Source organism: Enterobacter sp. ECC-175 (assembly GCF_043968675.1).
In the GTDB taxonomy this organism is placed as follows: Bacteria; Pseudomonadota; Gammaproteobacteria; order Enterobacterales; family Enterobacteriaceae; genus Enterobacter.
The window spans coordinates 3,898,219-4,128,904 of the sequence record NZ_CP143776.1; the positions used below are offsets into that span (position 1 = coordinate 3,898,219).

At 57.9% G+C, this 230,686-nt stretch carries 193 protein-coding genes, 1 tRNA gene, 3 rRNA genes, 1 other RNA gene, 6 pseudogenes and 1 other annotated feature (2 of these 205 running past the window's edge); of the genes and pseudogenes, 71 read left to right on the top strand and 133 right to left on the bottom strand.

Translation table 11 applies throughout. The features are described 5' to 3' along the window. On the top strand, nucleotides 1-282 hold the final stretch of the coding sequence (ppk1, locus tag V1599_RS18525) for a polyphosphate kinase 1 (RefSeq protein WP_112010245.1). It extends 1,779 nt beyond the left edge of the window; 282 of the gene's 2,061 nt are visible here — the last part of the coding sequence; its start codon lies off the left edge, out of view; its stop codon occupies nucleotides 280-282. Nucleotides 283-285: 3 nt separating this feature from the next. After that, complete coding sequence (gene ppx, locus V1599_RS18530) at nucleotides 286-1,827, top strand: exopolyphosphatase (RefSeq protein ID WP_112010244.1); 1,542 nt, start codon at nucleotides 286-288, stop codon at nucleotides 1,825-1,827. A gap of 4 nt (nucleotides 1,828-1,831) precedes the next feature. On the opposite strand, the gene V1599_RS18535 is transcribed toward ppx, so the two are convergent. Next, entirely contained in the window at nucleotides 1,832-4,072 is a 2,241-nt protein-coding gene (locus V1599_RS18535) for an EAL domain-containing protein (RefSeq protein WP_395300613.1), read from the bottom strand. 347 nt (nucleotides 4,073-4,419) lie between these two features. Between V1599_RS18535 and V1599_RS18540 the strand changes: the two genes are divergently transcribed. Next, complete coding sequence (locus V1599_RS18540; protein WP_297122371.1) at nucleotides 4,420-4,608, top strand: YfgG family protein; 189 nt, start codon at nucleotides 4,420-4,422, stop codon at nucleotides 4,606-4,608. Here V1599_RS18540 and V1599_RS18545 read toward each other — a convergent pair. Beyond that, nucleotides 4,605-5,247 (bottom strand): annotated as a pseudogene (locus V1599_RS18545) (LysR family transcriptional regulator); the annotation flags it as partial. The gene V1599_RS18540 and the pseudogene V1599_RS18545 sit on opposite strands and share 4 nt — an antisense overlap. Between V1599_RS18545 and V1599_RS18550 the strand changes: the two are divergent. The 3 genes and pseudogenes from V1599_RS18550 to V1599_RS18560 all read left to right on the top strand — a co-directional run. Further along, nucleotides 5,244-5,720: pseudogene (locus tag V1599_RS18550) on the top strand (MFS transporter); the annotation flags it as partial. The pseudogenes V1599_RS18545 and V1599_RS18550 overlap by 4 nt on opposite strands. 50 nt (nucleotides 5,721-5,770) lie before the next feature. Further along, nucleotides 5,771-6,238: a DUF6130 family protein gene (locus V1599_RS18555; RefSeq protein ID WP_297122373.1), complete on the top strand. Its 468-nt coding sequence runs from the start codon at nucleotides 5,771-5,773 to the stop codon at nucleotides 6,236-6,238. A gap of 11 nt (nucleotides 6,239-6,249) precedes the next feature. Further along, nucleotides 6,250-6,996 (top strand): alpha/beta fold hydrolase, encoded by a 747-nt coding sequence (locus V1599_RS18560; RefSeq protein WP_395300614.1) that lies wholly within the window; start codon nucleotides 6,250-6,252, stop codon nucleotides 6,994-6,996. A 57-nt stretch (nucleotides 6,997-7,053) separates the two neighbouring features. On the opposite strand, the gene V1599_RS18565 is transcribed toward V1599_RS18560, so the two are convergent. From V1599_RS18565 to guaB, 3 genes are all read right to left on the bottom strand, one after another. Continuing rightward, nucleotides 7,054-8,214 (bottom strand): hypothetical protein, encoded by a 1,161-nt coding sequence (locus V1599_RS18565; protein ID WP_395300615.1) that lies wholly within the window; start codon nucleotides 8,212-8,214, stop codon nucleotides 7,054-7,056. A gap of 201 nt (nucleotides 8,215-8,415) precedes the next feature. Continuing rightward, nucleotides 8,416-9,993, bottom strand: a complete 1,578-nt coding sequence (gene guaA / locus V1599_RS18570) for a glutamine-hydrolyzing GMP synthase (protein ID WP_395300616.1) — start codon at nucleotides 9,991-9,993, stop codon at nucleotides 8,416-8,418. Between the two features lie 68 nt (nucleotides 9,994-10,061). Next, nucleotides 10,062-11,528, bottom strand: a complete 1,467-nt coding sequence (gene guaB, locus V1599_RS18575) for an IMP dehydrogenase (protein ID WP_112010234.1) — start codon at nucleotides 11,526-11,528, stop codon at nucleotides 10,062-10,064. A gap of 159 nt (nucleotides 11,529-11,687) precedes the next feature. Between guaB and xseA the strand changes: the two genes are divergently transcribed. The 3 genes from xseA to V1599_RS18590 are packed head-to-tail and all read left to right on the top strand — an operon-like array spanning nucleotide 11,688 to nucleotide 14,490. Continuing rightward, complete coding sequence (gene xseA, locus V1599_RS18580) at nucleotides 11,688-13,061, top strand: exodeoxyribonuclease VII large subunit (RefSeq protein WP_395300617.1); 1,374 nt, start codon at nucleotides 11,688-11,690, stop codon at nucleotides 13,059-13,061. Nucleotides 13,062-13,119: 58 nt separating this feature from the next. Next, nucleotides 13,120-14,139 carry a M4 family metallopeptidase gene (locus tag V1599_RS18585; protein WP_395300618.1) on the top strand — a complete coding sequence of 340 codons (1,020 nt, stop codon included), beginning with the start codon at nucleotides 13,120-13,122 and terminating at the stop codon, nucleotides 14,137-14,139. Further along, a complete protein-coding gene (locus V1599_RS18590) occupies nucleotides 14,140-14,490 on the top strand; it encodes a protealysin inhibitor emfourin (protein WP_395300619.1) in 351 nt (116 codons plus the stop codon). Here the strand turns inward: V1599_RS18590 and V1599_RS18595 are convergent. From V1599_RS18595 to V1599_RS18675, 17 genes are all read right to left on the bottom strand, one after another. Then, a complete protein-coding gene (locus V1599_RS18595) occupies nucleotides 14,487-14,708 on the bottom strand; it encodes a zinc ribbon domain-containing protein (RefSeq protein WP_395300620.1) in 222 nt (73 codons plus the stop codon). The two genes, V1599_RS18590 and V1599_RS18595, sit on opposite strands and share 4 nt — an antisense overlap. 48 nt (nucleotides 14,709-14,756) lie before the next feature. Next, nucleotides 14,757-15,785, bottom strand: coding sequence for a Gfo/Idh/MocA family oxidoreductase (locus V1599_RS18600; RefSeq protein WP_395300621.1), 1,029 nt, complete (start codon nucleotides 15,783-15,785; stop codon nucleotides 14,757-14,759). Between the two features lie 61 nt (nucleotides 15,786-15,846). Next, on the bottom strand, nucleotides 15,847-17,388 hold the full coding sequence (locus V1599_RS18605) for a peptide MFS transporter (protein WP_395300622.1): 1,542 nt from the start codon (nucleotides 17,386-17,388) through the stop codon (nucleotides 15,847-15,849). A gap of 296 nt (nucleotides 17,389-17,684) precedes the next feature. Continuing rightward, a complete protein-coding gene (gene der / locus V1599_RS18610) occupies nucleotides 17,685-19,157 on the bottom strand; it encodes a ribosome biogenesis GTPase Der (RefSeq protein ID WP_112010227.1) in 1,473 nt (490 codons plus the stop codon). A gap of 112 nt (nucleotides 19,158-19,269) precedes the next feature. Continuing rightward, nucleotides 19,270-20,448, bottom strand: a complete 1,179-nt coding sequence (bamB, locus tag V1599_RS18615) for an outer membrane protein assembly factor BamB (RefSeq protein WP_297122400.1) — start codon at nucleotides 20,446-20,448, stop codon at nucleotides 19,270-19,272. A gap of 10 nt (nucleotides 20,449-20,458) precedes the next feature. After that, entirely contained in the window at nucleotides 20,459-21,079 is a 621-nt protein-coding gene (locus V1599_RS18620; RefSeq protein ID WP_395300623.1) for a YfgM family protein, read from the bottom strand. Nucleotides 21,080-21,092: 13 nt separating this feature from the next. After that, nucleotides 21,093-22,367: a histidine--tRNA ligase gene (gene hisS / locus V1599_RS18625; protein WP_297122402.1), complete on the bottom strand. Its 1,275-nt coding sequence runs from the start codon at nucleotides 22,365-22,367 to the stop codon at nucleotides 21,093-21,095. A gap of 81 nt (nucleotides 22,368-22,448) precedes the next feature. Beyond that, nucleotides 22,449-23,567: a flavodoxin-dependent (E)-4-hydroxy-3-methylbut-2-enyl-diphosphate synthase gene (ispG, locus tag V1599_RS18630; protein ID WP_020690022.1), complete on the bottom strand. Its 1,119-nt coding sequence runs from the start codon at nucleotides 23,565-23,567 to the stop codon at nucleotides 22,449-22,451. Between the two features lie 26 nt (nucleotides 23,568-23,593). Beyond that, on the bottom strand, nucleotides 23,594-24,586 hold the full coding sequence (gene rodZ / locus V1599_RS18635) for a cytoskeleton protein RodZ (RefSeq protein ID WP_112010223.1): 993 nt from the start codon (nucleotides 24,584-24,586) through the stop codon (nucleotides 23,594-23,596). Nucleotides 24,587-24,878: 292 nt separating this feature from the next. After that, nucleotides 24,879-26,045, bottom strand: coding sequence for a bifunctional tRNA (adenosine(37)-C2)-methyltransferase TrmG/ribosomal RNA large subunit methyltransferase RlmN (locus V1599_RS18640; RefSeq protein WP_112010222.1), 1,167 nt, complete (start codon nucleotides 26,043-26,045; stop codon nucleotides 24,879-24,881). A 273-nt stretch (nucleotides 26,046-26,318) separates the two neighbouring features. Further along, nucleotides 26,319-26,750 carry a nucleoside-diphosphate kinase gene (gene ndk / locus V1599_RS18645; RefSeq protein WP_112010221.1) on the bottom strand — a complete coding sequence of 144 codons (432 nt, stop codon included), beginning with the start codon at nucleotides 26,748-26,750 and terminating at the stop codon, nucleotides 26,319-26,321. A 133-nt stretch (nucleotides 26,751-26,883) separates the two neighbouring features. Further along, a complete protein-coding gene (locus V1599_RS18650; protein ID WP_112010220.1) occupies nucleotides 26,884-27,744 on the bottom strand; it encodes a 4Fe-4S dicluster domain-containing protein in 861 nt (286 codons plus the stop codon). Then, complete coding sequence (locus tag V1599_RS18655; RefSeq protein WP_112010219.1) at nucleotides 27,744-28,547, bottom strand: DmsC/YnfH family molybdoenzyme membrane anchor subunit; 804 nt, start codon at nucleotides 28,545-28,547, stop codon at nucleotides 27,744-27,746. Before V1599_RS18655 ends, V1599_RS18650 begins: the two co-directional genes overlap by 1 nt. Next, nucleotides 28,540-29,169, bottom strand: coding sequence for a DMSO/selenate family reductase complex B subunit (locus V1599_RS18660; RefSeq protein WP_112010218.1), 630 nt, complete (start codon nucleotides 29,167-29,169; stop codon nucleotides 28,540-28,542). Before V1599_RS18660 ends, V1599_RS18655 begins: the two co-directional genes overlap by 8 nt. Next, entirely contained in the window at nucleotides 29,166-31,544 is a 2,379-nt protein-coding gene (locus tag V1599_RS18665; protein WP_395300624.1) for a DMSO/selenate family reductase complex A subunit, read from the bottom strand. Before V1599_RS18665 ends, V1599_RS18660 begins: the two co-directional genes overlap by 4 nt. A 155-nt stretch (nucleotides 31,545-31,699) precedes the next feature. Beyond that, on the bottom strand, nucleotides 31,700-34,027 hold the full coding sequence (gene pbpC, locus V1599_RS18670; RefSeq protein ID WP_395300625.1) for a peptidoglycan glycosyltransferase PbpC: 2,328 nt from the start codon (nucleotides 34,025-34,027) through the stop codon (nucleotides 31,700-31,702). Between the two features lies 1 nt (nucleotide 34,028). Continuing rightward, nucleotides 34,029-38,981, bottom strand: a complete 4,953-nt coding sequence (locus V1599_RS18675) for an alpha-2-macroglobulin family protein (protein WP_395300626.1) — start codon at nucleotides 38,979-38,981, stop codon at nucleotides 34,029-34,031. A 202-nt stretch (nucleotides 38,982-39,183) separates the two neighbouring features. Between V1599_RS18675 and sseA the strand changes: the two genes are divergently transcribed. Next, a complete protein-coding gene (sseA, locus tag V1599_RS18680) occupies nucleotides 39,184-40,026 on the top strand; it encodes a 3-mercaptopyruvate sulfurtransferase (RefSeq protein ID WP_297122424.1) in 843 nt (280 codons plus the stop codon). A 34-nt stretch (nucleotides 40,027-40,060) separates the two neighbouring features. Here sseA and sseB read toward each other — a convergent pair whose 3' ends face one another. The 11 genes from sseB to trmJ all read right to left on the bottom strand — a co-directional run bounded on the left by sseB (nucleotide 40,061) and on the right by trmJ (nucleotide 48,812). Then, a complete protein-coding gene (gene sseB / locus V1599_RS18685) occupies nucleotides 40,061-40,837 on the bottom strand; it encodes an enhanced serine sensitivity protein SseB (RefSeq protein ID WP_395300627.1) in 777 nt (258 codons plus the stop codon). Nucleotides 40,838-40,950: 113 nt separating this feature from the next. Further along, nucleotides 40,951-42,237, bottom strand: coding sequence for an aminopeptidase PepB (pepB, locus tag V1599_RS18690; protein WP_395300628.1), 1,287 nt, complete (start codon nucleotides 42,235-42,237; stop codon nucleotides 40,951-40,953). 53 nt (nucleotides 42,238-42,290) lie between these two features. Beyond that, entirely contained in the window at nucleotides 42,291-42,491 is a 201-nt protein-coding gene (gene iscX, locus V1599_RS18695; protein WP_003860650.1) for a Fe-S cluster assembly protein IscX, read from the bottom strand. Between the two features lies 1 nt (nucleotide 42,492). Next, nucleotides 42,493-42,828 carry an ISC system 2Fe-2S type ferredoxin gene (fdx, locus tag V1599_RS18700; RefSeq protein ID WP_003860652.1) on the bottom strand — a complete coding sequence of 112 codons (336 nt, stop codon included), beginning with the start codon at nucleotides 42,826-42,828 and terminating at the stop codon, nucleotides 42,493-42,495. Nucleotide 42,829: 1 nt separating this feature from the next. Further along, a complete protein-coding gene (gene hscA / locus V1599_RS18705; protein ID WP_395300629.1) occupies nucleotides 42,830-44,680 on the bottom strand; it encodes a Fe-S protein assembly chaperone HscA in 1,851 nt (616 codons plus the stop codon). 15 nt (nucleotides 44,681-44,695) lie between these two features. Then, complete coding sequence (gene hscB / locus V1599_RS18710) at nucleotides 44,696-45,211, bottom strand: co-chaperone HscB (protein ID WP_395300630.1); 516 nt, start codon at nucleotides 45,209-45,211, stop codon at nucleotides 44,696-44,698. A 79-nt stretch (nucleotides 45,212-45,290) separates the two neighbouring features. Continuing rightward, the gene (iscA, locus tag V1599_RS18715; protein WP_003860659.1) at nucleotides 45,291-45,614 is read right to left on the bottom strand and encodes an iron-sulfur cluster assembly protein IscA; all 324 of its coding nucleotides are present in this window, start codon (nucleotides 45,612-45,614) and stop codon (nucleotides 45,291-45,293) included. A gap of 13 nt (nucleotides 45,615-45,627) precedes the next feature. Then, nucleotides 45,628-46,014 carry a Fe-S cluster assembly scaffold IscU gene (gene iscU / locus V1599_RS18720; RefSeq protein WP_015703172.1) on the bottom strand — a complete coding sequence of 129 codons (387 nt, stop codon included), beginning with the start codon at nucleotides 46,012-46,014 and terminating at the stop codon, nucleotides 45,628-45,630. 23 nt (nucleotides 46,015-46,037) lie between these two features. Then, nucleotides 46,038-47,252: a cysteine desulfurase gene (gene iscS / locus V1599_RS18725; protein WP_222567588.1), complete on the bottom strand. Its 1,215-nt coding sequence runs from the start codon at nucleotides 47,250-47,252 to the stop codon at nucleotides 46,038-46,040. 122 nt (nucleotides 47,253-47,374) lie between these two features. Then, a complete protein-coding gene (iscR, locus tag V1599_RS18730) occupies nucleotides 47,375-47,866 on the bottom strand; it encodes a Fe-S cluster assembly transcriptional regulator IscR (RefSeq protein WP_006176693.1) in 492 nt (163 codons plus the stop codon). Nucleotides 47,867-48,086: 220 nt separating this feature from the next. Then, on the bottom strand, nucleotides 48,087-48,812 hold the full coding sequence (gene trmJ / locus V1599_RS18735) for a tRNA (cytosine(32)/uridine(32)-2'-O)-methyltransferase TrmJ (RefSeq protein WP_008502159.1): 726 nt from the start codon (nucleotides 48,810-48,812) through the stop codon (nucleotides 48,087-48,089). Between the two features lie 131 nt (nucleotides 48,813-48,943). Between trmJ and suhB the strand changes: the two genes are divergently transcribed. Continuing rightward, nucleotides 48,944-49,747, top strand: coding sequence for an inositol-1-monophosphatase (gene suhB / locus V1599_RS18740; RefSeq protein WP_003860668.1), 804 nt, complete (start codon nucleotides 48,944-48,946; stop codon nucleotides 49,745-49,747). 39 nt (nucleotides 49,748-49,786) lie between these two features. Here suhB and V1599_RS18745 read toward each other — a convergent pair whose 3' ends face one another. Further along, nucleotides 49,787-50,767: a nickel/cobalt transporter gene (locus V1599_RS18745; RefSeq protein WP_395300631.1), complete on the bottom strand. Its 981-nt coding sequence runs from the start codon at nucleotides 50,765-50,767 to the stop codon at nucleotides 49,787-49,789. Then, nucleotides 50,758-51,396, bottom strand: coding sequence for a DUF1007 family protein (locus tag V1599_RS18750; protein ID WP_112010208.1), 639 nt, complete (start codon nucleotides 51,394-51,396; stop codon nucleotides 50,758-50,760). The genes V1599_RS18745 and V1599_RS18750 overlap by 10 nt, the downstream gene beginning before the upstream one ends. A gap of 125 nt (nucleotides 51,397-51,521) precedes the next feature. On the opposite strand from V1599_RS18750, the gene csiE reads away from it, so the two are divergent. Beyond that, nucleotides 51,522-52,799, top strand: a complete 1,278-nt coding sequence (gene csiE / locus V1599_RS18755; RefSeq protein ID WP_112010207.1) for a stationary phase inducible protein CsiE — start codon at nucleotides 51,522-51,524, stop codon at nucleotides 52,797-52,799. Here the strand turns inward: csiE and V1599_RS18760 are convergent, their stop codons facing one another. Continuing rightward, nucleotides 52,800-53,939 (bottom strand): 3-phenylpropionate MFS transporter, encoded by a 1,140-nt coding sequence (locus tag V1599_RS18760; RefSeq protein WP_297122448.1) that lies wholly within the window; start codon nucleotides 53,937-53,939, stop codon nucleotides 52,800-52,802. Nucleotides 53,940-54,169: 230 nt separating this feature from the next. On the opposite strand from V1599_RS18760, the gene V1599_RS18765 reads away from it, so the two are divergent. Beyond that, nucleotides 54,170-54,592 carry a DoxX family protein gene (locus tag V1599_RS18765; protein ID WP_395300632.1) on the top strand — a complete coding sequence of 141 codons (423 nt, stop codon included), beginning with the start codon at nucleotides 54,170-54,172 and terminating at the stop codon, nucleotides 54,590-54,592. A 53-nt stretch (nucleotides 54,593-54,645) separates the two neighbouring features. Here V1599_RS18765 and glyA read toward each other — a convergent pair whose 3' ends face one another. After that, on the bottom strand, nucleotides 54,646-55,899 hold the full coding sequence (glyA, locus tag V1599_RS18770; protein WP_112010204.1) for a serine hydroxymethyltransferase: 1,254 nt from the start codon (nucleotides 55,897-55,899) through the stop codon (nucleotides 54,646-54,648). Between the two features lie 303 nt (nucleotides 55,900-56,202). Here glyA and hmpA point away from each other — a divergent pair, with 303 nt between their 5' ends. Continuing rightward, nucleotides 56,203-57,393 (top strand): NO-inducible flavohemoprotein, encoded by a 1,191-nt coding sequence (gene hmpA / locus V1599_RS18775; RefSeq protein ID WP_395300633.1) that lies wholly within the window; start codon nucleotides 56,203-56,205, stop codon nucleotides 57,391-57,393. 83 nt (nucleotides 57,394-57,476) lie between these two features. On the opposite strand, the gene glnB is transcribed toward hmpA, so the two are convergent. The 5 genes from glnB to purL all read right to left on the bottom strand — a co-directional run bounded on the left by glnB (nucleotide 57,477) and on the right by purL (nucleotide 65,839). Continuing rightward, nucleotides 57,477-57,815: a nitrogen regulatory protein P-II gene (gene glnB / locus V1599_RS18780; protein WP_003860685.1), complete on the bottom strand. Its 339-nt coding sequence runs from the start codon at nucleotides 57,813-57,815 to the stop codon at nucleotides 57,477-57,479. A 79-nt stretch (nucleotides 57,816-57,894) separates the two neighbouring features. Next, nucleotides 57,895-59,232 carry a two-component system response regulator GlrR gene (gene glrR / locus V1599_RS18785; protein ID WP_112010202.1) on the bottom strand — a complete coding sequence of 446 codons (1,338 nt, stop codon included), beginning with the start codon at nucleotides 59,230-59,232 and terminating at the stop codon, nucleotides 57,895-57,897. Then, complete coding sequence (qseG, locus tag V1599_RS18790) at nucleotides 59,229-59,990, bottom strand: two-component system QseEF-associated lipoprotein QseG (protein WP_297122454.1); 762 nt, start codon at nucleotides 59,988-59,990, stop codon at nucleotides 59,229-59,231. The genes glrR and qseG overlap by 4 nt, the downstream gene beginning before the upstream one ends. Next, nucleotides 59,987-61,420 carry a two component system sensor histidine kinase QseE/GlrK gene (qseE, locus tag V1599_RS18795; protein WP_395301592.1) on the bottom strand — a complete coding sequence of 478 codons (1,434 nt, stop codon included), beginning with the start codon at nucleotides 61,418-61,420 and terminating at the stop codon, nucleotides 59,987-59,989. The genes qseG and qseE overlap by 4 nt, the downstream gene beginning before the upstream one ends. Nucleotides 61,421-61,951: 531 nt before the next feature. Continuing rightward, on the bottom strand, nucleotides 61,952-65,839 hold the full coding sequence (gene purL / locus V1599_RS18800; RefSeq protein ID WP_395300634.1) for a phosphoribosylformylglycinamidine synthase: 3,888 nt from the start codon (nucleotides 65,837-65,839) through the stop codon (nucleotides 61,952-61,954). A 267-nt stretch (nucleotides 65,840-66,106) separates the two neighbouring features. Between purL and mltF the strand changes: the two genes are divergently transcribed. Continuing rightward, nucleotides 66,107-67,657, top strand: coding sequence for a membrane-bound lytic murein transglycosylase MltF (gene mltF / locus V1599_RS18805; RefSeq protein WP_112010197.1), 1,551 nt, complete (start codon nucleotides 66,107-66,109; stop codon nucleotides 67,655-67,657). On the opposite strand, the gene tadA is transcribed toward mltF, so the two are convergent. From tadA to murQ, 4 genes are all read right to left on the bottom strand, one after another. Further along, nucleotides 67,545-68,018: a tRNA adenosine(34) deaminase TadA gene (tadA, locus tag V1599_RS18810; RefSeq protein ID WP_395301593.1), complete on the bottom strand. Its 474-nt coding sequence runs from the start codon at nucleotides 68,016-68,018 to the stop codon at nucleotides 67,545-67,547. The two genes, mltF and tadA, sit on opposite strands and share 113 nt — an antisense overlap. A gap of 89 nt (nucleotides 68,019-68,107) precedes the next feature. After that, nucleotides 68,108-68,743 (bottom strand): phosphatidylglycerophosphatase C, encoded by a 636-nt coding sequence (gene yfhb, locus V1599_RS18815; protein ID WP_112010195.1) that lies wholly within the window; start codon nucleotides 68,741-68,743, stop codon nucleotides 68,108-68,110. 3 nt (nucleotides 68,744-68,746) lie between these two features. Then, nucleotides 68,747-70,111 carry a PTS transporter subunit EIIC gene (locus V1599_RS18820; RefSeq protein WP_112010194.1) on the bottom strand — a complete coding sequence of 455 codons (1,365 nt, stop codon included), beginning with the start codon at nucleotides 70,109-70,111 and terminating at the stop codon, nucleotides 68,747-68,749. An 11-nt stretch (nucleotides 70,112-70,122) separates the two neighbouring features. Continuing rightward, entirely contained in the window at nucleotides 70,123-71,016 is an 894-nt protein-coding gene (gene murQ, locus V1599_RS18825) for an N-acetylmuramic acid 6-phosphate etherase (protein ID WP_112010193.1), read from the bottom strand. A 118-nt stretch (nucleotides 71,017-71,134) separates the two neighbouring features. On the opposite strand from murQ, the gene V1599_RS18830 reads away from it, so the two are divergent. Next, nucleotides 71,135-71,983, top strand: coding sequence for a MurR/RpiR family transcriptional regulator (locus tag V1599_RS18830; RefSeq protein WP_112010192.1), 849 nt, complete (start codon nucleotides 71,135-71,137; stop codon nucleotides 71,981-71,983). Nucleotides 71,984-72,039: 56 nt separating this feature from the next. Continuing rightward, nucleotides 72,040-72,300, top strand: a complete 261-nt coding sequence (locus V1599_RS18835) for a YfhL family 4Fe-4S dicluster ferredoxin (protein WP_014071370.1) — start codon at nucleotides 72,040-72,042, stop codon at nucleotides 72,298-72,300. Here V1599_RS18835 and acpS read toward each other — a convergent pair. The 11 genes from acpS to rpoE form a co-directional block, all read right to left on the bottom strand. Beyond that, the gene (acpS, locus tag V1599_RS18840; RefSeq protein WP_112010191.1) at nucleotides 72,297-72,677 is read right to left on the bottom strand and encodes a holo-ACP synthase; all 381 of its coding nucleotides are present in this window, start codon (nucleotides 72,675-72,677) and stop codon (nucleotides 72,297-72,299) included. The two genes, V1599_RS18835 and acpS, sit on opposite strands and share 4 nt — an antisense overlap. Further along, nucleotides 72,677-73,408: a pyridoxine 5'-phosphate synthase gene (gene pdxJ, locus V1599_RS18845; protein WP_395300635.1), complete on the bottom strand. Its 732-nt coding sequence runs from the start codon at nucleotides 73,406-73,408 to the stop codon at nucleotides 72,677-72,679. Before pdxJ ends, acpS begins: the two co-directional genes overlap by 1 nt. A gap of 75 nt (nucleotides 73,409-73,483) precedes the next feature. Continuing rightward, nucleotides 73,484-74,191: a DNA repair protein RecO gene (gene recO / locus V1599_RS18850; protein ID WP_395301594.1), complete on the bottom strand. Its 708-nt coding sequence runs from the start codon at nucleotides 74,189-74,191 to the stop codon at nucleotides 73,484-73,486. Nucleotides 74,192-74,322: 131 nt separating this feature from the next. Next, nucleotides 74,323-75,228, bottom strand: a complete 906-nt coding sequence (gene era / locus V1599_RS18855) for a GTPase Era (protein WP_112010189.1) — start codon at nucleotides 75,226-75,228, stop codon at nucleotides 74,323-74,325. After that, a complete protein-coding gene (rnc, locus tag V1599_RS18860; protein ID WP_112010188.1) occupies nucleotides 75,225-75,905 on the bottom strand; it encodes a ribonuclease III in 681 nt (226 codons plus the stop codon). Before rnc ends, era begins: the two co-directional genes overlap by 4 nt. A gap of 227 nt (nucleotides 75,906-76,132) precedes the next feature. Continuing rightward, on the bottom strand, nucleotides 76,133-77,107 hold the full coding sequence (lepB, locus tag V1599_RS18865; protein ID WP_395300636.1) for a signal peptidase I: 975 nt from the start codon (nucleotides 77,105-77,107) through the stop codon (nucleotides 76,133-76,135). A gap of 16 nt (nucleotides 77,108-77,123) precedes the next feature. Then, the gene (gene lepA, locus V1599_RS18870) at nucleotides 77,124-78,923 is read right to left on the bottom strand and encodes a translation elongation factor 4 (RefSeq protein WP_112010186.1); all 1,800 of its coding nucleotides are present in this window, start codon (nucleotides 78,921-78,923) and stop codon (nucleotides 77,124-77,126) included. A gap of 185 nt (nucleotides 78,924-79,108) precedes the next feature. Beyond that, nucleotides 79,109-79,585 carry a SoxR-reducing system protein RseC gene (rseC, locus tag V1599_RS18875; protein WP_112010185.1) on the bottom strand — a complete coding sequence of 159 codons (477 nt, stop codon included), beginning with the start codon at nucleotides 79,583-79,585 and terminating at the stop codon, nucleotides 79,109-79,111. Further along, nucleotides 79,582-80,535 carry a sigma-E factor regulatory protein RseB gene (rseB, locus tag V1599_RS18880; RefSeq protein WP_112010184.1) on the bottom strand — a complete coding sequence of 318 codons (954 nt, stop codon included), beginning with the start codon at nucleotides 80,533-80,535 and terminating at the stop codon, nucleotides 79,582-79,584. Before rseB ends, rseC begins: the two co-directional genes overlap by 4 nt. Next, nucleotides 80,535-81,185 carry an anti-sigma-E factor RseA gene (gene rseA, locus V1599_RS18885; RefSeq protein ID WP_112010183.1) on the bottom strand — a complete coding sequence of 217 codons (651 nt, stop codon included), beginning with the start codon at nucleotides 81,183-81,185 and terminating at the stop codon, nucleotides 80,535-80,537. The genes rseB and rseA overlap by 1 nt, the downstream gene beginning before the upstream one ends. Before the next feature lie 31 nt (nucleotides 81,186-81,216). Next, nucleotides 81,217-81,792, bottom strand: a complete 576-nt coding sequence (gene rpoE / locus V1599_RS18890; RefSeq protein WP_112010182.1) for an RNA polymerase sigma factor RpoE — start codon at nucleotides 81,790-81,792, stop codon at nucleotides 81,217-81,219. Nucleotides 81,793-82,218: 426 nt separating this feature from the next. On the opposite strand from rpoE, the gene nadB reads away from it, so the two are divergent. Beyond that, nucleotides 82,219-83,838, top strand: coding sequence for an L-aspartate oxidase (gene nadB, locus V1599_RS18895; RefSeq protein ID WP_395300637.1), 1,620 nt, complete (start codon nucleotides 82,219-82,221; stop codon nucleotides 83,836-83,838). Here nadB and V1599_RS18900 read toward each other — a convergent pair. Then, nucleotides 83,823-84,560: a tRNA1(Val) (adenine(37)-N6)-methyltransferase gene (locus tag V1599_RS18900; RefSeq protein WP_112010180.1), complete on the bottom strand. Its 738-nt coding sequence runs from the start codon at nucleotides 84,558-84,560 to the stop codon at nucleotides 83,823-83,825. The two genes, nadB and V1599_RS18900, sit on opposite strands and share 16 nt — an antisense overlap. A gap of 132 nt (nucleotides 84,561-84,692) precedes the next feature. Between V1599_RS18900 and srmB the strand changes: the two genes are divergently transcribed. Beyond that, nucleotides 84,693-86,024, top strand: a complete 1,332-nt coding sequence (gene srmB / locus V1599_RS18905; protein WP_112010179.1) for an ATP-dependent RNA helicase SrmB — start codon at nucleotides 84,693-84,695, stop codon at nucleotides 86,022-86,024. 53 nt (nucleotides 86,025-86,077) lie between these two features. Here the strand turns inward: srmB and grcA are convergent, their stop codons facing one another. Further along, on the bottom strand, nucleotides 86,078-86,461 hold the full coding sequence (gene grcA, locus V1599_RS18910) for an autonomous glycyl radical cofactor GrcA (protein WP_112010178.1): 384 nt from the start codon (nucleotides 86,459-86,461) through the stop codon (nucleotides 86,078-86,080). A gap of 316 nt (nucleotides 86,462-86,777) precedes the next feature. On the opposite strand from grcA, the gene ung reads away from it, so the two are divergent. Further along, entirely contained in the window at nucleotides 86,778-87,467 is a 690-nt protein-coding gene (gene ung, locus V1599_RS18915) for a uracil-DNA glycosylase (RefSeq protein WP_395300638.1), read from the top strand. 48 nt (nucleotides 87,468-87,515) lie between these two features. On the opposite strand, the pseudogene V1599_RS18920 reads toward ung, so the two are convergent. Further along, nucleotides 87,516-88,601, bottom strand: a pseudogene (locus V1599_RS18920) (tRNA/rRNA methyltransferase). A 204-nt stretch (nucleotides 88,602-88,805) separates the two neighbouring features. On the opposite strand from V1599_RS18920, the gene trxC reads away from it, so the two are divergent. From trxC to V1599_RS18945, 5 genes are all read left to right on the top strand, one after another. After that, a complete protein-coding gene (gene trxC, locus V1599_RS18925; protein ID WP_112010175.1) occupies nucleotides 88,806-89,225 on the top strand; it encodes a thioredoxin TrxC in 420 nt (139 codons plus the stop codon). Nucleotides 89,226-89,294: 69 nt separating this feature from the next. Further along, complete coding sequence (tapT, locus tag V1599_RS18930) at nucleotides 89,295-89,993, top strand: tRNA-uridine aminocarboxypropyltransferase (RefSeq protein WP_112010174.1); 699 nt, start codon at nucleotides 89,295-89,297, stop codon at nucleotides 89,991-89,993. 35 nt (nucleotides 89,994-90,028) lie between these two features. Beyond that, a complete protein-coding gene (gene pat / locus V1599_RS18935; protein ID WP_395300639.1) occupies nucleotides 90,029-92,692 on the top strand; it encodes a protein lysine acetyltransferase in 2,664 nt (887 codons plus the stop codon). 110 nt (nucleotides 92,693-92,802) lie between these two features. Beyond that, nucleotides 92,803-94,158, top strand: a complete 1,356-nt coding sequence (gene pssA, locus V1599_RS18940) for a CDP-diacylglycerol--serine O-phosphatidyltransferase (RefSeq protein WP_395301595.1) — start codon at nucleotides 92,803-92,805, stop codon at nucleotides 94,156-94,158. A gap of 44 nt (nucleotides 94,159-94,202) precedes the next feature. Then, nucleotides 94,203-94,526: a YfiM family lipoprotein gene (locus tag V1599_RS18945; protein WP_112010171.1), complete on the top strand. Its 324-nt coding sequence runs from the start codon at nucleotides 94,203-94,205 to the stop codon at nucleotides 94,524-94,526. On the opposite strand, the gene V1599_RS18950 is transcribed toward V1599_RS18945, so the two are convergent. From V1599_RS18950 to rluD, 8 genes are all read right to left on the bottom strand, one after another. Further along, on the bottom strand, nucleotides 94,523-95,818 hold the full coding sequence (locus V1599_RS18950; protein WP_112010170.1) for an MFS transporter: 1,296 nt from the start codon (nucleotides 95,816-95,818) through the stop codon (nucleotides 94,523-94,525). The two genes, V1599_RS18945 and V1599_RS18950, sit on opposite strands and share 4 nt — an antisense overlap. 214 nt (nucleotides 95,819-96,032) lie before the next feature. Next, a 5S ribosomal RNA gene (gene rrf / locus V1599_RS18955) occupies nucleotides 96,033-96,148 on the bottom strand. A 70-nt stretch (nucleotides 96,149-96,218) separates the two neighbouring features. Further along, a 23S ribosomal RNA gene (locus tag V1599_RS18960) occupies nucleotides 96,219-99,124 on the bottom strand. Nucleotides 99,125-99,317: 193 nt separating this feature from the next. After that, a tRNA-Glu gene (locus V1599_RS18965) sits at nucleotides 99,318-99,393 on the bottom strand. A gap of 84 nt (nucleotides 99,394-99,477) precedes the next feature. Then, nucleotides 99,478-101,017: ribosomal RNA gene (locus tag V1599_RS18970) — 16S ribosomal RNA — on the bottom strand. The 16S, 23S and 5S rRNA genes sit together here with 1 tRNA gene alongside, the layout of an rRNA operon. A 425-nt stretch (nucleotides 101,018-101,442) precedes the next feature. Beyond that, nucleotides 101,443-104,016: an ATP-dependent chaperone ClpB gene (clpB, locus tag V1599_RS18975; protein ID WP_112013028.1), complete on the bottom strand. Its 2,574-nt coding sequence runs from the start codon at nucleotides 104,014-104,016 to the stop codon at nucleotides 101,443-101,445. A gap of 129 nt (nucleotides 104,017-104,145) precedes the next feature. Beyond that, entirely contained in the window at nucleotides 104,146-104,877 is a 732-nt protein-coding gene (gene yfiH / locus V1599_RS18980; RefSeq protein WP_112013030.1) for a purine nucleoside phosphorylase YfiH, read from the bottom strand. Further along, nucleotides 104,874-105,854: a 23S rRNA pseudouridine(1911/1915/1917) synthase RluD gene (gene rluD, locus V1599_RS18985; protein ID WP_395300640.1), complete on the bottom strand. Its 981-nt coding sequence runs from the start codon at nucleotides 105,852-105,854 to the stop codon at nucleotides 104,874-104,876. The genes yfiH and rluD overlap by 4 nt, the downstream gene beginning before the upstream one ends. Nucleotides 105,855-105,985: 131 nt before the next feature. Here rluD and bamD point away from each other — a divergent pair, with 131 nt between their 5' ends. From bamD to pheA, 4 genes are all read left to right on the top strand, one after another. Beyond that, nucleotides 105,986-106,723, top strand: coding sequence for an outer membrane protein assembly factor BamD (gene bamD, locus V1599_RS18990; RefSeq protein WP_112013034.1), 738 nt, complete (start codon nucleotides 105,986-105,988; stop codon nucleotides 106,721-106,723). Between the two features lie 282 nt (nucleotides 106,724-107,005). Beyond that, complete coding sequence (raiA, locus tag V1599_RS18995) at nucleotides 107,006-107,347, top strand: ribosome-associated translation inhibitor RaiA (protein WP_112013036.1); 342 nt, start codon at nucleotides 107,006-107,008, stop codon at nucleotides 107,345-107,347. A gap of 103 nt (nucleotides 107,348-107,450) precedes the next feature. Next, nucleotides 107,451-107,576: a sequence feature (Phe leader region), on the top strand. Then, nucleotides 107,452-107,499 carry a pheA operon leader peptide PheL gene (gene pheL, locus V1599_RS19000; protein WP_395301596.1) on the top strand — a complete coding sequence of 16 codons (48 nt, stop codon included), beginning with the start codon at nucleotides 107,452-107,454 and terminating at the stop codon, nucleotides 107,497-107,499. It overlaps the preceding feature by 48 nt. 29 nt (nucleotides 107,577-107,605) lie before the next feature. Further along, nucleotides 107,606-108,766 carry a bifunctional chorismate mutase/prephenate dehydratase gene (pheA, locus tag V1599_RS19005; RefSeq protein ID WP_395300641.1) on the top strand — a complete coding sequence of 387 codons (1,161 nt, stop codon included), beginning with the start codon at nucleotides 107,606-107,608 and terminating at the stop codon, nucleotides 108,764-108,766. Here the strand turns inward: pheA and V1599_RS19010 are convergent. The 3 genes from V1599_RS19010 to aroF are packed head-to-tail and all read right to left on the bottom strand — an operon-like array spanning nucleotide 108,763 to nucleotide 111,897. After that, nucleotides 108,763-109,635: an SMP-30/gluconolactonase/LRE family protein gene (locus tag V1599_RS19010; protein ID WP_395300642.1), complete on the bottom strand. Its 873-nt coding sequence runs from the start codon at nucleotides 109,633-109,635 to the stop codon at nucleotides 108,763-108,765. The two genes, pheA and V1599_RS19010, sit on opposite strands and share 4 nt — an antisense overlap. Nucleotides 109,636-109,694: 59 nt before the next feature. Next, on the bottom strand, nucleotides 109,695-110,816 hold the full coding sequence (gene tyrA / locus V1599_RS19015; RefSeq protein ID WP_112013043.1) for a bifunctional chorismate mutase/prephenate dehydrogenase: 1,122 nt from the start codon (nucleotides 110,814-110,816) through the stop codon (nucleotides 109,695-109,697). Nucleotides 110,817-110,826: 10 nt separating this feature from the next. Continuing rightward, on the bottom strand, nucleotides 110,827-111,897 hold the full coding sequence (aroF, locus tag V1599_RS19020) for a 3-deoxy-7-phosphoheptulonate synthase AroF (protein WP_112013045.1): 1,071 nt from the start codon (nucleotides 111,895-111,897) through the stop codon (nucleotides 110,827-110,829). A 213-nt stretch (nucleotides 111,898-112,110) separates the two neighbouring features. On the opposite strand from aroF, the pseudogene V1599_RS19025 reads away from it, so the two are divergent. The 4 genes and pseudogenes from V1599_RS19025 to V1599_RS19040 all read left to right on the top strand — a co-directional run bounded on the left by V1599_RS19025 (nucleotide 112,111) and on the right by V1599_RS19040 (nucleotide 114,882). After that, nucleotides 112,111-112,485, top strand: a pseudogene (locus tag V1599_RS19025) (DUF2799 domain-containing protein). Between the two features lie 152 nt (nucleotides 112,486-112,637). Further along, on the top strand, nucleotides 112,638-113,174 hold the full coding sequence (locus V1599_RS19030; protein WP_258458756.1) for a YfiR family protein: 537 nt from the start codon (nucleotides 112,638-112,640) through the stop codon (nucleotides 113,172-113,174). Continuing rightward, nucleotides 113,167-114,381: a diguanylate cyclase DgcN gene (gene dgcN / locus V1599_RS19035; RefSeq protein WP_112013050.1), complete on the top strand. Its 1,215-nt coding sequence runs from the start codon at nucleotides 113,167-113,169 to the stop codon at nucleotides 114,379-114,381. Before V1599_RS19030 ends, dgcN begins: the two co-directional genes overlap by 8 nt. Before the next feature lie 18 nt (nucleotides 114,382-114,399). Continuing rightward, entirely contained in the window at nucleotides 114,400-114,882 is a 483-nt protein-coding gene (locus V1599_RS19040; protein ID WP_112013051.1) for an OmpA family protein, read from the top strand. Between the two features lie 2 nt (nucleotides 114,883-114,884). On the opposite strand, the gene V1599_RS19045 is transcribed toward V1599_RS19040, so the two are convergent. The 7 genes from V1599_RS19045 to ffh form a co-directional block, all read right to left on the bottom strand. Then, entirely contained in the window at nucleotides 114,885-116,252 is a 1,368-nt protein-coding gene (locus tag V1599_RS19045; RefSeq protein WP_395300643.1) for a PepSY-associated TM helix domain-containing protein, read from the bottom strand. Between the two features lie 40 nt (nucleotides 116,253-116,292). Beyond that, complete coding sequence (locus V1599_RS19050; protein WP_112013053.1) at nucleotides 116,293-116,697, bottom strand: DUF2946 domain-containing protein; 405 nt, start codon at nucleotides 116,695-116,697, stop codon at nucleotides 116,293-116,295. Nucleotides 116,698-116,830: 133 nt separating this feature from the next. Beyond that, nucleotides 116,831-117,178, bottom strand: a complete 348-nt coding sequence (gene rplS / locus V1599_RS19055; RefSeq protein WP_002914145.1) for a 50S ribosomal protein L19 — start codon at nucleotides 117,176-117,178, stop codon at nucleotides 116,831-116,833. 43 nt (nucleotides 117,179-117,221) lie between these two features. After that, complete coding sequence (gene trmD / locus V1599_RS19060) at nucleotides 117,222-117,989, bottom strand: tRNA (guanosine(37)-N1)-methyltransferase TrmD (protein WP_003863138.1); 768 nt, start codon at nucleotides 117,987-117,989, stop codon at nucleotides 117,222-117,224. A 31-nt stretch (nucleotides 117,990-118,020) separates the two neighbouring features. Next, nucleotides 118,021-118,560: a ribosome maturation factor RimM gene (gene rimM, locus V1599_RS19065; RefSeq protein ID WP_006178053.1), complete on the bottom strand. Its 540-nt coding sequence runs from the start codon at nucleotides 118,558-118,560 to the stop codon at nucleotides 118,021-118,023. A 15-nt stretch (nucleotides 118,561-118,575) separates the two neighbouring features. After that, nucleotides 118,576-118,824, bottom strand: a complete 249-nt coding sequence (gene rpsP, locus V1599_RS19070; protein ID WP_003863133.1) for a 30S ribosomal protein S16 — start codon at nucleotides 118,822-118,824, stop codon at nucleotides 118,576-118,578. Nucleotides 118,825-119,073: 249 nt separating this feature from the next. Next, nucleotides 119,074-120,435, bottom strand: coding sequence for a signal recognition particle protein (gene ffh / locus V1599_RS19075; RefSeq protein WP_395300644.1), 1,362 nt, complete (start codon nucleotides 120,433-120,435; stop codon nucleotides 119,074-119,076). Between the two features lie 166 nt (nucleotides 120,436-120,601). Between ffh and V1599_RS19080 the strand changes: the two genes are divergently transcribed. Together V1599_RS19080 and V1599_RS19085 are read left to right on the top strand one after the other, a co-directional pair. After that, nucleotides 120,602-121,393, top strand: a complete 792-nt coding sequence (locus V1599_RS19080; RefSeq protein WP_112013088.1) for an inner membrane protein YpjD — start codon at nucleotides 120,602-120,604, stop codon at nucleotides 121,391-121,393. Between the two features lie 19 nt (nucleotides 121,394-121,412). Then, nucleotides 121,413-122,699 carry an HlyC/CorC family transporter gene (locus V1599_RS19085; RefSeq protein ID WP_112013056.1) on the top strand — a complete coding sequence of 429 codons (1,287 nt, stop codon included), beginning with the start codon at nucleotides 121,413-121,415 and terminating at the stop codon, nucleotides 122,697-122,699. Nucleotides 122,700-122,746: 47 nt separating this feature from the next. Here the strand turns inward: V1599_RS19085 and grpE are convergent, their stop codons facing one another. After that, entirely contained in the window at nucleotides 122,747-123,340 is a 594-nt protein-coding gene (grpE, locus tag V1599_RS19090; RefSeq protein WP_146745797.1) for a nucleotide exchange factor GrpE, read from the bottom strand. 122 nt (nucleotides 123,341-123,462) lie between these two features. On the opposite strand from grpE, the gene nadK reads away from it, so the two are divergent. The 3 genes from nadK to bamE all read left to right on the top strand — a co-directional run bounded on the left by nadK (nucleotide 123,463) and on the right by bamE (nucleotide 126,565). Beyond that, the gene (nadK, locus tag V1599_RS19095; protein WP_042717523.1) at nucleotides 123,463-124,341 is read left to right on the top strand and encodes an NAD(+) kinase; all 879 of its coding nucleotides are present in this window, start codon (nucleotides 123,463-123,465) and stop codon (nucleotides 124,339-124,341) included. An 85-nt stretch (nucleotides 124,342-124,426) separates the two neighbouring features. Next, on the top strand, nucleotides 124,427-126,088 hold the full coding sequence (gene recN, locus V1599_RS19100) for a DNA repair protein RecN (protein WP_395300645.1): 1,662 nt from the start codon (nucleotides 124,427-124,429) through the stop codon (nucleotides 126,086-126,088). 138 nt (nucleotides 126,089-126,226) lie between these two features. Then, nucleotides 126,227-126,565, top strand: a complete 339-nt coding sequence (bamE, locus tag V1599_RS19105) for an outer membrane protein assembly factor BamE (protein WP_112013059.1) — start codon at nucleotides 126,227-126,229, stop codon at nucleotides 126,563-126,565. 96 nt (nucleotides 126,566-126,661) lie between these two features. Here the strand turns inward: bamE and V1599_RS19110 are convergent, their stop codons facing one another. Together V1599_RS19110 and V1599_RS19115 are read right to left on the bottom strand one after the other, a co-directional pair. Further along, nucleotides 126,662-126,949: an RnfH family protein gene (locus V1599_RS19110; protein WP_112013060.1), complete on the bottom strand. Its 288-nt coding sequence runs from the start codon at nucleotides 126,947-126,949 to the stop codon at nucleotides 126,662-126,664. After that, nucleotides 126,939-127,376, bottom strand: a complete 438-nt coding sequence (locus V1599_RS19115) for a type II toxin-antitoxin system RatA family toxin (protein WP_220092934.1) — start codon at nucleotides 127,374-127,376, stop codon at nucleotides 126,939-126,941. The genes V1599_RS19110 and V1599_RS19115 overlap by 11 nt, the downstream gene beginning before the upstream one ends. A gap of 156 nt (nucleotides 127,377-127,532) precedes the next feature. Here V1599_RS19115 and smpB point away from each other — a divergent pair, with 156 nt between their 5' ends. Then, on the top strand, nucleotides 127,533-128,015 hold the full coding sequence (smpB, locus tag V1599_RS19120) for an SsrA-binding protein SmpB (RefSeq protein WP_112013062.1): 483 nt from the start codon (nucleotides 127,533-127,535) through the stop codon (nucleotides 128,013-128,015). Nucleotides 128,016-128,104: 89 nt separating this feature from the next. Beyond that, nucleotides 128,105-128,468: a transfer-messenger RNA gene (gene ssrA / locus V1599_RS19125) on the top strand. Between the two features lie 279 nt (nucleotides 128,469-128,747). Here the strand turns inward: ssrA and V1599_RS19130 are convergent. Next, nucleotides 128,748-129,524: an alpha/beta fold hydrolase gene (locus tag V1599_RS19130; RefSeq protein WP_395300646.1), complete on the bottom strand. Its 777-nt coding sequence runs from the start codon at nucleotides 129,522-129,524 to the stop codon at nucleotides 128,748-128,750. Nucleotides 129,525-129,869: 345 nt separating this feature from the next. Here V1599_RS19130 and V1599_RS19135 point away from each other — a divergent pair, with 345 nt between their 5' ends. Together V1599_RS19135 and V1599_RS19140 are read left to right on the top strand one after the other, a co-directional pair. After that, on the top strand, nucleotides 129,870-130,646 hold the full coding sequence (locus tag V1599_RS19135) for an MBL fold metallo-hydrolase (RefSeq protein WP_112013064.1): 777 nt from the start codon (nucleotides 129,870-129,872) through the stop codon (nucleotides 130,644-130,646). Between the two features lie 72 nt (nucleotides 130,647-130,718). Next, complete coding sequence (locus tag V1599_RS19140) at nucleotides 130,719-131,684, top strand: GlxA family transcriptional regulator (RefSeq protein WP_395300647.1); 966 nt, start codon at nucleotides 130,719-130,721, stop codon at nucleotides 131,682-131,684. Between the two features lie 39 nt (nucleotides 131,685-131,723). Here the strand turns inward: V1599_RS19140 and V1599_RS19145 are convergent, their stop codons facing one another. The 39 genes and pseudogenes from V1599_RS19145 to tssB form a co-directional block, all read right to left on the bottom strand. Then, nucleotides 131,724-132,407: a hypothetical protein gene (locus V1599_RS19145; protein ID WP_395300648.1), complete on the bottom strand. Its 684-nt coding sequence runs from the start codon at nucleotides 132,405-132,407 to the stop codon at nucleotides 131,724-131,726. 232 nt (nucleotides 132,408-132,639) lie between these two features. Continuing rightward, complete coding sequence (locus tag V1599_RS19150) at nucleotides 132,640-132,867, bottom strand: DUF1272 domain-containing protein (protein ID WP_395300649.1); 228 nt, start codon at nucleotides 132,865-132,867, stop codon at nucleotides 132,640-132,642. A gap of 262 nt (nucleotides 132,868-133,129) precedes the next feature. Then, a complete protein-coding gene (locus V1599_RS19155) occupies nucleotides 133,130-133,618 on the bottom strand; it encodes a hypothetical protein (protein ID WP_112013068.1) in 489 nt (162 codons plus the stop codon). Between the two features lie 39 nt (nucleotides 133,619-133,657). After that, on the bottom strand, nucleotides 133,658-134,983 hold the full coding sequence (locus V1599_RS19160; protein ID WP_395300650.1) for a VasL domain-containing protein: 1,326 nt from the start codon (nucleotides 134,981-134,983) through the stop codon (nucleotides 133,658-133,660). Between the two features lie 23 nt (nucleotides 134,984-135,006). Continuing rightward, nucleotides 135,007-135,462: a type VI secretion system baseplate subunit TssE gene (gene tssE / locus V1599_RS19165; protein ID WP_112013070.1), complete on the bottom strand. Its 456-nt coding sequence runs from the start codon at nucleotides 135,460-135,462 to the stop codon at nucleotides 135,007-135,009. Further along, entirely contained in the window at nucleotides 135,462-136,007 is a 546-nt protein-coding gene (gene tssJ, locus V1599_RS19170) for a type VI secretion system lipoprotein TssJ (protein ID WP_395300651.1), read from the bottom strand. Before tssJ ends, tssE begins: the two co-directional genes overlap by 1 nt. Continuing rightward, on the bottom strand, nucleotides 135,985-137,070 hold the full coding sequence (gene tssG / locus V1599_RS19175; RefSeq protein ID WP_112013072.1) for a type VI secretion system baseplate subunit TssG: 1,086 nt from the start codon (nucleotides 137,068-137,070) through the stop codon (nucleotides 135,985-135,987). Before tssG ends, tssJ begins: the two co-directional genes overlap by 23 nt. Then, the gene (gene tssF / locus V1599_RS19180) at nucleotides 137,034-138,788 is read right to left on the bottom strand and encodes a type VI secretion system baseplate subunit TssF (RefSeq protein WP_395300652.1); all 1,755 of its coding nucleotides are present in this window, start codon (nucleotides 138,786-138,788) and stop codon (nucleotides 137,034-137,036) included. The genes tssG and tssF overlap by 37 nt, the downstream gene beginning before the upstream one ends. A 35-nt stretch (nucleotides 138,789-138,823) precedes the next feature. Further along, on the bottom strand, nucleotides 138,824-139,759 hold the full coding sequence (locus V1599_RS19185; protein WP_395300653.1) for a phosphatidate cytidylyltransferase: 936 nt from the start codon (nucleotides 139,757-139,759) through the stop codon (nucleotides 138,824-138,826). Continuing rightward, entirely contained in the window at nucleotides 139,756-140,409 is a 654-nt protein-coding gene (locus V1599_RS19190) for a 1-acyl-sn-glycerol-3-phosphate acyltransferase (RefSeq protein ID WP_112013075.1), read from the bottom strand. Before V1599_RS19190 ends, V1599_RS19185 begins: the two co-directional genes overlap by 4 nt. Further along, nucleotides 140,402-141,085 (bottom strand): CDP-alcohol phosphatidyltransferase family protein, encoded by a 684-nt coding sequence (locus V1599_RS19195; RefSeq protein ID WP_395300654.1) that lies wholly within the window; start codon nucleotides 141,083-141,085, stop codon nucleotides 140,402-140,404. Before V1599_RS19195 ends, V1599_RS19190 begins: the two co-directional genes overlap by 8 nt. Before the next feature lie 45 nt (nucleotides 141,086-141,130). Next, nucleotides 141,131-142,726, bottom strand: a complete 1,596-nt coding sequence (gene tssA / locus V1599_RS19200) for a type VI secretion system protein TssA (RefSeq protein ID WP_112013077.1) — start codon at nucleotides 142,724-142,726, stop codon at nucleotides 141,131-141,133. After that, nucleotides 142,726-146,163 (bottom strand): annotated as a pseudogene (locus V1599_RS19205) (ImcF-related family protein). The gene tssA and the pseudogene V1599_RS19205 overlap by 1 nt, the downstream one beginning before the upstream one ends. Next, the gene (locus tag V1599_RS19210; protein ID WP_112013079.1) at nucleotides 146,147-147,286 is read right to left on the bottom strand and encodes a hypothetical protein; all 1,140 of its coding nucleotides are present in this window, start codon (nucleotides 147,284-147,286) and stop codon (nucleotides 146,147-146,149) included. Before V1599_RS19210 ends, V1599_RS19205 begins: the two are co-directional and overlap by 17 nt. Beyond that, on the bottom strand, nucleotides 147,283-147,540 hold the full coding sequence (locus V1599_RS19215; RefSeq protein ID WP_112013080.1) for a PAAR domain-containing protein: 258 nt from the start codon (nucleotides 147,538-147,540) through the stop codon (nucleotides 147,283-147,285). The genes V1599_RS19210 and V1599_RS19215 overlap by 4 nt, the downstream gene beginning before the upstream one ends. 18 nt (nucleotides 147,541-147,558) lie before the next feature. After that, nucleotides 147,559-150,021, bottom strand: coding sequence for a DUF2235 domain-containing protein (locus V1599_RS19220; RefSeq protein WP_112013081.1), 2,463 nt, complete (start codon nucleotides 150,019-150,021; stop codon nucleotides 147,559-147,561). Further along, entirely contained in the window at nucleotides 150,009-150,518 is a 510-nt protein-coding gene (locus V1599_RS19225; protein WP_112013082.1) for a DUF3304 domain-containing protein, read from the bottom strand. The genes V1599_RS19220 and V1599_RS19225 overlap by 13 nt, the downstream gene beginning before the upstream one ends. 109 nt (nucleotides 150,519-150,627) lie before the next feature. Further along, complete coding sequence (locus tag V1599_RS19230; protein WP_112013083.1) at nucleotides 150,628-151,134, bottom strand: DUF3304 domain-containing protein; 507 nt, start codon at nucleotides 151,132-151,134, stop codon at nucleotides 150,628-150,630. Between the two features lie 107 nt (nucleotides 151,135-151,241). Beyond that, entirely contained in the window at nucleotides 151,242-151,748 is a 507-nt protein-coding gene (locus V1599_RS19235) for a DUF3304 domain-containing protein (RefSeq protein ID WP_112013084.1), read from the bottom strand. A gap of 108 nt (nucleotides 151,749-151,856) precedes the next feature. Beyond that, nucleotides 151,857-152,366 carry a DUF3304 domain-containing protein gene (locus V1599_RS19240; RefSeq protein WP_395300655.1) on the bottom strand — a complete coding sequence of 170 codons (510 nt, stop codon included), beginning with the start codon at nucleotides 152,364-152,366 and terminating at the stop codon, nucleotides 151,857-151,859. Nucleotides 152,367-152,473: 107 nt separating this feature from the next. Then, nucleotides 152,474-152,983, bottom strand: a complete 510-nt coding sequence (locus tag V1599_RS19245; RefSeq protein WP_395300656.1) for a DUF3304 domain-containing protein — start codon at nucleotides 152,981-152,983, stop codon at nucleotides 152,474-152,476. Nucleotides 152,984-153,091: 108 nt separating this feature from the next. Continuing rightward, nucleotides 153,092-153,598, bottom strand: a complete 507-nt coding sequence (locus V1599_RS19250) for a DUF3304 domain-containing protein (RefSeq protein ID WP_395300657.1) — start codon at nucleotides 153,596-153,598, stop codon at nucleotides 153,092-153,094. A gap of 107 nt (nucleotides 153,599-153,705) precedes the next feature. Continuing rightward, complete coding sequence (locus V1599_RS19255) at nucleotides 153,706-154,215, bottom strand: DUF3304 domain-containing protein (RefSeq protein WP_395300658.1); 510 nt, start codon at nucleotides 154,213-154,215, stop codon at nucleotides 153,706-153,708. A 48-nt stretch (nucleotides 154,216-154,263) separates the two neighbouring features. Beyond that, a complete protein-coding gene (locus tag V1599_RS19260) occupies nucleotides 154,264-155,040 on the bottom strand; it encodes a DUF4123 domain-containing protein (RefSeq protein WP_395300659.1) in 777 nt (258 codons plus the stop codon). Next, the gene (locus V1599_RS19265) at nucleotides 155,041-157,419 is read right to left on the bottom strand and encodes a type VI secretion system Vgr family protein (RefSeq protein ID WP_395300660.1); all 2,379 of its coding nucleotides are present in this window, start codon (nucleotides 157,417-157,419) and stop codon (nucleotides 155,041-155,043) included. It lies immediately after the preceding gene. A 77-nt stretch (nucleotides 157,420-157,496) separates the two neighbouring features. Next, the gene (locus V1599_RS19270) at nucleotides 157,497-159,809 is read right to left on the bottom strand and encodes a T6SS phospholipase effector Tle1-like catalytic domain-containing protein (protein WP_395300661.1); all 2,313 of its coding nucleotides are present in this window, start codon (nucleotides 159,807-159,809) and stop codon (nucleotides 157,497-157,499) included. Then, on the bottom strand, nucleotides 159,797-160,306 hold the full coding sequence (locus tag V1599_RS19275) for a DUF3304 domain-containing protein (RefSeq protein ID WP_395300662.1): 510 nt from the start codon (nucleotides 160,304-160,306) through the stop codon (nucleotides 159,797-159,799). Before V1599_RS19275 ends, V1599_RS19270 begins: the two co-directional genes overlap by 13 nt. Nucleotides 160,307-160,339: 33 nt before the next feature. Further along, a complete protein-coding gene (locus V1599_RS19280) occupies nucleotides 160,340-160,837 on the bottom strand; it encodes a DUF3304 domain-containing protein (protein WP_395300663.1) in 498 nt (165 codons plus the stop codon). A 36-nt stretch (nucleotides 160,838-160,873) separates the two neighbouring features. Beyond that, a complete protein-coding gene (locus V1599_RS19285; protein ID WP_395300664.1) occupies nucleotides 160,874-161,389 on the bottom strand; it encodes a DUF3304 domain-containing protein in 516 nt (171 codons plus the stop codon). A gap of 36 nt (nucleotides 161,390-161,425) precedes the next feature. Next, nucleotides 161,426-161,926, bottom strand: coding sequence for a DUF3304 domain-containing protein (locus V1599_RS19290; RefSeq protein WP_395300665.1), 501 nt, complete (start codon nucleotides 161,924-161,926; stop codon nucleotides 161,426-161,428). Nucleotides 161,927-162,020: 94 nt separating this feature from the next. Then, nucleotides 162,021-162,827, bottom strand: coding sequence for a DUF4123 domain-containing protein (locus tag V1599_RS19295; RefSeq protein WP_395300666.1), 807 nt, complete (start codon nucleotides 162,825-162,827; stop codon nucleotides 162,021-162,023). Beyond that, nucleotides 162,820-165,195, bottom strand: coding sequence for a type VI secretion system Vgr family protein (locus V1599_RS19300; protein WP_395300667.1), 2,376 nt, complete (start codon nucleotides 165,193-165,195; stop codon nucleotides 162,820-162,822). The genes V1599_RS19295 and V1599_RS19300 overlap by 8 nt, the downstream gene beginning before the upstream one ends. Beyond that, nucleotides 165,192-167,834, bottom strand: coding sequence for a type VI secretion system ATPase TssH (tssH, locus tag V1599_RS19305; protein ID WP_395300668.1), 2,643 nt, complete (start codon nucleotides 167,832-167,834; stop codon nucleotides 165,192-165,194). The genes V1599_RS19300 and tssH overlap by 4 nt, the downstream gene beginning before the upstream one ends. A 287-nt stretch (nucleotides 167,835-168,121) precedes the next feature. After that, nucleotides 168,122-168,613: a type VI secretion system effector Hcp gene (hcp, locus tag V1599_RS19310; RefSeq protein ID WP_046885950.1), complete on the bottom strand. Its 492-nt coding sequence runs from the start codon at nucleotides 168,611-168,613 to the stop codon at nucleotides 168,122-168,124. Between the two features lies 1 nt (nucleotide 168,614). Beyond that, nucleotides 168,615-170,324 carry an OmpA family protein gene (locus V1599_RS19315; protein WP_395300669.1) on the bottom strand — a complete coding sequence of 570 codons (1,710 nt, stop codon included), beginning with the start codon at nucleotides 170,322-170,324 and terminating at the stop codon, nucleotides 168,615-168,617. Continuing rightward, nucleotides 170,321-171,010 carry a type VI secretion system protein TssL, short form gene (tssL, locus tag V1599_RS19320; protein ID WP_395300670.1) on the bottom strand — a complete coding sequence of 230 codons (690 nt, stop codon included), beginning with the start codon at nucleotides 171,008-171,010 and terminating at the stop codon, nucleotides 170,321-170,323. The genes V1599_RS19315 and tssL overlap by 4 nt, the downstream gene beginning before the upstream one ends. Next, nucleotides 171,007-172,347 (bottom strand): type VI secretion system baseplate subunit TssK, encoded by a 1,341-nt coding sequence (gene tssK, locus V1599_RS19325; protein ID WP_395300671.1) that lies wholly within the window; start codon nucleotides 172,345-172,347, stop codon nucleotides 171,007-171,009. The genes tssL and tssK overlap by 4 nt, the downstream gene beginning before the upstream one ends. Before the next feature lie 12 nt (nucleotides 172,348-172,359). Then, nucleotides 172,360-173,895: a type VI secretion system contractile sheath large subunit gene (tssC, locus tag V1599_RS19330; protein ID WP_395300306.1), complete on the bottom strand. Its 1,536-nt coding sequence runs from the start codon at nucleotides 173,893-173,895 to the stop codon at nucleotides 172,360-172,362. Between the two features lie 41 nt (nucleotides 173,896-173,936). Continuing rightward, nucleotides 173,937-174,428: a type VI secretion system contractile sheath small subunit gene (tssB, locus tag V1599_RS19335; RefSeq protein WP_112009617.1), complete on the bottom strand. Its 492-nt coding sequence runs from the start codon at nucleotides 174,426-174,428 to the stop codon at nucleotides 173,937-173,939. A gap of 751 nt (nucleotides 174,429-175,179) precedes the next feature. On the opposite strand from tssB, the gene V1599_RS19340 reads away from it, so the two are divergent. From V1599_RS19340 to V1599_RS19370, 7 genes are all read left to right on the top strand, one after another. Further along, nucleotides 175,180-175,536: a hypothetical protein gene (locus V1599_RS19340; protein WP_112009618.1), complete on the top strand. Its 357-nt coding sequence runs from the start codon at nucleotides 175,180-175,182 to the stop codon at nucleotides 175,534-175,536. A 753-nt stretch (nucleotides 175,537-176,289) separates the two neighbouring features. Further along, nucleotides 176,290-187,164 carry a BapA/Bap/LapF family large adhesin gene (locus V1599_RS19345; protein WP_395300672.1) on the top strand — a complete coding sequence of 3,625 codons (10,875 nt, stop codon included), beginning with the start codon at nucleotides 176,290-176,292 and terminating at the stop codon, nucleotides 187,162-187,164. An 81-nt stretch (nucleotides 187,165-187,245) separates the two neighbouring features. Continuing rightward, nucleotides 187,246-188,649, top strand: coding sequence for a TolC family outer membrane protein (locus V1599_RS19350; RefSeq protein ID WP_112009620.1), 1,404 nt, complete (start codon nucleotides 187,246-187,248; stop codon nucleotides 188,647-188,649). Beyond that, nucleotides 188,646-190,847, top strand: a complete 2,202-nt coding sequence (locus V1599_RS19355; RefSeq protein ID WP_112009621.1) for a type I secretion system permease/ATPase — start codon at nucleotides 188,646-188,648, stop codon at nucleotides 190,845-190,847. Before V1599_RS19350 ends, V1599_RS19355 begins: the two co-directional genes overlap by 4 nt. 10 nt (nucleotides 190,848-190,857) lie before the next feature. Next, the gene (locus V1599_RS19360; RefSeq protein WP_112009873.1) at nucleotides 190,858-192,027 is read left to right on the top strand and encodes an HlyD family efflux transporter periplasmic adaptor subunit; all 1,170 of its coding nucleotides are present in this window, start codon (nucleotides 190,858-190,860) and stop codon (nucleotides 192,025-192,027) included. 207 nt (nucleotides 192,028-192,234) lie between these two features. Next, entirely contained in the window at nucleotides 192,235-192,543 is a 309-nt protein-coding gene (locus tag V1599_RS19365; RefSeq protein WP_112009874.1) for a type II toxin-antitoxin system RelE/ParE family toxin, read from the top strand. Between the two features lie 10 nt (nucleotides 192,544-192,553). After that, nucleotides 192,554-192,886, top strand: coding sequence for a HigA family addiction module antitoxin (locus tag V1599_RS19370; protein ID WP_112009622.1), 333 nt, complete (start codon nucleotides 192,554-192,556; stop codon nucleotides 192,884-192,886). 63 nt (nucleotides 192,887-192,949) lie between these two features. Here V1599_RS19370 and V1599_RS19375 read toward each other — a convergent pair whose 3' ends face one another. Then, entirely contained in the window at nucleotides 192,950-194,131 is a 1,182-nt protein-coding gene (locus V1599_RS19375; protein WP_395300673.1) for a PLP-dependent aminotransferase family protein, read from the bottom strand. A 369-nt stretch (nucleotides 194,132-194,500) separates the two neighbouring features. Between V1599_RS19375 and V1599_RS19380 the strand changes: the two genes are divergently transcribed. The 6 genes and pseudogenes from V1599_RS19380 (at nucleotide 194,501) to V1599_RS19405 (ending at nucleotide 206,020) form a co-directional block, all read left to right on the top strand. After that, nucleotides 194,501-196,123: a ShlB/FhaC/HecB family hemolysin secretion/activation protein gene (locus tag V1599_RS19380; protein WP_112009624.1), complete on the top strand. Its 1,623-nt coding sequence runs from the start codon at nucleotides 194,501-194,503 to the stop codon at nucleotides 196,121-196,123. Continuing rightward, nucleotides 196,123-196,671 (top strand): toxin-activating lysine-acyltransferase, encoded by a 549-nt coding sequence (locus tag V1599_RS19385; protein WP_395300674.1) that lies wholly within the window; start codon nucleotides 196,123-196,125, stop codon nucleotides 196,669-196,671. The genes V1599_RS19380 and V1599_RS19385 overlap by 1 nt, the downstream gene beginning before the upstream one ends. Then, entirely contained in the window at nucleotides 196,664-205,006 is an 8,343-nt protein-coding gene (locus tag V1599_RS19390) for a hemagglutinin repeat-containing protein (protein WP_395300675.1), read from the top strand. Before V1599_RS19385 ends, V1599_RS19390 begins: the two co-directional genes overlap by 8 nt. Next, the gene (locus V1599_RS19395) at nucleotides 205,006-205,341 is read left to right on the top strand and encodes a hypothetical protein (protein ID WP_261645174.1); all 336 of its coding nucleotides are present in this window, start codon (nucleotides 205,006-205,008) and stop codon (nucleotides 205,339-205,341) included. Before V1599_RS19390 ends, V1599_RS19395 begins: the two co-directional genes overlap by 1 nt. A 358-nt stretch (nucleotides 205,342-205,699) precedes the next feature. Continuing rightward, nucleotides 205,700-205,759 (top strand): annotated as a pseudogene (locus tag V1599_RS19400) (hypothetical protein); the annotation flags it as partial. A 36-nt stretch (nucleotides 205,760-205,795) separates the two neighbouring features. Further along, a complete protein-coding gene (locus V1599_RS19405) occupies nucleotides 205,796-206,020 on the top strand; it encodes a hypothetical protein (protein WP_395300676.1) in 225 nt (74 codons plus the stop codon). A 64-nt stretch (nucleotides 206,021-206,084) separates the two neighbouring features. Here V1599_RS19405 and V1599_RS19410 read toward each other — a convergent pair whose 3' ends face one another. Then, entirely contained in the window at nucleotides 206,085-206,966 is an 882-nt protein-coding gene (locus tag V1599_RS19410) for a LysR substrate-binding domain-containing protein (RefSeq protein ID WP_395300677.1), read from the bottom strand. 97 nt (nucleotides 206,967-207,063) lie between these two features. On the opposite strand from V1599_RS19410, the gene V1599_RS19415 reads away from it, so the two are divergent. Further along, entirely contained in the window at nucleotides 207,064-207,666 is a 603-nt protein-coding gene (locus V1599_RS19415; protein WP_297115459.1) for a short chain dehydrogenase, read from the top strand. Here V1599_RS19415 and V1599_RS19420 read toward each other — a convergent pair. From V1599_RS19420 to V1599_RS19450, 7 genes are all read right to left on the bottom strand, one after another. After that, the gene (locus tag V1599_RS19420) at nucleotides 207,660-208,394 is read right to left on the bottom strand and encodes a class I SAM-dependent methyltransferase (RefSeq protein ID WP_395300678.1); all 735 of its coding nucleotides are present in this window, start codon (nucleotides 208,392-208,394) and stop codon (nucleotides 207,660-207,662) included. The two genes, V1599_RS19415 and V1599_RS19420, sit on opposite strands and share 7 nt — an antisense overlap. 102 nt (nucleotides 208,395-208,496) lie before the next feature. Beyond that, nucleotides 208,497-209,876: an amidohydrolase family protein gene (locus tag V1599_RS19425; RefSeq protein WP_395300679.1), complete on the bottom strand. Its 1,380-nt coding sequence runs from the start codon at nucleotides 209,874-209,876 to the stop codon at nucleotides 208,497-208,499. A gap of 1 nt (nucleotide 209,877) precedes the next feature. After that, the gene (locus V1599_RS19430) at nucleotides 209,878-210,834 is read right to left on the bottom strand and encodes a carbamate kinase family protein (protein ID WP_395300680.1); all 957 of its coding nucleotides are present in this window, start codon (nucleotides 210,832-210,834) and stop codon (nucleotides 209,878-209,880) included. 117 nt (nucleotides 210,835-210,951) lie between these two features. Further along, complete coding sequence (locus V1599_RS19435) at nucleotides 210,952-212,496, bottom strand: xanthine permease (RefSeq protein ID WP_112009634.1); 1,545 nt, start codon at nucleotides 212,494-212,496, stop codon at nucleotides 210,952-210,954. Nucleotides 212,497-212,507: 11 nt separating this feature from the next. Next, on the bottom strand, nucleotides 212,508-213,923 hold the full coding sequence (locus V1599_RS19440; RefSeq protein ID WP_297115464.1) for a DUF1116 domain-containing protein: 1,416 nt from the start codon (nucleotides 213,921-213,923) through the stop codon (nucleotides 212,508-212,510). Further along, on the bottom strand, nucleotides 213,923-215,464 hold the full coding sequence (gene fdrA, locus V1599_RS19445; RefSeq protein WP_395300681.1) for an acyl-CoA synthetase FdrA: 1,542 nt from the start codon (nucleotides 215,462-215,464) through the stop codon (nucleotides 213,923-213,925). The genes V1599_RS19440 and fdrA overlap by 1 nt, the downstream gene beginning before the upstream one ends. Nucleotides 215,465-215,571: 107 nt before the next feature. Next, nucleotides 215,572-216,177, bottom strand: a complete 606-nt coding sequence (locus V1599_RS19450) for an ankyrin repeat domain-containing protein (RefSeq protein ID WP_395300682.1) — start codon at nucleotides 216,175-216,177, stop codon at nucleotides 215,572-215,574. A 322-nt stretch (nucleotides 216,178-216,499) separates the two neighbouring features. Between V1599_RS19450 and V1599_RS19455 the strand changes: the two genes are divergently transcribed. Continuing rightward, complete coding sequence (locus V1599_RS19455) at nucleotides 216,500-217,429, top strand: LysR substrate-binding domain-containing protein (protein WP_112009637.1); 930 nt, start codon at nucleotides 216,500-216,502, stop codon at nucleotides 217,427-217,429. On the opposite strand, the gene V1599_RS19460 is transcribed toward V1599_RS19455, so the two are convergent. Next, nucleotides 217,426-217,584 (bottom strand): YqaE/Pmp3 family membrane protein, encoded by a 159-nt coding sequence (locus tag V1599_RS19460; protein WP_014884952.1) that lies wholly within the window; start codon nucleotides 217,582-217,584, stop codon nucleotides 217,426-217,428. The genes V1599_RS19455 and V1599_RS19460 overlap by 4 nt on opposite strands. A 180-nt stretch (nucleotides 217,585-217,764) precedes the next feature. On the opposite strand from V1599_RS19460, the gene V1599_RS19465 reads away from it, so the two are divergent. From V1599_RS19465 to V1599_RS19475, 3 genes are all read left to right on the top strand, one after another. Continuing rightward, nucleotides 217,765-218,064 (top strand): helix-turn-helix transcriptional regulator, encoded by a 300-nt coding sequence (locus V1599_RS19465; protein WP_112009638.1) that lies wholly within the window; start codon nucleotides 217,765-217,767, stop codon nucleotides 218,062-218,064. A gap of 9 nt (nucleotides 218,065-218,073) precedes the next feature. Continuing rightward, complete coding sequence (locus tag V1599_RS19470) at nucleotides 218,074-218,595, top strand: rhodanese family protein (protein ID WP_395300683.1); 522 nt, start codon at nucleotides 218,074-218,076, stop codon at nucleotides 218,593-218,595. Between the two features lie 78 nt (nucleotides 218,596-218,673). Then, the gene (locus V1599_RS19475; protein WP_395300684.1) at nucleotides 218,674-218,853 is read left to right on the top strand and encodes a hypothetical protein; all 180 of its coding nucleotides are present in this window, start codon (nucleotides 218,674-218,676) and stop codon (nucleotides 218,851-218,853) included. Nucleotides 218,854-218,892: 39 nt separating this feature from the next. Here V1599_RS19475 and stpA read toward each other — a convergent pair whose 3' ends face one another. Then, nucleotides 218,893-219,297 carry a DNA-binding protein StpA gene (gene stpA, locus V1599_RS19480; RefSeq protein WP_112009641.1) on the bottom strand — a complete coding sequence of 135 codons (405 nt, stop codon included), beginning with the start codon at nucleotides 219,295-219,297 and terminating at the stop codon, nucleotides 218,893-218,895. A gap of 619 nt (nucleotides 219,298-219,916) precedes the next feature. On the opposite strand from stpA, the gene alaE reads away from it, so the two are divergent. After that, nucleotides 219,917-220,366, top strand: a complete 450-nt coding sequence (gene alaE, locus V1599_RS19485; RefSeq protein ID WP_395300685.1) for an L-alanine exporter AlaE — start codon at nucleotides 219,917-219,919, stop codon at nucleotides 220,364-220,366. A gap of 32 nt (nucleotides 220,367-220,398) precedes the next feature. On the opposite strand, the gene V1599_RS19490 is transcribed toward alaE, so the two are convergent. Then, a complete protein-coding gene (locus tag V1599_RS19490) occupies nucleotides 220,399-220,743 on the bottom strand; it encodes a DUF2002 family protein (protein WP_112009643.1) in 345 nt (114 codons plus the stop codon). A 160-nt stretch (nucleotides 220,744-220,903) separates the two neighbouring features. On the opposite strand from V1599_RS19490, the gene V1599_RS19495 reads away from it, so the two are divergent. The 10 genes from V1599_RS19495 to mprA all read left to right on the top strand — a co-directional run. Further along, the gene (locus V1599_RS19495) at nucleotides 220,904-221,230 is read left to right on the top strand and encodes a DUF883 domain-containing protein (protein WP_395300686.1); all 327 of its coding nucleotides are present in this window, start codon (nucleotides 220,904-220,906) and stop codon (nucleotides 221,228-221,230) included. 247 nt (nucleotides 221,231-221,477) lie between these two features. After that, nucleotides 221,478-221,717 carry a glutaredoxin-like protein NrdH gene (gene nrdH / locus V1599_RS19500; RefSeq protein WP_112009645.1) on the top strand — a complete coding sequence of 80 codons (240 nt, stop codon included), beginning with the start codon at nucleotides 221,478-221,480 and terminating at the stop codon, nucleotides 221,715-221,717. Beyond that, on the top strand, nucleotides 221,714-222,124 hold the full coding sequence (nrdI, locus tag V1599_RS19505) for a class Ib ribonucleoside-diphosphate reductase assembly flavoprotein NrdI (RefSeq protein ID WP_112009646.1): 411 nt from the start codon (nucleotides 221,714-221,716) through the stop codon (nucleotides 222,122-222,124). Before nrdH ends, nrdI begins: the two co-directional genes overlap by 4 nt. Further along, nucleotides 222,097-224,241 carry a class 1b ribonucleoside-diphosphate reductase subunit alpha gene (gene nrdE / locus V1599_RS19510; protein WP_395300687.1) on the top strand — a complete coding sequence of 715 codons (2,145 nt, stop codon included), beginning with the start codon at nucleotides 222,097-222,099 and terminating at the stop codon, nucleotides 224,239-224,241. The genes nrdI and nrdE overlap by 28 nt, the downstream gene beginning before the upstream one ends. A gap of 9 nt (nucleotides 224,242-224,250) precedes the next feature. Beyond that, on the top strand, nucleotides 224,251-225,210 hold the full coding sequence (gene nrdF, locus V1599_RS19515; RefSeq protein WP_112009648.1) for a class 1b ribonucleoside-diphosphate reductase subunit beta: 960 nt from the start codon (nucleotides 224,251-224,253) through the stop codon (nucleotides 225,208-225,210). Nucleotides 225,211-225,543: 333 nt separating this feature from the next. Beyond that, nucleotides 225,544-226,755, top strand: coding sequence for a glycine betaine/L-proline ABC transporter ATP-binding protein ProV (gene proV, locus V1599_RS19520; protein ID WP_112009649.1), 1,212 nt, complete (start codon nucleotides 225,544-225,546; stop codon nucleotides 226,753-226,755). Further along, nucleotides 226,739-227,809, top strand: coding sequence for a glycine betaine/L-proline ABC transporter permease ProW (proW, locus tag V1599_RS19525; protein ID WP_395300688.1), 1,071 nt, complete (start codon nucleotides 226,739-226,741; stop codon nucleotides 227,807-227,809). The genes proV and proW overlap by 17 nt, the downstream gene beginning before the upstream one ends. Nucleotides 227,810-227,818: 9 nt before the next feature. Next, nucleotides 227,819-228,814, top strand: coding sequence for a glycine betaine/L-proline ABC transporter substrate-binding protein ProX (proX, locus tag V1599_RS19530; RefSeq protein WP_112009651.1), 996 nt, complete (start codon nucleotides 227,819-227,821; stop codon nucleotides 228,812-228,814). A gap of 210 nt (nucleotides 228,815-229,024) precedes the next feature. Further along, nucleotides 229,025-230,209, top strand: coding sequence for an MFS transporter (locus tag V1599_RS19535; protein ID WP_112009652.1), 1,185 nt, complete (start codon nucleotides 229,025-229,027; stop codon nucleotides 230,207-230,209). Between the two features lie 313 nt (nucleotides 230,210-230,522). After that, nucleotides 230,523-230,686, top strand: partial view of a transcriptional repressor MprA gene (gene mprA / locus V1599_RS19540; RefSeq protein ID WP_112009653.1) — the start only. The gene runs 367 nt beyond the window's last position; 164 of the gene's 531 nt are visible here — the first part of the coding sequence; its start codon is at nucleotides 230,523-230,525; its stop codon lies off the right edge, out of view.

A 230,686-nucleotide genomic window follows, 5' to 3' on the forward strand; every position in this document is an offset into this window, starting at 1 on the left:
TATATCTTCGACAACGCCGGTGATAAGCAGGTGTACCTCTCATCCGCAGACTGGATGACGCGCAACATCGACTACCGAATTGAAGTCGCGGCTCCGCTTCTCGATCCGCGCCTGAAACAGCAAATTCTCGACATTATCGAGATTTTGTTTAGCGATACGGTGAAAGCACGCTATATCGACAAAGAACTCAGTAATCGCTACGTGCCGCGCGGCAATCGCCGTAAAGTGCGGTCGCAGCTGGCGATTTACGACTATATCAAATCACTCGAGCAACCCGATTAACCTATGCCGATAAATGATAACGCACCCCGCCCGCAGGAGTTTGCTGCGGTCGATCTAGGTTCTAACAGCTTCCACATGGTCATCGCCCGTGAGGTGGATGGCGCCATGCAGATCATCGGCCGCCTGAAGCAGCGCGTCCACCTGGCCGATGGCCTGGACGCGCGCGGCATGCTCAGCGAAGAGGCGATGGAGCGCGGCTTAAACTGCCTCTCGCTGTTTGCCGAGCGCCTGCAGGGGTTCTCACCGTCCAGCGTTTGCATCGTCGGCACGCACAGCCTGCGCCAGGCGCTGAACGCTGCCGAGTTTCTCAAGCGCGCGGAAAAGGTTATCCCCTACCCGATTGAGATCATCTCCGGCAACGAGGAAGCGCGCCTGATCTTTATGGGCGTTGAACATACTCAGCCTGAAAAAGGCCGCAAGCTGGTGATCGACATTGGAGGCGGATCGACGGAGCTGGTGATTGGCGAAGACTTCGAGCCGCGGCTGGTGGAAAGCCGCCGCATGGGCTGCGTCAGCTTCGCGCAAATGTACTTCCCGGGCGGCGCAATCACCCGCGAAAACTTCCAGCGCGCGCGCATGGCCGCGATCCAGAAACTGGAAAATCTGGCCTGGCAGTACCGCATTCAGGGTTGGAACGTCGCGCTGGGCGCATCGGGCTCCATTAAGGCTGCGCATGAAGTGCTGCTGGCGATGGGCGAAAAGGACGGGATCATTACCCCTGAACGCCTGGTGCTGCTTACCGAAGAAGTGCTCAAGCATAAAAGCTTCGATTCGCTGAGCCTGCCGGGGCTTTCCGAAGAGCGTAAATCCGTATTCGTACCGGGGCTGGCGATCCTCTGCGGCGTGTTTGACGCGCTGGCCATCAAGGAGCTGCGCCTCTCCGACGGCGCGCTGCGTGAGGGCGTGCTGTATGAGATGGAAGGCCGCTTCCGCCATCAGGACATTCGCAGCCGCACGGCGCAAAGCCTGGCGAACCAGTACAACATCGACCGCGAGCAGGCGAAGCGCGTGCTGGAAACCACGGTGCAAATGTACGAGCAGTGGCAGGCGCAGAACCCCAAGCTTGACCATCCGCAGCTTGCCGCCCTGCTCAAATGGGCAGCCATGCTGCATGAGGTTGGCCTGAACATCAACCACAGCGGGATGCACCGCCATTCGGCGTATATCCTGCAAAACAGCGACCTGCCGGGCTTTAATCAGGAACAGCAGACCATGATGGCCACCCTGGTGCGCTACCACCGCAAGGCCATCAAGCTCGATGACCTGCCGCGCTTCACGCTGTTCAAGAAAAAACAGTTCCTGCCGCTCATTCAGCTGCTGCGCCTCGGCGTGCTGCTTAACAACCAGCGTCAGGCCACGACCACGCCGCCGACGCTCAGGCTGAAAACGGACGACCACCACTGGACGCTGAGCTTCCCGCACGACTGGTTCAGCCAGAACGCGCTGGTTCTGCTGGATCTGGAAAAAGAGCAGCAGTACTGGGAAGCGGTGACCGGCTGGATGCTAAAAATCGAAGAAGAAAGCTCGCCGGAGGTGGCGGCTTAACGGCTCAGGCGTCCACCCGCGGCGCCTGTTCTTCGAGAAGCGACTCCAGCTCAACCGGCTCGCCGATCAGATATCCCTGCACATAGTCGATACCCAGCGCATTCACCGCGCTGCGTATCTCCTCGCTTTCAACGTGCTCTGCCACCACCAGCATTTTCTTCATTCGCGCCAGATGGCAAATAGACGCCACGATCTGGTAATCCAGGCTGTTGCTCACGATATTGCGGATAAAGCAGCCGTCAATCTTGAGAATATCGGCATCCACGCTTTTCAACCGCGCGTAGCTGGCATAGCCGGTGCCAAAATCATCAATCGCGATAAGCACGCCCATTTTTTGCAACTGTTTTAGCGTCTGCGTCACCTGCTCAGTGCCGCCAAAAGAGCCGCACTCCGTGATTTCAAAAATGATCTGCCAGGCTTCAATGCCGTACTTCGTCAAAAGCCGCGCCACCTCCTGCGGGAACTGCGACCGACAAACCGTTGACGGAGCCAGATTGATCGCGAAACGCTGCGCGGGCAGACGTTCGCGGTGCGTTGCCAGGAACTGCAGCGCGCGCGCTATCACCCACAGATCCACGCGAGACGATAGGCCAAACTCCTGGGCTACGGGCAGAAAGCGATCGGGCGAGAGAAGTTCACCCTGCTCGTCCGGCATCCGCAGCAGCACTTCATAATAACGATCGCCACGTAAACCGCTGACGGGCTGAACCTTGAGGGTGAATGCATCCTGGTCCAGCGCCCACTGCAGGCGATTCATCATCTCGATTTTGCTCTTAAGCGAGCGCTGCAGGTGCATGGCGCCGCGCTGCTGCAAGTTTTCCGGATGATGGGTAAAAAGCGACAGGTCGGCAATCACGCTCAGCTCGCCCAGCAGCAGGTGAAGGTGCTTCACCGGCGAACGTACATAGCAATAGCTCACGCCGACCTGCGGCTGAAGCGGCATGCCGTCCCAGATAAAACGAAACTGTTTAATGTGCGCGTCCAGCACCTCAATCCGCTCCTGGTGCGCTTCGGACGTCATGCGAATTGCCAGGTCGTACCCGGTCAGGTTGTAAACCCCCTCGTCCGGCCGCAGCGTTTTGTTTATCCACTCCGCCAGCTTTTGCTTGTAATGGATGCGCAGCAGGACGCCATAGTTATGCCCCAGCACTTCCAGCTCGGGAATGCGCAGCACGCACAGGGCTGACCAGGGCGATTTGCTCAGCGAACGTGTTAGCGCCCGCAGGTTAGGCATATGCAATACCGGGTCAAGCAGCGCCAGGTTACGGAAGCGAATATTTACCGCGCGCTGGCGCGTCGCCAGCATGGACATAAAAATGATCACGAACGAAAAGACCAGGTAGCTGGACGAGGTTATCGCGAGCTGAATGTCGTATCCCTGATTGACCGGAATATAGCGATAAAAATAGTGGATCGTCACCAGCAGCACCGGCGTCCAGATAAGCGACATCAGCCTATAGCCAAAGCGCATCGCGCCCCAGAGCATAACGGGCATGAGAAGCGACAGCGTGTAGTTGGTGCTGAAAATCGAGCTATTTTCATTCATCGGGAGCAGCAGCAGCGACAGCAATCCGCCCAAAATCGCGGTCCAAATCAGAAATTCCGCTACCGTGACTTTTTTGTCTATCTGCGCCCGAATCTGCGAGACAACCGCTTTAAGATAACGCGGATGGCGAATCAGGCGGATGAGTAAATAGCTCAGCGGGACCGCCGTCAATCCGCTCACCAACAGCGCCTGATAGTTGATCAGGGTATAAATGTTCATGGGGTTCAGTCCCTGCAGGCTCCGGCGGCTGTCATAGATGCCCAGATAGGCCGCGAACTGGAAAAAGAGCAAGAACATCGTTGCAGGGCAGAGCACCTGCCAGAAAATACGCTGCCCCATAAGGCGCGCGTCACCGTAAGACACCCGGCTGCGTTTTGGGGCAAAGACGCGATACCCTCCCCAGCTGAGCACCACGGGGACAACGAAGTGAAGCACGCTTGCCAGCGTTTCAAACAGGCTGACGGCCGGGTAATAACGACAGAGCAGCGAAATGACAATCCCCGGCAGCGCCGCGAAGTCAAAAATCAGCATCATCGTCAGCAGAAACGAGAGCGGAAAATAATAGAGGATGACGGTACCTTCGCCCAGGCGGGTGTAGGTATTCGCCTCGCTAAGTATTGGTAGTAGCATGACGGGCAAAACAAGAGGAAGCGCCCACCAGCAATTTTTGTTGCGTTGCAGAAAAGAGATAATAGTCATAGATGCCCGGATTAGCCTTTTCTCTCCAGAGAGTAATTAAAGACAGGCATCCATCCTGACGCGCATGCGGTGCAGAGGAATGTGCCCAACCATGCAGGAGGAAGGATTTTAGTTATTGGTGGCGGGAATCCGTTGACCTAAATCAAATTAGGCTAATCGCTTAACGCTTTATTTCGCTTTTTTTATGCTCTTTTTCATATCCATCAGAGCGGTCAATATATATAAATCACTAATAAAATAATCAAATAGTTTGGATTGACGGTTTTTTACACATTCTGGAATTGACCCTTCCCCCCTGCTGTGCCTTAATAGCCGCATCGCCCGGAAGGTATACCCAGGAAAACAGAGTGAGCCAGACCACGCCTATGCGCAAACGACATCGATTTAACACTCGGATGACACGCATCATACTGCTCATCAGCTTTCTGTTTTTCTTTGGCCGCTTCGTTTATTCCTCCATTGGTGCCTGGTATCACCATCAGGACAAAATTCAGTCTCAGCAAACCAGCCTGACCGTCGAAACCCCTGAGCGCTAGCCCGCGTCGCGGTGCAGCAGCAGCCGTACAATACCCGCAATCCCTCTGCTGAAGATTTTATCCTGTCGCATCACGACGGCTAACTGCCGCGCAAGTACCGGTGTGAGTGAACGCACGCTTAGCCCCTCGCGGTCGGAGGGATGCGCCACCGACATGCCTGGCACAATGCTGTAGCCCAGGCCTGCACGCACCATTCGCTTGATCGCTTCAATACTGCCACGCTCCATTACCGGCACGATGGAAAGCCCGCTCGGGCGTCAGACCAGCAAAATCAGCCTGCTGCGAGGCGATAAAGACAAACTCTTCCTGAATCACCGGCATGACGTTAAGCGCCCGTCCGGCCACGGGCAGCGTCACCAGCCCCATATCAAGACGGTTTTCCTCCACGGCGCGGACAATGTCGCGCGTGTTGCCGGTCGTTACGCCGACGCTCAGCAGCGGATAATCGCTGCGCAGCTGCTGCAGTAAAGGCGGCAGAAGATGAATGCACGCCGTTGCGCCCGTGCCCAGGGTAACCGTACCGCTCACCTCATGGCTGAGCGCGCTCACGGAGCGTATGGCTTCCTCCACGGTCTGCTCAATGCGTTCAGCCTGCACCAGCAAGGTGAGTCCCGCTGGCGTCGCCTTGATGCCGCGCCCGGCTGATGGAGGTGCTGGCAGGCGGGCGCTTAACGCCGATTAGGCTGACCCTTTTCACCGCCCTCGCCATGCCGGTCTGTTTTCTTATCGGCCTGAGCAGCTCCGCGTTTGCCTGGAGCGCAGCCGGGTTTGTGCTCGGCTATGGGGCGATTAACGGGTTGATGACCATCGTCAAAGCGACCCTGCCGCTGGAGCTGTTCAGCGCCGAGCGCTATGCCAGCCTCACGGGCTGGTTGTTCATCCCCGGACAGCTGATGGCGGCAATGTCGCCGTTTGCCTATGCGTGGCTCAATAAAACGCTGGGTATTGCCGAAGCCATGTGGGTTTCATGGGGTCTGACGCTGTTGATTGCGGGGTTAGCCATCGCCCTCGCGCGCGGTACCGTCAGGCAAAATGTATCGCAACGTATCCCAAACGCGATGCTGACACGTCGGTACAAAAATACGCCTGCGGCAAACAGCCCGGACACATAGAAATGGTCTTATGTGGCTGTCGCAGGATTAATCACAGAGGAGATACGCAGATGAGACGTGGATATTTACTGCTGCCTTTACTGGCGCTGGCATCGGTAGCCAGCGCTACAGCTTCATCGTTAAATGGGCTCAGCGCCGCGGATATTAACGGCCCGGCAGCCGTCGCCCCGCTGGAACACCCGCAGCCGCCCGCGAAGCTGATTGTCGACCCGCCGCTGGCGGGCCCGCTGAGCAAAGGGGCCGTCTTTATTCAGTACCGCACGGAAAACCTACGTATTGAGCCGGTGTTTGGCCCCGAGGCGTTAAAGGTATCCCCGAGAATTGGCCATATTCACGTCGTCGTTGACGATAATCCGTGGCACTGGGCCGATACCAGCGGCGAACCGGTGATTCTGGTGGGTCTGCCCGCAGGTAAGCACAAGGTGACGATTATCATGGCCGACCCGACGCACAAACCCCTCGATCACAAAACCGTTGAATTTACCGTGCCGCCCCATGCGGCGATCCATCATTTCTAAGGAGAATGAAAATGAAAGCACTGTCTGTACTGACAGCAGGCCTGCTGGCGCTTTCGGCCAGCGCCTTTGCGGAGAATAAAACCAGCGTCGTGCTGGTACACGGCGCGTTCGCCGACGGCAGCAGCTGGAATGAAGTGATTGCCCAATTACAAAAACAGCATACGGAGGTAGTTGCCGTACAGCTTCCCCTCACCTCACTAGAAGATGACGTAGCCGCCACCCGGCGCGCCATCGCCCGCACGCACGGCGACGTGGTGCTGGTGGGCCACTCCTGGGGCGGCACGGTGATTAGCGAGGCGGGCAACGCTGCGCGGGTGAAATCACTGGTGTACGTTGCCGCTTTTGCGCCGGATTCGGGCCAATCGACGGCGGATCTGGCCGGAAGCTATCCCGCAGCGCCGGGCAGCGCGGGCATTGCTAAAACCGCGGACGGATATCTGTACCTGCCGTCAAAAGCGGTCCGCGAGGATTTTGCGCCCGATGCGAATACGGATGAGCAGCGCGCGATCGCAGCGACGCAGGGGCCGATTAAAGCCGATGCGTTCGCAGAGAAAATTACCCATGCGGCCTGGCATGATAAGCCGAGCTGGTTTGTAGTCAGCAAGAACGATCGGATGATCAATCCGGAGCTTGAGCGCGCGATGGCGCAGAAGATCAATGCAAAAACGTCGGAGGTTGCGGCAAGCCATGTCTCAATGGTGAGCCAGGCGGACGCGATTGCGCGGGTGATTGAACAAGCCATAAAAAACAAAATTTAAAAATTCAAAATAAGGCACCTAATTATTTGGTGCCTTGTTTTAAGGAGAAATGCAATTTCACAAAGTATAGCTAACATCCCCCCCTAAATCAGTTCGTTCACAGCACCCATTATGTAGCGTGTTTAGCTTCGCTAAGTTTTGTTGAGGATGATTGTAAGAGTTGTGACCCACTGAAATAGCACACGAAATTAAAGAGAACTCTTTTTGCCAGTCTTGAACCGAAAGTTTTCCGGCCTCGCCTCCATGATGCGGCGCAACAAGGATCAATTTTTTACTAACATATTTACCATTGATAGCATTTAATATCTTTGTATAGTGATGATCGCCTGTTAACAAAGCTATATTTTGAGATCCCTTTATACATAACACTATCCCTGATTGATTTCTCGAACTACCCTTCACCGCTCTGTAAACGTCCATTTCATTTGTAGACGATAACATATTAAGATCAATGCTTCTCCCTCTCCTCTTATTTGTTGGCGCAATAAAAAGACACTTAACCCCATTGTTCTCCAGGTTATTTATTGCATCTGTGTAAACGTTGGTTTGAGGCCTGTTACTTGGTCCATATACTGCGTTAATTTTTTTCATTTGTGCAGAATTTAAATATTTAATAGCCTGAAAATGATCTTTATCCCAATGGCTAATAATTATATCAATTTTAGAATTGTATAATGAAAACCTTTTATCCACTAATGCTTTAATTTGATGCTGATTGAAATATGATGATGCACCAATATCATATAGTAGCGTTTCTTTCGGAGTGTATATTTCATTCCAGTTAGCCTGTCCACAATTCACTACTACCAGCTTTTTAACTTTGCGACTAAACGACAATTTAATACTATGAGTCACACTTTCATCGCTTTTAGGGGGATCCATTAGAAATTTTTTAAAATCATCTTCGTTATCGCATACAGATATAGCCCCGGAAAATACAGCACTACCTTCATCAAATTCACTATATTGCATATAACTTGCTCCCTCAAAAAAAGAGAAAGGTAATTTATACCAAGAGCCAACATGCATTCTTTTTTGCCCGAGATAAGGTGTTACTAATTTGTAAAATTTATAAGGAGAATATTCAACTTCAGCAAAGGAATGTGAAAAGAAAATCTCAGCATCGTTAATTGAAGAAAAATCTATTGTATATTCAACTATCCCTTTATCTTTCATTGGAAGATAACTTTCTATGTATATTGCTATTTTTTCGCGCATTTGAACCTCGCAATTACATTCTTAATAGCAATAATATCGGCAAAAAAATCATAAACTTTAACTACTTTAAAATTCAGTCCAATAGAATAATGATGACAGAGGTTTCAATTTTAGGGTAAATAATCCACGCTACATGAAATATATTATACTTGACGTAAAAAAACCCGCTTGTAGCGGGTTTGTCTTTATTTCTTTAAAAGATCATTCCCACTCAATGGTAGCCGGTGGCTTACCGCTGATGTCATACACCACGCGGGAAATGCCGTTTACTTCGTTGATGATGCGGTTGGACACGCGTCCCAGGAAGTCATACGGCAGGTGCGCCCAGTGGGCGGTCATGAAGTCGATGGTTTCGACCGCGCGCAGGGAGACAACCCAGTCGTACTTACGGCCATCGCCCATCACGCCGACGGAGCGAACCGGCAGGAACACGGTGAACGCCTGGCTCACCTTATTGTACAGGTCGGCCTTGTGCAGCTCTTCGATGAAGATCGCGTCCGCGCGGCGCAGCAGGTCGCAGTACTCTTTCTTCACTTCGCCGAGCACGCGCACGCCCAGACCCGGGCCCGGGAACGGATGGCGGTAGAGCATGTCGTACGGCAGACCCAGCTCCAGGCCGATCTTACGCACTTCGTCTTTGAACAGCTCGCGCAGCGGTTCAACCAGGCCCATCTTCATCTCTTTCGGCAGGCCGCCCACGTTGTGGTGAGATTTAATGACGTGTGCTTTACCGGTGGCAGAAGCCGCGGATTCGATCACGTCCGGGTAGATGGTGCCCTGTGCCAGCCATTTCACGTCTTCCAGCTTCAGCGCTTCTTCGTCGAACACTTCCACGAACACGCGGCCGATGATTTTACGTTTGGCTTCAGGATCGTTCTCGCCCGCCAGCGCGTCCAGGAAGCGCTTTTCGCCTTCCACGTGAACGATGTTCAGACCGAAGTGGTCGCCGAACATGTCCATCACCTGCTGAGCTTCATTGAGGCGCAGCAGGCCGTTGTCCACGAAGACGCAGGTCAGGTTTTTGCCGATGGCGCGGTGCAGCAGCATCGCGGTGACGGAAGAGTCCACGCCGCCGGAGAGGCCGAGGATCACTTTGTCATTGCCAACCTGCTGGCGGATGCGCTCAACGGCGTCGTCGATGATTTTTGCCGGAGTCCACAGGGCTTCACACTGGCAGATGTCGCGCACGAAGCGCTCCAGCATGCGCATGCCCTGGCGGGTGTGGGTCACTTCCGGGTGGAACTGCACGCCGTAGAAGCGTTTTTCTTCGTTCGCCATGATGGCAAACGGGCAGCTCTCGGTGCTGGCAACGGTTACGAAGTCAGACGGGATGGCGGTGACTTTGTCGCCGTGGCTCATCCACACGTCCAGCAGCGGTTTGCCGTCTGCGGTCAGGGAGTCTTCGATGCCGCGGACCAGGGCGCTGTCGGTGACAACTTCAACCTGCGCGTAGCCGAACTCGCGTTCGCTAGAGCCTTCTACGTGGCCGCCGAGCTGCATCGCCATGGTCTGCATGCCGTAGCACACGCCGAAGACCGGCACGCCCGCTTCGAACACGTACTGCGGCGCGCGCGGGCTGTTCTCTTCGGTGGTGCTTTCCGGGCCGCCGGACAGGATAATACCGCTTGGATTAAATTCGCGGATCTGAGCTTCCGTGACATCCCACGCCCACAGCTCGCAGTAAACGCCCAGCTCACGCACGCGGCGCGCCACCAGCTGAGTGTATTGAGAACCGAAATCAAGGATGAGGATGCGATGTTTATGAATGTTTTCCGTCATTGACGCTAATTCCGAGGCAAGTGAAACAGATTAAATAAATCGCCCGACGCGAGGTCGGGCGAAGAAAATCAGGAGCCCAAACGATAGTTCGGGGACTCTTTGGTGATCGTCACGTCGTGAACGTGGCTTTCCTGGATACCCGCACCGCTGATGCGCACGAACTCCGCTTTAGTACGCAGCAGGTCAATGGTACCACAGCCGGTCAGGCCCATGCAGGAGCGCAGGCCGCCCATCTGCTGGTGGATGATCTCCTTCAGGCGGCCTTTATAGGCCACGCGGCCTTCGATGCCTTCCGGCACCAGCTTGTCGGCAGCGTTATCGGTCTGGAAGTAACGGTCGGAGGAGCCTTTGGACATCGCGCCCAGGGAGCCCATGCCGCGGTAAGATTTATAAGAACGCCCCTGATAGAGTTCGATTTCGCCCGGGGATTCTTCGGTACCGGCCAGCATGGAGCCTACCATCACGGCCGCTGCGCCTGCGGCGATAGCCTTAGCGATATCACCTGAGAAGCGAATCCCGCCGTCAGCGATAACCGGAATGCCGGTGCCTTCCAGCGCTTCTACCGCGTCAGACACGGCGGTGATCTGCGGAACGCCTACGCCGGTGACGATACGGGTGGTACAGATAGAGCCAGGGCCGATACCCACCTTCACCGCGCTGCAGCCGGCTTCGGCCAGCGCGCGCGCGCCTGCGCCCGTCGCCACGTTGCCGCCGATAATTTGCAGGTCAGGATATTTTGCGCGGGTTTCACGAATGCGCTGCAGTACGCCTTCGGAGTGGCCGTGAGAGGAGTCAATCAGCAGCACGTCAACGCCCGCCGCAACCAGCGCGTCTACACGCTCTTCGTTACCTGCGCCCGCACCAACCGCCGCGCCCACGCGCAGACGTCCATGCTCGTCTTTACAGGCGTTCGGCTTACGTTCTGCTTTCTGGAAATCTTTAACGGTGATCATGCCGCGCAGGTGGAAGCTGCTGTCGACAACCAGCGCCTTCTCAACGCGTTTTTCGTGCATTTTAGCCAGCACCACGTCGCGGGTTTCGCCTTCGCGAACGGTCACCAGACGCTCTTTCGGGGTCATGTAGACGCTGACCGGCTGGTTCAGGTCGGTCACGAAACGCACGTCGCGGCCGGTGATGATGCCCACCAGCTCGTTCTCTTCGGTCACAACCGGGTAGCCGGCAAAGCCGTTACGCTCGGTCAGGGCCTTCACTTCGTGCAGGGTAGTGGTTGGCAGAACGGTCTGCGGGTCGGACACGATGCCGGATTCATGTTTTTTCACGCGGCGGACTTCTTCCGCCTGGCGCTCGATAGACATGTTTTTGTGAATAAAGCCAATGCCGCCTTCCTGTGCCAGGGCAATCGCCAGGCGCGCTTCGGTCACGGTGTCCATTGCCGCAGAGAGCATAGGAATGTTCAGGCGAATGGTTTTCGTCAACTGCGTGCTGAGATCGGCAGTATTCGGCAGAACGGTGGAGTGAGCGGGAACGAGGAGGACGTCGTCAAACGTCAGTGCTTCTTTAGCGATACGTAGCATGGGCAATATCTCTGACCTGGGTGGTTAAATATTGCCGTGGCATTATACAGAGCGTAACCGATTGCATCTACACTTTTTTGCAAAAAATGCTTGCGCTCCCCTCAGGGGAGGTTACTATCGACTGAATAACCTGCTGATTTAGAATTTGATCTCGCTCACATGTTACCCTCTCAATCCCCCTCAATTTATACCGTTAGCCGCCTTAACCAGACGGTGCGTTTGCTGCTTGAGCAGGAAATGGGGCAGGTCTGGATCAGCGGTGAGATTTCAAACTTCACGCAGCCCTCGTCCGGGCACTGGTACTTTACCTTAAAAGACGACACCGCCCAGGTACGCTGCGCCATGTTCCGCAACAGCAACCGCCGCGTGACGTTTCGCCCCCAGCACGGCCAGCAGGTTCTGGTTCGCGCCAATATCACCCTGTATGAACCGCGCGGCGATTATCAAATCATCGTCGAGAGCATGCAGCCTGCGGGCGAAGGCCTGCTGCAGCAGAAGTATGAACAGCTGAAAGCGAAGCTCTCCCAAGAGGGCTTGTTCGACCAGCAGTATAAAAAGCCCCTGCCCTCTCCTGCCCACTGCGTTGGGGTTATCACCTCAAAAACCGGTGCGGCACTGCATGATATTTTGCACGTCCTCAAGCGTCGCGATCCTTCCCTGCCCGTCATCATCTACCCGACTGCCGTCCAGGGCGACGATGCGCCGGGCCAGATCGTGCGCGCCATCGAGCTGGCTAACGCCCGCCAGGAGTGCGACGTGTTAATCGTCGGGCGCGGCGGCGGTTCGCTGGAAGACCTGTGGAGCTTCAACGACGAGCGCGTGGCGCGGGCGATCTTTGCAAGTCAGATCCCCGTGGTGAGCGCCGTCGGGCATGAAACGGACGTGACGATCGCGGACTTTGTCGCGGACCAGCGCGCGCCAACGCCGTCCGCGGCGGCTGAAGTGGTCAGCCGCAACCAGCTGGAGCTGCTGCGCCAGATGCACAACGGCCAGCAGCGTCTTGAAATGGCGATGGACTATTTCCTCGCCAACCGCACCCGCCGCTTTACCCAGCTTCATCATCGCCTTCAGCAGCAGCACCCGCAGCTGCGCCTGGCCCGCCAGCAAACCGTGCTGGAGCGCCTGCGTCAGCGGATGAACTTCGCGCTGGACAGCCAGCTTAAGCGCGCGGCCTCGCGCCAGCAGCGCGTGACGCAGCGCCTAAACCAGCAGAACCCTCAGCCGAAAATTTATCGCGCCCAGACGCGCATTCAGCAGCTCGAGTACCGCCTGGCGGAAAATATCCGCGCCCGGTTGAGCACCACCCGCGAACGCTTTGGCAATGCGGTAACCCATCTGGAGGCCGTCAGCCCCCTCTCCACCCTGGCGCGCGGCTATAGCGTGACCACGGCGACGGACGGCAACGTGCTGAAGCAAACGAAGCAGGTTAAAGCGGGTGACCTGCTCACCACGCGCCTGTCGGACGGCTGGGTGGAAAGCGAAGTAAAATCAATTAAACCGGTAAAAAAGACGCGTCAGCGTAAAACCGGATAATACTTCGCCGGTTAATTACTATACTGCTGCTATTCCCTTTTTTAATAAGGAGAGCAGCATGCCCCATCTTCACAGCGTTATCCCCCCCTATATTCTTCGCCGAATTATTGAAGCAGGCTCAGAACCGCAGCAGCGCTGCGCTCGCCAGACCTTAACCCACGTCCAGACCCTGATGGCCCATATGCCGGGCAAACCTGCCGCGCCGCACGTCAACAAAGCCGGCCAGCTGGAGCGCGACATCTACGATGCGAAGCAAACCCAGGAGCTGCCCGGCACGCAGGTGCGCTACGAAGGCCAGCCGTCCAGCGGCGACGTGGCGGTGGATGAAGCCTACGACTATCTGGGCATTACGCACGATTTTTTCTGGAAAGAATACCAGCGCGATTCACTCGACAATAAGGGGCTGATTCTGACCGGCACCGTCCACTACGGGCGCGAGTACCAGAACGCCTTCTGGAACGGCCAGCAGATGGTGTTCGGCGACGGAGACGGTGAGATTTTTAACCGCTTTACGATCGCTATCGACGTTGTCGCGCATGAACTGAGCCACGGCGTGACCGAAACCGAAGCCGGGCTTATCTACTTTGAACAGTCCGGCGCGCTGAACGAATCGCTGTCGGACGTGTTTGGCTCACTGGTCAAGCAGTACCATCTCAAGCAAACCGCCGATAAGGCCGACTGGCTGATTGGTGAAAGGCTGCTGGCCGCGGGAATTAACGGCAAAGGGCTGCGCTCGATGTCTGAGCCCGGCACCGCCTACGACGATCCGCTGCTTGGCAAAGACCCGCAGCCGGGGCATATGAAGGACTTTATTAAAACGCGCGAGGACAACGGCGGCGTGCATCTGAACTCCGGCATCCCCAACCGGGCATTTTATCTCGCCGCGACGGCGATCGGCGGCTACGCCTGGGAAAAAGCCGGTTATGCCTGGTACGACACGGTTTGCGATCGCAATCTGGCGCAGGATGCGGATTTTGATGCCTTCGCAAAACTGACGATAGCGCACGGAGAGAAACGCTCCGGTAGCGACGTTGGGGCGGCCATAAAACACGCCTGGGAACAGGTGGGAGTGCTTTAAATGCAAGTTCCAGAACTGACGGATGACGCCGTGGTTGAGCTGGCCCGGGAAGGCGGCGTCGCGTTTATCCCTAAGCTGAGCGGCCAGCGCACCATCGCGCTCTCCTCGCTTAACGAAGCCCAGCGCCAGCGCCTGGTCAGCATTCTGGAGCAGGCTTTCCCGCGCGGCCAGCCGCCCGGGCAAGCCACTTCACCCGGCAGCGGCGACCAGCGCTATTTCCGCATCCAGATCATCTGGACTGGACAACATCAGGCGCACTATGCCGACATCATCGTGCTGGTGCCCGAACAGGAAGCGCCCGAGTCGCTGGTCGAGCTGTGGCAAAAAGGCGAAGGCTGCGTCTGCGATTAGGCGTCGGGCAGCGCAAACTCTACGCGTTTCTTAGAGATCAGCCCGTGGCCGTTCTGGCAGAAATAGTCCACCGCGCCGCAGGCTTTTAGCACCTGAAGCGGCTGGTGGCACTCCGGACAGCGCGCTTCAAGCGCATAATCGTTGTTGCACCGCTCGCAGTGCGCCGCGCCGTTTTGAGGCTCAAGCGCTGCGCGGCATTCCGGGCAGGTGATGGTCATGGAAGCTCCTTTGCTTAGCTGTAATGCGCCGATCTTAACACGCTGTGCTCAGTGCGGACCACGAAGCTGTTGCTGCAGGGTGAGCAGCAGCTCGACCTCCTGAATCCTGCGCTGCGTCGCCCTGCTCACCTCATGAGGACCACGCTCGAAAAGGCTATGGTTCCCAAAAACAGCCTCGGTCAGGCAGCGCGCATAAATCGTTCCTGGAATAGACCTGCGTTGGAGTTTACCGTCCGCGCTATGCTCGAGCAGGTCCTCTGCACCACGCCGATCGTAATTAATGATGTCCCCGCTGCGCAGGTATATTCGCAGCCCCTTTTGCCCGCCGGCCGGCCCCGCATATTTATTAAGCCAGATGTTCACGGGCACGCCGCTAATCTGACCCTGAAGATGCGCCTCGCCCTCTGCGGTGACGACATCCCCTTTTGCAATCTCACGTCCCAACCTGTCCTTGGCAGCCACAGCACGCAGCGCCATGTCGTCACTGCCGCCGATGAGATGCAGCGTTTCCCGCAGCATTGCCAGCACGTGGGTGCCAACATCCAGAATGACGCCATCTGGGTGACGAAGCGTGCGCGTGTCCGGCTCGCCGGTGGCAAAGTTGAGCGCAACGGGTTCTCCCGCAGCGTTAAGCCCGCTCGGCTCCTGCAGAAATCCGTCGATTTTGACGATATCTGACGCCCCATCGATATAGGTCGCCGCCTGTGTTCGGGCCATCCAGTGGTCGAGCGCCAGCACGCGAGATGCCGCGCCCGGCGCAGCCAGCAGCAGTTTAAGCCGCTGGATCTGGGAAAGCGTGGCGACGACGGGTTTCTCCACCACGATGCGCGTAACAGCGGATTGTAGCACCTGCTCCAGGACGTCAAGATGCTGAAGGGATGCGGTGGTGATAAAGAGGATATCAAGCGGTTGAGCGAGCAGCTCGGGGAGTGAAGCGCAGCGCACGATGCCTGCAGGCTGCCGCGCGGGCTGAACGTCGAAGCCCGTACAGCGTAGCGCGTCGCCAAAAATCGTTCTCAGGGCGGGCAGGTATGCGGTTTCGACCACCGCGCCAAGCCCAATAAATCCTGTCAGCATATTCCACCTCGGAGATTGCATTGCCGGAGAATCATGCCCGCCCCGGCAATGCCGAGGTTTATCAGGCGTTAGCTACCGGCTTCGTCTGCGCATTTTCCAGCATGCGGCGAACCGGAACAATGAGGACGATCAGGACGGCCGCACAGATCAGCAGCGCGATGGAGCAGCGCGCGAAAAGATCCGGCAGCATATCCAGCTGGTCGGCCTTCACGTGGCCGCCAATCAGGCCAGCGGCCAGGTTGCCCAGCGCGCTTGCGCAGAACCATAGCCCCATCATCTGGCCGCGCATTCTTTCCGGCGCCAGCAGGGTCATGGTCGCCAGACCAATCGGGCTCAGGCACAGCTCGCCGAGCGTCAGCATCAGGATACTGCCCACCAGCCAGAACGGCGAAACGCCCGCGCCGCCGTTAGCCAGCACGTTCTGGGCAGCCATCATCATGATGCCAAAGCCCGCGGCCGCGCACAGAATGCCGATGACGAACTTGGTAATGCTGCTTGGGCGAATGTTCATGGTCGCCAGCTTCGGCCAGGCCCAGCTGAATACCGGCGCCAGCAGGATGATGAACAGCGCGTTGATCGACTGGAACCATACGGCAGGGATTTCAAAATCGCCAATCATGCGGTTAGTGTAGTCGTTGGCGAACAGGTTGAACGAGGTCGGCTTCTGCTCGAACGCGGACCAGAAGAACGCGGCGGAAATCAGCAGGATAAAGCAGACCAGCAGCCTGGCGCGCTCTTTGCGGTTCAGGCCAGCAAAAATAAACAGATAGACAAAATAGAGGGCAACGGAGCCCGCAATCACATAAACCAGCACGCTGGCAACCGCAACCGGGTTAATCACAATCACGCCCTGTGCGATCAGCGTAACGATAATGGCCACGCCCGCGGCCAGCGCCAGCAGCCAGGCACCCACGCCGCGGCGCTTCACAACCGGGCTGTTCCAGGTGGAGTCCAGGCCCACTTCGCTGTCGTAGCGCTTCATCGACGGAACGGCAAACACGCGGAAGATGATCAGCGCCACCAGCATCCCGATGCCGCCGATACCAAAGCCCCAGTGCCAGCCGTGGGTTTTAATCAGCCAGCCGGAGATCAGCGGCGCAATGAAAGACCCCATGTTGATGCCCATGTAAAACAGCGAGAAACCGCCGTCGCGACGCGCATCGCCTTTTTTGTACAGCGTGCCCACCATGACCGAGATACAGGTTTTGAACAGGCCGGAACCGAGCACGATAAACATCAGCCCGATGAAGAACAGGTTGTCGCCCATGAAGGCCGAGAGCGCAATCGACAGGTGGCCGAGCGCGATCAGAATCGAGCCGTACCAGACCGCCTTCTGCTGTCCAAGCCAGTTGTCCGCCAGCCAGCCGCCCGGCAGCGCCGCGAGGTACATCGTACCCGCGAAGATACCGACAATCGCCGAAGCGTTTTCACGCGCCAGCCCCATCCCGCCGTCATACACGGTGGCCGCCATAAACAGGATCAGCAGCGGGCGAATGCCGTAAAACGAGAAACGCTCCCACATTTCGGTAAAGAACAGCGAACCGAGGGGATACGGATGGCCGAAGAACGTTCGGCTTTCTTTTTGATTAACAGAGGATTGCATAATTCTCCCGAAGGTATGTGTCGTGCTTGTAAACACCGGCATGTACGCCGATCAGTTACGTATCTGATCGATTTTTTTACATGCGGCGAAAATTGGTTAACCATTTGATAACCGGACGCTAGTTTTGTCTAGTACCGGACCCTGGACTTTAAGACGAAAATTCGACGATTGTCTACTTTCTTAGATTTAAACATGGTTAAAAATGAATAGTGATTGACATCACACAGAGAAAATCGGCGGCGTGAGAGACAAAAAAAACCCGCGACATGCGCGGGTTTTAGGGAAGTCAGCAATGATTATTTGCTTTTCTTAATGTGCTTAATCAAACGCTTACGCTTACGCATCTGGTTTGGCGTCAGGGTATTGCGCTTGTTGGCAAACGGGTTTTCCCCTTCCTTGAACTGGATGCGGATAGGCGTACCCATCACGTCCAGCGACTTGCGGAAGTAGTTCATCAGGTAACGCTTATAGGAATCCGGCAGATCCTTAACCTGGTTACCGTGGATCACGACGATTGGCGGGTTATAACCTCCGGCGTGAGCGTATTTCAGCTTCACGCGGCGACCGCGCACCAGAGGCGGCTGGTGGTCTTCTGCGGCCATGTTCATGATGCGCGTTAACATCGCGGTGCTCTGACGACGGGTGGAGCTGTCATAGGCTTCACGGACGGATTCAAACAGGTTGCCGACGCCGCTGCCGTGCAGCGCAGAGATGAAGTGCACGCGGGCAAAGTCGATAAAGCCCAGACGGAAGTCCAGCGTCTCTTTTACCTGCTCTCTCACTTCGTTGCTCAGGCCGTCCCACTTGTTGACGACGATAACCAGTGAGCGCCCACTATTAAGGATAAAGCCGAGCAGAGAGAGATCCTGATCGGAGATACCTTCACGCGCGTCGATAACCAGCATCACTACGTTGGCATCTTCAATCGCCTGCAGGGTTTTAATAACGGAGAATTTTTCCACCACGTCGGTGATTTTCCCGCGCTTACGCACGCCCGCGGTGTCGATAAGCACGTATTCACGCTCATCGCGCTGCATTGGAATGTAGATGCTGTCACGCGTGGTGCCCGGCATGTCGTACACCACGACGCGGTCTTCGCCGAGAATACGGTTAGTAAGCGTAGACTTACCTACGTTTGGACGACCAACAATCGCCAGCTTGATCGGCAGATCCTGCGGGTTAAAGGTGTCTTCAGGCTCTTCCTCGCCCTCTTCACCGGCCTCGAACTGCGCCCAGTACTCTGCGTCTTCGTCCACTTCTTCCGGCGGGTTCACTTCGTCAACCCACGGCAGCAGTACGGTTTCAAGCAGGCTGGTCACGCCGCGGCCGTGAGACGCCGCGATAGGGTAGATGTCACCCAAGCCTAAAGACCAGAAGTCAGCCACGGCCTGATCGGCATCAATGCCGTCAGTTTTGTTCGCCACCAGGAAAGTTGGCTTTTCACGCGAGCGCAGATGTTTAGCGATCGCCGAGTCAGCTGGCATCAGGCCAGCGCGGGCATCCACCATAAACAGAACCACGTCTGCTTCTTCGATAGCCAGCAGTGATTGTTCCGCCATGCGGGTTTCAACGCCGTCTTCTGTTCCATCAATACCGCCGGTATCGATACAGATAAACTCGCGACCTTCCACCTCTGCACGACCGTACTTACGGTCACGCGTCAGCCCCGGGAAATCCGCAACCAGCGCATCACGGGTGCGTGTTAAACGGTTAAAAAGAGTGGATTTTCCAACGTTAGGGCGCCCGACAAGCGCGACCACAGGTACCATGTTTGAAGCCTCATAAAATTCAATATCACGTCGCTATCGCGGCGTTTTTCAAAAAGTCAAAACGGCCCCTGAGCGAACAGGAGCCGTTGAGTATACTACAACCGCCGTGTAATTAACGCGTGATCGCGTACAGCGTGCCGTCTTTTGCCTGAATCAGCAGTTTACCGTCGGCAACCACCGGGTCCGTCAGGAAGCCGGAGCTATCAACTTTCTGCTGGGCGGTGAAGCGTCCGTTTTGCGGATCGATCCAGTGCATATAGCCTTCGCTATCGCCTACCACCAGGCTGCCGTTGTAAAGTGCCGGTGCGGTCAGCAGACGGTGCAGCAGATCGCTTTGGGTCCACAGCGTGACGCCGCCTTCGGTGCTCAGCGCCAGCAGACGGTCATTCTGATCGACCATATAGATGCGGTTGCCGTCTACGATGAAGTCGTTCACGGAGCCCAGTTCACGCTTCCACATAATCTGGCCGCTGCGCAGGTCCAGCGCGGTCAGGTTGCCGTTGTACGCCAGCGTGTAAACCACGCCATCAACGATAACCGGGGTGGTGTCAACGTCGCTCAGACGGTCAATTTCGGTTGAACCGGTTGCCTGAGAGATGCGCTGCTGCCAAATCATCTGGCCCTGCTGCATCAGAACCGCGCTCACGCGACCGTTGTCGCCGCCGACAATGGCAGCGCCAAACGCGGTGGCAGGCGCAGATTCACCGCGCAGAGACAGCGCTGGCATATCCAGGTTAACGGTCCATTTCACCAGGCCGTCGGCCTCGTTCAGCGCCTGCAGCTGGCCATTGCTGGTATGGATCAGCACCAGGCCGTCGCTCACAACAGGACGAGAAAGGGCTTCACCGGCAACGGCGGTTTGCCAGGCGATGGAACCATCGCTGGCGTTCAGGGCATACACCTGAGCCTTTTCACTTCCCACGTAAACATGGCCGCCAGCAACGGTCAGGCCGCCTGAAAGCAGTGCAGGTTTGCGGGAGAACCAGCCGTCTTTTTCAGCCAGATTCACGGACCAGACTTCTTTACCGTCATCGGCGTTAACGGCTTTCACCGTGCCTTTGCGGTCAGCCGCATAGACGACGCTGTCAGCGTACGCTGGATGCAGGTTGGAATAGAAATCGCCGATCCCATCACCTACGGATGAGCTCCATGCGGTTGACGGAGTGAATTGGTTTTCAACCGTCGGCAGCGGGGACATTTTGACAACATCTTCTTCGCCACTGAACAGTGAACAGCCACTCAATAACGTAACGGAAAGCAGTCCTGGCAGAAGTAATTTACGCAATTGCATCGGGTCCCTCTCAGACGGACAAATTATTTATTTTCATCTGCATCATTTCGCTCAGCGCAGGGGAAGCTTTGCTTTCTACGCCAGCTTGCCACGCTTTACGCGCGCCCTCTTTATCGTCCTTGCTCAACAGTGCTTCACCGCGCAGATCGGCAACGATGGCAGCAAAGCCCTCACCTTTAACGGTGTCGAGCGTTTTCAGCGCGTCATCAGCTTTCTTCTGCTGAACCTGGATACGCGCCAGGCGCAGGTTAATTACCGCTTTCAGATTTTCATCTTTAGCAGCAGCAAGCCCCTGAGACAGCTGGGCAGCCGCTTTATCCAGCTCGTTTTTATCTACGTACTGCTGGGCAACTTCCAGCGCAGCCAGCGCACCGTAGGTATTTTTGTTGTCAGCCGCAAATTTCTCTGCAGCAACCAGCGTTTGCGGCTGGTCAGCGCGAATTGCGGCGATCGTGTTTTCGTAGTTCAGGGACGAACCGCGAGCGGAGTCAGCCTGATGATTATTCCAGTAGCGCCAGCCCACCAGCGCACCAACGCCTAAAATGACACCGACTACCAGCGCTTTGCCGTTTTCAGCAAAGAAGCGTTTGATCGCGTCGACCTGGTCGTGTTCGTTTTCGTAAATTTCCACGCAGTCCTTCTCCTTAGCCCAATAAAGTGCGCAAGTGCGCCGCAACGCCGTCCTGCGTTACCGTTGTTTGCTCACCAGAGCGCAGATCTTTTACCACCACTTCCGCGTTCGCCACCTCGGACTCACCCAGAACCAGTGCAATCGATGCGCCCCACTTATCGGCACGAGCAAACTGTTTTTTGAAGTTGCCGCCGCCATGGTTGGTCATCAGCTTCACGCCCGGCAGCGCATCGCGCACGCGTTCGGCAAGCTGCATTGCCGCAGGTTGCGTATCCGCACCTGAGGCCACCAGGTATATATCGACAACGGAATCTGCTTTAAATTCCGGATTAACTGCCTGAACCAGCAAAACAAGTCGCTCAAGGCCCATCGCGAAGCCTACAGCAGGCGCGGCACGGCCACCCAGCTGCTCGACCAGACCGTCGTAACGACCGCCGGCACACACGGTACCCTGTGAGCCGAGGCTGGTGGTGACCCACTCAAAGACGGTGCGGTTGTAGTAGTCCAAACCGCGCACCAGACGCTGGTTGACGGTATAGGCAATGCCCGCCGCTTCAAGCAGTTTACACAGGCCTGCAAAGTGTTCGCGAGACTCTTCGTCCAGGTAATCACCCAGTGCAGGGGCGTCGTTCAGCAGCGCCTGCACGTCCGGATTTTTGGAATCCAGCACGCGCAGCGGGTTGCTGTACATACGACGCTTGCAGTCTTCGTCGAGCTTGTCTTTATGCTGTTCCAGGAACGCCACCAGCGCATCGCGGTAGTTAGCGCGCGCTTCGAGAGAACCAATAGAGTTCAGCTCCAGAGAAACGTGGTCAGCGATGCCGAGCGCTCGCCACCAGCGGGCGGTCAGCATAATCAGCTCGGCGTCAATGTCCGGGCCCTGCAGGCCAAAAACTTCCACACCCAGCTGGTTGAACTGGCGGTAACGCCCTTTCTGCGGACGCTCGTGGCGGAACATTGGGCCGATATACCACAGGCGTTGCTCCTGATTGTACAGAAGACCATGTTCGATGCCGGCGCGCACACAGCCCGCCGTCCCTTCAGGACGCAGGGTCAGGCTGTCGCCGTTGCGGTCCTCGAAGGTGTACATCTCTTTTTCAACCACGTCGGTCACTTCGCCGATCGCGCGCTTGAATAACGGGGTCTGCTCTACAATCGGCAAACGGATTTCGCTGTAACCGTAGCTGCCGAGCACCTGTTTTAAAGTGCCTTCAATGCGCTGCCAAATGGCGGTTTCGCCAGGCAGATAATCGTTCATGCCGCGGATGGCTTGAATGTTTTTTGCCACGTTTATTCTCTTTCTATATACAAAAAAGAACCCAAAGAATGGGTTCAATCATACATGGGAAGCTCGCGGCTTCCCAACACGTTATTTTTCAACCTGCTGAACGCTGATGCGCTGCGCTTCATCCATCATGCTGGCTTTGGCACGAATGCGGGCTTCGAGCTGGTCGATCATGTCACTATTATCCAGACGATCTTTACGAACGCCATCTTCATAGAGACCACTTTTCTTGTTACCGCCGGTTACGCCGAGAGTGGAGACCAGCGCCTCGCCCGGACCGTTCACCACGCAGCCGATAATAGAGACGTCCATCGGCGTGATGATGTCTTCCAGACGCTGCTCCAGCGCGTTCACGGTGCCGATCACGTCAAACTCCTGACGCGAGCAGGTTGGGCAGGCAATGAAGTTGATCCCGCGGGCGCGGATCCGCAGTGATTTCAAGATATCGAAACCGACTTTGATCTCCTCCACCGGATCGGCTGCAAGAGAGACGCGCAGCGTATCGCCGATCCCTTCAGAAAGGAGCAGACCCAACCCGATCGCCGATTTAACGGAACCGCTGCGCAGGCCGCCCGCTTCGGTGATCCCGAGGTGCAGCGGCTGCTCGATCTGTTTTGCCAGCAGGCGATAGGACTCCACCGCGAGGAACACGTCAGACGCTTTTACGCTGACTTTGAACTGATCGAAGTTGAGACGATCCAGATGATCGACGTGGCGCATGGCGGACTCAAGCAGCGCCTGCGGGGTTGGCTCGCCGTACTTTTCCTGCAGATCTTTTTCCAGGGAGCCGGCGTTAACGCCGATGCGGATTGGAATATTCTTGTCACGGGCGCAATCCACCACCATGCGGATACGCTCTTCGTTACCGATGTTGCCCGGGTTGATGCGCAGGCAGTCGACGCCATATTCGGCAACCTTCAGCGCAATGCGGTAATCAAAGTGGATATCGGCAACCAGCGGAACGCTAACCTGCTGTTTGATCAGCTTGAACGCCTCGGCGGCATCCATCGTTGGCACGGAGACGCGAACAATGTCCGCGCCCACGCGTTCTAACGCTTTAATCTGATTGACCGTCGCTTCCACATCCGTCGTGCGCGTATTGGTCATCGACTGAACGGCGATAGGTGCACCATCGCCGATTGGCACATTCCCAACGTAAATCCTTTTCGATTTTCTACGTTGAATCGGAGCCTGGTTATGCATGAAAAATCTCCCGCGTTGCCCGTCTGTTACTGTGCTGCTGATTGTTCGGCATTAACGGTAAGACGTGCAACCTGGTTAGTTCTGATAAAGCGGCTCAGATCGACAGGTTTTCCTTGATACTGGATCTGTACCGCGGCCGGAGCGCCGATTTTAAGTTTATACGGTGCCTGACCGGTTAGGTTTAACGTGCCGTCTTTACGCTGCAGGCCGCTAAACAGCTTTTTACCCGTTGCGTCAGTCACTTCCAGCCAGCAGTCGGCACTGAAATTCATCACCAGCGCGTTGGGATCGGCTGCTGGCGTCGCAACGCCCGCCTGGTCGGTTGGCAGCGGTGCAGCCGCGTTATCTGCCGGTGCGGCAGTTGCCGGAGCAGCATCAACGTTAGCCTGAGAAGGCGCAACAACCGCGCTCTGATCCTGTGCTGCTGGCGCAGTATTCGCCGTTGCGGCTGGCGCATCGGTGGCCGGAGTATTAACCGCAGTCTGCGGTTCGCTTGAGGACGCCGCACCGTCGGTGTTCAGCGGCACGCTCTGCGCGCCGTCGTTACCGGACTGGTTCAGTTCGGCAGAAGACTGATCGGCCATCGTAGTGATCTCTTCCTGCTGCGCTTTGTGGTTTTGCCACCACCATGCGCCCGTCAGGCCGACCACTACAAACAGCACCAGCCAGGTAAAGCTCATCAGCCAGCCGTCACGTTTTTTGCGACGTTTACCCAGTGAGAAGCTCTGCATCGGCGCAACTTTCGCTGCACGGACCGGTGCCTGCTTCTCCATCATTGGCAGTAATTCTTCTTCGGGGATATGAACCAGTTTTGCGTAAGAGCGGATATAGCCGCGCAGGAACGTTGAAGCCAGATCGGCAGGTGCCTTATCTTCTTCAATATCGCGAACCGTGGAAACCTTCAGGCACAAGCGTTCTGCAACGGCTTGCTGGCTGAGTCCGAGTTGTTCACGGGCGTTGCGAAGACGAACGCCAGTGGAGAGTGCTTCATGTTGGTCGTGAGTGGCTTCAGTATTCATTCGCTACAACTACTGGTACGTGAAAAATAAGGGTTCAGGTGCCGGTGAGTCACAATGCCGCCCGCACCGCGAAACTTCTGGTCAGTTAACCATGAACAGACAGTATAAGACTGTCACGTCTGAGATGACAGTGCAGTCCTGCCCGTGAAGCTAAACTGTTGTTACGTCGTTACATACTGCCCGAAAGTCATATGAAACGCACCGTAATTATTAATCAATCAACATGAATATGACTGTTTATTCAGTCAGATTATGCGTTACGGCGCATAAAACGTGCCGCAACGCATCATTATCACACAGATTTCACCGCGATGGTTTCGCCCTGCATACGTTTACGCAGCGTGCGCTTGGTACGGTCGATAACGTCACCTGCCAGCTGACCACAGGCGGCATCGATATCATCACCGCGGGTTTTACGCACGATAGTGGTAAAACCATACTCCATCAGCACTTTGGAGAAACGATCGATACGGCTGTTTGAGCTACGCCCATACGGGGCGCCCGGGAACGGGTTCCACGGAATCAGGTTAATCTTGCACGGCGTATCTTTCAGCAGTTCCGCCAGCTGATGCGCATGCTCGGTACCGTCGTTGACGTGATCGAGCATCACGTATTCGATGGTCACGCGGCCCTGATTCGCATTGGATTTTTCCAGATAGCGGCGCACGGCGGCGAGGAAAGTTTCGATGTTGTACTTTTTGTTGATTGGCACAATTTCGTCACGAATTTCATCGTTCGGCGCGTGCAGGGAGATCGCCAGCGCCACGTCAATCATGTCGCCCAGCTTGTCCAGCGCAGGCACCACACCTGAGGTAGAGAGCGTTACGCGGCGCTTGGAGAGACCAAAACCGAAGTCATCGAGCATGATTTCCATCGCGGGCACTACGTTCGTCAGGTTCAGCAGCGGCTCGCCCATGCCCATCATCACCACGTTGGTAATAGGACGCGTACCGGTAATTTTTGCCGCACCGACGATTTTCGCTGCGCGCCACACCTGGCCGATGATTTCGGACACCCGCAGGTTGCGGTTAAAGCCCTGCTGCGCCGTAGAGCAGAATTTACACTCCAGCGCACAGCCAACCTGCGAAGAGACGCACAGCGTGGCGCGGTCATCTTCCGGGATATACACCGTTTCAACGCGCTGATCGCCTACGGCAATCGCCCATTTGATGGTGCCGTCGGAAGAGCGCTGCTCTTCGACCACTTCCGGCGCGCGGATTTCAGCCACTTCTTTGAGCTTGTTGCGCAGCACTTTGTTGATGTCCGTCATGTCATCAAAGTTGTCACTGCAATAGTGGTACATCCATTTCATAACCTGATCGGCACGAAACGGCTTTTCGCCCATCTCTTTAAAGAACTCGCGCATCTGCTGACGGTTCAGGTCCAACAGGTTGATTTTTCCATTTTTATTTGGAACCGCAGGAATGGCGACTTCGGAGGTATTCACTAGTTCAGACATAATATATTCCGGCCTCGTTGTTACACGTTATGGCCCGTGGAGGGTTGAAAAGAAACGCCCCGGAAAGCATCGGCTCATCCGGGGCGTTGCATTGTACAAAGTCTGACGCAGGGATGCCACGTTTGCACGCGGCATTTACGAAATTAATGCATTCCCAAGTAGTTCGCGTCACAGGAAGGCGGCAAGCTTACGAATCCCCAGGAGCACAGAAGGCTATGTGACTGGGGTGAGTAAGCGAAGCCAACGCACCTGTGGCGTGAAATACGATGAGAATTAGCGAGTGCGTGGGCACACTTCGCCTTCTGCGAAGAAGAACGCGATTTCGCGCTTAGCAGATTCAACAGAGTCGGAACCGTGGGTGCCATTCTCGGTGAAGCTGTCAGCGTAATCTGCACGCAGGGTCCCTGCCAGCGCGTTCTCCGGGTTGGTTGCACCCAGCAGATCGCGGTGACGCTGTACCGCGTTTTCACCTTCCAGCACGGAAACGACGATCGGGCCTGAGGTCATGAACTCAACCAGACCATCAAAGAATGGGCGGCCGTCGTGCTCAGCGTAGAAACCGCGAGCCTGTTCAACGGTCAGGTGCAGCATTTTGGTGCCAACGATCTTAAACCCTGCTGATTCAAAGCGAGAGAAGATGCTGCCAATAACGTTTTTTGCCACCGCGTTTGGTTTGATGATGGAAAAAGTACGTTCAATAGCCATGATAACCTCTGTCAATGTTCTGTTGTTTTGCATACCGAAGTATGGTGTGGCGCGGATTATAATGAGCTATAGCGCCGTTGCCTATGGATTCGGGTAACATTTTTTTAAAATGAGACGAAGATTAGCAACAGACTTAGCGACGCATACCGTGGTGATGGGGTTTACAGAGGTAGCAGCGCGCTTCTTCACGGCTGAACGTCCAGAACGAACGGCTGCATTCTTTACAGGTGGATGCATGTGCTTTCATCACGCGCCGCTGCGCCTCGCCTTTATAAGGTGCGAGCTTAACCGCCTGATGATGACACACGCTTTCGCATCCGCCGCATCCGGTGCAGCGCCCCGGCTCGATCGCTAACCTCCCCTCCTCAAAGCTCAGGGCGCCCTCGGTGCAGCTTCGCCAGCAGGCACCGCACAGGACGCATTTTCCAGGATCAATATCGGGATCGTATTCGCTGAAATGTATAAAGGCCTGCCTGAGCTGCCGCATACCCGGCAGGACGGCGCACGCGTTCACCTCTTCTCGAGGGACGTGCATCAGCGTTCGACGAGTCACGCTGATCTCCTTCTGCTGCACGGGCCTGAAGGTCCAGACGGGTTCACCGTACTCGCGCAGGGCAAGATTAAGCCCCGCCAGCGCCACCATCCATGCCGTAAACCGTTCGGCGTCCAGGCTGATTGAGCGAACCCCGCGCTGAACGTGCCAGAGCAGAAGCTCATTAACCGTCGGCGCTATCGGGCTAAAAGGCCCCACCAGCGCGTCGTCATGCAGATAACGTTTTTGTGGACTGATGCCCGAAATGGCGTCCGTGGGGCAGACAAAAAGACAGTCCCCGCATTCAATGCAAAGAGAAGCATCAACGGAAATTTTTCCGTCAGTCATGGAAAATGCCCGCGCGGGGCATACGTCCGCGCAGGCATGGCAGGAGGCGCTGCGAAAGCGGCGACGGACGCAGTTTTGCGTCACGTCCACCGCTTGAGCGAACAGAATCTCCATCAGCCAATACTGAAGAAGACAAAGCGCAGCAGCACTTCGCCGAACACCAGCAGCGCGGAGCCCACCAGCAGCAGGCCGCGCGTCTGCTTCAGCGCGCCAGCGGCGAAGCCCAGCATCCCAACGGCGGAGACGCACCAGCCCAGAAGGTGCACGCCGCGCAGCTGCTCAAGCGCGTGAAGCGGGTCATGAGGGAAGGTCACAACGGTGTGGTCCAGCGCCGCGATATCCGCCAGCCAGACCGGCTGCATCAGCAGGCGAATCAGCACCAGCAGGGTAACGACGATCGCCGCCACGCGCAGGGCGCTGCGCGTTTGCGCCCCGAGCGCCACCACGGCGGAGCCGAGAATGCCCACCGAGCCGATGAACAGAACCAGCGTGTTCACGTGCTGCCAGGTCATAACCGATGCATGCATGTAAATCTGCGCCATGCAGAACACGTCAACCAGGCCAACGATGCCCGCCAGCGCCAGCAGCGCTTTTCCGCCAGGTTTATTGAAGAACAGCAGGAGCACCGCAAGGCCGAGCGCCGCCAGATAAAGGCTGGCAAACACGATCTCGCGGCTGAGCCAGGAGCTGGCAACGTGGCGCAGCGCGTTAAGGGCGTTCAGCGGATAGCCCATATGCAGGGCAGACGCGAGAAGCCCGAGGCTCGCCAGCACGAACGCGCCAGCGGCCGCAATGGCAATGCTGCGACCAGAGGCCTGCGCCCCCATCACCGGCTTGCAGCCAAACCCGAGCCAGAGCGTAACGCCCACGGAACCCTGCAGGAAAAGCGTAAAGATCAGCAGCGGTAGCTCATGCATGACGTTTGCCCTCTTTCTCCGCGCCCTGATGGGCCTTAATCACCAGATTAGGTTTCGTAATGGACGAATCAGGCAGCCCTTTTACGTCGCACAGCGAACCATATTTGGCGCGCAGTTCGTCAATCGGGCCAAACTTGATGGCCTCCAGCGGACAGGTCGCCACGCAAACGGGCTGCTCGCCCTTCGCCTGCAGATCGACGCAGAAGTCGCATTTTGACATTTGACCGGTCTCCTCGTTGAGCTGCGGCGCGCCGTAAGGACAGGACCACGCGCAGTAGCCGCAGCCGACGCATTTGTCGGTGTCGACGCGCACGATGCCGTCACCCGGACGCTTGTGCATCGCGGTCGTCGGGCAGTTTTTGGTGCAAATTGGGTCCGCACAGTGGTTGCAGGAGATAGAGAGCGTGTAGGCAAAAACGTTGTTGCTCACGCCGCCCTGCCCGGTTGGGATGAAATTCCCGCCGTTGACCTCATACACGCGGCGAAAACGACGCCCCACCTCAAGGTTGTTTTTATCTTTGCATGCCACCTGGCACGCCTTGCAGCCGGAGCAGCGTGAGGAGTCGATGAAGAACCCCAGCTGTTTGTCGCTCACCGGCGGATACTCTTTAAACTGACTCATGCTTTTGCTACCTCCACCAGCATGGTTTGATGGGAATTCCCTTTCGCCAGCGCGGTAATGCGCGCCGAGCTAAGCACGTTTGCGCAGCCGCCTTTATCGACGCCGCGTTCGTCGGGCTGCCACCAGGCACCCGCCTGCATCGCCACAACGCCCGGAATAATGCGCGGCGTCACTTCCGCCGGAACTTCGCAAATACCGCGCTGGTTATGGATACGGACGGTATCTCCCTGCGCAATGCCGCGGCGCTGCGCGTCCTGCGGGTTGATCCACAGCTTTTGCTGCTGCGCTTCAATCAGCCAAGGGTTGGCGTACTGCGTTGAGTTGGCGCGGTTTTTCCCTTTCCAGGTAATCAGCTGCAGCGGGAAGGATTTCGCCAGCGCATCTTCCGGGCCTTCATGAGCGGGAACATAGTGCGACAGCGCCGGGATCTCCGGATGGTGCATGTCGTACAAACGCTTCGAAAAGATCTCAATTTTTCCAGACGGCGTTGGGAAAGGATGGTTTTCCGGATCGCGCACGTTTTCTTCAAAGGCGACGTAAGGCGCGCTCTTGAACAGGTGCTGGCGGGTCTTTTGCAGCGTCGCAAAGTCCGGCAGGTTTTCATCCGGCATCGCCAGGCGCGTCTGCTCCCAGATGTGTTCGATCCACGCTTTTTCATCGCGACCTTCGCTAAACGCCTGCTCGACGCCGAGCTTCGCGGCCACCTCGCGCAGCCAGTCGTAGTCCGAGCGGCGCTCAAACTCCGGCTCGATCAGCTTTTCGGAGAGGATCAGATAGCTTGCCGTACCCCAGGTTTCGCCGATGTTCCAGCGCTCCATAAAGCTCGTTTCCGGCAGCAGGAGATCGGCGTATTTCGCGCTTGGGGTCATAAACAGATCGCTTGCCACGATGAACTGGATTTTGGATTCATCCTCCAGCACGCGCGTGGCCTGGTGCAGGTCCGGGTTCTGGTTCGCAAGGTAGTTACCGGCAAGAGAGAAGAGAATGCGAATATTGCTGTCCAGCTTATCCGCGTTCTTCAGCCCATCTTCCGGCGTCACCTGAGAAGCATCATCCGCCGCCTGCACCCAGTTCATTACCGAGATCTTGGCCTGTACCGGGTTGTCCGGCATTTCCGGTCCGGCGGCAAATTTACGGTTACCGCAGCCGCCGTAGCCAGCCGCCCAGCCGCCCTTCACGCCCACGTTGCCCGTCAGCGTCGCCAGGATTGTTGAGCCGCGCGCAGTGCGTTCGCCGCAGTTATGACGCTGCGGGCCCCAGCCCTGGATCAGCGCCGCGGGTTTGGTGTTGGCGTAGTCGCGCGCCAGCTGGCGGATCGTCTGTGCGGGCACGTGGGTGATCTTCTCCGCCCATTCCGGCGTTTTCGCCTGGCCGTCTTTTGCGCCGGTCAGGTAGGCCATCAGCGATTCGTTCGCCGGCACGCCTTCAGGCATTGACGCCTCGTCAAAGCCGATCGCGTGGCGCGACAGGAAGTCGCGGTCGTGCAGATTCTCCGTCACGATGGTATACATCATGGCGTCCATCAGCGCGTTATCCGTGGTCGGCAGCAGCGGGATCCACTGGTCGGCAAGCGACGACACGGTATCGGAATAGCGCGGATCGACAACGATGAAGCGGGTGCCGTTTTGCTTCATTTTCTGGAAGTAGTAGTTGGAGTGGCCAAAAATGGTTTCCGTCGGGTTATGCCCCCACAGGATCACCAGCTTTGTATCCAGCAGCGTGTCCAGCGAGCTGCCGCTGGCGGCGGTACCGTAGGTATACGGCGTCGCCGCCGCGGTGTTGCCCATGCTCACCGAATGGTAGCTTTCCAGATAGCCGCCGGTCAGATTCAGCAGGCGACGGACCATTTTATCCCCGGAGAAGGTGCCGCCTGACACCGCCGTCCCCACGTGAACATAGCGCGACGCGGCGCCATATTTTTCGGTGATCGTTTTTACGTTATTGGCAATCAGCGTGGTCGCTTCATCCCACGAAATACGCTCAAATTTCCCTTCACCGCGCTTGCCCATGCGCTTCATAGGGTATTTCAGGCGGTCGGGATGGTAGACGAATTTGCGGTATGCACGGCCGCGAGCGCAGGCGCGCATAATCGGCATGTCAGGATCGAGTGCGTCATCGGGGCGCGTGGAGATGCGGGTGACAACCCCGTCGCTGACGTGCGCGCGAATATCGCATTTGCCGCCGCAGTCGAAGGTGCTGCAGGTCTGAACGACCTTTTCCGGGGAGACGCTGTCCGCGGCATCAGCGGCCTGCGCCTGAACGTTTCCTGCCGAGGTGATAAAGGGGAGCGCAACCAGCGCCGAGCTGGCCTGGATGAAATTGCGCCGGGACACCGAAGGTAATAACCCCTCTCCCTGGTCTGTTATTTTTTTCATCATTGGGTCCTTAAAATAAAAGCGCATTTTCGCGGTTTTATGGGACCCTACTTTTGATGAGTATCAAGATAATCCGTTGGGATTAGCCTAATTGTAAGTTAATGATAACTATTCAATTTTTAAGTGCATAAGGATTTAACACATTTAAACAATTCCTAACGAATCAGCGAAAAATTTACCGCCGCAACCTGCCCTGAGCCATCCATAACAACCAGCTGATAGTCGCCCGGCTTGCTTAATCCAAGCGACAAATAGCTGCTACTTTCCGAAAGCGGCTCGCCGTTTAAAAACCACCAGCGTTCCCCTTCTCCGCCGCTGGCCGTCACCGATAGCGTCATGGCCTCCTGACCCGGCAGGCGGCGGATGACCGCGCCCTCCCTGACGCCGGACAGCATCAGCGGCGCGGCATTATGATTGTCCAGCGGCGGGCAGACGGTGGACGCCGCGGGCAAGCGCGCTGCCCTTCTTTCCGACGGCGGCAGCCACGGCTCAAGCGGAAGCGGCCAGACGTCCAGTAACTTTTCTGTCGCATCCGGGCAGTCCGCAGCCACCCGCTTTCCGCTTTTATCCAGCCAGACTGGGAATCGGATCCCGCGAATGCCCTCCTGCTCCGGCAGCAGCAGCGTAGGCGGCTCGCTCCCGTCCAGCAGCCAGGTCGAGAGACGGCGTCGACAGTTTTCACTGCCTTCCGGCAGCGCCTGACCGCCCGGCCAGCAGATCGTGCCACGCCCGACGCTGGCGGGACGCGGATCGCGCGGGAGGCGCGCCTCGTCGATCGTCGAACGCGCCTGCAGCAAATTATTAACCTGATTTAACAGCGGAATAGCGCTGGCGTAGCCGAATTGCCCGGCAACGGGCGTGCCGTCGGGCCGCCCGGTCCAGATGCCAATCACGTAGCGGGCGTTGAGCCCGATGGCCCAGGCGTCGCGGTAGCCGTAGCTGGTGCCCGTTTTCCACGCCAGCGGCGCAACCTGGGGCAGCGCGCTGTCCGGCAGCGGCTGCGCCTCGTTGGCGAGAATGCGGCGAATAATCCACGCCGCGCCCGGCGACAGCAGCGGCCGCTCGACCAGCGGATCGCCGGGCTGCAGGCGCAATCGTCCCGCCCTGCCGTGGCGGGCAAACGCGCTGTACGCGGCGGCGATGTCCGCGAGCCGGGCGCCCGCGCCGCCGAGGATCAGGGATAAATTCGGCTGCGCCCCGGCGGGCAACATAAGCGGTAGCCCCGCGTTGCTCAGCATGCCCGCAAAGCGTTTCGACCCGTAGGCTTCCAGCACCTGAACGGCTGGCAGATTGAGCGATCGCACCAGCGCCTCGCTCATGCTTACCGGGCCGTGAAACCCGCTGTCGAAGTTGCCGGGACGATAATCGCCCGTTTTTCGCGGCACGTCCTGCAGCAGCGACGCCGGATGGATCAGCCCCTCGTCCAGCGCCATGCCGTAAACGAAAGGCTTAAGCACCGATCCGGGGGATCGGATCGCGTAGACCATATCGACGTGGCTAAAGCGGCTATCGTCGTTAATGTCCACCGATCCCACCCAGCCGCGCACCTTCATGTCGGTATGATCGATGACGATCATGGCCAGCGAGCTGCGGGCTGGCAGGCGGGTTTTCCAGTTCATCGCCAGCTCTTCAAGCTGCCGCTGCAGGGCGGCGTCGAGGGTGGTGATAATTTTCGTCTCGCGGCTTTTGCCGAGCATCATCCGTGAAAAGAGCGGCGCGAGCTGCGGCATCTGCCGCGGGGCGAGCCAAACCGGCTCCTCGCGGGATTCCTTGACCTGCTTTGCGGACCAGACGCCCTGGGTCACCATCCTCTCAAGCACCTTATTGCGCGCGGCTTCTGCGCGCTCCGGCCAGCGGTCCGGCCGCAGGCGGCTGGGAGCCTGCGGCAGAACCGCAAGCAGCGCCGCTTCAGAATAGCTCAGCTGCGACGGCGGTTTGCCGAGATAGGTCCAGCTTGCGGCCCCGACGCCCTGCAGCGTGCCGCCGAAGGGGGCGCGGTTGAGATAGAGCGTAAGGATATCGCGCTTGGAAAGGTGCCACTCCAGCTGCAGCGCCCGCCACAGCTGGCGGATTTTTCCGCCGAAGGTGCGCGGGTGCGGGTCCAGAAGGCGCGCCACCTGCATGGTGAGCGTGCTGCCCCCGGAGACGACTTTGCCGGAGGTCACGTCCTGCCAGGCCGCGCGCAGCACGGAGAACGGGTTGACGCCGGGATGCTCCCAAAACCAGCGGTCCTCATACTGGATCAGGGCGTCGAGATAGCGGGGAGAAACGTCTTCCAGGGTGACCGGATAGCGCCAGATGCCTTCGCCGTCGGCAAAGCGCCAGAGCGGGGTTCCGTTCTCATCCACAACGACCCTTGCGGGGTTGACCTCTTTCAGCGGCAGCGGCCACAGGCGGTCGGCCGCAAGGATCAGCCCCCATAAAACGAGAAGCGCTCCCGCCAGCCAAAGCCAGCGGGAGCGTAAGAGACGCGCAATCTGCATCTTACGGAACAACGATCAGCGGGCCGCTGGCCGCTCCGATTGCGCGCCACTGCGGCACGTACATGGATTCCACCATCGGCACAGGCACCTGATAGGTTCCCGGCGTGACGGCGCGCGCCAGATAGACCAGCGTCACCGGCTGGCCTTCGTTGACCGGCACGGCGGCCACGAAGCGATCGTCGCGGAACTCCATATGCTGAATATCCGCCTGCTGCATCTGGTTCAGCAGGTTTTGCACCTCGCTGCCGCTGTCCTGCAGGCTGGCGCTGCTGCTGGCCAGATTTTGGTTTTCCAGCTCAAGCCCCGCCGGGAGCAGATCAACCACCAGCGCGTCCGGCACGTTCTGGCTGGCGTTGATTTCAAGCCATACCAGCACCAGCTCGCCGCTCTTCAGCGAAGAGAGGGATTTGCTGCTGCCGTCCGTCGCCAGGATTTGACGTTCGATTTGCAAAACGTTCGACGCGGGCTGAGGGGCATACTCAGGGTAACCCGTACTGTCGAGCCGCACCCACAGCGGAGCGGTGCCGGTATTGGTCACCTGCAGCGCGCCAAGCTGGTCGCCATTCAGGTTTTCAACCTGCGCCTTATCGCCGCTTAATGGGGCTTCAGACGTAGACGATTTCGCCTGCCACGCGCCGCTCAGGGTTTGCAGCGAGCGCCCGGCCAGGAACAGGGCGTTACTTTCCTGCGTCGACAGCCAGCGCTGGCTGAACGCCTGCTCAGAAAGGGTATTGAGCAGCGCGTTCTGCGCATCCGGCAGCAGCTGGTACTCTTCCAGCAGGGAGAGCATCAGCGCGTTGTCGCGAAGCGCGCTGCCGTAATCCGCCATCCAGCTTTTCGCGTCGCTGCGCGGGGTTTTGAGCGCCAGATCTATCGCCTGCTGGCTGCGCGGCGCATCGCCCATCAGCTTAAGCGCCATGCCGAGCTGCATCAGCGGCAGCCCGGACGCCGCCTGCGCATGGCGATCCCAGATTTCACGCAGCGCGCCCAGCGGCGCTTTCTGCTGTCGCGCCAGCACCAGCGCGGCGTAGGCCTGCACGGCAAAGCGGCTCGCCTGCGCATCATCGCTGTAGCGAATAGACATCATACCCGGGTCCTGCAGGTAGCGCAGCAGCCGGGTATTGGCGTTATTCACCGCGTCCGTCGGCACGCTGTAGCCCTGCTCGCCCGCGCGCACCAGGAAGTCCGTTACGTAGGCCGTCAGCCAATACTCTTCCGGCCCGTTTTTATCCCACAGCGCAAAGCCGCCGTCGTCGCGCTGCATTTGCAGCAGGCGGGCGATCCCCACGTCAATCGCCCCGCGGCGCTTGTCGTCCGTATCGCCCTTAATGCCGAGCGCCGCCAGCTGCGCGGCGTTGGTATAGAGCGACGGGAACAGGCCGCTGGCGGTTTGCTCCAGGCAGCCGTACGGATAGGCCTGCAGCTCGCGAATGTAGCGCGCCAGGTTCAGCGGCGGCTTGCCGCTCAGCAGCAGCTGCCCCTGCAAGGTCGCAGGAGAGAAACCGTTGATATGCTGGGCCGGTGCGGTCCAGGATTCGCCCGGATTCAGCATCGCGCCGGTATTAACCGTCTGGGCCGGGAAGGCCGGACGCACGCCGATTTTCCAGCTCTTCTGCTGCGGCGCAAAGGTCTCGCCCGGCAGCTGAAGGCCGGTGACCTGCGCCGTCACGTCACCGTCACCGTAGCCGTCCAGCGCGCGCACAGGAATAAACATCGTCGTGCGCGCCCCCGGCGGCAGCTGAATTGGCTGCGGCTGGGCGCCTTCGAGCGACAGTTTGCCGGAGGCCGTTAGCGCCACGTTCAGCGTTTGCGGCTGATCCGTCAGGTTAGTGAGATCCAGTGTGAGCCTTGAGGTATCTCCGCTCGCCAGGAAACGCGGCGCGTTGAGCTCCGTAATAATCGGTGCGGCAACGACCACCTTGCTTTCGCTGCTGCCGAAATCGTCTTCCGTCCAGGCCTGGGCCATCAGGCGCAGCTCGCCGTTAAAATCCCCAATCGGCAGCGTAATCGTACCTTCGCCGTTGGCGTCCAGCTCTACCGGCTGCGCCTGCTGGGCAATAATCGTGACGTGATTCACCGGCGGCTTGCCGCCGCGCTTCAGCTCGTCGCCGTCGCCGCCGAAGCGCAGCGCGGCCATACGCCCCTGCCCTTCGATGACCTGGCCGTAGATGTCATAAATATCCGCGCCGTAGCGCTTCTGGCCAAAGAAGGCCTGCCACGGATCGGGGGTGACGTAATCCGTAATGTTCAGTACGCCGCTGTCCACCGCGGAGACCAGCACGTTCACCTTCTGCGGCACGGCCCCGTCCTTCACGCTGGCCTTGACCTTCACGGAGAGGGGCTGGTTAGGGCGCATTTTTTGCGGAGCATCCAGCGCGAGGTTCAGGCGGCGGTTTTCGTCACCCATCGGCAGATGCAGCAGGCCTACGGCGCGTTTCGGCGTGGCGGATTTAGACTTGTCGCCAGGGCGAACCACCAGCGTGCTGAGATAGAGATCGTGGCGCTTCCAGGCTTTATCCACGGGAATAGAAATATCAAGCCCGGCTGCCGGGACGTCGATCTCTTTCCACCACAGCGGCCCTTCGCTGGACTCGATCATCGCGTAGCCTTTCCCTGCGGCAGGCGCGGCGATATGCAGCTTGATGGTGTCGCCCGGCTGGTATGCCGGCTTGTCGAGCTTCAGGGTTACGCGGTCGGGACGCGCCGCCCCCGTGCCGTCGCTGTTGTCCTGCCAGCTGTAGCCCGCCCAGAAGCGCACGCTGCTGACCGTATCGTCAGGCGCTTTCACTTCCAGACGATAGGAGCCCCACTCCACGGGGAAGGTGACTTTGCCCGTTTCATCGGCCTTGAGGCTGAGTTCCTGCTCGCCTTCGACCAGATCTTTTTGATCGAACTGCGACTGCCAGCCATCGCTTTCGGACCAGTTCCAGAAGTAGTCGCGACGCTCGCGGATCAGGCGCACCTTCAGCCCTGAAACGGCTTTTTTCGCGCCGCTGGCGTCGGCATACACAACATCAAAGCTGGCGTTGCTATTTTCATCAACGATCGGCTGGTTGACGGTGGTATCGGTGCGGTAATCGTAAACCGCCTTGCTGGCGAACTGCGGGCGAATGCCGGGCAGCGCGGCGGCGGGCCAGATCGCCTGTTCGGCGCGGCGCGTCACCGGACGTCCGCCGGACTCCAGCAGGCTGGCCTGCAGGATAAGCTGCAGCGGCGAATGCGCGTCTTTCCACTGGCTTTCGGCAGATACCTGCCCGCGCCCCTGCTCGTTAAGCGTTAGCTGAACTTCGTCCAGGCTGCGGCTCAGGTTTTCCTCGGCGATATCGCCAAACTGGAAGCCGGGCAGCGCGGCGACGGCCTCGCGGAGCGGACGCAGGAACAGCTGGCCCTGCAGAGAATTACCGTTGGCCGGCGCGCCGTACAGGTAATATCCCACGACGTCGAAACTCACCTTATCTTCGGGCGACACCGGCGCTTTTTGCCCCGTCAGGTTCAGCGCCATGCGTTCCGGCATAAAGTCTTCTACGTGGAAGTCCCACAGCCGCTGCAGGTTATCGCCCGCGTTGGCGCGGATGTGCCACATGCCCGTCTGGGCACCGCTATCGAGCGGATAGTTGAAGCGGTAGAGGCCGTTTTCAGGCTGTACCACAACGGTGCGCGCCACCTGCCCGTCCGGGCGAAGCACGTCGAGCTTAACCGGCTGCGCGGGCAGCGGTTTGCCATCGCTGTCGCGCAGCAGGCCGTTGAGGCTCACCGTTTCGCCCGGACGATAGAGATCGCGCGGGCCAAACATAAAGAACTGTTTGCTGTAGCCAGGGCTACCGGCAATATTAAACTCCGCCAGATCGAGCGCCGGAAGCTTGAGGTCAAGCAGCGTGGTCTGTCCGTCTTTGCTGGCGAGGATCAGCGCCGCCTCTTTATCCGTTTCCAGCTTCGCATGGCCGTCCGCGTCGCTGTTCGCCTCGGCAAGCGTCTGCCCTTTATCATTCAGCAGCGTGACCTTCACGCCAGCCTGCGCCGCGCCGTTCTCCAGGCTCTGGGTAAAGATATCCAGACGGTTATGATAACGGTGAGCGGACACCCCAATATCGCTCAGGGTAAAGAGCGTGGCGGCATTGCTGTAGCTATAGTGCCCGGCCTGATTCATCACCGCGATGTAGACGCCGGACTGCTGCAGCGGCGCGATATCGCGCAGCGGCAGGAGCAGCTTTTCACGCGTGTTGCGCGCCGGGTTAAGATCGAAACGCCCGGTATAAACCAGCTCCGCCATTTTAAGCAGATTGTCCGATTCCCAGTTGGTCAGGGCGTTGCGGTATTCCCACTGGCTGACAAAGGCGGCCAGCGACTCCGGCTTCACGCGGTAGAAGTTCACGTCAACGTTGTTCACGTTGAGCGCCATTACCGGCAGCCCTTCCACGACCTTGCCCGGCAGCAGCGAACCGCGGCTGGCAAAGCCGACCGTCGGTTCAACGTCCCGGGTAGTCAGTGCTTTTTCATAATCGATACCAAACGTCGCTTTGTTCAGCGCCTGCAGATCGCGTTCAACGGTGACGACCAGATTACGGTTTGGCTCCAGATGGCGCAGGCGCAGCTCCTTCAGATTCGGCGCAAGCTCCCATGCCCCGTCGACTTTGCCGCTTTTTTTATCCACTACGTGTACCGTTTTCGCAAAATCCTGGTCGGGATTGAGCGGAATGGAGAACGTCAGCACCAGCGTTGCCGCACCGTCAAGCTGCACTTCCGAGGCGTCCAGCAGGGTCAGCGTTTTGCCCTCGCTCTGCGCGGCCAGCTTCGCCAGCGTATCCGCATTCGGCTTATCCGGCGTTTTCTGTTGCGTCGTAGAGGAAGCCGCGGGTGCCGCAGCCTGCGTTTTTTCGTCGCTATTGTCGCAGCCGACAAGCGTAAAGGTGGTGAGCAGCGCGAGCGAGAGCGCGGCTAAGCGAAACGGTTTCATCCTGTGTCCCTGGCCCAAAGAGCCTGTTGGTCATCGTCCGGATAAGTATTATCGCCATGTTTGATTAATACCAAAAGTCCAAATTACGATTTGGAGAAAGAGAGTGAAAATAAGGCGTTGCTCGCACGTTGGAGAAGGCCGGCTTGTGGGTATTCGCAAAAACGCCGACAATTCAGCTTTACGGATAAAAACGGAGGCAATCATGTCTACCTCATACTTCGTCGCGGCCGACTGGCTGGTTGAACACGGCGACGACCCGGAAGTTCAGATTATTGACGCGCGGATGGCCCCTCCCGGGCAGGAACACCGCGACGTCCCGGCGGAATATCGCGCCGGACACCTGCCTGGCGCGGTCTTTTTTGATATCGAAGCGCTCTCCGATCATACCTCCCCCCTGCCGCACATGCTGCCGCGCCCGGAAGCGTTTTCGGTGGCGATGCGCGAGCTTGGCGTTAGCCGTGATAAGCACCTGGTGGTATACGATGAGGGCAATCTCTTCTCTGCGCCGCGCGCGTGGTGGATGCTGAAAAATTTTGGCGTGGAGAAAGTGTCAATTCTGGCGGGCGGTCTGGCCGGCTGGAAGCGCGACAATCTGCCGCTACAGCAGGGCGACGTGGCGCTGCCGGAAGGCGATTTTGACGCTGAGTTTAACCCGGACGTGGTTAAACGCCTGACCGACGTGCTGGTCATCAGCCATGAAAAAACGGCGCAAATCGTCGATGCCCGCCCCGCCCCGCGCTTTAACGCCGAAGCCGACGAGCCGCGAGCGGGCCTGAAGCGCGGCCATATTCCCGGCGCGCTGAACGTGCCGTGGGGCGACCTGGTGTTTGAAGGCGAATTGAAAACCACTGACGAACTGCGGGAGATTTTCGCGCGTCAGGGCGTTGATCTTACGCGTCCTATCGTCGCCAGCTGCGGTTCCGGCGTGACGGCCTGCGTAGCGATCCTGGCGCTGGCAACGCTTGGCGTAAACGACGTGACGCTTTACGACGGGGCATGGAGCGAATGGGGCGCGCGCAGCGATCTGCCCGTCGAACCCGCCTGATAGCGCAGCGGGGTGAAGACTCACCCCGCTGTGTTTAGAGAATACGGTTAGTTTTCAGGTCGCGCAGGAAGCCGCCCCAGCGACGCTCGTAGAACGGCGTGATGTGCTCGGTAATAAAGTGGCTGATGCCCTTCTCGCCTTTCTTCACCTGGCAGATATCAATGGGCTCGTCGCCCGGCAGCGTGTCGGTCGCCACGCTTCCCGCCGCCTGAATAATCTCTTCGATATCCCCGTCGGCTTCGATGCCAATCAGCAGCACGGGCTGCTCGTCCGCGCCTTCTTTGATGGAGCACAGGAACGCCCGCTTCACCGGCTTGAGGGTTTTAAACAGCGTAATCAGCGAGTCGATCATCTGCGCGGGCGGTTCAGCCACCTCTGACAGCAGCAGCGTTTCGCCCCCTTCCAGCACTTCCTGAGTGCTAAGCGGATTACCCTCTTCGCCAATCAGATGGCTGATTTCACGCGGCGTAAACTCTTTGCCGATCGGCAGTTTGGCGTTCAGGAACAGCGTCTGGCCGAGCGTCATTTCGAACAGCGTGCGAACGGGCATCACCACGAACGCCTGTTCGTCTTCCACTGCCTTCTGCAGCGCCTCCAGCGAGGTGAAGAACGGGATCACCGACGCGCCGTCGTCTTTCTCCCAGTGCAGCAGATCCAGGGCGCTGTCTTCGACAACCTGCACCCCTTCGGCCGCCGTTCCCGGCACCCAGACGGTGGATTCCAGCAGCGTGCGGAAAAATGCCGGACGGTGGGCGGGCTCGGTCGCCGCCTGCTCCAGCAGGGTTTCTAATTCGTTTTTGGTTTCTGACATAATGATTCCAGATGGTGCATTCCTCCCCTCACCCTAACCCTCTCCCCTTTGGGGAGAGGGAATTTGAACGCCCTCTCCCCAAAGGGGAGAGGGCTGGAGTGAGGGGGCAATAATTACTCAGCCGTCAGCAGGTTCGCAATCGTGCGCACGCCGAGACCGGTCGCGCCTGCGGACCATTGCTCCACCGCCGCTTTACGGTAGGTTGCGGAGCAGTCAACGTGCAGCCAGCCCTCGTGATAGTTCTCAACGAAGTGCGACAGGAAGCCCGCCGCGGTGCTTGCCCCCGCCGAGTACGCGGCGCTTGCGGTGTTATTCAGCTCGGCAAAGTTAGACGGCAGCTGGCTGCGGTGGAACTCGGCCAGCGGCAGGCGCCAGAACGGCTCGTTCTCCTCGGCAGCGCTTGCCAGCACGCGGGCGGCCAGCCTGTCGTCAAAGCTGAACAGCGCGTGGTAGTCATTGCCCAGCGCGGTTTTCGCCGCGCCCGTCAGGGTCGCCATGTCGATGATCAGCTCCGGCTTCTGGGCAGAAGCGTCGATCAGGCCATCGGCCAGCACCAGGCGGCCTTCGGCGTCGGTGTTCATCACTTCGACATTTTTACCGTTGCGGTAGCGAATGATGTCGCCCAGCTTGAAGGCGTTGCCGCTGACCATGTTGTCCGCGCAGCACAGGTACAGCTTCACGCGCTTGTTCAGACCGCGGGTGATGGCAAACGCCAGCGCGCCGGTAATGGTTGCCGCGCCGCCCATATCGGACTTCATGGAGTCCATGAACGCGCTCTGCTTCAGGCTGTAGCCGCCGGTATCAAAGGTGATGCCTTTGCCGACCAGGCAGGCAAATACGGGCGCTTCTTTATCACCGGTTGGGTTGAAGTCTAGCGCCAGCAGCACCGGCGGACGCTCGGAGCCACGGCCTACGGTGTGGAGGCCCATGTAATTCTGCTCGCGAAGGTCTTCGCCTTTAGTGATGCGGTAGGACATTTTCTCGCCCGCCACGCCGCACAGCAGGTCAACGGCACGCTGCGCCAGCTGCTCGGGCCCGAGATCTTCCGCCGGGGCGTTGATGGTGTCACGCACCCAGTCGATAATCTTCAGGCGGCTTTCCAGCTCTTTCTGACCGGCTTCATCAAGGCTGGCCCACTCAATTTTGCGGGTGCCTTTTGGCCCTTTGTAGCCCGCCCAGAACGCCCAGCTGCGGTCGGTGTCCCAGCCTTCGCCTTCCAGAGAGACATGCTTAATGCCAAGGCCGTCAATTTTACGCGCGGCGCGCTGGATCAGGCCCAAATCGTCTTTGCCCGTCAGGTGCAGGGTAATGCCGTCGTTATTGATGCTGTAGGTGGCTTTCTCGCCCCAGCGCGCGTCGGCTGGCTGCGAAGAGAGCGTAATCTTCATCGCTTCGGTCATTTTATTTATCCTTATTAGCAAACGGGCCGCCTGAAGGCAGCCCGTTAAGTGATTTACTCTGCTTCATCTAACCAGACTAACAGAATCGCCTCCAGAATTTTTTCATTGGATGCGTTGGGATCGTCGTCAAAATCCTCCAGATCGCAAATCCACTGGTGCATATCGGTGAAGCGTACGGTTTTCGGATCGAGATCCGGGTTAGCGTCGTACAGCGCTTCGCCGATTTCACGGCTGTCTGTCCACTTCAGTCCCATATCAATGCTCGCGTGCGTGGTTGATGGTGTAGCGCGGGAACTCAACGACCAGATCTTCATCGGTGACCGCCGCCTGGCAGCTTAAGCGGCTGTCCGGTTCCAGACCCCATGCTTTATCCAGCATGTCGTCTTCGTCTTCGGTGCTCTCGGCCAGCGAGTCAAAACCTTCACGCACGATGCAGTGGCAGGTGGTGCAGGCACAGGATTTTTCGCAGGCGTGTTCCACTTCGATACCTGCGCGCAGGGCAACATCGAGAATGGTCTCACCGGTCTTCGCTTCCAGAACAGCGCCATCCGGACACAGGTCCGCATGAGGCAAAATAACAATCTTTGGCATATTAAACCTCGTCCACGGACTGGCCTTTCAGCGCGACGCGGACGGATTTGTCCATGCGGCGAGCGGCGAAGTCCTGGGTTTGTTTATCAACGTTTTTAATGGCTTCTTCTATTGCGTCAGCGTCATTGCCCATGGCGACCAGGCTTAAGTGCGCGGCAGCCTGGTCAATGACCTGACGCTCAGCGGCGCTTAGCAGCGCGGCATCGGCAGTGAGCGCGCCGGTCAAGCTCTCCAGCACGCGCGCGGCTTCAACTTTCTGTTCGGCCAGCATGCGCGCCTTCACGTCCTGTTCGGCGTAGCTCATTGAATCCTGAATCATGGAGGCGATTTCGCCATCTGTCAGGCCGTAGGACGGCTTCACCTGAATCGACGACTCGACGCCGGTCGATTTTTCCATCGCCGTGACGCTCAGCAGGCCGTCGGCGTCCACCTGGAAGGTGACGCGAATATGCGCCCCGCCTGCAGGCAGCGCCGAAATACCGCGCAGCGCGAAGCGCGCCAGGGAGCGGCAGTCCTGCACCAGCTCGCGCTCGCCCTGCATCACGTGGATGGACATTGCGGTCTGGCCGTCTTTAAAGGTGGTGAACTCCTGCGCGCGCGCCACCGGGATGGTGGTATTGCGCGGGATCACTTTCTCCACCAGGCCGCCCATGGTTTCTAAACCGAGAGACAGCGGGATGACGTCCAGCAGCAGCATTTCGCTGTCCGGCTTGTTGCCAACCAGAATATCGGCCTGGATAGCAGCACCCACGGCCACCACTTTGTCCGGGTCGATGGAGGTCAGCGGCGTGCGGCCAAAGAAGTCGCCCACGCGCTCGCGCACCAGCGGCACGCGGGTCGAGCCGCCGACCATGACCACTTCCAGCACCTCGTCGGCCTCAACGCCCGCATCTTTCAACGCGCGGCGGCAGGCCAGCAGGGTACGCTTCACCAGCGGGGAAATGAGTTCATTAAAGGTTTCACGGGTGATTTCACCCTGCCATCCCGCCACGTTAACCGTCACAGAATCGGCATCGCTGAGCGCGATTTTCGCTGCAATCGCGGCATCAAGCAGTTCACGCTGTAAGCGGTTGTCGCTGCGATCGGCAACCCCTGCCTGCTCGCGGATGTAGTCCGCCAGAAGGTGGTCGAAATCATCGCCGCCCAGCGCGGAATCGCCGCCGGTGGCCAGCACTTCAAACACGCCGCGGCTCAGGCGCAGGATAGAGATATCAAAAGTACCGCCGCCAAGATCGTAAACCGCAATCACCCCTTCCTGACCGGAGTCGAGGCCGTAGGCAATCGCCGCCGCCGTCGGCTCGTTCAGCAGGCGCAGCACGTGCAGGCCCGCCAGACGCGCGGCGTCCTTGGTGCCCTGACGCTGCGCGTCGTCAAAGTAGGCCGGAACGGTGATCACCACGCCGTCCAGATCGCCGCCGAGCGTCGCCGTCGCGCGGGCCGCCAGCGCTTTGAGGATGTCAGCGGAAACGCGAATCGGGTTCAGCAGACCTGCCGCGGTTGCGATCATCGGCAGGCCGTTTTCACTGGCCTGAAGCTGATACGGCAGATGCGGGTAGCGGTCCTGAATGTCGGCCAGCGAGCGGCCCATCATGCGCTTAACGGAGCTGATGGTGTTGGCCGGATCGCGCGCGGCGTTCGCGCGGGCGTCATAGCCTACCGCGTGCCCCTGCTGCTGGTAGTGGACGACGGAAGGCAGCAGATGGCGGCCCTGCTCGTCAGCCAGCGTTTCCGCCTGGCCGCTGCGCACGGTCGCCACGAGGGAATTGGTGGTGCCAAGATCAATACCGACCGCCAGACGACGCTGGTGCGGTGCGGCACTTAAGCCAGGCTCACTAATTTGTAATAAGGCCATAATTTGCTTCCGAAATTAAAAGTCGAGCAGCTTTTCTTCGAGTTGTTCAGCGCTGCTTCGCAGTTTATCGAGAAAACGGAGCTTGCGCACGGTGTCCGCCGCCAGATCCCAGCTCTCGTCGTTCAGTTGCGTCACCATCTGCTGATGGCGAGTATCGAACATGCCCTTCACGCGCTTGATAAAGATTTCCAGGCGCGCTTCGTCTTTGGCCTGTTCAATCTCATCCAGCTCTTCGCGCAGCTCCAGCTGTTCCATCAGAAACGCCGTGTCGCGCACGGTGTGCTGTTCGCTCGCCAGGTCGAAGCCGTGGAGCGAGAGCAGATATTCCGCGCGCGCCAGCGGATGGCGCAGCGTCTGCCAGGCCTGGTTAATGGTGGCGGAATGCGATACCGCCGCCAGCTGTTCAGCCTGCGTGCCGCTGGCGAATTTATCCGGATGATACTGACGCTGCAGATCCTGGAAACGGATCGTCAGCGCCTGGAGATCGATCGGGTATTGCGCGGGTAGTCCGAAGAGAGTGAAGTAATCCATAACAATCTCAGGGGTAGCCAGTTAGAACAAACCCCACGCGCAGCGGTAGAGCCACGGTGGGGTTTCGGATGACGCGCGGTTAAACGTGGAAGCTTTCGCCGCAACCACACTCGTCTTTGACGTTCGGGTTCGTGAATTTGAACCCTTCGTTCAGGCCTTCTTTAACGAAGTCCAGCTGAGTGCCGTTGAGGAACTGCAGGCTTTTGCCATCGACCACCACCTTCACGCCCTTGTCTTCAAACACGGTGTCGTCAGACGCCGGTTCGTCAACAAACTCCAGTACGTAAGCCATACCGGAACAGCCGGAGGTACGTACGCCCAGCCGCAGGCCAAAGCCTTTACCACGGTTCGCCAGAAAAGAGCTTACTCGCGCGGCAGCGCTGTCGCTAAGGGTAATCGACATACTCAAACCTCAATTATTTTGCTTCACGTTTGCTTTTATAGTCCGCAATGGCGGCTTTAATCGCGTCTTCTGCCAGGATAGAGCAGTGAATTTTCACCGGCGGCAGTTCGAGCTCTTCAGCAATATCGGTGTTCTTGATTGCCTGTGCTTCGTCCAGAGACTTGCCCTTCACCCACTCGGTGACCAGGGAGCTGGATGCAATAGCAGAACCGCAGCCGTAGGTTTTGAAGCGCGCGTCCTCAATGATACCTTCATTGTTGACTTTAATCTGCAGCTTCATCACGTCGCCACACGCCGGCGCGCCAACCATGCCGCTGCCTACGCTATCGTCGCTGTTGTCAAAAGAGCCAACGTTGCGCGGGTTCTCGTAATGATCGATGACTTTTTCGCTGTATGCCATGTTAAATTCTCCTTATGTACCGATTAGTGATGTGACCATTCAATGCTGTTCAGATCCACGCCCTGCTTGAACATTTCCCACAGTGGAGAAAGGTCGCGCAGGCGGCCGATGGAGTTGCGTACCAGCTTGATGGTGTAGTCAATCTCTTCTTCGGTAGTGAAACGACCTAAAGAGAAACGGATAGAGCTGTGTGCCAGCTCGTCGGTCATGCCCAGCGCGCGCAGCACGTAGGATGGCTCGAGGCTTGCAGACGTACAGGCAGAACCGGAAGAAACGGCCAGGTCTTTCAGCGCCATGATCAGCGATTCGCCTTCAACGTAGTTGAAGCTGACGTTGAGGATGTTCGGTGCGCCCTGCTCGAGATCGCCGTTCAGATACACTTCTTCCATATCCTTCACGCCGTCCCACAGACGGTTACGCAGCGTGCGCAGGCGCGCCATCTCGGCTTCCATCTCTTCTTTCGCGATGCGATACGCTTCGCCCATGCCCACGATCTGGTGAACAGGCAGGGTGCCGGAACGCATGCCGCGCTCGTGACCGCCGCCGTGCATCTGTGCTTCGATGCGGATACGTGGCTTACGACGAACGTACAGCGCGCCGATGCCTTTCGGGCCATAGATTTTGTGGCCGGAGAAGGACATCAGGTCCACTTTCAGCTGGCTCAGGTCGATAGGCAGTTTGCCCACGCTCTGGGTCGCATCCACGTGGTAGATGATACCGCGCGCACGGCACATTTCGCCGATGGTGGCGATGTCCTGCACCACGCCGATTTCGTTGTTAACGTGCATGATGGAGACCAGAATGGTGTCGTCGCGCATGGCGGCTTCGAGCTCTTTCAGGTCGATGATACCGTTGCTCTGTGGCGCCAGGTAGGTTACTTCAAACCCTTCGCGCTCCAGCTGACGGCAGGTATCCAGCACGGCTTTGTGTTCGGTTTTGCTGGTGATGATGTGCTTGCCTTTTTTCTGATAAAAGTTGGCTGCACCTTTGATCGCCAGGTTATCGGATTCGGTCGCGCCGGAGGTGAAAACAATTTCACGCGGGTCGGCGCCGACGAGGTCAGCAATCTGATTACGGGCGATATCGACCGCCTCTTCCGCATGCCAGCCAAAACGGTGTGAACGGGACGCTGGGTTACCAAAGTTTCCGTCCAGGGTCAGACACTGCATCATTTTCTCGGCAACACGCGGGTCCACCGGCGTGGTTGCGGAGTAATCGAGATAAATCGGTAATTTCATTGCTCTATAAACTCCGTACATCGCTTCAATGCAAGGAATCAGGCAACCGGCTGGATGTACGACCGAGTTCGCGGGGCATCAAGCCCCGGCCTGATTCTGAAATCTTATAATTTTTGCCCTAATTAGGCGCGTAATTTGACGTCGATTGCGTCCTGCGCGCGGGTGCTGCGCTGTGATTCATGGCTGTGCTGACGGCCAGAGACGTCCAGAACTTCCTGGTTATTCACCAGTTCACCGAGAGTGATGTTGTTCAGGAAGCCGGTCAGACGGTCGCTCAGGTCGCGCCACAGCGCGTGGGTCAGGCACTTATCGCCGCCCTGGCAGCCGCCTTTACCCTGGCAGCGGGTCGCGTCAACGGATTCATCAACCGCGCTGATCACTTCGCCAACCGCAATACTGCCCGCGTCTTTACCGAGCAGATAACCGCCGCCCGGGCCGCGTACGCTGGAAACCAGCCCATTTTTACGCAGTCTGGAGAACAGCTGTTCCAGGTAAGAGAGGGAGATCCCTTGTCGTTCAGAAATATCAGCCAACGGAACCGGGCCCGCTTCGGAGTTGAGCGCAACGTCCAGCATCGCGGTCACGGCATAACGCCCTTTAGATGTCAGTCTCATGTCTTACTTAACCTCAAACTCGCCCCTGCCCGGGGTTTTTTATTGTAAAATGGGGGTATTGCATAGCAGGGCCAAGTCTGACATTCCTGACTAAAATGGTCAACTATTTACTTGACTGTTTTAGTCAGGTATTTAACCTTCTGTGCGTTCATAGCAAAGGTGCGGCCTGATGCCCTCACCCCGGCCCTCTCCCACGGGGAGAGGGGGAAAACACACTGCACTATTCCTTATTCTTCTGCTCAATCGACGCCAGAATCCCGCGCAGGATGTTCAGCTCCTGGCTTTCAGGGCGCGCGCGGGTAAACAGACGGCGCAGCTTGTTCATCACCTGACCCGGATGGCCTTCGCGGATAAAGCCGGTGGACAGCAGCGTCTGCTCCAGGTGGCCGTAGAAGCGCTCCAGGTCGTCCACCAGCGGATAGGCCGTCTCTTCTTTAGGCTCTACCTCTTTCTCCTGCGTGGCCAGCCACGCCATACGCACTTCGTAGGCGATAACCTGCACCGCCATCGCCAGGTTCAGCGAGCTGTATTCCGGGTTCGCGGCAATCGCGACGTGATAATGGCACTTCTGCAGCTCGTCGTTGGTCAGGCCAACGCGTTCCCGGCCAAACACCAGCGCAACCGGCGCCTGCTCGGCTTCCGACACGCTTTTCAGGCCGCACTCGCGCGGGTCCAGCATTGGCCACGGCAGCGTGCGGGAGCGCGCGCTGGTGCCGACAACCAGGCTGCATCCGGCCAGGGCTTCATCCAGCGTATCGACAATTTGCGCGTTGCCGATCACGTCGCTGGCACCGGCGGCCAGCGCGATGGCCTGAGAGTCGGGTTTCACCAGCGGGTTAACCAGCCACAGGTTCGTTAAGCCCATGGTTTTCATAGCGCGGGCCACGGAGCCCATGTTGCCGGTGTGCGATGTTTCGACCAGCACGATTCGAATGTTTTGCAGCATAGTTTTAGGTATCTGGATTCTGTGTCTGAAGAATATTCCGGCATATTACCATAAACGAGAGACATAATCCGATCCCGCTGCTATACTCTGCGCCGATTTTCCCGTTCTTTAACATCCAGTGAGAGAGACCGATGCATCCGATGCTGACCATCGCCGTGCGCGCAGCGCGCAAGGCGGGTAATGTAATTGCCAAACACTACGAAACACCTGACTCCGTAGAAACCAGCCAGAAAGGCAGCAATGATTTTGTGACCAACGTCGATAAAGCCGCAGAAGCGATTATTATCGAAACGATCCGCAAATCTTACCCGCAGCACACCATCATCACCGAAGAAAGCGGTGAACATGAAGGTACCGATCAGGATGTTCAATGGGTTATCGATCCGCTGGATGGCACTACCAACTTTGTAAAACGCCTGCCACACTTCTCCGTGTCTATCGCCGTACGCATTAAAGGCCGTACTGAAGTCGCCGTGGTTTACGATCCAATGCGTAACGAACTGTTTACCGCGACTCGCGGTCAGGGCGCACAGCTGAACGGCTACCGTCTGCGCTGCAGCAACGCGCGCGATCTGGACGGCACCATTCTGGCGACCGGCTTCCCGTTCAAGGCGAAGCAGCACGCAACCACTTACATGAATATCCTCGGCAAGCTGTTCACCGAGTGCGCGGACTTCCGCCGCACCGGCTCCGCCGCGCTGGATCTGGCCTACGTGGCGACCGGTCGCGTTGACGGTTACTTCGAGCTGTCTCTCAAGCCGTGGGACTTTGCTGCGGGCGAGCTGATCGCGCGTGAAGCAGGCGCCATCGTGTGCGATTTCACCGGCGGCCATAACTACATGTCTACCGGCAACATCGTTGCGGGTAACCCACGCGTGGTGAAAGCCATGCTGGCAAACATGCGTGACGAGCTGAGCGACGCGCTGAAGCGTTAATCCCGGTATTCCCTCTCCCTGTGGGAGAGGGAATTACAGCTAAAATGGCCGCAATCCCCTTCCCACCGGCACCGCGCTTATCCACATCGTCACCGCCGCCACCAGCAGAATCACCCCGCCCGCCAGTGCGAGCGTTGTCCACCCAACCTGTCGCCACAGTACCGGCGTTTTCGTGCCGCTGAGCTTTATCGCCAGCTGACGGAACCAGTGTACCAGCACGGCCAGAGATGAAATGGTCAGCGATGTTCCCGCCGCCATCGCCAGCGCCGACAGCATGCCCCAGCCGAACACGCCAATCACCTTGCTGAACAGCAGCACCATGATCGCCCCCGAGCACGGGCGCATGCCCATGGACAGCACAATCATCGTACGGGCGCGCCAGTCGTCTCCGCTTTGAAGCTGCTCCTGCGTCGGCAGATGCTGGTGCCCGCAGCCGCAGTGGGCGTCATGCACATGATGAGGAGTGAACGCTTTGAATTTGGGCTTTTGCAGCAGCGCGCGCAGCTTTTTCACCGCCCGCCAGCAGAGGATCAGCCCGAGCACGCCGACCAGCGCATAACTCCCCTTCTCCAGCCAGAAGCTGCTCATGTGAAGCTGACGCGCGGGAAGCTGTAAAAGCGAAAGCACCACCACGACCAGCGCAATCGCCACGCCGCCCTGAAGCAAAGATGACGCCAGCGTCAGGCCGATGCTCGATCGCAGCTTAGAAGGATGGGTGGCAAGCCAGGTGGTGATAACGATTTTGCCGTGCCCCGGCCCCAGGGCGTGCAGCACGCCGTAGATAAAGCTGAACGCCAGCAGCGAGCCGCCCGCTTTCGCGGGGTTTTCCGCCACCGCCTTCAATAGTCCGCTCATCTGCAGGTTAACCTCGCGCTGCCAGACGATGCTTTTCATCATCACCTGCGGCCAGGCATGCCACAGCCACAGCAGGCCGCCCGCGGCCAGCAGCATAAACAGCGCCAGCGGCCAGAAGTGCACCCAGCGGCGCGTTTTCCGGGCTGAAGAGGCAATTACTGACATTGCAGCGTCACCTCCTGCGCAAACTGTTTACCCAACTCCATATCCTCCGGCGGCGCATCGGCTTTATCGAGAGAGAGTGCAAAGTTCAGCGTTTCGTCGCTGGGCTTCGGCGTATGGACGGCAAGTTTGCAGACCTTTTGTAACGATGCGGGAAGCTGCACGTCGCCGTCCTCGGCGTAGCTCATATCGACGTAGTAGGTCGGGTCGAAGGTGGAAAAGGTATACGTCTGCCCGGCCAGCGGCTGGGGATGCGCCAGCGGGAGCACGAACGACAGCACCGCCCGGTGGCCTTCGCGCGTCATACCGTATTCCGTTGGACGATTGAGAAATTTAACCTTTTGCCCGCTATGCCAGAACTCGGTGAAGTAGTGCTGACCAAGCACGTTGGCCATCACTTCCGCCGCCAGTTTTTTCCAGATCTCATCGCCCGGCTTCGCGTTTCCCGCATCGTAGAGCAGGTCCGCCGAGGTGATTTCATCCATCGTCCAGCGCATTTTAAGGCCGTTCAGCTGTTTGCCGTCCGAGACGATCTCCGTTTTCAGGCTAATGAAACTATGAGGATGCGCGCTGACGGCAGAGGTGAAAACCGCCAAAAATACCGCCATCGCGCTGTGTTTAACTATTTGCATCAATTCCTCACGTCAAAAATTCTGTGATGTTCGCCAGCAATCCTGAGTGAAAGGCCCGCCGGTGCGCTTTTCAGCGCGCATCCTTTAGCTATTCTTATCTAACATTCACACTGGATACCCGACAGATGATGCCGACGCTTGAAATTCCATCTGTGCTTTCCAGTTCGCAGCGCCGCTGCCAGGTGCTTTTAATGCTTTACCTGCCCGATGCTGCCGTCACTGCGCAGAGCATTATCCTTGCCAACGGGGTCGATGACGCCTTGGCACGGCAAGATATAGCCGAGACGCGCGATGAAATCCAGCGCTATCACCGGCTGGACATTGTTACACACCATGACGGAAGCTACCGGATTGAAGGCTCGGCCCTCAATCAGCGCCTGTGCCTGCTGCACTGGCTGCGCCGCGCGCTGCGGCTTTGCCCACAGTTTGTCTCGCACCAGTTTACTCCGGCGTTAAAAACCGCGCTTAAACAGCAGGGCATTGCCCGGCCGCTTTATGACGATGCCAACCTGCGGGCGCTGATCGGCTTTTGTGCCCGCAAGCTTCAGCGCCAGTTTGACTGCCGCGACGTCCAGTTTTTGCAGCTCTATCTGCAGTATTGCCTTATCCAGCATCAGCTGGGTAATACTCCGCAGTTTTCGCCCGTTCAGCGCAGCTGGACGCAGTCGAGAGGTGAATACTTTACGGCGCAGGAGATCGTGCGCCACTGGAAGCGCCGCGTCCCGCAGGGCGCCCACCGCGACGAGCAGCTATTTCTGGCGCTGCTGTTTATGATGCTGCGCACGCCCGATCCGGCGATGGATAAACACCAGCAGGACCAGCGCCTGCGTCGGGCGATTGTGCGGATGGTGGCGCGGTTCCGCACGCAGACGGGGATGAAGTTCAGCGACGAGCAAGGGCTGACCGATCAGCTGTATGTTCATCTTGCTCAGGCGCTGGATCGCTCGCTGTTTGAGATCGGTATTGATAACAGCCTGCCGGAGGAGATCCACCGCCTTTACCCGCGCCTGCTGCGCACCACCAAGGCCGCCCTGTTTGAGCTTGAAGCGGAGTTTGGGCTGCGTTTTTCCGATGAGGAGATGAGCCTGGTGGCGGTGATATTTGGCGCCTGGCTGATGCAGGAAACCGACCTGCATGAAAAGCAGGTGGTCCTGCTGACGGGTGAAGACAAAGCCTGCGAAGAGGTCATCGAGCAGCAGCTGCGCGAGCTTACCCTGCTGCCGCTCAATATTCGCTACCTGACGCTCCAGGCGTTTCAGAAAGAGGGGGCTCCGCGCGAGGCGGCGCTGGTCATTACCCCTTACGCCACCGCCCTGCCGCTATTCTCACCGCCGCTGATCCACGCCGTGGAAGCGCTTAATGCCCAGCAGCAGGAACACATCCGCGCTATGCTGGAAGCGTAACTACGCGCGCGCCACCACTTTCGGGCGCACCACCATCGCCGGCAGCGCAACCAGCGCCATTACCCAGAACACGCCGTGGCCGAGGTGTTGATACAGGAATCCGGCAAAGACCGTCATCACCGCAATGCTGCCGCCCATCGCCACCGCAGAGTAAACCGCCTGAAGCCTGATCACGTCCCCGCCCTCTCGCGCCGCTATGTAACGCATCGCCGCAAGATGACACACGGTGAATGTGCCGCAATGCAGGATCTGCGCCACGATCAGCCACGGCAGTTCGGTCGTCCAGCCCATGATCCCCCAGCGCGCCACGCCGCAAACGGCGGAAAGCAGCAGCAGATCGCGCGCGCCAAAGCGGCGGAAGAGCTTTTTACTGAGCGCAAAAACAATCACTTCCGCCACCACGCCGAGCGACCACAGATATCCGACCGCGGAAGCGGAGTAGCCTGCCCCCTGCCAGTAAATGGCGCTAAAGCCATAATAGGCCGCATGCGCCCCCTGAAGCAGGCACACGCACGCCAAAAAGCGCCAGCTTTGCGCCACCAGAGCGCGCCATGCCGGCCAGCCCGCACGCTCCTGGTGGCGGCTTTCGCCCTGCGGCATCACCGACGGACGCAGCAGCATGCCCAGCAGCATCGAGGCGATACCGACGCTCAGCAGCGCCAGAATCGCCCGGTAATCGTAAAGGCTGACCAGTTTTCCCACCAGCGCCGAGCCAATCACAAAGGCAATTGACCCCCACAGGCGCACGCGCCCGTAGTCCATCGTGATCTGTTTTTGCCAGGTGTTCGCCAGCGCGTCCGTAAGCGGCACCAGCGGTGAGAAAAAGAGGTTGAAGCCCACCATCACCACCATCAGCCAGGCAAACTGGTGGCTTACCCAGAAGCAGGCCAAAAAGACCAGCGTGAGCAGCGCGAGAATACGCAGGGATTTAATCAGCAGTGAGGGATCGCTGACGCGCGGGGCAATCAGCAGGCTGCCCAGAAAACGCGCCACCAGCCCGGCGCCGAGCAGAACGCCAATGGTTTCAGGGGTAAGCCCAATGCCCTTAAGCCAGACGCTCCAGAAAGGCAGAAAAATACCGTAGCTAAAGAAGTAGGTAAAATAGCTGAGCGCCAGCCAGCGCGTGGAATGCAAAACCATGAATCCCTCCCGAATTGGAGGCGATAGTCTGGCGTTAAACCGGGGCCAGCGCAAGCAACGATTAACAAGTAAATAACACTTATGCTTTGCAGGGTTTCATCCAGCATAAATATGATTCCCCGCCGCGTTTGCTCTCATGCTACAGGCTGATTTATGAAGAAAAGCTGAATGGCAGAGTGTTGATTTGTGTATTAGTTTTAAAACGGGATCCCCACAAAAACGAGCCACCTATGAACACTCTCCGTTATTTCGATTTTGGCCAGTCGCGTCATTTCCTGCTGCTGATTGCCCGCATCGCCATTGTTGTGCTGTTTATTATCTTTGGCTTTCCGAAGCTGACGGGATTTAGCGGCACGGTACAATACATGACCTCCCTTGGCGCACCTATGCCAACGCTGGCCGCCATAATCGCCGTGGTGATGGAAGTCCCTTTCGCGATCCTTATCGTGCTGGGCTTTTTCACCCGCCCTCTCGCCGTGCTGTTTGTCTTTTATACGCTGGGGACGGCGGTGATTGGCCACCACTACTGGAACATGAGCGGAGATGCGGTGCTGCCTAACATGATTAACTTCTACAAGAACGTCAGTATCGCCGGGGCGTTCCTGCTGCTGGCGATTGTTGGTCCGGGGGCGATATCCCTTGACCGCCGTTAACGCATAAAAAAAGGCCGCGTGCGCGGCCTTTTTGTTTCTGCGAAGCAGACGAATTATGCGTACACTGGGAAGCGTGCGCAGATATCCAGAACTTTACCCTTAACGCGCTCGATTACCGCTTCGTCATTGATATTGTCCAGAACGTCACACATCCATCCCGCCAGCTCTTTCGCTTCCGCTTCTTTGAAGCCGCGACGCGTAATCGCCGGAGAACCGATACGGATACCGGACGTCACGAACGGGCTCTTCGGATCGTTTGGTACGCTGTTTTTGTTGACGGTGATGTTGGCGCGGCCCAGGGCAGCGTCAGCTTCTTTACCGGTCAGGTTTTTATCAACCAGATCCAGCAGGAACAGGTGGTTTTCAGTACCACCGGAGACCACTTTGTAGCCGCGGTTCAGGAACACGTCCACCATCGCTTTCGCGTTTTTGGCAACCTGCTGCTGGTAAACCTTAAACTCTGGCTCCATCGCTTCCTTCAGCGCAACGGCTTTCGCCGCGATGACGTGCATCAGCGGGCCGCCCTGCGCGCTTGGGAACACGGCAGAGTTCAGTTTCTTATACAGCTCTTCGTCACCGCCCTTCGCCAGGATCAGGCCGCCGCGCGGACCCGCCAGGGTTTTGTGGGTGGTGGTGGTGACAACGTGGGCGTGAGGAACCGGGTTAGGGTAAACGCCTGCGGCAATCAGGCCCGCCACGTGCGCCATATCGACGAACAGGTACGCGCCGATGCTGTCTGCGATTTCACGCATTTTTGCCCAGTCAACGATGCCGGAGTAGGCGGAGAAGCCGCCGATAATCATCTTCGGCTTGTGCTCTTTGGCCTGCTTCGCCATGTCTTCGTAGTCAATTTTACCGGACTCATCAATGCCGTAAGGAATGATGTTGTACAGTTTGCCGGAGAAGTTAACCGGGGAGCCGTGAGTCAGGTGGCCGCCCTGCGCCAGGTTCATACCGAGAACGGTATCGCCCGGCTGCAGCAGCGCGGTGTAAACGGCAAAGTTAGCCTGAGAGCCAGAGTGCGGCTGCACGTTAGCATAGTCTGCGCCAAAGAGTTCTTTCGCACGGTCAATCGCCAGCTGCTCAACGATATCAACGTACTCGCAACCGCCGTAGTAGCGCTTGCCCGGGTAACCTTCAGCGTATTTGTTGGTCAGCTGAGAACCCTGCGCCTGCATGACGCGCGGGCTGGTGTAGTTCTCGGAGGCGATCAGTTCGATGTGCTCTTCCTGACGTACTTTTTCCTGCTCCATAGCCTGCCACAGTTCGGCATCATAATCGGCAATGTTCATTTCACGCTTTAACATCCGCATCTCCTGACTCAGCTAACAAGTAAATTTTGGCCTGAAAAGGCAGTCCAGTTGGACGACGCGCAACAGTATAACCGAATAGTTCTTCGATAACAGGTCTTGACAAACGATTTTACGCAAACGTTTTCCTTCGCGCCACGCAAGGGTTTGAGCAATAAAGCGGTCGTCCGTTTCAGCGGAATTCTTTTCAGCTTTGTGATGCATATTTTTCACTATGCAAAGAACCATTTACATTACAGGGTTATTTTTATAAGATGCATTCAAAATACATCATTAAAGTAACATATGAAGGAAGTTGCTATGTTAGACGCTCAAACCATCGCTACCGTTAAGGCTACCATTCCCCTGCTGGTTGAAACCGGTCCTAAGCTGACCGCCCATTTTTACGATCGCATGTTCGCGCACAATCCGGAGCTCAAAGAGATTTTTAACATGAGCAACCAGCGCAACGGCGATCAGCGTGAAGCGCTGTTTAACGCCATCGCCGCCTACGCCAGCAACATTGAAAACCTGCCGGCCCTGCTGCCTGCGGTAGAGAAAATCGCGCAGAAACACACCAGCTTCCAGATCCAACCCGAGCAGTACAACATCGTTGGCGCGCACCTGCTGGCAACGCTGGACGAAATGTTCAGCCCGGGCCAGGAAGTGCTGGACGCATGGGGTAAGGCCTACGGCGTGCTGGCAGGCGTGTTTATCAATCGTGAAGCGCAGATCTACAGCGAAAACGCCAGCAAAAACGGCGGCTGGGAAGGGACGCGTCCGTTCCGCATCGTAGAGAAAACGCCGCGCAGCTCACTGATTACCAGCTTTGAGTTTGAGCCGGTAGACGGCAAGCCGGTGGCGGACTATCAGCCCGGCCAGTATCTGGGCGTGTGGCTCAAGCCGGAAGGCTTCCCGCATCAGGAAATTCGCCAGTACTCCCTCACCCGCACGCCGAACGGTAAAGGCTACCGTATTGCGGTGAAACGCGAAGAGAGTGGCCAGGTATCAAGCTGGCTGCATAACGAAGCGAAAGTAGGCGACATGGTTCATCTGGCCGCGCCTGCCGGCGATTTCTTTATGGCCGTGGACGCCAATACCCCGGTCACGCTGATCTCCGCGGGCGTGGGCCAAACGCCGATGCTGGCGATGCTGGACACCCTGGCGAAAGCAAACCATAGCGCGCAGGTAAACTGGTTCCACGCCGCCGAGAACGGCGACGTGCATGCCTTCGCTGATGAAGTGAAAACGCTGGCGGCGGCTCTGCCGCGCTTTAGCGCGCATACCTGGTATCGCCTGCCGACAGAGGCCGACCGCGCCGCGGCGCGCTTCGACAGCGAAGGGCTGATGGATTTACGCCAGCATGAAGGGGCGTTCAGCGCGCCGGAGATGCAGTTCTACGTCTGCGGGCCGGTGGCGTTTATGCAGTTTGCCGCGAAGCAGCTGGTTGAGCTGGGCGTGAATAAAGACAACATTCATTACGAATGCTTCGGCCCGCACAAGGTGTTGTAATGCAAAAAGCCCCTCTTTCGAGGGGCTTTTTTTTCGCCGGCTGGCGGCTGAGCCTTACCCGGCCTACATAACCGTTGGCAATGTTAAATCGCCGCGTCGTCTTCTTCGCCGGTACGGATACGGATCACGCGCGCCACGTCGAAGACGAAGATTTTCCCGTCGCCGATTTTTCCCGTCTGCGCCGTGCGGATAATGGTATCCACGCAGGTATCGACGATATCGTCACTGACCACAATTTCGATTTTCACTTTCGGCAGAAAGTCCACCATGTACTCCGCGCCACGATAAAGCTCGGTGTGGCCCTTCTGGCGACCAAAACCCTTCACTTCCGTCACGGTCATCCCGGTGATGCCCACTTCCGCGAGCGCTTCACGCACATCGTCCAGTTTGAAAGGTTTAATAATCGCATCAATCTTTTTCATGGTGGGTCCTTAAACGCTTGCCTGTAAGCTGATCGTAATCGATTGCTCACAGTATCATATTCATTCAAATTTTGCGGTACTACTCTTTAAAATCGTTCGCTTCCAGCTCGTGGCGCGACAGCAGCTTGTAGAACTCGGTGCGGTTGCGTCCGGCCATGCGCGCCGCGTGGGTCACGTTGCCCTTGGTGATCTGCAGGAGCTTGCGCAGATAGTTCAGCTCGAACTGGTTGCGCGCTTCGGCAAAGGTCGGCAGCGCGGTGTTTTCCCCTTCCAGCGCCTGCTCGACCAGCGCGTCGCCGATGACCGGCGACGAGCTCAGCGCGACGCACTGCTCAATCACGTTCACCAGCTGGCGCACGTTCCCCGGCCAGCTCGCCGTCATCAGGCGCTTCATCGCATCCGTAGAAAACGCGCGCACGAACGGCTTGTGCCGGTCGGCGGACTGGCGCAGCAGGTGGTTTGCCAGCAGCGGAATGTCTTCCGCACGCTCGGCCAGCGCCGGGAGCTTGAGGTTGACCACGTTCAGACGGTAGTAGAGATCTTCGCGGAACTCGTTGCGCGCCATCACCTTCGGCAAGTCCCGGTGGGTGGCAGAAATAATGCGCACGTTAATGTCGATATCGCGGTTGCTGCCGAGCGGGCGTACCTTGCGCTCCTGCAGCACGCGCAGCAGCTTCACCTGCAGCGGCGCGGGCATGTCGCCAATTTCATCGAGGAAAAGCGTGCCGCCTTCCGCCGCCTGGAACAGCCCTTCCCGGCTGCTCACCGCGCCGGTAAACGCGCCGCGGGCGTGACCGAACAGCTCTGACTCCAGCAGCTGCTCCGGCAGCGCGCCGCAGTTGATGGCAATAAACGCGTTTTTACTGCGCGGGCTGGCGTTATGGATAGCCTGCGCGAGGATCTCTTTCCCGGTGCCGCTCTGGCCGTTAATCAGCACGCTGACGTCAGACTGCGCCACCATTCTCGCCTGCTCCAGCAGGCGCAGCATCAGCGGGCTGCGCGTCACAATCGATTCACGCCACGCGTCGTCGCCTGACGACGCCGTGTGCTCAAGGGCGCTGTCGATGGCTTTGTAGAGCGCGTCCTTGTCCACCGGCTTGGTCAGGAAGCTGAAGACGCCCTGCTGGGTAGCGGCCACGGCGTCCGGAATCGAGCCGTGGGCGGTAAGGATAATGACCGGCATTCCCGGCTGCTGCTTCTGGATCTCGGTGAACAGCTGCATGCCGTCCATCTCGTCCATGCGCAGATCGCTTATCACCAGATCGATTTTCTCGCGGGAAAGGACCTTCAGCCCCTCCTGTCCGCTTTCGGCGGTGACCACGCTGTAGCCTTCGCTGACGAGGCGCATCCCAAGCAGCTTCAGCAGCCCGGGATCGTCATCCACCAGCAGCAGGTGGGCAGGTTTGCGGCTTGTCATGGCTTAACATCCTCTTGTTTCTGCGTATCGCCGTCTCGCTCCGGCTCGTCGGAGGCGGGCGCGCTCTTTGAACTGTCCGGGAGATAGTTGCCCGCCGGCTTGCGCGTTGAGAGCTGCCTTTCGATATCGGTCAGGTTTTCAAGCTTGCGCGTCGTGGTATCGAGCTGCGCGCGTAAAAATTGCTGCTGCTGGCGGAGCGTGTCAAGCTCGGCATCGGACGACTGCTGAAGCCTGCTGTAGCGCGAGCGCTCCTCTGACAGCTGCAGCTGCAGCACCTGCCCGTCGCGCCAGAGCTGATATACCGGGCGCACCTGCGCAGGGATATTCGCACTCACGGCATCCAGGCGCGCGGTATTAGCGCGGCGCTCAACGGGGGTGATTTTAGCGTCGGCCAGCAAAATGGCGCGCTTGAAGTTTTCCTGCCAGGTTTCATTGCCCCACAGCGCCGCCTGCGCGCGGGCGGTGGCGGGAGACAGGCGCTGGGAACAATCGATACCGCGCAGCCAGTACAGCGGGTTTGACTCGACGTCATGCCCGGAGAGGTTCCAGAGATCGTCGCAGCGGGTCGTCAGGAAATCCGCGAGCTGATTCTCCGGCCATTTGTCGTCTTGCTTATCGCTAATCGCGCTTTTCGGCGCATGGGATACGCATCCCGCAAGCAGCAGGCAGGAGACGCCCGCGCGCATTTTTTTACTGGAAAATACCGCGCGCAGCGCGCGGCTAAAGACGTGTGACATATTCACCAGATAGAGATTCATTTCATTGTTTTTTCCGGCTGAAGAGGCAGTTCAATGCGAAAACAGACGTCTGCGCGTTTGTCGCTAACGATGCTGAGTTCGCCCTGCATGCGTTGTATGCAGTCCCGGGCAATGCTAAGCCCCAGACCGCTTCCTTTTACTGCGCCTTTCCGCTGATGGCTTCCCTGGTAAAAGGGTTCAAAAATCATCTTTTGTTCGTCATCAGGAATGGGGGTGCCGGTATTGGCGACGTCGATAAGCACCCGGGAATCCTTCACATAGCTTCGAAAATAAATGGTACCGGATTCAGTACCATAGTGCACCGCATTGGAATAAAGATTATCCAGAACGCTCATGAGCAGCATCGGCTCGGCCCGACAGACCTGCGCCGTGAGATCAACCTCGGTATGCATCATTTTAGCCCGTGCCGGCAAGCTATGGGCGGAGATCACCCTTTCTACCAGCGGTTCAATTTCGACCGCCTCCAGCACCACGGCACCGTCCGCCAGCCTGCGGTTGTAGTCCAGCAGCTGCTCAATCAGCTTTTGCAGATTGCGGCTGCTGTCGTCGAGGATATCAACAATCTCTTTTTGTTCAGCCGTCAGCGGCCCCGCCACTTCATCCGCCAGCAGCTCGGTGCCTTCGCGCATGCTGGCAAGCGGGGTTTTAAGCTCGTGGGAGATATGGCGTAAAAACTGATGGCGCTGCGATTCAAGCCACGCCAGACGCTCAGAGAGCCAGATGATGCGCTGCCCGACGGAGCGCAGCTCGCGCGGGCCGGTAAATGCGACCGTATCGCCGAGCGATTTACCTTCCCCCAGGCGATTGATCATTCGCTGGATACCCTTCACCGGGCCGATGATCATGCGGGTGAACAGCAGCACCAGCGCCAGGCTCACCAGGAACAGCACCAGCGCCTGCCAGCCGAAGAACTGGCCGCGCTCGGCGATCTCCTGCTGGAGCTGCTGCCCGCGCGAAAAGATCACGGTGCGCGTGGTCTGCACCATCTCGGTATTTGCCGCGGCGAAAGCCTCCAGGCTCGCGGCGGCGGCGGCGTCCGGCCCGCTGTTTTTACACTGCAGACGGGCCAGCGCGTTGAGGTCCTGTCGCAGCGCCTGATAAAGCTTGTCGTCCGGCAGCACGCCCGCGTGCGCGTCCAGCATGTCGCTGTAACGCTTGCGTTGATTTTGATACACCTTTTCCAGCGTCCGGTCGTCCAGCACGCAGTACTGGCGGTAGCTGCGCTCCATCTCCAGCGCCGCGTTGGTCATGGCCTCGCTGCGCCGCGCGTCGATGAGCGTTGTCCGGTTGGTCAACGCCGCCTGGGCGCTCAGCGCATTCAGGCTTTGCCACGCCTGCCAGGCCAGCACCAGCAATGGCAGAAGGATAAGCAGAAAAGCCATCATGACGAGCTGTCGAAGGGAGCGGGGAAAAGCAGGCCAGCGTTTCAACACGTTACTCTCTTAATGTGGGTGTTATCAGAGCCTAACTGAGACTGCCCTTCAGATACAACAAAGCCGGGTAAAAACCCGGCTTTGTTGTGGAATGAGGCGGTGCCTAACTCGACGTTTCGCCCTGGCCTGATAAAGCAACGCTATGATCAGTAGTTGGACGGCAGGCACCTTGTTGTGCGTCATTCGAAGTTTATGTAGCACGTCCCGAAGGGGCTGACATAAGAAGGTGAATGAGCCACTGGTTATTATTATGCAACACCCGTGCCAAAATGCAAAATAAAAGATTAACTTAATGATATTTATGAAATTTATAAATTTTCTCGATTCATTATCGGTTGAATGATTTCCAGGCTAAGTGTCGCTATTAAGCAACACCTTAACGGGAACCGTTCCTACCCTATAAAAATCAATCTGTTATGTGTCTCCTTTTAGAGACAGCGCTAATATGATTTGTCGCGATTTTGCGACAGAGATAAAAAAGCCCGGTAGCGATCGTGCCTACCGGGCCTACGCGGAATGCGCTAAAACTTAGCCCAGCTGCTTACGCGCGTTGCGGAAAATACGCATCCACGGGCCGTCCTCGCCCCAGTTTTCCGGGTGCCAGGAGTTGCTCACGGTGCGGAACACGCGCTCCGGGTGCGGCATCATGATCGTCGCACGGCCGCTTTCGCTGGTCACCGCCGTAATGCCGTTCGCCGAACCGTTCGGGTTTGCCGGGTAGGTTTCGGTAACCTTGCCGAAGTTATCGACAAAGCGCAGCGCCACCAGGCCTTTGCTTTCAAGCGTAGCCAGATGCGCAGCGTCGCGGACCTCGACCTGCCCTTCTCCGTGAGAAACGGCGATTGGCATCTGCGAACCCACCATGCCCTGCAGCAGCAGGGACGGGCTTTGCGTCACTTCCACCAGGCTAAAGCGCGCTTCGAAGCGATCAGACCGGTTGCGCACGAAGCGCGGCCAGGCCTCGCTGCCCGGGATCAGCTCGCGCAGGTTAGACATCATCTGGCAGCCGTTACAGACGCCCAGCGCCAGCGTTTGCTGACGGTGGAAGAAGGTTTCGAACTCGTCGCGCACGCGGCTGTTGAACAGAATGGACTTCGCCCAGCCTTCGCCCGCGCCCAGCACGTCGCCGTAGGAGAAGCCGCCGCAGGCCACCAGCGCCTGGAAATCGTCCAGCCCGGTGCGCCCTGCCAGCAGGTCGCTCATGTGGACGTCGATAGCGTCAAAGCCCGCGCGGTGGAAGGCGGCCGCCATCTCAACGTGGGAGTTAACGCCCTGCTCGCGCAGCACGGCCACTTTCGGACGCGCGCCGGTCGCAATGTACGGCGCGGCGATGTCTTCATTGATGTCGAAGGAGAGCTTCACGTTCAGGCCCGGATCGTTGTCGTTCGCCCTGGCGTCGTGCTCCTGGTCCGCACATTCCGGGTTATCGCGCAGGCGCTGCATCTGCCAGGTGGTTTCCGCCCACCACATGCGAAGGGTGGTGCGGCTTTCGCTGAACACCGCGTGGCCATCGGCTTCAATCACGAAGCGATCGCCCTGCACCGCTTTCCCGAGATAGTGCACGCAGTCCGCCAGGCCGTGCTGCGCCAGCAGCGCCTCGACGGCTTCGCGATCCGCCGCGCGCACCTGAATCACCGCGCCCAGCTCTTCGTTAAACAGCGCCGCCAGACGGTCTTCGCCAAGCGTGGCAACGTTGGCTTCCACGCCGCAGTGGCCGGTAAAGGCCATTTCAGCCAGGGTGACCAGCAGGCCGCCGTCGGAACGGTCGTGGTAGGCCAGCAGCCTGCGCTGGGCGACCAGCGCCTGAATGGCGTCGTAGAAGCCCTTCAGCTGCGCCACGTCGCGCACGTCGGCTGGCTTATCGCCAAGCTGACGGTAAACCTGCGCCAGCGCGGTGGCCCCCAGCGCGTTTTGGCCTTTGCCCAGGTCAATCAGCAGCAGGGCGTTATCTTCAGTGGAAAGCTGCGGCGTGACGGTACCGCGCACGTCCTCCACGCGGGCAAACGCGGTAATCACCAGCGACAGCGGAGAGGTCATCTCGCGCTGCTCGCTGCCTTCCTGCCAGCGGGTTTTCATCGACATCGAGTCTTTACCCACCGGAATGGTCAGGCCGAGCGCGGGGCAGAGCTCTTCACCGACGGCTTTCACCGCCTCATACAGGCCCGCATCTTCGCCAGGGTGGCCGGCTGCGGCCATCCAGTTCGCGGAGAGCTTGATGCGTTTGATATCGCCAATCTGCGTGGCGGCGATGTTGGTCAGCGCTTCCCCCACGGCCAGGCGGGCGGAGGCCGCGAAGTCCAGCAGCGCCACCGGCGAACGTTCGCCCAGCGCCATTGCTTCGCCGTAGTAGCTGTCGAGGCTGGCGGTGGTCACGGCGCAGTTCGCCACCGGGACCTGCCACGGGCCGACCATCTGGTCGCGCGACACCATGCCGGTCACGGTGCGGTCGCCGATGGTCACGAGGAAGGTTTTCTCCGCAACAGCAGGCAGGTGCAGCACGCGGTTGACCGCGTCGGCAACGGTGATGCCCTGACGGTCCAGCGCCTTGCCCGCCGCCTGACGGGTTTCCACGTCGCGGGTCATTTTCGGCGTTTTGCCGAGCAGAACGTCCAGCGGCAGATCGATCGGCTGGTTGTCGAAATGGGTGTCGCTTAAGGAAAGGTGTTGCTCTTCGGTCGCTTCGCCAATGACGGCGTACGGCGCGCGCTCGCGGCGGCACAGCTCGTCAAACAGCGGCAGCTGGTCGGCGGCAACCGCCAGCACGTAGCGCTCCTGGGATTCGTTACACCAGATTTCCAGCGGGCTCATGCCCGGCTCATCGCTCAGGATGTCGCGCAGGTTGAAGCGGCCGCCGCGGCCGCCGTCGCTGACCAGCTCCGGCATGGCGTTGGACAGACCGCCCGCACCCACGTCGTGGATGAAGAGGATCGGGTTGGCATCGCCCAGCTGCCAGCAGCGGTCGATCACTTCCTGACAGCGACGCTCCATTTCCGGGTTGTCGCGCTGAACGGAGGCAAAATCAAGATCCGCATCAGACTGGCCGGACGCCATAGAGGATGCCGCGCCGCCGCCCAGGCCGATGTTCATCGCCGGGCCGCCCAGCACGATCAGCTTCGCGCCGACGACGATCTCGCCTTTCTGCACGTGATCGGCGCGAATGTTGCCGATCCCACCCGCCAGCATAATTGGCTTGTGGTAGCCGCGCAGCTCTTCGCCGTTGTGGCTGTCCACTCTCTCTTCGTAGGTACGGAAGTAGCCGTTCAGCGCCGGACGGCCAAATTCGTTGTTAAACGCCGCGCCACCCAGCGGGCCATCGGTCATGATGTCCAGCGCGGTCACGATGCGCTCCGGCTTGCCGAAGTCTTCTTCCCACGGCTGTTCGAAGCCCGGGATGCGCAGGTTAGAGACGGAGAAACCCACCAGGCCCGCTTTCGGTTTAGCGCCGCGTCCGGTGGCGCCTTCGTCACGAATTTCACCGCCAGAACCGGTCGCCGCGCCCGGCCACGGGGAGATCGCCGTCGGGTGGTTGTGGGTTTCCACCTTCATCAGGATGTGGGCAGGCTCCTGATGGAAGTCGTAGCGGCCGGTGGCGTGGTCGGCAAAATAGCGTCCCACTTCGGAGCCTTCCATTACCGCGGCATTGTCCTTATAGGCAGACAGCACGTGGTCGGGCGTTTGCTCCATGGTGTTTTTGATCATTTTGAACAGCGATTTAGGCTGTTTCTCACCGTCGATAACCCAGTCGGCGTTGAAAATTTTATGGCGGCAGTGCTCGGAGTTCGCCTGCGCAAACATATAGAGTTCGATGTCGTTCGGATTGCGGTTCAGCTTAACGAAGGCGTCCTGCAGGTAGTCAATCTCGTCGTCTGCCAGCGCCAGGCCGAGACGCAGGTTGGCGTCAATCAGCGCCTGGCGGCCCTGCCCGAGCAGGTCCACGCTTTGCACCGGCGCGGGCTGGTGATGAGAGAACAGCTGCTGCGCCTCTTCAAGAGAGGTAAACACGCTCTCCATCATGCGGTCGTGCAGCTCGGCGGCAACGGCCTGCCACTGCGCGTCGGTCAGGGTGGATGCTTCCACGTAGTACGCCACGCCGCGCTCAAGGCGATTAATCTGGCTCAGGCCGCAGTTGTGAGCGATATCGGTCGCTTTAGAAGACCAGGGGGAGATGGTGCCGGGACGCGGCGTCGCAAGGATCAGTTTACCGGTTGGCGTGTGGCTGCTCAGGCTAGGACCGTATTTGAGCAGACGCTCCAGCTGTACGCGCTCCTCTGCGTTCAGGGGAGCATTCAGGTCAGCAAAATGGACATACTCAGCGTAAATAGTGCTTACCGGAAGGTCGGCTGCCTGAAAACGTGCCAGCAGTTTGTTAATACGGAAGGCAGACAGTGCAGGCGAACCACGCAGAATTTCCATCATAAGTCTCTCGTCTTCGAAGCGCCGGGGCGCTTACAGTGTGCGCAAGGGGGGAAAACGGGCGTCATTATAGAGAATCCTGAGCTCCGACGAAACCGTTTGCGTCGAAATAAAATCCGCGCAGACCTTTAGCAATAGATGTGACCTGTCTCTCTAATTGGTTGCCAAGTGGCGCAAGTTTACGCAAAATGCCGCTCATTCAATGGCAAACCTAACTTTTCACATGACTACAGCACACTGAGGCAATTGACGTCGCAGAGAATTAACTAATTGAAAAAATTAAAGATTAATTATCTGCTCATCGGCATTGTTACGTTGCTGCTGGCAGTGGCCCTCTGGCCTTCTATCCCCTGGTTCGGTAAACCCGAAAACCGCATCGCCGCCATTCAGGAGCGGGGAGTGCTTCGCGTCAGTACCCTCTCCTCTCCGCTCATCTATAGCGACATTAACGGCAAAACGATTGGCCTCGACTATGAGCTGGCCCAGCAGTTCGCTGACTATCTCGGCGTTAAGCTCGACATCACCGTTCGCCAGAATATTAATCAGCTGTTTGACGATTTGGACAACAACAAAGCGGACGTTCTCGCGGCGGGGCTGGTCTATAACTCCGAGCGCAGCAAGAACTATCAGCCGGGCCCGACCTACTATTCCGTTTCCCAGCAGCTGGTTTACCGCGTTGGCAACCAGCGTCCACGCTCGCTGGAAGGACTCACGGAGCAGCAGCTGACGATCGCGCCGGGGCACGTAGTGATTGACGATCTGCGCAGCCTCAAGGAAAAGAAATATCCCGATCTGAGCTGGAAGGTTGATCCGAAGCTGGGCACCAACGAGCTGCTTGAACAGGTGAAAGACAAGAAGCTGGCCTACACGATTGCCGATTCGGTGGCGATCAGCCTGTTCCAGCGCGTTCACCCGGAAATTGCCGTGGCGCTGGACGTGACCGATGAGCAGCCGGTGACCTGGTTTAGCCAGCTGGACGACGATCAGACCCTCTCCGCCGCCATGCTTGACTTCTTCAACACCATCAATGAAGACGGTACGCTGGCGCGGCTGGAAGAGAAATACCTCGGCCACGGGGATGACTTTGACTACGTGGATACCCGCAGCTTCCTGCGCGCGGTGGACAGCGTGCTGCCGGACCTGCAGCCGCTGTTCGAGAAGTACGCCGAGAAAATTGACTGGCGGCTTTTGGCGGCAATCTCCTATCAGGAATCGCACTGGGATACCCAGGCCACCTCCCCAACCGGCGTGCGCGGGCTAATGATGCTGACCAAAAACACCGCGCAGAGCCTCGGCGTCATTGACAGGACCGATGCGGAACAGAGCATCAGCGGCGGCGCTCAATATTTGCAGGATATGATGGCAAAAGTGCCGGAAACGGTGCCGGAAGAGGAGCGCATCTGGTTCGCGCTGGCGGCCTATAACATGGGCTACGCGCACATGCTGGACGCGCGCGCGCTCACGGCGAAAACGAAAGGTAACCCCGATAGCTGGTCAGACGTCAAGCAGCGCCTGCCGCTGCTTAGCCAAAAGCCGTGGTACAACAAGCTGACGTACGGATACGCGCGCGGGCATGAAGCCTACGCCTACGTTGAGAATATTCGAAAATACCAGATTAGCCTGGTGGGTTATCTGCTCGAGAAGGAAAAAGAGGCCACCGAGGCGCAGCAGATCGCGCAGAGCTACCCGGTGGTCTCGCCGGACGAGGTTAATCGTCCTTCCGCTTCAATTCTGCCTTTTGTTGCTTTTTCTGCTGCCGACGCATACGGAAGAAATCACTTAATAGCCCCGAACACTCTGGTGCAAGCACCCCACCGATAGTCTTCACCTGGTGGTTCATCCCCGGGTGACCGAGCACGTCCATCAGCGAGCCGGCCGCGCCGGTTTTTTCATCCCGCGCGCCGAAGACCAGCGTACCGATGCGGCTGTGCACCATCGCGCCGGAGCACATGACGCACGGTTCAAGCGTGACGTACAGCGTGGTATCTAGCAGGCGATAGTTTTGCAGCACCAGCCCGCCCTGACGTAGCGCCATGATTTCGGCATGCGCCGTGGGATCGTGACGCCCAATCGGACGGTTCCACCCTTCGCCAATCACCTGGTTGTGATGAACCAGCACCGCGCCGACGGGCACTTCACCCTCTTCCCAGGCGCGCTGAGCCAGCGCAAGCGCGTGGCGCATCCAGTATTCATGATCGTATTCAGAGGTGGACAAGGGCTGTTACTCCAGTTAAAAGCGGGCGGCATTATACACACCTGTTCTGGATAAGACTATTCGAGCTGCTGAAGATCGCCCATCGGCGTGACGCGCCAGCGGTGCTGGCAAAAGTTGAGCAGCGGGTTGTCTTGTTTGCTGTCGCTATAGCCGCTATAGAGGTTCAGAGGCGCGCCAATGCGCTTCTCGAGCTGAACCACTTTCTCATGGCCCAGACAGCGCAGGGTCAACACCCAGCCGCCGTAGGCGCGGGAAATCTGGGTGGCGATGAGATTTACGCGCGGCAGCCACGGGGTATCAAAATAGACACGATCCACCAGCGGCTGCGGCGAGCCGGTGATTAGCCAGATGTCCGCATCGTTCGCATTCAGATAGTCAGTAAGCCGCTGCTGCACCACGGGAAACGCGGTCACATGACCGCGAAACCACTGGACAAAATCGTGCTCAAGCTGCTTGAGCCGGGCTTCGCTGTGGCCAAAGGTGCAGCCCCACAGTAATAGGCTCATCGGCCAGCGCGCGGCGCGGCCCTGAATCAGCAGCCCAGCGCCAATGATGGGTAAGAGAGGCAACACGAGCAGCGCGTTGAGGGGCTGACGCCGCAGCAGATAGCGTATGAACGTGCCAAACATATCCTGCTGATGCAGCGTACCGTCCAGGTCAAAAAAGACAACGCGACGCTCGTTATTATTCAAACCTTACTCCTCTGGATCGTTGAACCCTATTAGCCAGGTAAAGAAGAACCCGGCGATTACCGCAGCCAAATAGCCTAGCAGATAGAGCATAACTTTTCCGGTGACGATGGTTAATGCCAGCGGTAAACCGGAGATGCCAAAGGTAATAACGGTCGCTACCTTCCAGTAGCTGATCAGCGCGCCGCCTACCGCACCGCCGATACAGGCGGCGAGGAACGGTTTACCCAACGGCAGCGTAACGCCGAAAATGAGCGGCTCGCCAATTCCGAGTAATCCGACCGGCAGCGCGCCTTTGATCACCTTTTTCAGCCGCGCGTTGCGGGTTTTCATCAGCACCGCTATGGCCGCACCCACCTGCCCTACGCCCGCCATCGACAGAATAGGCAGCAGCGCGTTGTAGCCATGAGCCTGTACCAGCTCGACGTGAATGGGCACCAGCCCCTGGTGCAGGCCGGTCAACACCAGCGGCAGGAAGGTGCCTGAAAGGACGGCACCCACGAGCAGGCCGCCGCGATCGATAGCTAAAGACGCGCCGTGGGCGATAGCCTCAGAAATCCAGCCACCCAGCGGCTGCAGCGCCACAATCGCCACGCTGCCGGTGATCAGCGTCGTCAGCAGCGGATTGAGAATAAGCTCAATCGAGCCGGGCAGCACGGCGCGCAGCTTTTTCTCGATCCAACACATCAGAATAACCACGAGCAGCACCGCAATGACGCCGCCTCGTCCTGGCTGAAGCGCCTCGCCGAACAGCGTGATCTGCGCGAGCTGCGGGCTGGAAAGAATACCGGCCATCACGCCGCCCATCGCCAGAGAACCGCCAAACACCTTCGCGGCGTTAACCCCCACCAGAATGTTCATAATGGCAAACACGGCGCTGCCGAAAATTCCCAGTATGCCGAGCAGGTTTGGATACTGCGTGGCGAAGTCGCCGACGATATCCGGGCGCTTGAGAATATTGATAATCCCGGTGATCAGGCCGGAGGCGATAAACGCCGGAATAAGCGGAATAAAGACGTTTGCCAGCTGGCGCAGCGCATCGCTCATCGGCGCTTTATATTTCGCCTTTGCCTGCGCTTTAACGCGGTCGGCATCGTTAGGTGGCGTCGCTGCTTCGCCGCCCGTCATCAGCGCTCGCATCGCGTCAACGACCTGCGCCGCCTTGCCCGGCCCCACAATCAGCTGGTGCTGCTGGCCCTGCTTGACGTATCCGCTGACGCCGGAGAGCTTTTTCAGGCGAGCCAGATCGAGGCGTTCGTCGTCGTGCACCTCAACGCGCACGCGCGTCATGCAGTTTTCCAGACGCTGAATATTTTTTTCTCCACCGATTCCCTGAAGGATGTCGCTGGCGAGGGCTGCTGTCTTTTCCATAAACGCCTCTGTTAGTTTTCTAGTGCCGCTCTTAAGAATCCATCATGCGCAGCAAGCTTGGCCCGCGCGGCCTCTGCGTCCAGCCCGCTTAAAATCATCAGAATCGCCGGTTTTACGTCGTTATCGGTGAGTTTAAGGGTCGCTTCTGCCTCGTCACGGCTCGCCCCCGTGGCTTCAACCACCATACGGCAGGCCCTGTCCACCAGCTTGACGTTAGTGGCCTGCATGTCCACCATCAGGTTCTGGTAGACCTTGCCGAATTTCACCATCGCCCCGGTGGAAATCATGTTGAGCACCAGCTTTTGCGCCGTACCGGATTTCAGGCGCGTGGAGCCGGTCAGCGCTTCCGGCCCAACAACCGGTGAGATTGCAATCGCGGCCACCTGCGCAATCGGCGAGCCCGGATTACAGGAAATGGCCACCGTGGTGCAGCCGGTTTGGTTGGCATACTCAAGGCCGCCGATGACGTACGGCGTACGCCCGGATGCGGCAAGCCCCACAACCAGATCTTCCGCTTTCAGGTCCAGCGCCTTCAGGTCGTCTTCGCCGAGCTGCCTGTTGTCTTCTGCGCCTTCAACCGCTTTCAGCAGCGCGCCAGGACCACCGGCAATGAGGCCAACCACCAGCCCGTGCGGCACGCCGAACGTTGGCGGACATTCGGACGCATCCAGCACGCCGAGACGCCCGCTGGTGCCCGCGCCCATGTAAATGATGCGCCCGCCCGCGTTCAGCGCTTTTGCCGCGGCATCGACAGCCTTCGCCACCTCAGGTAATGTCTCTTTTACTGCCTGCGCGACCAGCGTATCCTGTTGATTAAAACGGTTTACCAGTTCGAGCGTGGAGAGCGCGTCCAGATCCATGGTTTGTGGATTACGCGTTTCGGAAACAAGGGAGCCTAGATTCATCTTTTTTACCTCAAGAATTTTTAATTCATAATAATCACACTATAATGGAATATAAAATTCATTCAGGCGAGCAAAATCCGTATTTCCGCAGGCAATCACATTTTCGCCAGGAGACCGTATGAACTGTTTAATTCGCATTCGCCAGCGTTATCCGGGTTTTGCCCAAAGCGACAAAAAGCTGGCGGATTACCTTCTTTCGCAGCCCGATCGCGCGCGCCACCTTAGCTCACAGCAGCTGGCGAGCGAGGCCGGCGTGAGCCAGTCGAGCGTGGTGAAGTTCGCTCAGAAGATCGGTTTTAAGGGCTTTCCGGCCCTCAAGCTGGCCATCAGCGAGGCGCTGGTCAGCAACCCGAATCCGCAGTCGATGCCGGTACATAATCAGATCCGCGGCGATGATCCTATGCGCCTCGTCGGAGAAAAGCTGATCAAAGAGAACGTGGCGGCGATGCACGCCACGCTGGACGTTAACAGCGAAGAGAAATTACTGGAAAGCGTGGCGATGCTGCGCGCGGCGCGGCGTATCGTGTTGACCGGGATAGGCGCATCCGGGCTCGTGGCGCGCAATTTTGGCTGGAAGCTGACGAAAATCGGCTACAACGCCATTGTTGAACACGATATGCACGCCCTGCTCGCCACCGTTCAGGCGATGGAACCTGACGATCTGCTGCTGCCCATCTCCTACTCCGGGGAACGGCGTGAAATCAATATGGCCACCGATGAGGCCCTGCGCGTGGGTGGCAAAATTCTGGCGATAACCGGCTTTACGCCCAATGCGCTGCAGCAGCGGGCCACGCGCTGCCTGTATACCATCGCCGAAGAGCAGGCCACGCGCAGCGCGGCAATTTCATCTACGAGCGCGCAAATGATGCTGACGGACCTGCTGTTTATGGCGCTGGTGCAACAGGACCTGGAGCACGCGCCGGAGCGTATTCGCCACAGTGAAGAGCTGGTAAAAAAACTGGTTTGAACAACGAATGAGCGTATAATGCCCGCCCTGTTTGTGATGTTTCTGAGAATTTCCTGATGGCGCTGTTAATCACCAAAAAATGCATCAATTGCGATATGTGCGAACCCGAATGCCCGAACGAGGCGATTTCGATGGGTGACAGCATTTATGAGATTAACAGCGACCGCTGCACCGAATGCATTGGCCACTATGAAACGCCGACCTGCCAGAAAGTGTGCCCGATCCCCAATACCATTTTGAAAGATCCGGCGCACGTCGAGAGCGAAGAGCAGCTGTGGGATAAGTTTGTCCTGATGCACCACGCGGACAAACTCTAACTTTCGATAATCACCGTCGCGCTGGCGTAGTGGCGCTCATCCGCGATCGTCACATGAATGTGATTCACGCCCAGCTTCTCGGCCAGCTTTTGCGCCTCACCCCATAAGCGCAGGCTTGGTTTTCCCAGCTCATCGTTAAATACCTCAAACTGGTTAAACGCCAGGCCGTTGCGAATCCCCGTACCGAAAGCTTTTGCCGCCGCCTCTTTTACGGCAAAACGCTTCGCCAGAAAACGCACCGGCTGCTGATGCGTCTCCCAGACGGCCCATTCGCCGTCGCTCAGCACGCGTCGCGCAAGGCGATCGCCGCTGCGGGCGATCACCGCTTCGATGCGGGCGATTTCAACAATGTCCGTGCCTAAACCCAGAATGGCCATTACCGACGCGCTTCCAGCATCAGGCGCTTCATTTCCGAGACCGCCTCTTTCAGACCGCTCATCACCGCGCGGCCAATAATGGCGTGGCCGATGTTCAGCTCGTGCATCTCCGGCAGCGCGGCAATCGCCTGCACGTTGTGATAGGTCAGGCCGTGCCCGGCGTTAACCTTCAGCCCCAGGCCTGCGGCATAGGTCGCGGCTTTGGCAATACGCTCCAGCTCTTTCGCCTGCTCTGCTTCGGTTTTGGCGTCAGCATAGCAGCCGGTGTGAATTTCAATGTAGGGTGCGCCCACTTCCGCTGCGGCTTTGATTTGCTCCGCATCCGCATCAATAAACAGTGACACCAGAATACCGGCATCGGCCAGGCGTTTGCAGGCGTCGCGCATTTTGTCACGTTGGCCCGCCACGTCCAGCCCGCCTTCGGTGGTCACTTCCTGACGCTTCTCCGGCACCAGGCAGCAGAAGTGCGGCTTCGTTTCGCAGGCGATCGTCAGCATCTCTTCCGTAACCGCCATCTCCAGATTCATGCGCGTATCCAGCGTCTGGCGCAGAATGCGCACGTCACGATCGGTGATGTGGCGACGGTCTTCGCGCAGGTGCACGGTAATGCCGTCTGCGCCAGCCTGCTCGGCAATGAACGCCGCCTGTACCGGATCGGGATACGCCGTGCCGCGCGCGTTACGCAGCGTGGCGATGTGGTCGATGTTGACGCCTAACAGTAATTCAGCCATGACAATCCTCGGTATTTTGGTTCATTTCCCTTCCCCCTCTCCCTCCGGGAGAGGGCTGGGGTGAGGGGTAAAACGTTAACGTTTCGGCATAAACTGCCTGAATAATTCGCGGCTCTTTAAGGGCTTGCCGCCAAGATAAGGCTTTAGGGCGATCCGGGTAAAGCGCTTTGCCGCGCGGAGGGTGTCGGCGTCGGGAAACTCCCGCTCATACAACGCCCGCAGATGGCGCCCGGTAAAGGTGCTGTTATCTACCACGACGCTGGCGATAAAGCCTTTCTCTTCGCGATAGCGGTAGGTCATGGTGTCCTCAACTTCTTCTCCGCTCCCCGCGCAGTGCAGAAAGTCTACGCCGTAGCCCAGGTGACCGAGCAGCGCCAGCTCAAACCGGCGCAGCGCGGGTTCAGGCGTGCCAGCAGCGCCAGCCAGCGACTGTATACAGTGAAGATAATCGAAGAAAAGTTCAGAGAAGCGCGTCTCATGTTCAAGCACGCGGGAGATAAGCTCGTTCACGTAAAGGCCGCTATAGAGCGTGATGCCGGAAAGGGGGAGCGCCAGAGAGACGGCTTCGGCGCTGCGCAGGGTTTTGACTTCCCCTCGCCCACCAAAGCGCACCAGCAGCGGCGTGAAAGGCTGCAGTGCGCCTTTCAGATTAGAACGTTTGGAACGTGCGCCTTTCGCAACCAGGCGCACGCGACCCGACTCTTCCGTGAAGACGTCCAGCATCAGGCTGGTTTCGCTCCAGGCACGACTGTGCAGGACGAAGGCGCGCTGCCATCCTTCCATCATACGCGTCGTCTTTCAAGCTGCAGGCGCGTTGGCTGCGCCCGTTCACCCCAGTCACTTACTGGAGTAAGCTCCCGGGGATTCGCGGCCTTGCCGCCTTCCTGCACCTCGAAAGCCATAGCGTATGAGAACTACTGGTCTTCGCCGTAACCGAGGCTGCGCAGCGCACGCTCATCGTCAGCCCAGCCAGATTTGACCTTAACCCACAGCTCAAGGTGGACTGGCGCTTCAAACATGTCCTGCATGTCCTTACGGGCTTCGATACCGATGGTTTTGATTTTGGAACCTTTGTTACCAATCACCATCTTCTTCTGCCCTTCGCGCTCAACGAGGATCAGGCCGTTGATGTCATAGCCGCCGCGCTCGTTGGTCTGGAAGCGTTCGATTTCAACGGTGACAGAGTACGGCAGCTCGGCGCCCAGGAAACGCATCAGCTTTTCACGGATGATTTCAGACGCCATAAAGCGCTGGGAGCGGTCGGTGATGTAATCTTCAGGGAAGTGATGAATCGCTTCCGGCAGATGCTTACGCACGATGCCCGCGATGGTATCGACGTTCAGACCGGTCTCTGCGGACAGCGGCACGATGTCGAGAAAGTTCATCTGGCTACCCAGCCACTGCAGGTGGGGCAGCAGGTCGGCTTTTTCCTGTACGTTGTCCACTTTATTGACCGCGAGGATCACCGGCGTTTTGCCATCGCGCAGCTTGTTCAGCACCATTTCGTCATCCGGCGTCCAGCGGGTGCCTTCGACAACGAAAATCACCAGCTCTACGTCACCGATTGAGCTGCTCGCCGCTTTGTTCATCAGGCGGTTGATCGCGCGCTTCTCTTCCATGTGCAGGCCGGGGGTGTCGACGTAAATCGCCTGATACGCGCCTTCAGTATGGATACCGACGATGCGGTGGCGCGTGGTCTGCGCCTTGCGCGAGGTGATGGAGATCTTCTGCCCAAGCAGATTATTCAAAAGGGTAGATTTGCCAACGTTCGGACGTCCGACGATGGCAATAAATCCGCAATAGGTTTTTTCTTCGCTCATTCCAGCTCCAGCATTTTTAACGCCTGTTCGGCGGCAGCCTGTTCAGCCTTGCGACGGCTTGAACCTGTGCCCACCACCGGTTCACTCAGGCCACTGACCTGGCAATGGATGGTAAATTCCTGATCGTGCGCTTCGCCACGCACCTGCACCACCAGATAGGACGGCAGCGGCAGGTGACGGCCCTGCAGGTATTCCTGCAAACGCGTTTTTGGATCTTTTTGCTTATCGCCCGGGCTAATTTCGTCCAGGCGAGTCTGATACCAGTTGAGGATCAGTTTTTCTACGGTCTGAATATCGCTGTCCAGGAACACGCCACCGATTAATGCTTCGACCGTATCGGCAAGAATGGATTCACGGCGGAATCCACCGCTTTTCAGCTCGCCCGGTCCAAGACGCAGACATTCACCCAGCTCAAATTCACGCGCGATTTCCGCCAGCGTGTTTCCCCGAACCAGCGTTGCGCGCATACGGCTCATATCACCTTCGTCCACGCGTGGGAAACGGTGATAAAGCGCATTGGCAATAACAAAACTTAAAATTGAATCGCCTAAAAACTCGAGGCGTTCATTGTGTTTGCTGCTGGCACTGCGGTGGGTTAATGCCTGTTGCAACAACTCCTGATGAATAAAAGTGTAGCCCAGCTTCCGTTGAAGCCGATTAATTACGATGGGGTTCATGCGATACCAATAAATGAATGCGTCAAAAATGCAGCACACGAAACCGACCTGAGAAAACCAACGCGGTTTCGTGTGCCGTGGCACCTTTTCTGTTCAGTGCCAACCTTAAACTTCGGGGGAATATTCTATACACAACGACAGGGGATGTCGTTAGTTCAAACAGATTTATCGCTGAAATAATTCGCGTAGCCGCAAATAACTGCGGCTACGCCTTCAATTATTGAGAATTAATGGATTCCGCCGATACGATTCAGGCGAACGCCGGTCGGCCATTCGCCTTCCTGCTTCTCAAAACTCATCCAGATCGCTGTCGCTTTACCTACCAGATTCGCTTCCGGCACAAAGCCCCAGTAACGGCTGTCCGCAGAGTTGTCGCGGTTATCACCCATCATGAAGTAGTGCCCCGGTGGCACAATCCAGGTCGCCAGCTGTTGCCCCGGCTGCCGGTAGTACATTCCCACCTGGTCCTGCGCGATTGGCACGGTCAGAATACGGTGGGTGACGTCGCCCAGCGTCTCTTTGCGCTCAACCAGACGAATACCGTTCTCTTTGGATTCGTCTTTTGGCACCTGGAAGAAACCGCTGGTGGCTTCACCGCCGTTGCGGCGCGCGAAGGTCTGCACGAAATCGCTTGGCTCAACGTTTGAGTAAGTGATTGGCAGCGCATTTTCGCACGCGGTACCGGAGCTGCAGCCCGGCTGTACGGTCACTTCTTTCGCAACCGGATCGTAGGTGACTTTGTCACCCGGCAGACCCACCGCACGCTTGATGTAGTCCAGACGCGGATCTTCCGGATATTTAAAGACCACGATGTCACCGCGTTTCGGATGGCCGGTTTCGATCAGCGTTTTTTGGTAGATAGGATCTTTAATGCCGTAGGCAAACTTCTCCACCAGAATAAAATCGCCGATCAGCAGCGTTGGCATCATCGATCCAGATGGGATCTGGAACGGTTCGTAAATAAACGAACGGACGATCAGAACAATCGCCAGAACCGGGAACACCGATGCGCCCGTCTCCAGCCAGCCCGGTTTCGGGCCCACCTTTCTAAGGGTTTTCGCGTCCAGCCCGTCGCCGGTGGCCGCCTGCGCGGCAGCCTGACGTTCACGGCGCTTAGGCGCGAAAATAAACTTATCCAGGCACCACAACAGCCCTGTTACCAGGGTTGCGATGACCAGGATCAGGGCAAACATGTTCGCCATGCCAACTCCTTAAGGGTTATTTGCCGTCTTTGCCAACATGAAGGATGGCAAGGAATGCTTCCTGCGGCAGCTCAACGTTACCGACCTGCTTCATGCGCTTCTTACCGTCTTTCTGCTTCTGCAGCAGCTTTTTCTTACGGCTAACGTCACCGCCGTAGCATTTCGCCAGAACGTTTTTACGCAGCTGCTTCACGGTCGAGCGGGCGATGATATGGTTGCCAATCGCCGCCTGAATCGCGATGTCGAACTGCTGACGCGGGATCAGCTCCTTCATCTTTTCAACCAGCTCGCGGCCGCGGTACGGGGCGTTGTCGTTATGGGTGATCAGCGCCAGCGCATCCACGCGCTCGCCGTTGATCAGCACGTCTACGCGCACCATGTTGGAAGCCTGGAATCGTTTGAAGTTGTAATCCAGCGACGCGTAGCCGCGAGAGGTAGACTTCAGACGGTCGAAGAAGTCGAGCACCACTTCCGCCATTGGAATTTCGTAGGTCAGCGCCACCTGGTTACCGTGGTAAACCATGTTGGTCTGTACGCCGCGCTTTTCGATACATAGGGTGATCACGTTGCCCAGGAACTCCTGCGGCAGCAGCATGTGACACTCTGCGATAGGCTCGCGCAGCTCCTGAATGTTATTCAGCGGCGGAAGCTTGGACGGGCTATCGACGTAGATAATCTCTTTCGACGTGGTTTCGACTTCATACACTACGGTCGGCGCCGTGGTGATCAGATCCAGATCGTATTCACGTTCCAGACGCTCCTGGATGATCTCCATATGCAGCAGGCCGAGGAAGCCACAGCGGAAGCCGAAGCCCAGCGCCGTTGAGCTTTCTGGCTCGTAGAACAGGGAGGCATCGTTGAGGCTTAGCTTGCCAAGCGCATCGCGGAAGTTCTCATAGTCATCAGAGCTGACCGGGAAAAGACCTGCGTAGACCTGCGGCTTCACTTTTTTGAAGCCCGGCAGCGCTTTTTCCGCCGGGTTACGGGCCAGCGTGAGGGTATCCCCTACCGGCGCGCCGAGAATGTCTTTAATCGCGCAGACCAGCCAGCCAACCTCGCCGCATTTCAGCTCGGTACGGTCAACCTGTTTAGGGGTGAAGATCCCGAGGCGGTCAGCGTTGTAGACCTGGCCGGTGCTCATCACCTTGATTTTGTCACCTTTACGCATGGTGCCGTTTTTAATACGCACCAGCGAGACAACGCCCAGGTAGTTATCAAACCAGGAATCGATGATCAGCGCCTGCAGCGGGGCATCCGGATCGCCTTCCGGCGGTGGAATATCACGCACCAGACGTTCCAGCACGTCCGGAACGCCGACGCCGGTTTTGGCCGAGCAGCGCACCGCATCGGTCGCATCAATACCGACGATATCTTCAATCTCTTCCGCCACGCGTTCAGGATCGGCCGCTGGCAGGTCGATTTTATTCAGAACCGGCACAACCTCGAGGTCCATTTCCATCGCGGTATAGCAGTTCGCCAGGGTTTGAGCTTCTACGCCCTGCCCGGCATCGACCACCAGCAGCGCGCCTTCACAGGCCGCCAGCGAGCGCGATACTTCATAGGAGAAGTCAACGTGGCCCGGGGTGTCGATAAAGTTCAGCTGATAGGTTTCACCATCAGTCGCTTTGTAGTCGAGCGTAACGCTCTGCGCTTTAATGGTGATCCCGCGTTCGCGTTCCAGGTCCATGGAGTCCAGTACCTGGGCTGCCATTTCACGATCAGACAGGCCACCGCAAATCTGGATAATACGGTCAGACAGCGTCGACTTACCGTGGTCAATGTGAGCAATGATCGAAAAGTTACGTATGTTCTTCATATAGTTAAATAATTATGCCTTACGAATTCCTGGAGGCCGCTGTTCTTAGCCTGACGTTTTTCAGTGCGAAAACGCAGCATTCTACACTACATCTCCGTTACCTGGAAATGCACTTAGAGCCAAGCATAGCCGGAAGAAACGGCGTTTTCTTTTTTGAGATGTAAATAATGATAAAGCCCGGTGAATTACCGGGCTTCAGTAGAAAGTGTCTCAACGCGAAGCTGGTCTGGCGCCAGCGCGACGCTAAGAATCACGGGCTGCCACGCCTCGCGGGCTGCAAGCTTAGGCGACAAGCCCCTGGCAAGCAGAAATCCGCCGACGCCACCGAGCGCGGCGCCGAACATGGCAGACAAATCGGTGCCAAACAGCATCTGGAAGATACCGCCCATGACAAACAGCCCCACCAGCGGAGAGAGATAAACCAGCATGGCGGAAGTCAGCAAACTGCCTTCTGCAATTCCCAGCTCAACCTTCTGCCCTTTCACCAGCGGCTGCTCGCTGGGTACTGAAATCGTATGCGAGGTTTGCGGCCCCAGCTTATTCAGTACGCGGCTTCCGCACCCGGCTCGTGATGCGCAGCTGTTGCATGAGGCTTTTACATCACAACTCACCAGCGCGATTCCGTTATTCCACGAAACGACCGTAGCCCACTCTTTGATCATTGTGCGGCCCTGAATTTGATGCTGTCAGAAATGCGCTTCGCGGTTTGCGGCGGCAATTCGCCCACCACGGTGATCTCTGCGTTATCGCGCACCGTAGTGCTCACCGTCCGGCGTCCAGTACGGAGCATTTGCTCAGAGCTGTTTGCCGAGGCACGGTTGATGTTCACAGAGAAGCTAAACAAACCATCTGAATAAAGGCGCGATTCAACCGGCGTTTCGATGGTTGGAAGCTGGCGACGGCTGCTGGAAATTTCACTAAACCCCTGAGGGATCCACGAAGGCACCCAGTTGAAGTTCACAGAATCACCTGGGGGAACGGAAAGCAGCGGCGGCAGGCTGGCCTTAGCCAGATTCTGCATGTTGGTCCCAACCTGATTATTGACGCTAAAGGAGATTACGCGGAACTGCTCCAGCGTTTCTCCGTCGCGATCGAGCAGGTCGACCCGCATGGGAAGTTTGGTTTCCGCGTCAATCCAGACGATGTAGCTGTAGCGCGTACCATCACGCGCTACCACGCGGATCACTTCACAAAGCCGATCTGCAATGCGCGTACGCCCTACCGATATGAAATCGTAATAAGGGGCAAGCCGCTTGAAATCGGTGTAGATGAGTGACGGCAGTGAATCAACGATATAGTCGCCATTGAGCGTGAACGGCTCGAGACCGGGTTCGAAATAGCTAATTTCGCTACCACGCTGAACCACCTCACGACGCGGGCCATCCATCTGTAAAAGCTGGGCAAGCGGCTGATTATCAAGGCGGGCATGGCGATAGCGTAATGACTCAACGCCCTGCTTGTTGATGCTGATAAATGCCAACTCGTAGTTGAGTGACTGGCTGGCCACGTTCATCTGCTGCAACAACGCCCCGGATGAAACATCAGCCGAGGCGTTAGCTGAGAAGAACAGGCCACCTGCCACCAAAGACATGGCGAACCAAAGTTGCTTCATTACTGCGATTGCGTTCCTAGAGTTTGGTTTCCTGGCACCTGCACAGCGGCCTGCTGCGTTTGGGCCTGCTCAAACTGAAGCTGCTCAGAGTGCAGACGACGCTGCAGCTCATAATCCTGGAGCATCGCATTAATGCGACGGCGCTGCTCTTGAACCTGCTGTTGCTGTCCGCCGCTTGCGGAGGCATCAGCCGGAACGCCCAGACTGACCGGGCTGGCTTTGCCCATCATCGGCATGGTGTTAAACACAGGCGCTTCAGGCTGCTGGCTGGCTTCAGACTGCGTATTATAGTGCTGGACGCCAACGATAACTGCAAGCGATACGCATGCAGCCACACCCATTTGCGTGAGCTGGCTGGCCCACGGACGCACCTTCTGCCAAAACGGCATTTTCTGCCACTGGTGAGGAGCCGGTTGCGCTTCAGGGATCAGCGGAGTGGTTTTATGAACAGGCTCATTTTCGATAGCCGCCATGACGCGTGCTGAGATATCGAAATGGAGAACGTCGCCGGTATCACCGCGCATCGTATCGCGGATGAGGTGATAGCTCTGCCAGGTCTCTTGCATTTCGGGAGAATGAGACAGCTCGTTGAGCAGCTCACTATCCAGCGTTTCCCCATCCATTAAAGCGGAAAGTTTTTCTTTCTGCATGCCTAATACCTTTTCCAGTATCCCGCTATCGTCAACGCCTGATAAGCGGTTGAACTTTATTATCAATAGCTTCTCGCGCACGGAAAATACGTGAGCGAACCGTACCGACCGGGCAATCCATGATGGCGGCTATCTCTTCATAGCTAAGTCCATCCAGCTCCCGCAACGTAATTGCCATGCGTAAATCTTCCGGGAGCGACTCAATCGTACGAAAAACTATTTGTCTCAGTTCTTCTGACAACATTAAGTTCTCAGGGTTCGAAATTTCTTTCAACGCGCCGCCACTTTCGAAGTTTTCGGCGTCAATGGCGTCCACGTCGGTTGATGGTGGACGTCGGCCCTGAGCGACCAGGTAGTTTTTAGCTGTATTGACAGCAATACGATACAGCCAGGTATAAAAAGCACTATCTCCCCGGAAAGAATCCAGCGCACGATAGGCCTTAATAAAAGACTCTTGTACGACATCAGGCACATCACCCGATGGTACATAGCGGGAAACCAGACTCGCCATCTTATGCTGGTAGCGCACCACCAGTAAGTTAAAGGCTTTCTGATCTCCCTTCTGGACCCGTTCAACCAGGACCTGGTCCGTTAACTGCTCGCTCATCCGAGGTAATGTCTCCCCAAACCTAAATTCCACGCGTTATCGAAACGCCACTCTAAAACATCGTACTTTGAGCAAGCACCGAATTAGAGAGTCTGTTCTTCAATAAGTTCCGTCACGCCTTTGTTTTTGTTGATCGCGTCGCAGACCGTTCATTTTCTCTCATTATAAGTCTGTTCACGATACGTACCCACTTTCTCACAAGAAACAATACATTTCCCGCCAGAAGAGTAACGCAACACCGGGTTTATTTCACTACAAAATCTGAAGCTAACGATCTGCTTCGCAAAATAATTTCGCCTATTTATTGCTTTTCAACGCACCAGCCCTTGTTTAGCCTCCACAACGTGAAGCAAAAAAAACGTGCGATATATCCCGTTAGAGTGCTACTCTGACCAAACACTGTTTAGTAAATTAAACAAAATCATCATGACTACATCATCCGAACTGCATTGTGATGTCCTTATCATCGGCAGCGGCGCTGCTGGACTTTCGCTGGCACTCCGGCTGGCCGAGCATCAAAAGGTTATTCTGCTGAGTAAAGGGCCAATAAGCGAAGGCTCAACCTTTTACGCGCAGGGCGGCATTGCCGCCGTGTTTGATGAAACGGACAGTATCGCCTCACACGTTGAAGACACGCTGGTTGCCGGAGCCGGCATCGTGGACGCACGCGCCGCAGAGTTTGTCGCCAGCAATGCCCGACACTGCGTTCAGTGGCTTATCGATCAGGGGGTTTTGTTTGATACCCACGTTCAGCCAAACGGTGAAGAGAGCTATCACCTGACGCGTGAAGGCGGACACAGCCATCGTCGCATTCTGCACGCCGCAGACGCCACCGGGAAAGCGGTGGAGACCACGCTGGTCGGCAAGGCGCTGGGACATCCCAACATACAGGTTCTGGAGCGCAGCAATGCGGTCGACCTGATCGTCTCCGACAAGATTGGCCTGCCCGGCACGCGCCGCGTTGTTGGAGCCTGGGTATGGAACCGTAATAAAGAAGCGGTGGAAACCTGCCGCGCGAAGGCCGTGGTGCTGGCCACAGGCGGTGCGTCAAAGGTGTATCAATATACGACCAACCCGGATATTTCCTCTGGCGACGGCATTGCGATGGCCTGGCGCGCAGGCTGCCGCGTGGCTAACCTCGAGTTTAACCAGTTCCACCCCACCGCCCTGTTCCATCCTCAGGCGCGAAACTTTCTGCTCACGGAAGCCCTCCGCGGCGAAGGAGCTTATCTCAAGCGCCCGGACGGCTCTCGATTTATGCCTGATTTTGACGACAGGGGCGAGCTCGCGCCGCGCGATATCGTGGCTCGCGCCATTGACCACGAGATGAAGCGCCTGGGCGTGGATTGCATGTATCTGGATATTAGCCATAAGCCCGCCGGATTTATTCGCCAGCACTTTCCAATGATTTACGAAAAGCTGCTGAGCCTGGGCATCGATCTGACCCGCGACCCGGTGCCGATTGTGCCCGCCGCCCACTATACCTGCGGCGGCGTAATGGTTGACGAGCACGGGCGTACCGACGTAGATGGGCTGTATGCCATCGGTGAGGTGAGCTACACCGGCCTGCACGGCGCAAACCGTATGGCGTCTAACTCTCTGCTGGAGTGCCTGGTATACGGCTGGTCAGCCGCTGAAGATATTACCAAACGCATGCCCTACGCCCGCCAGGCGGAGCATTTGCCCGCCTGGGATGAAAGCCGCGTTGAGAATCCGGATGAGCTGGTCGTCATTCAGCACAACTGGCACGAGCTGAGGCTCTTCATGTGGGACTACGTTGGGATCGTGCGTACCACGAAACGTCTCGAGCGCGCCCTGCGTCGGATTACGATGCTGCAGCAGGAGATTGATGAGTATTACGCAAACTTCCGCGTGTCCAACAATCTGCTGGAGCTGCGCAATCTGGTGCAGGTCGCTGAGCTGATCGTTCGCTGCGCGATGATGCGTAAAGAGAGCCGCGGCCTGCACTACACCCTGGACTTTCCCGACGCGCTGGCAGAATCCGGCCCGTCGGTACTGTCCCCGCACGTTCACATAAACAGATAGAACGCCTGGGTCAGAGCAGTGTAGTCTTCAGAATATCGCTGGTCTGGCCCGCGGATCACCATCCTGTCATTAAAGCACTCCCCCTCTTTGGGTGAGAGCGCCAGCAGCACGCGGTGCGGCAAACGGCTTTCGGTATCGGCAATATCGGTGCGCAAGCGCAAGTTCCAGCCGATCTCCTGCGCGATCGCTATAAAGGTATTGCCTGTACTTTCCGGTAACACCACGCAGAAAAACCCCTCTTCCGTGATGAGCTCTGCCGCACTGGTTAATAGCGCACGGTGATCGAGCGATCCGGTATAGCGCGCCTGCTCGCGCGCCGGCGTCGCACACTCTACGCCCGGCGCATAATAAGGTGGATTGCTGACGATAAGATCGTAACGCGCCGTTTGCTCTGGTGCCCAGGCCAGCACATCGGCACATTCCACTTTTACGCGGTTCGCCCAGGGGGATTCGGACGCATTTTCGGCCGCCTGCCGCGCCGCCCCGGCATCCAGTTCCACGGCATCGATGGTGACATGTTCGTCCGTGCGTTGCGCCAGCATTAACGCCAGCAGCCCGCTGCCGGTGCCAATATCAAGAATGCGTTTTGCACCTGCGACAGGTGCCCACGCGCCCAGTAAGATACCGTCTGTACCGACTTTCATCGCACAGCGATCGTGAGCAATAAAGAACTGTTTGAATGTGAAACCATCGCGGCGCAATTGCGCTTTGAGTTGAGACATGACGGGGCAACCTTCTAAACGAAACCGGGGTAGCATAGGGGAAAGCGAAGTGGTCGAAAAGCGATATCCATACAAACAGATGAAGATTACAGCCGTAACGTCTATAATCAGCGCCCCACACAGAGGTAGAACATGACTGTAACGACTTTTTCCGAACTTGAACTCGATGAAAGCCTGCTCAATGCACTTGAGAGCAAAGGCTTCACACGCCCGACCGCCATTCAGGCCGCGGCCATTCCGCCTGCGCTGGAAGGACGCGATGTGCTCGGTTCTGCGCCAACCGGCACGGGGAAAACAGCAGCCTACTTGCTGCCTGTCTTGCAGCATCTGCTCGATTTCCCACGTAAAAAATCTGGCCCGCCGCGCATTTTGATCTTAACGCCAACGCGCGAGCTGGCAATGCAGGTTGCCGAACACGCGCGCGAACTTGCGGCAAATACTCACCTGGATATCGCCACGATCACCGGCGGCGTTGCGTACATGAACCACGCCGAAGTGTTTAGTGAAAACCAGGACATCGTCGTGGCGACGACGGGCCGACTGCTGCAGTACATCAAAGAAGAGAACTTTGACTGCCGCGCGGTTGAAACGCTGATCCTCGACGAAGCGGACCGCATGCTGGACATGGGCTTTGCACAGGATATCGAACATATCGCGGGTGAAACGCGCTGGCGCAACCAAACGATGCTGTTCTCTGCCACCCTTGAAGGGGAAGCGATTAAAGACTTCGCAGAGCGTCTGCTGGAAGATCCCGCGGAGGTGTCCGCTACGCCGTCAACCCGCGAACGTAAAAAAATTCACCAGTGGTACTACCGTGCGGATAACCTTGAGCACAAGGTTGAGCTGCTTAAGCACCTGCTGAAGCAGGAAGATGCGACCCGCACCATCGTCTTCGTACGTAAGCGCGAGCGCGTGCATGAGCTGGCGGAAATGTTGCGCAATGCCGGGATCAACAACTGCTACCTTGAAGGTGAGATGGCGCAGGTGAAGCGTACCGAAGGCATCAAGCGTTTGACCGATGGCCGCGTGAATGTTCTGGTCGCCACCGACGTTGCAGCACGCGGGATCGATATTCCTGACGTAAGTCACGTGATCAACTTCGATATGCCGCGCAGCGGGGATACCTACCTGCACCGCATTGGCCGTACCGGTCGCGCTGGCCGCAAGGGTGTTGCGATCTCTCTGGTCGAGGCGCACGACTACCTGCTGCTGCAAAAAATTGGCCGCTATGTCGATGAGCCTTTGAAGGCCCGCGTGATCAATGAGCTTCGCCCGACGACCCGCGCCCCTAGCGAAAAGATGACGGGCAAGCCGTCCAAGAAAGCGCTGGCAAAACGCGCAGAAAGAAAAGAGAAAGAAAAAGAGAAGCCGCGCGTGAAGCTGCGCCACCGCGACACCAAGAACAAGGGCAAGCGCCGTAAGCCAAGCGCTGCTGCTGCGCCAGAATCTAAAAGCGAAGAGTAAAAAAAAGCCGGGATTATCCCGGCTTTTTTATTCCACCCCCGTGGCTAAAAACCTTACAGGCTTTCAGTAAAGGTACGAGCGATGACGTCACGCTGCTGTTCTGGGGTCAAAGAGTTGAAGCGTACCGCATAGCCGGACACGCGAATGGTCAGCTGTGGGTATTTTTCCGGGTGCTCAACGGCATCCATCAGCGTTTCGCGACGCAGAACGTTAACGTTCAGGTGCTGACCGCCTTCAACGCGAACTTCCGGCTTCACTTCCATTGGAATTTCACGATATTCGATTTCGCCCAGCTTGCTGACCGGTACGATTTCATCTTCAGCAAAACCCGCTTTTGCTACAACGCAGCGCGCTTCGCCTTTCTCGCTGTCCAGCAGCCAGAAAGAGTTCATCAGGTCGTCGTTTGCCGCTTTAGTGATCTGGATACCCGTAATCATGTGTTGCCTCCCTTAGGCTACATTATCTGGATTCGGCCGCTCGCGGCCAATTGGTAAAACCATTGTTGCTTGTGTGTATATATATCACCCAGGCTCGGGTGATTTATTGATTTAAATCAACAAAAACCCCAACCACATAAAGAGTGTGGTCTGAATTTATTGTTTTAGATCAATTTAAACACCTTACCAATTCAAATCATTACACGCTTTTTAAAATAAAATTGAAGGACTTAGAGAAGAATCTTGTCGTCACGTTTTGCTCATCACGCGTTAACGGGTAAGCTAGGCGCAGTTTTGAAATTCGCAGGAGAGCGAGATGACCACACCGTTGACATGGCATGACGTGCTGGCCGATGAAAAGCAGCAGCCCTACTTCATTAACACGCTGAGCACCGTTGCGGCAGAACGTCAGGCAGGCCAGACGATCTATCCCCCGCAGAAGGATGTTTTCAACGCGTTTCGCTATACCGAACTGAGCGATGTTAAGGTCGTTATCCTCGGCCAGGATCCTTATCACGGGCCGGGGCAGGCGCACGGCCTTGCCTTTTCCGTACGTCCAGGGATCGCCATTCCGCCCTCTTTGTTGAATATGTATAAAGAGCTCGAAGGCACGATACCAGGCTTTGTTCGTCCCAAACACGGCTATCTTGAAAGCTGGGCGCATCAGGGGGTGCTGTTGTTAAACACCGTGCTGACCGTGCGTGCAGGTCAGGCGCATTCCCACGCTAGCCTGGGATGGGAAACCTTTACTGACAAGGTAATTAGCCTTATCAACGAGCATCGCGAAGGGGTTGTGTTTTTACTGTGGGGATCACATGCGCAGAAAAAAGGGGCGATTATCGACCGCCAGCGCCATCACGTACTGAAAGCGCCGCACCCGTCACCGCTCTCCGCGCATCGCGGCTTCTTCGGCAGTAACCATTTTGTTCTGGCAAATGAGTGGCTGGAAAAGCGTGGCGAAAAGCCGATTGACTGGATGCCCGTGTTACCGGCAGAGAGTGAGTAAATTGAGTATGTATGCCCGGCTTGCCGGGCATACACAAAGCATAAAGGCTTATGCTTTGTTCTGACGCCACCATTCAGCCAGCAGGACGCCGGTTGCAACGGAAACGTTGAGGCTTTCTACATTGCCCGTCCCGTCAATAGAGACGCTCAGATCGGCGCTGGACAGCGCGGCATCTGACAGACCATCACGTTCCTGACCCAGCACCAGCACCATCTTGCGCGGCAGCGTTGCTTTGAACAGCGGCGTGCCGGCGTGGCTTGACGTGGTCACAATGGAATAGCCAGCTTTGCGGAACTGCTCGATCGCGTCCAGAACGCTATCACCAGTGATCGGCTGAACGTGCTCGGCACCGCCTTCTGCGGTACGGATAGCCGCACCAGACTCAAGCAGAGCCGCATCCTGCAGCAGAACGCCCTTCACGCCGAAGTGCGCGCAGCTGCGCATCATTGCGCCCAGGTTATGCGGGTTGCCCACATCCTCCAGCGCCAGCACGCAGTCATCGGCTTCCGCCTGGCTGACCCACTGCTAAACGGTGGTGCCGTTACGCTTTTTGATCAGGAAGCAAACGCCGCCGTGGTGCTCGGTGCCGGACGCTTTGGTCAGCTCGGCATCGTCAACCACGTGGTACGCTTTGCGGTTTGCCGCCATCCAGCGAAGCGCTTCTTTAAAGCGTGGCGTAACGCTCTGGATAAACCAGGCGCGAACGATACACTCTGGACGGCTCTGGAACAGGGCCTGGCAGGCATTTTCACCGTACACGCGGGTCTCTTCTGCACGCTGGCGGCGCAGAACTTCCGGATCGATAAAGCTTTTACCGCTAATGCCGCCGTGATCGGCTTTTTCCGGCGCGTCATCGCCAGGGGCGCGGGAAACGGTGCGCCACGGAGATGACGCCTCGCGCGAGAAGTCGTCGCGTTTGCGATCGCCACGCTTACGGTCATCACGTTTGCGGTCATCACCACGGGTATTTCTGTCATCGCGGGCGGGGCGACGGCCACCGTCTGCACGAGAGGACGCCGGACGCCCGCCACCTTTTCCGGTACGCGGATTTTGGGTGCGTTTATCAGAGTCATCATCACTGCGGACATACATCACTTTGACCTTGCCGCTTTTGTTTTTCATTTCGTCGTTCATGCTTTTCTCCACCAGCGCTGCGCGAAGCGCGCAGATTACCCGATGTGCCAGCGCATAGCCATAATTTCGTACAAAAGCCTGTGACTATTGTTCTCATTGAATAAAACGCATTGTCGTTTTAAACAGCCTCATTGATAATATGTAACATATCAGAAACATTATCGGCATTCTGCCGCTGTCCCACGGCTTTATCAGAGGTTAGTTATGAATACCGTATGTGCCAACTGTCAGGCTCTTAATCGCATTCCGGAAGATCGGATTGACGATGGTGCGAAATGCGGGCGTTGTGGCCATGAGCTGTTTGATGGTGACGTCATTAACGCTACCGGTGCTACGCTGGACAAACTCCTCAAGGACGATCTCCCGGTGGTTGTTGATTTCTGGGCGCCGTGGTGTGGCCCCTGCCGCAGCTTCGCGCCTATTTTTGAGGATGTGGCCGAAGAGCGCAGCGGCAAAATGCGCTTTGTGAAAGTGAACACCGAAGCGGAGCGCGAGCTCAGCGCCCGCTATCGCATTCGCAGCATCCCGACCATCATGATTTTCAAAAATGGTGAGGTTATCGACATGCTCAACGGCGCGGTGCCTAAGGCCCCGTTCGAGAGCTGGCTTAACGAGTCCGTGTAACAATCACGGGGCACATCTTGTGCCCCGTTCTCACCTCTGCGAAAATAGGCTTTTTCCCGCATTCCGCACATGACTGATAATGCCGTTCTTCAACTCCGCGCCGAACGCCTTGCCCGCGCGACTCGTCCTTTTCTCGCCCGCGGTAACCGCATCCGCCGGTGTCAGCGCTGCCTGCTGCCGCATAAGGTTTGCCTGTGTGAAACGCTTGCGCCGAGCAGTGCAGAGAGCCGTTTTTGCCTGGTGATGTTCGATACCGAGCCAATGAAGCCGAGCAATACGGGACGCTTAATTGCCGATATCCTCCCCGATACCGCCGCGTTTCAGTGGTCACGAACCGAGCCTCCACAGGGGCTGCTCGACCTGGTCAGAACCGAGGCCTACCAGCCAATGGTCGTTTTCCCGGCCTCCTACGCGGGAGAGCATCGTCAGGTATTCTCCGCCCCCCCTTCCGGTAAGCCGCCGCTGTTTATTATGCTTGACGGCACCTGGACGGAAGCGCGCAAGATGTTTCGTAAAAGTCCGTACCTTGACGCACTGCCGGTCATTTCCGTCGATTTGTCTCGCGTCTCGGCCTACCGCCTGCGCGAAGCGCATGCCGACGGACAATATTGCACCGCAGAAGTGGCGATCGCGCTTCTCGACCTGGCAGGTGACACGCAGGCCGCCGCCGCGCTGGGCAACCATTTTACCTGCTTCCGCGAACGCTATCTGGCGGGAAAAACCGTTCATAAGGGCAACGTCACAGCAAGCGAGGCAGAAAGCGTTTAAAATCATCAGGTCGCTTGCATTAACAGGAGATCTGCATGAGCCAGCGAGGGTTAGAAGCGCTACTACGTCCGAAATCCATAGCCGTTATTGCCGCATCAATGAAGCCGGATCGCGCCGGTTATCTGATGATGCGTAACCTTTTGGCCGGTGGATTCAATGGCCCCGTGATGCCCGTCACGCCCGCTTACAAGGCGGTTCAGGGCGTGCTTGCCTGGCCGGACGTACAAAGCCTGCCCTTCGAGCCCGATTTAGCCATCCTCTGTACGCACGCAAAGCGGAATCTGGAACTGCTGGAATCACTCGGGCAGAAAGGCTGTAAAACCTGCATCATTCTTTCGTCGCCCCCTGAACAGCAGGCCGAGCTGCTGGCGTGTGCCAGGCTGTACCAGATGCGAATTTTAGGCCCTAACAGTCTGGGCCTGCTGGCGCCGTGGCAGGGGTTAAACGCCAGCTTTTCCCCCGTACCGATTCGCAAAGGCAAGCTGGCTTTTATCTCCCAGTCCGCTGCCGTATCGAACACTATTCTCGACTGGGCCCAGCAGCGGGAAATGGGCTTCTCTTACTTCATCGCCCTCGGCGATAGCCTGGACATTGACGTCGACGAGCTGCTCGATTTTCTGGCCCGAGACGGCAAAACCAGCGCCATTCTTCTCTATTTAGAACACCTTGGCGATGCGCGCCGCTTCGTTTCCGCCTCGCGCAGCGCCTCCCGAAATAAACCGATCCTGGTCATCAAAAGCGGGCGCAGCCCGGCGGCGCAGCGCCTTCTCCATTCTCACTCCGGCATGGACCCGGCCTGGGACGCGGCGATACAGCGCGCTGGCCTGCTGCGCGTTCAGGATACGCATGAGCTTTTTTCAGCCGTAGAGACGCTAAGCCATATGCGCCCGCTGCGCGGAGAGAAGCTGATGATCGTCAGCAACGGCGCTGCGCCTGCCGCGCTTGCGCTGGACGAGCTGTGGCTACGCAACGGGAAACTCGCCGCGCTGGGTGAAGAAACGCTCCAGCATCTGCAAGAGGCGCTGCCTGCAAGCGTTTCCCCCGGCAATCCGCTGGACCTGCGCGATGATGCCAGCAGCGAGCGCTACGTTAAGGCGATATCCATCTTGCTCGACAGCCAGGATTTTGACGCGCTGCTTATTATCCACTCACCCAGCGCCGTTGCGCCCGGTAGCGAAAGCGCGCGGGCGCTCATTGAGGCGGTAAAAAACCATCCGCGCGGGAAATACGTCACGCTCTTAACGAACTGGTGCGGCGAGTTTTCTTCGCAGGAGGCCCGACGCCTATTCAGCGAGGCGGGGTTACCGACTTATCGCACACCGGAAGGTACCATCACCGCCTTTATGCATATGGTGGAATACCGCCGCAATCAGAAACAGCTGCGCGAAACGCCCGCCCTGCCCGGAAATCTCACGGCCAACACGCTCGACGCCCACCGCCTTTTACAGCAGGCGCTTGATGAGGGGGCAACCTCGCTGGACACCCATGAGGTTCAGTCCATTCTGGGCAGCTACGGCATGCAGACGCTGCCAACCTGGATTGCCAGCGACAGCGCGGAGGCTGTTCATATTGCTGAACAAATCGGCTATCCGGTCGCCCTTAAGCTTCGCTCGCCGGATATTCCACATAAATCAGATGTCCAGGGCGTCATGCTTTACTTGCGTACCGCGGCGGAAGTTCAGCAGGCGGCCAATGCTATTATCGATCGCGTGAAGATGGCATGGCCGCAGGCAAGGGTTCACGGGCTGCTGGTGCAAAGCATGGCTAATCGTGCGGGCGCTCAGGAGCTGCGGGTGGTGGTGGAGCATGACCCGGTGTTTGGCCTGCTAATCATGCTGGGCGAAGGCGGCATAGAGTGGCGACCTGAGGAGCAGGCCGTCGTGGCGCTTCCGCCGCTTAACATGAACCTGGCGCGATACCTGATCATTCAGGCAATAAAAAGTAAAAAGATCCGCGGCCGCAGCGCGCTACGCCCGCTAGATATCGCAGGCCTGAGCCAGTTTCTGGTACAGGTGTCTAACCTGGTCGTCGATTGCGCGGAGATCCAGCGGCTGGATATTCACCCCCTTCTCGCCTCCGGCAGTGAATTTACCGCGCTGGACGTGACGCTTGATATTGCCCCATTCGAAGGCGACCGCGAAAGCCGGCTGGCGATTCGCCCCTACCCGCTGCAGCTTGAAGAGTGGGTAGAGATGAAGAACGGAGAACGCGCGCTGTTTCGCCCCATCCTTCCGGAGGATGAACCGCAGCTGAGAACGTTTATTTCAAAAGTCACCAAAGAAGATCTTTATTATCGCTACTTTAGCGAAATCAACGAATTTACCCATGATGATTTAGCCAACATGACCCAGATCGACTACGATCGAGAAATGGCGTTTGTGGCCGTTCGTCGTTCCAATCGGGGAGATGAGATCCTCGGCGTGACCCGGGCGATTTCTGACCCGGATAACGTTGATGCCGAATTTGCGGTGCTGGTGCGTTCCGATCTTAAAGGATTGGGGCTGGGCAGACGGCTACTCGAAAAACTCATCAGTTATACGCGCGATCACGGATTGCGACGCCTGAACGGCATTACGATGCCAAACAACCGCGGTATGGTAACCCTTGCGCGAAAACTCGGATTTGACGTTGATATTCAGCTGGATGAAGGCATTGTTTCCCTGACTCTGCGGCTGAACGCTTTCGATAAACGCGAGTAAGCTACTGGAAATGTTAACCACTTTGGTCGGCACTGGTGGTATCATTGTCCGCTTATGTTGTTTGCATGGTACAGACAACCCTTCAATGAACAGAGAAGAAACGCACTGTGATGTTGTCAAAATTTAAGCGCAATAAACATCAACAACACCTTGCTCAACTACCGAAGATTTCTCAGTCAGTTGATGATGTAGAGTTCTTTTACGCTCCCGCTCATTTTCGGGAGACGCTTCTGGAAAAGATTGCCAGCGCGACGCGACGCATCTGCATTGTGGCGCTGTATCTTGAACAGGATGAAGGTGGGCGTGCGATCCTGAACGCGCTCTATGAAGCTAAACGCCATCGTCCTGAACTGGATGTACGCGTGCTGGTTGACTGGCATCGCGGCCAGCGCGGACGCATCGGCGCTGCCGCGTCGAACACCAATGCAGACTGGTATTGCCGCACGGCACAGGAAAACCCGGGCGTTGATGTTCCGGTATACGGTGTACCTGTTAATACGCGAGAAGCGCTTGGCGTTCTCCATTTCAAAGGCTTCATTATTGATGACAGCGTGCTTTATAGCGGCGCAAGCCTGAATGACGTTTACCTGCATCAGCTCGATAAATACCGCTACGACCGTTACCACCTGATTCGCAATCCGCAGATGGCCGATATCATGTTTAACTGGGTTGATAAAAACCTGGTGCACGGTCGTGGTGTGAATCGACTTGACGATCCTCAGCGTCCTAAAAGCCCGGAAATTAAAAACGATATTCGTTCTTTCCGCCAGGAGCTGCGTGACGCGGTTTACCACTTCCAGGGCGATGCCAATAACGAAGAGTTATCCGTTACTCCGCTGGTCGGTTTAGGTAAATCGAGCCTGCTGAATAAAACGATTTTCCACCTGATGCCGTGCGCAGAGCATAAGCTCACCATCTGCACGCCATATTTCAACCTTCCAGCCATTCTGGTTCGCAACATTATTCAGCTGCTGCGCGACGGTAAGAAAGTCGAAATTATCGTTGGCGACAAAACGGCGAATGATTTCTTTATTCCAGAAGATCAGCCGTTTAAGATCATCGGCGCGCTGCCGTATCTTTATGAAATTAACCTGCGCCGTTTCCTGAGTCGTTTGCAGTACTACGTCAACACGGATCAGTTGGTTGTGCGGCTCTGGAAAGATGAAGACAACAGCTACCATCTGAAAGGGATGTGGGTAGATGACGAGTGGATGCTGCTGACGGGCAACAACCTGAACCCGCGCGCCTGGCGCCTGGATCTGGAAAATGCCATTTTGGTCCACGATCCGAAGCACGAGCTTGCGGCTAAGCGTGAACGCGAACTTGAGCTTATTCGCACGCATACCACCGTGGTTCGTCACTACCGCGATCTGCAAAGCATTGCCGATTACCCGGTAAAAGTCCGCAAGCTTATTCGTCGTTTACGCCGTATCCGTATCGACCGGCTTATCAGCCGTATTCTGTAATTCTCTGGCCCTGCATCGACAGGGCTTTTTTATGGAGCCTGTTAATGCGTATCCCTCTCCTTCTTACGACTCTTTTACTCACCGGATGCAGCCATATGGCGAACGATAGCTGGTCCGGTCAGGATAAAGCGCAACACTTTCTCGCATCTGCAATGCTGTCCGCAGCCGGTAATGAGGTTGCTCAGCATCAGGGCTATAGCCAGGATCGCAGCGCGGCGATAGGTTTTATGTTCTCAGTCAGCCTTGGTGCATCGAAAGAATTGTGGGATAGCCGCCCTTCCGGGAGCGGCTGGAGCTGGAAAGATTTCGCCTGGGACGTAGCCGGAGCGACAACCGGCTACGCCGTTTGGCAGATGGCGCAACGCTAAAGACGAATCCCTTTTCCTTTACGATGCAGCATCAGCGACACGATAAATGCCAATGCTCCCATCACGGTGACGTACCAGAAGAAGGTAGTTTCGCTCCCCCATGATTTGAGCGTCAGCGCAACATATTCAGCAGAACCACCGAATAGCGCGTTTGCCACCGCATAAGAAAGCCCAACGCCCAGCGCGCGTACCTGCGCAGGAAACATTTCGGCCTTCAATATTCCGCTGATTGAGGTATAGAAACTCACAATAACCATTGCGAGCATCACCAGCGCAAACGCTGCATAGGGGGAGGACACATGCTGAAGCGCGGACAGAATCGGTACCGTACAGAGCGCAGATAGACCGCCAAAAATCAGCATTGAGGTGCGTCGGCCAATCTTATCTGAAAGTGCGCCAATGACCGGTTGTATCAGCATGAAAACAAACAGTGCAACGGTCATGACAATGCTGGCGACATTCGCATGCATTCCGGTGGTATTGACCAGATACTTTTGCATATAGGTGGTGAAGGTATAAAAGCTGAGCGATCCCCCCGCGGTGAATCCCAGGACCATCAAAAACGCTTTGCGGTTGCGCCATAGACCTTTGAATGTCCCGGCCTCCTTCAGCGCCATAACGTCTTTTTTCGACGTTTCATCCAGCTGGCGACGCAGCCATAGCGCCACAATGGCGAGCACGGCCCCCATCGCAAACGGAATGCGCCAACCCCAGCTATGAAGCTGCTCGTCTGTCAGGATCTGCTGCAGGATCACCACCACGAGGATTGCCAATAGTTGCCCCCCAATGAGCGTGACGTACTGGAAAGAGGCGTAAAATCCTTTACGGCCTTCAACGGCAATTTCACTCATATAGGTCGCACTTGTTCCGTATTCGCCGCCGACGGACAGCCCCTGGAATAAACGGGCGAGCAGTAGCAGGGCCGGTGCCCAGGTTCCAATAGTGGCATAGCCGGGTAGGCAAGCAATAACCAGCGAACCAAAGCACATCATGCATACCGAGATCAGCATGGATGTTTTACGTCCGCGACGATCGGCAATACGGCCAAACAGCCAGCCGCCAATCGGACGCATTAAAAATCCAGCGGCAAAAACGCCGGCAGTCTGAAGTAGCTGAGTCGTCGAGTTTCCAGAGGGAAAAAAGATGTGTGCGAAGTAGAGTGAACAAAACGAGTAGACATAAAAGTCGAACCATTCGACCAGATTTCCTGAAGAGGCACTGACGATTGCCCATACCCTTCTCCGGGTGTCGCTGTGATCCAGCGCCCCGTTCGATGTAATACTGTCTGTCATTGTGACTATGCTCCTGCCATAAACAGCCGCGTGTAGACTCCACAAGGCTCAATTGCTTCGTAAATTAAATGTTATAATTTTGTTATATTATACATTGAGACCACGATCACACATTTCATTAGCAGGATAAGTGATTAAGAGAAAGGCTAAGTGGGATTCTTAGCACAAAGCAAAAAACCCCGCACCTTTCGGTACGGGGTTCTTCTTAATTGATGCCTGGCAGTTCCCTACTCTCACATGGGGAGACCCCACACTACCATCGGCGCTACGGCGTTTCACTTCTGAGTTCGGCATGGGGTCAGGTGGGACCACCGCGCTAAAGCCGCCAGGCAAATTCTGTTATCTGTATCAGGCTGAATTTTGATTGTTCGTCTCTTCGCCAAAACACCTTCGGCGTTGTAAGGTTAAGCCTCACGGTTCATTAGTATCGGTTAGCTCAACGCATCGCTGCGCTTACACACCCGACCTATCAACGTCGTCGTCTTCAACGTTCCTTCAGGACCCTTAAAGGGTCAGGGAGAACTCATCTCGGGGCAAGTTTCGTGCTTAGATGCTTTCAGCACTTATCTCTTCCGCATTTAGCTACCGGGCAGTGCCATTGGCATGACAACCCGAACACCAGTGATGCGTCCACTCCGGTCCTCTCGTACTAGGAGCAGCCCCCCTCAATTCTCCAGCGCCCACGGCAGATAGGGACCGAACTGTCTCACGACGTTCTAAACCCAGCTCGCGTACCACTTTAAATGGCGAACAGCCATACCCTTGGGACCTACTTCAGCCCCAGGATGTGATGAGCCGACATCGAGGTGCCAAACACCGCCGTCGATATGAACTCTTGGGCGGTATCAGCCTGTTATCCCCGGAGTACCTTTTATCCGTTGAGCGATGGCCCTTCCATTCAGAACCACCGGATCACTATGACCTGCTTTCGCACCTGCTCGAGCCGTCACTCTCGCAGTCAAGCTAGCTTATGCCATTGCACTAACCTCCTGATGTCCGACCAGGATTAGCTAACCTTCGTGCTCCTCCGTTACTCTTTGGGAGGAGACCGCCCCAGTCAAACTACCCACCAGACACTGTCCGCAACCCGGATCACGGGTCTACGTTAGAACACCAGCCATTAAAGGGTGGTATTTCAAGGTTGGCTCCACGCAGACTGGCGTCCACGCTTCAAAGCCTCCCACCTATCCTACACATCAAGGACCAGTGTTCAGTGTCAAGCTATAGTAAAGGTTCACGGGGTCTTTCCGTCTTGCCGCGGGTACACTGCATCTTCACAGCGAGTTCAATTTCACTGAGTCTCGGGTGGAGACAGCCTGGCCATCATTACGCCATTCGTGCAGGTCGGAACTTACCCGACAAGGAATTTCGCTACCTTAGGACCGTTATAGTTACGGCCGCCGTTTACCGGGGCTTCGATCAAGAGCTTCGCGTTGCCGCTAACCCCATCAATTAACCTTCCGGCACCGGGCAGGCGTCACACCGTATACGTCCACTTTCGTGTTTGCACAGTGCTGTGTTTTTAATAAACAGTTGCAGCCAGCTGGTATCTTCGACTGATTTCAGCTCCACCCGCAGGGGCTTCACCTACATATCAGCGTGCCTTCTCCCGAAGTTACGGCACCATTTTGCCTAGTTCCTTCACCCGAGTTCTCTCAAGCGCCTTGGTATTCTCTACCTGACCACCTGTGTCGGTTTGGGGTACGATTTCGTGTTACCTGATGCTTAGAGGCTTTTCCTGGAAGCAGGGCATTTATCACTTCAGCACCGTAGTGCCTCGTCGTCACACCTCAGCGTTAATAAGGTACCGGATTTACCTGGAACCTCCGCCTACATGCTTAAACCGGGACAACCGTCGCCCGGCTGACATAGCCTTCTCCGTCCCCCCTTCGCAGTAACACCAAGTACAGGAATATTAACCTGTTTCCCATCGACTACGCCTTTCGGCCTCGCCTTAGGGGTCGACTCACCCTGCCCCGATTAACGTTGGACAGGAACCCTTGGTCTTCCGGCGAGCGGGCTTTTCACCCGCTTTATCGTTACTTATGTCAGCATTCGCACTTCTGATACCTCCAGCAACCCTCACAGGCCACCTTCAACGGCTTACAGAACGCTCCCCTACCCAACAACACCTGAGTGTCGCTGCCGCAGCTTCGGTGCATGGTTTAGCCCCGTTACATCTTCCGCGCAGGCCGACTCGACCAGTGAGCTATTACGCTTTCTTTAAATGATGGCTGCTTCTAAGCCAACATCCTGGCTGTCTGTGCCTTCCCACATCGTTTCCCACTTAACCATGACTTTGGGACCTTAGCTGGCGGTCTGGGTTGTTTCCCTCTTCACGACGGACGTTAGCACCCGCCGTGTGTCTCCCGTGATAACATTCTTCGGTATTCGTAGTTTGCATCGGGTTGGTAAGCCGGGATGGCCCCCTAGCCGAAACAGTGCTCTACCCCCGAAGATGAGTTCACGAGGCGCTACCTAAATAGCTTTCGGGGAGAACCAGCTATCTCCCGGTTTGATTGGCCTTTCACCCCCAGCCACAGGTCATCCGCTAATTTTTCAACATTAGTCGGTTCGGTCCTCCAGTTAGTGTTACCCAACCTTCAACCTGCCCATGGCTAGATCACCGGGTTTCGGGTCTATACCCTGCAACTTAACGCCCAGTTAAGACTCGGTTTCCCTTCGGCTCCCCTATACGGTTAACCTTGCTACAGAATATAAGTCGCTGACCCATTATACAAAAGGTACGCAGTCACACCACGAAGGTGCTCCCACTGCTTGTACGTACACGGTTTCAGGTTCTTTTTCACTCCCCTCGCCGGGGTTCTTTTCGCCTTTCCCTCACGGTACTGGTTCACTATCGGTCAGTCAGGAGTATTTAGCCTTGGAGGATGGTCCCCCCATATTCAGACAGGATACCACGTGTCCCGCCCTACTCTTCGAGTTCACAGCATGTGTGCTTTCGTGTACGGGACTGTCACCCTGTACCGTGCGACTTTCCAGACGCTTCCACTAACACACAAGCTGATTCAGACTCTGGGCTGCTCCCCGTTCGCTCGCCGCTACTGGGGGAATCTCGGTTGATTTCTTTTCCTCGGGGTACTTAGATGTTTCAGTTCCCCCGGTTCGCCTCGTTAACCTATGTATTCAGTTAACGATAGTGTGACGAATCACACTGGGTTTCCCCATTCGGACATCGCCGGGTCAAGGGTTCATATCACCTCGCCGGCGCTTTTCGCAGATTAGCACGTCCTTCATCGCCTCTGACTGCCAGGGCATCCACCGTGTACGCTTAGTCGCTTAACCTCACAACCCGAAGATGTTTCTTTCGATTCATCATTGTGATTGCGAAAATTTGAGAGACTCGAACACACATAACATGTGTGTCGTTTCAATTTTCAGCTTGATCCAGATTTTTAAAGAGCAAATATCTCAAACGTCACCCGAAGATGAGTTTTGAGATACGGGGGTCGGTGACTTTCACTCACAAACCAGCAAGTGGCGTCCCCTAGGGGATTCGAACCCCTGTTACCGCCGTGAAAGGGCGGTGTCCTGGGCCTCTAGACGAAGGGGACGTAAAGTCTCAATCGCAAGACGCCTTGCTGTTTACTTTTCATCAGACAATCTGTGTGAGCACTACAAAGGCAGGTTCTTTAAGGTAAGGAGGTGATCCAACCGCAGGTTCCCCTACGGTTACCTTGTTACGACTTCACCCCAGTCATGAATCACAAAGTGGTAAGCGCCCTCCCGAAGGTTAAGCTACCTACTTCTTTTGCAACCCACTCCCATGGTGTGACGGGCGGTGTGTACAAGGCCCGGGAACGTATTCACCGTAGCATTCTGATCCACGATTACTAGCGATTCCGACTTCATGGAGTCGAGTTGCAGACTCCAATCCGGACTACGACGTACTTTATGAGGTCCGCTTGCTCTCGCGAGGTCGCTTCTCTTTGTATACGCCATTGTAGCACGTGTGTAGCCCTACTCGTAAGGGCCATGATGACTTGACGTCATCCCCACCTTCCTCCAGTTTATCACTGGCAGTCTCCTTTGAGTTCCCGGCCTAACCGCTGGCAACAAAGGATAAGGGTTGCGCTCGTTGCGGGACTTAACCCAACATTTCACAACACGAGCTGACGACAGCCATGCAGCACCTGTCTCAGAGTTCCCGAAGGCACCAAAGCATCTCTGCTAAGTTCTCTGGATGTCAAGAGTAGGTAAGGTTCTTCGCGTTGCATCGAATTAAACCACATGCTCCACCGCTTGTGCGGGCCCCCGTCAATTCATTTGAGTTTTAACCTTGCGGCCGTACTCCCCAGGCGGTCTATTTAACGCGTTAGCTCCGGAAGCCACGCCTCAAGGGCACAACCTCCAAATAGACATCGTTTACGGCGTGGACTACCAGGGTATCTAATCCTGTTTGCTCCCCACGCTTTCGCACCTGAGCGTCAGTCTTCGTCCAGGGGGCCGCCTTCGCCACCGGTATTCCTCCAGATCTCTACGCATTTCACCGCTACACCTGGAATTCTACCCCCCTCTACGAGACTCAAGCCTGCCAGTTTCGAATGCAGTTCCCAGGTTGAGCCCGGGGATTTCACATCCGACTTGACAGACCGCCTGCGTGCGCTTTACGCCCAGTAATTCCGATTAACGCTTGCACCCTCCGTATTACCGCGGCTGCTGGCACGGAGTTAGCCGGTGCTTCTTCTGCGGGTAACGTCAATCGACAAGGTTATTAACCTTATCGCCTTCCTCCCCGCTGAAAGTACTTTACAACCCGAAGGCCTTCTTCATACACGCGGCATGGCTGCATCAGGCTTGCGCCCATTGTGCAATATTCCCCACTGCTGCCTCCCGTAGGAGTCTGGACCGTGTCTCAGTTCCAGTGTGGCTGGTCATCCTCTCAGACCAGCTAGGGATCGTCGCCTAGGTGAGCCGTTACCCCACCTACTAGCTAATCCCATCTGGGCACATCCGATGGCAAGAGGCCCGAAGGTCCCCCTCTTTGGTCTTGCGACGTTATGCGGTATTAGCTACCGTTTCCAGTAGTTATCCCCCTCCATCGGGCAGTTTCCCAGACATTACTCACCCGTCCGCCGCTCGTCACCCGAGAGCAAGCTCTCTGTGCTACCGCTCGACTTGCATGTGTTAGGCCTGCCGCCAGCGTTCAATCTGAGCCATGATCAAACTCTTCAATTTAAGTTTGATGCTCGTGAATTAAACTTCGTAATGAATTACGTGTTCACTCAGAGACTTGGCATTCATTTTTCGTCCGAGGACGTTAAGAATCCATGTCACTTTGAGTGCCCACACAGATTGTCTGATAAATTGTTAAAGAGCAGTGCCGCTTCGTTTTCTCAGCGACGCGGGGTGTGCATATTACGCCTTCCCGCTTCAGAGTCAAGCATTTAATTTTGCTTTTTTCCGCTAACCCGGCGGTCTGTAAGCCGTTGTTCCGTGTCAGTGGAGGCGCATTATAGGGAGTAATTCCGAACGTGCAAGCCCAAAGTGAAAATAATTTACCAACCGCTCACTTTCCAGGCAACCCAGAGTCCAGACCACAATTTTCGCCTGGTTTTTAAACAAAAACGAGCCGCAAGCGGCTCGTTTTTGCGTTTTGTGACTTACTGCACTGCCACAATGCGATCGTTGTTGGCTTCCAGACGGATAACTTTGCCAGGAATCAACTCTCCGGAAAGTATCTGCTGCGCCAGCGGGTTTTCGATCTGCTGCTGGATGGCGCGTTTTAATGGACGCGCACCGTACACCGGATCGTAACCATTCTCGCTTAACAGCTTCAGCGCATCGTCAGAGATGTGAATTTCATATCCACGCTCTTCCAGACGTTTGTACAGACGCTGCAGCTGAATCTGCGCAATTGACGCAATGTGTTTCTCACCCAGAGGATGGAATACCACCACTTCATCAATACGGTTGATGAACTCAGGGCGGAAGCTTTGGCTAACTACCCCCATGACCACATCTTTCATATGACCGTAGTCCAGCTCACCGAAGCGTTCCTGAATCAAATCGGAACCCAGGTTAGAGGTCATGATGACGACCGTATTGCGGAAGTCGACCGTTCTCCCCTGCCCGTCCGTCAAACGTCCATCGTCCAGAACCTGCAGCAGAATGTTAAATACATCCGGATGCGCTTTTTCCACTTCATCCAGAAGGATGACGGAATAAGGGCGACGGCGCACCGCTTCAGTCAGGTAGCCGCCCTCTTCATAGCCAACATATCCAGGAGGCGCCCCCACCAGACGCGAGACGGAGTGTTTCTCCATAAACTCGGACATATCAATACGCACCATTGCGTCGTCGCTGTCGAACATAAAGTTAGCCAGCGCTTTACAAAGCTCGGTTTTACCCACCCCGGTTGGCCCAAGGAACAGGAACGAACCAATCGGGCGGTTCGGATCGGATAGCCCGGCACGACTACGACGAATCGCATTAGAAACCGCTTCGACCGCCTCATTCTGACCGATAACGCGATGATGCAGATCCTGCTCCATGCGCAGCAGTTTTTCGCGCTCGCCTTCCATCATGCGAGCCACAGGAATACCGGTCCAGCGCGCGAGCACTTCGGCAATCTCTGCATCCGTTACTTTGTTACGCAGCAGGCGCATCGTTTTGCCTTCCGACTGCGTGGCGATCTCAAGCTGTTTTTCCAGCTCGGGAATTTTGCCGTACTGTAGCTCAGACATCCGCGCCAAATCGCCCACGCGACGCGCCTGTTCAATGGCAATTTTCGCCTGCTCAAGTTCGGCTTTGATCGTCTGCGTACCGGAAAGCGATGCTTTCTCTGCTTTCCACTCTTCTTCCAGCTCAGAGTACTGGCGCTCTTTATCGTCCAGCTCCTCGTTAAGCATATCCAGGCGTTTCTTACTGGCTTCATCAGCCTCTTTCATCAGCGCCTGCTGTTCCAGCTTGAGCTGTATAATACGACGGTCGAGTCGGTCCAGCTCTTCCGGCTTGGAGTCGATCTGCATACGAATGCTGGATGCCGCTTCATCGATCAGGTCAATTGCCTTATCCGGCAGCTGGCGGTCAGCAATATAACGATGCGAAAGCGTGGCGGCTGCAACAATCGCCGGGTCAGTGATCTGAACATGGTGATGCAGCTCATAGCGTTCTTTCAGGCCACGCAGAATCGCGATGGTATCTTCAACGCTTGGCTCAGCAACAAACACTTTCTGGAAACGACGCTCCAGGGCAGCATCTTTTTCAATGTACTGGCGATATTCATCCAGCGTCGTGGCACCAACACAGTGAAGCTCACCGCGCGCCAGGGCTGGTTTAAGCATGTTACCGGCATCCATCGCGCCGTCGGCTTTACCCGCACCGACCATGGTATGCAGCTCGTCGATAAACAGAATGACGTTGCCTTCCTGTTTAGCGAGGTCGTTCAGTACCCCTTTCAGCCGTTCTTCAAACTCGCCGCGGTATTTTGCCCCGGCCACCAGCGCGCCCATATCCAGCGCCAGTACGCGGCGGCCTTTCAGCCCCTCCGGCACCTCACCGTTCACAATACGCTGCGCCAGGCCTTCGACGATGGCGGTTTTACCGACGCCAGGCTCACCGATCAGCACCGGGTTATTTTTGGTGCGACGCTGCAGTACCTGAATGGTACGGCGGATCTCTTCGTCACGGCCGATAACCGGGTCAAGCTTGCCCTGCTCGGCGCGCTCGGTCAGATCGACCGTAAATTTCTTCAAAGCCTGACGTTGGTCTTCGGCTCCCTGATCGTTCACGCTTTCACCTCCACGCATGTTTTCTATCGCCTGGGTCACGTTGGCGGTGGTTGCACCGGCAGACTTCAGCAGGTCGGTCAAGGTACCGCGTGATTCAAGCGCCGCCAGAACAAACAGTTCTGACGAGATAAAATTGTCCCCGCGTTTTTGCGCCAGCTTGTCGCAAAGGTTCAGCACGCGCACCAGATCCTGCGACGGCTGCACGTCGCCGCCGGTACCTTCTACCTGCGGTAAGCGGCTCAGGGCCTGATCGATGGCCGTGCGTAACTGCCCGGCATTAATACCGGCAGACGTTAATAACGGACGTACCGAGCCCCCTTCCTGATTCAGCAAGGCGCTCATTAAATGAAGAGGTTCGATAAACTGATTGTCGTGCCCCAGTGCGAGAGACTGGGCATCGGCGAGAGCAAGCTGGAATTTATTAGTAAGACGATCCAGACGCATAACTCCTCCCATAACAGGTCAAATTTGCTACTGGAGATTAAATGAGGTCATCCCTCAATTATTCAAGGTTAATGACCTGAATTATGTGAAAAGAAAACGGCACGTACCGGATCGTCTTGATTCTTTAGGTTATATCAGCCAAATAAAACTTGCCATACGGCCGGTCGTCTTGTCGCGGCGATAAGAGAAAAAATCACCCTTTTCGGTGAAGGTACAACGATCGCCGCCGAAGATCTGCGTCACGCCGATATTATTGAGGCGCTGGCGTGCAAGCTGATAAATATCGGCCAGATATTTATCACCCGCGGGCGTAAACGCCTCGACCGCGTGCGGATCTTTCTCCATAAACGCTTCGCGAACTTCAGGCCCGACTTCAAACGCGCGTGGGCCAATTGCCGGACCAAGCCAGGCAAGGATATTGGCAGGCTGATCTTCGAAACAGGCCACGGTCTCTTCCAGCACGCCCTGACACAGGCCGCGCCAGCCCGCATGCGCGGCAGCGACCTCTGTACCCGCCCGGTTACAAAACAGAACGGGCAGACAATCGGCCGTCATGACGGCACACACTGTTCCCGGAGTATTACTGTAAGAGGCATCGGCGCGTTTTGAAGCATAGGGTTCACCTGTTAACTTCAGAACGTCCTTACCGTGAACCTGCTCCAGCCAGACCGGTTTCGAGGGCAAATTCCCCGCGGCAAACAGGCGATTGCGGTTCTCTTCGACATGCTCCGGGCTGTCGCCACAATGGGCACCGAGGTTCAATGACGCCCACGGCCCCTGGCTTACGCCACCGATACGGGTCGAACTGCAGGCAGCAACGCCTTTCGGCAGCGGCCACTCCGGGACAATCAGCTTGGTCATAACCAGTCCACTTGATCCTTATGCTCTTCAAAGTCAGCGCGCATGACGTCGATAAGATCCACCATGTCCTGTGGAATCGGCGCGTGCCACTCCATCTGGATACCACTGATAGGGTGATAAAGGCGCAGCATAGTCGCATGCAGCGCCTGACGATCGAACTTACGCAGGACGCTGATGAACTCCTCCGATGCGCCTTTTGGCGGACGCGGACGACCGCCGTAAACCTGATCCCCGACCAGCGGATGGGTAATATGCGCCATGTGAACGCGGATCTGGTGGGTACGCCCAGTTTCCAGACGCAGACGCAGACGCGTATGAATACGGAAATGTTCCATGATGCGATAGTGCGTAACCGCCGGTTTACCCATTGGGTGCACGGACATGTGCGTGCGCTTCGTCGGGTGACGGCTGATCGGCTCTTCAACCGTACCGCCCGAGGTCATGTGGCCAATCGCAACCGCTTCATATTCACGGGTGATTTCGCGCAGCTGCAGCGACTCCACCAGGCGCGTCTGGGCTGGAATGGTTTTCGCCACAACCATCAGGCCGGTGGTGTCTTTATCCAGACGGTGAACGATACCGGCGCGCGGAACGTCGGCAATCGGCGGATAATAATGGAGAAGCGCGTTCAGCACCGTGCCGTCTGGATTGCCCGCGCCCGGATGAACGACAAAATCGCGAGGCTTGTTGATCACCAGAATGTCATCGTCTTCATAGACGATGTTCAATGGGATATCCTGCGGCTCGAAGCGCATTTCCTCTTCGATTTCAGCATTGATGGCGACGGCTTCTCCACCTAACACTTTCTCTTTTGGCTTGTCCCAGATCTTGCCATTGACCAGCACGCGCTGGTCTAAAATCCATTCTTTTATGCGTGAACGCGAATAATCAGGGAACAATTCGGCCAAAGCCTGATCTAAGCGTTGGCCTAGCTGATTTTCGGAGACTGTTGCGGTGAGTTCTACTCGTTGTGCCATAAACTGCTTCTTTGTTTAACGTTGGGTTTTACGGCTTTGCCGTTTAATATAGTGTGCTATTGTAGCTGGTCTTAATCGGGAGCAGGAACAGAGATTCTCCCGGACAAACATTTGAGGAAAGTCAAAACGTCATGACGCGCATGAAATATCTGGTGGCAGCGGCCACGTTGAGCCTGGCTTTGGTGGGCTGCTCCGGTTCAAATGAACAGGTCCCTGACAATCCGCCGAATGAAATCTATGCGACTGCACAACAAAAGTTGCAGGACGGTAACTGGAAACAGGCGATAACGCAACTGGAAGCGTTGGATAATCGCTATCCATTTGGCCCCTATTCGCAGCAGGTACAGTTAGATCTCATCTATGCCTACTATAAAAATGCCGATCTGCCGCTGGCTCAGGCGACCATCGATCGCTTCATGCGTCTGAATCCAACTCACCCTAACATTGATTATGTCATGTACATGCGCGGCTTGACCAACATGGCGCTGGACGACAGTGCGCTGCAGGGCTTCTTCGGTGTCGATCGTTCTGACCGCGATCCTCAGCACGCCCGTGATGCCTTCAACGACTTCTCTAAACTGGTCCGTGGTTATCCAAACAGTCAATACGTTACCGATGCCACTAAGCGTCTGGTGTTCCTGAAAGACCGTCTGGCGAAGTATGAATATTCCGTTGCAGACTACTACACTCGCCGCGGCGCGTGGGTTGCCGTGGTGAACCGTGTAGAAGGTATGCTGCGTGATTACCCGGATACTCAGGCAACGCGTGACGGCCTGAAGCTGATGGAGAACGCATACCGTCAGATGCAGATGACCGCTCAGGCTGACAAGGTTGCGAAGATCATCGCAGCCAACAGCAGCAATACCTGATACCGACTTTCAGCAAAAGAACATAAGCAAAACGGCAGCCCAAGGGCTGCCGTTTTTGTATCCATTTTATCGTCGCGCTCGAGTAAGGTAGCGCCAACACAACCCGTCAACTATGACCCGAAACACACCTTTCGACAAGGTAAAAATCCCCTCTTCATGCCGTTTCTCACAAAAATGTGTGGTTGACAAAAAGTGACAAAAATACGTGATTTAGATCACACATTTTGACATTCGAAGAGGTATGCTGGAATCACCAAGACGGAAAGACAAGAGGTAAAATTTATGACAATGAACATTACCAGTAAACAAATGGAAATTACTCCGGCAATTCGCCAGCACGTCGCAGACCGTCTCGCCAAACTGGATAAATGGCAAACCCATCTGATTAATCCTCATATCATTCTGTCCAAGGAGCCGCAGGGTTTCATCGCTGACGCAACTATCAATACTCCAAACGGCCATCTGGTCGCCAGCGCGAAACATGAAGATATGTATACGGCTATCAACGATTTGATCAACAAGCTGGAACGGCAGCTCAATAAAGTGCAACACAAAGGTGAAGCCCGTCGCGCCGCAGCATCGGTGAAAGACGCCAGCTTCGCGGAAGAAGTTGAAGAAGAGTAATCCTTTAAATTGAGTGTACCGCCAACGCGCCTTCGGGCGCGTTTTTTATTGACAGGGTGAAAACAGTGCGGGTACTTTAAGGTTATCAATCACAGGATGAATCAATGATACGTACGCCGTTTTTCTTCGCATTCTTTTTTATCTTCCCCTGAATGGGAGGCGTTTCGTCGTGTGATAAAGAATGCGAAGACGAACAACAAGGCCTCCCACAGCGGGAGGCCTTTTTTATTGATAACGATAAATGAGACAGACAACATTATGACCCCGGAAAACCCCTTACTGGATCTGCGCGTAAAGATCAGCGCCCTGGATGAAAAACTGCTGGCGCTGCTGGCAGAACGCCGCCTGCTCGCCGTTGAAGTTGGTAAAGCCAAGCTGGAGTCGCATCGACCCGTACGTGATATCGACCGCGAGCGTGATTTACTGGAGCGTCTGATTCAGCTCGGCAAGGCGCACCACCTCGATGCCCATTACATCACCCGCCTGTTTCAGCTCATCATCGAAGACTCGGTTTTAACCCAGCAGGCGCTGCTCCAGCAGCATCTGAATAAGACCAACCCGCATTCGGCGCGCATCGCCTTCCTGGGCCCTAAAGGCTCATATTCTCATCTGGCCGCCCGCCAGTACGCGGCCCGCCATTTTGACGAATTCATTGAGAGCGGCTGCGTAAAGTTCGCAGATATCTTTAATCAGGTTGAAACCGGCCAGGCAGATTACGCCGTGGTTCCGATCGAGAACACCAGCTCGGGCGCCATCAATGACGTCTACGATCTGCTGCAGCACACCAGCCTGTCGCTGGTTGGTGAGATGACGCTCCCTATCGATCACTGCGTGCTGGTCTCCGGCTCAACGGATTTAAGCAAAATCGAGACGGTCTACAGCCACCCGCAGCCCTTCCAGCAGTGTAGCCAGTTCCTGAACCGCTACCCGCACTGGAAAATTGAGTACACCGAAAGCACGTCGGCCGCGATGGAGAAAGTGGCGCAGATAAATTCCCCGACCGTCGCCGCACTTGGCAACGAAGCGGGCGGCGCGCTGTATGGCCTGCAGGTGCTGGAGCGTAACCTGGCAAACCAGACGCAGAACATTACCCGTTTCGTTGTGCTGGCGCGCAAGGCCATCAACGTTTCCGAGCAGGTACCGGCTAAAACGACGCTGCTGATGGCGACCGGCCAGCAGGCGGGGGCCTTGGTTGAAGCGCTGCTGGTCCTGCGCAACCACAACCTGATCATGACGAAGCTGGAATCCCGCCCGATTCACGGCAATCCGTGGGAAGAGATGTTCTATCTTGATGTCCAGGCCAACCTGGAATCTGCATCCATGCAGAAGGCCCTGCGCGAACTGGGCGAAATCACCCGCTCAATGAAAGTGCTGGGCTGCTATCCAAGCGAAAACGTGGTGCCGGTCGATCCCGCCTAGCGTTCGATAAAGCGGCTTTTCTTCATCCCTGCCACGCTAACGGGCAGGGTGAAGATGGCGCCGGAAAGCGGATATTCGGCCACCTCCTCTGCGTCCATATTTTCTCGCGTGGTGGTGATAAACAGCGTTTTCATCTCCTCTCCGCCGAAGCACACCATCGTCGGGCAACGAACGGGTAGCCGATACTCTTCCAGCCGTTCCCCCTGCGGTGAAAACCGCGCGACGCGCCAGCCGTCAAACAGTGCGCTCCAGTAACAGCCCTCAACGTCCACGGCGGCGCCATCGGGAATCCCCTCCCCCTCGTTAAAGCGGCGAAGGATCTCGCGGGTGCCGGGTTCGCCCTGTTCGTCAAGCGGCGTACGGTAGATAACGCCGTTAGGCGTATCTGAGGTAAACATCCACTGCCCGTCCGGGCTAAACGCCAGGCCGTTATGGCCGTGAATATCGCACTGAATGACTTTAGGCGTGAGGTCATTATCAATACGCATCAACATGGCACCGTTGTAATCTCCTGGTCCCCAGAACGTACCGGCATAAAAACGCCCCCGATGGTCGGTTCCCCCATCGTTAAAGCGCGCAAGCTGCGGGTTGGAAGGATTATCACAGACCTTGCGCTGAAGCAGGCCGTGCCTGTCAGTAAGCCAGATAGCGTTACGCATCGCGACGATAAACCCGCCCCGTTCGCGCAGGGCGAAACAGCCAACCTCTTCGTGGAAAGACAGCACCGTGTGTTCCGCGCTGGGCAGGTGATAACGGTGGATTTCCCCTTCCAGAATATCCGCCCAGTAGAGCGCGTTCTCTTCCTCGCTCCACGTCGGGCACTCCGGTAGATGACCGGTGTAGTTCAACAGAAGCTGTGGTTCAGCCATGACAGTTCCCCAAATAAAAAAAGCCAGCAATGCTGGCTTTCAGTATATACATCATCGCGTTACTGGCGACTGTCATTTGCCTGGCGCAGCAGCGTGCGGCTTTCGCTCTGGAAGCGCGTCGCGTAGTCACCAAACCAGTGTTCAACCTTGCGGAAGCTGTCGATAAATGCCTGCTTATCGCCGTGTTCAAGCAGAGTGATTGCCTCACCAAACCGCTGGTAGTAGCGCTTGATCAGCGCCAGATTATTCTCGGACGACATAATAATGTCGGCGTAGAGCTGCGGATCTTGTGCAAACAGACGCCCCACCATCGCCAGCTCAAGGCGATAGATTGGCGAAGAGAGTGCCAGCAGCTGCTCAAGCTGAACGTTCTCCTCCGCCAGATGCAGGCCATATGCGAAGGTTGCAAAGTGGCGCAGCGCCTGAATAAACGCCATGTTCTGATCGTGCTCGACCGCGCTAATGCGATGCAGACGCGCGCCCCACACCTGAATCTGCTCCAGGAACCACTGGTACGCTTCCGGCTGACGACCATCGCAGTAGACGACGACCTGCTTTGCCAGGCTGCCGCTGTCCGGGCCAAACATGGGGTGCAGGCCAAGTACGGGACCGCTATGCGCTGCCAGCATTGCCTGCAGCGGCCCGTTTTTAACGGACGCTAAATCAACCAGGATGCAATCCTTCGGCAGCGGCGGCAGCTTCTCGATGATCCGTTCTGTCACGTGAATAGGTACGCTGACGATCACCATGCCCGCATCGCTCACGATCTCAGGCGCACGCGCCCAGTCCTCTTTTTCCAGAATGCGCACCTGGTAGCCGGAAAGCGTCAGCATTTTCTCAAACAGGCGGCCCATCTGACCGCCGCCGCCAACGATTACTACCGGGCGCAGCGACGGACAGAGGGTTTTGAAGCCCTTGTCGTTTTCACTGGAATACGACTCGCGCATCACGCGGCGCAGAACGTCCTCAATCAAATCCGGAGAAACGCCCAGCGCCTGCGCCTCTTTGCGCCGGGAAGCGAGCATAGAGGCCTCGCGCTCCGGCACGTAAATCGGCAGGCCGTATTTGCTTTTCACCTCTCCGACCTCGGCAACCAGCGCCATGCGGCGCGCCAGCAGATCCAGCAGCGCCTTATCTACTTCATCAATTTGATCGCGTAATGCGGTCAATTCAGCAACCATACCTAACCTCTTAAGCCAGACGCGCCGCCAGCTGGCCGTTCAAATCCTTGTGGATCTCTCGCAGCAGCGCATCGGTGGTTTCCCAGCTGATGCAGGCATCCGTTACGGATACGCCGTGCTTCATTGCGCTACGCGGCTGTTCAGATGACTGATTGCCTTCATGAATATTGCTTTCAATCATCAGCCCGATAATAGAACGATTGCCGTCTTTAATCTGCGCTATGACAGATTCAGCAACCGCAGGCTGGCGACGGTAATCTTTATTTGAATTACCATGACTGCAATCTATCATCAGCGCTGGACGCAGTCCCGCCTGTTCCATCTCTTTTTCACACTGAGCCACATCTGCCGGGCTGTAGTTAGGCGCTTTCCCGCCGCGCAGAATGACGTGCCCATCCGGATTACCCTGGGTTTGCAGCAGACACACCTGGCCCGCCTGGTTGATGCCGACAAAGCGGTGCGGCATAGCGGCGGCGCGCATGGCGTTGATTGCCGTTGCCAGGCTGCCGTCAGTGCCGTTTTTAAAACCGACCGGCATAGACAGGCCAGACGCCATCTCGCGGTGGGTTTGTGATTCCGTGGTGCGCGCACCGATTGCCGACCAGCTAAACAGATCGCCCAGGTACTGCGGGCTGTTGGGATCCAGCGCTTCGGTTGCCAGCGGCAGCCCCATGCTGACCAGCTCTACCAGCAGGCGACGCGCAATCTTCAGGCCAGCCTCCACGTCAAACGAGCCATCCATGTGCGGATCGTTAATCAATCCTTTCCAGCCTACGGTGGTGCGTGGCTTTTCGAAATAGACGCGCATTACCAGATAGAGGCTATCGCTGACCTCCTCCGCTAATGTTTTAAATCGACGAGCATATTCAATGGCGGTTTCAGGATCGTGAATAGAGCAAGGGCCGCAAACCACCAGCAGGCGCGGATCGCGACCGGCGATGATGTTCGAAATCGTCTGGCGAGACTGCTCGATTTGAGCCTCTTGCGCCACGCTCAGCGGAAACTCAGCCTTTAGCTGCTCCGGCGTGATCAAAACCTGTTCATCGGAAATATGTACGTTATTCAGCGCGTCTTTTTGCATGATTGCGATCCTGTAAAGCTCGTTTGCGATAGTGTTTTTCCTCAAAGAGGTGAAACCACCATATCATAACAAGTAAAGATTTCAATCCAAAATACGTAAATATTACTTTACACAAATCAATTTATTACCAAAATATGCTGCAAAAATCGTAAATAAAATATTACAACCAATTTATTTTTATCAGGCTATGCTGAACAAAACAGGAGAAAAGCCATGCGACCGTTTCCGCTTGCACTTCTGGTAATGCTCATATCCGGCTGTCAAATTAATCCATACACGTTCCAGCCGAACTGGACTGACCCTGACGGGTTCACTGTCGGTAAAGAGGACGCCATGAACGGTATTTCGGTTAAAGATAACCAGACGCTTGCCGATAATTATCCCGGCCAAAACGTTGATCGGGAAGAATATCTTCGCGGCTATGCCGATGGGCAGAAGAAAGTCTGTTAAGCAGGATTTATTCACGCCTGGGGTTTGGCGGGTAAATCTTTTCCAGTGAGCTGTGATGGCACGGAAAACGAGGTAAAGCTGCGCGAGGCATGGCAACAAGGGATGAATGAAAGCATGAGAGCCAGCAGGCTTAATTAATTTCGTCACTTATCCATCGGGTAAAGCAACTGTAAGATTTTGCCTAAGTCCAGAAAGTAGCCTTTCTGACATAATGACGGTTTTGATAAACAATGATATTCTGCCATCAACTCTTAAGGACGGCTATTTCCAGAGCGGTATGGCGAATTCTGGTGAGAACGACATTCTTGATCTCTTTGCCTCGACTTATTCTGGTGCTCATCCTGCTCCTTATTACGGGTCAGACGGCCGCAGGTGCGCTCACGGAAACCGATAAATCAGTACGCTCAATCGTTTCTGGTATTGTCAGCTATACCCGCTGGCCCGTCCTTTCCGGCCAACCCACGCTCTGCATTTCTGCCTCATCACGCTATGTCTCAGCGCTCAGCCGCCAGGACCCGCAAAGCTCTCTCCCCTATCGCCCAGTGGTGATTCGCAATAATCAGGATGCGCTGTCTGCACAATGTAATGCCCTTTATTTTGGTACCGAATCCCCAGCAAGCCAGGTTGAATTAATAAACCAGTTTCAGGGCCGGGCGTTGTTATTAATCTCTGAGCGAAACCCAGAGTGTCTAATTGGAAGTGCGTTTTGCCTGATAATAGAAGACAGCCGGGTCAGATTTTCCGTCAATCTGGATGCGCTTTCACGCAGCGGCGTGAGAGTCAATCCGGATGTATTAATGCTTGCACGGAATACGAAGCATGAATAAGGACTTCACGTCTACACCGCGCCCAACGTTTAAAAGAACGTTGCGACGCATCAGCATGATAAGCGTCGTAATAACGATGACGTTCATATGGCTTTTGCTCTGTTTTGCATCCGTGGTGACGTTAAAACAGTATGCGCAAAAAAACCTCGAATTAACGGGCGCAACAATGAGCCACAGTCTTGAGGCCTCGCTGGTCTTTAATGATTCCATGGCGGCAAACGAAACCCTCTCCACGCTCGGTAAGCAGGGGCAATTTGCCGTAGCGGAAGTGTTAAACGCGCATAATAAACGATTTGCCTACTGGTCGTGGAACCCGCAGGACAACACGGATACGCTGGGAACGCTGGTCAGCCGCTGGCTGTTCCCGGTTCCGGTTTCACAGCCCATTATGCATAACGGCAATGCCATCGGCGAAATTCGCCTTACCGCGCGTGACAGCCTGATAAGCCACTTTATCTGGCTCTCTTTTGCCGTACTCACCGGCTGTATTTTGCTCGCGTCCGCCGTTGCGCTCACGCTAACGCGCTCACTGCATAACGGCGTGGCGGCAGCGCTGCAAAATATCACCGATGTGGTTCACGATGTTCGTACCAACCGTAACTTCTCGCGCCGGGTGACGGAAGGACAAATTGAAGAGTTTCATCATTTTGGCGAGGACTTTAACAGCCTGCTGGACGAAATGGAGGAGTGGCAGCTGAAGCTTCAGGCTAAAAATGCGCAGCTACTCCGCACGGCCATGCACGATCCGCTGACCGGTCTCGCAAACCGCGCCGCGTTCCGCAACAGCATTGCGGCATTGATGGAAAATTCGACGGCAAAAACGCATTCCGCCCTGCTCTTCCTTGACGGTGATAACTTCAAGTATATCAACGATACCTGGGGGCACGCGGCGGGAGACAGCGTACTTATCGAAGTTGCAAGCAGAATGGTCGAGTTTGGCAATAAGCGCCACCAGTCGTACCGCCTTGGTGGCGATGAGTTTGCCATGGTCCTGCATGGCGTCCATTCAGAGCGTGAAGTCCAGCATATTTGCGCTGCGCTTTCGCAGCAGTTTATCCGTCCGTTCGATTTGCACAACGGACACACGGCAACGATGTCACTCAGCATTGGTTTTGCTCTGGCGTGGGAAAATGCCTCTCTTGAAGCATTACTGGAGCAAGCCGATCGCAATATGTATCAGGTGAAAAACCTGCGCTCAAAACAATAACCTCAAAAGGAAGAGACCATGTTAAAGCGATACCTCGCTCCTTGCTTACTGGCATCACTGCTCCTGGCCGGCTGCCAGGCGCCTAAAGGCAAGTTTACACCAGAACAAGTCGCGGCAATGAAGTCCTATGGCTTTAACGAACTGAACGGCGACTGGACGCTCGGGCTGTCAGATAAGATCCTGTTCGATAAAAACGATGCCAGGCTGCGCCCGGAAAGCGAAACGCAGATCCAGACCATGGCATCTCGCCTGGCGGCGACCGGTTTAAACCATGCGCGCATGGATGGACACACGGATAACTACGGTGAAGAGAGCTATAACGAAGCGCTCTCTCTAAAGCGCGCTAACGTCGTTGCGGATGCCTGGGCCAAAGGCGCGAATATCCCCCGCACGAATCTCATCACGCAGGGGTTAGGTAAAAAATATCCTGTTGCCAGCAACAGCACCGCGCAAGGGCGCGCCGAAAACCGCCGCGTCGCAGTTGTGATCAGCACGCCTTAACGTCATTCTTTCGCTGACTCTGCGAGCGACACAGCGGATGCCGCTCGCCAGCGCAGCCAGTCAACAAGCACAAACACAGCCAGGCTTGCGCCCATGACCGGAAGCGCAACCCCTAACAGCACGCTGCCCAACACCGTGATTGTCCTTCCCCAGCCTGATAGCCCCAGCCAGCACTGACACAGCGTCTGTACGGGACTTCCGGCAGATGCCGCAGGGCGACGCATCCACCACATCCGGTAACCCCAGATAATCAGCACGCACAGCGCTGCGCCAAAGGCGATCAGCAGCAGCTGATTCACGAGGCCAAACAGAATGCCCATATGGAAATCTACGCCCCAGCGGGTGAGTTTTGCCATTAGCGGAAAATCGTCAAAGCGGGTTCTGTCGAGGATCTGCATGGAGTGCGGATCGACGGCCACGGCGTCCACCTGAGTCGGCCAGCTGCGATCGATTTCCGTTACCGTCCAGGCCCGATCGGCGGCTTTCGGCGGGCGGATCTCAAGCTTGTTAGCATCAATGCCAGCGTTGCGCGCGGCGATCAGAACGCTATCAAACTGCGAGAGTGCCAGTGATGCAGGCATCAACGTATCGCCGTGATGACCACGGTGTTCGGCATGTTCGTCCATATTTTGTGGCAGACCAGAAAGCGCGGTGTTTACCTGCGGGGTTAGCCAGTTCATCTCGGCCCGCAGCTTATCAACGTTCCCCCCAGCCCACTGGGACCAGGTCAATCCGGTTGCAGAGAACAATAGCATTCCGCCCAGCAAAACCCAGCCTAGCGTCACGTGCAGGCGACGACGGTTCTGAAAACGGCTGTTAATGCGACGCTTCGGTCGGGTGTAAAACCACAGCGCGATCCCGCCGAGCGCGGCGATCCACATCCATGAGGCAGCCAGCTCGCTGTAGAGACGACCCGCATCCCCCAGCATCAGCGAAGTATGCAGATAATCAATGGTCTGACGCAGCGGCAAAATCCCGCTGGTGCCGTACACCGTTATATCGCCCAGCACCGCCAGGCTAACCGGATCGATAAAGAGAGCCCGGTTTTCAGATGGCCCAAGCGTTGGGTCGGCAAACATCACCCGGGTAGTGTCGCCATCGGCCAGCCCCGGGCGAACGGCGTGCAAACGCAGATCTTCACCCACGACGTTTTCCGCCACGGCAATTTGCGCCGCCAGTGTCTGAGGTTCACCCACGTTATCCGTGTGCAGCGCGTGCCGATAGAGCGCATTTTCCAGCTGTGGAGTCGCCACGTACAGCGTGCCGGTCAGCGCGGCGAAGAAGATAAACGGACCAACAAATAGCCCGACATAGAAATGAAGTCGACGCAGCAGGTTTCCCCATGCCGCGCGCGGAGTGCAGGTAGTCATACTTTTCCTTTTTAAGGCAAAAAGTTATCGATGTTGTTTTTTAAAGGGAAAAAGCAGACTGCCGCGGCGGCGCGCGGGTATCGGGATAAAGCCAGGGGAAAAAATGCCAGTGGATGACCGTCTGGCGAGGCGAGTTTTCGCGTGTTCTCAATAGCACCGCGCTGAGCAGGACGATAAGCGCCAGCATCACGCCCGGCACATGGGCCAGCAGCACGCAATAGCCACACGCTTCGGCATGATCGACGGGGAGCGAGTGCTGCATGACGCCGTGATGCTCATCCATCGACATCATGCTCATATCATGATGCATACCCGGCATGGCGCTCATGGGATCTTTTTGCAGAGAGACGGAGATAAGCGGCGCAATGACGATCAGCAGGATCGCAAACAGCGCGGTCAATGCCGCTGCGCGTTTCCGTTTATGCTGATGCAGTGCGTTATCCACGTCCCCTCCACTCAAGAGGCAAGCATTGTAAATGATTTATGACAAAAGGGTTAATGCGAGAGGAGCGATGGAATAAAAAAAAGGGCCAGCCTTTCGGCCAGCCCCTTTAAACAGGATGTCGCTTAAGCGAATCTTAGTTAAGACGCTCTTTGATACGAGCAGACTTACCAGTACGCTCACGCAGGTAGTACAGTTTAGCTTTACGTACAGCACCACGACGTTTAACAGCAATGCTGTCAACTACCGGAGAGTGAGTCTGGAAGACACGCTCAACGCCTTCGCCGTTGGAAATTTTACGAACAGTGAATGCAGAGTGCAGACCGCGGTTACGAATAGCGATAACCACGCCCTCGAATGCCTGCAGACGTTTTTTGGAACCTTCAACAACCCATACTTTCACTTCCACGGTGTCACCTGGACGGAAGGAAGGTACGTCCTGCTTCATCTGCTCTTGTTCAAGTTGCTTAATAATGTTGCTCATAATTTAATCTCTTATCCTGGGTAAACTGATATTCGGGAGCGTACTACGCCTTCCCATCATGTTCATGCTGCTGGTGCGCGTGTTCAGTTTTGAACTCGGCCAGCAACTTTGCTTGCTCTTCAGTCAGAGCCAGGTTTTCCAGAAGTTCAGGTCTTCTAAGCCAGGTTCGGCCCAGCGACTGCTTCAAACGCCAGCGACGTATCTCGGCATGGTTTCCAGACAGCAACACTGCCGGTACTTCCATCCCTTCTAACACTTCAGGACGAGTATAGTGTGGGCAGTCCAGCAATCCATCGGCAAAGGAATCTTCCGTTGCCGAAGCTTCATGGCCCAGTACACCCGGAATGAACCGGGCGACGGAGTCAATCAGCGTCATCGCTGGTAACTCACCACCGCTAAGAACGTAATCGCCGATAGACCATTCTTCGTCAATCTCGGTTTGAATTACGCGCTCATCTATCCCTTCGTAGCGCCCACAGACCAGAATCAGCTTTTGATTCGTCGCCAGTTCGCTCACGCCCGCTTGATCAAGCTTGCGTCCCTGAGGTGACAGATAAATCACCTTTGCGCCTTCACCTGCCGCGGCTTTTGCTGTGTGAATGGCGTCCCGCAAGGGTTGCACCATCATCAACATCCCCGGTCCGCCGCCGTAAGGACGATCGTCCACGGTACGGTGCCGGTCATGCGTGAAGTCACGAGGACTCCAGCTCTGGATGCTCAGCAGGCCATTCTTTACTGCCCGGCCAGTTACCCCGTAATCGGTAATCGCGCGGAACATTTCAGGAAACAGGCTAATTATGCCAATCCACATAGCGCCGTCTTTTACCGTTTATCCGGAGAATTTAAAAACCAGGATCCCAATCTACTTCAATCGTTTGAGTAGTGAGATCGACTTTCTTGATAACCTGTCCATCGAGGAACGGAACCAGCCGCTCCTTGATGCCAAATGCATCTTTCAGGTTTGCCTTGATGACGAGAACGTCATTTGACCCGGTTTCCATCATATCGATGACTTTCCCCAGGCTGTAGCCTTCGGTAGTGACTACCTGGCAACCCATAAGGTCTTTCCAGTAGTAGTCGCCCTCTTCCAGCTGCGGCAACTGCGACGAATCCACGACAATTTCACAATTAGTCAGCGCATTCGCGGCATCACGATCGTCAACGCCTTTCAGCTTGATGATGATGTCCTGATTGTGGTGACGCCAGCTTTCCAGCTCGACCTCTTCCCACTTACCGGCTTTCTGGATAAACCAGGGCTGGTAATTAAAAATGCTATCAGCGTCTTCAGTGGAGGAAAACACTCTGAGCCAACCACGGATACCGTAGCAAGAACCCATTTTTCCCAATACGATCGGTTCAACAGGTGCTTTATTGCTCATCATGACCACCGTGACAGATTAAGCTGCTTTGTTTGCTGCTTTGATCAGCGTAGCAACGCGATCGGAAACAGTAGCGCCCTGGCCAACCCAGTGAGCGATACGATCCAGATCCAGACGGGTTTCTTCTTCTGCGCCAGCGGCCAGTGGGTTGAAGAAACCAACGCGCTCGATGAAGCGACCGTTGCGTGCATTACGGCTGTCGGTTACAACAACCTGGTAGAACGGACGCTTTTTAGCGCCGTGACGAGCTAAACGAATAGTTACCATAACATCCTCTTGTGTGAATAAAACAACCGGGCCCCATCGAGGAACGGAGCCCGGGTGTCATATTAAAAGCCCGAAAATTTTACTGATTTCTGGGGAAATTGCAATCAGCAGTTGATAAGTCTGCTGTAAAAGGCCGTCGGCGGTGCGGCCAGTTCGGTGCCGGCGTGCGCGCAGCCACCGGAGCGTACACGCAGTACGTGAGGATGGCGAGCACACCCCGGTGCCGAAATGGCAAACAAGCCAGGCCGATCAGCGGCCGGGGAATCCAGGCGGCATCATGCCTTTCATCCCGCGCATCATCTTCGCCATGCCGCCTTTCTTCATTTTCTTCATCATGCGCTGCATGTCGTCGAACTGCTTCAGAAGGCGGTTTACGTCCTGCACCTGCATACCGCAACCGGCTGCGATACGGCGCTTACGAGAACCTTTGATGATTTCAGGCTTCGCACGTTCTTTCAGCGTCATCGAGTTGATGATCGCCTCCATACGCACCAGCACTTTGTCATCCATCTGTGATTTCACGTTGTCAGGGATCTGGCCCATGCCCGGCAACTTGCCCATCAGGCTTGCCATGCCGCCCATGTTTTTCATCTGGCGCAGCTGCTCAAGGAAGTCGGTCAGATCGAAACCGTCGCCTTTTTTCAGCTTGCTGGCAAGCTTCTCGGCCTGCGCGCGGTCAACCTTGCTCTCGATATCTTCGATCAGCGACAGCACGTCGCCCATGCCGAGGATACGAGAGGCGATACGATCCGGGTGGAACGGCTCTAGCGCTTCGGTTTTTTCGCCCACGCCGAGGAATTTGATCGGCTTACCGGTGATATGGCGAATCGAGAGGGCCGCACCGCCGCGGGCGTCGCCGTCCACTTTGGTCAGCACTACGCCGGTTAACGGCAGCGCTTCGTTAAACGCTTTCGCAGTGTTTGCCGCATCCTGACCGGTCATAGCATCGACAACAAACAGGGTCTCTACCGGGTTGATAGAAGCATGCACCTGCTTGATTTCGTCCATCATCGCTTCGTCAACGTGCAGTCGACCGGCAGTATCCACCAGCAGCACGTCGTAGAATTTAAGCTTCGCTTCTTTCAGCGCGGCATTAACGATGTCGACAGGCTTCTGGGCCACGTCCGATGGGAAGAAATCCACGCCGACCTGCTCGGCCAGCGTTTCCAGCTGTTTGATCGCCGCCGGGCGATAGACGTCCGCAGAAACGACCAGCACTTTCTTCTTGTGCTTCTCGCGCAGGAATTTACCCAGCTTACCGACGCTGGTCGTTTTACCCGCACCCTGCAGGCCGGCCATCAGCACGACGGCCGGTGGCTGCGCGGCCAGGTTAAGCACCTGGTTCTCTTCGCCCATCGCCGAAACCAGTTCGCTGCGAACGATTTTGACGAACTCCTGACCCGGAGTCAGGCTCTTGTTGACTTCATGGCCAACCGCTTTCTCTTTCACGCGGTTGATAAAATCACGTACAACCGGCAACGCGACGTCTGCTTCGAGCAGCGCCATGCGCACTTCGCGCAGCGTTTCCTTGATGTTCTCTTCGGTGAGGCGTCCGCGGCCGCTGATGTTGCGCAGCGTGCGCGACAAACGATCGGTTAAATTATCAAACATTGTCTCTCGCCTGGGGTAGAAACGTTGGGTCGCTTAAGCGACACATACACAGAATTTTGCCGGAGTATAACATGAAGGCAGCTTTGTTGTTATGCAACGGTTGGAGCAGGCGTCGCGTAACGTTATACTGCTTCTCTTTCTTATTAAGACAACCGTCGACGCCTATATGCCTGTTTTCGCACTGATCGCCCTTGTTGCCTACTCTGTCAGCCTCGCGCTGATCGTTCCTGGACTGCTGCAAAAAAACAGCGGCTGGCGGCGCATGGCTGTTCTCTCGGCGGTGATAGCATTGATAAGCCACGCGTTTGCGCTGGAATCACGCATTATCCCGGGCGACGGCAGCGTGCAAAACCTGAGCGTGCTCAACGTTGGCTCGCTGGTCAGCCTGATGATCTGTACGGTCATGACCATCGTTGCATCCAAAAACCGCGGCTGGCTGCTGCTGCCGATTGTTTACGCCTTTGCGCTGATCAACCTGGCGCTTGCCACTTTCATGCCCAACGAATTTATTACGCACCTGGAGGCGACGCCCGGCATGCTGGTACATATCGGCCTGTCGCTGTTCTCTTATGCCACGCTTATCATCGCCGCGCTCTATGCGATGCAGCTGGCCTGGATTGACTACCAGTTGAAAAACAAGAAGCTGGCGTTTAACCATGAGATGCCGCCGCTGATGGTCATTGAGCGTAAGATGTTCCACATCACCCAGGTGGGCGTGGTACTGCTGACGTTAACGCTCTGCACCGGTCTGTTTTATATGAAAAACCTGTTCAGCGTTGAAAATATCGACAAAGCGGTGCTCTCTATCATCGCATGGTTTGTCTATATTGTGCTGCTATGGGGCCACTATCACGAGGGCTGGCGCGGTCGTCGCGTCGTCTGGTTCAACGTCGCGGGCGCAGGCATTCTCACCCTTGCCTATTTCGGCAGCCGCTTCATACAGCAATTTGCTGGCTAAGTTATAAAAGGAGTTCCCCCTGGAACACATCTCAACCACCGCGCTGATCGTCACGCTGATCGTCATGGTGGTCATCTCCGCCTATTTCTCCGGCTCGGAAACCGGCATGATGACGCTCAACCGCTATCGGTTACGCCATCGCGCTAAGCAGGGCAACCGTGCCGCTCGCCGCGTTGAAAAACTGCTGCGAAAACCGGATCGGCTGATTAGCCTGGTGCTTATCGGCAACAACCTGGTCAACATTCTTGCCTCCGCGCTTGGGACTATCGTCGGCATGCGGCTGTACGGTAATGCCGGGGTCGCCATCGCCACCGGCGTGCTGACGTTCGTGGTGCTGGTGTTTGCCGAAGTGCTACCCAAAACCATCGCCGCGCTCTATCCCGAAAAAGTCGCCTACCCGAGCAGCTTTCTTCTGGCACCGCTCCTGATCCTGATGATGCCGCTGGTCTGGCTGCTGAATATGGTCACCCGCCTGCTGATGCGGATGGTGGGGATCAAAGCAGACGTCACCATCAGCAGCGCGCTCAGCAAAGACGAGCTTCGCACCATCGTGAACGAATCCCGCTCGCAAATATCCCGCCGCAATCAGGATATGCTCCTGTCCGTGCTGGACCTGGAAAAGGTCAGCGTGAATGACATCATGGTGCCGCGCAATGAAATCGTCGGTATCGATATCAACGATGACTGGAAGGCGATTGTTCGCCAGCTGACGCACTCCCCACACGGCCGCATCGTGCTGTACCGTGATTCGCTCGACGATGCCATCAGCATGCTGCGCGTGCGGGAAGCCTATCGCCTGATGACGGAGAAAAAAGAGTTCACAAAAGAGGTGATGCTGCGCGCCGCCGACGAGATTTACTACGTGCCGGAAGGCACGCCGCTCAGCACGCAGCTGGTGAAATTCCAGCGTAATAAGAAGAAAGTCGGTCTGGTGGTCAATGAATACGGCGATATTCAGGGGCTGGTGACGGTCGAGGATATTCTGGAAGAGATCGTAGGCGACTTTACGACGTCAATGTCCCCGTCCCTGGCGGAAGAGGTCACTCCGCAGAACGACGGTTCAGTGCTCATCGACGGTAGCGCAAACATTCGTGAGCTGAATAAAGCCTTTAACTGGCATCTGCCAGAAGAGGAAGCGCGCACCATTAACGGCATGATTCTAGAGGCGCTGGAAGAGATCCCCGCAGCGGGAACGCGGGTCCGTATTGAGCAATACGATATTGATATTCTGGACGTGCAGGACAACATGATTAAGCAGGTGAAAGTCCTGCCCGTTAAGCCACTTCGAGAAAGTATTGCCGAGTAAAATGTAGGCCGGGTAAGGCGAACGCCGCCACCCGGCACTACGGGCAATTACGCTTTCGCTTTTGCCACGGTAACCATCGCTGCGCGAATGGTACGGCCGTTCAGGGTGTAGCCTTTCTGCATCACGCCCAGTACTTTACCGGCTTCAATCTCTTCAGATTCAACCATCGCAATCGCCTGGTGAACGTTTGGATCCAGCGGAACGTTAGTATCGGCAATCACTTCCACACCGAATTTACGTACGACGTCCAGCATAGATTTCAGCGTCAGTTCGATACCTTCGATCATCGCCGCGTTGTCCGGATTGGCTTTATCCGCTACTTCCAGCGCGCGATCGAGGCTATCAATCACCGGCAGCAGTTCGTTGACGAATTTCTCCAGCGCAAACTTGTGCGCCTTCTCAACGTCCAGCTCGGTGCGGCGACGCAGGTTTTCCATCTCCGCTTTGATACGCAGCACGCCGTCGCGTTCACGAGTCTGTGCTTCAGCGAGCTGAGCTTCCAGATTCGCAATTTTCTCATCGCGCGGGTCCACCTGCTCAGCAGAAGCGTCAGGCTCTACAGCCTCAACTTCCTCGTGCTGTTCCGTGATAATTTCTTCAGGGGCTTGCCCCTCAGGCGTTTTCTGTTCTTTACTACTCATGAATTTCTCCGCGTTTTTCTGCATTCATCTCGCTAACTTCGCTTATTATGGGGATCAGTTTCCGGGATTCAAGGGAACAAGACAGATTGTCATCATTCATCAGGCACAAGGACCTCCAGAAAATGAATAATCATTTCAGGTGTATTGGGATCGTCGGGCATCCGCGTCACCCTACCGCATTGACGACACATGAAATGTTGTATCGCTGGCTGTGTGGCAAAGGCTATGAAGTGATGGTCGAACAACAAATTGCCCAGGAGCTACAGCTCAAGGGCGTAAAAACCGGCACGCTGGCGGAGATTGGTCAGCAGGCGGATCTCGCCGTTGTGGTCGGCGGCGACGGGAATATGCTGGGCGCAGCGAGGACGCTGGCGCGCTACGATATCAAAGTCATCGGCATCAACCGCGGCAACCTTGGTTTTCTGACGGACCTCGACCCTGACAACGCGCAGCAGCAGCTGGCAGACGTACTGGAGGGCCACTACATCAGCGAAAAGCGCTTTTTACTGGAAGCTCAGGTATGCCAGCAGGACTGCCAGAAACGCATCAGCACCGCAATAAACGAGGTGGTACTTCACCCCGGAAAAGTGGCGCACATGATTGAGTTCGAAGTCTATATCGACGAAATCTTTGCCTTCTCCCAGCGCTCCGACGGGCTGATTATCTCCACGCCCACCGGCTCGACCGCCTACTCGCTCTCGGCGGGCGGCCCAATTTTGACGCCTTCGCTGGATGCGATCACGCTGGTGCCGATGTTCCCGCACACGCTCTCTGCCCGCCCACTGGTCATCAACGGCGACAGCACGATACGTTTGCGGTTCTCGCACCGCCGTAACGACCTGGAGATCAGCTGCGACAGCCAAATAGCGCTGCCAATCCAGGAAGGCGAAGACGTGTTAATCCGCCGCTGCGACTACCATCTGAATCTCATTCACCCTAAAGATTACAGCTATTTCAATACGTTAAGCTCAAAGCTTGGCTGGTCAAAAAAATTATTCTAATTTTACATCCAGCACTTTACTGTATAAAAAACCAGTTTATACTGTATGAAAACACAGTTATGGTTTTTCATACAGGAAAACAGTTATGCTGGCACAACTGACCATCAGCAACTTTGCCATTGTTCGCGAGCTCGAGATCGACTTCCTCAACGGCATGACGGCCATCACCGGGGAAACCGGCGCAGGTAAATCTATCGCTATCGATGCCCTCGGCCTGTGCCTCGGCAGCCGTGCAGAGGGCGATATGGTCCGTGCCGGCGCAACGCGCGCGGATCTCTGCGCGCGTTTCTCCCTGAAAGATACACCTGCCGCACAGCGCTGGCTCGAAGCGAATCAGCTTGAGGATGGGCGTGAGTGTTTACTTCGCCGCGTAATCAACAGTGATGGGCGCTCCCGCGGTTTCATCAACGGCACCGCGGTTCCACTCTCTCAGCTTCGCGAACTCGGCCAACTGCTTATCCAGATTCACGGCCAGCACGCTCACCAGCAGTTGATTAAGCCAGAACACCAAAAGGCCCTGCTCGATGGTTACGCGGGTGAGTATGCGCTTACTCAGTTGATGGCTGACCACTACCGCCAGTGGCACCAGAGCTGCCGCGAACTCGCGCAGCACCAGCAGCAAAGCCAGGAGCGCGCCGCGCGGGCCGAACTGCTGGAATATCAGTTGAAAGAGCTGAACGAGTTCAACCCACAGCCGGGCGAGTTTGAGCAAATCGATGAAGAGTACAAACGTCTTGCGAATAGCGGCCATTTGCTCTCAACCAGCCAGACTGCGCTTAACATGCTGGCGGATGGTGAAGATGTGAACCTGCAGAGCCAGCTTTACAATGTGCGCCAGCTTGTAACCGAACTGGTGGGCATGGACAGTAAACTCTCCGGCGTACTGGATATGCTGGAGGAGGCCGCCATTCAGATTTCCGAAGCCGGGGATGAACTGCGTCACTACTGTGAGCGTCTGGATCTCGATCCGAACCGTCTGTTCGAACTCGAACAACGCATCTCCCGGCATATTTCGCTGGCGCGTAAGCACCACGTTACGCCAGAAGAGCTGCCTGTCTATTATCAGTCTCTGCTGGAAGAACAGCAGCAGCTAGACGATCAGGCTGATTCACTTGAAACATTATCGCTGGCGGTAAATCTCCATCATCAGCAGGCGCTGGCAACGGCCAGACAGCTCCATGATGTCCGGGCATTGCAGGCCCAGGAGCTCAGTCAGCACATCACAGACAGCATGCGCACGCTGGCGATGCCGCACGGGGTATTCACTATTGACGTTCGCTTTGAGGAAAATCACCTGACGGCGGAAGGGGCGGATCGCATTGAGTTTTGCGTCACAACGAACCCGGGCCAGCCGCTGCAGCCGATCTCTAAAGTGGCCTCCGGCGGTGAGCTTTCGCGTATTGCCCTGGCCATCCAGGTGATAACCGCACGTAAAATGGAAACGCCAGCGCTCATCTTCGATGAAGTGGACGTCGGCATCAGCGGCCCAACCGCTGCCGTGGTGGGTAAACTGCTGCGCCAGCTGGGCGAGTCGACCCAGGTAATGTGCGTGACCCACCTGCCGCAGGTTGCTGGCTGTGGCCACCATCACTTTATCGTCAGTAAAGAAACCGATGGTGAAATGACCGAAACGCACATGAAGCCGCTGGATAAACGAGCTCGCCTGCAGGAGCTGGCACGCCTATTGGGCGGAAGCGAAGTCACTCGCAACACCCTCGCAAACGCGAAAGAACTGCTGGCAGCGTAAACTTTTTCGGGATCTCAGGGTCATACAGAACAATAAAAACGCCGCCAGACCGGTTTCAAAGTGGGGCAAGGTCTATTATCATCGGCATATTACATATGAGCCGCGTTCTGCTCGGGCCCGAAAAGGAATCAAATCACTATGCGTTGTAAAATGCTGACCGCTGCCGCAGCGGTTCTTCTGATGTTGACCGCAGGCTGTTCCACTCTGGAGAAAGTGGTTTACCGTCCTGACATCAACCAGGGGAACTACCTTACCCCTAACGATGTGTCAAAAATCCGCGTGGGTATGACGCAACAGCAGGTCGCTTATGCACTAGGAACCCCGATGATGTCCGATCCGTTCGGCACCAACACCTGGTTCTATGTATTCCGTCAGCAGCCAGGCCATGAAGACGTGACCCAGCAAACCCTGACGCTGACCTTTAACAGCAGCGGCGTGTTGACTAACATCGACAACAAACCTGCCCTGACCAAATAATCAGGCGTCAGAAACGCAAAAAGGTGCTCAATGAGCACCTTTTTTGTATCTAAACGCAATTACAGACATGTAAACTCGCCAGCAGGGATGAACGTACTACTTACTCGCTTTCTCCGCTCGCTGACGACGCAACTCTTTCGGGTCAGCAATCAGCGGGCGATAAATTTCAACCCGATCGCCATCCTTCAGCACATCCGCCAGCTTCACGGGACGGCTATAAATCCCTACTTTATTTTTAGCCAGATCGATATCACGGCGAAGTTCAAGCAGGCCAGAAGCGCGGATGGCATCTTCAACCGTTGCCCCTTCCTCCAGGTTTACGCGTTGAAGATATTGTTTCTCCGGCAGGGCGTACACCACTTCCACAGCGATCTTATGCGACACTGTAAACCTCTTTGGCGCGGGTCGTGAACGCCTGAACCATATTCGAGGCCAGCTCTTTAAAGATGCGGCCGAACGCAAGTTCAATCAGCTTATTGGTGAACTCGAAGTCCAGATGAAATTCGATGCGGCAGGCGTCAGCGCTCAGAGGAGTGAATTTCCATCCTCCCATCAGCGTCTTGAACGGGCCATCCACCAGATGCATCAAAATGCTCTGATTATCGGTCAGCGTATTACGCGTGGTAAACGTCTTGCTAATACCCGCTTTAGAGACGTCCACCGCAGCGGTCATTTGCGTCGGGCCGGATTCAAGCACCCGGCTTCCGGTACATCCAGGAATGAACTCTGGATAGGACTGAACGTCGTTCACTAACTGATACATTTGTTCCGCGCTGTAAGGCACGAGCGCGGTACGGCTAATCTGAGGCATAGCGTTTTCCATGGTCACACAACCGATAAATAATAACATTTATCACCTGTTAAAAAAACGCTCAGGCTTATCTCGTGCTAATATAGCGCGTTAGACCTCACGGGACGCAATGAGGTGACTTTTTGAAATCAGATTACCGACGGCTTTACGACACTTATGACGAAGAAAAAAGCACATAAACCAGGCTCGGCGACCATTGCGCAAAACAAGCGTGCTCGCCACGAGTATTTCATTGAAGAAGAATTCGAAGCTGGCCTTGCACTGCAGGGCTGGGAAGTAAAATCGCTGCGCGCCGGAAAGGCAAACATTGGCGATAGCTACGTGCTCCTGAAAGACGGCGAGGCCTTCCTGTTTGGCGCCAACTTTACGCCGCTGACCGTCGCCTCTTCACACTACGTTTGTGACCCTACGCGCACCCGTAAATTGCTGCTAAACAAACGTGAACTGGAATCCCTTTACGGACGTATTAACCGTGAAGGCTTCACCGTAGTTGCGCTCTCTATGTACTGGAAAAATGCCTGGTGCAAAGTAAAAATCGGCGTCGCGAAGGGTAAAAAACAGCACGACAAGCGTACGGATCTGAAAGAACGCGAATGGCAGCTGGATAAAGCACGCATTATGAAAAATGCAGGACGTTGATTCTGCGCACTTATTGTACTATTCAATAAGTTAGCGTTTCGGGCTGGTATCCCGGAAGTGAAATCTGGTATACTGAGTTCAACACTATTGGGGCTGATTCTGGATTCGACGGGATTTGCGAAACCCAAGGTGCATGCCGAGGGGCGGTTTGCCTCGTAAAAAGCCGCAAAAAAATAGTCGCAAACGACGAAAACTACGCTTTAGCAGCTTAATAACCTGCTCTGAGCCCTCTCTCCCTAGCTTCCGCTCTTAAGACGGGGATCAAAGAGAGGTCAAACCCAAAAGAGATCGCGTGGAAGCCCTGCCTGGGGTTGAAGCGTTAAAACTAATCAGGCTAGTTCGTTAGTGGCGTGTTTGTTCGCAGCTGACGTGCGAATGTAAAGACAAACTAAGCATGTAGTACCGAGGATGTAGAAATTTCGGACGCGGGTTCAACTCCCGCCAGCTCCACCAAACATTCATTCATGATGCATCATGAACCTTAAAAAAGCCTGTAACTTCAACTAGTTACAGGCTTTTTTGTTGCATGTGTGGTCATGATCTCTGTATGAATCTTGAGCATTATGTATCTTGTTTTGCACCGCGTTGCCAGAACGCTAAAAAAACAAGGTGCAAAAACATGCCTAAGGTATTGAAATCCCTAAGCAATACCGAGATCGCAGCCGCCAAAACGTTTAATAAAAGGCCACCTCATCAAGTGGCCTGTTCAATGCGCCTTAACGTCATAAAGGGTTATTCAGCAAAACACTTGCAGGCATGCTCTTCCACATACGCCGTGACGGTTTCCGGGGCTTCTAGCGGTGGGAAATGGTTTACGCCTTTCAGGATTTTCAGCTCCGCACCACCGCCAAGCGCCTGCTGCAGCGCCGTTGCAAACGGAAGCGGGTTAGGCGCGTCATTTTCACCCTGGAGAATTAGCGCAGGTGCGGTGATGGCATCATACCGATCGGCCATTTCATGATTCAGGAACGCGGCGGCATTGGCCTGCATCGAATGGGCGGGCCATTTGGCCGCTTCTGCGCCAACGCTTTCGGTCACGCCAAACGGTTGATAAAAAGCCGCGGCGCCGGAAGGCGTTGATACCGCCTCACAGACCATCTCGACCGTCATGCCCGCGTCACGCATCTGCTTACCGTCCACGTAGCAGGCGGTATACACCAGTCCGGCAACCTGCTGCGGATAGTTCACCGCAAACGTGGAAATAATGTTGCAGCCGATGGAATGAGACACCAGCACGACCGGGCCTCTGATGCCAGCGGCATCAATCACGGCCTTTAGATCTTCAGCGTGGCGGGGAATGCTGTAAGCCTCAGCCTGAAGCGGTTTGGCCGAGCGGCCGTAGCCGCGGCTGTCGAACGCCACCGTGTGGAATTTTTCAGACAGCGCGTCAGTCTGCGCCTGCCAGATATCACTAATGCCAAAGTAGCCGGCAACAAAAACAATCGGCATACCCTGGCCCTTTGCGTCAAAATAAATCTCAATGCCGTCATCGGTAGTTGCGTAAGACAATCTTTATTCCTCGTGTATTAACCGTCTGGAAAGTGTAAAGAGTGTACGGCGCGCTCCGTGAGGGGCAGAAAAGTCAAAATGCGATGATTTCGGGTCAAGTTAACTGTAGCCGCCAGATTGTGAGGAAAGCACGACATGAGGTATTACCAGTATCTACTGGCGGCCATGCCGGATATAAACGCTGCATGCAGCACCACAATAAGCATAAGGTTTCCGGAAATATATATTTGACCCTATTCCATCGAATATTGACCTGTGCGTGACTCACGCCCAGTCCGCAGCCTTCATATACTGCCTGCTCACTGTACAGACCGCACGGCTGCGGTTTCTCTTAAGGAGTAAAGAATGCAACTCACTCAAATACGTAACGCCACGCTGAAGCTTGACTATGCCGGCGTCCGCTTCCTTATCGATCCGATGCTTTCTGAGAAAGAGACCTGGCCCGGTTTTCCCGGCACCGCGCGTTCGCACCTGCGCAACCCCATGGTCTCGCTGCCGGTCTCCGTTGACGAGCTGCTGGATGTTGACGTGATTATCGTGACGCATACGCATCAGGATCACTGGGACGAGGCAGCGCAGCAGCTTATCCCGAAGGACCGGGTGATTTACACTCAAAATGAGAGCGATGCGGCGCTGCTGCGCTCGCAGGGTTTCACTGCGGTCAGCGTGCTGGCAGACGCTAACGTCATTGCAGGAGTCAGCGTTGCAAAAACCGACGGCCAGCACGGCAGCGACGAGGCGTACGTCATTCCTGAGGTTGCCGAGCGCCTGGGCGACGCGTGCGGCCTGGTGTTTTCACAGGAAGATGAAAAGACGTTGTACGTGGCCGGTGATACCATCTGGGTCCCGCCGTACGCGGAAAGCCTGGAAAAATACACGCCTGACGTTGTCGTGCTTAACATGGGCCTGGCGACGGTAGACGGAATCGGTGCCATCATCATGGGTAAGCAGGACGCACTGCGCACGCTAGAGGTGCTGCCGTCGGCCACGGTGGTGGCGTCGCACATGGAGGCCGTTAACCACTGCCTGCTGAGCCGGGACGAACTGCGTGCCTTTGTAGCGGAAAACGGCATTCAGGATCGGGTACTGGTGCCGGAAGATGGCGAGACGCTGAATTTCTGACGCACAAGCGCGCCAGGGCGAAAAAACAGGATAACCATCGCGGTTTGGTTTAAATAAGTAAAGGTTCAGGTCATGTCTACTTCTACTCTGCACGTTGCCGTTATTGCTACGCCGGGCTTCAGCCCGTTTCACTTTTCCGTGCCGTCCATGGTTTTCGACAAGGCGATGCCGGAGCCGGGCCCGTTCAGCGTGGATATCTGCGCTGAAAAGCCCGGGATCGTGACGTCCGATATCGGTATTTCCATCAACGTGGAGCACGGGCTTGAGAAGCTTGATACGGCGGACATCATCGTTGTACCGTTCTGGGAGCATCCCGAAACCCGGCCTGATGCGGCATTACTGGTTGCGCTGCGCAACGCCTGGCAGCGCGGAGCGGAAGTCGTGGGGCTGTGCCTTGGGGCGTACGTGCTAGCCTACGCCGGACTGCTGAACAACCGCCGAGCGTCCACACACTGGGAGTTTGAGCGGGATTTCGCCGCGCGCTTTCCAGAGGTGCGGCTTGACAGCAACGCGCTTTACACCAGCGACGAGCGCCTGATTACGTCGGCCGGGACGGCGGCAGGCATCGACTGCTGCCTGAATATTGTTCGCGAACATTACGGAAGCGCGCTGGCTAACCGCGTAGCCAGACGGATGGTTATCCCTCCCTATCGGGAAGGCGGGCAGGCTCAGTTTATTGAGCATGCGGTGCCGGAGACAACGCGCGACGAACAGATAAACGATCTTATCGACTACCTGCGCCGTAACCTGGATAAGCGACACGACATTGACTCCATTGCGGGCTTCTCCGGCATGAGCCGACGCACGCTGACGCGGCACTTCATCAAGGCAACAGGGATGACGGTGGGGGACTGGCTCAGCGCCCAGCGCCTCCGGCGCAGCCAGGAGCTGCTTGAAACCACCGATCACAGCATTGAAACCGTGTCGTCGCTGGCGGGATATCAGTCACCGGTCTCGTTTCGGCAGAGCTTCAAGACCCGCTTTAACGTCAGCCCCAGCGAGTGGCGCCGGACCTTCCGTGGTCCCGGTCTGATATAGCATCGTAGCTACAGCTGGCATATAGCTATATCGCCATTATTAAATCTCAAATGGATAAAATTTTTCCCAGTTATAACTTATCCTCGCTAGCGTCAATTCTCCGACGACATCCCCGTAATCAATTTCCTGGCGTTCCAAAAAAAACTCCCGCACCGTTGCGGGTATAAAAGCAGCGCTGTAACGCAGGATCGTGCTGTGCCAGAATGGCGCCGGTAATGGGCTGCTGCTGTGCCGCATCAGCAACTCATTTTTCCAGTTTGACTCCAGAATTTTCTTGCAGAATGACTGACGCATCGCTATTGCTGGCTCATCGGGGATACCCGCCAGTAACAACTGGCTGGGCAAAGCGATTAAACGAAGGTTCCTGATCGCAATCTTTTTCGAATGATATCCAGCCCAGAGGCTTTTCAATTGCTCGACTTTCGAGGGCAATCGCTCGTTTTCCTCATAGAGAGGGAGAGTCAGGGGTAAGAAGGTGAAATGGAAACTGTGTTCAGGCAGGGTGTCGGCAAGTGAATCATCCCTTGTGAGCTCGTTTAATTCATCAATCAGCTGCGAGACCAATATTGGCATACGCGGTTTTATGCCTGTTGCCAGAGCGAGTTTTAACGGATCGTAGTAGTTTTCCTCTCTGATATCCCCGATTTCAGCATTATTTTCCCACATTCTAATGGTGTTTAAATTTGTAGAACGGTAAATGTCAGGCAAGCTATAGGATTTCATGATCGTCCCAAGGAGATAATAAATACAGGCCAGGAAATGCAGTTTAATCTGATATTTCAGGGCATTATATTAATACCTTAGCGCTTATCAGAACTTAAGACAGATTTTTATCCCTGATTGGTGAACTTCGCGAACATGCGGGACGCCCTCCACTTCCGCTTCTTGCGCATAGCGGACAACTAGCTGGATCGCCAGGGCCTTTATAAGCAAGGAACGCGCAGAATTTGCAGGTCTACTGCTTATAGTGACGCTGAACTGATGCTGGATAGCGCAGAAGTGATGCTTCGGGGTGGATGGGGCGCCGCACCAGCTCCCCTCCGCAGTTCGGACACTGGCCATTCAGCCGTTGGGTCACGCAATCAACGCAAAACGTGCATTCGAATGAACAGATGTACGCCCCTTTTGATTCAGGTGGCAAATCTGTATCACAGCGCTCGCAGTTAGGACGAAGTTCAAGCATGCCACACTCCTATTGTTAAGGGGCAATGAAGGCCATCTACCTTTTTCGCCTTCGGCACTGGATGACGTGATTATGCTTTGCGCATTTCAGAAGAGCATGGTCTACAGACGGGAAAAATCAAGAGAGTGAATGATTGGACACAAGGCTCGCTTCCGGAAACGAACGCAGGCACGCTCGGCTCCCAGCAAAAAGCCCGCAGGGCGCAAACCTTGCGGGCTTTTTTGTGACCAATGACTTATGTTATCGACGCGTCATCAGAAGGTCAGGCTAGCCTCTCAACCGCCCGGAAAAACACGTCTTCCGTCATAAGGACTTTGGCTTCCGGTATTTGATGCTCTCCCCATATGTACCAGCCAGCGTCGGGCGCCATGCTCATATTGAACACAAGGTCGCTTAGCGCTCCGCTGGCGTCCACCACGCGCAGGGTGACGTAGCCTCTTTCCGCGCCGCAGCAAAGCCTCTCCGGCGAAATGCTGACGCTGCGTTCTCCATTTTGCAAATGGATGGCAGTGATGCCGTAGCGACAGATACCGCTGCTGAGGCTATAGCCGACGGTGCTCATGTCATGGATATTTTTGACCGTTTGTACGATCTCAATCCCGGACCCCGCGAACCACTCGTCAATCTGCTGCGCCAGAGCGTCCATCCTTAAACGGAACGTCTGAATTTCCGCTTCGACGGTATTTTTCCCTGGCGGAACGGCATCCTGGTTTTGCTTCACTTTTTCAAAAAAACGCTCTCTTGCCGACACTTTTCCTCCCTGTGTCATGGTGATATTTAATCTACTGCGTTAGTCCGCTGTTTTCCGATCCAACAGGGCATAGCGAACCATTAACTGCCTCAGGTGCTGCTCAAGCTGGCTTTTCTGCCCCGCAGGCCAGGGCTTCTCGTCAGGCAGTATAGCCAGCTGGCGAAGCTGCTCTTCTGCCGGAACCGCGCGGTTAAAAGACTGCATCGTGGTAAACACCGTGGATTTCAGCTCGCTCACGGTAATGTATTTCCCCTTCTGCTCGTCCAGCGCGTTCAGGCGGTTAGCCAGCCGCTCAAGCTGCGCCATTCCCTGATGCCAGCCGTTCAGGTTTTCCTCCGGCAATGCCTGTGCGGCCACCTGCTGCTGCCACTGCTGCGCAAGCGGTTTTGCCTGCTCGGGCCACAGGGCCTGGGCCTGCTGCACCAGGCTGTCGCCGTAGCGTATCGCCCAGTCTGGCTTCAGCTGAGCGAGCCGCGCCAGCTGCCTTTGCGTCTCGGTAATCCCCTCCTCCGCTGGCAATGCGTTCTCTTTAGCGGACTGAATTTGCGCCATAGAAAGCGGCGCGGGCAGAGGGGAGATAGATGCGGAAAATTGCTCCCGCAGCGGATCGGGCTGATGCAGATACTGCCAGCCCCACGCTGACGCACCGGCAATCACCAGCATGGTCAGCATCCCTGCGGCGAACGGCTTCCAGGGCTTTGCCGGCGGCGGCATCGACTCCTGCACGGCAATATTAGGCTGCGGCTCCGGCTGCGCTACGTAAACCCACTTCGCGCCTTCAGGCGGGCCGCCAGCTGCCGCAGGAAGCGCGATCCCGTGCTCGCCGTCCGGCGCGTCCTGCGCGCTATTTTCCAGCCTCACCGACGCGTTGTGCAGCAGCGTGCGCAGCGCCTCCAACTGCCCTGCATGCTTCAGCTCCAGACGCTGCAAAACGTCATCGAGCGCCTTCAGGTGCTCTTCAGCCTGGTAAAGCTGGCTCAGATCGCTGTACGCCAGGGTCTGCATGCGCATGAGCTGCTGGAGGCGTTTGCTGAGCGCGCTGAGGATCTCCATTCGCGCATGAACCGGCTGGGGCCAGACGCTGCCCCACTGCCTGGAGACCAGCGCAGACAAAATGGCCAGCCCTTCATTCAGGCCATGCAGCCCCGCAAGCCGGGTGCGGACCAGCGTATACCAGGCCGCGGTCTGCAGCTCAACGCCGTTTTGCTCAAACAGCGACAGGCAAAGCGTCTCGGCTAAGTTCCAGTCCACGTCCGGGCGCGCCGGATGGGCGAGTTTATTGATTTCATCGCGAAGTCGCGCGTAATCCGCAAGCGTGCGCGGGTCGCCGCCGGTTTTCAGGCTACGTTCAGGTTGTGTCGTCATGATGATATCCGCCAGAGTGGGCGCTAAATTGCAGAACGGGCGTCGAGATACTGCTGCTGTTTCATGTGCCGGATGAGCACCCGTCCCTCCGGCATAAACTCGGTGCCGTAGCGCACGAGGCCGATGCCTTTAAGCTCGGCGTCGATAGCGTAGCGCAGCTCTCCGGGCTGGGTCTGTTCAAGCATCACGACCATGATTTTGCTCAGGCGCGGCTCGTACTTCAGCAGCACCGCCGAAAGCGTTGTGATCAGCTGGTGCGCCGTACCCGGCATGCCCTGAAGGATCCGGGTCATGTCCGGAAGACCGTAGTCCGGCAGGTGCGCCAGCGTTCCCGCCCGACAGTTCAGGATGCGCTGCATGTTGTCCAGCACGGACAGAATCACCTGATTCGCCTCGCTGACCTGGTTCAGTTCAAGGCCGCCTGCAAAATTGCCATACAGAACTTCATACAGCGACGGCGTGTTATATCCCTGCGGCATCATTTTTCCTTAACAGGCTGTAGCGTGAGCTGGTTATTCCCGGCTTCGAGAACGCGCGCGTCGTCCGGATCGAGCTCCTCACGCTGTAACACCACTTTCCAGGTGTTGTTCTCCATGTCCGGATGGCGAAATAACCCGACGATGGCGACAAACTGCGCGTCCGCCTCCATTGGCATATCGAGGGTCGCATCTCCGCCCGGCTTCACGATAACGTCCCGGCTCGCCAGGAGATCGCCCTTCAGCGCCGCATCGTCATCCTTCAGCAGCTGCTGGTAGACAGATTTATCGAACGACTTGCGGTCTTTGAGCTGATACACGCGCAGCACAACGGACTCCGACAGCGAGTTGTTTTCCCGCGCGTCGGTGTTCAGCGCTTCGCGCGCGGTAAAATCCAGATGCAGCGTCTTAATTTTTTTATAAAAAACAGAGGTGAAGGCCGATTTTGTACCGTCCGTGACGCTCTGCGTCAGCCCGCACCCCGCCAGGCTAAACGCCAGCACGGGCAGCAGCCAGCGGGAGGTTTTAGTCAAACTTGTACGTAACACGTCGATTTCCTTGTTGTGTAATAGCAGGCTCCAGGCCCGTGTAGTAGCCCAGCTCTGTGGTAAAGGTTGGCGGGATATCGTCTGAAAGCGGTTCCTTTTCCGCGCCCAGCACGCCGTTCATGCCCAGCCAGAACGCCCCCTCCCCCAGCGGAGGGGCGGTCAGCAGAGGAGTGGGGGCCGTGAGCGTGATGCGCGCCTTAAACCGCCAGCCCAGATAGACGCGCAGCATCACCAGAAAATCCTGATACAGCAGGCCATCCGGCTTCCAGCCCTGCGCTTCCCGTTCATCGTCCGTCGATAGCGCGATCAGCAGCTGGCTGCTGGCGTCCATCGCCTCGTCGCCGAGCGGCGTATTGCCGTCGAGCATAAAGTCCGCATCGGCATAAAAACCCAGCGGCTGGCGGATCTCTATCGGTCGCAGGCAGTAAGGACTGACGTTCACGCGGGTGTTCGGCGCCAGCAGGCTAACCAGCGCCTGCATGCCCTCCTGCGTTTTGCCGGGCTGGCGAAGCACGCCGAGCAGCGCCAGAAAGCGCGAGACCGGCGTGGCGATATGCTCGGCGGTGCCGGGAATGCCCAGCCCCACCAGCCCCAGCAGAGACTGCGAAATCGTGTCCGAACCGCCGGGTTCGAACGAGGCCGGGTAGGAGTATTTGCGCCATATGCGATAAAACTGCGTCAAAATGCGGTGGCTGAAAATATCCAGAAAGCCCTGCAGCGCTTCGTGCCCTTCCCGGCGCTGGGTGATGTCATCCAGATACGCCGTCGGCAGAGGCGAGTCGACGCCGTACATGCCCATAAAGGTGGTGCGAACAACGGGCGGCCTGCCGTCATCCTCTTCATCGTACTCCACCGCCTTAAGCTCGCTGGCGGGAAAACCCATGCCGGGGTGCGGGCAAAAGCGGACCGGATCGTCAGCGGGATGGCTGGTCGCGCCTAGCAGGGCCTTACCGGGCCGGCCCTTTTCAAGCAGCTGGCAAAAGCGGTAAAAGTTGATCCGATGCAGGTCGGCTTCCAGCCGCGGGGTCAGCCGGGAATGCGACGGCTGTGTTTCTCTTCCCATTCAAGGCGTTCTCCGGTGGGTTGCAGGATGATAATCAGTCGGTTAAACAGATAGATATCGGTATAAAGGGCAAAAAATCGGCTCAGCATTTCGCCAAACAGACAGATGTCCCCTCGTCCGGCGAAGCCGTGGCTATCGAGCGTCACCTCAATCTGCACGCCGCGCACCAGATACCCCTGCTCGAAACGCTCCGTTTCGCTGTGCTTCACGTCGATGATGGCCTCCAGGCGGCGGCGGTTCATCTCGCTGTCGGTCCACTCATACAGCGCCAGCGTGCCGCGCAGCACCTCGGCGTTGTCCATCATCGAGAGGAAGCCGCTGCCAAGGTGGCTCAACACGCGCCAGTGGAAGCGATCCCGGGCCGGGGGATAGCAGGGCAGCGTTGGCGCACAGAGGTTGCGCACGGCAATGCTGGCGGACGTGGTTTTCATCACGGTGTCCAGCATCGTGCTTTGCAGCGCGCGGCGCGGCAGCTGGCCGTTGGTGCCCGTTAGCGTCAGAGAGAGGCTTTCATCCTCCGGCACCGTATGGTTGTCAAAGGCTTCACCGCCCAGGATCAGCCAGGTATTGTGCAGCCCCGACGGGCCGCGGCGCACGCGGGTGTGGTAGTAATATTCCGGCGCGTCGTGCCGCATCATCCCGCCCTTGTGGCGGAAGCTGGAAAACGGCACGTAGACGTGCTGGCTGGACGACATCACCGATTCCACGGCATAAATTTCCGTGTGCCCGTCCTGCACGCGCATCGGCCGCAGCAGATACTCGGTCTGCAGCGAGTTCAGGGTGAGCGGGTCGGACTCCAGCGGGAACAGGTTAATCACCGGGACGCAGTTAAGGCGTAAGTTTTTTTCGGTAAAGGTGAAGTCATGCTCCCAGCGCGTCGACAGCACCACGTCAATTTCAAACCACGGCAGCTGCGCCGGGAGCCTGCTCGCCTCCAGGCCGCGCAGCGCGGTAAACATGAATTTCTCGCGAAAGGTGAAATATTCCAGCAGGAGCTGGTAGCCGCTGAAGCTGCTGCTGCCCTTTGGCCACAGGGTATCGTCGTCACCAAAGCCCAGCGCGGTAAAGCGGCCGTCAAGCGGGCGCCTGTCCCGATCGCCGGGGAGGCGCAGCCACATCCGCGCCGTGTTCATGGTAAAGGCTTCGTGCATGGCGCAGGCCAGCGGCGCGTCGGCGTTGAAGTACAGCGGAATGCTGCTGAGATCGACGCGGCTCCAGTCTGCCAGCTCGCTGCAGGTGAAGCGCAGCGTCACCACCGAGCGCCCATCGGGATCGGTGGTAAGACGCGCCTGCTCCAGCGCCAGCGGCTGCAGGTCGATCGCTTTCGTCGTGGTGTAGCGACAGCGCGTCCCCTTTTCGCCGAGCGGGCGCGAGAGCACCTCAAAGCTTTTCGCAATGCGCATCGGCTCTTTCATTCCGCGCCAGTCCGGGGTGAACTCCACGATGGACATCGACGGAATGGTGCGCAGGTAGTGCGGCCACAGCAGGCTGACCAGCCCTTCCGTCAGCTCGGGAAGATCGTCATCAAGCTTTTCGCGAAGCCGCCCCATCATGAAGGCAAAGCCTTCAAACAGCCGTTCTACGTACGGGTCGCGCGCGCCCGCTTTATCCAGGTTAAGCATCGCCGCCTGCTCGGGATGCGCGCGGGCAAACTCTTCGCCCGCCTCAAGCAGGTAGCGCATTTCGGCGTCGTAATAACGCAGGGTTAAGTCGTCCATAATTTCTCTGTGCGAGGCTTAGGGTTTGTCGCGGTTCAGGTAAACCAAAACCGAACGATATGGAAAAAAACGGGTGCGGCGAAGCACAGGGAATCAATTCTGTCCATCATGCCGCCGTGGCCTTCGATCGTGGCGCCAAAATCCTTCACGCCGCGGTCGCGCTTAATTGCAGACATGCACAGCCCGCCGGCAAAGCCGAGCAGCGTGATCGCCAGTGAAATCAGCGCGGCCTGCCAGGGCGCGAAGGGGGTGACCCACCAGAGCAGCGTTCCCACCAGCGTCGCCGTGCCGATGCCGCCCACAAACCCTTCAACGGTTTTGTTCGGGCTCAGCCGAGGCGCAATGGGGCGTTTGCCCATCAGCTTGCCAAAGACGTACTGCAGCACGTCTGAGATTTGTACGACGATCATCAGGAACAGCAGCAGCTTAATGTTCTGATGCTCATAGCCCGGAATGGGGAGCATCAGCAGGGCCGGCGCATAGCTAATGCAGTACACGGCAATCATCATGCTCCACTGGATTTTGGCGCTGCGTTCGAGAAAGTTTTTTGAATCCCCGGACAGCGCCATGCGGGTTGGAATGAATAAAAAGGCGAAGACCGGAATAAAAATGGCAAAGGTGCCGTACCACTGTATCCCCACCAGCACGTACTGCAGCGGCAGGAGAATAAAGAAGCACCAGAACAGCGCCTCGTGATCGCCGCGATGCGTAGGCGTCAGCGTGATGCACTCTCTTAAGGCCAGCAGCGACATCATCGCGAACAGCAGCGTTGAGCCAACCGGGCCGCACAGCATCGCCGCCACGGAGAGCAGGCACATCACCCACCAGGCGCGGATGCGGGCGTTGAGGTTAATAATGACCGGCGTTCGGCCTTTGGCTTTTTCAATAATGAAGCCCGTAATGCTGGCAAAAAGCAGGAGGCCAAAGAGGCCGACCAGCAGCGCGATCAGGGCGTGATCCTGAAAATTCATGACTTAAGTTCCTCCAGCGCTTCCCTGGCGCGTTGTAAAAATGCCTGTTTTTCTTCACCGTCCTGCGGGGGAGAGATCGCCTCGCCAAAGGTCGCGGAGCATAAAACCGGCACCACCAGACGAGAGCCTTTCGGCAGAACGCGGTTGAGGTTTTCAAGGTAGACAGGCACCAGCTGAGCGCCGGGATTCATTCGCGCCAGATGCCAGAGGCCGCTCTTAAATGCGGAGATATCTTCACCGTTTCCCCGCGTCCCCTCGGGAAAAATAATCAGCGACTGTGCGTGGTTCAGGGCCTCGCTCATCAGCTCAAGCGCGTTATTTGGCTGACTCCCCTCCTCCGCGGAAGGCCGACGCTTAATCAGCACCGCGTTAAAAATGCGTCGGGCGATGTAGCGGCGCAGCGGCGAAGCCTCCCAGTAATCCGCCGCCGCCACGGGGCGAACGGTAGGCCGCAGCCGAGCGGGCATGCTGGCCCAAATCACAATGCCGTCAAGATGGCTGGAGTGGTTGGCGTAGTAAATTCTGACCGATGCGCTGTCGGGCACCGGCGCGAGCCAGCGCGCACGCACGCCGGTAAGCAGCCGGCATATCCGAATCAGGCACCCGCTCACCAGGCGGCTGCTCAGGGTTGTCTCTGGTACGTTATTCATCCGCGGCCTCCTGCGTCACCGCGTTAAGGTGCAGCTCGTCCAGAATGCGTTTCCCGCGCCGCCAGCAGGTGAAAAGCGCCCCAATGCTGATTACCATCAGGCACAGAAACAGCAGCCTTTGGCCGTAGGCCGCGGGCAGGAAAAGCGCCAGCAGCGCGCCGCCGCAGAGGAGCGCCATCCGGTGCTGTTTGGCCATCGGCCCGAGGAAATGCTGACGTAAGCCGCAGGTTCCGCCCAGCAGGCGCAGGTACGCGGTCATCAGCGCCAGCAGCGCCGCTATCCAGCCGAGCGTGCCGGCGAAGGGGATCGCGCTCAGGCCATAGCCCACGCCCACCAGAATCAGCGTGTCGGACACCCTGTCCGGCAATTCGTTGTAGACAGGCCCGGCGGGCGTTGCCAGCCCGCCCTCCACGGCCACCATGCCGTCAAGCAGGTTGCAGATGAGCCTGCCCTGAATCAGCGCCGCGCCCAGCAGCAATAGGCCATCCCGGATGATGAGCGAGGAGAAGTTAAAGGCGAACAAAAAGCAGAGACCTGAAAGCAGCGCGCATCCCGTACTTGCCAGCGAAATCTGATTCGGCGTAACGCCTTTGTTTTTTAGCCACAGCGCGCTGTGCTTGGCCCAGGTTTTATCCCGCGTCGTGATGGGGCGACGATCGTTTGTATTTACAGCCATGATTCCATTCTCGTTAAAGATTGTAGTTTTGGTATTAAGGAGGGGTTACCCGCACAGCACCGCCGCACGCGCAGGATCCAGCGCGATAAGGCCGGAAAGGAGCGTATCCATGTCGGCCTGCAGCCGCGTTTTATCGACCTCACCGCGAGCGGCCCGGCCGCGCAGCAGCTTGAGGCTGCGGGCCTTAACCTCAAACATCAGCTCCGGCGTCCACTGCTCAAGCGTCAGCGAGCGGGCGCTGTCGTCGAGCTCGCGCAGCAAATGCAGCGCCATGTCGTTTTTACCGTACTGTTCGCTCACCCGCGCCATAAGCAGGCGCATTAGCCACCGGTCGCGGGGCGTGGCGTAGCCCGGCTGCCCCTGAAGCCAGCCGAGCGCGGCCTCAATGCCCTCGCTGTCGGCTTTCGCCAGCACCTCAGGCTCAAGGGCCAGCACGTCATCGCTGCCCGCGGCCGCGGCTGAAACCGGCTTATCCTGCCAGCCGGAGATGTCGTCCAGCACGCTTTCGTTGATCCAGGCCAGCGTCACCTCGTCGGCAAACGGCGTGCCGTCGTTGAAGGCCAGCGCTTCGAGACCCGGAAGGCGGGCCAGTAGCCCCTTGAGGTCGCGACAGATGATGTCGGCGCGCACGCTGTCGGCGTCCAGCTTGACCAGCGCCTGCCAGGCGTACCACTGCACGTCCAGCCACAGGTGGTTAACGCCCTGCGCCAGCAGCGTGTCGGTGTGCTCAAGCAGCTCAGACCAGCTTTTCTGCAGATACAGGCGCTTAAGATGCGCCTTGTTGTCGGGCTTAGGCGGAACCAGGCGAGTGCGCCCCGCGGCGTCCAGCGGGGGCAGTTCCGTCAGCGTGTCCCAGCGGACGCTTTTGAGCAGATGATGCCCCGCCAGCCAGCCGCCGGGCTGGTCGCGCAGGTATTTCGCCAGCACCTTGGCCTGGTCGAGCAGATCCCGCCCCGACGTCACCGCATTCATTATCGGCGCGGAAGATGCCGCCGAGGGCGACGTCGCGCTCTCTTCGCGGCTGGTTTGCGGCACCATCGAGTTCGCGCCGCCGCTCTGAATCAGCCGGTTATCCAGGGCCAGATACAGCCCGCCCAGCTCCGGGCGGGACGCCTCATCAAGCGTCTCAAACGCCTGCTCCGCCAGCAGCAGCGCGCCTGCAATGCGCTGCATGAGCGACATATCTACCTCAGGATAGAGAGATAGGCTGTCGAGCATGCGGCTGCTGCCCAGCCACTCCAGGGCCGATTTGCGGCTGCGGGCGCGCAGGGGATGCAGATCGTTGCCGAACCGCACCAGCATTGCCGCCAGCAGCTCAACGCCCTGCGCCAGCCCGGCCTCGCCGTCCTGATGCAGGCGCGCCCACGCGTAAAAACCGGCCACCCTCAAATCCTTGCAGGTGGTGGTCAACAGCTTTTCTGCCAGCTCGCAAATCAGCGCGGTATCAATGCCGGAGAGCTTGTTAACCTCTTCACGGATTTGCTGAAAGTCATCGTCATAGCCCGGATCGTCGCCCGTAGGCTGATTTTCCTGCACGGGCACCAGCCAGCGCTCCCAGTCGGCGCAGCGCGCCCGGGCCTGATTCAGGAGGGTATTTTCATCCACGCCGCAGGCGTGGATAACATTCTGTAATGCGGCCATTATTCCATCTCATCCATGGGGGTAATATCCGTGGCGGCCAGCGCCTGCGCGGCGGCAGAGGCATCCACGGTGAATATGTTGTCCGGCAGGCTAAAGTTACGCATCCCCAGCAGCGCAAGCGGACCGCTGCCCAGCTGTGAACGCAGCACCCACTGCAGGGTGCGGCCATCCGGGGCGGTAAAGCTCATCATCCACTGGCTGCGGTCGAGCTGCTGACGCTTGCCCTGCTCCAGCCAGCGAATAAAGCCCCACGTGCCGGTGTAGTCTCCGAACAGGCGCGCGCCCGCGCTGGTGGAGGTCCAGGTCAGCATGGTGCCCGGCTTGTAGGTCTCGCCTGGCCAGCGGAAGGACTGCCAGTCCGACATCTGGTTGAAGTAGTGCAGCTTCTGCCCGTCAACGGTCAGCTGCGTTTCTACCACCTGAGGCGCCGGACGCGCCTGCAGCTCGAAGGTGATCCCCTGGCTGCCGTCGGTAAAGAGGATGTCCGACAGCTGGCTCAGCTGGTTCACGGCCTTCAGGAAGGCGGGATTGAACGTCAGGCCCTGGCTGTGCGCGTTGTCCGGCACCCACTGGCTGCCCTCCTTGTGCAGCACGCCGCTCAGCTCCGTGGTGAGGAAGCGGTCAATGCGGCCGCTGTCCTTGCGGATAAACTCGGCCAGCATCGGCAGTGACGCATCGCTCTTGCTGTCGGCAAACGGGAAGCGCCCGTCAAACGCCGTGCGCCAGTTCGCCACCACCGAGCGGCTCCAGCGTTCGTTCAGGCTGGCCGCCGACGGCTGCAATACCGTTTCCCAAGCCTAGGTCAGCGGCTGCACGAACATCGTGTTGCCAAACCCGCTCCACTCCTCCCCGAGGCTTGCCGCCACCAGGCTGCCGTACTGCTGGGTATCGGTCAGATCGACGCTTTTGCCCTGGAAAACGGTCTGGGCCAGCGTCTGCATCATCTCCTGCGGATCCGACGCGCTCGCCACCTGCTGCAGGCGCAGACGCACGCGGGTGATGCGGGTCAGATACGTTTGCAGGCTAAGTGAGTTATCCGCCGACATCACGCTGCTGGCTTTGTTTTTCCCCATCAGGGTCAGCAGCGGCCCGAAGGTTTCATCCAGCGGCCCCTGCGGCCCGGCGGCCTGCTGATCGATTACCGGCTTGTCTTTACTGCCGATCAGATCTTTTGCCGACTTGATGATCGAGTCGGACAGACCTTCACCTTGTTCTCCGGTCTGCCCCTGCCACGCCAGGGTGTTCATCAGGGCAATCAGCGGAGACTGGCGCACGTCGCTCATCAGCGTCAGCTGGTCGGTCACGTCGGCAATGTTCTGCACCGGATTCCACTGCAGGCTGTTGAGGAAGTTCAGCCAGCTGCCGGCGAAGTCCGTGAAGTAGCGCTGCGTCAGGCGCGCCTTCAGCGCCTCCGGGGAGAGATCGGCAGAAACGGTCCTGCGGCTGTCGCTCAGCACCCAGTCAATCTCGTCCCGGCGGGACTTCGCGGCTTTCTCAATCGCCTGCTGAATGCCCCCTTCCCATGCCTGGCGGGTGAACATGCCCGGCACCGTCTCATCGGTGGTGAAGAGGCGGCGAGCATCGGTGCCGCTGGTCATGTCTTCCAGCGAGACGTCCGCAAAGTTGCGGCGTACCGATTTGAGCATGTTTTCGTAGAGCGTTCCTTCCGCATTGCGCCGCCCAATCTGCTGGAGCAGCACCTGGCGGCTCTGGCCGACGAGCGATGCGTCCGGCGTGATTTTCCACTGCGGCTGCGCCGGAAGCCCGGTGATATAAAACGCCCACAGGTCGGGCGACAGGCTTTGCCACAGCGCAGTGGAGATGCCCATCCGCGTTGGCTGTACCGTTTTCATCGTCTGCGCGTAAAACGCGCCGTCGACCTTGTCCGGATGGGCCATCATCAGCCAGGCCTTCAGCTGGTCGTAGCCCGGTTTCGCCAGCTGCGCGCGCTGGTCGCTGTTGGGGGCCGAGTTTGCCAGCGCGTGCAGCTTCTGCATCAGCGCCGCATTAGCCGGATCGCGGATCAGGCGGCTGTTTGCCACGCCGTACCACGGCAGCATGGCCGCTAGCAGTTGCTGGTTATGGTCCAGGCCAAAGCGCTGGTACCACGGCGCGCCGTGCTGGATACGGTGCTGTAGGCGGCCTGCGTCGTTACGCAGATCGTGGAGCGCCGTCAGCTGGTAGTCCGATACCGAAGGGTGATCGACCAGGGTGCGGGCCTTGTCGGCAACCGAGGAAATCTGGCTGTAGTTCAGCGCGAAGGAGAGCAGCAGCCCGGCGCCCCAGACGCCGAGTACCGCCATGATGACCCACGCCAGCGTCTGCTCCCAGGCCATGCCAACCCGACGGCCGCGAATGCGGGTACAGTCGGTGAGGATGCCTTGCCAGGTTTCAGGCAGCGTCAGGGCATGGGATCGGCTTTGTGGCACCGCGCTGCCGGGATCTTTTGCAGCATGCGGTTTAGCCTCTACGTCGGGGCTTTCTACCTGGCTAAACACAAGCCCGCGCAGCGGCACCGACTGCTGGCTTTCATAGAGCCACGGCAACAGCCGCTGCGCCCAGCGGCTGATGCCGCCGTCGCGAAGCTCCTGGCCCAGCCGCAACATGAAGTCATACCGGCTGTTGACGACTGCCTGACTCACGCCCTGCCGGGTCAGCTGAGGAAGCAGGCTTTCCAACTGGCGGCTGATGTCGTCCTGATTTGCACGAAGGGGGAATAAGGCACACACCGACTGCCCGATTCGTCCGTCCTGCGGCCAGGCGCTGTCGCACAGATGCCACAGCCAGACCGGCGCCTGGTAATGCAGCAGCGCCCCCCTTTTCTCCAGCCCGCGCAAATCGTCATCGCTCACCTCAGACGTAAGGTCCAGCGAATGCGGCACAACGCGAACAATGCCATCAAGCGGGCGACCGCGGCGCAATCTGCGCAGGGCCGTGAATACCGCCTCATCCGGTTCAGCGCTGAGGCTGCCGCCGTAGATAAGCACCGTGCGGTTGCCTTCAAGCCACTGCTGCTGCTTTAGGCCGGGTACCAGCTGTTCGATCGCGGCGTCGTCGCCGGTCACCAGCAGCAGGCGGACCTTACTGCGCCAGCGCCAGCTGTAACGGCGGCGTAGGTGGCTGCTGAGGGCATCTTTTAGCGGCAGGAGCGCTGTTTTCTTCTTCTTCGCCGTGCCAGAAGAAGAGTCTCGCACCACCTTATCGCGAATAACTAAACGATAGGCGATCACGCTCAGCACCAGCACGCTGAGCAACGCGCTCCAGATGATAAAACAGACCATCGCGAGCTGGCGAAGCACGGTCCAGTCGGTGGTGAGATCCTCACCCCAGTACCACCAGGCCAGCCCGCCGAATAATACAATCAGCGTCACGATGGCAATGAACAACACCGCTGTCGGAAAAACAGAAATTTCAGCGGGTTTATTTTCCTTGACCATATGGTTTAACGATCCCAAATGCGAGAGTGTGTAGAGTGTCTTTGGCTATCCAGCCGCAGGGTTCTTTAGAGTAATTGGCAGAAATAGCGGCCAGGGTCAGGACGATCAGCAGTTCCATTTCACCAGGATCGCCCCAGTTGAGATCCTGTAAATGGTGGGTCACATTCCAGCCGCTTTGCGCCAACGCAGGCAGCGCCGGATGCGAGAACAGCATGCAGGCCTGTGGCGGCTCTTCAAGCTCGCTTTGCCGCTCTGCTCGTTCACACACGTCCGCTAATGTCTCCGCGTCCGCGCTATCGTAAAACTCACCCCGGGTCATGCAGACCGGGCCATTTTGCCCCACCAGCCACAGCGCGGCAGATTCACCGGCAGGCAGCTCAGCATGAAACGCGGCCACCGCCGAGTGGCACCCCGCCACCAGAATGGCTTCATCACCAGAAAGCGAGCTGGTCGCCTCAACGAGTGCCGACAGGCTCTCCTCACCGCGCCACTCATGTGGTTTATCAGGTAGTAAGACCTGGGGAAAAGTCGCCTGCATTTGTGCACAGAATGCCTTCCAGGCGATGGTCGAGCCCTGCCAGTAGCAGTGCGCGATGGGCGGAATCGGCGAATCGACTCTCTGCAATTGCCACTGCAGCACCAGCATTTTTGCCAGCTGGGCCTCGCGCCCTTCAGCATGGTCAATCATCGTCATCACGACGCGCAGCGCCTTTCCGCTCGCTTCGTTCTTTACTTCTGGAGGACGATGCTCTCGTCTGAGCAGCCGCTGCCAGTTTGCGCTGTTGGCTCCGGCGGGGCCCAGCAGCACCCATTCGCTGAGGGCAAAAAATCGCTGGTGACGCGTCCACCACTCTTGCTGCTGCCGTTCAACCAGTCGCTCATAAAGCTGGGCATTGTGAACCGATAGCCGGTAGTAAAGCTGACGTATAAGCCATAGTCCTCCCGTCAGCATTACCGCGCCCACCATCCCCCAAATCACTCTTCCGCTGCTCGCGCCTGCAGGGTGAAGCATTGCCATGCCGCCACTGGCAAGCAGCACCAGCAGCGCGCAAGCTGACAACCAGCGTTTATTATTTGGGGTTCGGGCAGAGCGGTAAGGAGGATAGGCCGGCAGCGGCCTCACAGCTCAACCCCGCAGTCGGGGAAAGAGCTGACTAACGTACACCCGCAGGCGCACCGGTGCCCGTGCAGGGCGATGGGTTTGCCGTCCACTTGCGAAAGCGAGCTGCCTTCGCTGATGACGGTCATGCCGTGTTCATTGCACTTCACGGCATCCCCTTTGCAGGCGATACCCTTGCCGAAGCAGAGATAGTGCCCGCCCAGCACCTTGCCGCCGTACTCCCGCAGCGTATCGCCTTCGCGAATAACCTGTTTCATTTTGTTCCCTTCCCTGGCCTACGCCGTAATCGTCGACTGAAGCCTTTCTGCCCAGCTGGATTCAACCACCGATTTCGCCAGCGCCAGCCGCTGTTCATTGACCTCCTGACTCTGCCGGGCAACTACCGCGCCCGGCTCCATCGTTGGGGCCTGCAAAAGTGCAGCATTTGGCAGCATCGGCAGAGGTTTGCCGGAAAGCAGATCGATAGCCTGGGTTTCCAGATAGACCGCGCCCGCCGTGCCGGCAAGCCCCGCCAGTTTTCCCTTCAGGCTCTTTTGTTTGATGATAATGGCCGCGCCGCCGACGAGGGTTGCCGCCCCCACGACCGCGCCAGCAATCATCAGCGGCGTCATCGGCTTGCTGCTTCGGCTGCCAAAATAGATCATCCGGTAAAGGAAGTAGCTGCCCCACGGCTCGCGGGCACCAAAGGCGTTATGCATAAACCATGCGCGGGAATCGTGGACCTGATCGTCGAACAGCGCCCGCACCAGCCCGCCCGGCAGGTTAGCATTGCTTGCCTCTCCGGCATCCGGGAAGAGCACTTTTAGACGGGTTTCACCTGCCGTTTTGATTCTCAGCCACTCGCCGTATTCATCGTCATTATTCAGAAGAAAAACAGCGTTACTCATTACGTCTAACGCGTTAAACAGCCAGTTACCCGTTCCGGTTCGGGAGATATCGTGATAATCCTCCCTGAACTCCTCGGCGGCCTGACGAAGCTGCGTCTGCCCAAGGGCGGCGTCAAAATCTTTCGGGCCCTGAGGAAGCTCTATATAGCCCCTGGTATAGCCTTTGTCGTCTTTGATTTTACGACGTTCGGCTTCAATAGCCTTTTGCTTCTCATCTCGAGCGGCTTCAGACTCTTGTCTGACGATAGGGTCGCTGTCTTTATCCAGCCCGTTTGCCGCTGAATCGACGTAAAAGCGCTGGGTTTTGTACGTACCGCCAGCATAGCGATTAATACGCCAGGCGGTTATCCAACCCTGCTGATTCTCAAGGGCTTTCTCCAGGCTCACAGGCGCGCGCGGTGGATCGTATTTTGCGGCCTGCTCCGGGGAAATGGGCTCAAGGGGCGTTTTTTCGCCAAGAGTGATTTCTCGCCAGGCGTTGAAGCGGTTGATTAATATAGTATCAATATCAAATTCTTTGATTTGAGCGGCATCCAAAATACGCCATTGGTGGTGTTTTAGATCGTCTGGTAATGAAGATTTTAAAACTTTAAATGGTGCACCAGCTGCAAAAGCTGAAGAGTAAATATCATGCAAAACTATTTGTGATAGTAACAAACTGTCTCCATGTCCATTCGCCTTTCCCTGATCTCCTGGCGGATACCCGCCCCCCAAATCCGAATGCATCCCTGGATAAACCACCTCCACACTATTAGTAGGATAGTGCCCGTTCGCACGGCGGATTGAGTCCATCGGGAAGCACAGGCGCTGTTCATGAGACGAGACCAGATGAACGCAGTGCTTAATCAGCCCACCGTAGATTTCCTCCTTGGGCAGTTCCTGGGTGCCGTCCGCCCACCCCATATGCCCCTCAGCAACCGGGGCAATATGCGCTACGCCTACAGAAGCAACCGTATCGATGATGCCGAGAAACTCGACGCTTAACGGGATTTTCAGCTCGCCAACGGCCAGGCACTGTTCGGGCTTATCCTTTCCTTCCTCGGGCTTTGGCAGCAGCTCGCTCAGCCAGTTCACAAACGTCCTGGCCGCCGCGGCACCGCGAGAAAAGCCGTACACGTAGAGCTTGATGCCCAGCAGCTTCGGTTTGTCGGGGCCCGTAGGGTTCAACACCTGTTGCAACTTTGTAGACATATCTTTCAGCAGGCTCTGAAAGGTTTCGTAGCGATTTGCGCTTCCGGTTAATCCAAACGATGGCAGTGAGGTAGCCATCTTTTCAAGCGCGTCCCAACAGTCGCTTTCGGACAGCATACTATTGGTTAACGTCCGCTTCAGGGCATCAATCAGCCGCAATAGACCCCAGTTAATGCGGTCTTCACCATGCGTTGCCGCCGCCAGCCCCATCATGCTGAAGTCCAGATCCATTACCTCAGGAAAAGGGGTGCCGACGCCGGGAAGATAATACTTATAGTATTTATCCTCTCCACTGCCGCTTGCATCAAACAGCTCAGCGCTATTCATGCCTAGTCCACCGGCAGCCCCCTGCCCGATGGTGGCGCGAAACAGGCGGGCGATATTGGTTGGGTGGGGAATCTGCTTCTCCTGCCGCGCCACAAACAGATCGTTGTTTAAATTATTCCCGGTGCCATCAAAAAACAGGCTGATATGCAGGGTCTTACAGCATGGCGGCTCTACGCGGCGGTTGGCGGCCTCGCACAGCTGCTGTCGGTAGTCCAGCTCGTGACTATCCTGCTTAGCGCAGTTTTCGCCAATCAACGCCGTATGGGTAGGAAGACGTCCCTGTGCCGGAAAAGGGGGTGGATACCAGGCCAGATCGGTAATCATTTCGGACATACTTTTGGCTCCACCATCTTAATCGGCTCTTTAATGGGGTGATTTGGATTGTTGTATGTCAGGCAGCTCGTTGTCACTTTTATCTCATCACAGGGTAAAAAATGGACCGTGATCCCGCAGGTCTCCTGTCCGGTATAATCTGGTACAGGTACAATCTTGCTGTGATTTCTATTACTTTTATCAATTTTCTTTTCCCACGCTAAATATTTAGCCCTATCTTCATATCCTGGAAAATCATCTGTAGACGCCTCCCCGCTTTCCCAGTCAACCCTGACCGTCATTCCCGGTTTCCACTTAGAGGGTACGCTGTAGCAGCAGCCACCACCGCCCCCCTGGTATGGCCCGATAATGTCAATTCCCGACTGCCCATCGACGCTGAAATGGTTGATTGCCCATTTGGTGTGGTTGACCGCCTCAATGGTTCCGGCTTGAGATGCCTGACTGAGGGTTGCCAAAAATAACGTGCCCAGAACCGCAAGGTAATGTCGTATTTTCATTTTGCATTCCTTTAGTGAATGAAACAGATAAGGTGCATCTTGCTTAGCTATGCCCTTCCGGGCAGGCATGGCTAAGCATTGCAGAGGAATATTAAACACAAGGTGATAATCATTTCGGACAGACTTCCGGCTCCGCCATCTTAATCGGCTCTTTAATAGGGTGATTGGGGTTGTTGTACGTCAGGCAGCTCGTTGTCACTTTTACCTCATCACAGGGTAAAAAATGAACCGTGATCCCGCAGGTTTCCTGCCCGGTATAATCTGGAACCGGCACGATTTTGCTGTGCTGCTTATTCTGGGTCTGCATCTTTTTTTCCCATGTCAGGTATTTAGCATCATCTCCAAACCCAGGAAAACCATCCATATCTCCGGCACCCGTTTCCCAATCCACTCTGACCGTCATTCCTGGATGCCACTGAGAAGGCACGCTGTAGCAGCAGCCGCCACCACCGCCCTGATACGGCCCGATAATGTCAATCCCAGACTGCCCATCGACGCTGAAATGGTTGATTGCCCATTTGGTGTGGTTGATCGCCTCTATCGTTCCGGCCAGAGCTGTCTGGCAAGTCGTCGTCAGAAATAACGCGCCTGCCGCAACGTAAATTCCTTTTTTCATATTTCATTCCCTTAATGAATAAACAGATAACGTTCATCTTGCTTAGCTATATCCTTCCGGCTGGCATGGCTAAGCATTGCAGAGGAATATTAAACACAAGGTGATAATCATTTCGGACAGACTTCCGGCTCCGCCATCTTAATCGGCTCTTTAATAGGGTGATTGGGGTTGTTGTACGTCAGGCAGCTCGTTGTCACTTTTACCTCATCACAGGGTAAAAAATGCACCGTGATCCCGCAGGTCTCTTGACCCGTATAGTCTGGAACAGGCACGATTTTGCTGTGCTGCTTATTCTGGGCCTTCATCTTTTTTTTCCATTTTAGATATTCATCCCATTTGTCAAAACCCGGGAATCCTTCTGTATCGCCAGCCCCCGTTTCCCAGTCAATCCTGACCGTCATTCCCGGTTCCCACTTAGAAGGCACGCTGTAGCAGCAGCCGCCACCGCCTCCCTGATAAGGCCCGATAATGTCAATCCCCGACTGCCCATCGACGCTGAAATGATTTATCGCCCATTTGGTGTGGTTGACCGCCTCTATCGTTCCGGCCAGAGCTGTCTGGCAAGTCGTCGCCAGAAATAACGCGCCTGCCGCAACGTAAATTCCTTTTTTCATATTTCATTCCCTTAATGAATAAACAGATAACGTACATCTTGCTTAGCTATATCCTTCCGGGCTGGCATGGCTAAGCATTGCAGAGGAATAATAAACACAGGGTGATAATTATTTCGTACAGACTTTCGGCTCCACCATCTTAATCGGCTCTTTAACGGGATGATTTGGGTTGTTGTAGGTCAGGCAGCTCGTTGTCACTTTTATCTCATCGCAGGGCATAAAATGCACCGTGATCCCGCAGGTTTCCTGCCCCGTATAGTCCGGCACTGGCACTATCTTGCTGTGCTGCTTATTTTGAGCCTTCATCTTTTTTTCCCATGCCAGATACTCAGTCCATTTGTCAAAACCGGGAAATCCGTCCATATCTCCCACACCTGTTTCCCAGTCAACCCTGACCGTCATTCCCGGATGCCACTGAGAAGGCACGCTGTAGCAACAGCCCCCACCGCCTCCCTGGTATGGCCCGATAATATCAATCCCCGACTGCCCATCAACGCTGAAATGGTTGATCGCCCATTTGGTGTGGTTGATCGCCTCTATCGTTCCGGCCAGAGCTGTCTGACAAGTCGTCGCCAGAAATAACGCGCCTACTGCCGCAACGTAAATTCCTTTTTTCATTTTTCATTCCATTAATGAATAAACAGATAACGTACATCTTGCTTAGCTATATCCTTCCGGCTGGCATGACTAAGCATTACAGAGGAATAATAAACGCAGGGTGGTAATCACTTCGGACAGACCTTCGGCTCCACCATCTTTCGCGGCTCTTTAATGGGGTGATTGGGGTTGTTGTATGTCAGGCAGCTCGTTGTCACTTTTATCTCATCGCAGGGTAAAAAATGGACCGTGATCCCGCAGGTCTCCTGTCCCGTATAGTCCGGCACTGGTACTATTTTGCTGTGTTGTTTATTTTGAGCCTTCATCTTTTTTTCCCATGCTTTGTAATTTTCCCAATCAGCAAAACCAGGAAAACCTTTCGATCCCCCCACACCTGTTTCCCAGTCGACTCTGACCGTCATTCCCGGTTTCCACTTAGAAGGCACGCGGTAGCAGCAGCCGCCACCGCCCCCCTGATATGGCCCGATAATATCAATCCCCGACTGCCCATCAACGCTGAAATGGTTGATCGCCCATTTGGTGTGGTTGACCGCCTCTATCGTTCCGGCCAGAGCTGTCTGGCAAGTCGTCGCCAGAAATAACGCGCCTACTGCCGCAACGTAAATTCCTTTTTTCATTTTTCATTCCCTTAATGAATAAACAGATAACGTACATCTTGCTTAGCTATATCCTTCCGGGCTGGCATGGCTAAGCATCGCAGAGGAATAATAAACGCAGGGTGGTAATCATTTCGTACAGACTTTCGGCTCCGCCATTCTAATCGGCTCCTTGATCGGGTAGCCCGGTCGACCATAGTTTGCACAGCTTGTCGTCACTTTCACCTCATCGCAGGATAAAAAATGCACCGTAATCCCGCAGGTTTCCTGCCCCGTATAATCAGGCATGGGTACAATTGCACTATGTTCGCGAGTTTTAGCTTTCATTTTGGTACGCCAAAGATTGTATTTTTCCCTATCTGCAAACCCAGGAAACCCTTCCATATTTCCGGCTCCAGTTTCCCATTCAACCCTGACCGTCATTCCCGGTTTCCACTTAGAGGGTACGCTGTAGCAGCAGCCGCCACCGCCCCCCTGGTATGGCCCGATAATGTCAATCCCCGACTGCCCATCAACGCTGAAATGGTTGATCGCCCATTTGGTGTGGTTGACCGCCTCTATCGTTCCGGCCAGAGCTGTCTGGCAAGTCGTCGCCAGAAATAACGCGCCTGCCGCAACGTAAATTCCTTTTTTCATATTTCATTCCCTTAATGAATAAACAGATAACGTACATCTTGCTTAGCTATATCCTTCCGGCTGGCATGACTAAGCATTACAGAGGAATAATAAACGCAGGGTGGTAATCACTTCGGACAGATCTTCGGCTCCACCATCTTAAGCGGCTCTTTGACGGGGTGATTTGGGTTGTTGTAGGTCAGGCAGCTCGTTGTCACTTTTATCTCATCGCAGGGTAAAAAATGAACCGTGATCCCGCAGGTCTCCTGCCCCGTATAGTCCGGAATCGGCACTACCTTGCTGAGTTCGACGTTATTAGCACTCATCTTTTTTTCCCAAGCCAAATATTTGGCGGTGTTCGCAAAGCCGGGAAAACCTTTAGTAGACGCTTCACCTCTTTCCCATTTCACTCGAGCGTTCATACCTGAACTCCATTTCTCAGGAACACTGTAGCAGCAGCCACCGCCCCCTCCCTGATAAGGTCCAATGGCATCAATCCCCGACTGCCCATCGACACTGAAATGGTTGATTGCCCATTTGGTGTGGTTGACCGCCTCTATCGTTCCGGCCAGAGCTGTCTGACAAATCGTCGTCAAAAATAACGCGCCCACTGCCGCAACGTAATGTCCTTTTTTCATTTTGCATTCCATTAATAATAATGAGACAGCCGGGCGCAAGACGGTCATTCAGGATTCGATATGCTGACGTTCTCTCAGCGAATCGATCACCCAATCCTCTCGCGCTTTATCCAGCATGATCCTTTTTTCTGTTGCGGTAACCATTGCCGTATAACAGGCTGAAAATCGTTCTTCCAGAGAAGCAAACCACTCAGCCGGAACGTCCCGGTGGCGAAGGAGCAGCTTAACGTCGCAGATGCACATCAGGCGCTCGAACTGGTTGTCGCTGAAGGCAATTTTGCTGCATTTTTCTTCTTTCGCTGGCTGTGCGCCGTTCCCCATCAGCAGAGCCGGATTGCCGTCGTGATCCAGCCAGCTCCAGAACAGCGCCGGGCGCTGCAGCTGAACCTGCTGCTCTGGCGTAAGAATATCGGAGAACAGGAAAGGGAAAATGCGCGCATCAAAGTACCGAAACAGCCCCTCACGCCCTTCGTGCGTTGCATCAACGCAGTCAGTAAGCCACTCCGCCAGCGCAGAAAAAGCCCATGGGGAACATATCGCCATCAGCGGAGCGGTGTCTTGCGTTTTCAGCACCAGCTCGCTAAGCCACTGCATCTGCTGAGGATCGCTGAGCGTCATACGCACCAGGACCGGAGCCTCTTCGGGCAGGGCATCCTCCGGTAGCCCCTGATAAAGAGACTGCCATTGAAGCCGGGAAGAAAACTCCCGCAGCGCGGGAATAACGGAAAAATCGATACCGCACTGATCGATAATGAAATCGAGATGATTCGTTTCAATATCTGCGCAGGTCTGCTGAAGCCAATTTATCCAACCGGTAATGTTCATTTATGCCTCCCTCGGCACAAAGCCTTGCGCGAGCCGCTGCGCCTTCTTCAGACACTCCCTGCACACCGACGAGGGCAGCTCCGGCAGCGGATAGTCCTGGCTCGCGGGGCTCGTCCACTGGTGCTGCCCCTTCAGGCTCAGCAGCCCCGGGCCGTGCACCTTCACCTCGCCCTCCGGCGTCAGCTGAATGTACGCACCTCCGCACGCCAGCGTGATGCCGTTCTTCGCCGTCAGCTGAAGATGCCCCTGCGTCGACTGCACCGTCACGTCCTTCAGCGACGTCAGCGACAGCGTGTCCGCATGCGACTCCACCGCCAGCGGGCCCTTTGCCGACACCAGCCGCATCCCCTCCCGGTGCGCCAGCACCGATATCCCCTGGCTCGCGTTCACCGAGTAGCGCTGCGCCGTGCTGACGTTCACCTCCCCCAGACTCTGCAGATACAGCCCTTTTCCGCTGTGCAGCAGCGTCGTTTCCGGCGTCACCGCGGCAATGCCCTTCGGCGCGGACATCAGCAGCGCAGGCTCTTTAAGCTCGCCCGCGCCGGAGGCCAGCGCGCTCAGCGGCTCCGCGTCCGGGGCCGCGTTGTGGTGCGTCTGCGCGATGCTTCCCCACCCGCTCACCTGGTTAACCGCCCCCTTCAGCAGGCTGATGGCCGCCGCCATCTCCCGCACCTCACCCTGCGCCTTCGCCTGACCGTCCGCCGTGATGAACAGACCCTTCTGCGCCCGTATCGCGCCCCAGCTGTCCGTCCTGAGCTCAAACCCCTCTCCGCGCGGTTTCTTCTCGCCGTCCACCAGGTGCCCCAGGTTCAGCTGGCTCTTGCCGCCGTACTCCGTGCTGACCTTGATGTGCTCCTTCCCGCGCTCGTCGTCCAGGCGGATTTTGTTGTTCGACGGCGTGCGCAGCACGTTGCGCTTATAGTTGCGGATGGTGACGTGGTCCCCGTGCGCCGAGTCGTGCAGCACCCCGGCAATGTACGGCCGGTCCGGGTTGCCGTCCTCAAAGCCTATCGCCACCTCCGTTCCCGCCAGCAGCGGCAGGTGCAGCCCGTAGGTGTCCCCCGCGTACGGCCGGGACTGGCGCACCCACAGGCTCTCGAACCCGGTCTCCCAGCCGTCGCGGTCAAACAGCATGTTGACCCGGTAGCGCCCGTCCTTGTCGATGTGTCCGTAGGCGTCGTTTTCCGTGGTGCTGGTCACCCGCGCCGGCAGCGTCCCGGCCATCACCGGACGCGTGCCCGGCTCCGGGCGGAAGGCCGTCTCCGCGCCGTCCGGTATCCCCGTAAAGCGCACCTCAAAGTCCCGGTCCCGGCGGGCCTCGCTCTCCGTCGCGGTGATGACCGCCCCGCGTGCAAACGCCTCCGGCACCTCAAACCCGCCCGTCACGGTCAGCACCTGGCCCGGCGCCATCGCCGGGCTGCCGGTCACCCCCGACAGCCGCGTCTGCCCGTTCAGGTAGCGCTCGTGGCGCAGCCGGGCGTAAAACGCCCCCGTCTCCGGCGCCGGGCTGCGGTCGTACGCCCCGCCCGCCGTCAGGTAGTTGTCCGCGTAGTGGTACGCCTCGCCGTAGGTGGTGGCGTCGCCGCCCGTCACGTCCGCGAGGGCGTTCATGTCCTCATTCGCCTGGCGGTAGTTGTAGTCCCGCGTGCTGACCTGCTTCTGCACCACGCTGTGGCGGCACTGCATGCCCCACACCGAGTCCGCGCCCTGCGCGTGCTGGCCCGACGGCGGCACCGACGGCAGCGTCAGCCCCTTCTCATACCCCTGCCGCCCGTCGCAGAACTCCACCACGTCGATGTTGAGCCGCGTGTCGGTGGTGAAGCGGAACCAGATGCCCACCTCGCCCAGCAGGCGGGTGATGAAGCGCAGGTCGTCCTCGCCGTACTGCATCACCTGCTCCCGGCGCGGATACTCTTTTGAAAGCGAGAACAGGAAGTCCTGCCCGCGCAGGCCGTGGCGCTCGCGCAGGATTTTCTCCACTATCTGCGGAACCGACATGTCCTGGTAAATCGCGCTCTGGTGCGAGCGCGACAGCAGCGCCAGGCGCGGCTGCAGGGTCAGCGCGTAGTGCGTCTCGTCCTTCGAGGTGCCGAGCCGCTCGAACCCGCTCACCACCCCCTGAATCACCCGCACCGGCTGCTGCATCCTGATGCCAAAGCCCTGGTCCACCGGCGCCTGCAGGGTCAGCGACGCGGGCTTCATCAGCATCATCTCCCGGCCGATGGCGTGGTTATCGCTGGTGAACTCAATGCGGTAGCTGAACGGCACGCTCAGCGCGTCGCTGCCCGTAAAGGCCAGCACGTCCGTCGTGGACGGGCAGTCCTTCACCGAAAGCAGATGGTGGCTGTGGGTGAACCGGGTTACGGGATTTGTGCTCATGGTGCCTCTCCTGTGGCCGTGCTGACTTAAGGGTCAATCCTTTTGTTGTCCCGCTATGGTGGATGGCGAAAGCGGACTTAACTGACGATCCTGATCCCAGACTGCTGCAAACGAGACGAAACTGCACTGATCATCTCCTGGTGCCGGGCGCTGGCAATAAGGGACTGTTGTCGGGCGGCCACCTGGACCGGCGCGGCATCCGCGGGCAGCATCGCAGCCGGGGATAACGTCTGTACCTGCCCGCTGGCCAGATCTTTCACCCTGTGCACCTCGGTCAGCCGGCCTGCTTCTTCCCGGGTTTCTACCGTATATTCCACCCGGTTCGACGTGGCAGACGCGCCCACTACCCTGCCGTCCACGGAAATCAGCTGGACCTGCTTGTTGGCCATGTCACCAAAGTAGATCATTCGATAGCGGAAGTAGCCGCCCCAGGGCTCCCTTCCTCCCATTGAGCTTTGCATAAACCACGCCCGGGAATCGTGGATTTGCTCGTCATACAGCGCCAGCAGTTCTGCGCCTGGATGCGTCCGAATGCCCGTTCCCAGCCTGTCGGTAAACAGGCGAATGTAGTAATAGTCGCCGCCGTCGCGCATCTGCTGATACTCAGCTTTCTCATCGTCACCGTTGAGCAAATAGACCGGCTCTTTAGGTATAACGTCCAGAGCAATTTGTTTCGCTTTTTCCACCAAGCTGCCGTTGATATCCCGATACCAGTTTCGATAGTCGTGCTCAAACTCGCGGGCGGCTTCACGCAGCTGATACTGCGCGTTGGTGGGATCGTAATCGGGTATGCCCTGCTCGACGGTGTCCTGCCAGCCCGGCTTAGAGCGGTCAATATCCTTACGCTTATTGACTATGTCCGCCTGTTTTTTGGTGTAGTCTTTTTCTTCCTGTGGAAGTTCACCAGGTGGCAGCTGCGGTGCATCAACATAAAAAGGCTGCGTCAGCAGGCTATGGTGCGCATAGCGCCCAATGCGCCACGCCGTCATCCAGGCCATCTGCCCGATAATTGCGCTCTCCAGAACGTGCGGAAGCTGATAAGGCCGATAGCCCGGCTCAGGGGAAACGGCATTTTTCTCGTCGTCCGGCACGGCGTCCATTAAGGTCTGACGCCAAAGGTTGAAGCGTTTGATTAACGTTGCGCTCAATGTAAATTCATTCAAACTCTCTGGAGACATTATTCGCGACGGCTGTAGAGGCTTTATTAATGGCGTTATGGCTTTTGGTATAACCGATAATGGAGCACCAGCCTCAAAAGCCGCAAGATACAGATCGTGAAGAACAATCTGCGATAACACCTCCCCCACCCCACCCGGCGATTTCCCCTGATCTCCTGGCGGGTAGCCGCCCCCCACGTCGGAGTGCATGCCCGGATAGACCACCTCCAGAGTATTCGGTGGATAGCTACCGTCCGGTCGGCGCACGGAGTCCAGCGGGAAGCTGAGCCGCTGCTCGTGGGCAGCGATAAAGTGGCGGCAGCAGCGTATCAGCCCCGGGAAGCGACGCTCGTCCGGCAGCTGCTGGGTACCGTCGGCCCATCCCATATGCCCCGTGGCACCCGGCGCAACGTGCGCGATACCCACGGAGGGCACCGTATCCAGAATACCGAGAAATTCAACGCTTACCGGCAGTCCCAGCAGGCTCATCTCAGGCTGCCCGCCCTCCTGCGGTGCGGTAAACAGCTCCGTCAGCCAGCTAACGAAGGTACGCGCCTCTGCGGCCCCGCGCGAGAAACCGTAAACAAACAGCTTCACCGCCAGCAGGTGCGGCCTGGCCTGTCTGACCTGCGCCTTGAGCGGAGCCAGCAGCGCGTTGATGGCGTTGCGCCGGTTCACCTCGCCGGTAATCGGCCAGTGGGCGCGCATGTCGGGCAGCCGCGCCCGGGCAACGCTGTCGTCCAGACGCTGATGAGTGGGGGTGATGGCATACATCAGCGCATCCACCAGGCGCAGCAGCCCCCAGTTGATGCGGTCCTCGCCACCCGCGGCAAAGGCCAGCCCGGACGTACTGTAGTCTAACTCGTTAATTTTAGGGAACGGGGTGCCGACGCCGGGAATGTAGTATCGGAAATAGCCTTTATCTTCTGCATCCTGATAAGTCGCATGAAACAGCTTCGCGATATTTGTGGGATGTGGGGGATCAGCAACCGTCGTATCGTGTTTTTCGTTGTTACCGGTTCCGTCAAAAAACAGGCTAATGTGCAGGCTCTGGCTGCACGTAAAGCCGACGCGGCATTCTGCCTGCTCGCTTAGCTCCAGTTTGAACTTCTCCTCCTCACGCGTCTGCTTTTTATAGTTCGCGTTAACCTGCTCGGGCGTCAGCGCCAGACGCCCCCCTTCCGGGAACACCGGCGGGGCCCAGCAGGGCAGCCCAAGGCTTACCGTGGACATTGTGCAGGCTCCTTCATATTCATCGGCTCTTTAATCGGATAGTCCGGCGTGCCGTATCCCTCGCACACCGTCGTCACCTTCACCTGGTTACACGGCAGAAAATGCACCGTTATACCGCAGCGCTTTTCTCCATACTCCGGGATATCTACCACTGTGCTGTGCTTCTGGTAATTTGCGGCATGGCGAGCATAAGCATCCTCTTCATAACCGAACCCTTCCTTTTTCATTGGAATATCTTCAGTTGGATTAGGATCGACTTCCCACTTAATATGCGCTTTCAGACCCGGCGTCCATTTCATAGGCAGCATGACGCAGCAGACTCCACCACCCAATCCGGAAGCACCATAGCCATTCACACTAAACCAGTTAATACTCTGTCCCGCGACATGGTTTTTTGCCCGTAAATCTCCCGCCGTATAGTCATCGCCGTTTCCCGCCCGCGAGCACCCCGACACCATCACAATGGTCAGAATAAAAAGCATCCTTTTAAGCATCATTCTCTCCTGAACAGATATTCCGTTGCGCCAGTTTTATTGCGGACATTGTGCAGGCTCCTTCATATTCATCGGCTCTTTAATCGGATAGTCCGGCGTGCCGTATCCCTCGCACACCGTCGTCACCTTCACCTGGTTACACGGCAGAAAATGCACCGTTATACCGCAGCGCTTTTCTCCATACTCCGGGATATCTACCACTGTGCTGTGCTTCTGGTAGCTGGCTTTAACTTCTTTTTCCCATTTTTTATATTTTTCCCTGTCTTGATAGCCGGGAAATGGAGAGGCTGTGTCAGGATCAACTTCCCACTCAATATGCGCTTTCAGATCCGGCGTCCATTTCATGGGCAGCATGACGCAGCAGCTGTTACCTGTTAAACGACCACCATAACCGTTTACCGTAAAATAATTTATCCCCTGCTGTGTATGATTAAACCCGCGAATATCCCCCGCCGTATAGTCATCACCGTTTCCCGCCCGCGAGCACCCTGACACCATCACGATGGTCAGAATAAAAAGCATCCTTTTAAGCATCATTCTCTCCTGAACAGATATTCCGTTGCGCCAGTTTTATTGCGGACATTGCGCAGGCTCCTTCATATTCATCGGCTCTTTAATCGGATAGTCCGGCGTGCCGTATCCCTCGCAGACCGTCGTTACCTTCACCTGGTTACACGGCAGAAAATGCACCGTTATACCGCAGCGCTTTTCCCCATACTCCGGGATATCTACCACTGTGCTGTGCTTCTGATAGCTGGCTTTAACTTCTTTTTCCCATTTTTTATATTTTTCCCAGTCTTTGTAACCTGGGAATTTGGACGCGGTTTTTGGATCAACTTCCCACTCAATATGCGCTTTCAGATCCGGCGTCCATTTCATGGGCAGCATGACGCAGCAATATCCTCCACCTTCACCGTAAGCCCCAATATTGGGGCCACCATGACCATTAACCTTCACATAGTTAATGACGTTCGGAGTATGATTTATCCCGCGGATATCCCCCGCCGTATAGTCATCGCTGTTTCCCGCCCGCGAGCACCCCGACACCATCACGATGGTCAGAATAAAAAGCATCCTTTTAAGCATCATTCTCTCCTGAACAGATATTCCGTTGCGCCAGTTTTATTGCGGACATTGTGCAGGCTCCTTCATATTCATCGGCTCTTTAATCGGATAGCCCGGCGTGCCGTATCCCTCGCAGACCGTCGTTACCTTCACCTGGTTACACGGCAGAAAATGCACCGTTATACCGCAGCGCTTTTCCCCATACTCCGGGATATCTACCACTGTGCTGTGCTTCTGATAATTTGCGGCATGACGAGCATAGGCTTTACGAAATTCATCAGTTCCGAGAGATGGTAAGCGGGCATATGGTTCAGGATCGACTTCCCACTCAATATGCGCTTTCAGACCCGGCGTCCATTTCATGGGCAGCATGACGCAGCAGACTCCACCACCCAATCCGGAAGCACCATAGCCATTCACACTAAACCAGTTAATACTCTGTCCCGCGACATGGTTTTTTGCCCGTAAATCCCCCGCCGTATAGTCATCACCGTTTCCCGCACGGGAGCACCCCGACACCATCACGATGGTCAGAATAAAAAGCATCCTTTTGAACACCTGCGCCTCCTGCCTGAATTTTTACCCGGTAATATTAATGCTCTCTTTTTAACATCAACCTTTTTTATCTTGTTATGAGCGGTCAATATTCAGATTAAACACCCGTTTCGCCATTTTTCTCACTCTCACTGAACAAACCGAGCCGCTGAACATACTCATCAAGCGCGCCCCAGTACCCTTCCCGACTGGCTGCCAGCGCGGCATCAAAACATTTTCGAAATTTTTCTTCAGGGAGAATGTCAGCCCGGTCAATCTTACGGGACAGCATATCGGCATCGCTGATACACCCAATTATTTCAATCTGCTGGTCGCTTAACGTCAGTTTTTCGGGTTTGGGGAGAACCCGGCAGTCTGGCCCAATACTTCCCGCTTTCCAGGCCTGACGGCTATCGCGGTCAAGCCATCCCCAGAAAAATGCAATACGCGTAAATTGCGCCTGCTGCTCCTCGGATAATGCATGGCTTAACAGCGACGGAAACACCCGGCTGTCGTAAAACCGTAAAATGCCGCCCTGCTCTCCCCATTCAAACTGCGACAGCGCCAAAAGATGGTTTTTACATTGATCAAACACCAGCGGACTGATGAGCAACATTAAGCGAGACGCGCTTCCCCAGAAACGCATAAGCTCTTCCAGAAACATTCGGTGTTGCCCTTCAGACCAGAAGAAACGCGCCACTACTGGCCCTTCGTCCTTCACGCCTTCCTCCGGCATCCCCTCATACAGAGATGCGTATCGAATTTCCGGCGTAAATTCACAGAAAAGATCTTTTGTCGTTCGACCGGATCCCGTGAAGTCAATAATGACATCGATGTAGTCGAGACCGGCATTTCGGCTTAAAAACTCTGACTGTTCAAGCCACTGTTCAGCGACGCAAGCCGCCGCGCCTGATGATTTATCCACGCAGCACCACTCCCATCGCCTCTTCTTGCGCCTTCTTCAGACATTCCTTGCACACCGACGAGGGCAGCTCCGGCAGCGGATAGTCCTGGCTCGCGGGGCTCGTCCACTGGTGCTGCCCCTTCAGGCTCAGCAGCCCCGGACCGTGCACCTTCACCTCGCCCTCCGGCGTCAGCTGAATGTACGCCCCTCCGCACGCCAGCGTGATGCCGTTTTTCGCCGTCAGCTGAAGATGCCCCTGCGTCGACTGCACCGTTACGTCCTTCAGCGACGTCAGCGACAGCGTGTCCGCATGCGACTCCACCGCCAGCGGGCCCTTTGCCGACACCAGCCGCATCCCCTCCCGGTGCGCCAGCACCGATATCCCCTGGCTCGCGTTCACCGAGTAGCGCTGCGCCGTGCTGACGTTCACCTCCCCCAGACTCTGCAGATACAGCCCTTTTCCGCTGTGCAGCAGCGTCGTTTCCGGCGTCACCGCGGCAATGCCCTTCGGCGCGGACATCAGCAGCGCAGGCTCTTTAAGCTCGCCCGCGCCGGAGGCCAGCGCGCTCAGCGGCTCCGCGTCCGGGGCCGCGTTGTGGTGCGTCTGCGCGATGCTTCCCCACCCGCTCACCTGGTTAACCGCCCCCTTCAGCAGGCTGATGGCCGCCGCCATCTCCCGCACCTCACCCTGCGCCTTCGCCTGACCGTCCGCCGTGATGAACAGACCCTTCTGCGCCCGTATCGCGCCCCAGCTGTCCGTCCTGAGCTCAAACCCCTCTCCGCGCGGTTTCTTCTCGCCGTCCACCAGGTGCCCCAGGTTCAGCTGGCTCTTGCCGCCGTACTCCGTGCTGACCTTGATGTGCTCCTTCCCGCGCTCGTCGTCCAGGCGGATTTTGTTGTTCGACGGCGTGCGCAGCACGTTGCGCTTATAGTTGCGGATGGTGACGTGGTCCCCGTGCGCCGAGTCGTGCAGCACCCCGGCAATGTACGGCCGGTCCGGGTTGCCGTCCTCAAAGCCTATCGCCACCTCCGTTCCCGCCAGCAGCGGCAGGTGCAGCCCGTAGGTGTCCCCCGCGTACGGGCGGGACTGGCGCACCCACAGGCTCTCGAACCCGGTCTCCCAGTTATCCCGGTCAAACAGCATGTTGACCCGGTAGCGCCCGTCCTTGTCGATGTGCCCGTAGGCGTCGTTTTCCGTGGTGCTGGTCACCCGCGCCGGCAGCGTCCCGGCCATCACCGGGCGCTTTCCCGGCTCCGGGCGGAAGGCCGTCTCCGCGCCGTCCGGTATCCCCGTGAAGCGCACCTCAAAGTCCCGGTCCCGGCGGGCCTCGCTCTCCGTCGCGGTGATGACCACCCCGCGCGCAAACGCCTCCGGCACCTCAAACCCGCCCGTCACGGTCAGCACCTGGCCCGGCGCCACCGCCGGGCTGCCGGTCACCCCCGACAGCCGCGTCTGCCCGTTCAGGTAGCGCTCGTGGCGCAGCCGGGCGTAAAACGCCCCCGTCTCCGGCGCCGGGCTGCGGTCGTACGCCCCGCCCGCCGTCAGGTAGTTGTCCGCGTAGTGGTACGCCTCGCCGTAGGTGGTGGCGTCGCCGCCCGTCACGTCCGCGAGGGCGTTCATGTCCTCATTCGCCTGGCGGTAGTTGTAGTCCCGCGTGCTGACCTGCTTCTGCACCACGCTGTGGCGGCACTGCATGCCCCACACCGAGTCCGCGCCCTGCGCGTGCTGGCCCGACGGCGGCACCGACGGCAGCGTCAGCCCCTTCTCATACCCCTGCCGCCCGTCGCAGAACTCCACCACGTCGATGTTGAGCCGCGTGTCGGTGGTGAAGCGGAACCAGATGCCCACCTCGCCCAGCAGGCGGGTGATGAAGCGCAGGTCGTCCTCGCCGTACTGCATCACCTGCTCCCGGCGCGGATACTCTTTTGAAAGCGAGAACAGGAAGTCCTGCCCGCGCAGGCCGTGGCGCTCGCGCAGGATTTTCTCCACTATCTGCGGAACCGACATGTCCTGGTAAATCGCGCTCTGGTGCGAGCGCGACAGCAGCGCCAGGCGCGGCTGCAGGGTCAGCGCGTAGTGCGTCTCGTCCTTCGAGGTGCCGAGCCGCTCGAACCCGCTCACCACCCCCTGAATCACCCGCACCGGCTGCTGCATCCTGATGCCAAAGCCCTGGTCCACCGGCGCCTGCAGGGTCAGCGACGCGGGCTTCATCAGCATCATCTCCCGGCCGATGGCGTGGTTATCGCTGGTGAACTCAATGCGGTAGCTGAACGGCACGCTCAGCGCGTCGCTGCCCGTAAAGGCCAGCACGTCCGTCGTGGACGGGCAGTCCTTCACCGAAAGCAGGTGGTGGCTGTGAGTAAAACGGGTTACGGGATTTGTGCTCATGGTGCCTCTCCCGCGCTGAACTCAAGCACAATCCCCTCTTCCTCGTCCCAGCCCAGGCTCAGCGACTCAGGCTTCTGCCCCGCCGCCATGTGCGTCAGCAGCTGCTGGCTCAGTACCGGCAGGATCTGCTGGTTCAGCAGGCTGTCGATGTTGCGCGCCCCGGTGTCCGGCAGCAGGCAGGCGTCCGTCAGCGCGTCCATCAGGCCGTCGGCGATCGCGGTCTTCATGCCGTAGTGGCGCGCCAGGCGTTTGCTCACCTGGCTCAGCTTCATGCCGACGATGGTGCGCATCGCCGCCTGGCCCAGCGGGCGGTAAATCACCGTCTGGAAGCGCGCCAGCAGCGCGGGCTGGAAGTGGTCGCGCAGGATCGGGCGCAGCAGCTCGTGCAGATCTGCCTCCGTCGCTTCCGGGGATTCATTCAGCAGCTGCATCAGGTGGTCGCTGCCGAGGTTGGAGGTCATCAGAATAACCGTGTTGCGGAAGTCGATTTCGCGCCCCTCGCCGTCGCGCATAAACCCGCGGTCAAAGACCTGGTAAAACAGGTTCATCACGTCCCGGTGCGCCTTCTCGACCTCATCAAGCAGCACCACGCTGTACGGGCGCTTGCGCACCGCCTCGGTGAGGATGCCGCCCTGGCCGTAGCCGACGTAGCCCGGAGGCGAGCCCTTGAGCTGGCTGACGGTGTGCGGCTCCTGGTACTCGGAGAGGTTGATGGTGATTAAGGATTTTTCGCCGCCGAACAGCTCGTCGGCCAGCGCCAGCGCGGTCTCGGTCTTGCCGGTGCCGCTGGTGCCGACCAGCAGGAACACGCCCTGCGGGCCGTTCTCCGGCGCGAGGCCGGTTTTGGCGGCGCGCAGGCGCTGCGCGATGGCGTTCAGCGCGGCGTCCTGGCCCACCACGCGCGTGGCCAGGCTCTCTTCCAGGCTCAGCAGCTCCGTCTGCTCGTCCTTCATTAACGAGGAGAGCGGCACGCCGGTCCAGTCGGCAATCACCGTTGCCACGGTGCGGGCGTCCACGTCCAGCCCCAGCAGCGGGCTGCCCTGCTGCACGTCGCCGAGCTGGCGCTGCAGGTCCGCGATGTCCGCCTGGCGGGAGATGTCCTGGCGGCAGGCCAGCAGCTGCTCCGTCAGCTTCAGCTCGTCGCCGTACTGGGCTTCCCGCGCCCCGAGCGCCAGAAGGATGCGGCCCTCCTCCTGCTCAATCGCCGCCAGGCGCTCGCCGTGGGAGGTGCTCCCGACCGCGATATCCTCCAGCAGCGCCTGCTTCTCCATATCCAGCGCGGTGAGCTGCGCCTTCATGCGGGTCAGCGGCTCGGGCACGGTGTCGAGGCTCATGCGCACGCGCGCGGAGGCGGTGTCGAGCAGGTCAACGGCTTTATCCGGCAGCTGTCGGCCCGTCAGGTAGCGCCTGGAGAGGGTGACGGCGGCGCGAACCGCCTCGTCGGTGATGTGCACGCCGTGGTGCTCCGCGTAGCGGGACTTGAGGCCGCGCAGCATCAGGCAGGCGGTGTCGTCGTCCGGCTCGTCCACCTTGACCATCTGGAAGCGGCGCTCCAGCGCGGCGTCGCGCTCGAAGTACTGCTTGTACTCGCTCCAGGTGGTGGCGGCGATGGTGCGCAGCTCGCCGCGCGCCAGGGCGGGCTTGAGCAGGTTGGCGGCATCCGCGCCGCCCGCCTGGTTGCCCGCGCCGATGATGGTGTGCGCCTCATCAATGAAAAGGAGCACCGGCAGCGGCGACTGCTGCACCGCCTCAATGATGTTTTTCAGGCGCTGCTCGAACTCGCCCTTCACGCCCGCGCCCGCCTGCAGCAGGCCGAGGTCGAGGGTGCGCACGGAGACCGGCTTCAGGCTGTCCGGGACGTTGCCTTCGGCAATGCGCAGCGCCAGCCCCTCGACCAGCGCGGTTTTGCCCACGCCCGGCTCGCCCACCAGAATCGGGTTGTTCTTGCGCCGGCGTGAGAGGATGTCCACCATCTGGCGGATTTCATTGTCGCGGCCAAATACCGGGTCGATTTTGCCGTCCCGCGCGCGGGCGGTGACGTCGAGGGTGAACTTATCCAGCGCGCTCTGCAGCGCCGGGCTGAGCTCCCCTTCCTTTATATCCGCATTCACCGGACGGCCCACGAACGCCACCTCGTCACTTTTGGCCAATTCTTCTTCCTGCTGCACCTCTTCGCGCTCGTCGGACTGCGCGTCCAGCAGCCCGCGCAGGCGCTCGAGCTGGCTCAGCCCGGTGGTGGTCAGCGGCCACAGGCCGTCACAGCGCGCCAGCGACGGCTTTTCGACAATCGCCATCAGCAGGTGCACGCTTCGGATCTGCGTTTCCCCCGCCAGCGAGGCGTGCAGCCACGCGTTCTGCATCAGGGTGCGGATGCCGTCAGAGAGCTCCGGGCGGCCGCGCACCGAGCGCGGCAGCCGGTCGAGAAACGCCAGCAGGTCCTGCCATATCGCGTCCATGTCCCACTCGTAGCGGCGGGCAATCACCGTGATGTCCCCTTCGCCCTGCTCCAGCAGCTTCAGCAGCCAGTGCTCGGGGAGGATTTCCGCGTGCGCGCGGGTCTGGCACAGGGAGGCGGCCCCTTCCATCGCGCGGGCGCAGTAGGGATTAAGACGACGTAACAGAACGGCTGGATTTTCCATGAGACTCTCTCTTTATCAGTTCCGGGCACGCTACCGCCCCTCGCTGTTTACTTACCAAAGCGCATCAGGTCAGGCAGGCAGATTGTGTGTTCTTTGCTGAGCGTCCGTTATGGCAGGCGCTCAGCAAAAACGGCGGACAGGGTTTCCTGTCCGCAAAGACGATTACCCTAAATCATTCGCGTCGCAGGAAGGCGGCAAGTTCGCGAATCCCCGGGAGCATAGATAACTATGTGACCGGGGTGAGCGAACGCAGCCAACGCACCTGCGGCGCGAAGGATGACGGGTAATTACGCAGTTGTGCGTTCGTTCCAGGAATCGGAATGAATGATGTTGCCGTCTTTATAGGTCCAGGTGATTTTTTCGTAGCGCAGCTCAATCTGTTCCAGATGGTTGTGCTTCTCGAAGGACGGATCCTTGACGTCGTGCATCAGCGGGTTCACCTTCACCACCTTCACGTTTTCCAGTTTGGTGTTGAAGTACTCCACTTCCTGGCCCGCGTCGTTGATTTTGTACCACTTGAATTCAGCCGATTTCAGGGTCTGGCCGGTGGTCACCGCCTTGTACAGGTACGGGCTGGAGGAGTCGATTTCCTTGGTGAACAGGAACGGCGTGTGGATACGCGTGCCGGTCAGCTTGCCGGTGTTGTTGTCGGTCGGGATGTACAGGTTGTGCTCCTGCGCCACCACCTCGATGCTGCCCTCGCGGTCCTTAACGTCCACAGACCCTTTGATGTCCGCGCCGCCGTCGTCCTTGAGCCACAGATAGACTGGAATTGCCATGTTATTTCTCCATTTCTTGAGTTGAAACGTCACGTATATCCTGTGACGCGGTTGTTGCGCCCGGCAGCTGGCAGGCGTTCGCCTGCGGCACCAGGCTGATTTCGACACGGCGGTTCAGCGCCCGGCCTTCGGTCGTGTCGTTGGTTGCGATCGGGCGGCTTTCGCCATAGCCCTGCACCGCGAAACAGCTTTCCGGCACGTCGCCGGTATCGCGCATCCAGTCGCGCACCGATTCCGCGCGCTTGAGCGAAAGCACCTGGTTGGATTTGTCGTCGCCGGTGCTGTCGGTGTGACCGGCCACCACGATGAGCCAGCCGGGCTTCGCCTTGATGCCCACCAGCGAGTTCACCAGCAGCTTGGTGGAGCCGGGCTTCAGCGCCCATTTGCCGGTGTCGAACAGCGACATGCTGTTGAGGCGGACAATTTTAGGGACGGCTTTTTCGACCGGTTTTGGCGGCGGCGGTGGCGGCACGTATGAACGAATAGCGTCCAGTACGGGGATGCGTAAGCGTTCACCGTGGTACAGCCCGAGGCTCATATCCATGGGCTCGCCATTACGCGCCCAGCGATCAAGCTGCGCGGCATCCTCACGCAGTACCTGCACGGCGCGCGCCTTCGGCGCGTAGTTGTCCATTGCAATGCGATCGTAGTGCCGGATATCGAAGCTCAGACGCTGGATCAACATGCGGTTATTCCAGGCGCTGCTGAGCAGGGCGGCAACGGCCGCCAGGGTAAAAATGCCCAGCGCACAGCGCCAGGTTCGGGTGCGCGGCGTGAGGCCCTGGCCTTCAGGCAGCAGAGGCAAAACAAAGTCCGGGAAAAGGGACATCACCGTCGTGTCCGTTCCCACCGGCTGCCAGCCTGTGACGTGATGCATGGAGGTATGGCGCGACAGCCATGATGTCCAGGCGGAGGATGCCAGGCTTCCCGACAGAATAGGCCCTAACCCCCACAGCACCGCGGTTGGCGCAATCACCGGAATATCCGACTCGTCGCTGATGAACACGTCCTTGACGTGGACCCGGAACCAGGTCATCAGGCTGTTCATCAGGACCTGCTGCTGCATTGCCATCGCGCCGCCCGTTGTCACCCAGGCTGAAATCGGGCTTGGCGCGGAAGACGCACGCCATACGCGAATGCCCTCGCCGGAAATGGCCGCCTGCCAGAGCATGTCGTCCATCATTGAGCTGCCCACCAGACCGTTCAGCACCACGGGCACGGTATGGCCGGATTCACGACGCAGCTGGCTGATTTGCCAGCGAAGCGTCAGCAGATGGCTGGTTAACGCCTCACTGTCCGCATGCTTCTGCGGGCAGACGCTGACCATCACCGAAAGCTGACGCCCCCAGTGGGGACGCTGACGCAGCACGTATCGGGCGACCTGTACCAGATCCTGCGACTCTTCAACCCTGATCCAGCAGCCCTGGGGCACGGTCAGCACCTGCGACCGTTCCGGCCATGCCTGCGGTAAATCACCGCAAACCAGTACCACCGGCTGGCGCCAGGTGGCTTCAGGAAGATTATCGATGTGAAGGTTGCTTTCGTTACGGGCCATGCGGCTGGCTGCAAGCCAGGCGACAAAAATCACGCCCAGCATCCCGGACAGAATAAAGAGGGATAAGATCCGAGAAACCGGAAGAAATGCGAGGCAGAGCACGATGCTGAGGAAAGCCGCCCACAGGGCCAGCCCGCGCTGTTGTGCAGGACTCATTTCACCGCTCCAGGCAGCAGGGTGGCGAGCATCCGATCCAGCCAGCCGTCAAGCCCCCACCAGAGCGCGGCGATGACGAACGCGCAAACGCCGATACGCACCGGCCAGGAGGAAAACCAGCCGCTCATTCCCCAGCCGGCGTGGCTTTCAGCCAGTATCGGGTGATTCTGCGGATAGCTAAAAGGCTGAACGCGCTCGCTGAGAGCCTTAACCAGGCGCTGGCGTTCAGGATCGTTCAGAGAACGGTAGCTGCCGAGGAAGCCCAGCATCATGACGCGCTGAAAACAGGTCAGCACGGCGTCGTCCGGCGCCGGTTCGCGCAGCACGTCGCGCATCCGATCGCAGAGCGTATCCCCGGCGTCCATCGTGCCGAGGAAATGCCCCTGCAAAGGAATGTCATACCACTGAACGCAGGCATCATCCTCCACGCCCCGGCCCTTGACGGCTTCGTCAAGCAGCGCGCACTGCGCCGTAAGAATGTGCCTGCAGCTGGCCTCATCCATGCCGCTTTCTTTAAGGATGCGCTGCACTCGCTCGGCATCGGCCACGCAGCGTTCCCAAAGCTGACGCCCTTCACCTTCCTGGAACCGGGGGCCGTGGCGCAGGCTGATAACCTGCAGCCAGGTGTCCTGCAATAGCGCGTCGATATCGACAGGCGCGGCCTGGCCGCGCATATGCTCACTCATGTTCTCAGCACCGCAAAGAGTTCAAGTTCTGGCTCCCCGAGCATGCCCGGGACATAAAACATGCAGCTGCCGCTCTCCAGCATTTCGATCGCCAGAGGATGGGAAACGTCGAGGCTGAAATACTGGTTTTCGAGACGCAGCGGGATCGCCGCGGGCACGTGGCGCAGCGGCGTCAGCGGGATACCCTCGCGCGAGGAGTTGACGATCGCCCTGACGTGATCCGGGCTGCCGGCCTTGCACTGGCGAGGGAACTGCTCGTGCAGCTGTGCCACCGGTACCGGCGAGCGAACGGAGAGGTAATAGTCGGCGCCTTCGCGCAGGCGCGGATCGTGAAGGCGTGCCTGCCAGAAGTGCAGCCGCGCGTTATGCTCCAGCGCGATCGCCACCACGCGCGACGGCAGGCTGGCCTCCAGCAGATCGCTGAGCAAATCAAACAGCGGCGGGAAAACGGCGTTCAGGTTTTCATGCTGGTAGACAGGGATAGCACTGACCTGGTGTGCCAGAGAGAACGTCAGAAGGCTGCCGGCAAGGCGCGCCAGCTCCGGATACAGCCGCTCAACCGCGCTTTGCGGCGTGCGCTGAAACTGACCGAGTACCGGTTCTGCGCTGTTAAGCGCGTTGAGTAGCCAGAACAGAGAGACGTCGGCCACGGCAAAATCGGCCATCCGCTCGTTGCTTTCCCTGCGCATCGACATCAGGCGCGTCAGGCGGGCACGAAGCTGCGTCAGCAATTGCTCAAGCTGAGCCATCAGCCAGCGGCTGCTTTGCAGCGTCAGCAGCGGCGGGAGGAACGCTTCATCAATCCGCCAGCCGCCCTGGGTGTCCTGCTGAAGGCGGGCCACCGGGCAGGTCAGATAATCACTGTTGTTTTGATGCGCAAAGCGCAGCGTCAGCTCCGGCTGCAGTACCGCAATCTGTCGGGAGTCGTCACCAAACTGATTGCGTACATCGTGCCAGCGCTGGCGATAGCGTGTCGGACGCTCGGCCACTTCATCAGGCTTCAGGCAGTTGCCGCCGTTTGCCCGCATCAGAGGGAGCGCCAGCAACACCACCACGTCCTGCAGGTCGTTATCCAGCGAGAGCGCGGGAGGGAGCGCATCGGCGTTTTCCGTGTCGATCAGCGTGCCGTCCTGAAAACGGAGATGCAGCCGGCGGGCCTGCAGGCGCCCAAGCTTCAGGGCGTCCGTTTCAAAGCTCGCGTCAATGATCCCCCAGGGGTGATTAAGCCCCATCTGCGCAATGCATTCAGCAGACCAGGCTGCATACGCAGCCTGCTGTTGAAAATGCTGGGGCGAGACCATAATCCCCCGCCCCCATAACGGTAATTCCGTCTTCATTTTCGTCCTGTTTTACGCTTTCGCTTTCGGCATCTGGCTGACCAGAGACAGATTCACGTCCATCCCTTCCACCTGGAAGTGCGGCACCGCATACAGACGCACGCGGAAGAAGCCCGGGTTGTCCTCGATGTCTTCCACCACCACCTTCGCGTCGCGCAGCGGGTGTGACGCCTGCAGCTCGTCGCCCGGATCGGTCATTTCCGTCACCAGCCCTTTCACCCAGGTGTTCAGCTCCAGCTCCAGCAGGCGACGGTCTTTCGTCGTACCGATGTTTTCGCGCTGGATCAGCTTCAGGTAGTGCGCAATGCGCGACAGCAGGAAGATGTACGGCAGGCGCGCGTTGATGCGGCTGTTGGCGGTCGCGTCCGCGGTGTCGTACAGGGCCGGCTTCTGGGTGGAGTTCGCCGAGAAGAAGCACGCGTAGTCGCGGTTCTTGTAGTAGGAGAGCGGAATGAAGCCCAGGTTGGCGAACTCGAACTCGCGGGTTTCCGGGATCATCACCTCGGACGGGATTTTCACCTGGTTGCCGGTGCCGAGGTCATACAGGTGGATCGGCAGGTCTTTCACCGCGCCGCCCGCCTGCGGACCGCGAATCTGCACGCACCAGCCGTTGTTGATGAAGCTCTTCACCATGTTGGAGGCGAAGGCGAACGACGCGCTGGTCCACAGGTACTTCTCGTGATCCGGGCCCTTCACCTGCTCAACGTAGTTGAAGCTGCGCACCGGCACGGTGTCCGGACCGTACGGCAGGCGGCCCAGCACGCGCGGCATCACCAGCCCGATGTAGCGGGAGTCGTCGGTGTCGCGGAAGGATTTCCACTTGATGTATTCCGCGCGGTCGAAGTAGTTGCCGATATCCTTAATTGCGGCCACCTCTTCCATCGAATCCTTCAGGAAGAATTTCGGGCCCACGGAGCCGATAAACGGCATGTGCGCAGCGGCAGAGACTTTGGAGATGTTGCGCAGCAGCGCGATGTCCTGCGGGCTGGCGTCGAATTCGTAGGAGGAGATGACCGAACCAATCGGCTCGCCGCCCGGGGTGTCATACTCGGCGGTGTAGGTGTGCCAGTACAGGCCGCTTTGAATCAGTTCAGGCGCATCTTCGAAGTCCTGACGCAGGTCGTCTTTGGAGACGTCCAGGATTTCGGTTTTCACGTTCTGGCGGTAGTCGGTGTTGTCCACCAGCTGCTTCAGGCCGCGCCACAGGGATTCCACCTTCTGGAACTCGTTGTGGTGCATCACCGCGTCGAGCTGGCGGCTGATCTGGAAGTCCAGCTCGGCGATGTGGTGGTCAATCAGCGTTTTGTCGAGTTTTTCCACCTGCTGTCCGGACTTGCGGATGCAGTCCATGAAGACCTGCATCGCGGCGGTCAGGCGTTCGCCCGCCGGGGCTTCGGACAGCGCCGCATCGTCCAGAAACGCGTTGATATCGCCCAGGCTTGACGCCGGAGCAAGATTAATTTTTTCAAAAAGAGACGCGTAAACGCCCTCTTTCTCAAGAACCGTGGTTTGCCCCTGTGCCGGGCTTGTTTCAGTATTAACAGACATCAGCATTCTCTCGTGTAATCCATTAAAAAAACGTGCGCGCCTTATTTCGGGGCAAGCGCGCTCATCTCATCGCGTAATTCCTGGGACAGCGCCGGATCTTTAAGAATTTTCTCGAGCTCTTTTCTGAAAGTGGCGTTATCCAGCAGATTGGATTTGAGGTCGCGTAATAAATTACGCATGGCCAGCATGGCGCGCAGCTGAGGGATCTGGCGTGCAACCTGCTCTGGCTCGAAGTCTTTCATATCTGAGAAGCGTAATTTCACGCTCTCTTCCGAGCCGTCGCCCGCCAGCGTATTCTTGACGGTAAGATTTACTTCCGGAGAAAATTCTGAGAGCACGCTGTTGAAGTTATTTTTGTTGACGTTGATTTTCTCTCTTTCAGATAACGGACGGGACTCTTTGCCATTACTGAAATCGCCAACGGTCAATAGCTTCAGAGGCAATTCAACTTTCTTTTGCGCTCCCCCCGTGTGTAAAGCCAGTTTTAAATTGATGCGTGCCTTAGGCACTTCGTTCTGGAACGTATCAGCCATAGCAGTCCCTTTCCTTAAGGAATGAAGAGTAATTGAACAGCGGTTTTTTAGCGAAGCCATAATAGAATAAAAATCCACCCAAGATCAACTTAGCAGATCAATGATCCATTTTAGGAATTTTATTAAGAATTTTCTTCTGAATTGAGGAGAGAAGCCTACTGCAAACGCAGCGTAAAAGAGGGTGGAGTCACTACTTATTAAACAAATGAAAGAATGATTATCTAATTATGTTAAAAATATTGGCTCAATACAACCTTACGGGCCGTAAATTGATATTTATCAATACAGAAAAAGCACACCTTGCGGGGAGCATAAGATACACAGCGTAAAAAGAAATTCAAACCGTTATGCTCCTTACACTGGGTCCATAATAAGACTTTCATTAATAATATGATATATCTTCTTAAATCCGAGAAAAAACCTAGGAATTTTCTTGCAGAAAAAACCGTGAGCCAGGATACAAAACGCAAAAGATAAGTTCGATTCCATACATTATGCAAAAACCCATCAATGAAAAATTCACTACATAAATACCCTCGACCGCCTTATTAATTGAAAGCGTGAATCCTCTACGCAGGCTCATGGCCAGAGCTAATGCTTCCGGGATATATTTTCTTACATGTGCTCATTCTTATAAGAAAGCCCCTCGCGATAGCGCCACGATCCACTTACAGTTTTTTCCTGGAGACTCACCGGCTCGCTTATGTCATGCTGAATCCCGCTCATAACCGAAACGTTAAATGAGGATATTATGAAAAAAACAATCATTGCACTGTCTGCCGTTCTGCTGGCTTCTCCCGTTTTTGCTGCAACTACACACGCAACTGACGACACCGTAGCTGCGGCAAACGCTAACGCCAACGACGCAAAGCAAAAGCTGCATGAAGAGCAGAACAAGGGTGAAGAGCTGAAGCTTAAGCAGCAGCACGCCGCTGAAGGTAAAAGCGAGAGCTTTGGCAGCAAGGTGAGTGAAGATTCACAGAAAGCCTGGCATAAAACCAAAGAAGGCACTGAAAAAGGGTGGGATGCCACTAAAGAAGGTGCAGAGAAAGGCTGGAACAAAACCAAGCAAGGTGCCAGCGATTTAGAGAAAAAAGTTACCGAGTAATCCACGCTCGTTCAAAAGGCCGCCCTCGCGGCCTTTTTTCATTTTGCGGCTTCGCTTGCGTCACCGAAAAACTCATACATCCATCGTATTATCTCAACGAATTTATTGGGGTATTTTTTTCTACTCGGCTTGCGCGCATTATTATTTCCTGTGCCGTAGCATAACATTCACTATTCGCCATAATTTATGAAAAAAACATAAGAATACATCATATATCAAAACCACAAATACTTTACCCTATCTTAAACTCTATTTTAGCGACGTTAAACTAATAACAAAATATATTAATAAATAACGCTATTCCTTTATTTTCTCTTTACTCCCCCACCACCGTGCAGCACCCAGGCGCGGCGCTACAGGCCGCACCACGCCTCAAAAGGTGAAACGTGAAACCATGTCTAAGGTCACAGATGTTGTGCATCAAAATAAAATACCTGCCGATTACACAGGCTGAGTTTGCATATTTATAACTTTATGGCTATATCATTTTTAGGTCGTCTCAAATAATACCTCCATTAATCACAAGGTTTATATATCACGAAAAAATAAAAAGACAACGCCACTTCTAATAAATAATGAGATTCGCCCCTGATGTTGCCACTCTGATGCTGGCGGGCATCGGCCGCTCTAAAGAAATGTCACGGTGAGCGCTTTATTAATAACAGCGGCTCCGCCGGGAGCGCGTTTTCCCACATCACGGAGGGGGTAATGTCCTGCACGCCGTTTAAATAACTCTGCTGGAGTAATAATTGTATGAGCCAAATCTCTGTTATATCGAAACTTACTGGCGTGGAAACCACCACAGAGGGCACCCTGGTCGCACTGGACCACTCCTCTATCGTTAAGCTTCACGTAGCGCGAGCCGATATCGCTCACTACTCCCGCAGCGGTAACGATCTGGTGATCTCACTTCATTCAGGTGAAGTGATTACGCTCAAAAATTTCTACGTTAACGACGCGCAGGGGGCGAGCCAGCTGGTGCTGGAAGAGAGTAACGGCGCGCTGTGGTGGATTGAAGATCCAACCGGCGTAGAACACTACGAAGCGATTTCCTCCGTCGATGCGCTGATAGCGTCATCGGGCTCCGATACCGGCGGCGCCGCGGTCTGGCCCTGGGTGCTGGGCGCTCTGGCGGTCGGCGGCGGCATTGCGCTGGCAGCCGGCGGCGGTGGAGGAGGTGGTGGTGGCGATGATGATAACGGCAACAACGGTAATCCTGGCAATCCGGGCAATCCGTCGACTCCCGACACGACGGCGCCTGGCGCCCCATCAAATCTGAAGTTTTCCCCGGACGGCTCCACCGTGACCGGTTCCGCGGAGCCGGGCAGCACCATCACGCTGAAAGACAGCAGCGGCCACGTAGTGGGGACAGGCAAAGCCGGCAGCGACGGCAAATTTACGATTGAGCTTGGCACGCCCCTGACCAACGGCGAGCAGATCACCGCCACGGCAACGGACTCGTCGGGCAACACCAGCCAGGCCGGACACGTCACCGCGCCTGACCTCACCGCGCCGGACGCCCCGGACATTGTGACCGTTGACGACAACGTGGGTGCCGAAACGGGGCCGCTCTCCAACGGCCAGCGTACCGACGACGCTCGCCCAACCCTCAGCGGTATCTCAGAGGCCGGTGCCACCATCACGATTTACGACAACGGCAAGCAGATTGGCACTGCCAGGGCGGACGCCAGCGGCAAGTGGACCTTTACGCCGGGCACGGCCCTTTCTGAAGGAAGTCATTCGATCACCACCACCGCCACCGATGCCGCCGGAAACACCAGCGCGCCGTCAACGGCGGTGACCTTTATCGTCGATACCGTTGCCCCCGCGGCCCCCGTCGTCACCGCCATTACCGATGACGTGGCCCCTAACACCGGCGCGCTCAGCAACGGCTCCAGCACCAATGACCAGCGCCCTGCCCTCAGCGGAACGGCGGAAGCAGGGGCGACCGTCACGATCTATGACAACGGCACCGCCATTGGTACGGCAGTCGCCAACGCCAGCGGCGCCTGGACCTTCACGCCGTCCGTTAACCTGAGCGAGGGCGCTCACAAGATCACCACCACCGCCACCGACGCGGCGGGCAACTTGGGCGTTCCTTCTGCGGCCATCACCCTGATCGTCGACGTGACCGCGCCAGACAGGCCGACGGCCTCACTGAACGCCGCGGGCACGGTGGCGACCGGGCACGCTGATGCCAATACCACGATTATCATCACCGACAGCAACGGCAACCGGATTGGTTCGGCTCCCGTGGATGCGAACGGAAACTACAGCATCACCCTCGCTCCTCCGCAGCCCGGCGGCGCGCTCATACACGTCACGGCAGTTGATGCGGCCGGTAACGTTAGCCCGGTGGCGAACGCCAGCTCGATTCAGGTCGTGCCCGACACCACGCCGCCGACCCCGCCGAGCGATCTGGTGGTCTCCGGCGACGGCAAAACGGTAACGGGTAAAGCCGAAGCCAACAGCACGGTGACGATAAAAGATTCGGCCGGAGACGTCATCGGCACCGGCAAGGCGGGCAGCGACGGCACGTTCTCTATCGGCATTACGCCAGCGCAAACCAACGGCGAAACGCTGCAGGTGGTCGCGACCGACGCGGCGAACAACGTCAGCCAGCCGGGCACAGCCACCGCGCCTGACACCACCGATCCGCTCGCCCCTGAAAACGTGAAGGTGCTTCCTGACGGCACCGCCATTACGGGCACGGCCGAGCCGGGCAGCACCGTCAGCATCAAGGGCCCCGGCGGTACCGAGATCGCCAGCGGCAAAGCAGGAGACGACGGCACGTTCCTTATTCAGCTCGTGCCCAAAGTGCTTAACGGCGAAACGCTGACCGCCGATGCCACCGATAAGGCCGGAAACACCGGCCCGACGGCCTCCGCGATCGCGCCGGACCTGCTCCCCGCCGAGACGCCGGTTATCACCTCAGTGGTAGATGATGTGCAAACTTCCGTAGGGCCGATCGCTAACGGCGGCCTGACCAACGACGGCACTCCGACCCTTAACGGCACCGGCGAAGCGGGCACCCGCCTGTACATTTTTGACGGTCAGACGCAAATCGGCACGCTGGTGATCCCGGCGGGCGGGGTCTGGACCTTTACGCCACCGGCCAACCTGACGGCGGGCGGGCACGTCTTTACCGCCACCGCCGTCGACAGCGCAGGCAACGCCAGCGGCACGTCGAACAGCTGGAGCATCACCATCGATCTCACGCCGCCCGCGACCCCGGCTATCACCCAGGTGGTGGATGCCGTCGAAGGCTACACCGGGCCGCTGACCAGCAACCAGCCGACGAACGATAACCGCCCGGTCATCAGCGGGACCGGCGAGCCGGGCAGCACCATCAGCATTCGCATTGACGGCACGCAGATCGGCACCGCGACGGTGGACGCAAACGGCAGCTGGAGCTTCCAGCCGCCAACCGCCATCCCGGACGGCAGCCACGCGCTGACCGCCGTGGCAATCGACCCGGCGGGCAACGCCAGCGATCCTACCGGCGGCTTTACCCTGAACATCGACACCACGCCAGCGGGCACGCCGACGATCGGTACGGTAACCGATAACACCGGGGACGTGACCGGCCCGGTCACCAGCGGCACGCCAACAGATGAAACCCGCCCCGTACTGCAGGGCACCGCGCCGGCGGGCAGCACCATTACCGTGTATGACGGCACGACGCTGCTCGGCACCGCCACGCTCAACGGCAGCGGCGGCTGGAGCTTCACCCCAACTACCCCGCTGACCGACGGCACGCACACCCTCACCGTCAGGGCCACCGACGCGGCGGGTAACATTACCACCTCGCCGCCGTTCAGCCTGGTGATCGATACCGTTGCGCCGGGCACGCCGGATGCGCCGGCCGTCACCGTTAACCCTGACGGCGGCGCGGGAGTCGCGCTGAACCCGGGGGAAACCACCCGCGATACCACCCCTACCCTGAGCGGCACGGGCACGGCGGGCGATACGGTGGCGATTTACGTGGACGGCGTGAAGCAGACCGAGGTCACCGTTGGCAACGACGGCACCTGGACCTGGACCGCCCCGCCGCTCGCTAACGGCACCTATGACGTGACCCTGACCGTCACCAACAAGGACGGCGCGGGCAACGAAAGCTCGCCGTCTCAGCCGGTTACCATCGTGATTGATACCGACGCGCCGGACAAACCGGCCACCCCAACCGTTACCGACAGCGTCAGCCAAATCACCGGCCCAGTGGCGGACGGCGGCAGCACCAACGACCCGCGTCCGGTGCTGAGCGGTAAAACCGAACCGAACGCCGAAGTGATTATTTATGACAGCCAGGACGGGGCCGCGCCGGTTGAGGTGGGCCGCGTCACCGCCAACGCCAGCGGGGACTGGAGCTGGAGGCCGGACGCCAACATCGATGAAGGCTCTCACCAGTACACCGCCACCGCGACCGACGAAGCGGGCAACGTATCGCTGACCTCCGATCCGATCACCATCAACGTCGATACCACGCCGTCGGCCTCTCCGGTCATTACCCTGGCCGGGGGCGCGACCGCCGGCGGCGCCACGGACGACAATACCCCGGCCATTACCGGCACGGGCGTCAACGGCGACAGGGTGATTGTCTACAACAACGGCGTGGCGATTGGCGAAGCGACGGTGGTGAACGGCACCTGGACGGTGACGCCTTCCGCCCTGCCGGACGGCACCCTGCACCTGACCGCCGTCTCGGTAGACGCGGCGGGCAACCCGAGCGCGCCGAGCGCCCAGTTTAACGTCACCGTCGATACCGTGCCGCCCGCCATTCCGCAGATTGACAGCATCTCCAGCAGCACGCTGGCAAACAACGTGCTCTACACCAACGACACCACGCCGACGATCTCCGGCAAAACGGAGCCGGGCAGCACTGTAGAGGTATTCGTTAACGAAACGTCGGTGGGCTTCGCCAACGTTGCCGCCGACGGCACCTGGACCTTCACGCCGACCGCCCCGCTCGACCAGGGCAGCACCGGCATCGCCGTTATCGCGACGGACGCCGCGGGTAATACCACCCCCAGCCCAACGACGGTGGTCACCGTGGACAGCATTCCTCCGGCGGACCCGAGCAACCTGGCCATCAACGCCCAGGGCACGCCGGTAACCGGGAATGCCGATCCGGGCACCACCATCACCATTAAAGACAGCGGCGGTACGGTGATTGGCACCGGCGTCGCGGACGGCAGCGGCGCGTTCTCCGTAGCGGTCAGCCCGGCGCAGGCCAACGGCGCGGACCTCACCGTGACCTCAACCGATGCGGCGGGTAACGCCAGCGATCCGTCGTCGCTCACCGTCACGGGCGTCACCGCGGGCCTGCCCGACGTGCCGATCATCACCGATATCACCGACGACGTCGGTAGCGTGACCGGCAGCGTGCTGGGCAAAACCTCCGACGACACCACCCCAACCATCAGCGGGACCGCCGTGGCGGGCAGCACCGTGACGCTCTACCTGGACGGCAGCCTGATCCCATTCGCCATTATTCCGGTCGGCGCTGGCGGCACCTGGACGTACACCGCAACGGCGCTTCAGGCGCTGGGCGAAGGCCCGCACACCTTCGAAGCGACCACTACCGTGGGGCTGTTCACCAGCGGCCGCTCCCCTGCCGCCAGCGTGACCATCGACCTGACCGCGCCGACAACGCCGGTTATCGGCTCGGTGATTGACGACGTCGGCCCGGGCACGGGCGCGCTTACCAGCGGCCAGTCCACCAACGATACCCAGCCGACCCTGACCGGCAGCGCGAAGGCGGGCGACACCATCACCGTCTACAGCGACGGCGTCTCCATCGGCAGCGTGGTCGTCGGCCAAACGGGCACCTGGAGCTTTACTCCGTCGACGCCGCTGGCGGAAGGCAGCCACGCGCTGACCATTCGGGAAACGGACCCGGCGGGGAACCAGAGCGCGGCCTCTCCGGCCTTTAACGTGGTGGTCGACACGAGCTCCGTCACGCCGGTCATCGTTGGCGTCAGCGATAACGTCGGCACCGTCACGGGCAACGTGCCGAGCGGCAGTACAACCGATGACACCACGCCAACGCTGAGCGGCACGGCAGAGCCAAACAGCACGGTGGCGATCTTTGACGGTGCCACGCAAATTGGCGTCGTCACCGCCAACGCCAGCGGTGCCTGGACCTTTACGCCGGAAACGGCGCTTGGCGAAGGCGCCCACAGCTTCACGGCAGTGGCGACAGACCCGGTAGGAAACGTCAGCAGCGCCTCCGCGGCCTGGAACGTGACGGTCGATACCGTCGCGCCAACCGTGCCAACCCTGACCGGCGTCGAAGATAACGTCGTCGGCGGCATCCTCGGCAATATCGCGACCGGACAGGTGACCAACGACAACACACCAACGCTGAGCGGAACCGGCGCGGTCGGCAGCGTGGTGCATATTTTCAACAACGGGACTGAAATAGGTTCTGCAACGGTTATCGCAGGGGGAACGTGGAGCTTTACGCCTGCCACGCCGCTGGCGGACGGCAGCTATTCGATCAGGATCAACGCCACCGACGCGGCGGGCAACGTCTCGGCCAACTCACCGGTCTACAGCTTCACCGTCGACACGGCCGGGCCAGCCGTGCCCGCGCTGTCGACCGTGATTGACGACGTTGGCCCGGTCACCGGCACGCTGACCAGCGGCAGCGCCACCAACGACGCGCGCCCAACGTTCAACGGCACCGGGGAAGTCGGCGCGACCGTCCACGTCATCGTGGACGGCACCGAGGTCGGCACCGCGCTGGTCAATGCCCAGGGCAACTGGACCTTCACGCCGACCACGGCGCTGGCGGACGGCCCGCACGCGGTCACGCTCAACGCCACCGACGCGGCGGGCAATACCGGCCCGACCAGCCAGCCGTTTAACCTGACGGTGGATACGGGCGTGCCGCTGGCCCCGGCCATTACCACGGCCAGCGACAACGTCGGCACGATTCAGACCCCGCTCACCTCCGGCCAGAGCACCGACGACACCACGCCAACGCTGAACGGCACGGCCGAGCCGAACTCGACCGTGACGATTTATGAAAACGGCGCGGCGGTTGGCACCGCGCAGGCGGACGGTGCCGGCGCGTGGACCTTTACCCCGCCGGCATTAGCCAGCGGGAGCCACACCTGGACCGCCACGGCCACCGACGCGGCGGGCAACGTTAGCCCTGCCTCGCCGGGCTTTACGGTGATTGTCGATACCGCTGCGCCAAACGCGCCGGTCATCACCTACGCGCTGGACGACGTCGGCGCGGTGACCGGGCAGCTCGGCAGCGGCCAGACCACCGACGACACCGTGCCGCGCCTGATCGGCACCAGCGAACCGAACGCGACGGTGCGGATCTATGAAGGCACAACGCTGGTGGGAACCGGCGTGGCCGACGCCAGCGGCAGCTGGGCGATCACCCTCACCACCACGCTGGGCACGGGCCCGCATAGCTTTACCGCCCAGGCGACGGACGCCGCGGGCAACACCAGCCAGCCGTCGGCGAGCTTTAGCCTGACGATTGACACCACGCCGCCTGCCGTACCGGTCATCGTCAGCGTCACCGACGACGTGGGCAATGCCGCCACGCCGATTACCAACGGCGGCCTGACCAACGATAACCAGCCGACGCTCAGCGGCACCGCGGAAGCGGGAACGACGATCAAAATCTACGACGGCACGACGCTAGTCGGCACCGTGACCGCCACCGGCGGCGCGTGGAGCTATACGCCAACGCTTGGCGACGGGCAGCACTCGTTTACCGTGACGGCGACGGACGCGGCGGGTAACGTCAGCGATCCTACCGCCGCGTACGTGGTTAACGTCGATGCCACCGCGCCGACCGTCCCGACCATCACCTCGATCGTCGATGACGTGGGCAGCGTGACCGGCCCGATTACCGGCAGCAACCCGACCAACGACCCGCGCCCAACGCTGAACGGCACCGCCGAAGCCAATTCGACCGTGCGCATCTATGACGGCACCACGCTGGTGGGCACGGTAACGGCCGATGCCAACGGCACCTGGACGCTGCCGCAAACCAGCATTGCGCTGGGCGAGGGGCCGCACAGCTTTACCGTTACCGCCACCGACGCGGCGGGCAACACCAGCGCCGCCTCCGCGCCAACCAGCATCACGGTGGACCTGACGCCGCCTGCGCTGCCCACCACGCTTGCCGTCATCACCAACGGGACGCACGTGACCGGCGTCGCGGAAGCGGGCAGTACCGTCACGATTACCTCCAGCACCGGGACGGTGCTCGGCACGGCGACGGCGGACGGTAACGGCAACTTTAACGCCACCATTACGCCGGCGCAGACGGGCGGCGAATCGCTGCTGGTTTACGCTACCGACAGGGCCGGAAACGCGGGCGCAAGCGCGTCGGTGTCCGCGCCGTTCACCACCGTGCCAAACGCGCCGATTATTGTGACCGTGGCCGATAACGTCGGCACGATCCAGGGGAATCTGACCAACGGGAAAGCGACCGATGACGCGACGCCGACCCTGAGCGGCACGGCGCAGCCCAATTCCACCGTCACGCTGTACAACAACGGCGTGGCGATGGGCACCGTGGTTGCCGACGGCACCGGCAGCTGGACCTTCACCACCCCAACGCTGACGGAAGGCTCTCATGCCTTCACGGCCACGGCGGGTAACGGTTCCGGCACCAGCCCGGTCTCCATTGCCACCACCGTGATTGTCGACCTCACGCCTCCGGGAGCGCCGTCCGGCACCTTTAACGCCGACGGCAGCGTGCTGACCGGCACCGCCGAAGCGGGCAGCACCGTCACCATCAACCTCGGCGGAGGCAACACGGTCACTACCGTCGCGGGCAGCAACGGCACCTACAGCTACACCTTCCTCAACAAGCAGACCGAAGGCCAGACGCTGCAAATCACCGCCACGGACGCGGCCGGTAACGTCTCACAGCCGGGGTCCGTGGTCGCACCGGTCGTGCCGCTGTCGGCCAGCACCAACCTTGAGGAGCTGGAACTTAGCACTACCGCCACCGTCACCAATACGCAGTACAGCGACTACGGCTTCCTGCTGGTGGGCGCGCTCGGCAATGCCCTGACCCTGCTCGGCAACGACACCGCGCAGGTCGGCTTTACCGTCGGCACCGGCGGCAGCGCGGATATCGTGGTGAACGCCAACGCCACGGGCGCGGTGCTTTCGCTGCTGAACACCCTCGAGCTGGTGGTGCAGCGCTTTGACGCCGCGAACAACACCTGGACGACCGTGGTTGATACCGGGCAGCCGCAGTGGGCCTACCTGCTGACGCTCGGGGCGAACGGCGTGTCGCTCAACCTGAACGGGCTTGCCGACGGCCAGTACCGCGTGCTGAGCTACAACACCAACCTGCTGGCGACCGGCTCTTACACCAGCATTGACGTGGGCGTGAAGGAGACCAGCGCGGGCACCGTGACGGGCGAAACCAGCCTGACCGGGAACGTGATCCTTGACGTCGATCCGACAACGGGCAGCGACAACGCCCCGGCGGGCACTACCGTCAGCGCGGTCACTAACGCCAACGGCGACACGGTGAACGTCACCGCCAACGGCACCGTGGTTCAGGGCCTGTACGGCACGCTGACCATCAACCTCGACGGCAGCTACACCTACAATCTGACCAACACCAGCGCCGCCATTTTGGGCCGCACGGAGAGCTTCACCTACACCATCACCCATAACGGGGCGTCGGCGTCGGCCAGCCTGGTGCTGAACCTCGGCGCGGGCACCGTGGCGACCGGCATCGTGGCGGTGGACGACACGGCGTCGCTGACCTACGACACCACGGTGCATGAGATCAATAACGGCACCTCGTCGCAGGGCGGCTTCACCGTCGTGGGGATTAACCTCGGCAGCACGCTGGGGCTGAACCTGCTGGACGACCTGAGCAACCCGATCATTTATAACGTGGAGGAAGGCACCACCCGCACCATGACCATCCAGGCCTCCGTCGGCGGCGTGGCCCTGGCCTCGGTGTTCGATCTTTACATCTACAAGTTCAACGACGCGACCCAGACCTTCGAGCAGATGCGCGTCCAGCCGGGCTGGCTGCGCGCGCCGCTGCTGGGCGGCACCTCGTCCCAGCTGACGCTTAACCTGCCTTCCGGCGAGTACCTGTTCCTGCTCAACACCGCGGCGGGGATCACCGCGCTGACCGCCTACACGCTCAACGTGCTGGAAGATCACGTCTACAGCGTGTCGAGCGTCGGGGCGAGCACCACGGGCGACGTGCTGGCGGACGATATTGCGCCGTCAGGGACCACGGTCACGGACGTCAACGGCGTGGCGGTTAACGCCAACGGTACGACCACCATCGTCGGGGAATACGGCACGCTGACCATTAACGCCTCCGGCCAGTACACCTACACCCTTAAAACCGGTATCGGCGCGGACCACATCAGCACGCCGGACACCTTCGTCTACACCATCACCTCGCCAACGGGCGCGAAGGACACCGCCTCGCTGAACATCACCCCTACCGCGCGGGCGATGGACGCGGTCAACGACGTCAGCAGCGTGATGGACGTGACCTCGGTACACCACACGTCGCTGTTCTCGGATACCACGGTGGGGACCGCAAGCTGGAACGCGGCGCTGCTGGCAACCACCTCGGGCAGCGGCAGCGGCACCTTCGTGGTTGACCCGAACACGGCGCTGCATAACGTGGTGCTGCACTTCAACGTCGCCTCGCTCCTCACGCTGGGCGGCCTGACGGTCAACTGGACGATTTCGCAGGGCGGCACCACGGTCCGCTCGGGCTCCTTCGGCGGCGGGCTGCTGCTGGGCGGCAATGCGGATATTGCCCTGACGGGCCTCGATCTGAACGCGGGAACCTACACCCTGAGCTACACCGGCAGCATACCGGCGCTCGGCGTGGGGAATATCACCATTACCCCGAGCGTCACCGGGACCTCCTACTCCCTGAGCCAGTTTGATTCCACCAGCGGGCACGCCGTCAACGGCAATATCTTTGACGGCACGGACTCCGCCGGGGCGATGGATCAGCTGCACTCGGTGGATACGCGCCTGAGCATCACCGGCTATAACGGCGTCAGCACCACCCTTGACCCGTACGCCGGCAGCGCCACGGTCAACGTCGTCGGGCACTACGGCACGCTGGCGATTGCCGCAGACGGCCACTACACCTACACCCTGAACGCTGGCGTTTCGCTCTCCAGCATCACCTCGAAGGAGGTCTTCAACTACACCCTGACCGACGCGGGCGGGAAAACGGACAGCGCGACGCTGACCATCAACATGGCGCCGCAGTTCATCAGCTCGGAACACAACGATCTGATTACCGGCACCGCGTATGCCGACACGCTGATCTACCAGGTGCTGAACACCACCGCAGGCAACGGTACGGGCGGCAACGTCAGCAGCACCGCGGGCGACCACTGGACCAACTTCTCGCTCTCGCAGGGGGACAAAATCGACATCGGCGACCTGCTGGTGGGCTGGAACGGCAGCGCCTCAACGCTGGGGAACTATCTCCACGTCACCCAGAGCGGCGGCAGTACGGTGATCTCCATCGACCGCGACGGCGCGGGAAGCACGTACACCAACACCACGCTGGTGACGCTGGATAACGTGCAAACCACCTACGACGAGCTGGTCAATCAGCAGCACATCATTACCTGACAATAACAAGCACCACCTGACCCGGGCGCGCAGCGCCCGGGCATAAACAATAAAGCTGTACTCATTTATTAGGGACATGACATGGGAAAGAAGATGCCTTGCTGGTGGCTCTCGTGCTGCCTGATATCTGTACCCACGCTCGCGGCAAACCCGGCCTCGACGATCAATACCGAAGACCTGCGCGACGCGCAGGAGCTTCCCTCCCTGAGCGGACGCGTGGCCCCGGTGGCCAGCAAAGCCGCACCCGGCACGCTGCAGCTCGGCGAAGCCGTTAACCGCGCGGTGACCTGGCACCCCGCCATCAGCGAAGCGGTGGGCAAGCTCTACCAGCAGAGCGAAGAGGTGGACGTCGCTAAATCGAAATACTATCCGCAGATCAGCGCCGGGATGGAAAACGGCTACACCCATGACGGGGACGACAACGGCTTTACGCCGTCGCTGGTGCTTTCGCTTTCACAGATGCTGTACGACTTTGGCAAGGTGGCAAGCCAGGTGCGCGCCGAAAGCGCGGGCGTGGCCCAGCAGCAGGCGAACGTGCTGGTCAGCATCGACACCATCGCCCACGACACCGCCATCGCCCTGGTGCAGGTGCAGACCTGGCAGCAGATGGTCGACACCGCCAAAGAGCAGCTCGACGCCCTCTCCTCCATCGGCACGCTGGCGAAGCAGCGTAACGACGAGGGGGCCAGCTCGCTCTCCGACGTGGTGCAGACCGATGCCCGCATCGAAGGCGCGCGGGCGCAGCTGATGCAGTACCAGGCGAGCCTCGACAGCGCCCGCGCCACGCTCGCGAGCTTCCTCGGCTGGGACGGGCTGAACGGCGTGAGCAATGACTTTCCTGCAAGCCTGACGCGAAGCTGCGATATCGCCGAGCCGGACGATCGCCTGGTGCCCGCGGTGCTGGCGGCCTGGGCGCAGGCCAACGTCGCGCAGGCGAACCTCGACTACGCCAACGCGCAGATGACGCCGACCGTCTCGCTGGAGCCGGAGGTGCGCCACTACCTTAACGACCGCTACTCCGGCAGCGAGGTGCGTGACCGCACCCAGTACTCCGCGTGGGTTAAGGTGCAAATGCCGCTCTACCAGGGCGGCGGGCTGACCGCGCGGCGCGACGCCGCCGGGCATGCGGTAGAGTCCGCCCAGGCCACCATCCAGCGCACGCGCCTCGACGTGCGGCAAAAGCTGCTGGAGGCGCGCAGCCAGGTGATGAGCCTGCTCAGCACCCTGCAAATTCAGGGCCGCCAGGAGACGCTCAGCGCCCGCACCCGCGAGCTGTACCAGCAGCAGTATCTCGATCTCGGCTCCCGTCCGCTGCTCGACGTGCTCAACGCCGAGCAGGAGGTCTACCAGGCCCGCTTCACCCAGCAGCAGACCGCCGGGCAATTGCACCAGCTGCAGCTGAACTGCCTGTACAACACCGGGCGCCTGCGTCACGCGTTCGATCTTGATAACCGCACCATCCAGACCGTGGAGATCCAGCCATGAAGCCAGGTGATATTCCGCAAGGGGAAAGCATAACGGATGATGCGCTGGCGCAGTGGGCGCAGGCGTTCGGCTACGTCGCCACCCGCTACCGCGTGGCCTGTTCGCCCGGCGCGCTGATCGCCGGCGCGCCGTGGCTAAAAGGGAAGCCGATGGTGCCCGCCCTTACCCAGCTCGCCCGCGAGGCGGGGCTGTCGTTTCAGCTGCTGACGGCGGACCAGCAGGCCATCAACAGCTGGCGCCTGCCGGTGGTGGTTGAGCTGGACGGAGGGAAAATTGGCGTGATTGAGCATTTCGACGGCGAAGACACCCTTGAGGTCTGTTTTTTCGACGACAAGATGCACACCAACCGCCTGTCGATGGCGGCGATGCTGCCCGCCGTCCGCCACGTGATCGCCCTGCGCCCGCTGGCCGCGCTGAAGGACAGCCGCGTGGACGCCTATATTTCGAAATACCGCCCGGACTGGCTTTACCGCCTGGTGATGCGCGACCTGCGGCCCTACAGCTGGGTGATGCTCGCCGCGCTGTTCATTAACGTGCTGTCGCTTTCTGGGATTGTTTTTTCCATGCAGGTGTACGACCGGGTGATCCCCGCCCAGTCCTACCCGACGCTCTACGTTCTGACCATCGGGGTGCTGATCGCCACGCTGTTCGGCTTCGTGCTGCGCGTGGCGCGCGGGCACATCATGGATCTGCTGGGCAAGCGTTCCGATCTGCGCGTCTCGGATCGCGTCTTCGGCCACGCCCTGCGCCTGCGCAACAGCGCGGTTCCGCGCTCGACCGGGAGCTTTATCTCCCAGCTGCGCGAGCTGGAGCAGATCCGCGAGATGGTTACCTCCTCCACCATTTCCACCATCGTCGATCTGCCGTTCTTCTTCCTGTTCGTGATCGTGCTTGCGATCATCGCCCCGCAGCTGGCGTGGATCGCCCCGGTGGCGGCGGTGATCATGGTGCTGCCCGGCCTGCTGCTGCAAAAGCGGCTCGCCGAGCTGGCGAAGCAGTCGGCGCATGAATCGACCCTGCGCAACGCGGTGCTGGTGGAGAGCGTGCAGGGGCTGGAGGACATCAAGCTGATGCAGGCGGAGAACCGCTTCCTGCAGCAGTGGAACAGCTATATCCAGATCACCGCCGAATCGGGCCTGCGCACCCGCGAGCTGACGCAGAACCTGATCAACTGGGGCATGACGATCCAGAGCCTGGTCTACGCCGGGGTGATCGTGGTGGGCGCCCCGATGGTGATCGACGGCACGCTGACCACCGGCTCGGTGGTGGCGGCCTCGATGCTGGCGTCGCGGATGATCGCCCCGATGGCCACCCTGTGCGGCGTGCTGGCCCGCTGGCAGCAGGTTAAGGCGGCGAAAGAGGGGCTGGACAGCATTATGCAGCTGCCGACCGAGAACCAGCGGGAAGAGACGCCGATCCGCCAGGACGTGCTGCGCGGCCATTATCTGTTTGAGCAGGCGCAGTTCCGCTATCACCCGGACGATCCGCGCATGGCGCTACGCATCAACCGCCTTGAGATCAAGCCCGGCGAAAAGGTGGCGATCCTCGGGCGCAACGGCGCGGGCAAATCCACCCTGCTGCAGGCGCTGGCGGGCGGTATGGATCTGGCCGGAGGCGAAGTGCGGCTCGACAACCTCAGCCTGCCGCACCTGGACGTGGCGGACGTGCGGCGCAACGTCGGCTTTATGACCCAGAACGCGCGGCTGTTTTACGGCACCCTGCGCGAGAACATCACCCTCGGCATGCCGCGCGCCACCGACGAGGAGATCTTCGAGGCGCTGGAGATGTGCGGCGCGGCGGGCTTCGTGCAGAAGCTGCCGAAGGGGCTGGACTATCCGATCATGGAGAACGGCGTGGGGCTGTCCGGCGGGCAGCGGCAGTCTATCCTGCTGGCGCGCATGCTGCTTCGCGATCCGAACATCGTGCTGCTGGATGAACCGACCGCGTCGCTGGACGAGCACACCGAGCGCGAGTTTATTCAGCGCCTGGGGGCCTGGCTCGGCAACCGCACGCTGATTGTCGCTACCCACCGCGTGCCGGTGCTGGAGCTGGTCGAGCGGGTCGTCGTCCTGAAAGAGGGCATGCTGGTGATGGATGCGCCGAAAGCGCAGGCGCTCAGCAACAGCCGTATGCAACAGCAGCAGCAACAGCAGCAGGCAACCGGACGGGAGTGGAAAAATGAAAATCAGTCAGCGTGACGTTGCCGCGATGGAAGATCTGGACAACGCCCTCGACTCGGAGAGCGGCTATACCGGCGCCCGGCGCATCGTGATTTTCTCCCTGCTGCTGTTCGTCGCCGTCGGGATCTGGGCGTGGTTCGGGGTGCTGGACGAGGTCTCGACGGGAACGGGCAAAGTGATCCCCAGCTCGCGCGAGCAGGTGTTGCAGTCACTTGACGGCGGGATCCTCACCGAGCTGAACGTTCACGAGGGGGATCAGGTACAGGCCGGACAGGTGCTGGCGCGCCTCGATCCGACGCGTTCGGAGTCAAACGTCGGCGAAAGCGCGGCGCGCTACCGGGCCGCCCTCGCCTCCAGCGTGCGCCTGTACGCCGAGGTGAACGATCTGCCCCTTAAGTTCCCGCCGTCGCTGGCGAAGTGGACGGATCTGACGGGGGCCGAAACGCGCCTGTACAACTCCCGGCGCGCGCAGCTGGAGGACACCCAGCGGGAGCTGCGCTCGGCGCTGGATCTGGCGAACAAAGAGCTGGCGATCACCCAGCGGCTGGTCAAAACCGGCGCGGCCAGCCACGTTGAGGTGCTGCGGCTGCAGCGGCAAAAAAGCGATCTGGAGCTGAAGCTGACCGACGTGCGCTCGCAGTACTACGTGCAGGCGCGCGAGGCGCTGTCCAAGGCCAACGCGGAGGTGGATATGGTGTCGGCGATCCTCAAAGGACGCGAGGATTCGGTCACGCGCCTGACGGTGAAATCCCCGGTGCGCGGGATCGTGAAAAACATCAAGGTCACCACCATCGGCGGCGTTATTCCGCCCAACGGCGAGCTGATGGAGATTGTGCCGGTGGACGATCACCTGCTGATTGAAACCCGCCTCTCCCCGCGCGACATCGCCTTTATCCACCCCAACCAGGAGGCGCTGGTGAAGATCACCGCCTACGATTACGCCATTTACGGCGGCCTGCACGGCGTGGTTGAAACGATATCGCCGGACACCATTCAGGACGAAGCCAAGCCGGAGGTGTTCTACTATCGGGTATTTATCCGCACCAGCCAGGATTATCTGGTGAACAAGGCGGGCAGACACTTTTCGATCGTGCCGGGGATGATCGCCACGGTGGATATCAAGACCGGCGAGAAAACGGTGCTGGATTATATGATCAAGCCGTTCAACCGGGCGAAAGAGGCGCTGCGGGAGCGGTAAACGCATTATCCGTCCCCTCTCTCATTTGAGATGAGGGGATTTCCCTGAAACCGCCTCGCAGAATCAACACATTTTCACTTGCTCCCCTTTCCTCCATTTTCATACCCCGTAACACTATCGTTATTAACGAAAGATATGCACTTGCGCACAGTGCATCGGTGCATTACCATGACCTCAGCTTCACAGGGACAGGAGCTAACCACCATGATGCTAAAAAGCATTAAACATTTTCGCGATGAATGGCTTAGGGATTTTTTTCTGTATGGCAAGACGAGTAGCGTCATTCCATCGAGCATCGAGTCCGTTTTGGCAAGAAAGCTGGATATGGTCAATGCCGCCGCGTCGTACAACGATCTCCGTTCGCCGCCGGGAAACAGGTTCGAAGCGCTGAATCCTCCCCTTGACGGCTTTTTCTCTATTCGCATTAACAGACAGTATCGGCTGGTATTCAGGTGGGCGGACGGCAAGGCAGAAGATCTTTACCTCTCCCCCCACAAATACACGCTACACAAGTGAGGTATCACCCATGACTTTTCAACAGGCATTACGTAAGCCGACAACGCCGGGCGACGTGTTGCAGTATGAATATCTTGAACCGCTCAACCTCAAAGTTGCAGACCTCGCGGACATGCTCAACGTGCATCGCAATACCGCTAGCGCACTGGTGAACAATAACCGGAAACTTACCGCCGACATGGCCGTCAGGCTGGCGAAAGCGTTCGATACCAGCATCGAATTCTGGCTGAACCTGCAGCTAAACGTTGATATCTGGGAAGTGCAAACTAACGCCAGAACGCAGGAAGAGCTGAGCCGGGTAAAAACCGCAGCGGAATTAATGGCAAAGCGAAAAGTGGGATAATGTTTTTGGCTGAACCCGAATGCAACAGCCCGGCAGCGTTCACTCAACCTGCCGGGGCATTGCTTACAGCGAGATTTTCAGGCGCCTGACCGCCTCGACCAGCTGCTCGTCGATCGGCGTGACAAATGACATGCGCAGCGTCGTCTGGTCCGGCTCATTACAGTAGAAAAATTCGCCCGGCACGAACACCACGCCGTTGCTCAACGTTTTTTCCAGCCATTTCGTCGTATTGATGCCGTTGTTCATTTTCGCCCACAGGAACATGCCGCCTTTCGGCTTGTGGAACGTCATCACGTCGCCCAGCTCCGCTTCCAGCGCAGTGGCAAACGTCTGGTACTTCTGGCGATACGCTTCGCGGATCAGCGTAATTTGCCCTGCCAGACGGCCCGTTTTCAGGTACTCGTAGGTCATCAGCTGCGACAGCGTGCTGGTATGCAGATCGGTGGTTTGCTTCAGGTTAACCACCGCGCGCTTTAGCCACTCGGGCACCACCACCCAGCCCACGCGGGTTCCCGGCGCGAGGATTTTGGAGAACGTGGAGGTGTATACCACGTTATCTTCATTGCCGATATCTTTCGCATGGGCAATTAACGGGCGAAACGTCTCGTCGGTATAATTAATTTCGCTGTAGGGATCGTCTTCAATAATAACGAAATCATAGCGCTTCGATAATTCCACCAGCTGTTTACGACGCGCTTCAGAAAGCGTTACGCCGCCCGGGTTACCAAACGTCGGAACAATATATACGGCTTTGATGTTTTTATTTGCCGCCAGCGCTTCAAGTTCATCCACTTTCATTCCGTCACCGTCGGTGCCCACGGATTCAACGTTTGCCTGCGCCAGGCCAAATACCTGCAGCGCGGCCAGATAGGTCGGGCGTTCGACAACGACGGTGTCGCCTGGGTTAATTAACGCGCGGGCCAGCACGTCGAGAGACTGTTGCGAACCGGACGTGATCGCCACGTCATCGGCCTTGCAGGCAATGCCCCTTCCTGCGCAGATGCGCTGGATCGCGTCGCGCAGCCCCGGCACGCCCTCGGTCAGGCCGTATTGAAACGCCTCGCCAAAATGCTGCGATAGCACGGCATCCGCGGCTATCTTCAGCCCTTCGTGATCGAACAGGTCGGGGTTAGGAATACCGCCGCCAAGCGAAATCACGCCCGCCATTTTGCTGTGTTTTAATAATTCCCGGATGGCGGACGATTGCAGGGCCTGCGCGCTGCTGGCGAGTTTACTGACAGACATTCTCTGTTTCCCTTCTTTTTTTATGATATGACCCGTCTTAGTAGCACATGTCAGCGGCCTTGATAACTCCTTTTCGCGCGTTGTGCAGGGTCGTCGCGCCATAACCTCACCCTTATTAAGGAATAAGGAATATTTCGGACTAAAGCCAAATTTATTTAGCCGACGAACATGAACTACCAGATTTAAGGATATTCAGGCTCGGAACTTTCTTAGCTTTAGGATTAATCCCCCTTTTATTACCCCGCCAATATTTAAACAATCTTACACATATTCACATTGCGTCCATTTTGCTTACACAGCGCGGAATACCCGATGATAGCCCGACAAAATAGAGCGATAATAATATCGACGGCCGCTGGCCTGTTTTTGATGTTTTCCGCCCGTGCCGCTGAGCCGGAAAATCAGTTTATTATTCAGCAGCAGCGCCAGAAAGCGCTGGAACAGCAGCTGACGCCGCCCGTTCCGGACGTGCGCCTCTCTGAGCCTGCCTCCAGTTTTGGCAGAATCAACTTCCCGACCGAAACGCCCTGCTTCCCGATTCACCGCGTTGAGCTGAGCGGTCAGGATGCCCTGCCGCACTGGCTGCCCCTGCAGCGCATGGCGGATCAGGCTCAGGGACGCTGCCTGGGCGGCAAAGGCATCAACCTGCTGATGACCACGATGCAAAACCGCATCGTCGACCACGGCTGGATCACCACCCGCGTGCTGGCTCCTTCGCAGGATCTGAAAAGCGGCACGCTGAAGCTCGCCATCGTGCCGGGCTACGTTCGCCACGTGAAGCTTACCGAAGAGAGCGATAGGTACATTCAGCTCTACAGCGCGTTCCCGGCGCACGAGGGCAACCTGCTGGATCTGCGCGATATTGAGCAAGGGCTGGAAAACCTGCAGCGGCTGCCGACGGTGGAAGCGAATATGGAGATCCTGCCCGGCGAAAAACCCGGTGAAAGCGACGTCATCATCACCCGTAAGCAGAGCAAGATGTGGCGCGTGGGCCTGTCGCTCGACGATGCTGGCACTGAAACCACCGGGCGCTATCAGGGCGGCGTGACGCTGTCGCTGGATAATCCCTTCTCGCTGAGCGATCTGCTCTACGTTTCTGCCAGCCACGATCTGAACGACAGGGGCGGTAAGGGCAGCAAAAACTACACCGCGCACTACTCCGTGCCGTTTGGCTACTGGATGCTCGGCGTGACCGGCAGTGATTACGACTATCACCAGACCGTCGCCGGGCAGAACGGAGACTACCGCTACAGCGGGAAAAGCAAAAACCTCGACGTGCAGCTAAGCCGCGTGCTGCACCGCAGCGGCACGCAAAAAACCACGCTGACCTACGACGTGCTGGCGCGCGAAACCCGCAACTACATCGACGATACCGAAGTCGGCGTTCAGCGCCGACAGACGGCGGGATGGCGCATCGGGCTGGAACATCGCCACTATATCGGCCAGGCCACGCTGGATGCCGGAATAAGCTACCAGCGCGGCACCCGCTGGTTTGGCGCACGGCCTGCGCCGGAAGAGACCTTTGGCGATGCCACCGCGCTTGGCAAAATCACCCAGCTTAACGCCCAGCTCAACCTGCCGTTTGACGTCGGCTCGCAGAACTTCCGCTACAGCGTGCAGTACCTGCGCCAGATCAGCAACACGCCGCTGACGCCGCAGGATCAGTTCGCCATCGGCAACCGCTGGACGGTGCGCGGCTTTGACGGGGAACGCACCCTGAACGCCAGCCACGGCTGGTACGTGCGTAACGATCTGGCCTGGAGCACGCCGCTGCCGAATCAGGAACTGTATCTCGGCGCGGATTATGGCGAGGTCGGCGGCTACAGCTCGGACTACCTGATCGGTAAACACCTCGCCGGCGGCGTAGTGGGCCTGCGAGGCAGCGCGTTCAATACGGGCTATGACCTTTTCGCCGGCACGCCGTTCTCGAAGCCGGACGGCTTTACCACCAGCAGCCTGACCCTCGGGTTTAACCTCAACTGGAGCTGGTAATGCGCATCGGAAATCTGGATATCAAAGCCCCGCTGATGCTCGGCGGTGAAGAGAGCGAAGCCGAGGTGCTGGGCGCAACCGTCTGGCTGTGGATGCACTCCCCGATGCACCGCGATGCCCCGCTGCACGCCCTGCCAACGCTGCTGCTGCCCATAATCAAGCGCGGTCAGTACGTGCTTGTTTCCGAGAACAACCGGCCGGTGTTTTTCCTCAGCTGGGCCTGGCTGAACGAGGAGTCGGAAGCGCGCTACCTGACCCGCCCGGCTATCGAGATGCGGGAGGAGGACTGGGACAGCGGGGATCGGTTCTGGTTTTGCGACTGGATCGCCCCGTTCGGGCACACCGCGCAGATGTACGCCCTGATGTGCCGCGACGTTTTCCCGGACCATATCTGCCGAGCGCTCTATCACCGCGGCGCGGAGCGCGGCAAGCGCGTGATGATTTTCCACGGCAGCCGCGTCAGCCGTAAAGAGGCAAGAGAGTGGCAACGGCTACACCCGCTCGCCGTGAACCTGCCGGAAGCGTTTAAAGGAACGAACCATGAATAAGAACCTGTACCGAATTGTCTTCAACAAAGCGCGCGGCATGCTGATGGTGGTGGCGGATATCGCCCGCTCCGGCCGCGCCGGTTCGCCTCGTTCTTCCGGTATCGCTCACGCCCACAGCCAGATTATCGGCAGGGTAAGCGCGCTCAGCCTGAGCCTGTGGCTGGCCACGGGAGTTGTGCACACGGCGCAGGCCGCGATCGTTGCCAATACCGGTGCGCCCAAAAGCCAGCAGCCGACGGTGGTCAGCAGCGCCAACGGCACGCCGCAGGTCAATATCCAGACGCCATCGAAAGCGGGCGTCTCGCGCAATAACTACACCCGGTTCGACGTAGACAAAAACGGCGCCATTCTCAATAACTCCCATAAAAACGTGCAGACCAACCTTGGCGGCATGGTGGCGGGCAACCCGTGGCTCGCCAAAGGGGAAGCCAAAGTCATTCTCAACGAAGTCAGCTCACGCGATCCGAGCAGGCTAAACGGCATGATTGAAGTGGCCGGGCAAAAGGCACAGGTGGTGATCGCCAACCCGGCGGGCATTACCTGCAGCGGCTGCGGCTTTATCAACGCCAACCGGGCGACCCTCACCACCGGCCAGGCGCAGATGAAGGACGGGCAGCTAACGGGTTACAAGGTCGAGCGCGGCGAAGTGACGGTAGACGGTGCCGGGATGGACACCTCCGGTGCGGATTACACCGATATCATCGCCCGTTCGGTAAAGGTTAACGCCGGGCTATGGGCGAAAGACCTCAAGGTCACCACCGGGCGTAATACGGTGGATGCCGCCCACGCGAAGATTGAAAAAGGGGGCGATGACGCCACCGCGCGCCCTACGCTGGCGGTGGACGTTTCCAGCCTGGGCGGCATGTACGCGGGTAAAATTCGCATGGTCGGCACCGAGCGCGGCGTGGGCGTGCGCAATGCCGGGGCGATAGGCGCGCAGGCGGGCAATGTGACGATCACCGCCGACGGACGCATTGAGAACAGCGGCACCCTGCGCGCCAGCGATAGCGCCAGCGTTCAGGCCGCAGGCGAACTCACCAACAGCGGCATGCTCACCGCGGCCAGCGGCGTGCAGGTCAAGGCCGCGAGCCTCACCAGCAGCAAAGGGAGCGTGCTGGCAGCCGGGGTAAAAAACGACGGCAGGCTGGGCGATACGGGTGATTTACAGCTTAGCACCACCGGCCAGCTCAGCGCCCACGGGCAGACGCTGGCGGGCGGCAACCTGAGCGCTCGCGGTAAGGGCCTGGACCTGAGCGGCAGCCAGACGCAGGGGAAGCGCGTTGTGCTTGATGGCGGCGCGGGCGACGTGAACACCGCCAGCGCGAAGGTGAACGCCAGCGAGCTGAGCGTCCGCACCGGCAACATGCTCAATAATACCGGCGGCACGCTGGGCGCGGCGAAGACGGTGCAGATCGGCGCCGGCGCCGTCGAGAATACCCAGGGCAAGATCATCGCCGTGGCGGGCAAAAACCATATTGAAACCGGCACGCTGAACAACGCGCAGGGGCTGATTTCGGCGGTATCGGATGACGGCGAGATCGCCGCCGGGCGGGAGATCAACAACGCGAAGGGCCGTATCGAATCCGCCAAAACCCAGCGCATCACCGCCTCCGGGCTGAACAACCGCCAGGGTACGATCGTCGCGAACGGTGCGACGGTTGCCCTCGGCGGCGGCGCGCTGGATAACGCCTCCGGCTCCCTGCTCTCGCGCGGCGCGCTAAGCCTGGAAAGCGGCGCGCTCGCCAACCGGGGCGGCTTCCTCGCCAGCGAGGGGAATTTCACCCTCCACAGCGGCGATGTGGACAACCGCGGCGGGCAGATTGGCGCAAACCAGACTCTCAGCGCGACGTTCAACGCCCTGCATAATGACGGCGGCGCGGTGAAATCCGTCGGCGCGATGGCCCTCAGCGGCGGCCTGCTGGATAACGCGCGCGGCACCGCCTTCTCGGGCGCGGGCCTCGCCTTTACGGGCGAAACGCTGAACAACGAGGCGGGACAGCTGGCCGCGACGGGCGATCTGTCGCTGAACGCCGCGAATCGGCTAGGCAACGCATCGGGCATTGTCCAGGGCAGCGGCATCAGCATCACCACCGGCGCGCTCGATAACCGCAGCGGTCGCCTCGTCGGCCTCTCCGGCACGGACCTGCACAGCGATAGCCTGCAAAACGGCGGCGGGCAGATCCAGAGCGTCGGCGATCTGCTTATCGACAGCGCCAGAGGGCTGGTGGATAACGCCTCGGGCCTGATCCGCAGCGGCAAAGCGGTGACGGTGAACGCCCTTAACGTTATCAACCAGAACACCCTCGGGGAGAATCAGGGCCTGGAAGGACAGCGCGTGACCCTCACCGCCACGGCCCTCGATAACCAGAGCGGGAGCCTGCTGGCAAACGATGCCCTCGCCGTTCGCACCGACGGCGTGCTCAACAACAGCGCGGGCGCGCTGGCCTCTGGCGGCACGCTGGATCTGAACGGTAGCGGCCTGAACCTGATAAATGCTGGCGGTACGGTCAACGCGGGCAAGGCGTTGACCATTCAGGCGCAAACCCTCGATGCCAGCGGCCAGCTGCTGTCGCAGGGGGATATGACGCTGGGCAGCGCCAGCAGCGTCATCAACAGCGGGAACATCGTTGCCAACGGCAATCTCACCTTCACCACGCCGGGCGATATCGCCAACAGCGGCAGGCTGATGGCGGGCAGCGCGCTGAACGTGCAGAGCACCAACCTGACGAACGCGGCCAGCGGTGAAATCAACGCCGGAAGCAACGCGCTGAACGCCGCGGGCACGGTGCTGAACTACGGCCTCATTGACGGGGTTCACACCCTTATTCATGCCGATACGCTGACCAACGTCGGCTCGGGGCGTATCTACGGCGACGCCGTGGGCGTTAACAGCATCACCTTCAATAACCTGGCCGAGAACGGCACGGCCGCGACGCTTGCCGGGCGCGAGCGGGTCGATCTTGGCGTGCAGACGCTGAACAACGTGGGCCATAGCCTGGTTTACAGCGCCGGTACGATGCTGATCGGCGGCGCGCTGAACGACAGCGGCGCGGCGACCGGGCGCGCGGGCGCGATTAACAACCACAGCGCCACCATTGAATCCGCCGGGGATATGGCGATCGCCGCCTCGCAGATCAACAATATCAATGATAACTTCTCCACCGAGGTGGTCCGCGTCTCGGAAGAACAGCTAACCGACTACCAGCATTCCGGCTCCACCACCCGCTGGAGCTCGACGGAGAACGGCGTCTGGGTGGACCGCAACTCTTCCGACGGGCTGCGGAACCTGAATACGCCAGAAGATACCGGCGCGAACAACGACAATTTTAACCAGTACGACTACACCCGCACGATAGACGAAACGCGCATCAAAGAGAGCGATCCGGCGAAGATCCTCGCGGGCGGCAGCATGAGCCTGACCGGCGACAGGCTGTTTAACGACAAGAGTCAGGTGATTGCAGGCGGTACGCTGCAGATTGACCAGATGGGCAGCGTGCAGAACGACGACGTGCCCGGTCAGCGCTTCACCACGGATGAGGGTACCGTTACCCACTACTACCGTATTCGCCACAAGGGCGACGACGAGCAGGGGCGCGACCGCACCGCGTATACCCCGCCGACGACCATTCAGAGCATCTCCCTCAAGCCGGGCCAGCTGGTGAGCAACGGCAGCGTCGAGGGCAGCAGCCTCACCATCGCGCCGCGGGTTTTACAGGGCACCAGCGTGGCGATTGGCCAGGCTGGAACCCCTGCGGCGCAGCAAACCGTGAAGCCGGGGGAGCCCGTGGTACCACCAGCCGGGCAGCAGTTTGAGGTGACGCCTGCCGACGGCGCTATTCGCATCATTGGCCCGAACACCACCCTGCCGGACAACAGCCTGTTCAAGGTCAATCCGTCGGCGGACGTATCGTATCTGGTGGAAACCGATCCGCGCTTTACCAACGAACGCCAGTGGCTCGGCAGCGATTACATGCAGGACGCCTTCGCCAGCGACGGTGATAACACGCTGAAACGCCTGGGCGATGGCTATTACGAGCAGCGCCTGATCCGCGAGCAGGTGATTGGCATTACGGGCCAGCGCTATCTCGACGGCTATAGCAACGATGAAGAGCAGTACAAAGCGCTGATGGATCGCGGCATTACCTTCGGCAAGCAGTACGACCTGAAGATCGGCGTGGCGCTGACGCCGGAGCAGATGGCGCTGCTGACCGGGGATATCGTCTGGCTGGTCAACACCCAGGTGAAGATGCCGAACGGCTCAATGGAAACCGTGCTGGTGCCGCAGGTGTACGCCAAAGTGAAGCAGGGCGATATCGACGGCTCCGGCGCGCTGATTGCCGGGAACAACGTCTCGATTAAGCTCAACGGCGATCTCTTTAACAGCGGCACCCTCGCCGGGCGCAAGGTGCTGCAGCTGGATGCCGACAACATCATCAACCAGAGCGGCACGATCCAGGGGGCAGACGTCAGCCTGAACGCCCGCACCGATATCAGCAACGTTGGCGGGGCCATCGTGGGCGACAGCAGCGTGCTGGCGAGCGCTGGACGTGACATCACCCTCACCAGCACGACCAACAGCGCTTCCAGCGTGAACGGTGAGAACCGCTTCGCCCGCACCACCATTGACAGCGTATCCGGCGTTTACGTCCAGGGCGACGACGGCAGGCTGGCGCTGCAGTCCGGGCGGGATATCACCCTGACCGGAGCGCAGGTGATCGCCAGCGGCGAGAACGGCAAAGCGCAGCTGGTGGCCGGGCGGGATATGAACCTGAACACGGTGGAAACCGCCAGCCGCGATAGCCTGGTGTGGGATGCCGACAACAGCCTGAAACAGGGGCAGACCAACAGCGTCGGCAGCGAAGTGACGGGCAAAGGCGACGTCACGCTGGCCGCCGGTAACGACCTCAGCGCGCGCGCCGCCGCCCTCTCCGCTGGCGAGGCGCTGAACGTCAGCGCCGGGAATAACCTGACGCTGGCGGCGGGTGAAAACACCCAGGATCTGGACGAACGGCATAAAGTGGTGGGCGGTAACGGCTTGCTGTCGAAAACCACCACCACCACGCGCGACGTGATTTCCCGTCAAACCGCCGAGGGCAGCGAGCTAAACGGCAACACGGTCAGCCTGACGGCGGGCAACGATCTGACCGTTCGCGGCAGCAGCGTGGCGGGCACGGACGACGTTGCCCTGCTGTCGGGCAACGACCTGACCGTGGAAACCGCCGAAGAGCGCAATGCCGAAGAGCACATGAAGCAGGAGAAAAAATCCGGGCTGATGAGCTCCGGCGGCATCGGCTTTAGCGTGGGCTCGCAGAGCATCAAAACTACCGATACCGGCAGCGATGCCACCCAGGCGGGCAGCACCGTCGGCAGCGTCAACGGCGATCTGACGCTGCGCGCGGGCAATCGCCTGGCGGTGAGCGGCTCCGATCTGGTAGCCGGTCAGGATATGGCCCTCAGCGGGAAGGACGTGAATATCACGGCAGTAAACAACCGCAGCCAGCAGACCCACGAGGTGGAGCAGAAAACCTCCGGGCTGACCCTGGCGCTCTCCGGCACCGTCGGCAGCGCGCTGAACAGCGCCGTGGAGGCTTCGCAGCAGGCGAAATCCTCCGGCAGCGGCCGTCTGCAGGCATTGCAGGGGGTGAAGGCGGCGCTTTCCGGCGTACAGGCCGCGCAGGCTGCGCGGATGGATCAGGCCCTGGGCGCAGATGCGTCTAATACCAACACGGTAGGCATTAGCCTCTCCTACGGCAGCCAGTCGTCGAAATCCACCCAGTACAGCGAGCAGAACACCGCCCAGGGCAGCACCCTCAACGCCGGGCGCGATCTCAGCGTCATTGCCACCGGCAGCGGCGAACGGGGCGCGGACGGCGATTTGACGGTAGAAGGCAGCCAGCTGAAGGCGGGCAACGATATCACCCTTGCCGCCAACCGCGATCTGTACCTGCGCTCGGCGCAAAACACCCAGCTGCTGGACGGCAAAAACGAGAGCAAGGGCGGCAGCGTCGGGGTTGGCATCGGATACGGCTCCGGCGGCGCGGGCATCAACATCTCCGCCAGCGTTAATCGCGGTAAAGGCAGCGAGAGCGGCAACGGCACCACCCACAGCGAAACTACCGTCGACGCGGGCCGCCAGGTAAATCTTCTGACCGGACGCGACGCCACCCTGACCGGCGCGCAGGTGAGCGGCGAAACGGTAAAAGCGGACATTGGGCGCAACCTGACCCTCACCTCCGAGCAGGACAGCGATCGCTACGACTCAAAACAGCAGAACGCCAGCGCGGGCGGGAGCTTCAGCATCGGCTCTATGACCGGCTCGGCCAGCGTCAACGTCAGCCGCGACAAGATGCACAGCAACTACGACTCGGTGGTGGAACAGACCGGGATCTTCGCAGGCAAAGGCGGCTATGACGTCACCGTGGGCGAGCATACCCAGCTCAACGGGGCGGCGATCGGCTCGACCGCAACCGCCGACAAAAACCGTCTCGATACCGGCACCATTGGCTTTAGCGATATTGAAAACCGCGCCGATTTCGAAGTGGAACACCAGAGCGTGGGCATGAGCACCGGGGGCAGCATCGGCAGCCAGTTTGCCGGCAACATGGCCAACGGCCTGCTGGTGGGCGCGAACCGCGACGGGCATGACAGCAGCACCACGCACGCGGCGGTATCGGACGGTACGCTGATCGTTCGCGATCGGGATCGTCAGGTTCAGGATGTGAATCAGCTCAGCCGCGATGTGGCGCACGCCAACCAGACGCTCTCCCCTATCTTCGACAAAGAGAAAGAGCAGGAGCGACTGCAGCAGGCGCAGCTGATCGGCGAGATTGGCAATCAGGTGGCCGATATTGCCCGCACCGAGGGCAGCATCCGCGCCACTAACGCCGCGAAAGAGAAGCTGAACCACGTCAACGCACAGGATCTGCAGGAGGCGAAAGCGGCGTGGGAAAAAGCCAACCCGGGCAAAACCGCGACCCTTAGCGACATCAACGGCCAGATCTACCAGACGGCCTACAACGATGCGATGAATGCCTCCGGCTTTGGCACCGGCGGTCAGTATCAGCAGGCAATTCAGGCGGCGACGGCGGCGGTGCAGGGCCTGGCCGGGAGCGATCTTAGCGCGGCCCTTGCTGGCGGCGCTGCGCCGTACGTGGCGGAAGTGATTGGTCACTACAGCGGCCTGAACGACGCGGGCAAAGTCGCCGCCCACGCGGTGGTCAACGCCGCGCTGGCTGCCGCCCAGAATCAAAACGCACTCGCGGGTGCCGCCGGTGCCGCCACGGGCGAGCTGGTGGGGATGATCGCCCTCGAGATGTACGGCAAACCGGCCGATAAGCTGGACGAAACGCAGAAGCAGACGGTTTCTGCGCTGGCGACGCTGGCGGCGGGGCTTTCCGGCGGGCTGGCGGGCGACAGCTCTGCGTCTGCCGTGGCGGGCGCGCAGGCGGGTAAAACGACGGTTGAGAATAATTCCCTTGGCGACATCGCCGCGGCGCTGGCACAGGGTAAAACCACCGCGCAGGTGGCCGAAGAGCAAGTGAAGGCCGAAAATGAACGCTACAAGCGCGAAAACTGTGGCGGGATGAGCGCCGAAGCCTGCGCGGTGAAAATGTACACTGAGCGTCGGGACGCGCTGAAAGAGATGGCGTTGTTTGGCGTAGATTTTGTCCCGGTCATAGGTGACATCAAGAGCTTCGCGGAAGCGCACAGCGCGCTTGATTATCTGGCCGCGACGATTGGCATCATTCCTGGCGCAGGGGATGTTGCGGGCAAAGCCATTAAGGGTGCGGAAAAGGCGCTTAAAGCAGGCGATCTGGAAGCGGCATCTAAGCTGATTAACCAGGCCAGTGATGAGATTTATGCCGTGTCTGGCGCTAAGTGGAACTGGAATAAGGAACTCAACAAGCCGCTCCCTAATAAGACCTATAATCTTGATGGCGACAAAGTCTACAAAACGGACCATCTGGCAAGGCCGCAGCAGGTCGAAGCAACCCTGAGTGCAAACGTAAAAGACAGGAATGGTTATCAACAGTGTAAGGCCGGGAAATGCGGTAATCCCGGTGATGAAGGTGGTCACTTAATCGCCAGTATTTTTAATGGGCCTGGAGAAAAGTTAAACCTGGTGCCGATGGATGGTAATCTGAACAAAGGCGCATGGAAACAGATGGAAAATACCTGGGCCAAGGCAATAAGCGAAGGTAAAGAGGTGAAGGTTAACATTCAACCTACGTATGTGGGTGATAGCGTCAGACCAGATAAGTTCTACATCGAATACACCATCGATGGTGGCAGACCGATAGCTGAAACATTTAAGAATGCACCGGGGGGAAAATAATGCGTTCTGATCAGGAAATCTACAACGATATTGGGTCAGTATTACTGGCAGCAGCACCCGATAACGCGTCAAAAATTATTATGCGGGCAGAGTTATCTCCTGAAGGAGATCACTGTAAATGTGAATTTGATTATGTGGATAGCACCTCAGGGCAGACAAACTGGTTTACTGCAGGCGCGCAAGCCAATGGTCGTTTGCTGGATCTTCTCGTCGAGCTTAGAACGTTATTTGTTAATAACATCAAATCACAACAAACGCCATTCTGGCAGGGTTGCGAAATAACGATAGATACAGAGACACTCAGGATTGGTATTGACTTCAAGTATGAGGATTAACAAACGGCCTTCCGCCCCTTCCGGCGGAAGGTTAGTTTTACGGGACATATAAGGGGAAAAGGTCTGTGACTCACTCACATCATTTGATTAAAGTTATTTTACGTTAACCTCATTTAATGAATCGTTCTTACAGACCTGCATTGGCAGGTAACAAATCTACATTATCTATGTTATGGACTTCAAGCCACTGAAAATATGGATATTAAGACGGTAAAATGACTATCAAGAAAACGACTCTAATCGTAGATAACATGCAGCGAATGGCTACTTTATTAGAATCAGGGGAATATCCCGAATGGTCATCCAGTATTTTTAAACTGGCTAAAAATATGAGCTTGATCGTGATGACACCCAATACATTTTTCTGAATTTCTATAGTGGAATGGGGTCACTAAGCGATCTCGTATTGTATAGAAACGGAAAGGATTCGCTTTCGCAGGTGGGAACTTTAAGAATGAAAAACAGCACTAAATCGTTTATTAACCTTGTTTACCTGTGCTGCGCGATAGGTCTGGCGGTGTTCATTCTGACGCTCCTTGGCCGTTTAGTCGGTGCGGGATTAGCATGGAATGTGAAGGAGGATTTCCCCTTCTCTTTCAAAGACGTGTGGATATGTCTTGAGTTAAGCTGGCTGGGGCTGCCTGCGGGTTTGATCATCTGGTTTTTTTATCACCGGTAAAAGACCTGGACAGGTTGCAATGTGAATCACCTCCCGTCCCTGCTGGCGGGCGTTACGGACCGCACTATTCCCCGGCCTGCATAATATGGGCGATAAACTGGGTTAACTTCGGTAAGGGTCGTAAATCCTGAAGCCACAGCAGATGCACCGGCCTCGGCTGTGGGGTGAAATTCTCCAGCACCCGAATCAGCCGACCATTCGCCAGCTCGTCCGCCACCAGCACTTCCGGCTGGAGCAGCAACCCCGCACCGGCTATCGCCGCCGTTCGCAATCCGTAGCCATCGTTGCAGCGCAAGATCGCATCGCGCTTCCAGCGCACCTCCCCTTCCACGCCCGGCAGACGCCACTCGTTGCGCGCGGTCCATACCGTGTGCGACAGGCAAAGATGCTCCACCAGATCGTCCGGCGTTTGCGGCGTGCCGTGGCGCGCTAAATAGTCCGGCGCGGCGCAGATCGCCATCCGGTACGGGCAGAGGTATTTCGCCACCAAATCCTCGTTATGGATATCGCCAATGCGGATCGCCAGATCGACTCCCTCCTCCACCAGATCAACCATCCGGTTGGTGAGATCCAGCTCGACGCGCACCTCCGGGAAGCGCTGCAAAAAGGTGGCGACGAGCGGCGCGACGACGCAGCCGCCGAACGAGGTGGGTGCCGTCACGCGCAGGGTTCCGGCTGGCGCTGCACGTAGCCGTTCGACCGCGCTCTCGGCGACAAAAACCTGCTCCAGCACCCGCTTTGCCTCGTCAAAGTAGACGCGCCCGGCGTCGGTGAGGCTTTGGCGGCGGGTGTTGCGCTCCAGCAGCCGCGTGCCGAGCTGCGATTCCAGCAGCGCAACGTATTTCCCCACCATCACCGCCGACATCTCCAGCCGCGAGGCCGCGCCGGTAAAGCTACCGCTTTCCACCACCGCGATAAAGGTCTCCATGCCGCGAAGCTTATCCATATTCCAAACCCCTGGTTAGTAATGCCCTAACTTTAGCCCAGTTTATCCGCCTTTTTATTTATTAAACAATGAAGGCTCACAACTGGAGGAGTCAACTATGAAAATCGTGATTATTGGTGCCAGCGGTACGGTAGGACGTGCGGTGACGGAAGAGCTGAGCCGCCGTCATGAGGTGATTCGCGTCGGCCGGACGCAGGGCGACGAGCAGGTGGATATCACCTCGCAGGCGAGCGTGCAGGCGCTGTTTGAGAGCATCGGCAAGGTCGATGCGATCGTCTCCGCCAGCGGCGGCCTGCACTTCGGCCCGCTCGCAACGATGAAGGACAGCGACTTTAACCAGGGGCTGCAGGATAAGCTGCTCGGGCAGGTGCGCCTGGCGCTGACCGGCCAGCATTACCTGAACGAAGGCGGCTCGATTACGCTGATTAGCGGCATCGTGGCGCACGAGCCGATTGCGCAGGGCGTGAACGCCACCACGGTGAACGCGGCGCTGGAAGGCTTCGTTCGCGCCGCCGCCTGCGAGCTGCCGCGCGGCATTCGCATCAACCTGATTAGCCCAACGGTGCTTACCGAATCCGCCGAAGCCTACGACGGCTTTTTCCCCGGCTTTGAAAGCGTTCCCGCCGCGACCGTCGCCCAGGCCTATCGCCGCAGCGTGGAAGGGGTGCAGAGCGGCCGCGTGTATAAAGTGGGTTACTGAGCCTTACGGGCCGAGATCAGCACCAGCATCGGGCGCTCGGCCTCTTCCGCCAGCGCGGGCCACGCCTCGATTTGCGCCCGCGTTGGCCCCCATTCGTTAACGTTGCTGACCGTTAACCCCGCCCCGATCAGCGCGTTTAGCGTCGTGCCCAGCGTGCGGTGATATTTGATGACGCCGTCCGCCAGCCAGCTGCTGACGCGCTGGCCTTCGTCCTGATAGCGATTCACGCCCCAGAAACGCTCGCCGTCGTCGTCGGTCAGCCAGCCCTGCCGCGTGGCGCAGGTGTATATCGGGTGTTCGATGGAAAACACCAGGCTGCCGCCGGGCTTCAGCGCCTGTTGTACCTTGCCAAACAGCGTGTTCAGCTCCGGCAGGTAGTGCAGCGCCAGCGAGCTGTAGACCAGATCGAGGCTGTTTTCTTCAAGCGCGATGGATTCCAGATCGCTGCGGCGGTAGTGGATATGCGCGTCGTCGGTCAGCTCCGCGGCCCGGGCGAGCATCTTCTCGGAAATATCAACGCCCGTGATTTCAGACGCCCCCAGCTCGCGCGCCGCGCGGCAGAACCAGCCGTAGCCGCAGCCGAGATCGATAACCGCTTTGCCGGACAGATCCGGCAGCATGCCCTTCAGCGCGGGCCACTCCGGCGCGCCGTCCAGCCCCTGCACCGAGCGCGGAAGCCGGGCGTAGCCTTCGAAGAACGCCGGGTTGTCGTAGATGTTTTGTGCCATGGCAGATCCCTCTTTAAGAATGTGGCTGACAGTATAAAGCATTCCCTGCGGCCTAATGCCCTCACCCCAGCCCTCTCCCACCGGGAGAGGGCGAAATGCACCTTATCCTACCGCCCCCCAGACAAGGTTGCCCTTGTGGAACGTCGCGGTGCGCGGGGAAATGCGCGCCACGGCCTCGGCGGAGCAGGAAGCGTCCACCAGCACGAAGCTGGCGTCATCCTGCGCCTTCGGCCAGACGCGCTCGCCGTTGTCGTTCAGCGGCAGCACGTCGCCGGTCGCGATGCCCAGCGCGCGGGAGAGCGTCTGCTCGTTCGGGCGGATGTAAAGCTGGGCGTAAAGGTTTGCTTTTTCGAGCATGTCCCCCAGGCCGTACGGCGACCAGTGGTCGATCACGCTGTCGGTGCCGGTCATCACAAACACGCCCTTATCGCGCAGCTGCTTGAGCGGCATGTGCAGGGTGCCAATCGGCACCGTAGAGGCAATGGTTACCTGCTGCGCCGCCATGCGGGTGGCGAGCTCGTCCACCTGCTCTGCGTTCAGCGTCGCCAGCGCGAAGGCGTGGCTGATGGTCAGCTTGCCCTTCAGCGCCGGCGTTTTCTCCACGGTTTCCACCATGTAGTTGACCGCCGCCACGCCTGCCGGGCTGGTTTCATGCAGGTGGATATCCACCCCTTTGTCATAATCCAGCGCAATCTGGAACATGGTATCGAGGGATTTTTCCATCGCGCCGTCCACGCTCGTCGGATCCAGCCCGCCCACGTAGTGCGCCCCCGCCTGCATCGCCTCGCGCATCAGCTTTTCAGAATGGGATAACAGCAGGCCGTGCTGCGGGAAGGCCACAATTTCGCAGTCAAACCCCGCGCGGCGGCGCGATAGCACCGCCTGCAGGTTTTCAAGGTTCTTCAGGCCGGACACCGGCTCGATGTTGCAGTGGCTGCGGGCGATAGTCGAGCCTTTGGACTGGATCAGGTCGATAAGCGCCTCCGCCCTCTCCTGGGTATAAGGCTGCAGTTCCGGCAGCAGCTTCTGCTCCAGGCGGATCATGTCCTGGATGGTGGTGCCTGCCGGGCGGTTAAGCGAGCGCCACGGGCCGCCGTAGAAGGTTTTGTCCAGGTGAATGTGCATGTCGCGCATCGCCGGAAGCATCAGCTTGCCGCCCGCGTCATAGTGCGGGAGCGAGGCGTCCGCGTGGCTTTTATTCTCGCGCAGGGCAATGATTTTGCCGTCCTCGATCTCCAGCGTTTTCAGCTCGGTGCGGGTGCTCGTCGCCACGCCGCCGTGGAAGTTAAACCCGGCCTCCAGCAGCACGTTGTCAAGATAGTAGTGGTTTGCGGTGATGTTCATCGGTTTGCCCGTTTCGCAGGTTTGCTTTGCGTTGTCCGCAGCATACGCGACGGAGCCGGTCGCGCCAAACAGCGCGCAGGCGGTGACCATTTTGCCGCTCTGGCTGATAAACTCGCGGCGGCTTTTGTTTTCACTCATCTTATTTTCCTTCATTCACAATGTGGGTGCCGGTTTCGCCGCGCAGCGCCGCGGGCAGGCACTCCGGCGAGGTGATAATCACGCGCCTGCCGCCGTGGTGTAAAAATTCCAGCGAGGCGACGATTTTCGGCAGCATGCTGCCCGCCGGGAAGTGGCCTTCGGCCATATAGCGCGTCATTTGCGCCACGCTGACCACGTCCAGCGCCTGCTGGTTCGGCTTGCCGAAGTGAACGCACACCTTCTCCACGCCGGTGGTGATCACCAGCACGTCGGCGCCGATCTCGCGGGCCAGCAGCGCGGTGGAGAGATCTTTATCGATGACCGCATCAACGCTGTGATAATCCCCCTGCGCCGAGCGCACAACGGGAATGCCGCCGCCGCCCGCGCCGATCACCACAAAGCCTTTTTGCGTCAGCGCCTTGATGGCATCCGCCTCGACGATGCGAACGGGCTGCGGCGAGGCCACGATGCGGCGATAGCCGCGGCCTGAATCCTCGACAAAATGCCAGTCCGGATGAGCACGCTGCAGTTCGTCGCGCTGCGCCTCGCTGAAGAAGGCGCCAATCGGTTTTGTCGGGTGCGTAAAGCCGGGATCGTCTTTATCCACTTCTACCTGGGTGACGACCGTGACCGCTTTTTGCTCCCCGCGCCCCGCCAGACGGTTGTTAAGCGCCTGCTGGATCAGGTAGCCGATGCCGCCCTGGGTATCCGCCACGCAGTTCGCCAGCGGCGTCAGCGGCAGCCCTTCACGCTCGTGGGCAATTTCGGCGCGGCGCAGATCCAGCCCCACCTGCGGGCCGTTGCCGTGGGTGAGGACGATGTCATAGTCCGACGCCAGCATCTCCAGCACGGACTCTGCCACCGCTTTTACCGCCTGCGCCTGGTGCTCGACCGACTGGCTGGCGTTATCTTTGATAATGCTGTTGCCGCCGATGGCGACGACCATGAGTTGTTTCATTTTTGTTCCTTTGAGAAGGTGCGGTATTTTCCCCTCACCCTAACCCTCTCCCCTATGGGGAGAGGGAACGATTACACCCTCTCCCCATAGGGGAGAGGGCTGGGGTGAGGGGCAATATCAGGACTCAGAAACCGTCGCGCTTGCGCTCGCCGTCTCGCGACTATCAAGGAAATGCTTCACCACGAACATGCCGCCCATCATCAGGTAGGCCGTGACGAACATCAGCGAGCTGCCCTCGGCGAAGCCGACCGCCGGCGCGTGGATCACGCCAAACAGCGCCAGCAGCGCCCCGCCCGCGGCGGCGACGGCTCCGCGCAGCGGCTTGTTGATGATGGCGAAGATGGCAATGCAGCCCCAGAGCATGCTGGCAAGCGGCGCGCCGCTGCCCAGATGCACCAGGCCTTCGTAGTAAATGCCCTTGCTGTGCAGCACGTCGGTGCCGATTGTTGCCGCGCTGGTGCCCGCCGCCCCCATCACGCTGTTCATCATGGTCAGCGCCCAGTTGGCGATCCACGGGAACAGGCAGATGAAGATCACGGGCACCTCCACCTTCGGCGTTTCGCGCACCACCTGGTTGGCGGTGACCACCCCGATAAAGACCAGAATCGGCACGATGGCGGTCATCGGGATGATGGCGAGCATAAAGGCCCCCAGCCCGAACAGCGGCACGATGAACATGGTCACGCCGGAGGCCAGCGTATAACCGATGCTCGCCCCCATCGCTTTCCAGCCCGCGTGGCCGACGTAGACCGTCACCGGGAACGGGTTGCCCATCAGGCAGCCGAGCATCGACGCCAGGCCGTTCGCCAGCATCACCTTGCGGGTCGGGTATTCATCCCCCGCCGCGTGGGCGCTCTCGATATTTTCGAGGTCGAAGATGTAGTTCGCCAGCCCCAGAGGAACCGCCGAGGCCAGGTACGGCAGCGCGTGCGGCAGCCCCTGCATAAAGCCTTCGATATGCACCGACGGCGGGTTAAAGCCGAACGAGGACATCGACGCTTTTATCGCCTCCGGGCTTTGCAGGCCGGAGATCCACGCAAGCAGAGTGCCGGCAACCAGCAGCAGCAGGCCGGTCGGGATGCGGGCGAAGATCGGCTTTTTGCCAAACCAGTTAATGAATATCAGCAGCAGCACGATGAAGGAGACGGTCGGCGCTTCGAACGCCTGCAGCATCGGGTTCATCGCCAGCAGCAGCAGGCCTAAGCCGGAGAGGCACGACAGCAGCACGGTGCGCGGGATCATCCTGCGGATGGTTTCGCCTAAGAACGAACCGCCCGCCAGAATCAGCGCCTCCACGAAGCACCACACCAGGCCAATCTGGATGGCGAAATCCGCGTCGCCCGTCTGCTGATAAACCGGCATCAGCACCAGAAAGGTGACGGTAAAAATCGACGGGGCGCTCGGGCCCGACGGCAGTGCGGTGACGTCCGTTCGCCCGGTGGCACGGGCCATCTGCAGACCAAACCACGTATAGCAAACGCTGGCCACCAGTACCGCCAGCCCGAAGGCCGGCGCGATGCGTCCATAAACAATTTCCTTCGGGATGCCGACGACAAAAATGAGCAGCCCCATCATGGTCAGCAGATTGGTCAGGTTGTTGGTCATCAACCCGAAATACGCCGCCCAGTCACCTCTTTTCCACTCCAGCTTGATGTTTTTCATGGATGCTTGCCTTATAAAAAGTAGCGATCGCGGAAGGTCAACAGCGCCTTTTCAAAACAGCTAAACGGCGGGTGAACGATGCCCGCCCCGATCATGCCAATGCCCGCGTCTTTATGGGCAATGGCGGTGTTGATCACCGGCAGAATGCCGCTGCCGGCCACTTTGGTGATGTCGATGGCGCTCGGTATGCCCATGAACGACAGCAGCGGAATGGTGACGTTGGGGTTTTCCCCGAGGGTGATTTCGCGCATCTGGCGCGAGAAGTCGATGGCTTCGTCCACCGTGCCGCCCACCAGCGCCACAATCGCCGGGGCTGTGGCCATCGCAAAGCCGCCGATGCCGTAGGTTTCGGTAATCGCGCTGTCGCCGATGTCCAGCCCGGAGTCTTCCGGCTTATAGCCCGCGAACATCGGGCCAATCACCTGCTGCGCCGGGCCGGTAAACCACTGCCCCGGCAGGCCGGACACGCGCAGGCCGAACTCGTAGCCGTTGCGCGCCATGGTGGTGACCACGGTGCTGTACTCGATGCCGTGCGCGGCGTCCAGCGCGGCTTTGCACATCGCCATCCACGTCGGGCCGGAGAAGTAGTCGCTGCTGGCGACGAACTCGAACACCTCGCGCTGCTGCTCCACCGGATAACCGGCCTGAATCAGACCCGGCGTCAGCGCCTGGATCAGCAGCGTGGTGCCCGCGTTGTTGCGGTTGTGGCACTCGTCGCCCATGTGCAGGGCCTGGGCCAGCATCAGGCGCAGATCTATTTCGCCGATAATCTTCATCGCGTCGCGCAGCATCGGGCCGAGCACGTCGCGCATCCAGTTCAGGCGGTCGATCACGCTCTGGTCGTTAGCGCCCATGCGCAGGATCTTCGCCATCTGCTCGCTGAGGTTGGTAAACGCGCGGTTGCCGTAGGTTTTGTTCTCGACGATGTGCATAAACATCGACGCGGAGGTGACGCCCGCCATCGATCCCACGCAGTCGTGCTCGTGGCACGGCGAGAAGGTGATGTCGCCCGACGCCGCGACGCGCTCCGCGTCTTCGATATCTTTCGCCAGCCCCTCGAATACCAGCGCCCCGGTGACCGCCCCCTTCATCGCACCGCACATGTTTTCCCACGAGACGGGCGGACCGGCGTGAAGAATGGTGGTGCGGGTCATTCCCGGCACGACGTTAATCGCCTGGTCATAGCCCACCAGCACCGGATGAGACTGAATAATGCGCTCCAGCGCAATGGCGTTAGCGGCGGCGATTTTTTCCGCCAGCGGCTTTTCCGCAAGCTGGTCGAGCGCGTCCACCACCTGCATATTGCCCTGCCCCGGCGGCGTCCAGTCGAGCCGGGTGACGGGAACGTGCTGCTTTTTGAGATCGTCACTGAACATCGCAATGCCAACGTTAATCACGTTCAGCGGCTGGTTGAATAAGGTCGTCATTATGCTTTCTCCCCTTTGCAGACAAATTCGCGCGCCAGCAGTCCGGTATTGGTGCTGCTGCTGGCCCAGATGACGCCCGCGTCGGTCAGCAGCTGGCACTGCTGCGCCAGCGTCTGCGGATCCTGGTCGGTGCCGAGCACGTAGCCGAGGATCGCCAGCGGGCGGCCGTCGGCCTTCGCGATCGCCTGCGCCTCTTCGATCGCCTCAAGCATGACGCCCACCGGATCCTCGTGCGCGCCGAAGCCCAGCACGAAGTCCATCACGATCACTCCCACTTCGGGATCGCGCGCCTCCTGCAGCAGGCGGCTGATGCGGTTGGTCGGGTCGATCATCGGGTGCGGCCTGCCGTGGGTGAAATCGTCGTCGCCGAAGTCGAGGAAGGTATGGGCCTGGCTGACGTTGATGTCTTGCAGGCGTTTAGCCGGATCCGGCTGGATGTTGCTGTAGACGTCGTCGAACTTCTCCAGCGCGGCGAACATCGCCTCGTCGCACAGGGTGCCGCCGCAGAACAGGCCGCGAATGTACTTCTGCTGCGGCGTCAGGCGGGCGCGCACCTCTTCAATCAGCGGCCAGTTGAGCGGGTGCAGATCGAGAGACTCCTTTTTAATGCCGGTCAGCAGCACCGCCTTCAGCGCCGCCTCTTTGGTGGCGCGGGCAAACTGCAGGCCGTCCTCATCGGCGGGCGGTTCGCTGCGGCCGAGGAAGCAAACGACGACCGGCTTACGGCAGGCGCGCGCGCGGGCCAGCACCTTTTCGGCAACGGCGGGCGCAGGCGGCTTGGAGATCAGCGCTATCACCCGGGTGGAATCATCGGCTTCAAGCATGGCGATGGCGTCGAGCATCATCAGGCCGCCGATCTTTTCGCTAAGATCGCGACCGCCGGTGCCGATCAGCTGCGATATGCCGCCGCCAAACTCGTGAATGCGCACGCTCAGCTCCTGGCTGCCGGTGCCGGAGGCGCCGACGATGCCGATCGGCCCGCGGCGCACCGCGTTGGCAAAGCAAAGACCCGCGCCGTTGATGATGGCGGTGCCGCAGTCCGGCCCCATCATCAGCAGCCCTTTCTGGTGCGCCAGCTGCTTAAGCGCCAGCTCGTCGTCGAGCGACACGTTGTCGGAAAACAGCATCACGTTGAGATCGTTTTCCAGCGCCTGGCGCGCCTCGCGGGCGGCAAAGGTGCCGTTGACGGAGATGACCGCCAGGTTAGCGTCGGGGCGATGGGTTTTGGCGCTGGCAATCGTCGCGTAGCGCGCCTCGTGGGAGCCCGCGCTCTCCTTACGCGTGAACAGCGCTTCAATGGCGGCCAGGGTTTCATCATTCGCCGCCTCGCCTTTAATGACGATCATCAGGTCGCCGTTTTTGGCCTCATTTAATTCCGGCGTCAGCAGGCCGAGGTTTTTTAAAACGCCCTTGTTCATTTCGGTCGCCATCGCCACAAACGCCTGCTCAACGCCCGGCAATTTATTGGCTTTGGTGGAGACCGACATTAAGGAGACCGAATCAAAATAGGTATTCTTTTTGATGACGATTTTGGTTGGCATTATTTTCTCCTGATCGCGGATAAAAGGGGGCCGCCAGCGTGCAAAATGCACGTTGGTAAAATGCGTGTAGTGAAAAGCGGCCAGCCGGCTATCGCTGGCCGAAAAGATTATGCGCCTGCCGCCAGCAGCAGCTCGGCGATCGCCGTGAAGCCTTTTTCCCGCGCCAGCTCGAGCGGGGTTTTGCCGTATTTATCGGTCATGTGCGGATTCGCGCCGTGATCCAGCAACAGCTTCACAATTTCCTGCTGTTTGGCGCCGCCGTCGTTTAGCACGATGGCCTCCAGCAGCGGCGTCCAGCCGACGAAGTTGGTGTGGTTGACGTTAATGTCGGTTTTTTCCAGCAGCTCGCGCACGATCTCAACGTGGCCTTTTTCGCTCGCGGGGGTAATGCCCACGCCGCCGAATCGCGTCAGGCGATCGAGATCGGGATTCGCCGGTAGTACGATGCGCAGCAGGGTTACGTCGTTCGTCAGGCAGCTAATCAGGAAGGGGTTAAAGCAGGTCTGATCCTGCATATCGATATCCGCCCCGGCGGAAATTAACCGCTCAACGCAGGCGTAGTGCTTGTTCAGGCTGGCAATAATAATGGCGGTGCGCTTCTGGCGATTGGTGGCGTTAATATCCACGCCCTTCTCGATGCAGGCATTGAGCGCGTCGATATTTCCCTGCTCTGCCGCCAGCAGAAATTCAGTAACGAGTTCAGTTGCAGACATATTCAGACTCCCGATGTATTCATTTCTGATGAGCCGAGAATAGCAACAGCCCCGGCAGAAAAGAATCCGCTTAAAAAGCATTCATCGACAGCCAATTCATTGTTGAGTTAGATTTAACAATCTGGCTAAAACGTGCGGCCGTGCAACCTTTTTCTTATGACGCACCGCTTTTTAGCCGCGCAAAGCTGCATTATGCTTATGGCTCATGAGGCCTTGCCGCACGCGGCTCGCGAGAAATTGGCAGAACTGTGATCGGCATCAAACGCAGTGTTGCCGTGCTGTTAAAATATGTTCAAAACTGATGGTTGCATGGAGCCGTGATATGAATTCCATCTTTACCGAAGAGAACCTGCTGGCCTTCACCACCGCGGCGCGGTTTGGCAGCTTCAGCAAAGCGGCGGCGGAGCTTGGCGTGACCACATCCGCGATTAGCTACACCATCAAGCGCATGGAGACCGGGCTGGACGTGGTGCTGTTCGTGCGTAATACCCGCAGCATCGAGCTGACCGAGTCCGGGTTTTATTTTTACCGCAAGGCCACCGACCTGCTGAACGACTTTCACGCCATCAAGCGCGGGATCGATACCATCTCTCAGGGAATTGAGACGCGGGTGCGCATCTGCATTAACCAGCTGCTGTACACGCCGCGCCACACCGCCAGGCTGTTGCAGGTATTGAAAAAGCAGTTCCCCACCTGCCAGATTACCGTCACGACCGAGGTGTATAACGGCGTCTGGGATTCGATCATCAACAACCAGGCCAATATCGCGATCGGCGCGCCGGACACGCTGCTGGACGGCGGCGGGATTGATTACACCGAAATCGGCGCGATCCGCTGGGTATTTGCCATCGCGCCGACGCATCCGCTGGCGTTTGTGCCGGAGCCGATTGCCGAAAGCCAGCTGCGCCTGTATCCGAACATCATGGTCGAAGATACCGCGCACACCATCAACAAGAAGGTCGGCTGGCTGCTGCACGGCCAGGAGGCGATCCTGGTGCCGGACTTTAACACCAAGTGCCAGTGTCAGATTCTGGGCGACGGGATTGGGTTTCTACCGGAATACATGGTGAGGGACGCGGTGGAAGACGGCCTGCTGATCGCGCGGCGGATTAACAACCCGCGCCAGGATTCCCGCATGCTGCTCGCTACGCAGCATGCGGCTACCGGCCAGGTCACGCGCTGGATCAAACAGCAGTTTGCTCCGCAGGGCGTGTTAACCGGAATTTACAGCGACTTGCTCTGGCGCGCCTAGCTTTTGGTTTGTACCCAGAAGGCGTGGATGAGGCCGGGAATATAGCCCAGCAGCGTCAAAAGAATGTTCAGAATAAACGCCCAGCCGAAGCCTTTGCCAAGCAGCACGCCCAGCGGCGGCAAAATAATGGTAAAGACGATACGCCAAAAACCCATGATGTCTCCCTACAAGCTAACCAGTTGAAAGTCATGAAAAGTATTGCTCTTTAAGCGTAGCCAGATTAGCGGCAAGCGCCACGGCTAAACGCGCTTTTTACCCTCTTTTACGTTTAACGGGCTGGCAGAACGCCCGCCTTTAGTTTAGCATTATCTTAATTAAGCAAAGGCTAAATTAACATGAACGAACTCGAACAGCTCCAGGCCAGCGCCGCGCAGGCCGCCGCGTTACTTAAGGCGATGAGCAACCCAAACCGGCTGCTGATCCTCTGCATGCTCTGCGGCGCGCCGGGCACCAGCGCGGGCGAACTGGCGCGCGCCACGGGCCTTAGCGCATCCGCCACCTCGCAGCATCTGGCGCGTATGCGCGACGAGGGCCTGATCGACAGCACGCGAGACGCCCAGCGCATCCTCTATGCCATCAAAAATGATGCCGTCAACCAGCTCATTAGCACCCTGAAAACCCTTTACTGCCCGTAAGGAGCCGCTATGTCTTTACCTCTACTTTCGCCCCAGCAGGCCAGCGCGCTGCTCGCTGAAGGCGCGACGCTAATCGATATCCGCGATCCGGACGAGTACGCCCGCGAGCGCATCGCCGGGGCGCGCTCTGTTCCGCTCGACGCCCTGCCCGCCGGGCTGCACGTTAAGCCCGGCGATACGGTGATTTTTCACTGCCAGTCCGGCATGCGCACGTCGAACAACGCCGGGCGGCTCGCGCAGGCTGCTCCCCTGGCACACGGCTGGCTTCTTGAGGGCGGCATTCAGGGCTGGAAGCAGGCCGGGCTGCCGACCGTTGAAGATAAATCCCAGCCGCTTCCGCTGATGCGCCAGGTGCAAATTGCCGCAGGCGCGCTGATTTTGTGTGGCGTAGCGCTGGGCTACAGCGTGTCCTCGGGCTTTTTCCTGCTCAGCGGGTTTGTCGGCGCGGGCCTGCTGTTTGCCGGGGTGACCGGCTTTTGCGGCATGGCGCGGCTGCTGAAGGTGATGCCGTGGAACCGACGCCCCTCGTAAGGCGTAATCGCTGAAATAGATTGTACGCCCCAGCGCGCGTGGGCTAAGGTGAAAACACACCAATGAAGAGGAGGTACTATGTTTTCTGTCGGCGATTATGTGCAACCGCGCCAGGGCGGTCCAAAACTGAAAATTCTTGAAGTGAACGGTGAAGAGATCGTGGTGGTACAGGCGAGCAATGAGCAGGGCGAAAAGTTCACGCTCAACGCGGCGGAGGTGACACCCTACACCGAAGCCGGTGATTTTGGCGTTTGCTGAGATAACTAGCCGGGCGGCGCGTTCCGCCCGGCAATGTCGTTAAATCAGGAAATCATCCAGCGACTTACCGTTTTCCAGCGCAATCGCAATTGGCTTCGGCGTGCGGCCCTGGCCTGTCCACGTTTTCTCTTCACCGTTTGCGTCAGTAAAGCGATATTTCGCTTCACGGGTTTTACGTTTTTTCGCCTGATTGCCCCCGCTTACCAGTTCAGAACCCAGCAAATCAGACGGGGAAATGCCGTCGGCTTTCATCAGCTCCAGCAGAGCATTAATTTTTTCCTGCTGCTCGGCACGCTGCTTTTCAAGCTCTGACTGCTCGTTACGTTTTTCTTCAACAACGGTGTTGAATTTCTCCAGCACGTCCTCGAGAACGTCCAGGGATAATTCACGGGCCAGCGCACGAAGTGTGCGGATATTATTAAGATTCTGTAACGTCAAAGACATATTAATTGAAAACCTTTTCGTTGTATGTAAGCCGAAAATCAGTTAATAGAATAATTCATTTCGTTCGCAATATCCACCCGCGATCGCCTTTCGTTATTATTGTAGATATTTATCTTAAACTAATTATCTATATTACTTAATAACTCTTTTGCAAATTAATCACCACGATAATATCCAGGATCAACGGCGGCTACGCATGGACATTCTCCGGCGCAGCCATATTTTGCATAAAAATTCATTTTTATTGGATGAATAAATGACGCTACAGGCAGAATTTTACGCTACGACAGCACGGAAAAATGGATAAATATTACGCTAATCTGCCATACAGCCCTCCGCTTACCTCTCAGGCGGCGCGCAGCGCAGACACTTACACACACAAAACACTAACCACATGATTTAAAATGCAAAAAATCGAAGAGAGAGAGAAAATAACGAAGCGGGCGAGAAACAGGCAACTTTAGAGAATTTTGTTGACAAAACGCCATTAAATAAAAATTTATCACTAATTGTTAGTTTACAGGCAGAGATATACTCTATGCGCATCAAATTAGCCAACCTAAAGCACTACTCGCTGCGGGTAGGAACGTCTTTTATAGTGCGCTCAAGGAGTTCAGCCATGTTTTCACCGCAGTCTCGCCTGCGCCATGCGGTAGCGGATACGTTCGCGATGGTTGTCTATTGTTCCGTCGTCAACATGATGATCGAAATTTTCCTCTCAGGAATGACCTTTGAGCAGTCGCTTTCTTCTCGTCTTGTCGCGATCCCGGTTAACATTCTTATTGCATGGCCATACGGTATGTACCGCGATGCGATCATGCGCTGCGCGCGCCGCGTAAGCCCAACGGGCTGGGTGAAAAACCTGGCAGACGTGCTGGCCTACGTGACGTTCCAGTCACCGGTATACGTTGCGATTCTGCTGGTAGTGGGCGCGGACTGGCACCAGATTGCCGCAGCCGTAAGCTCAAATGTCGTGGTGTCGATGCTGATGGGCGCGGTATATGGCTATTTCCTGGACTACTGCCGTCGCCTGTTTAAAGTCAGCCACTATGGCCAGGCTAAAGCGTGAAGGAAGACGACTGGCTTAGGCCAGTCGAAAACTTACTGCACCTCGCCGAACACTCCTGTCAGGAAGCGCTCCAGCGCCATTCGGGAGCTAAAACCGTGCGGAATACCATAATGCTCATGCGTTTCACCGCCTAAATAGAGCGGAAATTGCTGGTAATGATCGCAGGTTTTAATTTCCGAGGCAGGCTCAGCAAATGACAAACTTCTGTCTTTCAGCGTCGGGTGAATAATGAGAGCCGTGCGCCCCATTCTCGCTTCACGGTTGACATAAACATAATTCTCGCCGCGGCGATATCCATAGGCTTTTGATGTCACTTCGTCCATGGTGAATCCCGCTTTTTCAAGAACGCGCGCCACCTCATCCGGTCGTAAATACATATATATTCCTCGTTATCTTTTCCTGCCCGGCAACCTTACAGTAATCAGCATTAGCAGTGCTTTCAGAATATTCCATAAACTGTCTTTTACGTCGTGACTCGCTTCAGACATTTGATTCGTGAGCTAGACTTAATGGGAACGCCAAATTAAGGAGGATCGTATGTTTAACAGACCGAACCGAAACGATATTAACGACGACGCTCAGGATATTCGTAATGATGTCAGCCAATTAGCCGACACGCTGGAAGAGGTGTTGAAATCCTGGGGAAGTGACGCCAAGGACGAAGCGGATGCCGCGAAACGTAAGGCTCAGTCTTTGCTGCGCGAAACGCGCGCCAGAATGAACGGCCGTTCGCGCGCCTCTCAGGCCGCCTGCGATGCCATGAGCTGCGCAAATACCTTCGTGCGTGAAAAACCGATGTACGCGCTGAGCACCGTTGCCGCGGTAGGGATCTTCGTGGGTGCCCTGCTCAGCCTGCGAAAATAAGTTAGTGGCTTCATATCGGCCCCGTTAGCCTTAGGTTACGGGGCTTTTCTTTGTCCAATAGCTGAAAATCGCCATCAGCCGCCCCTGCCCCGTCGTGCTCATCATCGGGACATCATCAATCTAAATTTCCCATATCTTGTATGGTTGAAATCTTTCACAACTACATCTAGTATCTTTCTTAGCAAGAGACACACAACCCGACGCGAAGCTTCGCGCCGCTTTCTCATTCTAAATGGAAATACGAATCATGAGCATTATTATTTACACTCGTAACGATTGTGTTCAGTGCCACGCTACCAAGCGCGCCATGGAAAGCCGCGGCGTTGCCTTTGAGATGGTGAATATCGACCTGGTCCCGGACGCCGCCGACGCGCTGCGCGCGCAGGGCTTCCGCCAGCTTCCGGTGGTTGTTGCCGGTGAAACCAGCTGGTCCGGCTTTCGCCCGGATATGATCAACCGCCTTAGCGCTCAGGCCGCCCGTGCATGAGCACGCTGGTCTACTTCTCCAGCAGTTCGGAAAACACGCTTCGCTTTATTGAGCGCGTCGGGCTGCCCGCGATCCGCATTCCGCTCAACGAGCGGGAGCGCATTCAGGTGGACGAACCCTACATCCTGGTGGTGCCCAGCTACGGTGGCGGCGGCACGGCCGGCGCGGTGCCCCGCCAGGTGATTCGTTTTCTGAACGATCCGCACAACCGGCAGCGCATTCGCGGCGTGATCGCAGCGGGCAATCGCAACTTCGGCGACGCGTTTTGCCGCGCCGGCGATCTCATCTCTCAAAAATGCGGCGTGCCGTATCTCTATCGGTTTGAACTGATGGGGACACCGCAGGACGTTGAAAACGTGCGTAAAGGAGTGAACGAATTTTGGCAACGACAACCGCAGAACGCGTAATCCAGGGGACGCCGGATTACCACGCGCTGAACGCGATGCTTAACCTCTACGATCGCGAGGGGCGCATCCAGTTCGGCAAAGACCACGAGGCGGTGGACGCCTTTTTTGCCGCCCACGTCCGTCCGAACAGCGTGACGTTTGGCAGCCAGCAGGAGCGCCTCGACTATCTGGTCAAAGAAGGCTATTACGAAGAGCGCGCGCTGGCCCGCTATGACCGCGCCTTCGTGGTGAAGCTGTTCGAGCGCGCCCACGCCAGCGGCTTTCGCTTCCAGACGTTTCTCGGCGCGTGGAAGTATTACACCAGCTACACCCTGAAGACCTTCGACGGCAAACGCTATCTTGAAAGCTTTGAGGATCGCACCGTAATGGTCGCGCTGACGCTCGCCCAGGGTGATGAAGCGCTGGCCGGGCGGCTGACCGACGAGATCCTCTCCGGCCGCTTCCAGCCCGCCACGCCAACGTTCCTCAACTGCGGCAAGGCCCAGCGCGGCGAGCTGGTCTCCTGCTTCCTGCTGCGCATCGAAGACAACATGGAGTCGATTGGCCGCGCGGTAAATTCGGCGCTACAGCTTTCGAAACGCGGCGGCGGCGTGGCGTTACTGCTCTCCAACCTGCGCGAAGCGGGTGCGCCAATCAAGCGCATAGAAAACCAGTCTTCCGGGGTGATCCCGGTGATGAAAATGCTGGAAGATGCGTTCTCGTACGCCAACCAGCTCGGCGCGCGCCAGGGCGCGGGCGCGGTGTATCTGCACGCGCACCACCCGGACATCCTGCGCTTTCTCGATACCAAGCGCGAAAACGCCGACGAAAAAATCCGCATTAAGACCCTGTCGCTCGGCGTCGTCATCCCGGACATCACCTTTGCGCTCGCCAAAGAAAATGCCGACATGGCGCTATTCTCGCCGTATGACGTGGAGCGCATCTACGGCAAAGCGTTCGGCGACCTAGCCATCAGCGAGCTGTACGACGAGCTGGTTGCCGACGACCGCATCCGCAAGACGTACATCAACGCCCGCGACTTCTTCCAGACGCTGGCCGAAATTCAGTTTGAGTCCGGCTATCCGTACATCATGTATGAGGACACGGTGAACCGCGCCAATCCGATTGCCGGGCGCATCAACATGAGCAACCTGTGCTCGGAGATCCTGCAGGTCAACAGCGCCTCCACCTATGACGAGAACCTGGACTACGCGGACGTGGGGAAAGATATCTCCTGCAACCTCGGGTCGCTGAATATCGCCCACACCATGGATTCCCCCGACTTTGGCCGCACGGTCGAGACGGCGATCCGCGGGCTGACGGCGGTGTCGGACATGAGCCACATCCGCAGCGTGCCGTCCATCGCGGCGGGCAACGCCGCGTCGCACGCCATTGGGCTGGGGCAGATGAACCTGCACGGCTATCTGGCACGGGAAGGCATCGCCTACGGCAGCCCGGAAGGGCTGGATTTCACCAACCTCTATTTCTACACCGTCACCTGGCACGCGCTGCACGCCTCGATGATGCTGGCCCGCGAGCGCGGCCAGCGTTTTGCGGGGTTTGAGCAGTCGCGCTACGCCAGCGGCGAATATTTCAGCCAGTATCTTGAAGGCGACTGGCAGCCGAAAACCGCGAAGGTGCGGGCGCTGTTTGCCCGCGCCGGGATCGTTTTGCCGACGCGCGCGATGTGGCAGCAGCTTCGCGCCGACGTCATGCAATACGGCATCTATAACCAGAACCTGCAGGCGGTGCCGCCAACCGGATCGATTTCCTACATCAACCACGCCACGTCGAGCATTCACCCGATCGTGTCGAAAATCGAGATCCGTAAGGAAGGCAAAACCGGGCGCGTTTACTATCCCGCCCCGTTTATGACCAACGAAAACCTGGCGCTGTACCAGGACGCGTACGAGATCGGCCCGGAGAAGATCATCGATACCTACGCCGAGGCGACGAAGCACGTGGATCAGGGGCTGTCCTTAACGCTCTTCTTCCCGGATACCGCCACCACGCGCGATATCAACAGGGCGCAGATCTACGCCTGGAAGAAAGGCATCAAGACGCTGTACTACATTCGCCTGCGCCAGCTTGCGCTGGAAGGCACCGAAATTGAAGGCTGCGTGTCCTGCGCGCTGTAAGGAGAAGGGATGAAACTGTCACGCGTGAGCGCCGTTAACTGGAACAAGATCCAGGATGATAAAGACCTGGAAGTGTGGAACCGCCTCACCAGCAACTTCTGGCTGCCGGAAAAGGTGCCGCTCTCTAACGATATTCCGGCCTGGCAAACGCTGAGCCACGCCGAACAGCAGCTGACGATCCGCGTGTTTACCGGCCTGACGCTGCTGGACACCATTCAGAATACCGTCGGCGCGCCCGCGCTGATGTGCGACGCGCTGACGCCGCACGAAGAGGCGGTGATGTCGAACATCAGCTTTATGGAAGCGGTGCACGCCCGATCCTACAGCTCGATTTTCTCGACGCTGTGCCAGACCAAAGACGTGGACGCGGCCTACGCGTGGAGCGAAGAGAGCGCGTCGCTGCAGCGAAAGGCAGAGCTGGTGCTGGCGTACTATCGCGCCGACGAGCCGTTGAAAAAGAAAATTGCCAGCGTGTTTCTGGAATCCTTCCTCTTCTATTCCGGCTTCTGGCTGCCGATGTACTGGTCGAGCCGCGGCAAGCTCACCAACACCGCGGATTTGATTCGCCTGATTATTCGTGATGAAGCGGTTCACGGCTATTACATTGGCTATAAGTATCAGAAAGGGCTGGAGAAAGTGAGCGCTGAGAAGCGCGAGGAGCTGAAAGGCTTCGCGCTCGATTTGCTGATGGACTTGTACGATAACGAGCTGAGCTATACCGACGAGCTCTATGCCGGAACGGGCTGGGCGGAAGACGTTAAGGCGTTCCTTTGCTACAACGCCAACAAGGCGCTGATGAACCTCGGCTACGAGGCGCTGTTCCCGCCGGAAATGGCGGAGGTGAACCCGGCCATTCTGGCGGCGCTTTCGCCTAATGCCGACGAAAACCACGATTTCTTCTCCGGGTCGGGTTCGTCGTACGTGATGGGCAAAGCGGTAGAGACGGAAGATGAAGATTGGGATTTTTAATGAACCGATTAACGTTCATTAATTAAATATAAATCTCATTATTTCCCACTTAATATTTACAATACAACTACACTGTAATTTCCGCGTCATATTCGCCTGATTCATACCGATTCAGGCGAAATCTCCCGATGCAGCAGCAAAAAATTCAGAAAAATTCAAACCGCGCTCAGCCCTTTACTCATGGGAAATTCAGCCGTTTCGCTTGCGGCAAAATTCATGCCACCAGCACACGTAGGGTTGTCTCAGATTCTCAGTATGTTAGGGTTATGCCAGTTAACTATTTACCATGGTAATCATATCGACATAATCAAATAACAGGACACTCTCTATTGCATGGCAATTAAATTAGAAGTGAAGAATCTTTATAAGGTATTTGGCGAGCACCCGCAGCGCGCATTCAAATACATCGAAAAAGGACTTTCGAAAGAGCAAATTCTGGAAAAAACCGGGCTATCGCTTGGCGTTAAAGACGCCAGTCTGGCCATTGAAGAAGGCGAGATTTTTGTCATCATGGGGTTATCCGGCTCGGGTAAATCCACTATGGTTCGCCTTCTCAATCGCCTGATTGAACCCACCCGCGGACAGGTGCTGATTGACGGCGTGGATATTGCCAAAATATCTGACGCCGAGCTTCGCGAGGTGCGCAGAAAAAAGATTGCGATGGTGTTCCAGTCATTCGCGTTAATGCCGCACATGACGGTATTAGATAATACCGCATTTGGAATGGAATTAGCGGGCGTTTCCGCCGCTGAGCGTCAGGAAAAAGCGCTGGACGCGCTGCGTCAGGTTGGGCTGGAGAATTATGCTCACGGCTATCCGGATGAACTTTCTGGCGGCATGCGTCAGCGCGTGGGATTAGCCCGCGCCCTCGCCATTAATCCCGATATTTTATTAATGGATGAAGCCTTCTCGGCGCTCGATCCGTTAATTCGCACCGAGATGCAGGATGAGCTGGTAAAATTACAGGCGAAACATCAGCGCACCATTGTCTTTATTTCCCACGATCTGGACGAAGCGATGCGTATTGGCGATCGTATTGCCATTATGCAAAACGGCGAAGTGGTGCAGGTCGGCACGCCGGATGAAATTCTCAATAATCCGGCCAATGATTATGTCCGCACCTTCTTCCGCGGCGTGGATATTAGCCAGGTGTTTAGCGCCAAAGATATCGCCCGTCGTTCACCAAACGGTCTTATTCGTAAAACGCCGGGATTTGGCCCGCGCTCTGCGCTCAAGCTGCTGCAGGATGAGGACCGTGAATACGGTTATCTGATCGAACGCGGTAATAAATTTGTTGGCATTGTCTCCATCGATTCTCTGAAAACCGCGCTTGGCGAAAATCAGGGTATTGATGCGGCGGTTATCGACGCCCCGCTTGCCGTGGACGCCGAAACGCCGCTCAGCGAACTGCTCTCACACGTCGGCCAGGCGCCGTGCGCCGTGCCGGTGGTGGGTGAAGAACAACAGTACGTCGGCATCATCTCAAAACGGATGCTGCTGCAGGCTTTAGATCGCGAGGGGGCAAACAATGACCGATCAAACTAACCCGTGGGGCACTGCTGACGCTGCGGACAGCGCGGCACAATCCGCCGACGCGTGGGGCTCATCCACGCCTGCGCCAGCCGACGGCGGCACGGCGGACTGGCTCAACAGCGCGCCTGCACCGGCGCCTGAACACTTCAATATTATGGATCCATTCCACAAAACGCTGATCCCGCTCGACCGCTGGGTCACCGAAGGGATCGACTGGGTGGTGACGCACTTCCGCCCGGTGTTCCAGGGGATCCGCGTGCCGGTGGATTACATCCTGAACGGCTTCCAGCAGATGTTGCTGGGCATGCCCGCGCCGGTGGCGATTATCCTGTTCTCCCTGATCGCCTGGCAGTTCGGCAGCGCCGGAATGGGCGTTGCCACGCTGGTCTCGCTGATTGCCATCGGCGCGATCGGCGCGTGGTCGCAGGCGATGATCACCCTGGCGCTGGTGCTGACCGCCCTGCTCTTCTGTATCGTTATCGGCCTGCCGATGGGGATCTGGCTGGCCCGCAGCCCGCGGGCGGCGAAGATCATTCGACCGCTGCTGGATGCGATGCAGACCACCCCGGCGTTCGTGTATCTGGTGCCGATCGTCATGCTGTTCGGGATCGGCAACGTGCCGGGCGTGGTAGTGACCATTATCTTCGCCCTGCCGCCGATTATTCGCCTGACCATTCTGGGCATTAATCAGGTGCCAGCCGATCTCATTGAGGCGTCACGCTCGTTCGGCGCCAGCCCGCGCCAGATGCTGTTTAAGGTTCAGCTCCCGCTGGCCATGCCAACCATTATGGCGGGCGTTAACCAGACGCTGATGCTGGCGCTGTCGATGGTGGTTATCGCCTCTATGATCGCCGTGGGCGGCCTGGGCCAGATGGTGCTGCGCGGCATTGGCCGCCTCGATATGGGGCTGGCAACCGTCGGCGGCGTCGGCATCGTGATCCTCGCCATTATTCTTGACCGCCTCACGCAGGCCGTCGGTCGTGATTCACGCAGTCGCGGCAACCGTCGCTGGTATACCACCGGCCCCGTCGGGTTACTCACCCGCCCTTTCACGAAATCAAAATAAGGAACAACGATGCGACATAGCGTACTTTTTGCCACAGCGTTTGCCACCCTTGTCTCTTCCAGCGCGTTTGCGGCCGACCTGCCGGGCAAAGGCATTACCGTGCAGCCGGTGCAGAGCACCATTTCGGAAGAGTCCTTCCAGACCCAGATCGTGAGCCGCGCGCTGGAAAAGCTGGGCTATACGGTCAACACCGCCAGCGAAGTGGATTACAACGTGGGCTACACCTCGATTGCCTCCGGCGATGCTACCTTTACCGCCGTTAACTGGCAGCCGCTGCACGACGATATGTATGCCGCCGCGGGCGGCGACAAGAAGTTCTACCGCGAAGGGACCTTCGTGACCGGCGCGGCGCAGGGATACCTGATCGACAAGAAAACCGCCGACAAGTATCACATCACCAATATTGAACAGCTGAAAGATCCGAAGATTGCGAAGCTGTTCGACACCAACGGCGACGGCAAGGCCGACATGATGGGCTGCTCGCCGGGCTGGGGCTGCGAGGCGGTGATTAACCACCAGAACAAAGCGTTCGATCTGGCGAAGACCGTCGACGTGAGCCACGGCAACTACTCGGCGATGATGGCCGACACCATCGCCCGCTTTAAGGAAGGCAAGCCGGTTATCTACTACACCTGGACGCCGTACTGGGTGAGCGACGTGCTGAAGCCTGGCAAAGACGTGGTATGGCTGCAGGTGCCGTTCTCCTCCCTGCCGGGCGAGCAGAAAGACATCGACACCAAGCTGCCGAACGGCATGAACTACGGCTTCCCGGTGAATACCATGCACATTGTGGCCAACAAGGCCTGGGCAGAGAAAAACCCGGCGGCCGCGAAGCTGTTCTCGGTGATGAAGCTGCCGCTGGCGGACATCAACGCCCAGAACGCGATGATGCACGCGGGCAAATCCTCCGAGGCGGACGTGAAAGGCCACGTTGACGGCTGGATCAAGGCCCACCAGCAGCAGTTCGACGGCTGGGTGAAAGAGGCGCTTGACGCCCAGAAGTAAAATACTGCCCCTCACCCTAACCCTCTCCCCAAAGGGGAGAGGGGACGTTGACCACCCTCTCCCCTTTGGGGAGAGGGCCGGGGTGAGGGGATCACACAGCACCCAACCTAAACCGCACAATCCAGCACGTAACAATCCCCCAACATTCACAATCATTCGCTATTATGGTTTCCGGAAAATTAATCACTTAACTCACGATTCCTGAACCTAATGACGAAAACACCTCACGGGCTTAGCCCGGCTCTCATTATTTTGATGTCCGTGGCAACGGGTCTGGCCGTCGCCAGCAATTATTACGCCCAGCCTCTGCTGGATACCATCGCCCGCGCGTTTGATCTTTCCGCCAGTTCCGCAGGCTTTATTGTTACCGCCGCCCAGCTCGGCTATGCCGCCGGGCTGCTGTTCCTCGTCCCGCTGGGCGATATGTTTGAGCGCCGGATGCTGATTGTCACCATGACGCTGCTGGCCGCCGGCGGGATGCTGATCACCGCCAGCAGCCAGTCGCTGACGATGATGATTGTGGGCACCGCGCTGACGGGGCTGTTCTCCGTCGTGGCGCAGATCCTGGTGCCGCTGGCGGCCACGCTTGCCTCGCCGGATAAACGCGGCAAGGTCGTCGGGACGATCATGAGCGGCCTGCTGCTGGGGATCCTGCTGGCGCGAACCGTGGCGGGCCTGCTGGCAAGCCTCGGCGGCTGGCGAACGGTCTACTGGGTTGCGAGCGCGCTGATGGCCGTCATGGCGCTGGCGCTGTGGCGCGGGCTGCCGAAGGTGAAGCAGGAAAACAACCTGAACTACCCGCAGCTTCTCGCCTCCGTTTTCAGCCTCTTCACGCAGGATAAGCTGCTGCGAACTCGCGCACTACTCGGCTGTTTAACCTTCGCGAACTTCAGCATCCTCTGGACGTCGATGGCGTTTTTGCTTGCCGCGCCGCCGTTTAACTATTCCGAAGCGGTTATTGGCCTGTTCGGCCTTGCCGGTGCCGCCGGTGCGCTGGGCGCGCGTCCCGCTGGCGGGCTCGCCGATAAGGGCAAATCACACCTCACCACCACCGCTGGGCTCGTTCTGCTGCTGCTCTCATGGGCGGCAATCTGGTACGGGCACGTTTCGGTGCTGGCGCTGATCGTCGGGATTTTGGTGCTCGACCTCACCGTACAGGGCGTCCATATCACTAACCAAACCGTTATCTATCGGGTGAAGCCCGAGGCGCGAAACCGCCTCACGGCCGGGTATATGACCAGCTACTTTATCGGCGGCGCGGCGGGGTCGTTAATTTCAGCCTCGGCGTGGCAGCATGCGGGCTGGACGGGCGTCTGCGCGATTGGCGCCATCGTGGCGGCGCTCAACCTGCTGGTCTGGTGGCGCGGATATCATCGCCAGGAAGCCGCTCACTAAGTTTTACAATGCTTTAGGCCTCCCGGGGTGTAAAGGAGGCCTGCATCTGTTAAGGTGAGCGCAATCATTTATCCCAGAAATTTTAATGTGGGTGACATATTAGCTAACGGCATGAATAGTTCAGACCCCCATCCTCACATCCTCTCGTCTTCGGGTTCATCACCCACGCTTTCTGTGCTCACCGGGTCACGGATTTACCCGGCACTTTCCGATAGTGGCATTCCTTTGGCGGATATAACCGCACAAATAATTCATTTACATTATTTGTCACTATCGTTACTATATCGGCTGTAATTAATGAGGTTATGCCCAAATGGATAGTTCGTTTACGCCCATTGAACAAATGCTTAAATTCCGCGCCAGTCGTCACGAGGACTTCCCGTATCAGGAAATCCTGCTGACCCGCCTGTGCATGCACATGCAGGGTAAGCTGCTGGAAAACCGTAATAAGATGCTGAAAGCTCAAGGGATTAACGA

Bases quoted from the DNA above. Each gene is read 5' to 3' on its own strand.
- V1599_RS19160 (WP_395300650.1), bottom strand. From the start codon at position 134,983: ATGACGACACAACCTGAACGTAGCCTGAAAACCGGCGGCGACCCGCGC.
- V1599_RS18750 (WP_112010208.1), bottom strand. From the start codon at position 51,396: ATGCAAATAGTTAAACACAGCGCGATGGCGGTATTTTTGGCGGTTTTC.
- V1599_RS19410 (WP_395300677.1), bottom strand. From the start codon at position 206,966: ATGGATAAGCTTCGCGGCATGGAGACCTTTATCGCGGTGGTGGAAAGC.
- V1599_RS18820 (WP_112010194.1), bottom strand. From the start codon at position 70,111: ATGGAAAAGACAGCAGCCCTCGCCAGCGACATCCTTCAGGGAATCGGT.
- V1599_RS19135 (WP_112013064.1), top strand. From the start codon at position 129,870: ATGCAACTCACTCAAATACGTAACGCCACGCTGAAGCTTGACTATGCC.
- pssA (WP_395301595.1), top strand. From the start codon at position 92,803: ATGTTGTCAAAATTTAAGCGCAATAAACATCAACAACACCTTGCTCAA.
- V1599_RS19465 (WP_112009638.1), top strand. From the start codon at position 217,765: ATGAACGAACTCGAACAGCTCCAGGCCAGCGCCGCGCAGGCCGCCGCG.
- pdxJ (WP_395300635.1), bottom strand. From the start codon at position 73,408: ATGGCTGAATTACTGTTAGGCGTCAACATCGACCACATCGCCACGCTG.
- V1599_RS19270 (WP_395300661.1), bottom strand. From the start codon at position 159,809: ATGTCCACGGTAAGCCTTGGGCTGCCCTGCTGGGCCCCGCCGGTGTTC.
- glrR (WP_112010202.1), bottom strand. From the start codon at position 59,232: ATGACAAGCCGCAAACCTGCCCACCTGCTGCTGGTGGATGACGATCCC.
- iscA (WP_003860659.1), bottom strand. From the start codon at position 45,614: ATGTCGATTACCCTTAGCGACAGCGCTGCCGCGCGAGTAAGCTCTTTT.
- tssB (WP_112009617.1), bottom strand. From the start codon at position 174,428: ATGGCTGATACGTTCCAGAACGAAGTGCCTAAGGCACGCATCAATTTA.
- stpA (WP_112009641.1), bottom strand. From the start codon at position 219,297: ATGTCTTTGACGTTACAGAATCTTAATAATATCCGCACACTTCGTGCG.
- hscB (WP_395300630.1), bottom strand. From the start codon at position 45,211: ATGGATTACTTCACTCTCTTCGGACTACCCGCGCAATACCCGATCGAT.
- V1599_RS19425 (WP_395300679.1), bottom strand. From the start codon at position 209,876: ATGAGTGAAAACAAAAGCCGCCGCGAGTTTATCAGCCAGAGCGGCAAA.
- V1599_RS19435 (WP_112009634.1), bottom strand. From the start codon at position 212,496: ATGAAAAACATCAAGCTGGAGTGGAAAAGAGGTGACTGGGCGGCGTAT.
- V1599_RS18900 (WP_112010180.1), bottom strand. From the start codon at position 84,560: ATGTCTCAACTCAAAGCGCAATTGCGCCGCGATGGTTTCACATTCAAA.
- V1599_RS19450 (WP_395300682.1), bottom strand. From the start codon at position 216,177: ATGTCTGCAACTGAACTCGTTACTGAATTTCTGCTGGCGGCAGAGCAG.
- rplS (WP_002914145.1), bottom strand. From the start codon at position 117,178: ATGAGCAACATTATTAAGCAACTTGAACAAGAGCAGATGAAGCAGGAC.
- glyA (WP_112010204.1), bottom strand. From the start codon at position 55,899: ATGTTAAAGCGTGAAATGAACATTGCCGATTATGATGCCGAACTGTGG.
- rpsP (WP_003863133.1), bottom strand. From the start codon at position 118,824: ATGGTAACTATTCGTTTAGCTCGTCACGGCGCTAAAAAGCGTCCGTTC.
- hscA (WP_395300629.1), bottom strand. From the start codon at position 44,680: ATGGCCTTATTACAAATTAGTGAGCCTGGCTTAAGTGCCGCACCGCAC.
- rseB (WP_112010184.1), bottom strand. From the start codon at position 80,535: ATGAAGCAACTTTGGTTCGCCATGTCTTTGGTGGCAGGTGGCCTGTTC.
- V1599_RS19080 (WP_112013088.1), top strand. From the start codon at position 120,602: ATGCCTGTTTTCGCACTGATCGCCCTTGTTGCCTACTCTGTCAGCCTC.
- V1599_RS19455 (WP_112009637.1), top strand. From the start codon at position 216,500: ATGAATTCCATCTTTACCGAAGAGAACCTGCTGGCCTTCACCACCGCG.
- V1599_RS19380 (WP_112009624.1), top strand. From the start codon at position 194,501: ATGTTTTCCGCCCGTGCCGCTGAGCCGGAAAATCAGTTTATTATTCAG.
- V1599_RS19420 (WP_395300678.1), bottom strand. From the start codon at position 208,394: ATGGCACAAAACATCTACGACAACCCGGCGTTCTTCGAAGGCTACGCC.
- iscX (WP_003860650.1), bottom strand. From the start codon at position 42,491: ATGGGACTGAAGTGGACAGACAGCCGTGAAATCGGCGAAGCGCTGTAC.
- V1599_RS19490 (WP_112009643.1), bottom strand. From the start codon at position 220,743: ATGTATTTACGACCGGATGAGGTGGCGCGCGTTCTTGAAAAAGCGGGA.
- V1599_RS19275 (WP_395300662.1), bottom strand. From the start codon at position 160,306: ATGATGCTTAAAAGGATGCTTTTTATTCTGACCATTGTGATGGTGTCG.
- V1599_RS18950 (WP_112010170.1), bottom strand. From the start codon at position 95,818: ATGACAGACAGTATTACATCGAACGGGGCGCTGGATCACAGCGACACC.
- ispG (WP_020690022.1), bottom strand. From the start codon at position 23,567: ATGCATAACCAGGCTCCGATTCAACGTAGAAAATCGAAAAGGATTTAC.
- proW (WP_395300688.1), top strand. From the start codon at position 226,739: ATGACCGATCAAACTAACCCGTGGGGCACTGCTGACGCTGCGGACAGC.
- trmD (WP_003863138.1), bottom strand. From the start codon at position 117,989: ATGTGGATTGGCATAATTAGCCTGTTTCCTGAAATGTTCCGCGCGATT.
- era (WP_112010189.1), bottom strand. From the start codon at position 75,228: ATGAGCGAAGAAAAAACCTATTGCGGATTTATTGCCATCGTCGGACGT.
- V1599_RS18585 (WP_395300618.1), top strand. From the start codon at position 13,120: ATGCCCCATCTTCACAGCGTTATCCCCCCCTATATTCTTCGCCGAATT.
- V1599_RS19140 (WP_395300647.1), top strand. From the start codon at position 130,719: ATGTCTACTTCTACTCTGCACGTTGCCGTTATTGCTACGCCGGGCTTC.
- V1599_RS18745 (WP_395300631.1), bottom strand. From the start codon at position 50,767: ATGTCAGTAATTGCCTCTTCAGCCCGGAAAACGCGCCGCTGGGTGCAC.
- V1599_RS19285 (WP_395300664.1), bottom strand. From the start codon at position 161,389: ATGCTTAAAAGGATGCTTTTTATTCTGACCATCGTGATGGTGTCGGGG.
- ffh (WP_395300644.1), bottom strand. From the start codon at position 120,435: ATGTTTGATAATTTAACCGATCGTTTGTCGCGCACGCTGCGCAACATC.
- V1599_RS18565 (WP_395300615.1), bottom strand. From the start codon at position 8,214: ATGCGCGAAAAAATAGCAATATACATAGAAAGTTATCTTCCAATGAAA.
- pheA (WP_395300641.1), top strand. From the start codon at position 107,606: ATGACCCCGGAAAACCCCTTACTGGATCTGCGCGTAAAGATCAGCGCC.
- V1599_RS19235 (WP_112013084.1), bottom strand. From the start codon at position 151,748: ATGAAAAAAGGAATTTACGTTGCGGCAGGCGCGTTATTTCTGGCGACG.
- V1599_RS18835 (WP_014071370.1), top strand. From the start codon at position 72,040: ATGGCGCTGTTAATCACCAAAAAATGCATCAATTGCGATATGTGCGAA.
- V1599_RS18605 (WP_395300622.1), bottom strand. From the start codon at position 17,388: ATGCAATCCTCTGTTAATCAAAAAGAAAGCCGAACGTTCTTCGGCCAT.
- yfiH (WP_112013030.1), bottom strand. From the start codon at position 104,877: ATGACCAAGCTGATTGTCCCGGAGTGGCCGCTGCCGAAAGGCGTTGCT.
- V1599_RS19265 (WP_395300660.1), bottom strand. From the start codon at position 157,419: ATGAGCACAAATCCCGTAACCCGGTTCACCCACAGCCACCATCTGCTT.
- V1599_RS19240 (WP_395300655.1), bottom strand. From the start codon at position 152,366: ATGAAAAAAGGAATTTACGTTGCGGCAGTAGGCGCGTTATTTCTGGCG.
- ppx (WP_112010244.1), top strand. From the start codon at position 286: ATGCCGATAAATGATAACGCACCCCGCCCGCAGGAGTTTGCTGCGGTC.
- tssF (WP_395300652.1), bottom strand. From the start codon at position 138,788: ATGGACGACTTAACCCTGCGTTATTACGACGCCGAAATGCGCTACCTG.
- alaE (WP_395300685.1), top strand. From the start codon at position 219,917: ATGTTTTCACCGCAGTCTCGCCTGCGCCATGCGGTAGCGGATACGTTC.
- V1599_RS18595 (WP_395300620.1), bottom strand. From the start codon at position 14,708: ATGACCATCACCTGCCCGGAATGCCGCGCAGCGCTTGAGCCTCAAAAC.
- pbpC (WP_395300625.1), bottom strand. From the start codon at position 34,027: ATGCAGATTGCGCGTCTCTTACGCTCCCGCTGGCTTTGGCTGGCGGGA.
- raiA (WP_112013036.1), top strand. From the start codon at position 107,006: ATGACAATGAACATTACCAGTAAACAAATGGAAATTACTCCGGCAATT.
- ung (WP_395300638.1), top strand. From the start codon at position 86,778: ATGACCACACCGTTGACATGGCATGACGTGCTGGCCGATGAAAAGCAG.
- V1599_RS19475 (WP_395300684.1), top strand. From the start codon at position 218,674: ATGTTTTCTGTCGGCGATTATGTGCAACCGCGCCAGGGCGGTCCAAAA.
- V1599_RS19010 (WP_395300642.1), bottom strand. From the start codon at position 109,635: ATGGCTGAACCACAGCTTCTGTTGAACTACACCGGTCATCTACCGGAG.
- rpoE (WP_112010182.1), bottom strand. From the start codon at position 81,792: ATGAGCGAGCAGTTAACGGACCAGGTCCTGGTTGAACGGGTCCAGAAG.
- nrdI (WP_112009646.1), top strand. From the start codon at position 221,714: ATGAGCACGCTGGTCTACTTCTCCAGCAGTTCGGAAAACACGCTTCGC.
- V1599_RS19415 (WP_297115459.1), top strand. From the start codon at position 207,064: ATGAAAATCGTGATTATTGGTGCCAGCGGTACGGTAGGACGTGCGGTG.
- trxC (WP_112010175.1), top strand. From the start codon at position 88,806: ATGAATACCGTATGTGCCAACTGTCAGGCTCTTAATCGCATTCCGGAA.
- iscS (WP_222567588.1), bottom strand. From the start codon at position 47,252: ATGAAATTACCGATTTATCTCGATTACTCCGCAACCACGCCGGTGGAC.
- qseG (WP_297122454.1), bottom strand. From the start codon at position 59,990: ATGAATCTCTATCTGGTGAATATGTCACACGTCTTTAGCCGCGCGCTG.
- suhB (WP_003860668.1), top strand. From the start codon at position 48,944: ATGCATCCGATGCTGACCATCGCCGTGCGCGCAGCGCGCAAGGCGGGT.
- V1599_RS19115 (WP_220092934.1), bottom strand. From the start codon at position 127,376: ATGCCTCAGATTAGCCGTACCGCGCTCGTGCCTTACAGCGCGGAACAA.
- V1599_RS19280 (WP_395300663.1), bottom strand. From the start codon at position 160,837: ATGCTTAAAAGGATGCTTTTTATTCTGACCATCGTGATGGTGTCAGGG.
- guaB (WP_112010234.1), bottom strand. From the start codon at position 11,528: ATGCTACGTATCGCTAAAGAAGCACTGACGTTTGACGACGTCCTCCTC.
- V1599_RS18655 (WP_112010219.1), bottom strand. From the start codon at position 28,547: ATGCATGAGCTACCGCTGCTGATCTTTACGCTTTTCCTGCAGGGTTCC.
- rseC (WP_112010185.1), bottom strand. From the start codon at position 79,585: ATGATCAAAGAGTGGGCTACGGTCGTTTCGTGGAATAACGGAATCGCG.
- sseA (WP_297122424.1), top strand. From the start codon at position 39,184: ATGTCTACCTCATACTTCGTCGCGGCCGACTGGCTGGTTGAACACGGC.
- nrdH (WP_112009645.1), top strand. From the start codon at position 221,478: ATGAGCATTATTATTTACACTCGTAACGATTGTGTTCAGTGCCACGCT.
- pepB (WP_395300628.1), bottom strand. From the start codon at position 42,237: ATGACCGAAGCGATGAAGATTACGCTCTCTTCGCAGCCAGCCGACGCG.
- V1599_RS19495 (WP_395300686.1), top strand. From the start codon at position 220,904: ATGTTTAACAGACCGAACCGAAACGATATTAACGACGACGCTCAGGAT.
- V1599_RS18945 (WP_112010171.1), top strand. From the start codon at position 94,203: ATGCGTATCCCTCTCCTTCTTACGACTCTTTTACTCACCGGATGCAGC.
- tadA (WP_395301593.1), bottom strand. From the start codon at position 68,018: ATGCGCCACGCGCTTGCGCTGGCTCAGCGCGCCTGGGAAGAGGGTGAA.
- nadB (WP_395300637.1), top strand. From the start codon at position 82,219: ATGACTACATCATCCGAACTGCATTGTGATGTCCTTATCATCGGCAGC.
- V1599_RS19350 (WP_112009620.1), top strand. From the start codon at position 187,246: ATGGGAAAGAAGATGCCTTGCTGGTGGCTCTCGTGCTGCCTGATATCT.
- V1599_RS18600 (WP_395300621.1), bottom strand. From the start codon at position 15,785: ATGCTGACAGGATTTATTGGGCTTGGCGCGGTGGTCGAAACCGCATAC.
- nrdF (WP_112009648.1), top strand. From the start codon at position 224,251: ATGAAACTGTCACGCGTGAGCGCCGTTAACTGGAACAAGATCCAGGAT.
- V1599_RS19300 (WP_395300667.1), bottom strand. From the start codon at position 165,195: ATGAGCACAAATCCCGTAACCCGTTTTACTCACAGCCACCACCTGCTT.
- murQ (WP_112010193.1), bottom strand. From the start codon at position 71,016: ATGAATCTAGGCTCCCTTGTTTCCGAAACGCGTAATCCACAAACCATG.
- V1599_RS19360 (WP_112009873.1), top strand. From the start codon at position 190,858: ATGGAAGATCTGGACAACGCCCTCGACTCGGAGAGCGGCTATACCGGC.
- V1599_RS19460 (WP_014884952.1), bottom strand. From the start codon at position 217,584: ATGGGTTTTTGGCGTATCGTCTTTACCATTATTTTGCCGCCGCTGGGC.
- V1599_RS19370 (WP_112009622.1), top strand. From the start codon at position 192,554: ATGACTTTTCAACAGGCATTACGTAAGCCGACAACGCCGGGCGACGTG.
- iscU (WP_015703172.1), bottom strand. From the start codon at position 46,014: ATGGCATACAGCGAAAAAGTCATCGATCATTACGAGAACCCGCGCAAC.
- V1599_RS18535 (WP_395300613.1), bottom strand. From the start codon at position 4,072: ATGACTATTATCTCTTTTCTGCAACGCAACAAAAATTGCTGGTGGGCG.
- tssC (WP_395300306.1), bottom strand. From the start codon at position 173,895: ATGTCTGTTAATACTGAAACAAGCCCGGCACAGGGGCAAACCACGGTT.
- bamD (WP_112013034.1), top strand. From the start codon at position 105,986: ATGACGCGCATGAAATATCTGGTGGCAGCGGCCACGTTGAGCCTGGCT.
- tapT (WP_112010174.1), top strand. From the start codon at position 89,295: ATGACTGATAATGCCGTTCTTCAACTCCGCGCCGAACGCCTTGCCCGC.
- V1599_RS19145 (WP_395300648.1), bottom strand. From the start codon at position 132,407: ATGAAATCCTATAGCTTGCCTGACATTTACCGTTCTACAAATTTAAAC.
- rseA (WP_112010183.1), bottom strand. From the start codon at position 81,185: ATGCAGAAAGAAAAACTTTCCGCTTTAATGGATGGGGAAACGCTGGAT.
- V1599_RS19190 (WP_112013075.1), bottom strand. From the start codon at position 140,409: ATGAATAACGTACCAGAGACAACCCTGAGCAGCCGCCTGGTGAGCGGG.
- V1599_RS19470 (WP_395300683.1), top strand. From the start codon at position 218,074: ATGTCTTTACCTCTACTTTCGCCCCAGCAGGCCAGCGCGCTGCTCGCT.
- srmB (WP_112010179.1), top strand. From the start codon at position 84,693: ATGACTGTAACGACTTTTTCCGAACTTGAACTCGATGAAAGCCTGCTC.
- sseB (WP_395300627.1), bottom strand. From the start codon at position 40,837: ATGTCAGAAACCAAAAACGAATTAGAAACCCTGCTGGAGCAGGCGGCG.
- V1599_RS19430 (WP_395300680.1), bottom strand. From the start codon at position 210,834: ATGAAACAACTCATGGTCGTCGCCATCGGCGGCAACAGCATTATCAAA.
- V1599_RS18830 (WP_112010192.1), top strand. From the start codon at position 71,135: ATGAACTGTTTAATTCGCATTCGCCAGCGTTATCCGGGTTTTGCCCAA.
- V1599_RS19045 (WP_395300643.1), bottom strand. From the start codon at position 116,252: ATGACTACCTGCACTCCGCGCGCGGCATGGGGAAACCTGCTGCGTCGA.
- clpB (WP_112013028.1), bottom strand. From the start codon at position 104,016: ATGCGTCTGGATCGTCTTACTAATAAATTCCAGCTTGCTCTCGCCGAT.
- V1599_RS19365 (WP_112009874.1), top strand. From the start codon at position 192,235: ATGCTAAAAAGCATTAAACATTTTCGCGATGAATGGCTTAGGGATTTT.
- tssK (WP_395300671.1), bottom strand. From the start codon at position 172,347: ATGAAGACGGAATTACCGTTATGGGGGCGGGGGATTATGGTCTCGCCC.
- iscR (WP_006176693.1), bottom strand. From the start codon at position 47,866: ATGAGACTGACATCTAAAGGGCGTTATGCCGTGACCGCGATGCTGGAC.
- V1599_RS19440 (WP_297115464.1), bottom strand. From the start codon at position 213,923: ATGACGACCTTATTCAACCAGCCGCTGAACGTGATTAACGTTGGCATT.
- der (WP_112010227.1), bottom strand. From the start codon at position 19,157: ATGGTACCTGTGGTCGCGCTTGTCGGGCGCCCTAACGTTGGAAAATCC.
- proX (WP_112009651.1), top strand. From the start codon at position 227,819: ATGCGACATAGCGTACTTTTTGCCACAGCGTTTGCCACCCTTGTCTCT.
- V1599_RS19230 (WP_112013083.1), bottom strand. From the start codon at position 151,134: ATGAAAAAAGGAATTTACGTTGCGGCAGGCGCGTTATTTCTGACGACG.
- dgcN (WP_112013050.1), top strand. From the start codon at position 113,167: ATGAATAAGGACTTCACGTCTACACCGCGCCCAACGTTTAAAAGAACG.
- V1599_RS19040 (WP_112013051.1), top strand. From the start codon at position 114,400: ATGTTAAAGCGATACCTCGCTCCTTGCTTACTGGCATCACTGCTCCTG.
- V1599_RS18650 (WP_112010220.1), bottom strand. From the start codon at position 27,744: ATGGAGATTCTGTTCGCTCAAGCGGTGGACGTGACGCAAAACTGCGTC.
- tssA (WP_112013077.1), bottom strand. From the start codon at position 142,726: ATGGCCGCATTACAGAATGTTATCCACGCCTGCGGCGTGGATGAAAAT.
- V1599_RS19340 (WP_112009618.1), top strand. From the start codon at position 175,180: ATGAAAAAAACAATCATTGCACTGTCTGCCGTTCTGCTGGCTTCTCCC.
- tyrA (WP_112013043.1), bottom strand. From the start codon at position 110,816: ATGGTTGCTGAATTGACCGCATTACGCGATCAAATTGATGAAGTAGAT.
- bamB (WP_297122400.1), bottom strand. From the start codon at position 20,448: ATGCAATTGCGTAAATTACTTCTGCCAGGACTGCTTTCCGTTACGTTA.
- fdx (WP_003860652.1), bottom strand. From the start codon at position 42,828: ATGCCAAAGATTGTTATTTTGCCTCATGCGGACCTGTGTCCGGATGGC.
- bamE (WP_112013059.1), top strand. From the start codon at position 126,227: ATGCGTTGTAAAATGCTGACCGCTGCCGCAGCGGTTCTTCTGATGTTG.
- V1599_RS19150 (WP_395300649.1), bottom strand. From the start codon at position 132,867: ATGCTTGAACTTCGTCCTAACTGCGAGCGCTGTGATACAGATTTGCCA.
- V1599_RS19345 (WP_395300672.1), top strand. From the start codon at position 176,290: ATGAGCCAAATCTCTGTTATATCGAAACTTACTGGCGTGGAAACCACC.
- V1599_RS19195 (WP_395300654.1), bottom strand. From the start codon at position 141,085: ATGGCTGTAAATACAAACGATCGTCGCCCCATCACGACGCGGGATAAA.
- V1599_RS18665 (WP_395300624.1), bottom strand. From the start codon at position 31,544: ATGAAAAAAATAACAGACCAGGGAGAGGGGTTATTACCTTCGGTGTCC.
- proV (WP_112009649.1), top strand. From the start codon at position 225,544: ATGGCAATTAAATTAGAAGTGAAGAATCTTTATAAGGTATTTGGCGAG.
- V1599_RS19315 (WP_395300669.1), bottom strand. From the start codon at position 170,324: ATGAGTCCTGCACAACAGCGCGGGCTGGCCCTGTGGGCGGCTTTCCTC.
- rodZ (WP_112010223.1), bottom strand. From the start codon at position 24,586: ATGAATACTGAAGCCACTCACGACCAACATGAAGCACTCTCCACTGGC.
- trmJ (WP_008502159.1), bottom strand. From the start codon at position 48,812: ATGCTGCAAAACATTCGAATCGTGCTGGTCGAAACATCGCACACCGGC.
- V1599_RS19220 (WP_112013081.1), bottom strand. From the start codon at position 150,021: ATGTCCGAAATGATTACCGATCTGGCCTGGTATCCACCCCCTTTTCCG.
- V1599_RS19385 (WP_395300674.1), top strand. From the start codon at position 196,123: ATGCGCATCGGAAATCTGGATATCAAAGCCCCGCTGATGCTCGGCGGT.
- V1599_RS18555 (WP_297122373.1), top strand. From the start codon at position 5,771: ATGAGACGTGGATATTTACTGCTGCCTTTACTGGCGCTGGCATCGGTA.
- csiE (WP_112010207.1), top strand. From the start codon at position 51,522: ATGATGCCGACGCTTGAAATTCCATCTGTGCTTTCCAGTTCGCAGCGC.
- pat (WP_395300639.1), top strand. From the start codon at position 90,029: ATGAGCCAGCGAGGGTTAGAAGCGCTACTACGTCCGAAATCCATAGCC.
- ndk (WP_112010221.1), bottom strand. From the start codon at position 26,750: ATGGCTATTGAACGTACTTTTTCCATCATCAAACCAAACGCGGTGGCA.
- rimM (WP_006178053.1), bottom strand. From the start codon at position 118,560: ATGATGAGCAATAAAGCACCTGTTGAACCGATCGTATTGGGAAAAATG.
- V1599_RS19250 (WP_395300657.1), bottom strand. From the start codon at position 153,598: ATGAAAAAAGGAATTTACGTTGCGGCAGGCGCGTTATTTCTGGCGACG.
- smpB (WP_112013062.1), top strand. From the start codon at position 127,533: ATGACGAAGAAAAAAGCACATAAACCAGGCTCGGCGACCATTGCGCAA.
- guaA (WP_395300616.1), bottom strand. From the start codon at position 9,993: ATGACGGAAAACATTCATAAACATCGCATCCTCATCCTTGATTTCGGT.
- hmpA (WP_395300633.1), top strand. From the start codon at position 56,203: ATGTTAGACGCTCAAACCATCGCTACCGTTAAGGCTACCATTCCCCTG.
- V1599_RS19355 (WP_112009621.1), top strand. From the start codon at position 188,646: ATGAAGCCAGGTGATATTCCGCAAGGGGAAAGCATAACGGATGATGCG.
- V1599_RS19395 (WP_261645174.1), top strand. From the start codon at position 205,006: ATGCGTTCTGATCAGGAAATCTACAACGATATTGGGTCAGTATTACTG.
- grpE (WP_146745797.1), bottom strand. From the start codon at position 123,340: ATGAGTAGTAAAGAACAGAAAACGCCTGAGGGGCAAGCCCCTGAAGAA.
- purL (WP_395300634.1), bottom strand. From the start codon at position 65,839: ATGATGGAAATTCTGCGTGGTTCGCCTGCACTGTCTGCCTTCCGTATT.
- lepB (WP_395300636.1), bottom strand. From the start codon at position 77,107: ATGGCGAACATGTTTGCCCTGATCCTGGTCATCGCAACCCTGGTAACA.
- tssE (WP_112013070.1), bottom strand. From the start codon at position 135,462: ATGCCGCAGGGATATAACACGCCGTCGCTGTATGAAGTTCTGTATGGC.
- V1599_RS18590 (WP_395300619.1), top strand. From the start codon at position 14,140: ATGCAAGTTCCAGAACTGACGGATGACGCCGTGGTTGAGCTGGCCCGG.
- lepA (WP_112010186.1), bottom strand. From the start codon at position 78,923: ATGAAGAACATACGTAACTTTTCGATCATTGCTCACATTGACCACGGT.
- xseA (WP_395300617.1), top strand. From the start codon at position 11,688: ATGTTACCCTCTCAATCCCCCTCAATTTATACCGTTAGCCGCCTTAAC.
- V1599_RS19375 (WP_395300673.1), bottom strand. From the start codon at position 194,131: ATGTCTGTCAGTAAACTCGCCAGCAGCGCGCAGGCCCTGCAATCGTCC.
- acpS (WP_112010191.1), bottom strand. From the start codon at position 72,677: ATGGCCATTCTGGGTTTAGGCACGGACATTGTTGAAATCGCCCGCATC.
- V1599_RS19215 (WP_112013080.1), bottom strand. From the start codon at position 147,540: ATGAAACAGGTTATTCGCGAAGGCGATACGCTGCGGGAGTACGGCGGC.
- glnB (WP_003860685.1), bottom strand. From the start codon at position 57,815: ATGAAAAAGATTGATGCGATTATTAAACCTTTCAAACTGGACGATGTG.
- recN (WP_395300645.1), top strand. From the start codon at position 124,427: ATGCTGGCACAACTGACCATCAGCAACTTTGCCATTGTTCGCGAGCTC.
- tssH (WP_395300668.1), bottom strand. From the start codon at position 167,834: ATGGAAAATCCAGCCGTTCTGTTACGTCGTCTTAATCCCTACTGCGCC.
- V1599_RS19245 (WP_395300656.1), bottom strand. From the start codon at position 152,983: ATGAAAAAAGGAATTTACGTTGCGGCAGTAGGCGCGTTATTTCTGGCG.
- V1599_RS18640 (WP_112010222.1), bottom strand. From the start codon at position 26,045: ATGTCTGAACTAGTGAATACCTCCGAAGTCGCCATTCCTGCGGTTCCA.
- V1599_RS18560 (WP_395300614.1), top strand. From the start codon at position 6,250: ATGAAAGCACTGTCTGTACTGACAGCAGGCCTGCTGGCGCTTTCGGCC.
- V1599_RS18760 (WP_297122448.1), bottom strand. From the start codon at position 53,939: ATGGTTTTGCATTCCACGCGCTGGCTGGCGCTCAGCTATTTTACCTAC.
- aroF (WP_112013045.1), bottom strand. From the start codon at position 111,897: ATGCAAAAAGACGCGCTGAATAACGTACATATTTCCGATGAACAGGTT.
- V1599_RS19185 (WP_395300653.1), bottom strand. From the start codon at position 139,759: ATGAATTTTCAGGATCACGCCCTGATCGCGCTGCTGGTCGGCCTCTTT.
- V1599_RS19405 (WP_395300676.1), top strand. From the start codon at position 205,796: ATGAAAAACAGCACTAAATCGTTTATTAACCTTGTTTACCTGTGCTGC.
- tssG (WP_112013072.1), bottom strand. From the start codon at position 137,070: ATGGGAAGAGAAACACAGCCGTCGCATTCCCGGCTGACCCCGCGGCTG.
- rluD (WP_395300640.1), bottom strand. From the start codon at position 105,854: ATGGCACAACGAGTAGAACTCACCGCAACAGTCTCCGAAAATCAGCTA.
- fdrA (WP_395300681.1), bottom strand. From the start codon at position 215,464: ATGCCAACCAAAATCGTCATCAAAAAGAATACCTATTTTGATTCGGTC.
- V1599_RS18660 (WP_112010218.1), bottom strand. From the start codon at position 29,169: ATGAGTCAGTTTAAAGAGTATCCGCCGGTGAGCGACAAACAGCTGGGG.
- recO (WP_395301594.1), bottom strand. From the start codon at position 74,191: ATGGAAGGATGGCAGCGCGCCTTCGTCCTGCACAGTCGTGCCTGGAGC.
- V1599_RS18765 (WP_395300632.1), top strand. From the start codon at position 54,170: ATGAACACTCTCCGTTATTTCGATTTTGGCCAGTCGCGTCATTTCCTG.
- grcA (WP_112010178.1), bottom strand. From the start codon at position 86,461: ATGATTACGGGTATCCAGATCACTAAAGCGGCAAACGACGACCTGATG.
- V1599_RS19255 (WP_395300658.1), bottom strand. From the start codon at position 154,215: ATGAAAAAAGGACATTACGTTGCGGCAGTGGGCGCGTTATTTTTGACG.
- V1599_RS19260 (WP_395300659.1), bottom strand. From the start codon at position 155,040: ATGAACATTACCGGTTGGATAAATTGGCTTCAGCAGACCTGCGCAGAT.
- tssL (WP_395300670.1), bottom strand. From the start codon at position 171,010: ATGAGTGAGCATATGCGCGGCCAGGCCGCGCCTGTCGATATCGACGCG.
- V1599_RS18675 (WP_395300626.1), bottom strand. From the start codon at position 38,981: ATGAAACCGTTTCGCTTAGCCGCGCTCTCGCTCGCGCTGCTCACCACC.
- nadK (WP_042717523.1), top strand. From the start codon at position 123,463: ATGAATAATCATTTCAGGTGTATTGGGATCGTCGGGCATCCGCGTCAC.
- V1599_RS19390 (WP_395300675.1), top strand. From the start codon at position 196,664: ATGAATAAGAACCTGTACCGAATTGTCTTCAACAAAGCGCGCGGCATG.
- V1599_RS19535 (WP_112009652.1), top strand. From the start codon at position 229,025: ATGACGAAAACACCTCACGGGCTTAGCCCGGCTCTCATTATTTTGATG.
- V1599_RS19225 (WP_112013082.1), bottom strand. From the start codon at position 150,518: ATGAAAATACGACATTACCTTGCGGTTCTGGGCACGTTATTTTTGGCA.
- hcp (WP_046885950.1), bottom strand. From the start codon at position 168,613: ATGGCAATTCCAGTCTATCTGTGGCTCAAGGACGACGGCGGCGCGGAC.
- rnc (WP_112010188.1), bottom strand. From the start codon at position 75,905: ATGAACCCCATCGTAATTAATCGGCTTCAACGGAAGCTGGGCTACACT.